Annotated in this window: 191 protein-coding genes, 3 pseudogenes and 2 riboswitches (2 of these 196 running past the window's edge); of the genes and pseudogenes, 105 read left to right on the top strand and 89 right to left on the bottom strand. The window is 60.2% G+C overall.

Features of this window, described 5'->3' with window-relative positions:
- The 4 genes from BVK86_RS01595 to BVK86_RS01610 form a co-directional block, all read right to left on the bottom strand.
- Positions 1–131 carry the beginning of an amino acid ABC transporter permease gene (locus tag BVK86_RS01595; protein WP_075944736.1) on the bottom strand. The gene continues 532 nt to the left of window position 1, outside the view, so only the first 131 of its 663 coding nucleotides appear in the window; it begins with the start codon at positions 129–131; its stop codon lies beyond the left edge, outside the window.
- A gap of 51 nt (positions 132–182) precedes the next feature.
- A complete protein-coding gene (locus BVK86_RS01600; RefSeq protein ID WP_075944737.1) occupies positions 183–1,031 on the bottom strand; it encodes a transporter substrate-binding domain-containing protein in 849 nt (282 codons plus the stop codon).
- Between the two features lie 364 nt (positions 1,032–1,395).
- On the bottom strand, positions 1,396–2,955 hold the full coding sequence (locus tag BVK86_RS01605; protein WP_075944738.1) for a TerC family protein: 1,560 nt from the start codon (positions 2,953–2,955) through the stop codon (positions 1,396–1,398).
- 291 nt (positions 2,956–3,246) lie between these two features.
- Positions 3,247–4,113, bottom strand: a complete 867-nt coding sequence (locus BVK86_RS01610; protein ID WP_075944739.1) for a LysR family transcriptional regulator — start codon at positions 4,111–4,113, stop codon at positions 3,247–3,249.
- 102 nt (positions 4,114–4,215) lie between these two features.
- Here BVK86_RS01610 and BVK86_RS01615 point away from each other — a divergent pair, with 102 nt between their 5' ends.
- Positions 4,216–5,769 carry an MFS transporter gene (locus BVK86_RS01615; protein ID WP_075944740.1) on the top strand — a complete coding sequence of 518 codons (1,554 nt, stop codon included), beginning with the start codon at positions 4,216–4,218 and terminating at the stop codon, positions 5,767–5,769.
- A gap of 10 nt (positions 5,770–5,779) precedes the next feature.
- On the opposite strand, the gene BVK86_RS01620 is transcribed toward BVK86_RS01615, so the two are convergent.
- The 4 genes from BVK86_RS01620 to cobW form a co-directional block, all read right to left on the bottom strand.
- Positions 5,780–6,436, bottom strand: coding sequence for a vWA domain-containing protein (locus BVK86_RS01620; protein WP_075944741.1), 657 nt, complete (start codon positions 6,434–6,436; stop codon positions 5,780–5,782).
- Between the two features lie 2 nt (positions 6,437–6,438).
- Complete coding sequence (locus BVK86_RS01625) at positions 6,439–7,446, bottom strand: magnesium chelatase ATPase subunit I (protein ID WP_075944742.1); 1,008 nt, start codon at positions 7,444–7,446, stop codon at positions 6,439–6,441.
- Positions 7,447–7,588: 142 nt separating this feature from the next.
- The gene (gene cobN, locus BVK86_RS01630) at positions 7,589–11,434 is read right to left on the bottom strand and encodes a cobaltochelatase subunit CobN (RefSeq protein ID WP_075944743.1); all 3,846 of its coding nucleotides are present in this window, start codon (positions 11,432–11,434) and stop codon (positions 7,589–7,591) included.
- Positions 11,435–11,437: 3 nt separating this feature from the next.
- Positions 11,438–12,505, bottom strand: coding sequence for a cobalamin biosynthesis protein CobW (gene cobW, locus BVK86_RS01635; protein WP_075944744.1), 1,068 nt, complete (start codon positions 12,503–12,505; stop codon positions 11,438–11,440).
- A 99-nt stretch (positions 12,506–12,604) separates the two neighbouring features.
- Positions 12,605–12,816: riboswitch (cobalamin riboswitch) on the bottom strand.
- A gap of 175 nt (positions 12,817–12,991) precedes the next feature.
- A riboswitch (cobalamin riboswitch) is annotated at positions 12,992–13,216 on the top strand.
- Positions 13,217–13,339: 123 nt separating this feature from the next.
- Between cobW and BVK86_RS01640 the strand changes: the two genes are divergently transcribed.
- The 4 genes from BVK86_RS01640 to cobM all read left to right on the top strand — a co-directional run bounded on the left by BVK86_RS01640 (position 13,340) and on the right by cobM (position 15,497).
- Positions 13,340–13,531, top strand: a complete 192-nt coding sequence (locus tag BVK86_RS01640; RefSeq protein WP_075944745.1) for a CbtB domain-containing protein — start codon at positions 13,340–13,342, stop codon at positions 13,529–13,531.
- An 11-nt stretch (positions 13,532–13,542) separates the two neighbouring features.
- Positions 13,543–14,256: a CbtA family protein gene (locus tag BVK86_RS01645; protein ID WP_075944746.1), complete on the top strand. Its 714-nt coding sequence runs from the start codon at positions 13,543–13,545 to the stop codon at positions 14,254–14,256.
- The gene (locus tag BVK86_RS01650) at positions 14,253–14,666 is read left to right on the top strand and encodes a cobalamin biosynthesis protein (RefSeq protein ID WP_075944747.1); all 414 of its coding nucleotides are present in this window, start codon (positions 14,253–14,255) and stop codon (positions 14,664–14,666) included. The genes BVK86_RS01645 and BVK86_RS01650 overlap by 4 nt, the downstream gene beginning before the upstream one ends.
- An 84-nt stretch (positions 14,667–14,750) precedes the next feature.
- Positions 14,751–15,497 carry a precorrin-4 C(11)-methyltransferase gene (cobM, locus tag BVK86_RS01655; RefSeq protein ID WP_075944748.1) on the top strand — a complete coding sequence of 249 codons (747 nt, stop codon included), beginning with the start codon at positions 14,751–14,753 and terminating at the stop codon, positions 15,495–15,497.
- A gap of 95 nt (positions 15,498–15,592) precedes the next feature.
- On the opposite strand, the gene nfuA is transcribed toward cobM, so the two are convergent.
- On the bottom strand, positions 15,593–16,177 hold the full coding sequence (gene nfuA, locus BVK86_RS01660) for a Fe-S biogenesis protein NfuA (protein ID WP_003225494.1): 585 nt from the start codon (positions 16,175–16,177) through the stop codon (positions 15,593–15,595).
- Between the two features lie 124 nt (positions 16,178–16,301).
- Positions 16,302–18,599, bottom strand: a complete 2,298-nt coding sequence (locus BVK86_RS01665) for a fatty acid cis/trans isomerase (protein ID WP_075944749.1) — start codon at positions 18,597–18,599, stop codon at positions 16,302–16,304.
- Positions 18,600–18,754: 155 nt separating this feature from the next.
- Here BVK86_RS01665 and metH point away from each other — a divergent pair, with 155 nt between their 5' ends.
- Positions 18,755–22,465, top strand: a complete 3,711-nt coding sequence (metH, locus tag BVK86_RS01670) for a methionine synthase (RefSeq protein WP_075944750.1) — start codon at positions 18,755–18,757, stop codon at positions 22,463–22,465.
- A 193-nt stretch (positions 22,466–22,658) separates the two neighbouring features.
- Here metH and BVK86_RS01675 read toward each other — a convergent pair whose 3' ends face one another.
- On the bottom strand, positions 22,659–29,276 hold the full coding sequence (locus BVK86_RS01675; RefSeq protein ID WP_075944751.1) for an NEL-type E3 ubiquitin ligase domain-containing protein: 6,618 nt from the start codon (positions 29,274–29,276) through the stop codon (positions 22,659–22,661).
- Positions 29,277–29,435: 159 nt separating this feature from the next.
- On the opposite strand from BVK86_RS01675, the gene BVK86_RS01680 reads away from it, so the two are divergent.
- A complete protein-coding gene (locus BVK86_RS01680) occupies positions 29,436–29,654 on the top strand; it encodes a DUF2970 domain-containing protein (RefSeq protein WP_075944752.1) in 219 nt (72 codons plus the stop codon).
- A gap of 6 nt (positions 29,655–29,660) precedes the next feature.
- On the opposite strand, the gene BVK86_RS01685 is transcribed toward BVK86_RS01680, so the two are convergent.
- Positions 29,661–30,746 (bottom strand): ABC transporter substrate-binding protein, encoded by a 1,086-nt coding sequence (locus BVK86_RS01685; protein WP_075944753.1) that lies wholly within the window; start codon positions 30,744–30,746, stop codon positions 29,661–29,663.
- 520 nt (positions 30,747–31,266) lie between these two features.
- Here BVK86_RS01685 and BVK86_RS01690 point away from each other — a divergent pair.
- Both BVK86_RS01690 and BVK86_RS01695 read left to right on the top strand, forming a co-directional pair.
- On the top strand, positions 31,267–32,925 hold the full coding sequence (locus BVK86_RS01690) for a nitrite/sulfite reductase (protein WP_075944754.1): 1,659 nt from the start codon (positions 31,267–31,269) through the stop codon (positions 32,923–32,925).
- Positions 32,909–33,403, top strand: a complete 495-nt coding sequence (locus BVK86_RS01695) for a DUF934 domain-containing protein (protein WP_075944755.1) — start codon at positions 32,909–32,911, stop codon at positions 33,401–33,403. Before BVK86_RS01690 ends, BVK86_RS01695 begins: the two co-directional genes overlap by 17 nt.
- A gap of 75 nt (positions 33,404–33,478) precedes the next feature.
- Here BVK86_RS01695 and BVK86_RS01700 read toward each other — a convergent pair whose 3' ends face one another.
- Together BVK86_RS01700 and sohB are read right to left on the bottom strand one after the other, a co-directional pair.
- Positions 33,479–33,787, bottom strand: coding sequence for a hypothetical protein (locus BVK86_RS01700; protein ID WP_075944756.1), 309 nt, complete (start codon positions 33,785–33,787; stop codon positions 33,479–33,481).
- Positions 33,788–33,984: 197 nt separating this feature from the next.
- Complete coding sequence (gene sohB / locus BVK86_RS01705) at positions 33,985–35,007, bottom strand: protease SohB (protein ID WP_075944757.1); 1,023 nt, start codon at positions 35,005–35,007, stop codon at positions 33,985–33,987.
- Between the two features lie 201 nt (positions 35,008–35,208).
- On the opposite strand from sohB, the gene BVK86_RS01710 reads away from it, so the two are divergent.
- From BVK86_RS01710 to BVK86_RS01730, 5 genes are all read left to right on the top strand, one after another.
- Complete coding sequence (locus tag BVK86_RS01710) at positions 35,209–35,919, top strand: histidine phosphatase family protein (protein ID WP_075944758.1); 711 nt, start codon at positions 35,209–35,211, stop codon at positions 35,917–35,919.
- 78 nt (positions 35,920–35,997) lie between these two features.
- Positions 35,998–36,312 (top strand): SCP2 sterol-binding domain-containing protein, encoded by a 315-nt coding sequence (locus BVK86_RS01715; RefSeq protein ID WP_007946492.1) that lies wholly within the window; start codon positions 35,998–36,000, stop codon positions 36,310–36,312.
- A 139-nt stretch (positions 36,313–36,451) separates the two neighbouring features.
- Positions 36,452–37,315 (top strand): LysR family transcriptional regulator, encoded by an 864-nt coding sequence (locus tag BVK86_RS01720; protein ID WP_075944759.1) that lies wholly within the window; start codon positions 36,452–36,454, stop codon positions 37,313–37,315.
- A 106-nt stretch (positions 37,316–37,421) separates the two neighbouring features.
- Entirely contained in the window at positions 37,422–38,567 is a 1,146-nt protein-coding gene (locus tag BVK86_RS01725) for a sterol desaturase/SRPBCC family protein (RefSeq protein WP_075944760.1), read from the top strand.
- Positions 38,564–39,652 carry an SMP-30/gluconolactonase/LRE family protein gene (locus BVK86_RS01730; RefSeq protein WP_075944761.1) on the top strand — a complete coding sequence of 363 codons (1,089 nt, stop codon included), beginning with the start codon at positions 38,564–38,566 and terminating at the stop codon, positions 39,650–39,652. Before BVK86_RS01725 ends, BVK86_RS01730 begins: the two co-directional genes overlap by 4 nt.
- Positions 39,653–39,806: 154 nt before the next feature.
- On the opposite strand, the gene BVK86_RS01735 is transcribed toward BVK86_RS01730, so the two are convergent.
- Positions 39,807–40,040: a DUF465 domain-containing protein gene (locus tag BVK86_RS01735; RefSeq protein WP_075944762.1), complete on the bottom strand. Its 234-nt coding sequence runs from the start codon at positions 40,038–40,040 to the stop codon at positions 39,807–39,809.
- A 217-nt stretch (positions 40,041–40,257) separates the two neighbouring features.
- Between BVK86_RS01735 and BVK86_RS01740 the strand changes: the two genes are divergently transcribed.
- Entirely contained in the window at positions 40,258–40,779 is a 522-nt protein-coding gene (locus BVK86_RS01740; protein WP_075944763.1) for a DUF4142 domain-containing protein, read from the top strand.
- Positions 40,780–40,831: 52 nt separating this feature from the next.
- On the opposite strand, the gene BVK86_RS01745 is transcribed toward BVK86_RS01740, so the two are convergent.
- From BVK86_RS01745 to BVK86_RS01760, 4 genes are all read right to left on the bottom strand, one after another.
- Positions 40,832–41,056 carry a hypothetical protein gene (locus BVK86_RS01745; RefSeq protein ID WP_075944764.1) on the bottom strand — a complete coding sequence of 75 codons (225 nt, stop codon included), beginning with the start codon at positions 41,054–41,056 and terminating at the stop codon, positions 40,832–40,834.
- Between the two features lie 117 nt (positions 41,057–41,173).
- The gene (locus tag BVK86_RS01750; RefSeq protein ID WP_075944765.1) at positions 41,174–43,804 is read right to left on the bottom strand and encodes an excinuclease ABC subunit UvrA; all 2,631 of its coding nucleotides are present in this window, start codon (positions 43,802–43,804) and stop codon (positions 41,174–41,176) included.
- A 31-nt stretch (positions 43,805–43,835) separates the two neighbouring features.
- Complete coding sequence (locus BVK86_RS01755) at positions 43,836–45,947, bottom strand: ATP-binding protein (RefSeq protein WP_075944766.1); 2,112 nt, start codon at positions 45,945–45,947, stop codon at positions 43,836–43,838.
- 211 nt (positions 45,948–46,158) lie between these two features.
- Positions 46,159–46,848 (bottom strand): GntR family transcriptional regulator, encoded by a 690-nt coding sequence (locus BVK86_RS01760; RefSeq protein WP_075944767.1) that lies wholly within the window; start codon positions 46,846–46,848, stop codon positions 46,159–46,161.
- 141 nt (positions 46,849–46,989) lie between these two features.
- Here BVK86_RS01760 and BVK86_RS01765 point away from each other — a divergent pair, with 141 nt between their 5' ends.
- The 7 genes from BVK86_RS01765 to BVK86_RS01795 all read left to right on the top strand — a co-directional run bounded on the left by BVK86_RS01765 (position 46,990) and on the right by BVK86_RS01795 (position 54,333).
- A complete protein-coding gene (locus BVK86_RS01765; RefSeq protein ID WP_075944768.1) occupies positions 46,990–48,075 on the top strand; it encodes an ABC transporter ATP-binding protein in 1,086 nt (361 codons plus the stop codon).
- Between the two features lies 1 nt (position 48,076).
- Positions 48,077–48,994: an ABC transporter permease gene (locus BVK86_RS01770; protein ID WP_075944769.1), complete on the top strand. Its 918-nt coding sequence runs from the start codon at positions 48,077–48,079 to the stop codon at positions 48,992–48,994.
- Positions 48,991–49,779, top strand: coding sequence for an ABC transporter permease (locus BVK86_RS01775; RefSeq protein ID WP_075944770.1), 789 nt, complete (start codon positions 48,991–48,993; stop codon positions 49,777–49,779). The genes BVK86_RS01770 and BVK86_RS01775 overlap by 4 nt, the downstream gene beginning before the upstream one ends.
- Positions 49,780–49,796: 17 nt before the next feature.
- Complete coding sequence (locus tag BVK86_RS01780; RefSeq protein WP_075944771.1) at positions 49,797–50,849, top strand: extracellular solute-binding protein; 1,053 nt, start codon at positions 49,797–49,799, stop codon at positions 50,847–50,849.
- A 128-nt stretch (positions 50,850–50,977) separates the two neighbouring features.
- Positions 50,978–52,174 carry an amidohydrolase family protein gene (locus tag BVK86_RS01785; RefSeq protein ID WP_075944772.1) on the top strand — a complete coding sequence of 399 codons (1,197 nt, stop codon included), beginning with the start codon at positions 50,978–50,980 and terminating at the stop codon, positions 52,172–52,174.
- Positions 52,171–53,658 carry an amidohydrolase family protein gene (locus BVK86_RS01790; protein WP_075944773.1) on the top strand — a complete coding sequence of 496 codons (1,488 nt, stop codon included), beginning with the start codon at positions 52,171–52,173 and terminating at the stop codon, positions 53,656–53,658. Before BVK86_RS01785 ends, BVK86_RS01790 begins: the two co-directional genes overlap by 4 nt.
- Before the next feature lie 12 nt (positions 53,659–53,670).
- Positions 53,671–54,333: a flavin reductase family protein gene (locus BVK86_RS01795; protein ID WP_075944774.1), complete on the top strand. Its 663-nt coding sequence runs from the start codon at positions 53,671–53,673 to the stop codon at positions 54,331–54,333.
- A 158-nt stretch (positions 54,334–54,491) separates the two neighbouring features.
- Here BVK86_RS01795 and BVK86_RS01800 read toward each other — a convergent pair whose 3' ends face one another.
- Genes BVK86_RS01800 through lexA form a run of 4 tightly spaced genes read right to left on the bottom strand, consistent with a single transcriptional unit; the run spans position 54,492 to position 60,223 of the window.
- On the bottom strand, positions 54,492–57,590 hold the full coding sequence (locus BVK86_RS01800; protein ID WP_162279057.1) for an error-prone DNA polymerase: 3,099 nt from the start codon (positions 57,588–57,590) through the stop codon (positions 54,492–54,494).
- Positions 57,566–58,981: a Y-family DNA polymerase gene (locus tag BVK86_RS01805; protein ID WP_075944776.1), complete on the bottom strand. Its 1,416-nt coding sequence runs from the start codon at positions 58,979–58,981 to the stop codon at positions 57,566–57,568. The genes BVK86_RS01800 and BVK86_RS01805 overlap by 25 nt, the downstream gene beginning before the upstream one ends.
- A 7-nt stretch (positions 58,982–58,988) precedes the next feature.
- Positions 58,989–59,606 carry a translesion DNA synthesis-associated protein ImuA gene (imuA, locus tag BVK86_RS01810; RefSeq protein WP_075944777.1) on the bottom strand — a complete coding sequence of 206 codons (618 nt, stop codon included), beginning with the start codon at positions 59,604–59,606 and terminating at the stop codon, positions 58,989–58,991.
- Positions 59,606–60,223, bottom strand: coding sequence for a transcriptional repressor LexA (gene lexA, locus BVK86_RS01815; RefSeq protein ID WP_075944778.1), 618 nt, complete (start codon positions 60,221–60,223; stop codon positions 59,606–59,608). Before lexA ends, imuA begins: the two co-directional genes overlap by 1 nt.
- Before the next feature lie 207 nt (positions 60,224–60,430).
- On the opposite strand from lexA, the gene BVK86_RS01820 reads away from it, so the two are divergent.
- Positions 60,431–61,498 (top strand): phosphotransferase family protein, encoded by a 1,068-nt coding sequence (locus tag BVK86_RS01820; RefSeq protein ID WP_075944779.1) that lies wholly within the window; start codon positions 60,431–60,433, stop codon positions 61,496–61,498.
- A 45-nt stretch (positions 61,499–61,543) separates the two neighbouring features.
- Entirely contained in the window at positions 61,544–62,311 is a 768-nt protein-coding gene (locus BVK86_RS01825; protein WP_075944780.1) for an SDR family oxidoreductase, read from the top strand.
- 428 nt (positions 62,312–62,739) lie between these two features.
- Here BVK86_RS01825 and BVK86_RS01830 read toward each other — a convergent pair whose 3' ends face one another.
- From BVK86_RS01830 to BVK86_RS01845, 4 genes are all read right to left on the bottom strand, one after another.
- Positions 62,740–62,991, bottom strand: coding sequence for a DUF1652 domain-containing protein (locus tag BVK86_RS01830; RefSeq protein ID WP_075944781.1), 252 nt, complete (start codon positions 62,989–62,991; stop codon positions 62,740–62,742).
- 178 nt (positions 62,992–63,169) lie between these two features.
- Entirely contained in the window at positions 63,170–64,669 is a 1,500-nt protein-coding gene (locus tag BVK86_RS01835; RefSeq protein ID WP_075944782.1) for a helix-turn-helix transcriptional regulator, read from the bottom strand.
- 188 nt (positions 64,670–64,857) lie between these two features.
- Entirely contained in the window at positions 64,858–66,141 is a 1,284-nt protein-coding gene (locus tag BVK86_RS01840) for a Zn-dependent hydrolase (RefSeq protein ID WP_075944783.1), read from the bottom strand.
- Positions 66,142–66,281: 140 nt separating this feature from the next.
- Positions 66,282–67,766 (bottom strand): NCS1 family nucleobase:cation symporter-1, encoded by a 1,485-nt coding sequence (locus tag BVK86_RS01845; protein ID WP_075944784.1) that lies wholly within the window; start codon positions 67,764–67,766, stop codon positions 66,282–66,284.
- 539 nt (positions 67,767–68,305) lie between these two features.
- On the opposite strand from BVK86_RS01845, the gene hydA reads away from it, so the two are divergent.
- From hydA to preA, 3 genes are all read left to right on the top strand, one after another.
- A complete protein-coding gene (gene hydA / locus BVK86_RS01850; RefSeq protein WP_075944785.1) occupies positions 68,306–69,745 on the top strand; it encodes a dihydropyrimidinase in 1,440 nt (479 codons plus the stop codon).
- 73 nt (positions 69,746–69,818) lie between these two features.
- Positions 69,819–71,186 carry an NAD(P)-dependent oxidoreductase gene (locus BVK86_RS01855; RefSeq protein ID WP_075944786.1) on the top strand — a complete coding sequence of 456 codons (1,368 nt, stop codon included), beginning with the start codon at positions 69,819–69,821 and terminating at the stop codon, positions 71,184–71,186.
- Positions 71,187–72,461, top strand: coding sequence for an NAD-dependent dihydropyrimidine dehydrogenase subunit PreA (gene preA, locus BVK86_RS01860; protein WP_075944787.1), 1,275 nt, complete (start codon positions 71,187–71,189; stop codon positions 72,459–72,461).
- A gap of 141 nt (positions 72,462–72,602) precedes the next feature.
- On the opposite strand, the gene BVK86_RS01865 is transcribed toward preA, so the two are convergent.
- Complete coding sequence (locus BVK86_RS01865) at positions 72,603–73,223, bottom strand: TetR/AcrR family transcriptional regulator (protein WP_075944788.1); 621 nt, start codon at positions 73,221–73,223, stop codon at positions 72,603–72,605.
- Between the two features lie 212 nt (positions 73,224–73,435).
- On the opposite strand from BVK86_RS01865, the gene BVK86_RS01870 reads away from it, so the two are divergent.
- From BVK86_RS01870 to BVK86_RS01900, 7 genes are all read left to right on the top strand, one after another.
- Positions 73,436–74,734, top strand: a complete 1,299-nt coding sequence (locus tag BVK86_RS01870) for an OprD family porin (protein WP_075944789.1) — start codon at positions 73,436–73,438, stop codon at positions 74,732–74,734.
- Positions 74,735–75,025: 291 nt separating this feature from the next.
- Entirely contained in the window at positions 75,026–75,850 is an 825-nt protein-coding gene (locus BVK86_RS01875; RefSeq protein WP_075944790.1) for an NAD-dependent epimerase/dehydratase family protein, read from the top strand.
- Positions 75,851–75,904: 54 nt separating this feature from the next.
- A complete protein-coding gene (locus BVK86_RS01880) occupies positions 75,905–76,813 on the top strand; it encodes an SMP-30/gluconolactonase/LRE family protein (protein ID WP_075944791.1) in 909 nt (302 codons plus the stop codon).
- A 59-nt stretch (positions 76,814–76,872) separates the two neighbouring features.
- Positions 76,873–77,844 (top strand): TRAP transporter substrate-binding protein, encoded by a 972-nt coding sequence (locus BVK86_RS01885; RefSeq protein ID WP_075944792.1) that lies wholly within the window; start codon positions 76,873–76,875, stop codon positions 77,842–77,844.
- A 79-nt stretch (positions 77,845–77,923) separates the two neighbouring features.
- On the top strand, positions 77,924–78,451 hold the full coding sequence (locus BVK86_RS01890) for a TRAP transporter small permease (RefSeq protein ID WP_075944793.1): 528 nt from the start codon (positions 77,924–77,926) through the stop codon (positions 78,449–78,451).
- Entirely contained in the window at positions 78,452–79,732 is a 1,281-nt protein-coding gene (locus BVK86_RS01895) for a TRAP transporter large permease (RefSeq protein WP_075944794.1), read from the top strand.
- A 74-nt stretch (positions 79,733–79,806) separates the two neighbouring features.
- Entirely contained in the window at positions 79,807–80,670 is an 864-nt protein-coding gene (locus tag BVK86_RS01900; protein WP_075944795.1) for an aldose 1-epimerase, read from the top strand.
- Here the strand turns inward: BVK86_RS01900 and BVK86_RS01905 are convergent.
- The gene (locus tag BVK86_RS01905; RefSeq protein ID WP_075944796.1) at positions 80,665–81,468 is read right to left on the bottom strand and encodes a sulfite exporter TauE/SafE family protein; all 804 of its coding nucleotides are present in this window, start codon (positions 81,466–81,468) and stop codon (positions 80,665–80,667) included. The two genes, BVK86_RS01900 and BVK86_RS01905, sit on opposite strands and share 6 nt — an antisense overlap.
- Before the next feature lie 161 nt (positions 81,469–81,629).
- On the opposite strand from BVK86_RS01905, the gene BVK86_RS01910 reads away from it, so the two are divergent.
- Positions 81,630–82,493, top strand: a complete 864-nt coding sequence (locus tag BVK86_RS01910; protein WP_075944797.1) for an MBL fold metallo-hydrolase — start codon at positions 81,630–81,632, stop codon at positions 82,491–82,493.
- A gap of 30 nt (positions 82,494–82,523) precedes the next feature.
- Here the strand turns inward: BVK86_RS01910 and bkdR are convergent, their stop codons facing one another.
- Complete coding sequence (bkdR, locus tag BVK86_RS01915; protein ID WP_025111414.1) at positions 82,524–83,012, bottom strand: Bkd operon transcriptional regulator BkdR; 489 nt, start codon at positions 83,010–83,012, stop codon at positions 82,524–82,526.
- 185 nt (positions 83,013–83,197) lie between these two features.
- Between bkdR and BVK86_RS01920 the strand changes: the two genes are divergently transcribed.
- From BVK86_RS01920 to BVK86_RS01940, 5 genes are all read left to right on the top strand, one after another.
- Entirely contained in the window at positions 83,198–84,433 is a 1,236-nt protein-coding gene (locus BVK86_RS01920) for a 3-methyl-2-oxobutanoate dehydrogenase (2-methylpropanoyl-transferring) subunit alpha (protein ID WP_075944798.1), read from the top strand.
- A gap of 1 nt (position 84,434) precedes the next feature.
- Positions 84,435–85,493: an alpha-ketoacid dehydrogenase subunit beta gene (locus BVK86_RS01925; RefSeq protein ID WP_075944799.1), complete on the top strand. Its 1,059-nt coding sequence runs from the start codon at positions 84,435–84,437 to the stop codon at positions 85,491–85,493.
- Positions 85,494–86,765, top strand: a complete 1,272-nt coding sequence (locus BVK86_RS01930) for a dihydrolipoamide acetyltransferase family protein (RefSeq protein WP_075944800.1) — start codon at positions 85,494–85,496, stop codon at positions 86,763–86,765. It abuts the gene before it with no gap.
- 3 nt (positions 86,766–86,768) lie between these two features.
- Positions 86,769–88,151, top strand: a complete 1,383-nt coding sequence (lpdA, locus tag BVK86_RS01935) for a dihydrolipoyl dehydrogenase (RefSeq protein ID WP_075944801.1) — start codon at positions 86,769–86,771, stop codon at positions 88,149–88,151.
- Positions 88,152–88,352: 201 nt separating this feature from the next.
- On the top strand, positions 88,353–89,372 hold the full coding sequence (locus BVK86_RS01940; RefSeq protein ID WP_075944802.1) for a branched-chain amino acid aminotransferase: 1,020 nt from the start codon (positions 88,353–88,355) through the stop codon (positions 89,370–89,372).
- A 79-nt stretch (positions 89,373–89,451) separates the two neighbouring features.
- Here BVK86_RS01940 and BVK86_RS01945 read toward each other — a convergent pair whose 3' ends face one another.
- Positions 89,452–89,928 (bottom strand): MEKHLA domain-containing protein, encoded by a 477-nt coding sequence (locus tag BVK86_RS01945; RefSeq protein ID WP_075944803.1) that lies wholly within the window; start codon positions 89,926–89,928, stop codon positions 89,452–89,454.
- Positions 89,929–90,237: 309 nt separating this feature from the next.
- Here BVK86_RS01945 and BVK86_RS01950 point away from each other — a divergent pair, with 309 nt between their 5' ends.
- The 3 genes from BVK86_RS01950 to BVK86_RS01960 all read left to right on the top strand — a co-directional run bounded on the left by BVK86_RS01950 (position 90,238) and on the right by BVK86_RS01960 (position 92,589).
- Complete coding sequence (locus tag BVK86_RS01950) at positions 90,238–90,981, top strand: SDR family NAD(P)-dependent oxidoreductase (RefSeq protein WP_075944804.1); 744 nt, start codon at positions 90,238–90,240, stop codon at positions 90,979–90,981.
- A 226-nt stretch (positions 90,982–91,207) separates the two neighbouring features.
- Positions 91,208–92,269, top strand: a complete 1,062-nt coding sequence (locus BVK86_RS01955; protein WP_075944805.1) for a M4 family metallopeptidase — start codon at positions 91,208–91,210, stop codon at positions 92,267–92,269.
- Entirely contained in the window at positions 92,266–92,589 is a 324-nt protein-coding gene (locus BVK86_RS01960) for a protealysin inhibitor emfourin (RefSeq protein WP_075944806.1), read from the top strand. The genes BVK86_RS01955 and BVK86_RS01960 overlap by 4 nt, the downstream gene beginning before the upstream one ends.
- 16 nt (positions 92,590–92,605) lie before the next feature.
- On the opposite strand, the gene BVK86_RS01965 is transcribed toward BVK86_RS01960, so the two are convergent.
- Positions 92,606–92,944: an FKBP-type peptidyl-prolyl cis-trans isomerase gene (locus BVK86_RS01965; protein WP_075944807.1), complete on the bottom strand. Its 339-nt coding sequence runs from the start codon at positions 92,942–92,944 to the stop codon at positions 92,606–92,608.
- Positions 92,945–93,220: 276 nt separating this feature from the next.
- On the opposite strand from BVK86_RS01965, the gene tcuC reads away from it, so the two are divergent.
- Positions 93,221–94,513, top strand: a complete 1,293-nt coding sequence (tcuC, locus tag BVK86_RS01970; RefSeq protein ID WP_075944808.1) for an MFS transporter — start codon at positions 93,221–93,223, stop codon at positions 94,511–94,513.
- 24 nt (positions 94,514–94,537) lie between these two features.
- A complete protein-coding gene (locus tag BVK86_RS01975) occupies positions 94,538–95,314 on the top strand; it encodes a substrate-binding domain-containing protein (protein WP_075944809.1) in 777 nt (258 codons plus the stop codon).
- Here the strand turns inward: BVK86_RS01975 and BVK86_RS01980 are convergent.
- The gene (locus BVK86_RS01980) at positions 95,304–96,218 is read right to left on the bottom strand and encodes a LysR family transcriptional regulator (RefSeq protein WP_075944810.1); all 915 of its coding nucleotides are present in this window, start codon (positions 96,216–96,218) and stop codon (positions 95,304–95,306) included. The two genes, BVK86_RS01975 and BVK86_RS01980, sit on opposite strands and share 11 nt — an antisense overlap.
- A 160-nt stretch (positions 96,219–96,378) precedes the next feature.
- Between BVK86_RS01980 and BVK86_RS01985 the strand changes: the two genes are divergently transcribed.
- Together BVK86_RS01985 and BVK86_RS01990 are read left to right on the top strand one after the other, a co-directional pair.
- Entirely contained in the window at positions 96,379–98,187 is a 1,809-nt protein-coding gene (locus tag BVK86_RS01985; protein ID WP_075944811.1) for a monovalent cation:proton antiporter-2 (CPA2) family protein, read from the top strand.
- 88 nt (positions 98,188–98,275) lie between these two features.
- Positions 98,276–99,376 carry a DNA alkylation repair protein gene (locus BVK86_RS01990; protein WP_075944812.1) on the top strand — a complete coding sequence of 367 codons (1,101 nt, stop codon included), beginning with the start codon at positions 98,276–98,278 and terminating at the stop codon, positions 99,374–99,376.
- A 33-nt stretch (positions 99,377–99,409) separates the two neighbouring features.
- On the opposite strand, the gene BVK86_RS01995 is transcribed toward BVK86_RS01990, so the two are convergent.
- Positions 99,410–100,306 carry a LysR family transcriptional regulator gene (locus BVK86_RS01995; protein ID WP_075944813.1) on the bottom strand — a complete coding sequence of 299 codons (897 nt, stop codon included), beginning with the start codon at positions 100,304–100,306 and terminating at the stop codon, positions 99,410–99,412.
- Between the two features lie 121 nt (positions 100,307–100,427).
- Between BVK86_RS01995 and BVK86_RS02000 the strand changes: the two genes are divergently transcribed.
- The 3 genes from BVK86_RS02000 to lldD all read left to right on the top strand — a co-directional run bounded on the left by BVK86_RS02000 (position 100,428) and on the right by lldD (position 105,110).
- Positions 100,428–102,077, top strand: a complete 1,650-nt coding sequence (locus BVK86_RS02000) for a GMC family oxidoreductase (RefSeq protein ID WP_075944814.1) — start codon at positions 100,428–100,430, stop codon at positions 102,075–102,077.
- Positions 102,078–102,230: 153 nt separating this feature from the next.
- Positions 102,231–103,853 (top strand): MFS transporter, encoded by a 1,623-nt coding sequence (locus tag BVK86_RS02005; RefSeq protein WP_075944815.1) that lies wholly within the window; start codon positions 102,231–102,233, stop codon positions 103,851–103,853.
- 105 nt (positions 103,854–103,958) lie between these two features.
- On the top strand, positions 103,959–105,110 hold the full coding sequence (gene lldD, locus BVK86_RS02010; protein WP_075944816.1) for an FMN-dependent L-lactate dehydrogenase LldD: 1,152 nt from the start codon (positions 103,959–103,961) through the stop codon (positions 105,108–105,110).
- A 50-nt stretch (positions 105,111–105,160) separates the two neighbouring features.
- On the opposite strand, the gene BVK86_RS02015 is transcribed toward lldD, so the two are convergent.
- The gene (locus tag BVK86_RS02015) at positions 105,161–105,529 is read right to left on the bottom strand and encodes a DUF427 domain-containing protein (protein WP_075944817.1); all 369 of its coding nucleotides are present in this window, start codon (positions 105,527–105,529) and stop codon (positions 105,161–105,163) included.
- A gap of 266 nt (positions 105,530–105,795) precedes the next feature.
- Here BVK86_RS02015 and BVK86_RS02020 point away from each other — a divergent pair, with 266 nt between their 5' ends.
- From BVK86_RS02020 to BVK86_RS02035, 3 genes are all read left to right on the top strand, one after another.
- Positions 105,796–107,745 carry a DNA topoisomerase III gene (locus tag BVK86_RS02020; RefSeq protein ID WP_075944818.1) on the top strand — a complete coding sequence of 650 codons (1,950 nt, stop codon included), beginning with the start codon at positions 105,796–105,798 and terminating at the stop codon, positions 107,743–107,745.
- 91 nt (positions 107,746–107,836) lie between these two features.
- A complete protein-coding gene (locus BVK86_RS02025) occupies positions 107,837–108,340 on the top strand; it encodes a GNAT family N-acetyltransferase (RefSeq protein WP_075944819.1) in 504 nt (167 codons plus the stop codon).
- Positions 108,341–108,851: 511 nt separating this feature from the next.
- On the top strand, positions 108,852–109,181 hold the full coding sequence (locus BVK86_RS02035) for a hypothetical protein (protein WP_075944821.1): 330 nt from the start codon (positions 108,852–108,854) through the stop codon (positions 109,179–109,181).
- 83 nt (positions 109,182–109,264) lie between these two features.
- Here the strand turns inward: BVK86_RS02035 and BVK86_RS02040 are convergent, their stop codons facing one another.
- Positions 109,265–110,767, bottom strand: a complete 1,503-nt coding sequence (locus tag BVK86_RS02040; protein ID WP_075944822.1) for an aldehyde dehydrogenase family protein — start codon at positions 110,765–110,767, stop codon at positions 109,265–109,267.
- A gap of 307 nt (positions 110,768–111,074) precedes the next feature.
- Here BVK86_RS02040 and BVK86_RS02045 point away from each other — a divergent pair, with 307 nt between their 5' ends.
- On the top strand, positions 111,075–111,590 hold the full coding sequence (locus BVK86_RS02045; RefSeq protein WP_075944823.1) for an HvfX family Cu-binding RiPP maturation protein: 516 nt from the start codon (positions 111,075–111,077) through the stop codon (positions 111,588–111,590).
- A 50-nt stretch (positions 111,591–111,640) separates the two neighbouring features.
- On the opposite strand, the gene BVK86_RS02050 is transcribed toward BVK86_RS02045, so the two are convergent.
- From BVK86_RS02050 to BVK86_RS02070, 5 genes are all read right to left on the bottom strand, one after another.
- The gene (locus tag BVK86_RS02050) at positions 111,641–113,179 is read right to left on the bottom strand and encodes an ArnT family glycosyltransferase (RefSeq protein ID WP_075944824.1); all 1,539 of its coding nucleotides are present in this window, start codon (positions 113,177–113,179) and stop codon (positions 111,641–111,643) included.
- A gap of 3 nt (positions 113,180–113,182) precedes the next feature.
- Positions 113,183–113,461: a lipid-A-disaccharide synthase N-terminal domain-containing protein gene (locus tag BVK86_RS02055; protein ID WP_075944825.1), complete on the bottom strand. Its 279-nt coding sequence runs from the start codon at positions 113,459–113,461 to the stop codon at positions 113,183–113,185.
- Complete coding sequence (locus tag BVK86_RS02060) at positions 113,458–114,198, bottom strand: glycosyltransferase family 2 protein (RefSeq protein ID WP_075944826.1); 741 nt, start codon at positions 114,196–114,198, stop codon at positions 113,458–113,460. Before BVK86_RS02060 ends, BVK86_RS02055 begins: the two co-directional genes overlap by 4 nt.
- A gap of 46 nt (positions 114,199–114,244) precedes the next feature.
- Entirely contained in the window at positions 114,245–115,222 is a 978-nt protein-coding gene (locus tag BVK86_RS02065; protein WP_075944950.1) for an NAD-dependent epimerase/dehydratase family protein, read from the bottom strand.
- 186 nt (positions 115,223–115,408) lie between these two features.
- Entirely contained in the window at positions 115,409–116,029 is a 621-nt protein-coding gene (locus BVK86_RS02070; RefSeq protein ID WP_075944827.1) for a cell wall hydrolase, read from the bottom strand.
- A 141-nt stretch (positions 116,030–116,170) separates the two neighbouring features.
- Here BVK86_RS02070 and BVK86_RS02075 point away from each other — a divergent pair, with 141 nt between their 5' ends.
- The 6 genes from BVK86_RS02075 (at position 116,171) to BVK86_RS02100 (ending at position 123,972) form a co-directional block, all read left to right on the top strand.
- A complete protein-coding gene (locus BVK86_RS02075; protein ID WP_075944828.1) occupies positions 116,171–117,022 on the top strand; it encodes a CAP domain-containing protein in 852 nt (283 codons plus the stop codon).
- 129 nt (positions 117,023–117,151) lie between these two features.
- Positions 117,152–118,150 carry a GTP 3',8-cyclase MoaA gene (gene moaA / locus BVK86_RS02080; protein ID WP_075944829.1) on the top strand — a complete coding sequence of 333 codons (999 nt, stop codon included), beginning with the start codon at positions 117,152–117,154 and terminating at the stop codon, positions 118,148–118,150.
- 134 nt (positions 118,151–118,284) lie between these two features.
- A complete protein-coding gene (chrA, locus tag BVK86_RS02085) occupies positions 118,285–119,631 on the top strand; it encodes a chromate efflux transporter (RefSeq protein ID WP_075944830.1) in 1,347 nt (448 codons plus the stop codon).
- A gap of 320 nt (positions 119,632–119,951) precedes the next feature.
- A complete protein-coding gene (locus BVK86_RS02090) occupies positions 119,952–121,316 on the top strand; it encodes a glutamine synthetase family protein (protein ID WP_075944831.1) in 1,365 nt (454 codons plus the stop codon).
- 136 nt (positions 121,317–121,452) lie between these two features.
- Complete coding sequence (locus tag BVK86_RS02095) at positions 121,453–122,739, top strand: NAD(P)/FAD-dependent oxidoreductase (protein ID WP_075944832.1); 1,287 nt, start codon at positions 121,453–121,455, stop codon at positions 122,737–122,739.
- Between the two features lie 348 nt (positions 122,740–123,087).
- Positions 123,088–123,972, top strand: coding sequence for a serine hydrolase domain-containing protein (locus BVK86_RS02100; RefSeq protein WP_075944833.1), 885 nt, complete (start codon positions 123,088–123,090; stop codon positions 123,970–123,972).
- A 5-nt stretch (positions 123,973–123,977) separates the two neighbouring features.
- Here BVK86_RS02100 and BVK86_RS02105 read toward each other — a convergent pair whose 3' ends face one another.
- The 6 genes from BVK86_RS02105 to BVK86_RS02130 all read right to left on the bottom strand — a co-directional run bounded on the left by BVK86_RS02105 (position 123,978) and on the right by BVK86_RS02130 (position 130,962).
- Complete coding sequence (locus tag BVK86_RS02105; RefSeq protein ID WP_075944834.1) at positions 123,978–124,646, bottom strand: ATPase; 669 nt, start codon at positions 124,644–124,646, stop codon at positions 123,978–123,980.
- A gap of 421 nt (positions 124,647–125,067) precedes the next feature.
- Entirely contained in the window at positions 125,068–125,538 is a 471-nt protein-coding gene (locus BVK86_RS02110; RefSeq protein WP_075944835.1) for an anti-virulence regulator CigR family protein, read from the bottom strand.
- Positions 125,539–125,706: 168 nt separating this feature from the next.
- The gene (locus BVK86_RS02115) at positions 125,707–126,255 is read right to left on the bottom strand and encodes a cupin domain-containing protein (protein ID WP_045057658.1); all 549 of its coding nucleotides are present in this window, start codon (positions 126,253–126,255) and stop codon (positions 125,707–125,709) included.
- Between the two features lie 317 nt (positions 126,256–126,572).
- Entirely contained in the window at positions 126,573–127,856 is a 1,284-nt protein-coding gene (locus tag BVK86_RS02120; RefSeq protein WP_075944836.1) for an NAD(P)/FAD-dependent oxidoreductase, read from the bottom strand.
- Between the two features lie 53 nt (positions 127,857–127,909).
- Complete coding sequence (locus BVK86_RS02125) at positions 127,910–129,400, bottom strand: aldehyde dehydrogenase (protein ID WP_075944837.1); 1,491 nt, start codon at positions 129,398–129,400, stop codon at positions 127,910–127,912.
- A gap of 185 nt (positions 129,401–129,585) precedes the next feature.
- Positions 129,586–130,962 carry a glutamine synthetase family protein gene (locus BVK86_RS02130; RefSeq protein WP_056853453.1) on the bottom strand — a complete coding sequence of 459 codons (1,377 nt, stop codon included), beginning with the start codon at positions 130,960–130,962 and terminating at the stop codon, positions 129,586–129,588.
- A gap of 283 nt (positions 130,963–131,245) precedes the next feature.
- Between BVK86_RS02130 and BVK86_RS02140 the strand changes: the two genes are divergently transcribed.
- From BVK86_RS02140 to BVK86_RS02165, 6 genes are all read left to right on the top strand, one after another.
- On the top strand, positions 131,246–132,007 hold the full coding sequence (locus BVK86_RS02140) for a gamma-glutamyl-gamma-aminobutyrate hydrolase family protein (RefSeq protein ID WP_075944838.1): 762 nt from the start codon (positions 131,246–131,248) through the stop codon (positions 132,005–132,007).
- Positions 132,008–132,381: 374 nt separating this feature from the next.
- The gene (gene potA, locus BVK86_RS02145; protein WP_075944839.1) at positions 132,382–133,524 is read left to right on the top strand and encodes a polyamine ABC transporter ATP-binding protein; all 1,143 of its coding nucleotides are present in this window, start codon (positions 132,382–132,384) and stop codon (positions 133,522–133,524) included.
- A gap of 29 nt (positions 133,525–133,553) precedes the next feature.
- Entirely contained in the window at positions 133,554–134,435 is an 882-nt protein-coding gene (locus tag BVK86_RS02150) for an ABC transporter permease subunit (protein WP_408003001.1), read from the top strand.
- Positions 134,432–135,316: an ABC transporter permease subunit gene (locus BVK86_RS02155; protein ID WP_075944841.1), complete on the top strand. Its 885-nt coding sequence runs from the start codon at positions 134,432–134,434 to the stop codon at positions 135,314–135,316. Before BVK86_RS02150 ends, BVK86_RS02155 begins: the two co-directional genes overlap by 4 nt.
- Positions 135,317–135,419: 103 nt before the next feature.
- The gene (locus BVK86_RS02160) at positions 135,420–136,517 is read left to right on the top strand and encodes a polyamine ABC transporter substrate-binding protein (protein ID WP_075944842.1); all 1,098 of its coding nucleotides are present in this window, start codon (positions 135,420–135,422) and stop codon (positions 136,515–136,517) included.
- 324 nt (positions 136,518–136,841) lie between these two features.
- Positions 136,842–137,036, top strand: coding sequence for a hypothetical protein (locus tag BVK86_RS02165; RefSeq protein WP_075944843.1), 195 nt, complete (start codon positions 136,842–136,844; stop codon positions 137,034–137,036).
- A 15-nt stretch (positions 137,037–137,051) separates the two neighbouring features.
- Here the strand turns inward: BVK86_RS02165 and BVK86_RS02170 are convergent, their stop codons facing one another.
- Both BVK86_RS02170 and BVK86_RS02175 read right to left on the bottom strand, forming a co-directional pair.
- Complete coding sequence (locus tag BVK86_RS02170; protein WP_075944844.1) at positions 137,052–137,405, bottom strand: DUF1428 domain-containing protein; 354 nt, start codon at positions 137,403–137,405, stop codon at positions 137,052–137,054.
- Between the two features lie 16 nt (positions 137,406–137,421).
- Entirely contained in the window at positions 137,422–138,486 is a 1,065-nt protein-coding gene (locus BVK86_RS02175; RefSeq protein ID WP_075944845.1) for a hypothetical protein, read from the bottom strand.
- A 318-nt stretch (positions 138,487–138,804) separates the two neighbouring features.
- Between BVK86_RS02175 and BVK86_RS02180 the strand changes: the two genes are divergently transcribed.
- Positions 138,805–139,074, top strand: coding sequence for a hypothetical protein (locus BVK86_RS02180; protein WP_075944846.1), 270 nt, complete (start codon positions 138,805–138,807; stop codon positions 139,072–139,074).
- Here BVK86_RS02180 and BVK86_RS02185 read toward each other — a convergent pair.
- Entirely contained in the window at positions 139,071–139,979 is a 909-nt protein-coding gene (locus tag BVK86_RS02185; protein ID WP_075944847.1) for a LysR family transcriptional regulator, read from the bottom strand. The genes BVK86_RS02180 and BVK86_RS02185 overlap by 4 nt on opposite strands.
- A gap of 133 nt (positions 139,980–140,112) precedes the next feature.
- Here BVK86_RS02185 and BVK86_RS02190 point away from each other — a divergent pair, with 133 nt between their 5' ends.
- Positions 140,113–141,525, top strand: a complete 1,413-nt coding sequence (locus tag BVK86_RS02190; protein ID WP_075944848.1) for an MFS transporter — start codon at positions 140,113–140,115, stop codon at positions 141,523–141,525.
- Positions 141,526–141,539: 14 nt separating this feature from the next.
- Here BVK86_RS02190 and BVK86_RS02195 read toward each other — a convergent pair whose 3' ends face one another.
- Positions 141,540–142,004 carry a cupin domain-containing protein gene (locus BVK86_RS02195; protein ID WP_075944849.1) on the bottom strand — a complete coding sequence of 155 codons (465 nt, stop codon included), beginning with the start codon at positions 142,002–142,004 and terminating at the stop codon, positions 141,540–141,542.
- 273 nt (positions 142,005–142,277) lie between these two features.
- Between BVK86_RS02195 and BVK86_RS02200 the strand changes: the two genes are divergently transcribed.
- Positions 142,278–142,496, top strand: coding sequence for a PLD nuclease N-terminal domain-containing protein (locus BVK86_RS02200; RefSeq protein ID WP_075944850.1), 219 nt, complete (start codon positions 142,278–142,280; stop codon positions 142,494–142,496).
- Positions 142,497–142,711: 215 nt separating this feature from the next.
- Positions 142,712–143,131, top strand: a complete 420-nt coding sequence (locus tag BVK86_RS02205) for an organic hydroperoxide resistance protein (protein WP_075944851.1) — start codon at positions 142,712–142,714, stop codon at positions 143,129–143,131.
- A 395-nt stretch (positions 143,132–143,526) separates the two neighbouring features.
- On the opposite strand, the gene BVK86_RS02210 is transcribed toward BVK86_RS02205, so the two are convergent.
- Positions 143,527–143,763: a hypothetical protein gene (locus BVK86_RS02210; RefSeq protein ID WP_075944852.1), complete on the bottom strand. Its 237-nt coding sequence runs from the start codon at positions 143,761–143,763 to the stop codon at positions 143,527–143,529.
- 178 nt (positions 143,764–143,941) lie between these two features.
- On the opposite strand from BVK86_RS02210, the gene BVK86_RS02215 reads away from it, so the two are divergent.
- The 6 genes from BVK86_RS02215 to yghX all read left to right on the top strand — a co-directional run bounded on the left by BVK86_RS02215 (position 143,942) and on the right by yghX (position 151,181).
- Positions 143,942–145,705, top strand: coding sequence for an L-lactate permease (locus BVK86_RS02215; protein WP_075944853.1), 1,764 nt, complete (start codon positions 143,942–143,944; stop codon positions 145,703–145,705).
- A 241-nt stretch (positions 145,706–145,946) separates the two neighbouring features.
- A complete protein-coding gene (gene glcD / locus BVK86_RS02220; RefSeq protein ID WP_075944854.1) occupies positions 145,947–147,446 on the top strand; it encodes a glycolate oxidase subunit GlcD in 1,500 nt (499 codons plus the stop codon).
- Positions 147,446–148,510 (top strand): glycolate oxidase subunit GlcE, encoded by a 1,065-nt coding sequence (glcE, locus tag BVK86_RS02225; RefSeq protein ID WP_075944855.1) that lies wholly within the window; start codon positions 147,446–147,448, stop codon positions 148,508–148,510. The genes glcD and glcE overlap by 1 nt, the downstream gene beginning before the upstream one ends.
- 3 nt (positions 148,511–148,513) lie before the next feature.
- Positions 148,514–149,734 carry a glycolate oxidase subunit GlcF gene (gene glcF / locus BVK86_RS02230; protein WP_075944856.1) on the top strand — a complete coding sequence of 407 codons (1,221 nt, stop codon included), beginning with the start codon at positions 148,514–148,516 and terminating at the stop codon, positions 149,732–149,734.
- Positions 149,735–149,751: 17 nt separating this feature from the next.
- Positions 149,752–150,153, top strand: a complete 402-nt coding sequence (locus BVK86_RS02235; protein WP_075944857.1) for a heme-binding protein — start codon at positions 149,752–149,754, stop codon at positions 150,151–150,153.
- 140 nt (positions 150,154–150,293) lie between these two features.
- Positions 150,294–151,181, top strand: coding sequence for a YghX family hydrolase (yghX, locus tag BVK86_RS02240; RefSeq protein ID WP_075944858.1), 888 nt, complete (start codon positions 150,294–150,296; stop codon positions 151,179–151,181).
- Positions 151,182–151,293: 112 nt separating this feature from the next.
- Here yghX and BVK86_RS02245 read toward each other — a convergent pair whose 3' ends face one another.
- The 3 genes from BVK86_RS02245 to BVK86_RS02255 form a co-directional block, all read right to left on the bottom strand.
- Positions 151,294–151,947 carry a peroxiredoxin gene (locus BVK86_RS02245; RefSeq protein ID WP_075944859.1) on the bottom strand — a complete coding sequence of 218 codons (654 nt, stop codon included), beginning with the start codon at positions 151,945–151,947 and terminating at the stop codon, positions 151,294–151,296.
- A gap of 144 nt (positions 151,948–152,091) precedes the next feature.
- Positions 152,092–153,036, bottom strand: a complete 945-nt coding sequence (locus tag BVK86_RS02250; protein WP_075944860.1) for an aldo/keto reductase — start codon at positions 153,034–153,036, stop codon at positions 152,092–152,094.
- 21 nt (positions 153,037–153,057) lie between these two features.
- The gene (locus BVK86_RS02255; protein ID WP_075944861.1) at positions 153,058–154,311 is read right to left on the bottom strand and encodes an NTP/NDP exchange transporter; all 1,254 of its coding nucleotides are present in this window, start codon (positions 154,309–154,311) and stop codon (positions 153,058–153,060) included.
- A gap of 52 nt (positions 154,312–154,363) precedes the next feature.
- Between BVK86_RS02255 and BVK86_RS02260 the strand changes: the two genes are divergently transcribed.
- Together BVK86_RS02260 and BVK86_RS02265 are read left to right on the top strand one after the other, a co-directional pair.
- A complete protein-coding gene (locus BVK86_RS02260) occupies positions 154,364–155,152 on the top strand; it encodes an alpha/beta hydrolase (RefSeq protein WP_075944862.1) in 789 nt (262 codons plus the stop codon).
- A gap of 166 nt (positions 155,153–155,318) precedes the next feature.
- Positions 155,319–156,179, top strand: a complete 861-nt coding sequence (locus BVK86_RS02265) for a CAP domain-containing protein (RefSeq protein WP_075944863.1) — start codon at positions 155,319–155,321, stop codon at positions 156,177–156,179.
- Positions 156,180–156,193: 14 nt separating this feature from the next.
- Here BVK86_RS02265 and BVK86_RS02270 read toward each other — a convergent pair whose 3' ends face one another.
- The 11 genes and pseudogenes from BVK86_RS02270 to BVK86_RS02325 all read right to left on the bottom strand — a co-directional run bounded on the left by BVK86_RS02270 (position 156,194) and on the right by BVK86_RS02325 (position 172,641).
- Entirely contained in the window at positions 156,194–157,204 is a 1,011-nt protein-coding gene (locus tag BVK86_RS02270; protein WP_173668860.1) for a GlxA family transcriptional regulator, read from the bottom strand.
- 193 nt (positions 157,205–157,397) lie between these two features.
- Positions 157,398–158,096, bottom strand: a complete 699-nt coding sequence (locus BVK86_RS02275) for a transposase (protein ID WP_075944864.1) — start codon at positions 158,094–158,096, stop codon at positions 157,398–157,400.
- Positions 158,032–158,388 (bottom strand): Imm40 family immunity protein, encoded by a 357-nt coding sequence (gene imm40 / locus BVK86_RS30400; RefSeq protein ID WP_075944865.1) that lies wholly within the window; start codon positions 158,386–158,388, stop codon positions 158,032–158,034. The genes BVK86_RS02275 and imm40 (BVK86_RS30400) overlap by 65 nt, the downstream gene beginning before the upstream one ends.
- A 145-nt stretch (positions 158,389–158,533) precedes the next feature.
- Positions 158,534–158,881 carry a hypothetical protein gene (locus BVK86_RS02285; protein ID WP_075944866.1) on the bottom strand — a complete coding sequence of 116 codons (348 nt, stop codon included), beginning with the start codon at positions 158,879–158,881 and terminating at the stop codon, positions 158,534–158,536.
- A gap of 138 nt (positions 158,882–159,019) precedes the next feature.
- Complete coding sequence (imm40, locus tag BVK86_RS02290; RefSeq protein ID WP_139315737.1) at positions 159,020–159,379, bottom strand: Imm40 family immunity protein; 360 nt, start codon at positions 159,377–159,379, stop codon at positions 159,020–159,022.
- 67 nt (positions 159,380–159,446) lie between these two features.
- On the bottom strand, positions 159,447–159,812 hold the full coding sequence (locus tag BVK86_RS02295) for a MafI2 family immunity protein (RefSeq protein WP_231977888.1): 366 nt from the start codon (positions 159,810–159,812) through the stop codon (positions 159,447–159,449).
- A complete protein-coding gene (locus BVK86_RS30405; protein ID WP_083659288.1) occupies positions 159,769–160,041 on the bottom strand; it encodes a polymorphic toxin type 50 domain-containing protein in 273 nt (90 codons plus the stop codon). Before BVK86_RS30405 ends, BVK86_RS02295 begins: the two co-directional genes overlap by 44 nt.
- Positions 160,042–160,320: 279 nt before the next feature.
- Positions 160,321–168,621 carry a two-partner secretion domain-containing protein gene (locus tag BVK86_RS02310; protein WP_075944870.1) on the bottom strand — a complete coding sequence of 2,767 codons (8,301 nt, stop codon included), beginning with the start codon at positions 168,619–168,621 and terminating at the stop codon, positions 160,321–160,323.
- Between the two features lie 24 nt (positions 168,622–168,645).
- Positions 168,646–170,351, bottom strand: a pseudogene (locus tag BVK86_RS02315) (ShlB/FhaC/HecB family hemolysin secretion/activation protein).
- 403 nt (positions 170,352–170,754) lie between these two features.
- Positions 170,755–171,384 carry a Vgb family protein gene (locus BVK86_RS02320; RefSeq protein WP_075944871.1) on the bottom strand — a complete coding sequence of 210 codons (630 nt, stop codon included), beginning with the start codon at positions 171,382–171,384 and terminating at the stop codon, positions 170,755–170,757.
- Between the two features lie 36 nt (positions 171,385–171,420).
- A complete protein-coding gene (locus BVK86_RS02325) occupies positions 171,421–172,641 on the bottom strand; it encodes a helix-turn-helix domain-containing protein (RefSeq protein ID WP_075944872.1) in 1,221 nt (406 codons plus the stop codon).
- Positions 172,642–172,799: 158 nt separating this feature from the next.
- Between BVK86_RS02325 and BVK86_RS02330 the strand changes: the two genes are divergently transcribed.
- The gene (locus BVK86_RS02330; RefSeq protein WP_075944873.1) at positions 172,800–173,078 is read left to right on the top strand and encodes a Rho-binding antiterminator; all 279 of its coding nucleotides are present in this window, start codon (positions 172,800–172,802) and stop codon (positions 173,076–173,078) included.
- A gap of 8 nt (positions 173,079–173,086) precedes the next feature.
- On the opposite strand, the gene BVK86_RS02335 is transcribed toward BVK86_RS02330, so the two are convergent.
- Complete coding sequence (locus BVK86_RS02335; protein ID WP_075944874.1) at positions 173,087–173,836, bottom strand: SDR family oxidoreductase; 750 nt, start codon at positions 173,834–173,836, stop codon at positions 173,087–173,089.
- Positions 173,837–173,935: 99 nt separating this feature from the next.
- On the opposite strand from BVK86_RS02335, the gene BVK86_RS02340 reads away from it, so the two are divergent.
- Positions 173,936–174,838: a LysR family transcriptional regulator gene (locus BVK86_RS02340; protein ID WP_075944875.1), complete on the top strand. Its 903-nt coding sequence runs from the start codon at positions 173,936–173,938 to the stop codon at positions 174,836–174,838.
- 166 nt (positions 174,839–175,004) lie between these two features.
- Positions 175,005–175,994, top strand: a complete 990-nt coding sequence (locus BVK86_RS02345; protein ID WP_075944876.1) for an EamA family transporter — start codon at positions 175,005–175,007, stop codon at positions 175,992–175,994.
- 94 nt (positions 175,995–176,088) lie between these two features.
- Here BVK86_RS02345 and BVK86_RS02350 read toward each other — a convergent pair whose 3' ends face one another.
- Positions 176,089–176,634, bottom strand: a complete 546-nt coding sequence (locus BVK86_RS02350; RefSeq protein ID WP_139315739.1) for a hypothetical protein — start codon at positions 176,632–176,634, stop codon at positions 176,089–176,091.
- A gap of 503 nt (positions 176,635–177,137) precedes the next feature.
- Here BVK86_RS02350 and BVK86_RS02355 point away from each other — a divergent pair.
- The 3 genes from BVK86_RS02355 (at position 177,138) to BVK86_RS02365 (ending at position 181,154) form a co-directional block, all read left to right on the top strand.
- Positions 177,138–177,644, top strand: a complete 507-nt coding sequence (locus BVK86_RS02355; RefSeq protein ID WP_075944952.1) for a sigma-70 family RNA polymerase sigma factor — start codon at positions 177,138–177,140, stop codon at positions 177,642–177,644.
- The gene (locus BVK86_RS02360; RefSeq protein WP_075944878.1) at positions 177,641–178,621 is read left to right on the top strand and encodes a FecR domain-containing protein; all 981 of its coding nucleotides are present in this window, start codon (positions 177,641–177,643) and stop codon (positions 178,619–178,621) included. Before BVK86_RS02355 ends, BVK86_RS02360 begins: the two co-directional genes overlap by 4 nt.
- Before the next feature lie 91 nt (positions 178,622–178,712).
- On the top strand, positions 178,713–181,154 hold the full coding sequence (locus BVK86_RS02365; protein WP_075944879.1) for a TonB-dependent siderophore receptor: 2,442 nt from the start codon (positions 178,713–178,715) through the stop codon (positions 181,152–181,154).
- Positions 181,155–181,251: 97 nt separating this feature from the next.
- On the opposite strand, the gene BVK86_RS02370 is transcribed toward BVK86_RS02365, so the two are convergent.
- On the bottom strand, positions 181,252–182,352 hold the full coding sequence (locus BVK86_RS02370; RefSeq protein ID WP_075944880.1) for a polyamine ABC transporter substrate-binding protein: 1,101 nt from the start codon (positions 182,350–182,352) through the stop codon (positions 181,252–181,254).
- Between the two features lie 352 nt (positions 182,353–182,704).
- Between BVK86_RS02370 and BVK86_RS02380 the strand changes: the two genes are divergently transcribed.
- The 5 genes from BVK86_RS02380 to BVK86_RS02400 all read left to right on the top strand — a co-directional run bounded on the left by BVK86_RS02380 (position 182,705) and on the right by BVK86_RS02400 (position 188,350).
- On the top strand, positions 182,705–184,417 hold the full coding sequence (locus tag BVK86_RS02380; protein WP_075944882.1) for an amidase: 1,713 nt from the start codon (positions 182,705–182,707) through the stop codon (positions 184,415–184,417).
- A 120-nt stretch (positions 184,418–184,537) separates the two neighbouring features.
- The gene (locus BVK86_RS02385; RefSeq protein ID WP_075944883.1) at positions 184,538–184,804 is read left to right on the top strand and encodes a hypothetical protein; all 267 of its coding nucleotides are present in this window, start codon (positions 184,538–184,540) and stop codon (positions 184,802–184,804) included.
- A 271-nt stretch (positions 184,805–185,075) separates the two neighbouring features.
- Positions 185,076–186,452: a pyridoxal-phosphate dependent enzyme gene (locus BVK86_RS02390; protein WP_075944884.1), complete on the top strand. Its 1,377-nt coding sequence runs from the start codon at positions 185,076–185,078 to the stop codon at positions 186,450–186,452.
- Positions 186,449–187,627: a trans-sulfuration enzyme family protein gene (locus BVK86_RS02395; protein ID WP_075944885.1), complete on the top strand. Its 1,179-nt coding sequence runs from the start codon at positions 186,449–186,451 to the stop codon at positions 187,625–187,627. The genes BVK86_RS02390 and BVK86_RS02395 overlap by 4 nt, the downstream gene beginning before the upstream one ends.
- 228 nt (positions 187,628–187,855) lie before the next feature.
- Positions 187,856–188,350 (top strand): PaaI family thioesterase, encoded by a 495-nt coding sequence (locus BVK86_RS02400; protein WP_075944886.1) that lies wholly within the window; start codon positions 187,856–187,858, stop codon positions 188,348–188,350.
- Positions 188,351–188,368: 18 nt separating this feature from the next.
- On the opposite strand, the gene BVK86_RS02405 is transcribed toward BVK86_RS02400, so the two are convergent.
- Positions 188,369–189,784, bottom strand: coding sequence for a DUF2252 domain-containing protein (locus BVK86_RS02405; protein ID WP_075944887.1), 1,416 nt, complete (start codon positions 189,782–189,784; stop codon positions 188,369–188,371).
- A 218-nt stretch (positions 189,785–190,002) separates the two neighbouring features.
- Here BVK86_RS02405 and BVK86_RS02410 point away from each other — a divergent pair, with 218 nt between their 5' ends.
- The 3 genes and pseudogenes from BVK86_RS02410 to BVK86_RS02420 all read left to right on the top strand — a co-directional run bounded on the left by BVK86_RS02410 (position 190,003) and on the right by BVK86_RS02420 (position 192,344).
- Positions 190,003–190,455, top strand: coding sequence for a hypothetical protein (locus BVK86_RS02410; protein ID WP_075944888.1), 453 nt, complete (start codon positions 190,003–190,005; stop codon positions 190,453–190,455).
- A 415-nt stretch (positions 190,456–190,870) separates the two neighbouring features.
- Positions 190,871–191,359: pseudogene (locus tag BVK86_RS02415) on the top strand (Hcp family type VI secretion system effector).
- Positions 191,360–191,366: 7 nt separating this feature from the next.
- Positions 191,367–192,344, top strand: a complete 978-nt coding sequence (locus BVK86_RS02420) for a hypothetical protein (protein WP_075944889.1) — start codon at positions 191,367–191,369, stop codon at positions 192,342–192,344.
- A 587-nt stretch (positions 192,345–192,931) separates the two neighbouring features.
- On the opposite strand, the gene mqo is transcribed toward BVK86_RS02420, so the two are convergent.
- Positions 192,932–194,578: a malate dehydrogenase (quinone) gene (gene mqo / locus BVK86_RS02430; RefSeq protein ID WP_075944891.1), complete on the bottom strand. Its 1,647-nt coding sequence runs from the start codon at positions 194,576–194,578 to the stop codon at positions 192,932–192,934.
- Between the two features lie 365 nt (positions 194,579–194,943).
- On the opposite strand from mqo, the gene ilvD reads away from it, so the two are divergent.
- Complete coding sequence (gene ilvD, locus BVK86_RS02435) at positions 194,944–196,626, top strand: dihydroxy-acid dehydratase (protein ID WP_075944892.1); 1,683 nt, start codon at positions 194,944–194,946, stop codon at positions 196,624–196,626.
- Between the two features lie 137 nt (positions 196,627–196,763).
- On the opposite strand, the pseudogene BVK86_RS02440 reads toward ilvD, so the two are convergent.
- Positions 196,764–196,928, bottom strand: a pseudogene (locus BVK86_RS02440) (methyl-accepting chemotaxis protein); the annotation flags it as partial.
- A gap of 172 nt (positions 196,929–197,100) precedes the next feature.
- Between BVK86_RS02440 and BVK86_RS02445 the strand changes: the two are divergent.
- Entirely contained in the window at positions 197,101–197,532 is a 432-nt protein-coding gene (locus tag BVK86_RS02445; RefSeq protein ID WP_075944894.1) for a nuclear transport factor 2 family protein, read from the top strand.
- A gap of 85 nt (positions 197,533–197,617) precedes the next feature.
- Here the strand turns inward: BVK86_RS02445 and nirD are convergent, their stop codons facing one another.
- The 3 genes from nirD to BVK86_RS02460 form a co-directional block, all read right to left on the bottom strand.
- A complete protein-coding gene (gene nirD, locus BVK86_RS02450; RefSeq protein WP_075944895.1) occupies positions 197,618–197,995 on the bottom strand; it encodes a nitrite reductase small subunit NirD in 378 nt (125 codons plus the stop codon).
- Positions 197,995–200,556 (bottom strand): nitrite reductase large subunit NirB, encoded by a 2,562-nt coding sequence (gene nirB, locus BVK86_RS02455; protein ID WP_075944896.1) that lies wholly within the window; start codon positions 200,554–200,556, stop codon positions 197,995–197,997. Before nirB ends, nirD begins: the two co-directional genes overlap by 1 nt.
- A gap of 543 nt (positions 200,557–201,099) precedes the next feature.
- Positions 201,100–201,300 (bottom strand): YbdD/YjiX family protein, encoded by a 201-nt coding sequence (locus BVK86_RS02460; RefSeq protein WP_075944897.1) that lies wholly within the window; start codon positions 201,298–201,300, stop codon positions 201,100–201,102.
- A 242-nt stretch (positions 201,301–201,542) separates the two neighbouring features.
- Here BVK86_RS02460 and BVK86_RS02465 point away from each other — a divergent pair, with 242 nt between their 5' ends.
- From BVK86_RS02465 to msrA, 3 genes are read left to right on the top strand one after another with little or no spacing between them, the layout of a single operon-like run.
- Complete coding sequence (locus BVK86_RS02465; RefSeq protein WP_075944898.1) at positions 201,543–202,148, top strand: SCO family protein; 606 nt, start codon at positions 201,543–201,545, stop codon at positions 202,146–202,148.
- A complete protein-coding gene (locus BVK86_RS02470) occupies positions 202,148–202,648 on the top strand; it encodes a copper chaperone PCu(A)C (RefSeq protein WP_075944899.1) in 501 nt (166 codons plus the stop codon). The genes BVK86_RS02465 and BVK86_RS02470 overlap by 1 nt, the downstream gene beginning before the upstream one ends.
- A 54-nt stretch (positions 202,649–202,702) precedes the next feature.
- Positions 202,703–203,209 (top strand): peptide-methionine (S)-S-oxide reductase MsrA, encoded by a 507-nt coding sequence (gene msrA / locus BVK86_RS02475; protein ID WP_075944900.1) that lies wholly within the window; start codon positions 202,703–202,705, stop codon positions 203,207–203,209.
- A 72-nt stretch (positions 203,210–203,281) separates the two neighbouring features.
- On the opposite strand, the gene BVK86_RS02480 is transcribed toward msrA, so the two are convergent.
- Positions 203,282–204,202 carry a LysR family transcriptional regulator gene (locus BVK86_RS02480; protein ID WP_075944901.1) on the bottom strand — a complete coding sequence of 307 codons (921 nt, stop codon included), beginning with the start codon at positions 204,200–204,202 and terminating at the stop codon, positions 203,282–203,284.
- A 121-nt stretch (positions 204,203–204,323) separates the two neighbouring features.
- Between BVK86_RS02480 and BVK86_RS02485 the strand changes: the two genes are divergently transcribed.
- Positions 204,324–204,713, top strand: a complete 390-nt coding sequence (locus BVK86_RS02485) for a RidA family protein (RefSeq protein ID WP_075944902.1) — start codon at positions 204,324–204,326, stop codon at positions 204,711–204,713.
- A 112-nt stretch (positions 204,714–204,825) separates the two neighbouring features.
- On the opposite strand, the gene BVK86_RS02490 is transcribed toward BVK86_RS02485, so the two are convergent.
- From BVK86_RS02490 to BVK86_RS02520, 7 genes are all read right to left on the bottom strand, one after another.
- Positions 204,826–206,823, bottom strand: coding sequence for a peptidase U32 family protein (locus BVK86_RS02490; protein WP_075944903.1), 1,998 nt, complete (start codon positions 206,821–206,823; stop codon positions 204,826–204,828).
- A gap of 163 nt (positions 206,824–206,986) precedes the next feature.
- The gene (locus BVK86_RS02495) at positions 206,987–207,367 is read right to left on the bottom strand and encodes a RidA family protein (RefSeq protein WP_010459079.1); all 381 of its coding nucleotides are present in this window, start codon (positions 207,365–207,367) and stop codon (positions 206,987–206,989) included.
- Positions 207,368–207,522: 155 nt separating this feature from the next.
- Positions 207,523–208,371, bottom strand: coding sequence for an ureidoglycolate lyase (locus tag BVK86_RS02500; RefSeq protein ID WP_075944904.1), 849 nt, complete (start codon positions 208,369–208,371; stop codon positions 207,523–207,525).
- Positions 208,372–208,409: 38 nt separating this feature from the next.
- On the bottom strand, positions 208,410–209,150 hold the full coding sequence (locus BVK86_RS02505; protein WP_075944905.1) for an SDR family oxidoreductase: 741 nt from the start codon (positions 209,148–209,150) through the stop codon (positions 208,410–208,412).
- Entirely contained in the window at positions 209,147–210,529 is a 1,383-nt protein-coding gene (locus BVK86_RS02510; protein WP_075944906.1) for an MFS transporter, read from the bottom strand. Before BVK86_RS02510 ends, BVK86_RS02505 begins: the two co-directional genes overlap by 4 nt.
- A 91-nt stretch (positions 210,530–210,620) precedes the next feature.
- Positions 210,621–212,201: an aldehyde dehydrogenase (NADP(+)) gene (locus BVK86_RS02515; protein ID WP_075944907.1), complete on the bottom strand. Its 1,581-nt coding sequence runs from the start codon at positions 212,199–212,201 to the stop codon at positions 210,621–210,623.
- 128 nt (positions 212,202–212,329) lie between these two features.
- Positions 212,330–213,280, bottom strand: a complete 951-nt coding sequence (locus BVK86_RS02520) for a LysR family transcriptional regulator (protein WP_075944908.1) — start codon at positions 213,278–213,280, stop codon at positions 212,330–212,332.
- A gap of 114 nt (positions 213,281–213,394) precedes the next feature.
- Here BVK86_RS02520 and BVK86_RS02525 point away from each other — a divergent pair, with 114 nt between their 5' ends.
- Positions 213,395–214,576, top strand: a complete 1,182-nt coding sequence (locus BVK86_RS02525) for a fumarylacetoacetate hydrolase family protein (protein ID WP_075944909.1) — start codon at positions 213,395–213,397, stop codon at positions 214,574–214,576.
- A gap of 48 nt (positions 214,577–214,624) precedes the next feature.
- On the top strand, positions 214,625–216,412 hold the full coding sequence (locus BVK86_RS02530) for an IlvD/Edd family dehydratase (protein ID WP_075944910.1): 1,788 nt from the start codon (positions 214,625–214,627) through the stop codon (positions 216,410–216,412).
- A gap of 45 nt (positions 216,413–216,457) precedes the next feature.
- On the opposite strand, the gene BVK86_RS02535 is transcribed toward BVK86_RS02530, so the two are convergent.
- From BVK86_RS02535 to BVK86_RS02555, 5 genes are all read right to left on the bottom strand, one after another.
- Entirely contained in the window at positions 216,458–217,456 is a 999-nt protein-coding gene (locus BVK86_RS02535; protein ID WP_075944911.1) for a bile acid:sodium symporter family protein, read from the bottom strand.
- 118 nt (positions 217,457–217,574) lie between these two features.
- Entirely contained in the window at positions 217,575–218,696 is a 1,122-nt protein-coding gene (locus tag BVK86_RS02540) for an agmatine deiminase family protein (protein WP_075944912.1), read from the bottom strand.
- A 54-nt stretch (positions 218,697–218,750) separates the two neighbouring features.
- Positions 218,751–219,854, bottom strand: a complete 1,104-nt coding sequence (locus BVK86_RS02545) for an extracellular solute-binding protein (protein ID WP_075944913.1) — start codon at positions 219,852–219,854, stop codon at positions 218,751–218,753.
- A 1-nt stretch (position 219,855) separates the two neighbouring features.
- Positions 219,856–220,764 carry an N-carbamoylputrescine amidase gene (gene aguB / locus BVK86_RS02550; RefSeq protein ID WP_075944914.1) on the bottom strand — a complete coding sequence of 303 codons (909 nt, stop codon included), beginning with the start codon at positions 220,762–220,764 and terminating at the stop codon, positions 219,856–219,858.
- Positions 220,765–220,768: 4 nt separating this feature from the next.
- On the bottom strand, positions 220,769–221,821 hold the full coding sequence (locus BVK86_RS02555; RefSeq protein ID WP_075944915.1) for an agmatine deiminase family protein: 1,053 nt from the start codon (positions 221,819–221,821) through the stop codon (positions 220,769–220,771).
- 147 nt (positions 221,822–221,968) lie between these two features.
- On the opposite strand from BVK86_RS02555, the gene BVK86_RS02560 reads away from it, so the two are divergent.
- On the top strand, positions 221,969–222,841 hold the full coding sequence (locus BVK86_RS02560) for a LysR substrate-binding domain-containing protein (protein ID WP_075944916.1): 873 nt from the start codon (positions 221,969–221,971) through the stop codon (positions 222,839–222,841).
- Positions 222,842–222,885: 44 nt separating this feature from the next.
- Here BVK86_RS02560 and BVK86_RS02565 read toward each other — a convergent pair whose 3' ends face one another.
- Positions 222,886–223,746, bottom strand: coding sequence for a hypothetical protein (locus tag BVK86_RS02565; protein WP_075944917.1), 861 nt, complete (start codon positions 223,744–223,746; stop codon positions 222,886–222,888).
- Between the two features lie 388 nt (positions 223,747–224,134).
- Here BVK86_RS02565 and BVK86_RS02570 point away from each other — a divergent pair, with 388 nt between their 5' ends.
- From BVK86_RS02570 to BVK86_RS02585, 4 genes are all read left to right on the top strand, one after another.
- Complete coding sequence (locus BVK86_RS02570) at positions 224,135–224,626, top strand: HIT family protein (protein ID WP_075944918.1); 492 nt, start codon at positions 224,135–224,137, stop codon at positions 224,624–224,626.
- A gap of 280 nt (positions 224,627–224,906) precedes the next feature.
- Positions 224,907–229,010 carry a bifunctional nitrate reductase/sulfite reductase flavoprotein subunit alpha gene (locus BVK86_RS02575; protein WP_075944919.1) on the top strand — a complete coding sequence of 1,368 codons (4,104 nt, stop codon included), beginning with the start codon at positions 224,907–224,909 and terminating at the stop codon, positions 229,008–229,010.
- 184 nt (positions 229,011–229,194) lie between these two features.
- Positions 229,195–230,046 (top strand): putative selenate ABC transporter substrate-binding protein, encoded by an 852-nt coding sequence (locus BVK86_RS02580; protein ID WP_075944920.1) that lies wholly within the window; start codon positions 229,195–229,197, stop codon positions 230,044–230,046.
- Positions 230,043–230,686: the 5' portion of a phosphonate ABC transporter ATP-binding protein gene (locus BVK86_RS02585; RefSeq protein ID WP_075944921.1), read on the top strand. It continues 154 nt past the right edge of the window; 644 of the gene's 798 nt are visible here — the first part of the coding sequence; the start codon lies at positions 230,043–230,045; its stop codon lies beyond the right edge, outside the window. The genes BVK86_RS02580 and BVK86_RS02585 overlap by 4 nt, the downstream gene beginning before the upstream one ends.

Here is a 230,686-nt window from a genome sequence, read left to right on the forward strand (position 1 = left end):
AACGCCATCAGCAGGCCGATCACGCAGCCGATGGCGATCGACACCAGCGCCAGCTCCAGGCCCAGACCGAGCCCCGCCAGCAAGGTGTCGAAATCGCGCCAAACGGCGGCAAAGTTCAACTGATAGTTCATGGTCGGCAGTACCTTGAGCGGGGCGCATGGCAGCGCCCCACTCTCACGGGATCATTTGAATTCGACAGGGAAACCGATGGCAGGAGACGGCAGATCTACGCCAAACCACTGCTTGAACGATGCCGCGTAAGTCGGGAACTCGACGCCGGTCATGGCTTCATGCAGGGCCGTGTTGACGAAGTTCAGCCAGTCCTGATCGCCGCGCTTGACCGCGCAGGCGTAGGTTTGCGGACTCCAGGCGTAGGCCGGGCTGCGATAGCGTCCGGCGTTCTGCACCATCAGGTATTTCACCGAAGACTGGTCGGTGGCCGCCGCATCGGCGCGTCCGGAGTTCACGGCCTGATACATCAGGTCAACGCTGTCGTACTGATCAACCTTGGCCTTGGGCAACGCCTGGTGCACCAACTCTTCGGCATAGACGTTCTGCAGCACCGCCACGGTCAGGCCATCGCCGGCGGCTTGCATGTCCTCGATTTCCTTGTACTTGCTGTTGGCCGGCAGCAACAGGCCAACACCTTCGCGGTAGTAAGGCAGGGTAAACGCCACTTGCTGTGCACGGCTCGCCGTCACGGTGATGAACTGGCAGCTCATGTCGACTTTGTCGGTCAGCAGGTTGGGAATCCGCGCATCGGACGACTGCACCACGAACTCGACCTTGCTCGGGTCATTGAACAACCCTTTGGCCACGATGCGCGCAATGTCGATATCAAAGCCCTGCAACTTGCCATCCGCTCCCTGGAAATGCCACGGCGCATTGGTACTGCCGGTGCCCACAATCAGCTTGCCACGGGCCAGAACACTGTCGAGCTTACTGTCCGCTGCCTGGGCCACACCCATGGCAGCAGCCGAAGCTGCGAAAAGAAAAACACACGCTTTGAAAAAGGAAGGTCGGCGATGCATGGCAAGCACTCCAGGATGATGTTTATTCCGCTATACCGGAATATGGTATGTAACAACGGAATAGACAGCAGAAAGTGTGCCACAGGATGTGGGCGGAATGTAGGGGGGATTGAAAGTGTTTTGAATCAGGGGGATGGAATGATGTGAGGAAAAGGCGTTACCAAAAGAGACGCTGGCGTAGCGCTACCGTTGGCTACGGATGGCGGGTAGCGGGTTCACAAATAGTGCTTAGGTGTTTCTGTGGGAGCGAGCCTGCTCGTGATGGACGTCAACGATAACGCAGGCAGTTTGAATGCCCGCGTTGTACGGCCGTTTTTCCCGAGCAGGCTCGCTCCTGCGGGTTCAGCGCCGGCCAGGGGTACAATCACCCGCCGACGCGATTGAGGAACACCCGCGTCACCCGCCGCTCTTCAACCTTCAGGACCGTCATCCGCCAGCCTTCCCACTCATGGCTGTCACCGATCATCGGCAGGCGATCGAGCAGGCTGACCACCAAACCGGCGAGGGTCTGATAGTCCTCGGTAGGCTCGGCGGCAAACCCGGTGCGCTGGCGAACCCGCGCCAGGTTCAATGCGCCGCTGACCACGAACCCGCCCTTCTCCTCGACCACGTCCGGGCCTTCGATTTCACTGGCGTCGGGCAATTCACCGGCAATCGACTCGAGGATGTCGGTCATGGTCAACACGCCGACGAAGTCACCGAATTCATTGACCACAAACGCAATGTGCGTCGACGCCTTGCGCATCTGCTCCAGGGCATTGAGGATCGAATAGCTCTCCAGCAGGTTGATGGTCTGGCGCGCCAGGTGCGCAAGATCCGGTTCGTTACCGGCCAGGAACTCCTTCAACAGTTCCTTCTTGTGCACGAAGCCCAGCGGTTCATCCACGGCACCGTCGCGGATCAGCGGCAAGCGCGAGTAAGACGAATGCATCAGCCGCGTGCGAATGGCCTCGGCGTTGTCGGCCAGGTCGATAAGATCGACATCGGCGCGCACCGTCATCAACGTGCGGATCGGTCGTTCAGCCAGTTGCAACACACCGCTGATCATCACCCGCTCACGACGGTCGAACAGCTCTTCGTTCGGCGCCTCGCCGTTGTCGAGCATGTCGGCGATTTCCTCACCGACTTCTTCCACCGCCAGTTTGCGCCCGCCCAGCAGGCGCATCACTGCGTGAGCGGTACGTTCGCGCATCGGTCGCAGGCCCTGCATCGAGCGCTTGCGCCGGGCCCGGGCGATCTGGTTGAAGACTTCAATCAGGATCGAGAAACCGATGGCCGCATACAGATAGCCCTTCGGAATATGGAAGCCCAGGCCTTCGGCCGTCAGCGCAAAACCGATCATCATCAGGAAGCCCAGGCAGAGCATGATCACCGTCGGGTGGGCGTTGACGAATCGGGTCAGCGGCTTGCTGGCAACGATCATCAGGCCAATGGAAATGATCACCGCGATCATCATCACCGACAGCTCATCGACCATGCCCACTGCCGTGATCACCGCGTCGAGGGAGAACACCGCGTCCAGCACTACGATTTGCGCAACGATGGGCCAGAACAGCGCATAGGCGGTATTGGACGAACGCTGGCCGACATGGCCTTCGAGCCGTTCGTGCAGTTCCATGGTGGCTTTGAACAGCAGGAACACACCACCGAACAGCATGATCAGGTCACGCCCGGAGAAACTCTTGTCGAACACCTCGAACAGCGGCTGCGTCAGGGTCACCAGCCACGAAATACTCGCCAGCAGGCCCAGGCGCATCAGCAACGCGAGGGACAAACCGATGATCCGCGCACGATCGCGTTGGTGCGGCGGCAATTTGTCCGCGAGGATCGCGATAAACACCAGGTTGTCGATGCCCAGTACCAGTTCCAGCACAATCAGTGTCAACAAGCCCAGCCACGCGGTGGGGTCAGCTAACCATTCCATAAAAACGTCTCGATCTCTTCAGTGAATTCAGAATGCCGAGCACGGCAAGGCGCGGCACAGAGGCCGTGAAGCTGCAATGTCGGGGGAAAACGGAAGCCAAAAGACCGGGTGTTTCGCGTGCATCAAGACCGCGCAATGGCACGTGGGGAAAGGATAACTGGGAGGCTCCGAGAGGGTGTTCATGCAAGTCCTGAATGGAAAAATGGACTTGAATCGTACAGGCGAAAGTGACGAATCCTACAGCCCGAAATCATTTCAAGATCTGTAGGAGCAAGCTTGCTCGCGATGCTTTCAGCTGTTTTTTACCTGCTCGATATAGCGGACCACGGCCGGCGACTTCTCGAACCGCCGATGAATCAACGCCAGCCAAGACACTGCCTGGCAATCCGGGATCTGCCGATACACCACATCCGGCAGACTGACATGCCCGACCACCGACGCCGGCACCACCGCCACGCCCTGCCCCAGCGAAACCAACGCGATCACCGCGACCAGTCCGCCCGGCTGCGCCCCCAGCTTCGGTACAAAACCACCCTGCGCGGCCACCTGCAAAGTACCGGCCATTTGCTCGGGGAGGATGAAGTTTTCGTTTTGCAAGTGCACCGACGTGATCATCGGCAGCCGGTTGAGCCACGAATCGACCGGTAACGCCAACACAAAGCCTTCTTCATTGAGCCGGACACTTTCGATACCGTCGGGCAACGCCAACGGACAGCGGACATAACCCAGATCGAAACGCCCCTCAAGGATCATGTTCGGCAGGTTGGCCATGGGGCTTTCCCGCACATTGAGGCTGACATCCGGGAATTCACCGGCAAAACCCCGCACCTGTTTTTGCAGCATGCCGGAGTACACCGCCGAAGCCACATAACCCAGCTCGATATGCCCGACTTCGCCGCGACCGGCACGCCGGGCATTGCGTTGCGCAGACTCGAATTGTCGAACCGTGGCTTCGGCTTCGATCATCAGCGTCGCACCGGCCTCAGTCAGGCTGACATCGCGCGACTGACGCAAAAACAGACGCGCCCCCAATTCCGCTTCCATGTCCTGAATCTGCCGGGTCAGGGTCGGCGGCGCGATACCCAATTGCTCGGCGGCACGGGTGAAATTGCGCTGCCGGGCGACGGCGAGGAAATAGCGGAAGTGGCGGATGTCCATGGTGCATTAGCTCAAAGGTAATGAAGTGATGGGGCGCGCCTAACAAAGACACCGACAGCCAGCGATAAGCTGCACGAACCGTCACAGTAGAGAACCCTGGCCATGTCCGTCAAACCCAAGGCAAGTCAGCGCCTGACCTTGCTTACCGCATCAGCGGTGTGCTCGCTGATCGTGCTCGACACCAATATCGTCGCCGTTACCTTGCCCAGCATTGCCCGTGATCTGGGGGCTAATTTCGCCGACATCGAATGGGTAGTGAGTGCTTACATGCTGGCGTTCGCCGCGTTGCTGTTGCCGGCCGGCAGTCTGGCGGACCGTTTTGGCCGGCAGAAAACCCTGATGTGGGGCCTGGGCATTTTCATCCTCGCATCGCTGGGCTGCGGTGCGGCACCGAACGCGCTGTTTCTTGATATCGCTCGCGCGATCAAAGGGGTTGGCGCGGCATTGCTGTTGACCTCGGCGCTGGCGTCCATCGGCCACACCTTTCACGATGAAGCCGAACGGGCCAAGGCCTGGGCATTCTGGGGTGGCTGCATGGGCGTCGCCATGACCGCCGCACCCACCCTGGGCGGGTTGATTACCGAATATGTCGGCTGGCGCTGGATTTTCTACCTCAACCTGCCAGTCGGCCTGTTTCTGATGTACATGGTCTGGCGCGCGGTGCCGGAATCACGCGATGCGCAAGCGGCACGCCTTGATCCATGGGGTAGCCTCGCCTTCAGCGCCAGTCTGCTGTGTTTGATCTGGGGCTTGATCGAAGCCAACCGGATTGGCTGGGCCAATCCGGTGACCTATGCGCGGCTGATCGGCGGTGCGCTGCTGTTGGGTTTGTTCGTGGTGATCGAACGGCTGCAACAGCGGCCGATGATCGACTTGCAACTGTTCCGTTACCCGCGCTTCATCGGTGCCCTGCTGGGCATGTTCGCTTACGCTGCGTGCGCCCAGGTGATGATGACGATGCTGCCGTTCTACTTACAGAACGGCCTGGGTTTTACCGCGATCTCGGCGGGACTCGGTATGTTGCCGTTCGCCATCACCCTGCTGATTTTCCCGCGCATCGGTGCTCGCCTGACGGGACGCATCACCCCGGCCAACCTGATGGCGATCGGCTTGACGCTGGTAGGCTGCGGCAACCTGCTCAGCGCCTGGGCAGTCAACAGTGGTGGCTATCTCCCGTTCGCCCTGGCGATTGCCGTTACCGGTGCTGGCGCAGGCCTGCTTAACGGCGACACGCAGAAAAACATCATGGCCTGCGTTCCCCGCGAGCGCACCGGCATGGCCTCGGGCATGAGCACCACCATGCGCTTCAGTGCGGTGATGCTGGGCGTCGGCATCTACGGTGCGTTGCTGTCGGGCCATAGCGAACAGTTGCTGCACGACAGCCTCTCGGCCCAAGGCGGTCAATGGCTGGAACATACCCAGGCGCTGGCATCGCGGGTGGTTGCCGGCGACATGCCGGCGGCGCTGGAGCTGTTGCCTCAGGACGCACGGCCGGTGGTCGAGCCGCTGGCTCGCCATGCCTTTGTCGGTGGCTTCAGTCTGTTGCTGTGGGTCGCGGGGCTGGCGGGATTGGTGGCTGCGCTGGTGGTGGGGACGTTGATGCGTCATCCGATTCCCGCGATCAACACCCATCGATCGACGACATCGGTCGCCTGATCTTTTCACGTCATTGCAATTCGTCGATATGCCGATACTCGGACTGCAACTGCGCCGCCAGCGTTTTGCTGCGTCCGAGTCGAATCGGCCCGCGTTCGATATCGATCAGCAGCCCCGGACAATCCAGTGGCACCAAAGCGGCCCCATCCTTGAGCCGGCCGTCGGTCACCACCAGCAAACGTTGTTGCTCCGCCGGGAAACGCTTTTGTCGCACACTCAGCCATCGCCCCGCTTCAGCCAGCGCCGCCAGCAACGGCGTGCCCCCTCCTGCACCAAGGCCATCAAGCCAATGACGCAAACCGCCGGACGCTTTCAAGCCTTGGACCTGCCACGTTGGCGCGGCACCACTGGCGGTCATCAGGGCCAGCCGGGCACGTTGGCGATAGGCGTCATCAAAGAGTTGCGCCAGCAAGCCTTTGGCATCGCTCAAGGCCTGATGGCGTCGCGTTGAAGCCGATGCGTCGACAATCACCAGCCACAGTTCATTTGCCGAGCGCGTGCGCAGGTAGAACAACAGATCCTGACGCACCCGTGGCCGCCCCTTGAGCAAGGTGCCGGGCCAATTGACCGAGCCGCTGCGGGCGGCGTGACGTTTACCCTGTTTGCCGTGATCGAGCCGTCCGGCGCGGGGTCTGGCATTCGCCCCCGCGTCAGTTCGGGGGCGAATGCCTAAGGCTTTTTTGGCCAGCTCGGCACTTCACGGCGGACACCGACGGGCAATGCCTGAGCGGGCATTTCACCCCACTGGCCCTGGCCTGCGCCCGGGTTGGCAGTTTGCGGCGAAGACGACTGCGGCGCAGGTGTCGATTGTGGTGCCGACGGGGGAAGTTCACGGCGACGATGGCGCAAGGCGAATTCGGCGACAGCGTCGATATCTTCGATGCTGATGGCGCAAGCGCCACGCCAGGCCGCATGGGCACGTGCCGCGCGCAACCAGACCAGATCGGCGCGCATGCCGTCGACGCCGGCGGCGAAGCAACGTTCGGTGATTTGCGCCAGCGCTGCATCGTCGAGGGGAATACTCGCTAAAGCGCTACGGGCCTTCTGGCAGCGTTCGCGCAAGTTCGCTTGCTGACTCTCCCACTCGGTGCAAAAGCCGTGGGGATCGCTGTCGAAATCCAGACGCCGACGGATAATCTGGCCACGCTCTGCCGGCGCGGTGTGGCCACCGAGGGCCACGTTCAAACCAAAGCGGTCAAGCAACTGCGGACGCAACTCGCCCTCTTCCGGGTTCATGGTGCCGATCAACACGAACTTCGCTGAATGCCGATGGGAAATGCCATCACGCTCGACCAGGTTGGTCCCGCTGGCGGCGACGTCCAGCAACAGATCGACGAGATGGTCAGGCAACAGATTGACTTCATCGACGTAGAGCACGCCGCCGTCAGCCTTGGCCAGCACGCCGGGGGAAAATTGCGCACGGCCATCGCTCAGTGCGGCGTCCAGATCGAGCGTTCCGACCAGGCGCTCTTCGGTGGCGCCCAAGGGCAAAGTGACGAACTGACCGCTGGCCAGCAAATCCGCCAGTCCACGGGCCAACGTCGATTTGGCCATGCCACGCGGGCCTTCGATCAGCACCCCGCCGATCTTCGGGTCGATGGCGGTCAGGTACAGCGCGAGTTTCAAATCATCGGCGCCGACCACGGCGGAGAGCGGGAAATGCGGGGTGTCGGTCATCTTCAATACTCAATCATGGTCGGGGTTAATACACATTTCCCTGTGGGAGCGAGCCTGCTCGCGAAAGCGGACTGTCAGTCAACGATGATGTTGATTGTGCTGGCCTCTTCGCGAGCAGGCTCGCTACCACAGGGGTGTTGTTCTAGCCATTTTCTTCTATATCCAATAGCAGGTTTTCCAGCGCCTCGCGGTACTCACCCGGCTCCTTCCACATCCCCCGTTGCTGCGCTTCCAGCAGCCGTTCAGTCATGTCGCGCAAGGCATGGGGATTATGCTCGCGAACAAATTCGCGAGTCGCCGGGTCGAGCAAGTAGGCATCAGCCAGCAAGGCGTACTGGTGATCGTCGATCAGCTGCGTGGTGGCGTCGAAGGCGAACAGGTTATCGACGGTCGCAGCCATTTCGAAGGCGCCTTTGTAGCCATGCCGCTTGACCCCGTCGAGCCACTTGGGATTGGCCGCCCGTGAGCGGATAACCCGGTTCAACTCTTCCTTCAGCGTGCGGATTTTCGGCAAGTCCGGTTGACTGTGATCGCCGTGATAACTGGCTGCCACCTCGCCGCTGAGACTTTCCACCGCCGCGAGCATACCGCCCTGGAACTGGTAGTAGTCATTGGAATCGAGCACGTCGTGTTCGCGGTTGTCCTGATTGTGCAGCACTGCCTGCACCTGGCTCAGGCGCTGGGCGAATTGCTCACGGGCCGCAGTGCCTTCATCGGAACCGCCATAAGCGTAACCACCCCAGTTCAGATAAACCTCGGCCAGATCCTCGCGGCGCTGCCACAGCCGGCCGTCGATAGCGCCCTGCACGCCGGCACCATACGCGCCGGGTTTGGCCCCGAAAATCCGCCACCCGGCCTGACGCCGGGCTGCTTCTGCATCCAGCCCGGATTGCAGCAGCGCCTCACGCTCGGCGCGTACCTTGGCCGCCAACGGGTTGAGATCGTCCGGTTCGTCGAGCGCGGCGACCGCTTGCACGGCCGCGTCGAACAGGCGGATCAGATTGGCGAAGGCATCGCGGAAAAAACCGGACACGCGCAAGGTCACGTCCACTCGCGGGCGGTCGAGCAAACTCAATGGCAGGATTTCAAAATCGTCGACGCGCTGACTGCCGGTGGCCCACACCGGGCGCACGCCCATCAGCGCCATGGCCTGAGCGATATCGTCGCCACCGGTGCGCATGGTCGCAGTGCCCCAAACCGACAGGCCGAGCTGACGCAGGTGATCGCCATGGTCTTGCAGGTGGCGTTCCAGAATCAGGTTGGCGGACTGGAAACCGATGCGCCAGGCGGTGGTAGTAGGCAGGTTGCGCACATCCACCGAATAGAAGTTGCGGCCGGTGGGCAGTACGTCCAGGCGTCCGCGACTGGGTGCGCCGCTCGGACCGGCCGGGACGAAACGACCGCTGAGGGCGTCGAGCAGGCCGCGCATTTCGGCGGGGCCGCAGGCGTCCAGTCGCGGCGCGACGACTTCGCGCAGGTTGTCGAGGATGGCGCTCACTGCAGACCAGCTCGCCTCCTGTGGGAGCGGGCCTGCTCGCGAAAGCGCTGTGTCAGTTGATATTGTTGCCGCTGACACGCCATCGCGAGCAGGCTCGCTCCCACTGGGGTCGTTCAACACGTGCGAGATCAGTTGCGTGGCGAACAGTTCGAGGCGTTCGCGGGTGTCGCCGGTGGTGCGCCAAGGGTCATCGCTGATCGACAATAAGGCCAGCGGCCGCGCCCCGGTCCACGGCTCGGCCAATGCACAATCCAGCGGATCAACATCCAGTGCGAACGACTTGGCCAGCGCCCGCAGCACACTCGAATGCGCACCACGCCCATCCCCCCGGGGAATGCGCAACAGCGCAAGCAAGGTATCGATGCGCAAGCGCCCGACCGGCGATTCGCCAAAGACATGCAAGCCGTCGCGGATCTGCGATTCCTTCAAGTCACACAGGTAAGTGTCCAGACGTGGCAACCAGATCGCCGCATCCGCGTCACTGTCGAGTTGTTCGTCCAGTTGCAGTTCGCGGTCGATGTGGGTGTCGCGCACCAGTTGCAGGATGTCGCGCTGCAACTCGCGGGCGCGGCGTGGATCGAGCAATTGCGCTTCGTAATATTCGTCGGCGAGCAATTCGAGATTGCGCAGCGGACCGTAGGTTTCGGCACGGGTCAGCGGCGGCATCAAGTGATCGATGATCACCGCCTGAGTCCGCCGTTTGGCTTGGGCGCCCTCGCCCGGATCGTTGACGATGAACGGATAAATGTTCGGCAGCGGTCCGAGCAATGCATCCGGCCAGCAGTTTTCCGACAGGCCGACGCCTTTGCCCGGCAGCCATTCGAGGTTGCCGTGCTTGCCGACGTGGATCAGCGCGTGGGCGCCATAGGTGTTGCGCAGCCAGAAATAGAACGCCAGGTACCCGTGGGGCGGCACCAGGTCCGGGTCGTGATACACCGCGCTTGGGTCCACTTGGTAACCGCGCGCCGGCTGAATGCCAACGAAGGTCAGGCCAAAACGCAGCCCGGCGATCATCATCCGGCCGCTGCGGCACATCGGATCGTTTTCCGGCGAGCCCCAACGTTCCATCACCGCAGTGCGATTGGCTTGGGGCAGTGCGTTGAACATCGTCAGGTATTCGTCCATGCCCAGGCTTTGCTGGCAAGGACGCTGGTCCATGGTGTCCAGATCATTGCTGACGCCGCCAAGCAGTTGCCGGATCAACGCGGTGCCACTGTCCGGCAGTTCGGCGGGGAGCGGATAACCCTCGTCATGCAGCGCCCGGAGAATGTTCAGCGCCGCCGCTGGCGTGTCCAGGCCCACGCCGTTGCCGATGCGACCATCGCGGGTCGGGTAATTGGCGAGGATCAGCGCCACGCGTTTTTGCGCATTGGGCAGGCGTGCCAGGTCGATCCAGCGCCGCGCCAGTTCGGCGACAAAGTCCATGCGCTCGGGTTGCGGCCGGTAGCAGACCACATCCGATTGACTGCGCTCACTACGCCACGCCAGATCCTTGAAGCTGATCGGCCGGCTGATGATCCGCCCGTCCAGCTCAGGCAAGGCAATGTGCATCGCCAGATCCCGCGGGCCGAGGCCTTGTTCGCTGGCGCGCCAGCCCGGCTCGTTGTCTTGGGCGCATATGACCTGAATCACCGGGATATTGCGGCGAAACGGTCGCAAATGCGGCGCTTCGGGGCTCGACTGGGCAAAGCCGGTGGTGTTGAGGATCACTCCGGCCTCTGCTTCATCCAGCCAATCCTCGACGGCCGCAAGACAGCCGGGCTCTTTCAAACTGGCCAGCGCAATCGGCAACGGATTCAACCCCGCCGCCTGCAAACGCTGGCAAAAAACATCGATGAAACCGGTATTCGCCGCTTGCAAGTGCGAGCGGTAGAACAGCACCGCCGCGACGGGGTGATCGACCTGCCAGTCGGCTTGCCAATCCTGAAGTGTCACGGGGCTTTTATGGGGATGGTAAATCGCCGTGCGCGGCAAGGCTTGCGGCTCGTCCCAGGCATATTCTCGCGCCAGCCAACGGTTGGCCAGGCAGCGGAAGAAATCCAGCGCATTGCCCATGCCGCCCTGGCGCAGAAACTGCCAGAGTCGGTCACGATCTTCGACACCGACAGTGCTCAGGTCGCTGAGCTCCGGGTCCGGGCGGTCATCCCCCGGCACCAGAATCAACTGCACCCCACGCTGGGACAACTCCACCAGTCGCTCGACGCCGTAACGCCAATAGGCAATGCCACCGTGCAGCGAGATCAGAATGACCTTGGCGTGGCGCAAGACTTCATCGACATACAGGTCAACCGAGGCATGGTTCTGCACCTGCATCGGGTTGGCCAGGCGCATGCTCGGGTAATCGCCTGGTAACTGTTGTGCCGCTTCGGCGAGCAGCGCCAGACTGGAATCGCCGCTGCACAGGATCACCAGCTCGGCGGGGGTTTGTCCAAGGTCGGCAATGTTGTCATCCGACACGAAACCGCCGGGCTGGGTCCTGAGCAGGTGCATGGTTTACACGCTTAGCGCGGCGCGCAATTGCGCTTCGAGCAAGGCGGCATCCAGTGCCTGGCCGATCAGCACCAGACGCGTGGTACGTGCTTCTTCAGCGCCCCACTGACGGTCGAAGTGCTTGTCGAAACGCGTGCCCACGCCCTGGATCAGCAGGCGCATCGGTTTGTTCGGGATCGCCGCGAAGCCCTTGACCCGCAGGATGCTGTGCTCGATCACCAATTGCGTCAGCGCGTCCATCAGAAGGCTTTCATCGGATGCCGGCAATTCAATGGAGATGGAGTCGAAAGCGTCGTGATCGTGGTCATCATGATCTTCATCGTCGTGGTGATGATCGTGATGGCTGTGGCGGCTGTCGATGTGTTCTTCGGAACCCGCGCCGAGACCGATCAGCACGTCCAGCGGCAGGCGACCGCTGCTGGCTTCGATGATCTTGACCGCTGGCGGCAATTCTTCGGCAACTTCCAGGCGTACGCGGGCAAGGTCTTCCGGGCTGATCAGGTCAGCCTTGTTGAGGATCACCAGGTCGGCGCTGGACAGTTGATCGGCGAACAGTTCGTGCAGTGGCGATTCGTGGTCCAGGTTCGGGTCGAGTTTGCGCTGGGCGTCGACCTGATCCGGGAATGCGGCGAAGGTGCCAGCCGCCACGGCCGGGCTGTCGACCACGGTGATGACCGCATCGACGGTGCAGGCACTGCGGATTTCCGGCCACTGGAAGGCTTGCACCAGCGGTTTTGGCAGTGCCAGGCCCGAGGTTTCGATCAGGATGTGATCGAGATCGCCGCGACGGGCGACCAGTTCGCGCATCACCGGGAAGAACTCTTCCTGAACGGTGCAGCACAGGCAGCCGTTGGCCAGTTCGTACACACGGCCGTTGGCTTCTTCTTCGGTGCAACCGATGGAACACTGCTTGAGGATTTCGCCGTCGATGCCGAGTTCGCCGAACTCGTTGACGATCACCGCGATACGGCGCCCCTGAGCGTTGTCGAGCATGTGCCGCAACAAGGTGGTTTTGCCTGAGCCGAGGAAGCCGGTAACGATGGTGACAGGGAGTTTGGCCAGTGTTTTCATCGGATGCCCTTTGGCAAGGTGGCGGGCATACGGGACGAGAACCGGCAACGCACATGCGCGCCGGAAGCGTTCGCCACCGGATCACCCCGCCCGGTTGTAGTGAGAATCTGTATCGAGGCAGGTCTCCTGGCTGACGGTGTGCCAGTCGCTTGACTGGCGTTTACTGCGCCTTCCCGCGGGCTCAAGGGTTGAGCGTGCAGTGGCGTGGCAGCGAACATCACCGTTCACAGTTGCGGGGGCAGCCGCGGCATTGACCGCGTTCCCTTCTTAGCTTCGACAAATGCCGAAGAACCTCGAAAGCTCAAGGCTACGCATGGTATTGGGGCGGGTCAATGTCTAGTGACGCCTGTAGGGGCCCCTTCGCGAGCGGGCTTGCTCCCACAGGTGATCGCATTTCCCTGTGGAAGCGAGCCTGCTCGCGAAGGGGCGCCTCGGTGCCAAGTTGAGAACCCTTGCCAATTGACGCCCCACCCTCGCCCATGCTCTCCTACGCATCTTGTTACGGGTGCCCTTCACAGGGTGAAACGGGAAACCGGTGAATCATGTGCTTTACTCAAGGCCATGTCAGTCCGGTGCTGCCCCCGCAACGGTAAGCGAGCGAAGTGTCAGATCCACTGTGCCCATCGGGCATGGGAAGGTGACGCTTGCAGGTCAAGGCGAAAGCCTGCGCCCCTCGTGAGCCCGGAGACCGGCCCGCAACACAAAGTGAAATCACAATCACTGAATGACAAACCCGCGGTGGGCGGGCGCTGTTCGAATCCTCTGCGCGCCCGTTCGTGTGCAGGATCTTGCATGCGCTTTTGATTCCCCGCTGACAGACCAGAGGGAAACGCCATGTCGACCATCAGCAGCACCGGCCACAGCAGCTCCGCCAGCGCCACCACCCTGACTCAACGCCTGACCGCCGCCGTTTTTGCGTCGATCCTCGGCGCGTGCCTGGTGTACTTCGCCGGTTTCTCGCACATCGAAGCGGTGCACAACGCCGCCCACGATACCCGTCACAGCGCCGCGTTCCCGTGCCATTGAGACCTGCTGACATGATCAAGCGTATTGCGCAAACCGCAGGTTTCACCGGGCTGCTCGCCGCCCTGCTGCTCACCCTGCTGCAAAGCTTCTGGGTTTCCCCGCTCATTTTGCAGGCCGAGACTTACGAGAAATCCGAACCGGCCGCTGTTGAAGTCCATGAACACGCCCACAGCGAAGGCGCCGTCGCCGCTCATACCCACGATGGCGAAGCCTGGGAGCCGGAAGATGGCTGGCAGCGCGTGTTGTCGACCACCGGTGGCAACCTCGTGGTGGCCGTCGGTTTCGCCCTGATGCTCGCCGGCCTCTACACCTTGCGTGCGCCGACCAAAACGTCTCAGGGTTTGCTCTGGGGCCTCGCCGGCTACGCCACATTCGTCCTGGCGCCGACCCTCGGCCTGCCGCCTGAATTGCCGGGCACCGCTGCCGCCGATCTGGCGCAACGGCAACTCTGGTGGATCGGCACCGCAGCCTCTACCGCTGTCGGAATCGCCCTGATCGTATTCAGCCGTCACTGGCTGATGAAAGTCCTTGGCGCGGCGATCATCGCCGTTCCCCATGTGATGGGTGCCCCGCAACCGGAAGTGCATTCGATGCTGGCTCCCGAAACACTGGAAACCCGGTTCAAAATCGCTTCGCAGTTGACCAACGTGGCGTTCTGGCTGGCCCTGGGCCTGATCAGTGCCTGGTTGTTCCGCCGCAAAAGCGATGGCCAATACCACGCATGACTGATGCCAGCACAGCGCCGATCCTGGTGGTCGGCCTGGGCTGCCAGCGCGGCTGCCCCGTCAATACGGTGCGGGCGCTGCTGGATCAGGCACTGCAAGCGCATCAAATCCAACTGCATGAAATCAAGGCCCTGGCCAGCATCGACCTGAAACGGGACGAACCGGCGCTGAGCGCGTTGGCCGCGCAACTGGCGCTGCCGCTCATGTATTTCAGCAGTGAACAACTGGCCGCTTATCAGTCCCGACTCAGTCACCATTCGCAGATCGCTTTCGAACGCACCGGCTGCTACGGCGTGGCAGAAAGCGCCGCCCTCGCGCTGGCCGAACAGCTGGCCAATGCACCGGCAAAACTGCTGATCTCGCGACAAAAATATGCCCAGGCCACTCTGGCATTGGCCTGCGCTGCGTAAAATCCCCGATAATCCGCGTATCCGATCATGAGCAATCTTCATCTGAAGCCTTGCCCAGCCCCCTTTTTCCCACAGGAATCGACGATGACCGTCTATTTTATTGGCGCAGGTCCCGGCGACCCGGAACTGATCACCGTCAAAGGCCAGCGGCTGATTCGCAGCTGTCCGGTGATTGTCTATGCCGGCTCATTGGTGCCTGCGGCGGTGCTTGAAGGCCATCAGGCCGAGACGCTGATTAACAGCGCCGAACTGCATCTGGAACAGATCATCGAGCTGATCAAGACTGCCCACGCCAACGGCCAGGATGTGGCGCGGGTGCACTCGGGTGATCCGAGCTTGTATGGCGCCATCGGTGAGCAGATCCGCCACCTGCGCGGACTCGGCATTCCTTTCGAAATCATCCCCGGCGTGACCGCCACCGCCGCCTGTGCTGCGCTGCTGGGGGCGGAATTGACGCTACCGGACGTGTCACAGAGCGTGATTCTGACCCGCTACGCCGACAAAACCACCATGCCAAAAGGCGAAGAATTCTCCAGCCTGGCGCAGCACGGCGCGACCATGGCGATTCATTTGGGGGTTAATCATCTGGCGAAGATTGTCGAGGAACTGCTGCCGTATTACGGCGCGGATTGCCCGATTGCGGTGGTTCATCGCGCGAGCTGGCCGGATCAGGACTGGGTGGTGGGAACGCTTGAGGACATTACCGGGAAGGTTGAAGCCAAAGGGTTTCGACGCACGGCGTTGATACTGGTGGGCCGGGTGTTGGGGAGCGATCAATTCAGCGAGTCGTCGCTGTATCGCGCGGGGCATGCACATTTGTATCGTCCATAGACCCACATCGCTGGCAAGCCAGCGATGTGGCCAGCACATCTTTGTCCATAAAAAACGGCGCTCACGGGGCGCCGTTTTTTTTTGCAGCGAACACCTTAGTAGTAGGCGTTTTCTTTCTGCGTGTGGTCGGTGACGTCACGGACGCCTTTGAGCTCCGGGATGCGCTCGAGCAAGGTACGCTCGATGCCTTCCTTCAAGGTCACGTCTGCCTGGCCGCAGCCCTGGCAACCGCCGCCGAACTGCAGAACGGCAATGCCATCCTCGACCACATCGATCAGGCTGACCTGACCGCCGTGGCTGGCCAGCCCCGGGTTGATCTCGGTTTGCAGGTAGTAATTGATGCGCTCGTTAACCGGGCTGTCAGCGTTGACCATCGGTACTTTGGCATTTGGCGCCTTGATGGTCAGTTGGCCGCCCATGCGGTCGGTGGCGTAGTCGACAACCGCGTCGTCCAGAAAAGCTTCGCTGAACGAATCGATGTACGCCGTGAAGCTTTTCAGCCCCAGTGCGGTGTCTTCAGGTTTTTCTTCGCCCGGTTTGCAGTAGGCAATGCAGGTTTCTGCATACTGGGTGCCGGGCTGGGTGATGAAGACGCGGATGCCGATGCCCGGGGTGTTCTGCTTGGAAAGCAGATCGGCCAGGTAATCGTGGGCGGCGTCGGTAATGGTAATAGCGGTCATGGAAACTCCTCGCAGGCTTGGGCGCAGTTTACGCCAATCATCGCCGCGGACAAAGTCCTAGTATTTTTGTCGGGAAAGATTGCGACGATCCCCCGGCAGGCGCTGCCGGAGGATCGCTGGCTTTTCACAGGTTTTCGTAGCGATTCATGTCCAGCACGCCCTCTTCCACCGGTTCGGTCTCGTGGATGTAGCGGCTTAAATCATGAAAGTACTGCCAGAACTGCGGATGGCTGCGACGGATCCCCCAGCGTTCGACGACTTTCTCGAAATGATCGGCGTCCTTGGCATTTTCCATCGCCGCTACAAACGCCGGAACCTCTCTGGCCGGGATGTTGAACATGAAATTCGGGTAGCTGCTCAGTACGCCCGGGAAAATCGTCAAGGTGTCCAACCCTGGCTGATAACGCAGTGATTCGCCGAGCAGGAAAGCCACGTTGCTATGGGCGCGGTTGCGCAGCAGGCTGTAGACCACACGGGTTCCGCTCGACGATTCGATACGCAACATCGTGGCTTCCGGCAGTTGATCGATGACCCTGAGCCCGGCTGCCGGTCGCGCCGTGAGTGCGCTCAAGGCTTGTTCGGCATTTTGCAGCTCAGGATCGATGTTCGGCCGCGAACAATAGGCGCCGTCACAGCGATTGATCGGGTCAGGTTTAGCGTTGAGGTCGCCGTAACGCGCCAGCAATTGCATGGCGAAATCACGCTTGGGGTCTTTTTCGTCGAGCTTCAGCGCGGTCGGCTTGTCGTTGTCGATGGACTCGTAGTCCAGCCACATCTTGAATTTGCCGCTGCTTTGGTACCAGTCGTCGAGATAATCATCGCGCGAATCCGCCGGCATCAGGCGCAGGAAGTTCTGCTCGGCGCCATTGCGGATCAAATCGAAATACAGGCGCGTCTGCGCTTGATGGGACACGTTACCGAACACGTCGAAATTCACCGCCAACTGGTAATAGGTGCGCTCCAGCAACGGGTAATCGAACAACCACATGGTTTGCGGCACTTCACCGATCAAGCCTTTGGTCACGGCGGCACTGTCGAAATGGCGGAAAATGCTCAGCAACGCATTGTCGTTGCCTGCCCACAGCGTCGACCAGCTCGGCGCCGGCACATCGGCGTAGCTGTCGCGGCGCAAGGCTTCGTACTCGTTACGCTTGTCGCGGTAGTCGTGCCACAGGCTCAAGACACTGCCGACATCGTCGTTCTGCCCCGGCATCGCCAGCAACGGCGTGGCCTGGCCACGATAGTTCGGGTCGGTGATGTAGAGGTCGTGCTCCGGCGCCTGGAACAGTGCCCAGAAGTTGTCACGGATCACATCCGTGGCGATCTGCCCCCGACATACCGGGCCGCGAATAAAGGTGCGCACGAAGTATTCGGCGTTATCGAGCATGAACTGATAACGCGCCTGGGCGGGGATCGCTTCAAAGGTCGCAAACGGGTTGGCCCGGCTTTGCGGCCCATAACCCGGCAGCGCAGTGGCCTGCCAGTTACCGCTGTAGAACAGGCTCTTGACCCGCGCCATCTTCGCCGCGCTCAACGGATAGGTAATGTGGGTCTTATGGACGATCACGCCCTGCACCGGCCATAAACGGTAGTAGAACTGGCTGCCCGGATCATCGTTCGGACGACGGGTCTTGACCATGTCAATCGGCTGCCCAGTCGGCGTGCGCGATCTCACCCACTGAAAGAAATGCCCCGGCTCGCCATCCTTGAAATAGATGTGCGCGAGAAACCAGTGCTCGTACAACCAGCGCCCTACCAGGCTTTGCCGGGCACCCGGCGAGTTGAGCAGGTTCTCCCACTGCACCACCTGCAACGACTCTTTCGCGCTCGGCACCAGGCCCTGCTCATCGATCGGCGCACCGGAGGCCAGCCAGCGTTGCAGCGTCTGGTACTGCTGATCGGTGAGGCCGGTGACGGCCAGGGGCATGCCCTGGTTCGGGTGCGTGCTGGCGTAGCCATCGAACTCCGCCGGCATGGCGCAGGTGTTTTCGCGGCTCAAACCCAGGACGATGTCTTCAGGCAATTTGGCATTGGGCGGCCACGGGGTTTTATGACCCAGTTCGAGCATGCGCGCCATTAATGACGCTTGGCCGCCCTGGGCGTCGAGCACCGAATAGAAGCCCTTTTGCTGCCACGCGCGCTTGCCGACGGCGTCATAAAACAGCCGGGTTGGCGCCGCGGCCTGGCTGCGTTCACCGTCGTAGACCAAGGATTTATTGGCACCGCGAGAGGCGCCCTCGCCGCTGCCGAGATTAAGCTGGCAGGGGGAGTCATAACAGGCGTGGCAGGCCACGCACTTCTCAGTGAAGATCGGTTGAACATCGCGGGTGTAGGATATTGCAGCGCCACTCACCGGATCTTGCGCCACGGCGCCCCAGCTTAAAAACAGCAATACACTGCTGATGACAACGCGATACGACATGTCCCTGGTCCCGATCCTTAAAAAACGCCGCGATTCTACCGGTCTGGCACCGCCTTCAACATGAACGATATTCATGCAAAACCCGGACATGCTCTAAAACCGCACAGGTTTGCTATTATCCCGGCCCTTCGTCATGGTCTTTCCGAGTAGTCCTAATGTCCGATCGCAGTGTTCGCCTTCAAGCTCTCAAGCACGCCCTCAAAGAGCGCATTCTGATTCTCGATGGCGGTATGGGCACAATGATCCAGAGCTACAAGCTCGAGGAGCAGGATTACCGTGGCAAACGCTTCGCCGACTGGCCGAGCGATGTCAAAGGCAACAACGACCTGCTGGTGCTGACCCGTCCTGACGTGATTGGCGGCATCGAGAAAGCCTATCTGGATGCCGGCGCCGACATTCTGGAAACCAACACCTTCAATGCCACCCGGATCTCCATGGCCGATTACGGCATGGAAGAACTGGCCTACGAATTGAACGTAGAAGGCGCTCGCCTGGCGCGCAAGGTCGCCGATGCGAAAACCCTCGAGAACCCGGACAAGCCGCGTTTTGTCGCCGGCGTACTCGGCCCGACCAGCCGCACCTGCTCGCTCTCGCCGGACGTCAACAACCCTGGCTACCGTAACGTCACCTTTGATGAGCTGGTGGCAAACTACACCGAAGCCACCAAAGGCCTGATCGAAGGCGGCGCGGACCTGATCCTGATCGAAACCATCTTCGACACCCTGAACGCCAAAGCGGCAATCTTCGCCGTGCAAGGCGTGTTTGAAGAGCTGGGCGTCGAATTGCCGATCATGATTTCCGGCACCATCACCGACGCCTCCGGCCGTACCCTGTCCGGCCAGACCACCGAAGCCTTCTGGAACTCCGTAGCCCACGCCAAACCGATTTCCGTCGGCCTGAACTGCGCCCTCGGTGCCAGCGAACTGCGTCCGTACCTGGAAGAGCTGTCGAACAAGGCCGGCACCCACGTTTCCGCGCACCCGAACGCCGGCCTGCCGAACGAATTCGGCGAGTACGACGAACTGCCGTCGCAAACCGCCAAGGTCATCGAAGAGTTCGCCCAAAGCGGCTTCCTCAACATCGTCGGTGGTTGCTGCGGCACCACGCCGGGCCACATCGAAGCCATCGCCAAAGCCGTGGCCGGTTATGCACCGCGTGAGATTCCGGAGATTCCGAAGGCCTGCCGCCTGTCGGGCCTGGAACCGTTCACCATTGATCGCAGCTCGCTGTTCGTGAACGTCGGCGAGCGTACCAACATCACCGGTTCCGCCAAGTTTGCCCGCCTGATCCGTGAAGACAACTACACCGAAGCCCTGGAAGTCGCCCTGCAGCAGGTCGAAGCCGGCGCCCAGGTGATCGACATCAACATGGACGAAGGGATGCTCGACTCGAAGAAGGCCATGGTGACCTTCCTCAATCTGATCGCCGGTGAACCGGACATCTCCCGCGTACCGATCATGATCGACTCCTCCAAGTGGGAAGTGATCGAAGCCGGCCTGAAATGCATCCAGGGCAAGGGCATCGTCAACTCGATCAGCATGAAAGAAGGCGTCGAGCAGTTCATTCATCACGCCAAACTCTGCAAGCGCTACGGCGCTGCAGTCGTGGTAATGGCCTTTGACGAAGCCGGCCAGGCCGACACCGAAGCGCGCAAGAAAGAAATCTGCAAACGCTCCTACGACATTCTGGTCAACGAAGTCGGCTTCCCGCCGGAAGACATCATCTTCGACCCGAACATCTTCGCCGTGGCCACCGGCATTGAAGAACACAACAACTACGCCGTGGACTTCATTAACGCCTGTGCCTACATCCGCGACGAGCTGCCGTACGCGCTGACCTCAGGTGGCGTGTCCAACGTGTCGTTCTCGTTCCGCGGCAACAACCCGGTGCGCGAGGCGATCCACTCGGTATTCCTGCTGTACGCGATCCGCGCCGGCCTGACCATGGGTATCGTCAACGCCGGTCAACTGGAGATCTACGACCAGATCCCGGTGGAACTGCGCGATGCCGTGGAAGACGTGATTCTCAACCGCACCCCGGAGGGCACCGATGCCCTCCTCGCCATCGCCGACAAGTACAAGGGCGACGGCAGCGTCAAGGAAGCGGAAACCGAAGAGTGGCGCAACTGGGACGTCAACAAGCGTCTGGAACACGCGCTGGTCAAAGGCATCACCACCCACATCGTTGAAGACACCGAAGAGTCCCGCCAGTCGTTCGCGCGCCCGATCGAAGTGATTGAAGGCCCGCTGATGTCCGGCATGAATATCGTCGGCGACCTGTTCGGCGCCGGCAAAATGTTCCTGCCGCAGGTGGTGAAATCCGCCCGTGTAATGAAGCAGGCCGTGGCCCACTTGATCCCGTTCATCGAACTGGAAAAAGGCGACAAACCGGAAGCCAAGGGCAAGATTCTCATGGCCACCGTAAAAGGCGACGTACACGACATCGGCAAGAACATCGTGGGCGTGGTGCTGGGTTGCAACGGCTATGACATCGTCGACCTTGGCGTGATGGTCCCGGCGGAGAAAATCCTTCAGGTGGCCAAGGAAGAAAAATGCGACATCATCGGCCTGTCCGGGTTGATCACACCGTCACTGGATGAAATGGTCCACGTGGCGCGCGAGATGCAGCGCCAGGACTTCCACCTGCCGTTGATGATCGGTGGCGCCACCACGTCCAAAGCCCACACTGCAGTGAAGATCGAACCCAAGTACAGCAACGATGCGGTGATCTACGTTACGGACGCCTCTCGTGCGGTCGGTGTGGCCACCCAGCTGCTGTCCAAGGAACTCAAGACCGGTTTCGTCGAGAAAACCCGCCTGGATTACATCGATGTCCGCGAGCGCACCGCCAACCGCAGTGCCCGCACCGAACGCTTGAGCTACGCGGCGGCGATCGCGAAGAAGCCGCAGTTCGACTGGAGCACCTACGCGCCGGTCAAACCGACATTCACCGGCACCAAGGTGCTCGATAACATCGATCTGAAGGTCCTGGCCGAATACATCGACTGGACGCCGTTCTTCATTTCCTGGGACCTGGCCGGCAAGTTCCCGCGCATTCTGCAGGACGAAGTGGTGGGTGAAGCGGCCACGTCGCTCTATGCCGACGCCCAGGAAATGCTCGCCAAACTGATCGACGAGAAGTTGATCAGCGCCCGTGCGGTGTTCGGTTTCTGGCCGGCCAATCAGGTGCGCGATGACGACATCGAACTCTACGACGATGACGGCAAGCCGTTGGCCAAGCTGCATCACCTGCGTCAGCAGATCATCAAGACCGACGGCAAGCCGAACTTCTCCCTGGCCGACTTCGTCGCGCCCAAGGACAGCGAACTCACCGACTACGTGGGTGGCTTCATCACCACTGCCGGCATCGGCGCCGAAGAAGTGGCCAAGGCTTATCAGGATGCAGGCGACGACTACAACTCGATCATGGTCAAGGCCCTCGCCGACCGTCTGGCCGAGGCCTGCGCCGAGTGGTTGCACCAGCAGGTGCGCAAAGACTACTGGGGTTATGCCAAGGATGAAGCGCTGGATAACGAAGCACTGATCAAGGAACAGTACAGCGGTATCCGCCCTGCTCCGGGTTACCCGGCCTGCCCGGATCACACCGAGAAAGCCCAACTGTTCGCCCTGCTCGATCCAGAAGCCGAGGAAATGCGCGCCGGCCGCAGCGGCGTGTTCCTCACCGAGCACTACGCGATGTTCCCGGCGGCTGCCGTCAGCGGCTGGTACTTCGCTCACCCGCAGGCGCAGTACTTCGCCGTGGGCAAAATCGACAAGGACCAGGTGCAGAGCTACACCTCGCGCAAAGGCCAGGAACTGAGCGTAACCGAACGCTGGCTGGCGCCGAACCTTGGTTATGACAACTGAGTGATCCACGGAAAAGCCCCCGTTGCCGGTAATGCTGTTCAGTGAAGGACGAACACTGTACTTGTGGCGAGGGAGCTTGCTCCCGCTGGGGAGCGAAGCGCCCCCAAAAAAGGGACTGCTACGCAGTCCAGCGGGAGCAAGCGCCCTCGCCACAGCCTACTGATTGCTCGCTCTATCTCTTAACTGAACAGCATTAACCGTTGCCGGGGGCTTTTGCCAGATTGATTGACTCGACCGAAGCCCCCGACAGCGTCGACACTTCCTGTCGCGACAACTCGATCATCTTCGCGTTGCGTGCGGCGGCCTGCTCGAAAAGCTGACTCAAGAACGCCGCTTCGTCCGCGCTATCGCCCCCCTCCTGAATGTCCACCTCATCAAGTGCCTTGAAGACCTCAGGGTGTTTTTCCTTGAGATAACTCACCCCGTAATCGCGCTGGATCAAATCTTCAAAAAAACCATCAGACTGCTCTGCGTTGGCGATCTCGATGCGCGCGTCCGCCAGTTGTCGAGCGCTCACTCCCGAGGCATAGGTCATGTGTTTGGGTTGCCCCGGCAACTCCAGGCCGTCGGCCCATCCTTGTGTCAGGCCGATTCGATAGCCCAAGCGCACCTCGGCCTCATCCTGACCGGTTTGCGCGGCGACTTTCCTCGCAAGATCATCGACCTTGTCCAGTCGAAACAGCTGCCGGGACAACGTCAGCAGCGCTTGACCCTTCGCATTCGGGCGCCCGAGCGGAACATCAAGCAAGGCATTGTGGGTGAAGACTCTGCTTTCCAGCCCGCTGAACGTCAGGATTCGACCGTCGACGCAGGTGCCGTGGGTGTTGGAACCCGCAAACAGGATTTCCCGCAGTTCGGTATTGCTGGCGGCGGCTTCCATGACCGTCCATACGCGCCGAGTCAAATCGGCGTTTGCCACCCTGAACTCCTGGGTATCCTGCAATCGTTCAAGCAAATGAAAGAACGCTGCATTGTCCGGCTCTGCCGCGAGTTGATCCCATACCTCGGTTTTGCGGGCTAACTGCTCGGGAGGAAGATTGGCCAACCAAGGCGTTTTCTGCTCGAGATCCGGCTGGGCCTCGGGCAAGTCCTCATCCGTTTCGAAGCTTTCACTGCTGTCGCCGCCAAAGCCGGTGGCGTCATCGATCAACTCATCAAGATCGGCACGCGAGATCCCCAGAACGGTCTCGTGCAACCCCGATTCACGGTAAGCCCTGAGGCGTTCGAGGCTCTCAAGCGATAGACGGTAGTTGTCGGTCAGATCCGTACCGGACAACAAGACCCCGTGGTTGCCACTCAGGATTTGCTCGGGAATCGACGTGATGTCGTTGCCGCTGAGATTGAGCGTGCCGAGGTGAGGGCTGTCGAACACCGCGTCCGGCCATTCGGTCAAGTTGTTATTGCGCAGATCCAGCGTCTCCAGCGCCTCAAAAGCACCGACATCGAACGCATCCAGTTCGTTGTAGCTCAAGTCCAGCCAGCGCAAACGCTCGAGTCCGCTCAATGTGGCATACAACTGCTCGGTATCGGCTATCTGGTTTGAGGACAACTCCAGACGCTCAAGCCTGACCATGTTCCGAACCGGCTCTGGAACGGCGTCCAGCCCATTACCATTGAGGTCCAATGTTTTCAGTCGGGTAAATGCCTTGAGGAACCCATCGGAACCCGCAGGGGTCAGTTTTACGCTCGTGAGCCTCAACGTGCCGACATGCTCGAACATGGCCGGCAGCTCAGGCAGGTCACCCAGTTGCAGCCCGTTGAGATCGAGCACCGCATCTGCCGCCGCGCCCGGCCCCGTAACGCTCAGCCCTGCACGCCAGCATTCGAGGATCCGTGAGGCAGCCTGCCGGCGAATGCTGGAGGATGTCATCCAGCCCGCACCGCGAGATCCGCGGGTGAACAGCCAACCATTCAATCGACGTGTGAGCGTTTCAAAGGCCTGCTCCCATTCGGTAATTTTCTTCTTCGCCGCCCCGCTCGCCTGCAACTGATCGATCATTTGCAAGGCTTCATCATCAGCGAGTGTCGGTTTCAGGCGTTGCAGGCGCTTTGTTAAAACCCCGTCCCCTTCTCCTGCGGGCACATCTGGCAGCGGCAGCAATTGACGTGCGATCGAACTGCCGCTTTCGAACAACGGGAAATCCTGGGGCACCTGTTCCAGGTCGAATCGCTCCAAAGCGCCAGCCGGGAGGCCTTTGGCAATTTCCAGACGTTGCCGGGCCGCATTGCGCAGTGCGACGGCTTGCAGGGACAAAGGCGCGCCCGTCAGATTGGTCTTGAGCAGCGTCTCGTCTGCCAGCGGCTCCGGCAGTGCGTAGACCTTGCTGTCTCGCAAATCCAGCCAGTAAAGCTCTGGCAGGTTTTGTGCCCCCTTCGGCCATTCCCGCAAATCTGTGCCACGCAGATTCAGGGCCTTGAGGCGAGTCATCGCACTGACGTCCAGAACCTGCAACGGGTTGTAACTCAGGTCCAGGCATCGGACTGAGTGCAATCCATCAATTGCTTGCTGAACCCCGGCGTCGACGACGATCCGGTTATTGGAAAGGTCCAGATCCGTCAGTTCCCCAAGATCACCGGGCGCAATGGGCACTTCGGTCAAGCCGCTGCCACTCACGTTGAGCTTTTCAATCCCTGGAAAACCCTTGACGAAACGGCGGATCTGTTCGACAGGGGCTTTACTTCCACTCAAATACAAGGTGCGTACTTCAGGTAAGACGACGTCCGGCAATGGGGGATACTCACTCAATTCAAGGCTCGGCAAGTCGAGTACCGAGGCATCGGCGGTCGAGCCGTAGCGTTTGAAAGCACCGTTGCGCCAGCAGGCTCTCAGGGTACTGGCGATCCATGTACGCCCCACGATCTCCTTGGCCACTGCGGGCATTTGCAGCGCGCGTTCGGACCAGCCATTAAGGTGTTGGTTGAGCCGATGATGCTGCTCACTCAATGCTTCGACGGCGTCGAACCTCGCCCCTGCGCCTTGCCATTGCTGAACAAATTGAGCGAACAATTCCTCGAACGGATCGTTGATGCCTTCAGCAAGCCGCCTCAGTTCGCCCTTGCTGTAACGCCTGACCATTTCTTCCAGATCAACCAGGTGTTGCGGTTGACGCCGGATGTACTCGTACGCGGGTTTGAAGTTTGTACGCAGGAAATTTGACCAATCCAGCGACAGCCCGGACCAGAGTTTTTCATGCCCTTCGAATACACCCTCGGGTAGCGTTTTGATGCCTGTCCCGCTGAGATTCAGACGCTCAAGCCGGGGCAGTTCCAGAACCCCGGCGGGCCACTCTTCCATAGCCGGCGCAATCACGTCGAGCTGGCGCAGATTGCGTAGCCGGCTGACATCCAGAGCGATCGGTGCGCCCCAGGTTGAATACACGCTGAGTTCCTCAAGTGCCGTCAATGCACCCAGTCTCGATGGCATGTCTGCCGCGAAGGGAGCGGCTGAGTACAGGCTCAGTCCTCTGAGGTCCGGCATCGCGCTCAACGCTTCAGGTACGTTGCTCAGACCGTTGCCAGTGGCATTGATCCGCAGTCGGTTGAGCATCGGAAAATTCGCCAACAGCGCATCGGCATTGGCGTCAGTGATGCCTTGACCCCGGACATCCAGATCACGCACATGGGAGAAATCCGCCGACAATGAAGGGATCGCTTCGTCACACACCAGATCAAGCATTCTGTAGCGCGAGCGCTCTGCGGCCAGTGGCGAATTACGCCAGCATTGTTTGAGACTCTGGGCGACCGAAGCCCTGCCTCCCAACATCGACTGTAAGACAACCCCCTGCATCGGCTCGCCGACCCATTGATCGAGCGTAGACTCGAGGTTTTGCCACTCGCGCAGGCGTGCTTGCAAAAGGTTATAGATTTGCCCATCGGTCTTGCCGGCGCGCAGTTGCGCCAGGATAAATCCGTTGGCCTGCTGGTCCGTCAGCGCTGGATAGACATCCTGAACCCGGGTCACCAGAGACGGGTTCAAACCTTGCCCGCGTCCACTGGCGTAATAACCCACCCGGCGCTCAGCGATGCGTGCAGGGGGTTTGAATGCCTTGCCTCTCCCGCCGCGCTGCTCCAGCATCTGTGACAGTCGCGCCCGATGCTCAAAGGCCGAGTCGATCACAGCCTGCTTCAGAGCAGCACTTTGACTCACGTGTGGAAGCCCCAAAGCTCGGCGGGATTCATCGGGTAGTGCATGCATGATCGAGGCGAAAAAGTTATCGCCAGTGGGTGGCACGCCGTTTAGCGTCTCGCCACGTTCGTCGAATGCCTGATAAGACGGGCCGTTTTTAACCACGTATTTACGGACGGTCGCGGCCTCACTACCGATGCCGTCAATCAATGCACCCTCGATGTGGCCGTCGCGAATCTCCAGCCGCACCTCACCGGACCAACCTGGCATTTTTTCCAGGGCATGCAGGGCAAGCCACGTGCTGTCAGCCGAACCCAGTTGTTCCATGCGCAGGCCAGTAAACGCCCGGGCCTGGCGCCCCTGCTGCGCATGCCAACGCGCCTCCTCCAGCATATTCAGGGGAATTCGACCCGTAGTTTTCAAGCGGTTGAGCTCTTCAGCATTGGCATCGAGCAGTACCCTGCGGGCGGCGGCATGACTCAGTCCCGGTGTGGCGCGTTGTATTTTTTCAGCCAAGGGCTCGCCCGACACGGGATCAGACTCAAACAGCTGCAGGGCCTGCACCAGTTCTGGTGGCGGTGCCAGATGATCCATGTGCATCTTGCGCAAGGCATTGTCGTCGACATCGCACGCCTCGGCGATGCCGAGCAGTTGCTCATCGGAAAATCCCTCGGTGATGGAGCCGATGCGCCGCAGCAGGGTCAGACGATCCCATGCCAGGGGACGCTCCAGCGTATGGCGCCAGGCGCCGTGACCGTTGTGTTCGAGTATGGGTTGCCAGGCGCCAGTGTCGGTTGGGTGCTGGATGCGCCATTTCTTCAGCGAAGGGTCAAAGGTTGTTTCGTAAGTCTTGCCGCCCAGCCGGATAAAGGTTCTGTTATTGACCCGATGCAGTCCTGACGCATCAGGGACTGAGTTGTGATCCAGCCGGGTGATGCTTTCGTAGGCGCTCAGGTCCGGTTTCCACAAGCGGGTCTCGCCGTCGGCGCGCTTGACGGGCTCCAGACGCTCGACCACCGGTTCGGGTTTGACCGCCCCCAGCCTGGCCAGCCCTTTGCCTGCACCCGCCATGACCGCGATCAGCGCCAGATTCTCAGCCACGTCGACCAGATGCGCCTTGGCCGCCGTGCGATCCCCCTCACTCCACTCGATCGCCCCTTCGAACGATTCGTACAGCAGCTGACCGGCCATGACCGTCAGCATGACCTCCCCCAGCACCGGCACGAACATCGACACCATGTTCAGGCCCAGCAAGCCGATTTCCAGCAGATGATTGAGCTTCTCAGCCCGCACTCGCGCATCGACGTCAGCCGTGGGCACCGCGTGGCTGCGGGCGTCGGCGATGACTTTTTTGCGGTTTTGCTCATAGAGATAAACCCACAGGTCGCTGTTGGCGGACCAGATGCCCGCCACACCGTCGCGAACGATCCCGAATGGATTGAGATAAGGATCGTCGACCGGCTCACGTTTACCCGCAGGCTCTGGCGGCAGCTCCTTGATGCGGGCGACGGACGAAAACGGGGGCACGTATCGAGCGACCTTCATCCAGAACGAATGCAAAGGGTCAGTCGCAGAGTCGGCAGCCTTGCGGGTGAACTGACTGAAGTAATAAGGCCGGTCGGCGTAGGCCACAAACTGGCTGAAGAAGCGCTGGTGGACAGTCGGCCCGCCGTCACCGGCGGGCAATGCATCGCGGGTGGTGAACTGGCGCTTGAACTCTTTGCGCATCTGTTCGGAGGTGTAGCGCTTGAGCGGGTGTTCCGGATCGTGGGGAATGTAGACGATGAAGTCGCTGGCATAGCGATACTGCTCACTGATACTGAACACCACGCAGCCGGTCATCCTGCGCTTCATCAGGCTCAGGTCACGAAACCAGACCGGTCTGTTGCCGACCCTGGGATGGATTTCGCCATCAATCACCGAAAGGATCATTGTGTAATCGTCGGGTTCGATGTCCTTTTTCAGCAGCGCCATTTCGGCGGCCGCTCTCATTGCCGCTTTCTGGCTGGCAACGAATTGCCCGGCCAGGGTCGTGTCCTTCTGCGCATCCGTTGTCTGAAAAAATGCCTGCACACGGGTTTGATACTGCGCGCCGATATCCAGTTGGCGGCAGAGCGAGAGGAATTGCGTGACCGACACGTTAAGGGTCGCGACCTCGAACGTACCGGGCGTCGACGTTTCGACCGCAAACCCCGACCCGCGATGAAAGGCGCCCGCCTTGCATTCGGACGCTTCGAAGTTATGCAGTGCCGCCTGCAACAACGAAAGTTTCAACACCTCGAACGAGTCGATCTCGATTTCAAAATCGCTGACTTCCAGCGCTCGCCTCAGACATATGAAGGTTTTGTTGACGTCGGCTTCGACCCCGAACTGATCCTTCAGCGCCTTGCGCAATATCGGCTCGGCAAAGCTTTCGGCGTCAGGCAGCGACGACAGCGTTTTGTCGAGCCGGGACTGGGACACAAAGCTGTCGTTGAAGCGCTCTTGCAGCGCCTGCTGTTGCGCGCTGGTTGCCCGCGAATACCACTGCGGCGCGAGCGAGCCACTGGCTTTTATGGCTGCCCGCCGCTGCGGCGTAGCGTCCACCAACCAATCAGGCGTCAGTTGCTCAACAAGTTCGCTATGAATGCTGCTTCGGCCCGCGATCAGAGGCTGATGGGGTAATGAGGGGGAATGGCTAGACATGGTGTCGCTCCAGAATAATGGAACGACAGGACATCATTTCGGCGCACCGTATCTACGGTAGATAGTTACCGCATCGGCCCAGACTGATTGCAAAATGCGTCGATCCGCACGCCGGCAGATTGTCTATGCTTTGAGGACTTACTGACAGACGAGGGATGTATGGACGATCCAGTCGACAACAAGCCGCCGACCTTCTGGCAGATGCTGCACAGCGTCATGGCGGCAGCGTTTGGCGTGCAGAGTGGCAAGAACCGGGCGCGGGACTTCACCCACGGCAAGCCGAGTCATTTCGTGATCCTGGGGATTCTGTTCACAACGGTGTTTGCCCTGACCCTGTTTGGCATCGTCAAACTGGTGCTGCTGCTGGCAGGAATCTGAAACGGCTCAGTGCATCAGGGTTTGCAGGCTGAACGGGTATCGGTAGGACATTGGCCGCCCCTTGGCCGATAGTTTGTGGAAGTCCACCCCGAAGTCCTGTGTGTTGCTCAACGCCAACAGTCGTTTGGCTTGCGCTCGGTCAATCCGTTGCAACAGCGGAATCTGTCGGTCCCGGCCGCCGTACCGGCTGATGTCGACGCCCTTTTCATAGTCATGCAACTCAACCATGGCCCAGCCACCCAGGCTGAAATGCCCGCCCAGCAACACGCTCAGGCGATTGTCGAGTAACGCTCGCAATGCCGCGGGCGAATTGTTGATGGTGCCGAACAACGCACCCTTGCCCGGAACCCCACCCGATTCGACATACGCCTGCATGACGCCAAACGCCATTTCGTCGTTGGCCGCCCATACCAGTGAAGTGTGCGGATAACGCTTGAGTAGCAGTTTGGCCTGCTCGTAGGCGCGCTGATGTGTCCAGCCGCCATACACCAATTGCCTCAATCGCACTTCCGGATGTTCGGCCAGCGCCCGGCGCATGCCTTGCTCGCGCAACTGCGCCGACGGCGTGACTTTCAAACCGGAGAAAGCCAGCAGCTCGATCACCTGGCCCGGGGCCACCGGAGGACGCAAGCGAATCAACTCCTTGAGCATCAGGTAGCCGCCCTCCTCATCGTTGGGCACCAGACTGCCGATCAGGTCGGGATACTTGTCGGATTGCGCGCCGAGCAGTTTTGCCTGATCCACAGTCAGGGCATTGTTGACCATAAACAGTTTCACGCCGCTGCCGTGCGCCAGGCGCAGCACTTCGGGGGCGACGGATTGCTCATTCACGAACACCAGGTAGTCGGGACGATTGGGTCCCTGAAGCGCTTCGCGCGCCTGTTTGACGATGTTTTCGGGCACCCGGTCGGCATACTGGATGCGCAGGTCCATGCCCAGATCCCTGGCGGCGGCCTGCATGAACTGCGAGTAACTGACCCAAAAAGCTTCCCGGGTGGTTCCCGGGTTCAGGAACAGTACCGACGCGGCTTGAGCGCAGGGTCCCGCGACCATGCCAAGCGCCAGTAATGCTGCCCTTAGAAACTTCAACATTGTATCGACCAAGCCCCCGGAAATTCGCTGCGCATTATAGCCAGCCAACGTCCGCAAAACGGCGTTTATTCCGGTTTTTGTCCGACAATCGTCGGACCGAGGCCCGGTCGGGTCGTTTACTGGTGACTCACCCAAAAGACAGCGGTGCCAACGACCAGAATGATCAGGAACAGAATCGCCCAGGCATCGACGGAGCTATCGCTTTTCCTTGCTTTGGTTGGGTTGCTCATTGCATCGCCTCTTGTCGGTTTTATCGGTGATTGCATAAGGACTCGACCACAGTTAAGACGATGATTGTCCGCACGACAAATGTGGATTAGCTAATAACTGATCTCGTTAGTCGTTTTGGTTCTTTTCATATACTCAAACATCACTTTTGCGCATAACTGCAAACTGGTATCTTGCCCCGGCTCCATCAGGAGTGCGCGGCCGTGCGCGCAGAATTGCAGAGGCTCTTGGACTGCGGCAAGCAAAAAACGCAGCTGTATCCGAGCGACCCAAGCCTGAGAACAGGACTTATATGTACGTATACGACGAATACGATCAGCGGATCATCGAGGACCGCGTCAAGCAGTTCCGTGATCAGACCCGACGCTATCTGGCAGGTGAGCTGAGCGAAGAAGAGTTCCGCCCCCTGCGCCTGCAAAATGGCCTTTATATCCAGCGCTTCGCTCCGATGTTGCGAGTGGCGGTGCCTTACGGCCAACTGACTTCGCGCCAAATGCGAATGATGGCCAAGATTGCCCGCGACTATGACAAGGGCTACGCACACATCAGTACCCGGCAGAACGTGCAGTTCAACTGGCCGGCCGTGGAAGACATCCCGGACATCCTCGCTGAACTGGCCACCGTGCAGATGCACGCGATCCAGACCAGCGGCAACTGCTTGCGCAACGTCACCACCGACCAGTTCGCCGGTGTCGCCGCCGACGAACTGATCGACCCGCGCCCATGGTGCGAGATCGTGCGCCAGTGGACCACGTTCCACCCGGAATTCGCCTACCTGCCGCGCAAGTTCAAGATCGCCGTGAATGGTTCGACCTCCGACCGTGCCGCCATCGAAGTCCACGATATCGGCCTTGAGCCGGTGCACAACGCCGCCGGCGAACTGGGCTTTCGTGTACTGGTGGGTGGTGGTCTGGGCCGTACCCCGGTGGTTGGCGCGTTCATCAACGAATTCCTGCCGTGGCAAGACCTGTTGAGTTACCTCGACGCCATCCTGCGTGTTTACAACCGCTATGGCCGTCGTGACAACAAGTACAAGGCGCGGATCAAGATTCTGGTGAAAGCGCTGACGCCTGAAGTCTTCGCCCAGAAAGTCGATGCGGAAATGGAACACCTGCGCGGTGGCCAGACCACACTGACCGAAGCTGAAGTACATCGCGTTGCCAAGCATTTCGTCGACCCGGACTACAAGGCCCTGGAAAACCAGAACGCCGCACTGGCCGAGCTCGACCAGCAACACCCGGGCTTCGCCCGCTGGCGCGTGCGCAACACCCTGGCCCACAAAAAGCCGGGGTATGTCGCCGTGACCCTGTCCCTGAAACCGACCGGCGTAGCACCGGGCGACATCACCGACAAGCAACTCGATGCCGTTGCCGACCTCGCCGACCGTTACAGTTTTGGTCAGCTGCGCACGTCCCACGAACAGAACATCATCCTGGCCGACGTCGAGCAGGAAAAACTGTTCACGCTGTGGGGCGAATTGCGCGAGCAAGGTTTCGCCACGCCGAACATCGGCCTGCTGACCGACATCATCTGCTGCCCGGGTGGCGACTTCTGCTCCCTGGCCAACGCCAAGTCGATCCCGATCGCCGAATCGATCCAGCGTCGTTTCGACGACCTGGACTACCTGTTCGACATCGGTGAACTGGACCTGAACATCTCCGGTTGCATGAACGCTTGCGGTCACCACCACGTCGGCCACATCGGCATTCTCGGGGTGGACAAGAAAGGCGAAGAGTTCTACCAGGTTTCCCTCGGCGGCAGCGCCAGCCGCGACGCCAGCCTGGGCAAGATCCTCGGCCCGTCCTTCGCCCAGGAAGCCATGCCGGACGTGATCGAGAAGCTGATCGACGTGTACATCGAACAACGTACCGAAGACGAGCGTTTCATCGACACCTATCAGCGTATTGGCATCGACCTCTTCAAGGAACGCGTCTATGCAGCGAATCATTAAGAACAACGCCGTCGTCGACGAAACCTGGCACCTGCTGCCCAAGGATTTCAACATCGACGAGATCAGCAACTGCGACGACTACATTGTCCCGCTGCAACTGTGGCGCGAACACAGCCGTATGCTTCTGGCCCGCGACGGCGGCTTGGGCATCTGGCTGGATGCCGATGAAGAAGCCGAAGAAATCGGTGAAGACGTGGCAAATTTCCAGGTCATCGCCTTGAATTTCCCGGCCTTCACCGATGGCCGCAACTACTCCAACGCCCGTCTGCTGCGTGACCGTTACGGTTTCAAGGGCGAACTGCGGGCGATTGGCGATGTGCTGCGCGATCAGCTGTTCTACATGCGCCGCTGCGGTTTCGATGCGTTCGCTGTACGCGCCGACAAGGACCCGTATGAAGCGCTGGAAGGTCTCAAGGACTTCTCGGTGACCTATCAGGCCGCCACCGACGAACCGCTGCCGCTGTTCCGTCGCCGTTAATAAAACAAAGCCTTGATGATGTTGGTCATCAAGGCTTTTTTACATCTGCAATACACTTTCGCTTATAAGAACGAATTAAAACTCGACTTGCTGGAGTCCTCTTTTTTGAATGGCATATGCCAGTGCAGCGACATCATCAAACAACGTACCGTTCAAACTTCCCCAGTTTTCGCCTTCGATAAAAACCTTGAACTCCGGCTTCCACGCACTGGGCTGATGGCGCCTGATAAAGGTGATCAATATCTCATCATTCGCGGATCGATGGACAACCTTGTGATCCCTGTCGGGCCGTGAATCGACAAGAAACATGAGCTTTTGCGGTAGTAACTTTACGAAAAGAGCGAAGTCATCCGAATTAACATTGTAGTGAGCGATCACTTCCATTGTGCAACTTCCTTGCTGCTGATTAGGGAAAGCCGATTCTAATCAAACCTTCTGAAAAATAAACATCTTTAATAAGCACAAAATATTTATCAAACTTCGTAGTCGTGTGTTTTTTTATTTAAGCCATTCAATTTTTATCTCATAAAAAAACCGCAGCGTCTGCTGCGGTTTCGTTTAGTACAGTTGCGTCTCAAGCGTCACCAGAAACGATTTTGTGTCAGGCGCCCCCACCAGCTCGTCAGCACGCGATCGACTGAACTGCTGGCCGCCATGCCGATGCGTTCTTGCAGGCTTTTACGCTCGGCGTAGTGCAGGTGATACAACTCCGACTGCTTGGCGCGCTCGGCGAGGTATTCGTCGCTGGTTTTTAGTTCGTCCACCAGTTGCTTGTCCAGCGCCGCGATACCCAGCCAGATTTCGCCGGTAGCCACTTCATCGATGGCCAATTGCGGGCGATAGCGGGCCACGAAGTTCTTGAACAATTGATGGGTGATGTCCAGGTCTTCCTGGAACTTCTCCCGGCCCTTCTCGGTGTTTTCGCCAAACACGGTCAGGGTGCGCTTGTATTCGCCGGCGGTCAGCACTTCGAAGTCGATATCGTGTTTCTTCAGCAGTCGGTTGACGTTGGGCAGCTGCGCAACCACGCCGATCGAACCGAGGATCGCGAACGGTGCGCTGATGATCTTCTCGCCGATGCACGCCATCATGTAACCGCCGCTGGCCGCCACTTTGTCGATGCACACGGTCAACGGCACGCCGGCTTCGCGGATACGCGCCAGTTGCGAGGACGCCAGGCCGTAGCTGTGGACCATACCGCCGCCGCTTTCCAGGCGCAGCACCACTTCGTCTTTCGGGGTGGCGAGCGTCAACAGTGCAGTGATTTCGTGACGCAGGCTTTCAGTGGCGGACGCCTTGATGTCCCCGTCGAAATCCAGCACGAAAACCCGTGGTTTGGCCTCGGGCTTTTTCTTCTGTTTTTTCTCGGTCTTGACCTGGGACTTGCGCAGGGCCTTGAGCTGATCCTTGTCGAGCAAGGTTTGCTCCAGGCGTTCACGCAATCCTTTGTAGAAATCATTGAGCTTGCTGACCTGCAACTGGCCGGCCGTTTTACGGCGACCCTTACTGCGCATTGCCGCAAAACTGGCCAGGACCACCAGAATGGCGATCACCAGGGTCACAGTCTTGGCCAGAAAAACGGCGTACTCGGAAAAAAACTCCACAGGGACTCCTCAAACGATGCGCGACATCTACGCGCGCGGGATGCCTTCAGCATACCCATGCGCCGGCCTTGCGACCAGCCGTGAAACCTCTGGCAACATGCCTGTAACGGGCATTTCAAACAAGCGTATGTTTTTTCATTGACAGCTCACCGCCATCCTCATAACCTCGCCAAACCTTCAACGTACCGGGATGACGCGGACGTGGGCAGTATCTATTTGATTCGACATGGCCAGGCCTCCTTTGGTGCAGACGACTACGATGTCCTGTCGCCGACCGGTATTCGTCAGGCGGAAATCCTCGGTCAGCACCTGGCCGAACTCGGCATCAACTTCGATCGCTGCCTGGCCGGCGACCTGCGTCGCCAGCAGCACACGGCTAACAGCGCACTGGAACAATTTGCGGCCGTAGGGTTGCCGGTTCCCATCCTCGAGACCGATTCCGCCTTCAATGAATTCGATGCCGATGCGGTGATTCGCTCGCTGCTGCCCGCCCTGCTGCCGGACGAACCTGAAGCCCTGGACATCCTGCGCAATGCCGCGCAAAACCGTGGCGAGTTCCAGCGCATCTTCGCGTTGATCATCGAGCGCTGGCTGGCCGGCACCTATGACACACCAGGCCTGGAAAGCTGGCTGGGGTTTGTCGAACGTGTGCAGGCAGGTCTGCACCGGATCCTCGAACAGGCCGACAATACGCAGAAAATCGCCGTGTTCACTTCCGGCGGCACCATCACTGCCCTGCTCCACCTCATTACGCAAATGCCTGCCAGACAGGCTTTTGAGTTGAACTGGCAAATCGTCAACACCTCGCTCAACCAGATCAAGTTTCGCGGTCGCGAGGTGGCTCTGGCTTCCTTCAACAGTCACGCCCACCTGCAACTGCTGAAGGCCCCGGAACTCATCACTTTCCGCTGAGTCCGGACTATTGTGACCCTGGCTGTAATCACCCAGCTCTTATCACCCTGCTTTAAATACCAGAAAAAGGATCAAACCATGACCTCCGTAGCAGATGCAGTACAAGCAATGAAAGCCAAGTTCAACCCAGCCGCTGCCGCCGGTCTGGACCTGGTCTTCGGTTTCCGCATCGACGACACCAAGAACTTCTCGCTGATCGTCAAGGACAGCACCTGCGAGCTGCAGGAAGGCGAGAACCCGGACGCCCAGGTGACCCTGGTGATGGACGGCGAAACCCTGCAAGGCATCGTCGACGGTTCGACTGACGGCATGCAAGCGTTCATGGGCGGCAAGCTGCGCGCTGAAGGCGACATGATGCTGGCAATGAAACTGTCCGAGCTGTTCCCAAGCTAAGCACGTAGCTCCCGGCTTTCGGGAGTCGTATGGCTTGATACGAATCCCGCCCTTGTGGCGGGATTCGTCGTTTCAAGCGCCTGTAGCCTGCAAGGGATAGCGCTCTTACAATGCCACCACTCTCCGCTCTGGCCGCCCCATGGACATCGATCTCGCCCGCACCTTCCTGGAAATCGTCCGCCACGGCAGTCTTGCCGCCGCCGCCGAGAAACTCCACGTCACTCAAACCGCCATCACCGCCCGGGTACAGAAACTCGAAAGCCAGTTGGGCAGCACTCTGTTCGTGCGCAACCGTGCCGGCGCGCGCCTGACGCCCAATGGCGAAGCCTTCGTGGTGTACGCCAATCAACTGGTGGAAACCTGGGCGGCCGCGCGCCGGGACTTGCCGTTGCCCGAGGGTTATCACGATGTACTGCACATCGGTGGTGAAGTCAGTCTGTGCAATCCGCTGATGCTGAGTTGGGCCGGCGAGTTGCGCGAGAAGATCCCCAGTCATGCCCTGCGCATGGAGATTCGCGACGGCGAAAACCTGCTGCGCCAACTGGAGCTGGGGGTGCTGGATGCGGCGCTGGTCTATCAACCCGAGTATTGGCCGCGTCTGCAAGTGGAGCAGATTCTCGAAGAAAAACTCATCCTCGTCCGCCATCCGACACAGCCTGATCCTTACGTGTATATCGACTGGGGTCCGGACTTCCGGCGCCAGCACGATGCCGCGCTCCCGGAAAAAGCCAAGGCTGCGCTGAGTTTCAATCTGGGCCCGCTGGCCTTGCAGTACATTCTGGAAAACGGCGGCAGTGGTTATTTCCGTACCCGCGTCGTGCACAGCTACCTGGAAAACGGCGTGCTGGAGCAAGTGCCCAAGACCCCGGAATTCAGCTACCCGACCTATCTGGTTTATTCCCGCGACCGCGACTCGGAAACCCTGCAACAGGCGTTCGATTTACTGCGCGAAGTGATCAAGTCCGATGATGATTGGTCACAACGCTGGAATCCACTGACGTAGGTGCGCTTTGCACCGGATCATGGCCATTGTGTCCTCAATGTTGGGCCGGACAACACATCGAAATCGTCTAATCTGCTGGAGATAACAATAACGACAGGTGATTGCAGTGAGGCAGACCACCGAAGCATTCCGCAGCCGATACCGCGCCGACATCCATCCACGCTACAACCCCTGGTTACATGGCATCTTCGTGCTGCTTTTCGGCATGTTTGCGATCGCTGCGTTCTTGAGCACCGTGCACCAGGTGCAACCGCTGCAATGGCTGGCGGTGCCGCTGACGCTGCTGTTGTTCAGTTTCGGCGTGTACATCGTGCACCGGCATCTGGGCCATCACAAAAAGGCTTTCGCACGGATGTTCTATGCCCGCCATGCCGGCGACCATCACAGCTTTTTCGCCCCCGGGCACATGACTTACGACTACGCACGCGACTGGCGGGTGATCCTGTTTCCCGCGTGGCTGATCGTGTTGCACACACTGGTCATCACCCTTCCCCTCTGGTGGCTGCTCGCGCAGTTTGACGCCAACATCGCCGGCCTGGTCGCCGGTTGCATGGTCCTCGGCTACCTGACTTATGAAGTGTTCCACGCCTGCGAGCACCTGCCGCCGCACAATCCGCTGACGCGCCTGCCGTGGATTCGTCAGATGCGTCGCCTGCATGAACTGCATCATCGCCGCGAGATGATGCAGGAGCGCAATTTCAACATCGTATTTCCGTTGATGGATTACCTGTTCGGCACCCTCTACTGGGAACCGGAACAAGCCACCCCGAACCTGACGAGAACGCCCATGACCCGCATGCAGCACCAGATCCAGATCGCTGGCAGCCCCATCGACGTCCTCGCCTACGCCAGCACCGTAAGCCGCTGGCCGGAGTGGCATCCATCCTCCCTGAAGATCAACGGACAGAAAGGTGCGTTGCATGCGGGCGCCCGGTTCGAAGAGGACATCCGCGCCGGTGGTCGCGACGGGCACTTGAGCTGGCAAGTCGACGAGTATCTGCCAGGGCGGCGCTGGAGTGCCCGGGCCGAGGGTGATAACGGGCTGTCGCTGGTGGTGACTTACGAATGCGAGGCCGAGGGCGACCGCACCCGGTTCGTCCGCACACTGGAGTATCAATTCAGTGGCCTGATGATGCGCATTGCCAATCGCCTGTTGCTCCGGCGGCGGATCGACCGCGAGTCAGCGGCGTCGATGCTGGCATTGCGTGAGATGGCGCAAAAATATCTGGCACAGTCAGGCGTCGGCGCGTGAGCCGATCGATCAGGGTTCACCATGGGGTGTTGCTGCTGATCGTTGCCATCGGCGGGTTCCTGCTGCTGATGCCGACCAAGGTGCAACCGGTCGCCTGGACGCCGGCGCCGACGCCGTCCCTCACCGAAGGCCTCTATGCCGATAATCAGCGACTCAAAGCCGTGGAGCGCGTGGGCGCTGCTGACATCGACGGGCCGGAAGCGCTACTGCTGGAGAATGACGCGCTGATCACCGGCCTGCATGACGGCCGCGTGATTCGCACCAGCCTTGATGGCAAGGTCACCCAAAAGCTGGCCGATACCGGTGGCCGACCGTTGGGACTGGCCCGCCACCCGAATGGCTTGCTGGTTATCGCCGATGCGGTCAAAGGCCTGCTTTCGCTGGACGCTCAGGGCCGTTTGGCGGCGATGACCACGGAGGCTGACGGCTTGCCCTTTGGTTTCACTGACGATGTGGTTATCGATAAGCCCGGACACTTCGCTTATTTCAGCGATGCTTCCAGCCGCTTCGGTTATGGCAAGGATGGCGAGGCCATCATCGAGCACGGTGGCGATGGTCGGTTGCTGCGTTATGACTTCCAGACCGGCAAGACTTCGCTTTTGCTGGACAAACTGGAGTTTGCCAACGGTGTGGCACTTGGGCCGGACGATGCGTTCGTTCTGGTCAATGAAACCGGCGCCTATCGCATCACTCGCTATTGGTTGACCGGGCCGAAAGCCGGCACTCACGACATCTTCATCGATAACCTGCCGGGTTTGCCGGACAACCTGTCGTTCAACGGCCGTGACCGTTTCTGGGTGGCCCTGTATGCCCCGCGCAACGCGCTGCTCGACGCCACCGCGCCGCATCCCTTCATTCGGATGATGATCGCGCGAGCCATGACCGTACTGCCCAAACCGGTGGAGAAACGTGGTTTTGCACTGGGTCTGGATCTGCAGGGGAAAGTCATCGCCAATCTGCAGGACGGCAGCAACGGCAACTATTCGCCGATCACCACTGTGCGTGAGTATGGCGAGTGGTTGTATTTTGGTTCGTTGAAAGCAAAGAACATGGTGCGATTGCCATTGGCCAACGCATTGCAATAATCGCCGCAAAACAAAGTGGGAGCTGGCCTGCCAGCTCCCACAGGGGGCACGGTGTTCAGTTCAGAGACGATACCTTCGTGAACGTTCGAGGTGCCGTTGTCACTCGCCGTTCCAATAGTTCAGTCACCGATCGTCGGTGACGCAAGGCCCTGAATCACGACGGGGACTGGAGTTGTCTGACGATCTTGTCCTTGACCTCCAGGCGCTTGGCCTTGAGCTTTAACACCGCATCATCGCTGGATTTGGCCTGCTCCGCCTTCACCACCTCGGCGTCTGCCAGGGAATACTTGTTGATCAGTGAATCCAGTAACGGATCCTTGGTGCGTTTCTGCTGGATTTCTTCCTTTGTGCAACTCAAGTCCTGAAAAAGGTCGTGGGGCACCGGCATGGAACACCTCCGTTAGTTAATCGGTAGCAAACGCGACTGATTGCGCTCGCCAACTATCAGAATGGTCTCGGTTGCACGGTTCTGTCGACCATCTGTCAGACCAGCGGTGTCCATTCGTCGTCCTGTCGCAAATGCCGATAAAACCTTTGCCCGCACCCCGGCCTCCACAGCTTAACGATCACACCAGATCGCCCATGAAACCGAGTGGAGAAAACCAATGGACGGATTTAACCTGCGCAACCTCGCCCTGGCCGTAGCCCTGAGCACCAGCATGGGCGCGGCATTCGCTGCCACCTCAAATAACTTCGTGGACCACGCCGCTGCCGGTGGTATCGCTGAAATCGAAACCAGTCGACTGGCCCTCGAAAAAAGCCAGTCGGCAGACGTAAAGGCGTTCGCCAATATGATGATTACCGATCATGGCAAGGCCAACGACGAACTGACGACCATCGCCAAGAAAAACGATATCGAAGTGCCCGACACCACAACGCTGGTCAAGCAAGCAAAGGAAAAGATTCTCGACATGCGCGATGAATCCTTCGATGCGGCCTACGCCAACAACCAGGTCAAGGCCCACGAAGAAACCATCGAGCTGTTCAAGAAAGAAGCCAACACTGTGACCGATGACAAAACCAAAGGGGCGGTCGAGCTAAAAGCCTTTGCACAGAAAATGCTACCGGGGCTGGAAAAACACCTGGACATGGCGAAAAAACTGCAGGCGGCACATCCAAGCAAATAATCGCAGCGCGAAAAAAGCCGCATTCAAGATGCGGCTTTTTCGTTTTCCGGCTCTAGCCGCCATCGGTATCGATATCGGCATCAGTGTCATCACTGGGCTTTGGACGATCGGGATTGGGCTTGAAGCCCGGGCTGAATTCATTGTCGTTGTCGGTATGGCGATTCTTCTGATCGACCACGTCATCGCCGCTTTGCGGTTGCGCCGTGGTTTCTTCCGGTTCGCCAAGGTTGTCGCTTGCGGTTTGATCCTGATGCGGTGTGCCGATTTGTTCTTTCATCAATCACTACCTCACTCGTCACTGCAGGGGCGCGGCTGAAACAGTCAGGCCATTTGAAGGTTGGAATGGCGCGACTTCGCTAACGTTCCATCGGATCGACCACTTGCGACAACTTGATCAGGCGAGTGTGCGGGCTAAAAACGGCGCCGTCCGGCTCTTTCTACTCTTCGCCACTTTCTGCGGCGTACCGGCCACCACTATCTTGCCGCCCTGATCCCCGGCCCCGGGACCAATGTCGATCACCCAGTCGCTCTGTGCCACCACGCGCATCTCATGCTCGACGACGATCACCGTATGCCCCGCTGACACCAGGTTATTCAACTGTTCCAGCAAGCGATCAACGTCCCGCGGATGCAAGCCGGTGGTGGGTTCATCGAGCACATACAGCGTCGCCCCACGTTGATTGCGTTGCAGCTCGGTGGCCAATTTGATGCGCTGGGCTTCGCCACCCGACAGCTCGGTGGCCGGTTGGCCCAGGCGCAGATAACCGAGACCGATGTCGCGCAGCACCTCCAGTGAGCGGCGGATCGAAGCTTGCTCGGCGAACACCTCAACGGCCTGGTCCACGGTCAACTGCAGCACTTGGGCAATCGTGCGGCCCTGCCAGATGATCGCCAGCGTCTGCGGGTTATAGCGGGCGCCGTGGCACGTCGGGCAAGGCGCGTAGACGCTGGGCATGAACAGCAACTCAACGCTGACGAAACCCTCGCCTTCGCACGTCGGGCAACGGCCCTTGGCGACGTTGAAAGAAAACTGCCCGGCGTCATACCCCGCTTCCTGAGCTTCGGGTGTGGCGGCGTAGAGCTTTCGCACGTTGTCGAACAGGCCGGTGTAGGTCGCGAGGTTGGAACGCGGAGTGCGGCCAATGGGTTTCTGATCGACTTGCACCAGACGCTTGATCGACGCCAGCCCCGCGGTGACCTGCCCGCCACTGACTTGCGGCGCGTCGTCTTCCAGGCTCAGCTCTTGCGCATCATTGTCGGTGGTCGGGCGTCCCAGGTGCGCACCGACCAGCTCCAGCAGCGCCTGGCTGACCAGGCTGGATTTGCCCGAACCCGAGACACCGGTCACCGAGGTGAAACACCCCAACGGAAACTCGACACTGAGGTCGTTCAGGTTATTGCGCGTGATGCCTTCCAGACGCAGCCAGTCGCTCGGCTTGCGGGGTGCGCGAAGCGTGCGGGTTTGCCCGGCGAACAGATACGCGCGAGTTTGCGAGTCGGCGACGTCAGCCAAGCCGGCGGGCGCGCCGCTGTACAGCACGCGTCCGCCATGCTCTCCCGCTGCCGGGCCGACGTCGATCAGCCAGTCGGCGCGGCGCATGGTTTCCAGATCATGCTCGACCACAAACAAGGTATTGCCCGCCGCTTTCAGACGTTGCAGGGCTTCAAACAGCGCCTCGCCATCCGCGGGATGCAGGCCGGCGGACGGCTCATCCAGCACATAGATCACGCCGAACAGCTGCGATCCCAATTGCGTCGCCAGGCGCAAACGCTGCAACTCACCCGAGGACAGCGACGGCGTGCTGCGCTCCAGCGCCAGATAACCGAGCCCCAGATCTGTCAGGGTGCTGACCCGCTCCAGCAAGTCCTGGGCGATGCGCTGAGCAGCCAGGCGTTTCTCCACGGACAGGTTCGGCGTGTGGCGCACGTCCGGGGCATTGGCGTGGCCGCTCGCCCCGTGGGCCACCCGTTGTTCGCGGGCCTCGCGGGTCTGGTCGTGTGTCAGCACTTCGCCCGCCTCCTCGCCTTCTTCAAGGTAGTGCCGGGCCGCTACGGGTTTGAGTACTTCGGCCACTTGCAGCAACGGCATCCGCGACAGTTCGCCGATGTCGTAGCCGGCAAACGTCACCGACAACGCTTCGCGCTTGAGGCGTTTGCCGTCGCACAAGGGACAAGGGCTGCCGAGCATGAATTGCGAAACGCGCTTCTTCATCAGCGCACTTTGCGAGTGGGTGAACGTGTGCAGGATGTAGCGTCGCGCCCCGGTGAACGCGCCCTGGTAGCTCGGCTCCATTTTGCGCTTGAGGGCGACCCGGGTTTCTTCCGGCGTCAGCCCGGCATACACCGGCACCGTGGGCGTTTCTTCCGTGAAGAGAATCCAGTCGCGCTGTTTTTTCGGCAGTTGGCGCCAGGGAATGTCGACGTCATAACCCATGGTCACCAGGATGTCCCGCAGGTTCTGGCCCTGCCAGGCCAGCGGCCATGAAGCCACGGCACGCTGGCGGATGGTCAGGCTCGGGTCCGGGACCATCAGCGCTTCGGTGACCTCATAGACCCGACCAAGGCCGTGACATTCGGGGCAGGCGCCTTGTGGTGTGTTCGGCGAGAAGTCCTCGGCATACAGCATGGGTTGCCCCACCGGGTAGCTGCCGGCACGGGAATACAACATGCGAATCAGGCTCGACAGCGTCGTTACGCTGCCCACCGATGAACGCGTACTCGGCGTGCCCCGCTGCTGTTGCAAGGCGACTGCCGGCGGCAAGCCTTCGATCGAGTCCACATCCGGCACGCCCACCTGATCGATCAATCGCCGTGCATAAGGCGCCACCGACTCGAAGTAGCGCCGTTGCGCTTCGGCGTACAACGTTGAAAACGCCAGTGACGACTTCCCCGAACCGGACACACCGGTGAACACCACCAGGGCGTCGCGGGGGATATCGACATCGACGTTCTTGAGGTTGTGTTCCCGGGCGCCACGCACCCTGACCATGCCGGAGGTTGGGTGGGAAGTGCGAGTGGCAGTCATCGGGGGAGCCTTGATTGGTAATGGTCGTTGTTTAGCCACTAAGGACGGTGCGAACCATGCGGGTCAGCGCGTCGGGACCGTAGGGTTTGCTCAGTAGGTAGGTATCGGGGCTAAGCTGGTGATTGCGCGAGATAATGTCACGGGTATGCCCCGAGGTGAACAGCACCGCCACCGGAGGATTTTGCACCTTGGCCCATGCGGCCAGGTCCGTACTCTTGATCAGGCCAGGCATGACGACATCGGTGAAAATCAGGTCCACCGTTGCCCCCTCCAGCAACATTTGCATGGCCGCATCAGCGTTCGCAGCCGTCAGCACCTGGTAGCCTTCTTCACGCAGCAGGTCCTCCGACGAAGTACGCACCGCTTCGTTGTCCTCCACCACCAGCACCCGTTCATGCCCGCCGCGCTGCTGCACGTCCGGCGTGGTGGTTTCACTGTCCATCGAACGCAGACTGCGCGGGAAATACAGCGCTACCCGAGTGCCCTGGCCAACGACACTGGACATTTCGATATGACCGCCACTCTGTTTGACGAAGCCGAACACCATGCTCAACCCCAGGCCCGTACCCTGGCCGTCGGGTTTGGTGGTGAAAAACGGTTCAAATGCCTGTTCAAGCACCTGCGGCGCCATACCGCCTCCGGTATCGGCTACGCAGACCCGCACGTAATCACCGCCGACAATGCCTTTGCCTGCACAGAACTCGCGGTCGAGGCTGATGTTGTCGGCGCTCAGCTCGATGGTCCCCTCGCCCTTCATCGCGTCGCGGGCGTTGATGGCGAGGTTGAGGATGGCGTTTTCCAATTGATTGCGGTCGACGTACACCCTCCAGGATTCGGCGGGGGCGGTCATATGGACCTGGATGGTTTCCCCGAGCGCGCGCTGCAACAGCTCACCAACGCCGTCGAAAATCTGCTGTGGCGTGCAAATCGCCGGTGACAGCGGCTGACGGCGAGCGAACGCCAGCAATTGCGAAGACAGTTTGGCACCGCGCTCGACAGCGGCAATTGACGCGCTGACCCGGCGTTGCACGTTGGCGTTGTCCGGTTCGTGTCGGGCCAGCAAATGCAGGTTGCCGGCGATCACCTGCAACAGGTTATTAAAGTCATGGGCCACGCCGCCGGTGAGGCCGCCAATGGCTTCGAGTTTCTGCGACTGGCGCAATTGCTCCTCCGCCGCCATCCGCGCCTCGACTTCGTTGGCCACGCGTTGTTCCAGATTGCGGGTGAACTTGAGCAAGGATGCTTCAGCGATTTTGCGTTCATGGATGTCGATCAGCACACCGGGGAAACGCAACGGCTCACCCTGTTCATCAAACTCGCAACAGCCACTGGCCAGCACCCACAAATAATTGCCGTCGGGGCTCAATATCCGGTATTCAGCGTTGAAAGGTGAGCCGGTTTGCACGGATTGATTGACTTGTTCCCGAACCCAGGCGATGTCATCGGGATGAATGCGCGTTTCTGCAACCTGCTGCGGCAGGTCCAGCAGGTTCTGTCCGGCGGGATAGGAAAAGGTCCGGGCAAAGCGTTCATCGCCACTCAATACGTTGGACTTGATGTCCCAGACGAATGAGCCGAGCAAGGCCCCGGCATTGAGCGCCAGGCGCACGCGCTCGTTATCGGCGCGATAGGCGTTTTCCGCGGCTTGGCGCAGACGCTCGGAGATCATGAACTCGGTGGTATCGACGACCATCGCCATGACACCGGCGGGGCGACCGTCATCGTTGGAGACCGGGCTGTAATAGAGATCCAGCCAGACGTCTTCCGGTACGCCGTCGCGCAGCAATACCAGCTCCTTGTTGCGATACGACAACGTGCTGCCCGCCAGGCAGGTATCGACCACGTGCCGATTGAATTCGGCAACTTCCGGCCAACCCAACTCCACCGGGGCACCCAACAGGTAAGGATGACGCCCGCCGGCGAACGCCGAGTAGGCATCGTTATAGATCATGTAGCCGGGCCGGCCCCAGAGCATCACCATCGGCAACGGAGATGCGAGCATCAACAGCACCGTGCTACTCAGGCTCCTGGACCAATTGTCGATCGGCCCCAACTCCGTCCTGCTCCAGTCGAACGCACGAATGCGCTCGGCCATTTCGCCGCTCCAGCCGGAACACCCATGGCTATCTTCAAGAAACTGCATAGGCTGACTCGCCCCGGTTATTGCACCCGTTTGATTCGAGCATCGTGCACGCCAATCGTTTCATAGAGGTATAGCTGAATCCTGCTGACCGCTCTGGACCCCCTGTGGGAGCGAGCCTGCTCGCGAAGCGGTAGGTCAGACGACATCAATGCTGCCTGTGCCGGCGCGATCGCGAGCAGGCCTGCTCCTACAGTTTGATTTTCAGTGTGCTTTACACCTCAATCAGATGTTTAAGCGGGTTGTAGCTGCTTTTCAACGTCGCCGCCACATCGAGGATGGCCTTCTCGATGCCGTTCAAGTGCATGCAAGTGAGCTCGATCGCCGCGCTCTGATTGCCAGCTTCGATGTATTCGATCAGCCGCAAGTGTTCGTCGTCGCGACAGGCTTGGTGACTGTCGTCATCCAGCGCCGCCGCGTACAGGGACGCGCGCGAGATCAATTTCTGGAACCAGTCGAGCAACACCGGGTTGTTCAGGCTGCGCGCCAGTTTGATGTGAAACTCGCCGAGCAGATGGATCAGCCGTTCGTGATCGCCGCTTTGATGCGCCTCATCCTCCAGCAACAAGTGATCGCGCAGGTCCCGGGTCACCGCCGTATCACGCCGCCGACACAGCTCACTGACGATGCCGATCTCGATCAAGCGTCGGGTTTCGAACAGCGAACGAATCTCTTCGTCACTGGGCAATGACACCGAGGCACCTTTGTTCGGCTCGATGGTGACCAGTCCATCGGCTTCCAGTTGCTTGAGCGCGGCCCGGACAGACGTACGGCTGACATTGAACAGTTCGGCCAAAGAGGCCTCCCCAAGCTTCATGCCCGGACGCAACGAACGCTTGCTGATCGCCTCGTAAACCCCTTGGTAGACGCGGTCGACCGTGGTTTCCAGTTTCTTTTCCGACATTCATCAACTCCTTGCGCCCTGTGCATTGCGACCCTGGCGAATAAACAGCCGTTGAAAAAGGGGCTTGCACGAGCAGGTTAATCCGGGTATTTCTAAATTGCATCCAGATTTTGCATACAATAATTAGAGGAATGCACCATTATGGGTCATCCAGTTGCAATTGAAGTGCGAAACGTCTCAAAGCGTTATTCCGACGATCCCGGACTGGCTCCAGCGCTGGATAACGTTTCTGTCGACATTGCCGACAACGAATTCTTCACCCTGCTCGGCCCTTCCGGCTGTGGCAAAACCACCTTACTGCGCACCATCGCCGGTTTCGAGCATGTCAGCGACGGCGAGATCCGTCTGGCCGGTGAACCGGTCAATGATCTGCCGCCGTTCAAGCGCCGGGTCAATACGGTATTCCAGAGCTACGCGCTGTTTCCTCACATGAGTGTTGCGCAGAATATCGCCTTCGGCCTCGAGATGCAGGGCCTTGATCGCAAACTGATTCCGCAGCGCGTCGATGAGATGCTGGCACTGGTGCAAATGCAACACCTGGCCAAGCGCAAACCGGCGGAACTGTCGGGCGGCCAGCAGCAGCGGGTTGCTCTGGCCCGGGCCCTGGCGCCAAAGCCCAAAGTATTGTTGCTGGATGAACCGCTGTCGGCGCTGGACCTCAAGCTGCGCAAGGAAATGCAGGTCGAACTCAAGCGCGTGCAGAAAGAAGCCGGGATCACCTTCATTTTCGTCACCCACGATCAGGAAGAAGCCCTGACCCTGTCCGATCGCATTGCGGTGATGTCGGCCGGGAAGATCCTGCAAATCGGCACGCCCAATGAAATTTACGAGCGCCCGCAGCATCAGTTCGTCGCGCAGTTCATCGGCGACATCAACTTCCTTCCCGGTCACCTCAAGCGTGGCCAGCAAAACCAAAACCTCTTCGTGCCCAACGGCATGCCGGTGGAAATCCCCTGCCCGGCCCACGGCTTCGATGGCGGCAAGGTGCAACTGGCGTTTCGCCCGGAGCGCTCGCAACTGGTCGACCCCACGCAACCGCATCACCTGCGCGGCGTGATCGAAGCCGTGTTGTATGTCGGCACGGCGACGCTCTATCAGTGCCGCTTGAACAACGACATCAAGGTCATGCTGCGCGAGAACAACGAAGGCCTGAACCATGGCCGGGTGGTCGGCGATCGCGTCGCGGTCAACCTGCCGCCCCACGCCTGCCTGTTGATGGAGGCCTGAGATGAGCGTCAGCAGCACTTCCCCTGCCCTTAACCGTGCGCTGTTGCTCAGCCCGGTGGTCCTGACCCTGCTGGCCCTGATCGCCGTTCCGCTGGGCATCATGGGCTACATCAGCCTGTTGCCGCGCAACGTCTACGGTGGCGTCGACTGGCAGGCCGACTGGCAATTGCAAAGCTACGTGCAGCTGTTTTTCCAGGAAGGTTTCGATGGCGAACTGGAGCTGAACTGGGTCTATGCCCAGGCGCTGATCCGGTCGGTGTTCCAGGCCGGTGGCACCACGATCCTGTGCTTCCTGTTCGGCTTTCCGGTGGCGTTGTGGATGTCGAGCTTGACCCCGCGCCGACGCAACCTGATGGTATTGCTGATCACCATCCCGTTCTGGACCAACCTGCTGATTCGCAACTACGCCTGGTTGATCATCCTGCGCGAACACGGCTGGGTCGCCCAAAGCCTCAACGCGCTGTTTCCCCAGGCCGGTGGCATCACCCTGCTCTACAACGACTTCGCGGTCAGCGTCGGGCTGGTCTACAGCTTCCTGCCGTTCATGATTTTGCCGATCTACTCAACCCTGGAAAAACTCGACTGGCGCCTGGTGGAAGCCGCGTATGACCTCGGCGCCAATCGCTGGCATGCGTTACGGCGGATCATCCTGCCGCTGTCGATGCCGGGGGTGATTGCCGGGTCGCTGCTGGTATTTGTGCCGAGTCTCGGTGCGTTCATCACCCCGGCGATCCTCGGCGGCGGCAAGACGCTGATGATCGGCAACCTGATCCAGCAGCAGTTCGGCACCGCGCGCAACTGGCCGCTGGGCAGTTCGCTGTCGTTCCTGTTGCTGGGCATTCTGCTGCTGTCGCTGGTGCTGTACGCCCTGTATAGCCGCAGCGCCGCCAAAACCCTTCGTCGGGGAGCCACCACATGATTGCCCTGCACTTGAAAAAACTGCCGCTGACCCGCGAAGTCAGCCTGCTGATCCTGGCCTATCTGTACCTGCCGATTGTCGTGTTGATCGCCTACAGCTTCAACGCCAACCGTTCGGCGACAGTGTGGACCGAGTTTTCGTTCGCCTGGTACGGACGGATCCTGGCCAACCCGTCGATCCAGACGGCGGCACTGAACTCGATCATCGTCGCCAGCATTGCCACGGTTTGCGCCACCGCCATTGCGCTGCTCGCGGCACTAGCGACTTACCGGCCGTTCTATGGGCAGAGAATGGTCGAAGGCGGGATCAACCTGCCGCTGATCCTGCCGGAGATCGTCACTGCTGTGGCCACGCTGCTGCTGTTCATGGCGCTGGGGATCAAGCTCGGGTTGCTGACGGTGATCGTCGCGCACATCGGCTTTTGCATTCCCTTCGCCTACCTGCCGATCCGCGCGCGGCTCAATGACCTGGACAAGAGCCTGCTGGAAGCGGCCAACGACCTCTACGCCAACCCGTGGCAGGTGTTTCGCCGGGTGACGCTGCCGCTGTTGTGGCCGGCAGTGCTGTCCGGGTCGGTGCTGGCGTTCGTGGTCAGCCTCGACGATTTCATCATGACCTTCTTCGTCGCCGGTCCCGGCTCAACGACCTTGCCGGTGTACATCTTCTCGGCGATCAAGTCAGGCGTAACGCCGGAGATCAATGCGATCTCCACCCTGATGCTGGTGATTTCCATCGTGCTGGTGGTGCTGGCCTTCTGGCTGGGACAGCGCGGCAAAAACCAATGAACCTGGAGCGTTCTCTAATGAAAAACAAAAGCATGCGTGACGGCATCGCCGGTCTGGCCCTCAGTTGTTTGACTGTTTTTACCGCACAAGCTGCAGAGCCCAAGCAATTGTTCTTCTACAACTGGACCGACTACTACCCGGTCGAGCTGCTGGCCAAGTTCGAAAAAGAGACCGGCATCAAAGTCACCATGGACGGCTACGACAGCAACGAAACCCTGCTGGCCAAGTTGCAGGCCGGCGGCGCGGCGTATGACGTGATCGTGCCGTCGCAGTCGATCATGCGCACCCTGATCAACCAGGACCTGCTGCTGGAAATCAACGCCTCGGCCCTGCCCAACTTCCAGTACGTCAAACCGGCGTTCCGCGACCCGAGCTTCGACCCGGGCCGCAAGTTCTCCGCGCCGTACCTGTGGGGCACCACCGGGTTCTCTTATGACAGCGCGCGGGTGCCTGGCGGCAAACTTGACGATTCGTGGAAAGAATTCTTCGAACCACGCAAGGAACTGCAAGGCCAACTTGCCGCCCTCGACACGTCCAGCAGCGTGATCAACGCCGCCAGCCATTACCTGAATGTCGACGAATGCAGCGAAAACCCGCAGGACGCCAAGCGCATTCTGGAGCTGCTGCAAAAACAGAAACCGTTCCTGAAGATGTACAGCTCGGACAACACCGTCGACCGCATGGCCAGCGGTGAAGTGATCATGATGCAGAACTGGAACGGCTCTACTGCCCGGGCCACCTTGCAGAAGAGCACCATCAAGTACGTGTATCCGAAGGAAGGCCTGGCGATGTTCCAGGACAACTTCGCCGTACCGAAAAGCGCGCCGCATCCCGGCAACGCGAAAATCTTCATCGACTGGATGATGAAACCGGAAAACGCCGCCGCCGTGTCCAACGCCATCGCCTACGACAACGGTATCCAGAGCGACAAGCTGATCGACGCCAAATGGCGGGTCATGGATGCGATCAACATGCCCGACGAATTCGCCTCGCGCCTGCGTCCGGAAAAGGAATGCAGTAACAAGGCGCGGGAGCTGCAGGACCGGATTTGGGCAAAGCTCAAGGGCTGATCCGAGACCGAGTCGCGGCCATCGCTGGCAAGCCAGCTCCCACAGTGATTTGTGAACACGTCCAAATCCTGTGGGAGCTGGCTTGCCAGCGATGAGGCCCTCCCCAACCACACAAATTTGAGGTTTGTATGACCCAACCCCGCTGGCTGCGCAACGTGCGCCCCTACGGTTTAACCGCCGAAGACCTGCTGATCGAAAACGGCCGGTTCACCCAACGCCGTCCGGCTTCGACCAACGAACTGCTGGCCACCGACATCGACGGCCAAAACCACTTGCTGACCCCAGCCCTGGTGGAAAGCCATGTGCACCTGGACAAAACCCTGTGGGGGCAACCCTGGCGCCCAAACAGCGCCGGGCCAACCCTCAAGGATTACATCGCCAATGAGCGCAGAATCCTGCGTGAGGTCACCTCGCCGATTGCGCAACGGGCCGGCGCGCTGCTGGAAAACTGCATCGCCCGGGGTTCGCTGACCATGCGCTGCCACGTCGACATCGACCCGGAGTTCGGCCTGCGTCACGTCGAGGCCATGCAGCAACTGCGCGAAAAATACCGGGATCTGATTGACCTGCAACTGGTGGTGTTCCCGCAGACGGGTTTGATCAGCCGCCCCGGCACCGCCCAATTGATGCGCGAAGCCATGGCCCTTGGCGTGGAAAACGTCGGCGGACTCGACCCTTGTGGCATCGACAACGACCCTGTCGCACAGCTGGATTTCGTGTTCAAACTGGCCAGCGAATTCGACCGTGGCGTCGACATTCACCTGCACGACAAGGGTGAACTGGGCCTGTGGCAGATTGCACTGATTGCCGACTACACCGAGCGTTTCAGCCGCCAGAATCGAGTGATGATCAGCCACGCCTACTGCCTCGGCATGCTGCCGTGGAGCCAGGTCAAACCGGTGGCCGAACGCCTCGCCGCCTTGGGCATTTCGCTGATGAGTTCGGCGCCCGCCGATTGCGCGGTGCCGCCGTTCCTCGCTCTGCGCGAAACCGGGGTGAATGTATGCCTGGGTTCGGACGGCATCCGTGATGCCTGGTCGCCCATGGGCAACGGCGACATGCTGGAACGCGCGATGTTGCTGGCGTTTCGTTTCGATTTGAACAAGGACGAAGAACTGGCGGCGGCGTTTGAGGCCGCGACGGTGAATGGCGCCCAGGCCCTGGGGTACGAAGCGAATCGCCTGGAAATCGGCCAGCCAGCGGACTTCCTGCTGATGCCGGTACAGACACTGGGTGAAGCGGTGGTTTCGCGGCCGCTACGGCAGGTGTATCGCGCGGGCCAGTTAATCGCAGCGGGTGGCCGCTTGCTGGACAGCCGCCTGTGAAGCGCATCGGGCTTCGGGCCAGTTGCGTGGTCGGCTTTGACGGTGCCCAGCATGTGCTATGGCGCGACGGCGAAGTGATCTTCAACGGTTCACGCATCGAGTTTGTCGGGCGCGGTTATGCCGGGCCGGTGGATCAATGGATCGACTACGGCAACGCGCTGATCGGCCCCGGCTTCATTGATCTGGACGCCCTCGGCGATCTTGATTCCACGGTATTGACCCTCGACAACGGCGATGAGCGCGACATGGGCCGCCTGTGGTCCGCGGAGCATCTGGCCCGCGGTCCACGGGAGAGTTATGGCCCCGAGGAGGAAGTTTTCAAATATCGCTACGCCTTCACCCAGTTGATCCGCAACGGCATTACCACCGCCATGCCGATCACCTCGATGTATTACCGCGAATGGGCGGAAACCTACGACGAGTTTGCTGCGGTGGCCGGTGTGGCGGCCGAGTTGGGCCTGCGCACTTACCTCGGACCTTGCTACATGAGCGGCATGAGTTACTGGCAGGCCGACGGTACCCTGGCGCATCACTGGGATGAGCCACGGGGCATGGCCGGACTCGACGCTGCCGAGCGTTTTTTCCGTGATTTCGACGGCGCCAACGGCGGCCTGATTCGCGGCGCGCTGCTGCCCGACCGCATCCAGACCTGCACACCCGCGCTGCTGCAACGCACCGCCGCGTTGAGCCGCGAACTGAACGCGCCGATGCGTTTGCATTGCTGTCAAGGCCTCGACGAAGTGGCCATGGTCGAGCAACTGCGCGGCACGTCACCGCTGGGCTGGTTGCAGCGGCTTGGACTTTTGAATCCGCGTAGCCTGCTGCCCCACGGCCTCTACACCCGTGGCGATGAAGATCTTCAACGGGTGGTGGATGGCGGCGCGAGCCTGGTGCATTGCCCGGTGGTCTTTGCCCGGGACGGCGAGGCGTTGAACTCTTTCGGTCGCTACCGGGCCAAGGGCATCAACTTCGCCCTCGGCACCGACACCTGGCCGGCGGACTTGCTGGACAACATGCGCCAAGGCCTGAACATCGCCCGGTTGATGGAGGGCGGCAATCAACTGACCAGCGCGCTGGACCTGTACAACGCCGCCACCCTCGGGGGGGCCAAGGCTCTGGGCCGTGACGATATCGGTCGCTTGGCGCCGGGAGCACAAGCCGACATCACCGTGTTCAGCCTGCGCGGCCTGCACTTGGGGCCGTTGTTCGATCCTTTGAAAAATCTGCTGCTGGCCGGTCGCGGTGACGACTGCATCGCCAGTTACATCAATGGCCGCTGCGTGATGCAGGACGGCCAGGTTCAGGGTGTCGACTACCCCGCCTTGCAACGCCAGGCCCAACGGCAATTCGAAACCCTGATGCGCAGCCACAGCGACCGGGCCTTCGGCCAACCGGACTGGAAGACCCTGTTCCAACCGGCCATCCCGTTCGCCGACGACTTCAGCGCACAGGCGCCACTCTGCGCCATTGATCCTCTCCTTTAGAGATTTTTGCCCATGCAAAGCTTCGACTTCAGCCAACTGAGCCCACGGGACAAGTACAAAATTCTGATCGGCAGTGTGGTGCCCCGCCCCATCGCGCTGGTCACCACCGTCGATCGCGAAGGCCGGGTCAACGCCGCGCCGTTCAGCTTTTTCAATGCGCTTTCCGCCGATCCGCCAATCCTCGCGCTGGGCGTTGAAAACTATGGCGACCAAAGCCCCAAGGACACCACCCGCAACATCCAGCTCAACCAGGAATTCACGGTGAACATCGTCAGCGATGCATTGGTGGAAGCCATGAACGTCTGCGCCGTACCTTTTGCGCCTGGCTTTGACGAACTGACCGCAGCTGGCCTCACCGCCATTGCGGGCACGACCGTCAAATGCCCGCGCATCGGCGAAGCCCCGGTAGCGCTGGAGTGTCGACGGATGATGGCGCTGTCCATCGGCCAGTCGCGGGAGATCATTTTCGGCGAAGTGCTGATGGCCCATGTGCGTGATGAACTCATCGACCCGAAAACCCTGTACATCGATCAGCTCGGGCTCGATGCGATCGGGCGGATGGGCGGGCATGGCTATGCGCGCACCAGGGATTACTTCGACCTGCCCACCCGTTCTTTACAGGCATGGACCGATGCACCAGGCGGTGGCGAGCGATTCTGGCCTGTTACCAAATAAACAGCTTTCACACCTCACCGGTGGGAGCGAGCCTGCTCGCGAAAGCGGTTGATCAGACACCACAAATATTGATTGCCAGACCGCCATCGCGAGCAGGCTCGCTCCCACAGGTTTTCCATTTCAAATGACAAGCATTGAAGACATCGCTTCGCCACAGGTCAGTGGAAGTCGCGGCTGCGCACGCTGATGCCGTCAAGGAGTGGGCTCAGATCACTCAAGCGTCCGGCAATCAGGTGGCGCACTTCGCCCTCCTTTTCCCAGCGACCATCGACCTTGAGCAACTGCGAACCCACCAGCACCTTTCGCTGCCGGTCAGCCAGATCGCGCCAGACCACCACGTTGACGTTGCCGAACTCGTCTTCCAGAGTGACAAAGGTCACGCCGCTGGCGGTGCCTGGCCGTTGTCGGCCGGTCACCAGCCCGGCGACGCTGACCGGGCGCCCATGCTCCACATCCAGCAGCTCCTTCGAACTGCGGCAGCGCCGGGTTTTCAGCTCTGCGCGCAGCAGCGCCAGCGGATGCGGACCGAGGGTGGTGCCGAGGCTGTTGTAATCGGCCTGCAGGTCTTCGCCGACGGTGGGTGTGGGCAGCACGATTGCGCCCTCCTCCTGACTTGGCAGACCGGCAAACAAGCCGAGCTGTTTCTGTACCCCCGCGACCTCCCAGCGCGCCCGATGACGATCACCCGCCAGCCCGCGCAACGCACCCGCATCGGCCAGTTGCTCCTGGGCGCGGGCATCGAGTCGCGCACGCTCGCCCAGGTCGGCGATGTCGGTAAACGCGCCTGCGCTACGGGCCGCTTCAATACGCCGGGCATCGCCCTCACGAAAGCCCTTGATCATCCTCAGGCCCATGCGAATCGCCGGTTGCGCGCCAGTGACCGGCTCCAGGCTGCAATCCCAGTCGCTGGCACGCACGTCCACCGGACGAATCTGCAAGTGATGGCGACGCGCGTCCTGCAGAATCTGGTCCGGGCTGTAGAACCCCATGGGCCAACTGTTGATCAGCGCACAGGCGAACGCCGCCGGTTCGTGGCATTTCAGCCAGCAACTGGCGTAGGTCAACAAGGCAAAACTCGCGGCGTGGGACTCGGGAAACCCGTAACTGCCAAAGCCTTTGATCTGCTCGAAAATCTGCGTGGCGAACTCGGCGCTATAGCCGTTTTTCTTCATCCCGGCCGCCAGCCGCTCCTTGTGCGGTTCAAGCCCGCCATGACGTTTCCAGGCGGCCATGGAGCGGCGTAACTGATCGGCCTCACCGGGGCTGTAGTCGGCGGCGACAATCGCGATCTGCATCACTTGTTCCTGAAACAACGGCACGCCAAGGGTGCGTTTGAGCACCACTTCCAGTTCCGGCGACGGATAAACTTCGGGTTCTTCCTTGTTTCGTCGTCGCAGGTACGGGTGCACCATGCCGCCCTGGATCGGCCCGGGGCGCACAATCGCCACCTCGATCACCAGATCGTAGAACGTCTTGGGCCGCAGCCTCGGCAGCATCGACATCTGCGCCCGGGACTCGATCTGGAACACGCCGACGGTATCGGCACGGCCGATCATTTCGTAGGTGGCCGCATCTTCGGACGGGATCGTCGCCAGGCTCAGGTCGAGGCTTCGGTGGTGGCGCAACAGGTCGAAGCAACGACGAATCGCGCTGAGCATGCCCAGCGCGAGAATGTCGACCTTGAGCAGGCCCACCGCGTCGAGGTCGTCCTTGTCCCACTGGATGATGGTGCGCTCGGCCATGGCCGCATTTTCCACCGGGACCAGGCTGTCCAGCGGCTGCTCGGAAATCACGAAACCACCGGGGTGCTGGGACAGGTGCCGGGGGAAACCGATCAGTTGCCCCGTCAGGCTCAACACTCGTCGAAGTACAGGGCTTTCGGGATCGAAACCGCCCTCGATCAACCGTTCTACCGGTGGAGTTTCGTCGCTCCAGTGACCGCAGCAGTCGGCCAGGGCATTAATCTGGTCCGGCGGCAAACCCAGCGCCTTGGCCACGTCGCGCACTGCGCCCGCAGCATGGTAGGTGCTGACCACCGCCGTCAGCGCCGCGCGGGCACGGCCATAACGCTGGAACACGTACTGCAAGACTTCCTCACGCCGCTCGTGCTCGAAATCAACGTCGATGTCCGGCGGTTCGTTGCGTTCTTTGGATAGAAAACGCTCAAACAGCAACGTGGTGCGATCCGGATCGATTTCGGTGATGCCCAAGGCAAAACACACCGCCGAGTTAGCGGCAGAACCGCGTCCCTGACAAAGAATCTGCTGGTCACGGGCGAAACGCACGATGTCGTGGACCGTCAGGAAATAGCTTTCGTAACCCAGTTCGGCGATCAGCTCCAGTTCTTTGTCGATCTGTTTGAGCACCTCGACCTTCGGGCCTTTTGGCCAACGCCAGGCGATGCCCTTCTCTGTCAGATCGCGCAACCACGATGAGGCCGAATGCCCATTGGGCACCAGCTCCCGGGGATATTGATAGCGCAACTGGCCGAGGTCGAACGTGCAGCGTCGGGCAATGGCCAGTGTTTCGTCGAGCAAGGCTGGCGGATACAGACCGGAGAGCACGTCGAGGCTGCGCAGATGCCGTTCACCGTTGGGGTGCAGACGCAACCCGGCGTCGGCCACCGGCAAGTGATTGCGGATCGCGGTCATGGTGTCCTGCAAGGCCCGGCGTCCGCGCGCGTGCATGTGCACATCGCCGCTGGCCACCGGCGTAATCCGCAGCTCCCGGGCCAGGGCCAGCAGGTCGTTGAGGCGGCGGGTATCGTCCTGGCACCGGTGCAATTGCACCGCCAGCCACAGGCGTTCGGGGAAGGCCTGCTGCAACCAGCGACCCTGTTCGACGTCATTGACCGCGTCGGGCACCCACAACGCCAACAGCCCCGGCAAGGGTTCGCTGAAATCCTCACGCAATACCCGGTACTGGCCTTTCTGCGTACGACGTCGGGCGCGGGTGATCAATCGACACAGCGTCTGATACCCCTCGAGGTTCTCCACCAGCAGCACCAGTTTCGGGCCGTTTTCGATGCGGATTTCGCTGCCGATGATCAGCGGCAGTTCCACGGATTTAGCCGCTTGCCAGGCACGGACGATCCCGGCCAACGTGCACTCGTCGGTGATCGCCAGGGCTTGGTAACCCTGCTTTTTCGCCCGTTGAAACAGTTCGAGGGCGCTGGAAGCACCGCGCTGGAAACTGAAGTTCGACAGACAGTGCAGTTCGGCATACCCGGCACTCATGCGAACCAGCCTTGCAGCCACAGCGGACCGTCCTCGCCGACCACCCGATAAGCCCAGCCCTGCTGGCCGGCGCGGGTTTCGATCAGGTAGTAATCACGGCGCACGTCATCACCGTCCCACCAGCCGGACTCGATACGTTCCGGCCCCATGAGAATGCGGGTCGACCCCTCATGCACCGTCAGCGGTTCGGTCAGCAGCCAGCCCGGGCGCTGCACGGTCGGGAATGCTGCGCAGGGCTGGCTGTCGGCACTGGCCTGCCACGCGCACTCGGGGCGGTGATCGGCCTGAAAGCGCAAGCCATGCACCGCCTCATCCCCAAGCCGTGCACGCAAGCGTTCGCGCAGTTGTTCCCAGGGCAAGGATTGCTGCGGGCGATCATCGAACAGTTCCTGAAACTGTGGCACGAAGGCCGGCAAGTCTTCGGCGCGCAGGCGAAAACCGCGCACCGGCGCCTCAACCTGAACCTGCTCCAGTCGCCCCCGGGCCAATTCGAAGAGCATCGCCGGATCGCGTTCAGCGCTGAGCAGACCGACCTTGATGACCGTGTCCGGCAAGCCGGCGTGTTCCAGGTGCAGGTCAAAACGCTGCACGCCGCTGTCGCGACCACAGAGAAACGCCGACAGGTCGCCGGTCAAGCGGCGCAATGGAAACAGCAAGGCCTGATGGGACTGCACATCGAAATTGAGTTCGATGCGCACATCGAAGCGATCCGGCGGCAGGTAGAACGCCAGCGCCAACCGCCGCCGCCCAAGCAAGGTGTCCAGATGCCTGAGCACCTGGGCTTCGAAACGCCGGGCCAGGCTGTGCCGCGGCAAGGCCTGCACCTGACTCAGGGTGCGCAACCCCATGCGCGATAAAGCCGTGGCGACGCTGGCCTCCAGGCCAATGCGGTCGACGGGCATTTGCCCGAGGTGATACTGCAAGGCTTGATCATTGGGCACCACCAGGCCGTCATAGGCATTGGCCAACATTCGCGCCGCCGCCGGGTTGGGCGCAGCGACAATGCGGTGACGAAAGCCCAGCTCGCCAAGCTCCCGGCGCAGGCGTGCCTCGAATTGCGGCCAGTCGCCAAACAGGCCCAGGCTCGACTCGATTTCAAACACCAGCGCCCGCGGGTAATGCACGCTGACCTGGGAACTGAACCGATAAGCCCAGGCCGCCAGAAACTGCTGCCAGTGTTCAATGTCGGCGACGTCGTACTCCGCCGTGGCGAATCCTTTGCTAAGGGCCTGGGCGGCGCTCATGGACTGACCGGGGCGCAGGCCCAGTTCGCGTGCCGGACCGTTGACCGCTTGCAGCATCCGTCGCTGGGCCGGGCCTGTCAGCAGCGCCAGCGGCTCATCGGGGTCGGCGCGCTGACGCAATACCGCGTCCAGCGCCAATTGCGGGAAAAGGATACAAACCCAGCGCATGGCAACCTCAATGCCCTACGGCGAAAGCAATCGGCGCCGAACGGGCCAGCCCGCCCCGACACTTGAGCACGCGCAATTGCGCCGGTTTGGCATCGATGGCGATTCGCAGCGCCGCAGGCGAAGGGTTGACTGCTTCACTGAGCGAGCGATAGGCGAAGGCCAGGGTCGAGCCGGTTTCCGCCGCCACCTGCAAACGGCGCAAGGCGCGGTCATCAGCCTTGTGCGGCCAGCACAGCACCGCGCCGCAACTGCCCGAACGCAAACATTGTTCCGCGGCCCACAGCGCATCGCGCTCGCTGGCCTGGATGATCGACAACTGGCGCAGATCGACCCCGGCACTCTGCCAGGCCTGGGGGTACGGCACGTACGGCGGCGCCACCAGCACAATGCGCTCGCCTGCCGCCGACAATCGCGCCAGCGCCGGCCACACCAGTTGCAACTCGCCGACGCCCTGCCCGGTCAGCAGAATCTCCGTCAGCGCCGCCTCGGGCCAGCCGCCCGTGGGCAGCGCCGCGTCGAGCGCCGCATGCCCGGTGGGTTGCGGGCTGACGGCCGGCGGCGCAGGCCGGCCCTTCCAGACCTGGCCACCATTGAACAGCGTATCCAACGCAACGACGGCGCCCATCAGCCTTGCCTCACCAGGCCGCAGAACACCCCTTCGATAGCCAGGTCGCGGTCGGCTTCGACGATGATCGGCTGATAGGCCGGGTTGCGCGGCAACAGCCGAACCGTGTCGCCGACCCGCTCGAAGCGCTTGATGGTGACTTCGCCGTCGAGGCGCGCCACGACGATCTGGCCGTTGAGCGCTTCGGGATTGCGGTGCACGCCCACCAGATCGCCGTCGAGAATGCCGTCCTCGATCATCGAATCCCCGCGCACCCGCAACATGTAGTCCGGCACCCGGGAAAAGATCGACGGATCGAGCAGCAAGCGGCTATGAATGTCGGCATCGGCCCCGATCGGCGCACCCGCCGCCACTCGGCCGAGTACCGGGATGTCCAGCAACTCGGGACGCGGCGGTTGCCCGAGCAGGCGAATGCCCCGGGCCTGATTCGGGTTGACCTCGATAAACCCGGCTTCGGTGAGCGCCAGCACATGCTTGCGCGCCACACTGCGGGAGGCGAAGCCGAACGCCTCGCTGATTTCGGCGAGGCTCGGGGATTGACCGTGCTCCGCGATGCGCTCGCGGATAAAGGTCAGGATGGCGGTACGGCGGGGAGTCAGATGGGTCATGGAGTACATTTGTACTCTTTCGGCATTTTCCTGGCAAGGACTTCTAGAGCTGTCGAGTGAAACGAGACTGATCCGATGTCGCTGCATACCTATCAGGATCACTGATTATCCGGCAACACGCTAACCTATAAGACCGGGTCACGCTTGTGGCTCCCCAGGCGCACCATTAGATTAGCCAATGATGTCTGGCCTCCAAAATAAGCAGAAGGGATAAGCATGGCGCTTACTGACCAGTCCACCCGTATCCGTACCGGCGAAGAACTCGATGCCAGCCTGATCGATCCATACCTCAAGGCCCACATTCCGGGCTTGAGCGGCTTGCCGCAGATCAGCCAGTTCCCGGGCGGTGCGTCGAACCTTACCTATTTGCTGGAATACCCCGGGCAGGAGTTTGTCCTGCGTCGGCCGCCGTTCGGCCATAAGGCCAAATCCGCTCATGACATGGGCCGCGAATTTCGCATTCTCAATCAATTGCGCGACGGTTTTCCGTACTGCCCGAAAGCCTATGTGCACTGCACCGACGAATCGGTGATCGGCGCCGAGTTCTATGTGATGGAACGGGTCAACGGCATCATCCTGCGCTCGGAACTGCCGCCGGAACTGGGGCTCGATTCAGCGAAAACCGAAGCCCTGTGCAAGAGTTTCATCGACAAGTTCGTCGAGCTGCACCAGGTCGACTACAACGCCTATGGCCTGGGCGACCTCGGCAAACCTGAAGGCTATGTGGCGCGGCAGATCAAAGGCTGGAGCGACCGTTACGAAAAAGCCCTGACCCCCGATGCGCCGCTTTGGGAAGTGGTCAAAGCCTGGCTCCACGACAAGATGCCCGCCGATCACCCGACCTCCAGCATCGTTCACAACGATTACCGCTTCGACAACGTCATCCTCGACCCGAACAATCCGATGCAGATCATCGGCGTGCTCGACTGGGAACTGACCACCCTCGGCGACCCGCTGATGGACCTTGGCAACACCCTCGCCTACTGGATCGAAGCCGGCGACCCGGCGCCGGTGCAGTTGATGCGCCGTCAACCGAGCCACGCCCCGGGCATGCTGACTCGCCGCGAGTTCGTCGACTATTACGCCCAGCGTTCCGGCATCCAGATCGACAATTTCGATTTCTACTACACCTACGGCCTGTTCCGCCTGGCCGGCATCGTGCAGCAGATCTACTACCGCTTCTACCATGGCCAGACCCAGGACAAACGCTTCGCGCAGTTCATTCACATGAACAAACTGCTGGAGCAGATGAGCTTGCAGGTCATCCAGACATCCAGCCTCTGACCCCGCCTTTGGCCCCATAACAAGACTTCATTAAAAGGGAATCCCATGTCCAAGACTCAGTTGTTCGACCTCGACGGCAAGATCGCATTCGTCTCCGGCGCCAGCCGTGGCATCGGTGAGGCCATTGCCAAACTGCTGGCCCAGCAAGGCGCCCATGTGATCGTCTCGAGCCGCAAGCTCGACGGTTGCCAGCACGTGGCCGACGCGATCATCGCTGCCGGCGGCAAAGCCACCGCCATCGCCTGCCATATTGGCGAAATGGAACAGATCAGCCAGGTCTTCGCCGGGATCAAGGAACAGTTCGGTCGCCTGGACATTCTGGTCAACAACGCCGCCACCAACCCGCAGTTCTGCAACGTGCTGGACACTGACCTCGGCGCGTTCCAGAAAACCGTCGACGTGAACATTCGCGGCTACTTCTTCATGTCGGTGGAAGCCGGCAAGCTGATGCGTGAAAACGGTGGCGGCAGCATCATCAACGTCGCTTCGATCAATGGCGTTTCGCCGGGGATCTTCCAGGGCATCTATTCGGTGACCAAGGCGGCGGTCATCAACATGACCAAGGTCTTCGCCAAGGAGTGCGCGCAGTTCGGCATCCGCTGCAACGCGCTGCTGCCGGGTCTGACCGACACCAAATTCGCTTCGGCACTGGTCAAGAATGAGGCGATCCTGAACACCGCACTGCAGCAAATCCCGCTAAAGCGCGTAGCCGACCCGAGCGAAATGGCCGGCGCCGTGCTGTACCTGGCCAGCGACGCCTCCAGCTACACCACGGGCGTTTCGCTGAACGTGGACGGCGGCTTCCTGTCCTGATGGTCTAGACCACACAACCCCTGTGGGAGCGAGCTCGCTCCCACAGGTTCCATGTGTTTTCCCTACTGGGTAATACAGCGAGTGGTCGTGGTGACTCGTGTCACCTCGCCATTTTCGCCACGCACATCGCCCATGACATCGGTTTTATCCAGGGTCTGGCAGGTACGTTCAGGTGGCGGCGGTGGGGTGACCGGTGGAGGTGGCGGCGGACTGGCGCAACCACCGAGGATCGCTACGCAGAATGCCAGCGACAGAGGTGTACAAACGCGTTTCCCAAGATTTTTCATAGGTTGACCCGCGATAAGTGATCGACACTTTTTTGTGACAACAAAACCTGCGCGCAAAATCCACAGACCTGTCACAAAAAAACCAGTGGCGTATCACTTATAGCCCAATCAATGACCAGAACCATGAAAACCTGGCAGTTCTTACATCACTGGATCGGGACGATGCAGGGTATTGCTTTGCAATTCGTAGCGTAATTCTTCAATCAGGGTCGCCACTGCTTCAGCCGATTGCAGTCTTGTCATGTTCAAGCCACTGACCACCAGGTCCACACGTCCCGAAACCGGGTGATAGAGTTTGACCGTCAATGAGTGGTCGCCTGAGATGCTGCACTCACAGGCCAGCGGTGAAAAACTGTGCTCGATCAGGGTCCGCAGTTGGGCCAGCGTAATCATTGCGGTTGACCCTGGCGGTGTAAATCGTGGTGTTGCAGGTTCATCAGGCCGTTCCTTTAGCGGTTTCGAAGGAGACAGGCTGGCGATCCGCGAACACCTGCCCTCCTCCAATAGCCTAAAAGCCGCGGCAATCGGTCAACACATTAAATTGCACCCCGTTAGTTAGTGCATTTGCACCTTAACGTTGGCCTTTATTTCGCCACGCTCCGGCGAACAATCCTCGCTCGCGCGCCCAGACGATCGCTTCACTGCGGCTGTGCACATCCAGCTTGGAGTACACCGTTGCCACGTGATTTCGTACGGTATTGGGCGCCAGTTTCAAGCGCGCGGCGATTTCCTTGTCGGCCAGGCCCTCGCAGATCAGACCCAGTACATCACGCTCACGCGCCGTCAGATCGGTGAATGAAACGCTGGGCAATCGCGGTGAATTGACGCTTTTTACATTGGCCAGCTTTTCAATCAGCGTGCGGCTGAACCACGAGGCGTCTTTCATCACTTCTTCGATGGCCGACACCAGCTCCAGCTCGGTGCGCTTGCGCTCGGTGATGTCCATCAACACCAGCAGATAGCACGGTTTTTCCTGAATGTTCACGGTGTCGGCCGACACCGCGCAATCAATCAGTTCAGAGTCTTTCTTGCGCACACGAACATCGATGCGATCCAGGCTTCCGATTTTCTCCAGTGCCGAGAACAGCCGCGTTCGGGCGTTCTTGTCATCGAAGAAATCAATTTGCGCAATGCTCTCGCCCAAGACCTGTTCACTGGGGTAACCGAGGGTGTCGAGAAATGCCTCGTTGACATCGAGCACGACCTGATCACCCGCGCCGCACAGCAGAATAGGCACCGGGGATAGGCGAAAGGCTTTGGCGAAACGCTCCTCGCTCTGGCGCAAGGCAACTTCAGCCTTGTGCCGTGGCTCCATGTCGACGAAAGAAAACAACATGCAAGGCTGGTCGTGTAGCTCAAGGGGTTGACCGGCGACGATCACCTGTTTGCCTGAGCCGTCAGCCATGCGCAACTCGGCCTGCATTTGCGGGATGGTGGCCCCTTCGCGCAGGCGCTGTTTGGCCAACTCCTTGTTTTCGGCCTGCTCCAGCACGTCCAGCTCGTAGGTGGACGTGCCGATCACCTGATCGCGGGTGAAACCGGTCATTTCAAGGAAGCCCGGATTGACCTTGATGTAACGCAAATCACTGAGACGACAGATCACTGCCGGCGCGGGGTTGGCGGAGAAGGTTTTTTCGAAACGGTGCTCGGCGCTGGCCCAATCGGTGACGTCGTCCATGATCAGCACCAGCGATTCCGGCTCGCCACGGCTGTCGGCCAACACCAGGCTGCGCACGCGATGCACCCAGTTGCGTTGTTCCTGGTCCTGCGCACAGGTCAGTTCAACCAGCACGTCGCTGAAGGTCTCCCCCCGGGCAACGCGGTTGATGGGGTAGCTGTCGACCGGCACCACATGGTTGTTGCGGTAGCGCAGGGCAAAACGCTTGGTGTAGGCCCTGGCATTGGCGCCGAGGTCGCTGACGTGTTCCACGCCGTGCATGGCCAGTGCCGCATCGTTGGCCCAGAGGATGCTCTGATCGGGGTCGAGCACGATGACCCCGTCGGACAGCCCGGCGATAATTTGTTGCAACTGGCGACGATTGGTTTCGGTGCTCAGGATGTCCTGACTCATTGTGGCTCCACACGTGTTGTGACCCTGTGAAGACTACGACCGCCCGGTGTTTGGATAGTGCAGATAACCCTGTGGGAGTGCAAACCTGATGATGCAGCGATGACTCGAAAAGCAAAACATCGCAGCCTTAGGCAGCGCCTACGAAAATCACCAGTAGGGACTGCTGAAGGCCGCTTTTTATTGCGGGTTCAAGCCGCCAACTCACCTTTTGCCAATGCCGCCGACGCCGCCAGCATCGCCCGCAACAGTACCGCGCACCCGGCAGCCAGATCATCCGGTGCGGCGTTTTCGATTTCGTTGTGGCTGATGCCGCCTTCGCACGGCACGAAGATCATGCCGGCCGGGCCGAGTTCGGCGAGGAAGATCGCGTCGTGACCTGCGCCACTGACGATGTCCATGTGCGAAAGGCCCAGGCCCTGGGCAGCGCCGCGCACGGCTTCAACGCAACCCTTGTCGAAGTAGAGTGGCGGGAAGTCCGCCGTGGGTGTGAGTTCGAAGGTCAGGCCGTGTTCTTCGCAGGTGGTTTCGATGACTTCACGGACTTCGGCGATCATCGAATCCAGCCGTGCCGGCTCCAGATGGCGGAAGTCCAGGGTCATGCGCACTTCACCGGGAATGACATTGCGCGAGCCGGGATAGGCCTGCAGGCAACCGACGGTGCCACAGGCGTGGGGTTGATGGCCGAGGGCGGCGCGATTGACCGCGCCGACGATCACCGCGGCGCCGACCAGGGCGTCCTTGCGCAGGTGCATCGGCGTCGGGCCGGCATGGGCTTCGACGCCGCGCAGTTTCAGGTCGAACCATTTTTGCCCGAGGGCACCCATCACGACACCGATGGTTTTACGTTCGTCTTCGAGAATCGGGCCTTGCTCGATGTGGGCTTCGAAGTAGGCACCGACATTGTGCCCGCTGACCTTGCGTTCGCCCGCATAGCCAATGGCGTTGAGCGCCTCGCCCACCGTCACGCCCTCGGCGTCGACCTTGGCCAGGGTTTCTTCAAGCGTGAATTTTTCCGCGAACACACCGGAGCCCATCATGCATGGAGCGAAACGCGAGCCCTCTTCGTTGGTCCAGACCACCACTTCCAGCGGAGCCTCGGTTTCTATCTTCATGTCGTTCAGCGTGCGCAGCACTTCGACGCCGGCCAGTACGCCGAAACAACCGTCGAACTTGCCGCCGGTGGGCTGGGTGTCGATGTGGCTACCGGTCATCACCGGCGGCAGGTTCGGGTTACGTCCAGGGCGGCGGGCGAAGATGTTGCCGACGGCGTCGACGCTGACGGTGCAGCCCGCCTCCTCACACCAGTTGACGAAAATGTCCCGGGCCTGGCGGTCGAGATCGGTCAGGGCCAGGCGACAGACGCCGCCCTTGACGGTGGCACCGAGCCTGGCCAGTTCCATGAGCGATTGCCACAAACGATCGCGATTGATGTGCTGATGGGTGGATTGCAGAACGTCTACGGCCGCGTTCATGGTGATCTCCTCAGGCTGTTCTTATGGATTTCTTCAGGTGTTTCGTTGGTGTTTGTGCCTCCGCCTTCGCGAGCGGGCTCGCTCCCACATTGCAATGCATTTCCCTGTGGGAGCGAGCCTGCTTGCGAAGAGGCCAGTCTTCACACCGCAGATTTCGCAACAGACGGGCTAGGCCGCATCACACTCAACCCGTAATAAATCAACCCGCCCAGCGCCGAGCCGGTAAACCAGCCATAGCTGTAGAACCAGCTGAACGCATCGCTGCCCAGCGACAACAACGTCAACACCACTGGCACACCAAAAGCGATGAAACCGCTCCAGTTCCACGCGGGATACACGTCATCGCGATACAGGCCGGCGAGGTCCAGTTGCTGTTTCTTGACCAGGAAATAGTCCACCACCATGATCCCGGCGATCGGCCCGAGCAGGCTGGAATAGCCGAGCAACCAGTTGGAGTAAACGGTTTCCAGGCTGATGTCCGAGACGATCAGGCCGAGCTTTTTCAACAGTTCATGGGCCATCAAGGCCAGACCGACCAGCCCGGTGAGCAGCACGGCGTTGGTGCGGTTGATCACCTTGGGCGCGATGTTCTGGAAGTCGTTGGTCGGCGAGACGATGTTGGCCGCGGTGTTGGTCGACAGGGTGGCGATGATGATCAACGCCATTGCCAGCGCGACCCACATCGGGCTCTGGATGTGTCCGATCAGGGTCACCGGATCGGACACCGTTACCCCCACCAGTTTCACCGACGCCGCGGTCATCACCACCCCAAGGGAGGCAAACAGGAACATGGTCAGCGGCAGGCCGATGATCTGCCCGACAATCTGGTCCTTCTGGCTTTTTGCATAGCGGCTGAAGTCCGGGATATTCAACGACAGCGTGGCCCAGAAGCCGACCATCGCTGTCAGCCCGGCGGCGAAGTAACTCGCCACGCCGGCGCCTTCGGGGCGCTTGGCCGGGATGGCCAGCAGTTCGCTCATCGACACGTTTGGCATCGCCCACACCAGCAGCCCCACGCCCACGGCCACCAGTAACGGTGCAGAAAGCGTCTCCAGCCATTTGATCGACTCGGCACCGCGAATCACCACCCACAGGTTCAGCGCCCAGAACACCATGAAGCCAATCACCTCACCGGTGCCACCCAGGGATTTCCAGCCTTCGAACACCGAACCGAGGAACAGGTGAATCGCCAGGCCACCGAACATCGTCTGGATACCGAACCAGCCACACGCCACCAGCGCACGGATCAGGCACGGGATGTTGGACCCGAGGATGCCGAAGGACGAACGCAGCAATACTGGAAACGGGATGCCGTACTTGGTGCCGGGAAAGGCATTGAGCGTCAGCGGAATCAGCACAATGATGTTGGCGAACAGAATCGCCAGCAGCGCTTCACCGACGCTGAGGCCGAAGTACGCGGTCAATACGCCGCCGAGGGTGTAGGTCGGCACGCAAATCGCCATGCCGACCCACAGCGCGGTGATGTGCCATTTGTTCCAGGTTCGTTCACGCACCTTGGTCGGTGCGATGTCGTGGTTGTAACGGGGACTGTCGAGGACATCGCTGCCGGCTTCAAGCTCAAACAAGCCGTCGCGCTCGGTCACTTGCGATCTGATCTGTTGCATGGCCGCTCCACTGTTCTTTTGATTATTGTTGCTCATCAGGGACTGGCGGAATCAATAAACGTGCCGAGTGCCCCGCTTGCGCATCGGGCAGTTCCATAACACTTTGCAACTAACTGGTTTTTATCGATTTTATTTACTGCCTGGACTCTTTGCCGCGCCCTTCGGGCTGTGTCTCAGGCAAGTTGTCCAAACAGTCAGGACTCAATCTGGTGCGCGGATATTTTTTTCAAAGTCGCGCATCAATCATAGACCCTTCTCAAACAGCTGATTTCACATAAGAAATCTTGACCATATTTGGATCCTGTCAAGTGCGTCAAAATGGTGAGAGGTCTCACCATTTTGGTGATTTAAGTTTTAATCCTTTATTTTTCAATGCTTTAAAACATCAATAAGCTTATAAAAAATATTCTTGCTGATTCCATAAACTGCAGCTAGCGTTTAATCCTGACAGTGCTGACAGGAATATCCCTGTTGGCACTCGCTGTATATAAAACACCTAGAACCGGTACCAGCCGGTCATTGCCTGCGAGGAACTCGGCATGTCTCTGTTGATCCGTGGCGCTACCGTTATTACCCATGATGAAAGTTATCGCGCCGATGTGTATTGCGCAGACGGCGTGATCAAGGCCATCGGCGATAACCTGGCTATTCCCGCCGGCGCAGAAGTACTCGACGGCAGCGGTCAGTACCTGATGCCCGGCGGCATTGATCCGCACACGCACATGCAACTGCCCTTCATGGGCACGGTGGCCAGCGAAGACTTCTTCAGCGGCACGGCGGCGGGACTGGCCGGCGGCACGACTTCGATCATCGACTTTGTGATTCCCAACCCGCAGCAGTCTTTGATGGAGGCGTTTCATCAATGGCGTGGCTGGGCCGAGAAGTCGGCGTCCGACTACGGATTCCATGTGGCGATCACCTGGTGGAGCGAACAGGTCCGCGAAGAAATGGCCGAACTGGTGGCCCACCACGGGGTCAACAGCTTCAAGCATTTCATGGCTTACAAGAACGCGATCATGGCCGCCGATGACACCCTGGTGGCCAGTTTCGAGCGCTGCCTGGAACTGGGTGCCGTACCCACCGTGCATGCCGAAAACGGCGAGTTGGTCTATCACCTGCAACGCAAACTGATGGCCCAGGGCATGACCGGGCCGGAGGCACATCCGTTGTCGCGCCCCTCCCAGGTGGAAGGTGAAGCCGCGAGCCGGGCGATCCGCATTGCCGAAACCCTCGGCACGCCGCTGTATCTGGTGCACGTGTCGACCAAGGAAGCCCTCGACGAAATCACCTATGCCCGGGCCAAGGGCCAGCCGGTCTACGGTGAAGTGCTGGCCGGGCACTTGCTGCTGGACGACAGCGTCTATCAGCACCCGGACTGGCAGACCGCTGCCGGCTACGTGATGAGCCCGCCGTTCCGCCCGCGCGGTCATCAGGAGGCTCTTTGGCATGGCCTGCAATCGGGTAGCCTGCACACCACCGCCACCGACCACTGCTGCTTTTGCGCCGAGCAAAAAGCCGCCGGCAAGGATGACTTCAGCAAAATCCCCAACGGCACGGCCGGTATCGAAGACCGTATGGCGGTGCTATGGGATGAAGGCGTGAACACCGGGCGTTTTTCGATGCAGCAATTCGTCGCCCTCACCTCCACCAACACGGCGAAGATCTTCAACCTCTACCCGCGCAAAGGCGCGATCCGCGTCGGCGCCGATGCCGACCTGGTGCTGTGGGATCCGCAAGGCACCCGGACCATTTCCGCCAAGACCCATCACCAGCAGGTCGATTTCAACATCTTCGAAGGCAAGACCGTGCGCGGCGTGCCGAGCCACACCATCAGCCAGGGCCGTGTGGTCTGGGCCGATGGCGACCTGCGGGCCGAACGGGGCGCCGGGCGCTATATCGAACGGCCGGCGTACCCGGCGGTGTTTGATTTGCTGAGCAAGCGAGCGGAGTTGAACCAGCCGGTTGCCGTGAAACGCTGACCCGATTCTCTGTGGCGAAGCAAAAAAACATGCCCATCAGAGGCAGCACCTCAATCACCGTGAGGCCAAAACCGTGATCAAGACCCTGGACCACCTCCCGCATCCCGCTGAGAACGCGGCCACCCTCGCCGGCCATTTCACCGACCTGGCGCCGCCACTCAATGATCGCCAGGCGCACCTCGAGGCCTCGCGCTGCCTGTATTGCTACGACGCGCCGTGCGTGAACGCCTGCCCGAGCGAGATCGATATTCCATCGTTCATCCGCAATATCCATCAGGACAACGTGCAGGGTGCAGCGCAAAAAATCCTGTCGGCCAACATCCTCGGCGGCAGCTGCGCACGGGTCTGCCCGACGGAGATCCTTTGCCAACAAGCCTGCGTGCGCAACAACGCCCACGAATGCGCGCCGGTGTTGATCGGCCTGCTGCAACGCTATGCCGTGGACAACGCACACTTCAGCGAGCACCCGTTCCCCCGCGCCGCCGCTACCGGCAAGCGCATCGCCGTGGTCGGGGCCGGTCCGGCCGGGCTGTCCTGCGCCCACCGCAGTGCCATGCATGGACACGACGTGGTGATTTTCGAAGCGCGAGAGAAGGCAGGCGGGCTCAACGAATACGGGATCGCCAAATACAAACTGGTCGACGATTACGCACAGCAGGAACTCGACTTCCTGCTGCAGATCGGCGGAATCGAAATCCGCCATGGGCACCGACTCGGGGAGAACCTGACACTCAGCGAATTGCATCAGCAATTCGACGCGGTGTTTCTTGGCCTCGGTCTGGCGGCGAGCAAGCAACTGGGACTGGCCGACGAAGAGGCGCCAGGGCTTGTGGCTGCCACCGATTACATCCGCGAATTGCGCCAGGCCGATGACCTGACGCAACTGCCGCTGGCTGACCGTTGCATCGTCCTTGGCGCGGGCAACACCGCCATCGACATGGCCGTGCAAATGGCCCGTCTCGGTGCTCACGACGTCAATCTGGTGTACCGCCGGGGCGTCGAGGACATGGGCGCGACTCATCACGAACAGGACATCGCCAAAGCCAATCAGGTACGGCTGTTGACCTGGGCGCAACCGGACACCGTTCTGCTTGACGACAACGGTCGGGTGCGCGGCATGCGTTTCGCCCGCACGCATCTGGTTGAAGGTCGTCTGCAAACCACCGGTGAAACCTTCGAGCTGGCTGCCGACGCGATCTTCAAAGCCATCGGCCAGGCCTTCGACGGCAGCGCCCTCGCCGACCCGCTGGCCCGTGAACTCAAGCGTCAAGGTGAACGGATTGCCGTGGATGCAAACCTGCGCACCAGCATTCCCGGCGTGTATGCCGGCGGCGACTGCACCAGCCTTGATCAAGACCTGACCGTGCAAGCCGTACAGCATGGCAAGCGGGCCGCCGAGGCCATGCACACTCAATTGATGCTCAACGTGGAGGCTGCATAAATGGCCGATCTGTCGATTGTCTTCGCTGGCATCAAGTCACCCAATCCGTTCTGGCTGGCCTCCGCGCCACCGACCGACAAGGCCTACAACGTGGTGCGCGCCTTCGAGGCGGGCTGGGGCGGCGTGGTCTGGAAAACCCTGGGTGAAGACCCGGCGGCGGTGAACGTGTCGTCACGCTATTCGGCGCACTTCGGCGCTAACAGAGAGGTGCTTGGATTTAATAACATCGAACTGATCACCGACCGCTCGCTGGAGATCAACCTGCGGGAAATCACCCAAGTGAAAAAGGACTGGCCGGACCGCGCGCTGATCGTGTCGTTGATGGTGCCCTGCGTCGAAGAATCGTGGAAGCACATCCTGCCGCTGGTGGAAGCCACGGGCGCCGACGGTATCGAATTGAACTTCGGTTGCCCCCACGGCATGCCGGAACGCGGCATGGGCGCGGCGGTCGGCCAGGTGCCGGAATACGTCGAACAGGTCACCCGCTGGTGCAAGACCTATTGCTCGCTGCCAGTGATCGTCAAGCTCACACCGAACATCACCGACATTCGCGTCGCTGCCCGCGCGGCACACCGTGGCGGTGCCGATGCGGTGTCGTTGATCAACACCATCAACTCGATCACCAGCGTCAACCTGGAGCGCATGGTCGCCAACCCCATGGTCGGCAGCCAGAGCACCCACGGCGGCTATTGCGGCTCGGCGGTCAAGCCGATTGCCTTGAACATGGTCGCTGAAATCGCCCGCGACCCACAGACCCACGGCCTGCCGATCAGCGGGATTGGCGGCATCGGCAACTGGCGCGATGCGGCGGAGTTCATGGCGTTGGGCTGCGGTTCCGTGCAGGTGTGCACAGCGGCGATGCTCCATGGTTTCCGGATCGTCGAGGAGATGAAGGACGGCCTGTCGCGGTGGATGGACAGTCAGGGCTACAGCCGTATTTCAGAGTTTTCCGGACGCGCGGTGGGCAACACCACCGACTGGAAGTACCTGGACATCAATTACCAGGTCATCGCGAAAATCGACCAGGAGGCCTGTATCGGTTGCGGTCGTTGCCATATCGCTTGTGAGGACACCTCGCACCAGGCCGTGGCCAGTCTGAAAAATGCCGATGGCACCCACCGCTATGAAGTGATCGATGAGGCGTGCGTGGGCTGCAACCTGTGCCAGATCACCTGCCCGGTCCAAGATTGCATCGAGATGGTGCCCGTGGACAGCGGCAAGCCGTTTCTGGACTGGAACCATGATCCGAGGAATCCGTATCACGTCAGTCCTTGAGGTTTGCGGCGTCTGAACCGACGCCTTCGCGAGCAGGCTCGCTCCCACAAGGATTTTTGGCGGACTCAGGATGGATGTACGCCACCAATCCACTGTGGGAGCGAGCCTGCTCGCGAAGGGGCCATAAGCTGCGCCAGAATTTTATGGCTCCAACCCGATCCCCCGCAAAATCACACTGGTCACGGTCTGTATCGCCCGCTCGAACTGCATGTCCGACAGCGGCTGATGGTCATTGAGAATGTTCACCTGGTGATCGAAGTCGGCGTAGTGCTGGGTCGAGGCCCAGATCATGTAGAGCAGGCTTGAAGGCTCCACCGGGAGGATGCGCTTATCATCCACCCACTGGCGGATTTTCGCTTCTTTCATCTTGGCCCAGTCATACAGGCTCACATCCAGCGCTTCGCCCAAGGTCGGCGCGCCGTGAATAATTTCGTTGGCCCAGACTTTCGAACCGTAGGGCCGGCTGCGAGAGTGGTTCATCTTCGCGCGGATGTAACTGCTGAGCACCACGCGCGGGTCGTCGAACATCTCGAAGCACAGCGCATCCTGCTTCCAGACTTCCAGCAGGTCGAACAACACCGCGCTGTACAGCTCGGTCTTGGTACTGAAGTAGTAATGCAGGTTGGAGCGCGGCAGTTGTACTTCGGCAGCGATATCGGCCATGGCGGTGCTGCCGAAACCTTTTTCGGCGAAGACCTTTTCGGCCCCCAGCAGGATTTTTTCGACGTTACTGCGACGAATCTCGATCTTGTGATTGCCCATGAGGGCTCCCTGACAACAGCGTTAAACAAGACTAGCACCCGCTCTAGCTCGGGGCGACAGGGTAAAACCAAACATTTGCTCCCCTCGTCGCCTTGGCGAGTCATCGTATAACTTCCGATTGACAACACTGAAAGGCCCCGTAAATAATCGCCGCCAATGTTGTACGACGACGTATGACAAAAAATAAAAACAAAAAACCAGGGAGCGTCACAGTGAGCAAACACGCCTGCAATTCGTCCATCCGCAGTTCACGCCCAACCTTCGCCCGTCGCCACACCCTCAGCCTGATCGGTTGCAGCGGCCTGGCCCTCGCCCTGCCCATGACCAGCCAGGCCGAAGGCTTTACCGATGACGCCAAAGCCACGCTGAACCTGCGCAACGCCTACTTCAACCGCAACTACACCAACCCTGCCTACCCCCAGGGCAAGGCTGAAGAGTGGACGCAGAGCTTCATCCTCGATGCGAAATCCGGTTTTACCCAGGGCCCGGTCGGTTTCGGTATAGACGTGCTGGGCCTGTATTCGCAAAAACTCGACGGCGGTAAAGGCACCGGTGGTACGCAACTGCTGCCGATCCACGGCGACGGCCGCCCTGCTGACAACTTCGGGCGCCTGGGTGTCGCGCTCAAAGGCAAGATTTCGAAAACCGAATTGAAAGTCGGCGAGTGGATGCCGGTGCTGCCGATCCTGCGCTCCGACGACGGCCGTTCGCTGCCGCAAACCTTCCAGGGTGGCCAGGTGACCTCCACCGAGATCAGCGGCCTGACCCTTTACGGTGGCCAGTTCCGCCAGAACAGTCCGCGCAACGATGCGAGCATGGAAGACATGTTCATGAACGGCAAGTCGGCGGCCTTCAGCTCGGACCGCTTCAACTTCGGCGGCGGTGAATATGCGTTCAACGAGAAGCGCACCCAGGTCGGTGTGTGGTACGCCGAACTCAGCGACATCTACCAACAGCAGTATTTCAACCTGAGCCACAGCCAGCCCATCGGCGACTGGACCCTTGGCGCCAACCTCGGCTATTTCATCGGCAAGGAAGACGGCAGCGCCCTGGTCGGCGATCTCGACAACAAAACAGCGTTTGCCCTGCTCTCGGCCAAGTATGGCGGCAACACGTTCTACGTCGGCTTGCAGAAACTCAGCGGCGACGATGCGTGGATGCGCGTCAACGGCACCAGCGGCGGCACCCTGGCCAACGACAGCTACAACTCCAGCTACGACAACGCCAAGGAAAAATCCTGGCAGGTGCGCCACGACTACAACTTCGTCGCCCTCGGCGTTCCGGGCCTGACCCTGATGAACCGCTACATCAGCGGTGACAACGTGCACACCGGCACCATCACCGACGGCAAGGAATGGGGCCGCGAATCGGAACTGGCTTACACGGTGCAAAGCGGGCCGCTGAAGAACCTCAACGTCAAATGGCGCAACGCGAGCATCCGCAAAAACTTCAGCACCAACGAGTTTGATGAGAACCGGTTGTTCATCAGCTATCCGATTTCGTTGCTGTAAGGAAGATTTGTTGCAGGCACAGAAGCACTGTGGCGAGGGAGCTTGCTCCCGCGGGGTCGCGTAGCGGCCCCCTGCATACTTCCAATGGAATCGATGTGTCTGCATTGACGACTGCTCTGCAGCCGAACGGGAGCAAGCGCCCTCCACAGGATCAACGGATGCCGGATGACACTCCGTCTATTTCCACCAAAGTCGCGTTGACAAGACACGGAAAGCCTAACGATACTCCGATATAGTCGTACGACAACCTACAACGAACCAATAACAACAATCGCTTGTCCAGGGATTCCCATGACGACCACTGCAACCGCCCAAACGCCCTTCAATCGCCTGCTGCTGACCGGCGCCGCCGGTGGCCTGGGCAAAGTCTTGCGCGAAAGCCTGCGCCCGTATGCCAACGTCATTCGCCTGTCGGACATCGCCGACATCGCCCCGGCCATCGATGACCGTGAAGAAGTCGTGCTGTGTGATCTCGCCGACAAGCAGGCCGTGCATCAACTGGTCGAAGGCGTGGACGCCATCCTGCACTTCGGCGGTGTTTCTACTGAGCACTCGTTCGAACAGATTCTCGGCGCCAACATCTGCGGCGTGTTCCACATCTACGAAGCGGCTCGCCGTCATGGCGTCAAGCGCGTGATCTTCGCCAGCTCCAACCACGTCATCGGCTTCTACAAGCAAGACGAAGTCATTGATGCCCACTCCCCTCGTCGCCCCGACAGCTACTACGGCTTGTCCAAGTCCTACGGCGAAGACATGGCCACGTTCTACTTCGATCGCTACGGCATCGAGACCGTCAGCGTGCGCATCGGCTCGTCGTTCCCGGAGCCGCAAAACCGCCGGATGATGAGCACCTGGTTGAGTTTCGGTGACCTGACTCAATTGCTCGAACGCGCGCTGTACACCCCGAATGTCGGCCACACCGTGGTCTACGGCATGTCCGACAACAAGGACATTTGGTGGGACAACCGTTACGCCGCGAACCTGGGTTACGTACCGCAGGACACCTCCGAAGTGTTCCGCGAAAAAGTCGAAGCCCAGCCGATGCCGGCCGCTGATGATCCGGCGCGGGTGTATCAGGGCGGTGCTTTTTGCGCAGCCGGCCCGTTCGGTGACTGAAACCAGAACGCGTACCACTTGATCCCACAACAAAAAACAAGGGAATGAGTTGCCATGCAAGCCGAATTGATTGTCGATGCCCGTAACGCGGTCGGTGAAAGCCCGGTGTGGGTCCCCGAGGAAAATGCCCTGTACTGGGTTGATATTCCTGCCGGGGGCCTGCAACGCTGGAGCGCCGACAGCGGGCATGTCCACGCCTGGAAGACCCCGCAAATGCTCGCGTGCATCGCCCGGCACAGCCAGGGCGGCTGGGTGGCCGGCATGGAAAGCGGGTTCTTCCATTTGGACACCCACAACGACGGCAGCCTTGATGTTGAAGTGCTCGCCGAGGTCGAACACCGCCGCCAGGACATGCGCCTCAACGATGGTCGCTGTGACCGTCAGGGGCGTTTCTGGGCCGGCAGCATGGTACTCAACATGGGCGCCAATGCCGCCGAAGGCGCGCTCTATCGCTACAGTGCCGGGCAACGCGGGCCGGTCGAAGCACAGCTGAACGGTTTCATCGTGCCCAATGGCCTGGGTTTCAGCCCGGACGGCAAGACCATGTACCTGTCGGACTCGCACCCCAATGTGCAACTGATCTGGGCCTTCGACTACGACACCGTCAACGGCACGCCATCCAACCGTCGCGTATTCGTCGACATGAACCACTTCCCCGGCCGTCCTGACGGCGCGGCGGTGGATGCCGACGGCTGCTACTGGATTTGTGCCAACGACGCCGGGTTGATCCATCGCTTTACCCCGGACGGCCGGCTCGATCGCTCACTCGTCGTGCCGGTGAAAAAACCGACCATGTGCGCCTTCGGCGGCAGTCGACTGGACACGTTGTTCGTGACGTCGATCCGCCCGGGTGACGACCATGACGAACAGTCCCTCGCCGGCGGCGTATTCGCCCTCGACGCCGGCGTCAAAGGCTTGCCCGAACCCCAGCTCAACCCTTCACCCACCGGATTCAAAAGCTGATCGTTTCTGCTGCATCGCTGTGCCTTGAATAAAAAAAACAACAAAACTGGAGACCCCCCATGAACTTCAAACGTACCTTGCTCGCCGCTGCACTCCCGCTCGCCTTCTCCCTCAGCAGCGCCGCCCATGCACTGGAGATCAAATTCGCCGACATCCATCCCGCCGGTTACCCGACCGTCGTGGCTGAAGAGCAACTGGGTAAAACCCTGGTGGCCGACAGCGACGGTAAACTGACCTTCAAGATGTTCGCCGGCGGTGTGCTCGGCTCGGAAAAAGAAGTGATCGAACAGGCCCAGGTCGGTGCCATCCAGATGGCCCGGGTCAGCCTTGGCATCGTCGGCCCGGTCGTACCGGACGTGAACGTGTTCAACATGCCGTTCGTGTTCCGCGACCAGGCACACATGCGCAAGGTCATCGACGGTGAAGTCGGCGACGAAATCCTCGACAAAATCACCAATTCCGAATTCAACCTGGTCGCCCTGGCCTGGATGGATGGCGGCACGCGCAACATCTACACCAAGAAACCGGTACGTACCCTGGAAGACCTCAAGGGCATGAAAATCCGTGTGCAAGGTAACCCGATGTTCATCGATACCATTAACGCCATGGGCGGTAACGGCATCGCGATGGACACCGGCGAAATCTTCAGTGCCTTGCAGACCGGCGTGATCGACGGCGCGGAAAACAACCCGCCGACCCTGCTGGAACACAACCACTACCAGAACGCCAAGTACTACAGTCTGACCGGCCACCTGATCCTGCCTGAGCCGATCGTGATGTCGAAGATCACCTGGGAAAAACTCACGCCCGATCAGCAAACCCTGGTGAAAAAAGCCGCCAAGGCCGCCCAGGCGCAGGAACGTACCCTGTGGGACGCAAAATCGGCCAGCAGCGAGGAGAAACTCAAGGCAGCTGGCGTCGAGTTCATCACCGTCGACAAAAAACCTTTCTATGAGGCAACCGCCTCGATCCGCGAGAAATACGGCGCGCCTTACGCCGACCTGATCAAGCGTATCGAAGCCGTTCAGTAATCCCTCTCTGCATACAAGAAAGGCCCGGCGCCACTGATGTGGGTATCGATCAGTGCGCGCCCGGTTACGGTGGAACCCGATGAAGAATCTGCTGTTACGTTTCAATGACAAGCTCTACATGACCTGTATCTGGGTCGCCGGGCTCTCCGTATTGGCCATTGCGCTGATCATTCCCTGGGGCGTGTTTGCCCGTTATGTGCTCGGCACCGGCTCCAGTTGGCCCGAGCCCACCGCCATCCTGTTGATGATGGTCTTCACCTTCATCGGTGCGGCCGCCAGCTATCGCTCCGGCTCGCACATGGCCGTGGCGATGCTCACCGATCGCATGTCGCCAAATGTGCGCAGGGTCATGAGTGTGTTTGCACAATTGCTGATGGCGACCATCAGCCTGTTCATGGCGATCTGGGGCACCAAACTGTGCCTGTCGACGTGGAACCAGTTCATGAGTGCCCTGCCGACCCTGCGCGTCGGCATCACCTACATGCCGATTCCGGTGGGTGGCGTGCTGACGCTGATTTTCGTTCTGGAAAAACTCATGTTCGGTGACCAGAGCAACCGCCGGGTCGTACGTTTCGACGTCGTTGAAGAAAACGAAGGGGCTGCCTGAATGGACGCTTTTATTCTGTTGGGCAGCTTTATCGCGTTGATCCTGATCGGCATGCCGGTCGCCTACGCGCTGGGGCTTTCTGCGCTGATCGGCGCGTTCTGGATCGACATTCCGTTCCAGGCGCTGATGATTCAAGTGGCCGGGGGCGTGAACAAGTTCTCCCTGCTGGCGATTCCGTTTTTCGTGCTGGCCGGTGCGATCATGGCCGAGGGCGGCATGTCCCGCAGGCTGGTGGCGTTTGCCGGTGTGCTGGTGGGTTTCGTGCGCGGCGGCTTGTCACTGGTCAACATCATGGCCTCGACCTTCTTCGGTGCGATCTCCGGTTCTTCGGTGGCGGATACCGCTTCGGTCGGTTCGGTGCTGATACCTGAAATGGAGCGTCGCGGTTATCCGCGTGAATTCGCCACGGCGGTGACCGTCAGCGGTTCGGTACAAGCCCTGCTCACCCCGCCAAGTCACAACTCGGTGCTCTACTCACTGGCCGCAGGCGGCACAGTGTCGATTGCCTCGCTGTTCATGGCCGGCGTGGTGCCGGGCTTGCTGATGAGCGCGTGCCTGATGGTCCTGTGCCTGATCTTCGCCAAGAAGCGTGACTACCCCAAAGGTGAAGTCATTCCGATGCGCGAAGCGCTGAAGATCTGCGGCGAAGCGCTGTGGGGCCTGATGGCGATGGTCATCATTCTCGGCGGCATTTTGTCGGGTATTTTCACTGCCACCGAGTCTGCGGCGATTGCGGTGTTGTGGTCGTTCTTCGTGACCATGTTCATCTACCGCGACTACAAATGGAGCGAACTGCCGAAACTGATGCACCGCACGGTGCGCACGATTTCGATTGTGATGATCCTCATCGGCTTCGCTGCAAGCTTCGGCTACATCATGACGCTGATGCAGATTCCGGCGAAGATCACCACGATGTTCCTGACCCTGTCGGACAACCGTTACGTGATCCTGATGTGCATCAACGTCATGCTACTGTTGCTCGGCACCGTGATGGACATGGCACCGCTGATCCTCATCCTGACGCCGATCCTGATGCCGGTGATTCTGGGGATTGGTGTGGACCCGGTGCAATTCGGCATGATCATGCTGGTGAACCTGGGGATTGGTTTGATAACGCCGCCGGTGGGCGCGGTACTCTTCGTGGGGTCGGCCGTGGGTAAAGTCAGTATCGAAAAGACCGTCAAGGCGCTCCTGCCGTTCTATGCCGTGCTGTTCCTGGTGTTGCTGGGCGTGACTTACGTTCCAGCCTTGTCGCTGTGGTTGCCGCATTTGGTGTTGTAACGAAGTTCAGCAAAACGCCCTGTGGCGAGGGAGCAAGCTCCCTCGCCACAAAAGCCCCACAATGAGCCAATCAGATGACACTGCTCGAACTTGAAGACGCCTTCACCCGCCTCACCCTCGCCCCCGAACTCGGCGGCAGCATCGTCAACTGGGTGGTGCGCAGCACCGGCAAACCCTTGTTGCGTCACACCGACACCCACGCCCTCAACACCGGTTTGCCGGGCAAGCTCGGTTGCTTCCCTTTGGTGCCGTGGTCCAACCGGATTGCCCAAGGCGGTTTCGACTGCCCCGATGGCTGGCTGGCCCTGTCGCCCAACAGCGTCACCGATCCGCTGCCGATTCATGGCAGCGCCTGGCAGCAACCCTGGCAAGTGGTGTCGACGACCCCGGATGAAGTGATCCTGCAACTCGACAGCGCCTGCCCCTTTGCCTATTGCGCCCGTCAACGGTTCCATCTGAGCGAAGGCAAGCTGAGCATCGAACTGAGCGTTACGCACCTGGCCGAACAGCCGGCCTGGCATGGCCTGGGGCTGCATCCGTATCTACCGCGTACCGCCAACACCCAATTGCAGGCGCCCGCCCGTCAGGTGTGGTTTTGCGATTCGGCAAAACTGCCGACTCACCTCGACGAAGTCCCCGCGCACTGGGATTTCCAGCAACTCAAGGGATTGCCCGAAACACTGGTCGACAATGGCTTCTGCGAATGGGATGGCCACTGCCTGATCCAGCAACCGGACCTCGGTTATGAACTGCAGTGCCAGGCCAGCGGCAGTGATTACTACCTGCTCTACTGCCCGGTTGACCTGGGGTTCTTCTGCATTGAGCCGGTCAGCCACCCGGTCAACGCGCACCACCTGCCCGGTCGGCCGGGGTTGCGTTTGCTCGAACAGGGGCAAAGCGCTGAACTGGGTTTCAGCCTGCAATATCGCGCGTTATAAGGCGCGCGCGAGCATGTAGAGGGCAACCACCAGACAGATGCTGGCAAACCCGACTTGCAACGCCCGCGCTGGCACCTGCGCACACAGCTTGCGGCCAATGATCATGCCGACAATGCTCGACACGATAAACGCAATGCCCAAACCGTCGATGCTCACCCCGGCATGGAACGCGCCGATCACGCCGATGGCCGAGATCAGACTGATCACCATCAGCGACGTCGCGACGATCCCGCGCATCTGCACGTCGGTCAGTTGTTTGAAGGCCGGGACGATCAGAAAACCGCCACCGACACCCAGCAATCCCGACACCACGCCGGTCACTGCACCGAGGGCCGCCAGGGTCGCGGTGCATTTGGCGGTCCAGGAAAAGCGCCCGGTCTGTTGATCGAGCATGCAGTTCTTCTGACCCCAGTTGGCATGGCCATGGTCGCTCGGCCCCTCGTCCTGGCGTTCACGACGCAGCATCCGCGCGGCCACCATGACCATCAGCAGGCTGAACAGGATCATCAGGATTTTTTCCGGCAACTGATGGGCAAAGTAGATGCCCACCGGCGAAAACACCGCGCCGAGTGCCGCAATCAAGAGTGCCGCGCGATAGCGCACCAGACCATGCCGCAAACCGTCGATGGCCCCCACCAATGCCGCGCTGCCCACCGCAAACAATGCGACGGGCGCCGCGGTAGTCATGCTCCAGCCAAGGCCAAGCACCAGCGCCGGCACGGCAAGAATGCCGCCGCCGGCTCCGGTCAACCCCAACACCAACCCCATGACCACACCAAAAAAACTCGCCAGCCACATAAAACGCCCGTAATCCATGACAAAGGCCGGGAACGCCCGGTATCGATAGAGTGACAGGATAGAGCCCGCCCGGGTTTTCGTTAACAGAAATGACGCAGGGACTGGTCAGCGCAGGGAGAATGAAACTAACCTCATGGCTTGTTCACCAAGAAACAACTCCCATGCCAGCCCTGATTGAAGCCTTTTTCGACGACGCCTCATCCACCTACAGCTACGTGATCTACGAAGCCGATGGCGGGCCATGCGCGATCGTCGACCCGGTGCTCGACTACGACCCCGCCGCCGGGCGAACCACCACCGTGCAGGCTGACCGCATCATCGCCTTCGTGCGTGAACATCGCTTGCAAGTGCAGTGGTTGCTGGAAACCCACGCCCACGCCGATCACCTGTCCGCCGCGCCCTATCTGCGCCGGGAACTGGGCGGTCAGATCGCCATCGGTCAATCGATCTGCAAGGTGCAAACCGTATTCAAGACCCTCTTCAATCTTGAGCCGGGATTCTGCATCGACGGTTCGCAGTTCGATCACCTGTTCGCCCCGGACGAGTCATTTTCCATTGGCAACCTCAAGGCCAAGGCCCTGCATGTGCCCGGCCATACCCCGGCGGACATGGCGTACCTGATCGGCAACGATGTGATTCTGGTAGGCGACACGCTGTTCATGCCCGACGTCGGCACCGCGCGCTGCGACTTTCCTGGAGGCGATGCTCACCAGATGTTCACCTCGATCCACAAACTGCTGGCCTTCCCCGCCAGCGTGCACCTCTACGTCTGCCACGATTACCCGCCCGAGGGCCGCGCTCCCCAATGTATGACCACCGTCGGTGAACAACGCAGAAGTAACATCCATGTGCGTGACGGCATCGACGAGGCAGCTTTCGTTGCCATGCGTACTCAGCGCGATGAGGGGTTGGGCATGCCGACGCTGTTGCTGCCGGCGATCCAGGTGAATGTGCGGGCCGGGAATCTGCCCCCGGCGGAGGACAATGGCGTGACCTACCTGAAGATTCCGATCAATCAGTTTTAAGATCGACAGTAAGCGGCTCCCTCAAGGCACTCAGGCTCCCAAGGTCAATCCATTCGCCGGCAACGGCAACGCGGTTTTGTAGCGCACCTGCTTGAGCGCAAAACTCGACCGAATGTTCGCCACCCCCGGCACCTTGGTCAGAAAGTCCATCATGAAGCGCTCCAGCGACTGAATGGTCGGCACCAGCACCCGGATCAAGTAATCCGGGTCGCCGGCCATCAGGTAGCACTCCATCACTTCGGGGCGGTCGGAAATCGCCTCTTCGAAATGCTGCAAAGCCTCCTCTACCTGCTTCTCCAGGCTGACGTGGATGAACACGTTCACATGCAGCCCCAGCAGATCGGCATCCAGTAGCGTGACCTGCTCGCGAATCAGGCCCAGTTCTTCCATCGCCTTGACCCGGTTGAAACACGGCGTCGGCGACAGGTTGACCGAGCGTGCGAGGTCGGCATTGGTGATGCGGGCGTTCTCCTGAAGGCTGTTGAGAATGCCGATATCGGTACGGTCCAGTTTGCGCATGAGACAAAACCACCTGTTTTTTATGTTTATGCAGATTTTTTATCTGCAAATGATCTTGAGCGCAACGAAACAGAGAGAAATATTCTTCTTGGCCGGGCCTATGATGTTTGTAGGACAAGATTTCTTCTACCGAACGAAATCTGTCAGCTCACTACAAGAAATTCACAAGATCGAGCGTAGAAGCCATGACCCAAGCGTACGAACCGCTGCGCCTGCACGTCCCTGAACCCTCGGGCCGTCCCGGCTGTAAAACCGACTTCTCCTACCTGCACCTGACCGATGCCGGCACGGTGCGCAAACCCCCAATCGACGTTGAACCCGCCGACACCGCCGACCTGGCCAAGGGCCTGATTCGCGTGCTCGATGACCAAGGCAACGCTCTGGGCCCTTGGGCCGCAGACGTACCGACGGAGATTCTGCGCAAGGGCATGCGCGCCATGCTCAAGACGCGCATCTACGACAACCGCATGGTGGTCGCCCAGCGTCAGAAGAAAATGTCGTTTTACATGCAGAGCCTCGGCGAAGAAGCGATCGGCAGTGCCCAGGCACTGGCGTTGAACATCGACGACATGTGCTTCCCGACCTACCGCCAGCAAAGCATCCTGATGGCCCGTGAAGTGCCGCTGGTGGACCTGATCTGCCAACTGCTGTCCAACGAGCGCGATCCGCTCAAGGGACGGCAGTTGCCGATCATGTACTCGGTCAAAGAGTCCGGTTTCTTCACCATCTCCGGCAACCTCGCCACCCAATTCGTGCAAGCCGTGGGCTGGGGCATGGCCTCGGCGATCAAGGGCGATACCAAAATCGCTTCGGCGTGGATCGGCGACGGCGCTACCGCTGAATCGGACTTCCACACCGCCTTGACCTTTGCCCACGTGTACCGCGCGCCGGTGATTCTCAACGTGGTGAACAACCAGTGGGCGATCTCCACTTTCCAGGCGATTGCTGGTGGTGAAGCCACCACCTTTGCCGGTCGTGGCGTCGGTTGCGGCATCGCTTCGCTGCGGGTAGATGGCAACGACTTCTACGCGGTCTACGCCGCCTCCGCCTGGGCCGCCGAACGTGCCCGGCGCAACCTCGGCCCGACCATGATCGAGTGGGTCACCTACCGTGCCGGCCCGCACTCGACCTCCGATGATCCATCCAAATACCGCCCGGCCGATGACTGGAGCCACTTCCCGCTCGGTGATCCGATTGCGCGTCTCAAGCAGCACCTGATCAAGATCGGCCAGTGGTCCGAAGAGGAACACACCGCCGTCAGCGCCGAACTGGAAGCCGAAGTGATCGCCGCGCAAAAAGAAGCCGAACAGTACGGCACCCTTGCCGGTGGCCAGATTCCAAGCGCCGCGACCATGTTCGAAGACGTCTACAAAGAGATGCCGGAGCACCTGAAGCGCCAGCGTCAAGAGTTGGGGATCTGACATGAACGATCACAACAACAATATCGAGCTGGAAACCGCCATGACCACGACCACCATGACCATGATCCAGGCCCTGCGCTCGGCCATGGATGTGATGCTTGAACGTGATGACAACGTCGTGGTGTTCGGCCAGGACGTGGGTTACTTCGGCGGCGTGTTCCGCTGCACCGAAGGCCTGCAGAACAAGTACGGCACTTCACGGGTGTTCGACGCGCCGATTTCCGAGAGCGGCATCGTCGGCGTCGCCGTGGGCATGGGCGCCTATGGCCTGCGCCCGGTGGCCGAGATCCAGTTCGCCGACTACGTGTACCCGGCCTCCGACCAGATCATTTCCGAAGCCGCCCGCCTGCGTTATCGCTCGGCCGGCGAGTTCACCGCCCCCATGACCCTGCGCATGCCTTGCGGCGGCGGCATTTACGGCGGTCAGACCCACAGCCAGAGCATCGAGGCGATGTTCACTCAGGTGTGCGGTTTGCGCACGGTCATGCCGTCCAACCCGTACGACGCCAAGGGTTTGCTGATCGCCTCCATCGAGAACGATGACCCGGTGATCTTCCTCGAGCCCAAACGCCTGTACAACGGCCCGTTCGACGGCCACCACGACCGCCCGGTAACCCCGTGGTCGAAACACCCGGCCGCGCAAGTGCCGGACGGTTACTACACCGTGCCGCTGGATGTCGCCGCCATCACCCGTCCGGGCAAGGACGTGACCATCCTGACCTACGGCACCACCGTGTACGTCTCGCAAGTGGCTGCTGAAGAAACGGGCATCGACGCCGAAGTCATCGACCTGCGCAGCCTGTGGCCGCTGGACCTGGACACCATCGTCAAGTCGGTGAAGAAAACCGGCCGCTGCGTGGTGGTCCATGAAGCGACCCGCACTTGCGGTTTCGGTGCCGAACTGGTGTCGCTGGTGCAAGAGCATTGCTTCCACCACCTGGAAGCGCCAATCGAACGCGTCACCGGATGGGACACCCCCTACCCGCACGCGCAAGAGTGGGCGTATTTCCCTGGGCCGTCCCGAGTGGGCGCGGCGTTGAAACGGGTCATGGAGGTCTGAATGGGCACGCACGTTATTAAGATGCCGGACATTGGTGAAGGCATTGCAGAAGTTGAATTGTCGGTTTGGCACGTCAAGGTCGGCGACATGGTCGTCGAGGATCAGGTGCTGGCCGATGTCATGACCGATAAGGCGATGGTGGATATTCCATCGCCGGTGCATGGCAAGGTCATCGCCCTCGGCGGTCAGCCGGGCGAAGTCATGGCGGTGGGCAGTGTGCTGATCAGCATCGAAGTCGAAGGTGCGGGCAACGTGAAGGCGTCAGCGCAATCGACTCCGGTTAAAGAAGCGCCGGTTGCCGCGCCGAAAGTCGAAGCCGTGGTGGAAAGCAAACCGGTCGCTGCCGCTGCGCCAAAAGCCGCCGTGTGCCAGGGCCCGATGGTGGCCCGTGAAGCGAATGAGCGTCCATTGGCGTCCCCAGCCGTGCGCAAGCATGCGCTGGACCTGGGCATCCAGTTACGTCTGGTACGCGGTACCGGCCCGGCCGGCCGCGTGCTGCATGAAGACCTCGACGCCTACCTGGCACAGGGTCAGTCGAATGCCTCAACGGTCAGCAGCGCATATACCCAGCGTACCGATGAAGAACAAATCCCGGTGATCGGCATGCGCCGCAAGATCGCCCAACGCATGCAGGACGCCACCCAGCGTGCCGCGCACTTCAGCTATGTCGAAGAAATCGACGTCACCGCCGTGGAAGAGCTGCGTACGCATCTCAACGAAAAACACGGTGCCACTCGCGGCAAGCTGACCTTGTTGCCGTTCCTGGTCCGCGCCCTGGTCGTCGCCCTGCGCGACTTCCCGCAGATCAACGCCCGTTACGACGACGAAGCCCAGGTCATCACCCGTCTCGGCGCGGTGCATGTGGGCATCGCCACCCAGGCCGACATCGGTTTGATGGTGCCGGTGGTACGTCACGCCGAAGCCCGCAGCCTGTGGGACAGCGCTCAGGAAATCTCCCGTTTGGCCGCTGCTGCTCGTAACGGCAAGGCCAGCCGCGATGAACTGTCCGGCTCGAGCATCACCCTGACCAGCCTCGGCGCCCTCGGCGGCATCGTCAGCACCCCGGTGCTGAACCTGCCCGAAGTGGCCATCGTCGGCGTCAACAAGATCGTCGAACGGCCGATGGTGATCAAAGGCCAGATCGTGATCCGCAAGATGATGAACCTCTCCAGCTCCTTCGACCACCGCGTGGTCGACGGCATGGACGCGGCGCTCTTCATCCAGGCCATCCGTGGCCTGCTCGAACAACCCGCCACCTTGTTTGTGGAGTAACGAATGCAAACGTTGAACACCAAGCTGCTGATCATCGGCGGCGGCCCCGGCGGTTATGTGACGGCAATTCGAGCCGGCCAACTGGGCATCCCGACCATTCTGGTGGAAGGCCAATCCCTGGGCGGCACCTGCCTGAACATCGGCTGCATTCCCTCCAAGGCACTGATTCACGTCGCTGAGCAGTTTCACCAGACGCAGCACCACAGCCAGCATTCGGCGCTGGGCATCAGCGTTTCGGCGCCGACCCTGGACATCAGCAAGAGCGTCGAGTGGAAGGACGGCATCGTCGATCGCCTGACCACTGGCGTCGCGGCGCTGCTGAAAAAGAACAAGGTCCAGGTTGTTCAAGGCTGGGCCAAGGTAGTCGACGGCAAGACTGTCGATGTCGGCGACACGCGCATTCAATGCGAACACCTGGTGCTGGCCACCGGTTCGAAAAGCGTGAACTTGCCGATGCTGCCGATTGGCGGGCCGATCATTTCTTCCACCGAAGCCCTGGCGCCGACATCGGTGCCCAAGCGTTTGATTGTGGTGGGCGGCGGTTACATCGGTCTGGAGCTGGGCATTGCCTATCGCAAGCTCGGTGCGGACGTTAGCGTGGTGGAGGCTCAGGATCGGATCCTGCCGGCCTACGACGCCGAACTGACCCAACCAGTGCACGATGAACTGAAAAAACTCGGCGTGAAGCTTTACTTGAAACACAGCGTGCAAGGCTTTGATTCTACGAATAATACCTTGCAAGTCCTGGCGCCAAGCGGCGACACGCTGAACCTGGAAACCCATCAGGTCCTGGTGGCCGTGGGCCGTAAACCCAACACTCAGGGATGGAACCTCGAAGCGCTGAATCTGGACATGAATGGCTCGTCGATCAAGATCGACAACCGCTGCCAGACCAGCATGCGCAACGTCTACGCCATCGGCGATTTGAGTGGCGAACCGATGCTCGCGCACCGGGCCATGGCCCAGGGTGAGATGGTTGCCGAGCTGATCAGCGGCAAGTCCCGCGAGTTCAACCCCACCGCCATCGCCGCCGTGTGCTTCACCGACCCGGAACTGGTGGTGGTCGGCAAGACCCCGGACGAGGCCGAGGCTGATGGCCTTGACTGCATCGTTTCCAGCTTCCCGTTCGCCGCCAATGGTCGAGCGATGACGCTGGAGTCGAAAAGCGGTTTCGTGCGCGTGGTCGCCCGTCGGGACAATCATGTGATTGTCGGCTGGCAGGCAGTGGGCGTCGGCGTGTCGGAGTTGTCCACGGCGTTCGCCCAAAGCCTGGAAATGGGCGCGCGACTGGAAGACATCGGCGGCACCATCCATGCGCACCCGACGCTGGGTGAGGCAGTGCAGGAAGCGGCGTTGCGTGCGCTGGGGCACGCACTGCACCTGTAGAACGCGACCTGTAGGAGCCGGCTTGCCGGCGATGGCGGTGAATCTGATACACCGTGCCGTCTTGATCGCCGGCAAGCCGGCTCCTACAAGGATCGAAATCCGGGCTGCGAAACCGGCCCGGAATGAAGTATTGTTGTCCCCATCCAAAAAACGTCAGAAGCCTTGAACCGTTTCGACGGTTGTTCAGTGATAGAGGGTGTCATGGGTAACGAAAGCATCAATTGGGACAAGCTGGGTTTTGACTACATCAAGACCGACAAGCGCTATCTGTCGTATTTTCGCAATGGCGAGTGGGACAAAGGCACCCTGACCGAAGATAACGTGCTGCACATCAGCGAAGGCTCGACCGCTCTTCATTATGGCCAGCAATGCTTCGAAGGCATGAAGGCCTATCGTTGCAAGGACGGCTCGATCAACCTGTTCCGCCCGGACCAGAACGCCCTGCGCATGCAACGCAGCTGTGCGCGTCTGCTGATGCCACTGGTAGACACCGTGCAGTTCATCGAAGCCTGTAAAGCAGTGGTTCGCGCCAACGAGCGTTTCATCCCGCCTTACGGCACCGGCGGCGCGCTGTACCTGCGTCCGTTCGTGATCGGCGTGGGGGACAACATCGGCGTGCGTACTGCACCCGAGTTCATCTTCTCGATCTTCTGCATTCCGGTCGGCGCCTACTTCAAGGGCGGTCTGACCCCGCACAACTTCCAGATTTCCAGCTATGACCGCGCGGCGCCGCAAGGCACCGGCGCTGCCAAGGTCGGTGGCAACTATGCCGCCAGCCTGATGCCAGGCTCCAAAGCCAAGAAAGCCAACTTCGCCGACGCCATCTACCTCGATCCGATGACCCACACCAAGATCGAGGAAGTCGGATCGGCCAACTTCTTCGGGATCACCCACGATAACAAGTTCGTGACCCCGAACTCGCCGTCGGTACTGCCGGGCATCACCCGCCTGTCGCTGATCGAGCTGGCCAAGACCCGTCTGGGCCTGGAAGTGGTTGAAGGCGACGTGCTGATCGACAAACTGTCGGACTTCAAAGAGGCCGGCGCTTGCGGCACCGCTGCAGTGATCACGCCAATCGGCGGCATCAGTTACAACGACCACCTGCACGTGTTCCACAGCGAAACCGAAGTCGGCCCGGTCACCCAGAAGCTCTACAAAGAGCTGACCGGCGTGCAAACCGGCGACATCGAAGCGCCAGCGGGCTGGATCGTCAAGGTTTGATCTGACTCCCCCTGCGAAATAAGGAACGCCGCTCTCGGTACTCGAAAGCGGCGTTTTTTTGCCTGATCGACGGACGAATCTAGTCGAGTTGCCCCACGCGCTCCGGGTCTGGCCAGAACAACGCCGCCTGGCCACAGCGAGCGCCCTGCTCGTCCAGCAACGTCCAGACACTGCCTTGATGAATCATGAACGCTTGCCCCATGCGGTCCACCCGATAGCCGCTGTAGCCGTGGGCGATGCCCTTGGCCGTCACTTGCTCCAGAAGGGCCTGGCGCATTTCCCGGTCCAGCGGTGATGCACTGAACCGCGAAGGCATGCCGACGAACTGCTCACGCGGGTATTTGAAGCTGGCGAGGGCTTGCTCGTTGGCGTAATAAAACAGCGGATCGGCCTCAGTGCCATGAGCCAACAAGGCATACGGCGCGTGGCTATGCAGCCAGACCAGCCGCTGGTCTTCGCTCAGCGAGTCCGGCGCAGGCAATCGTGCGCCGGTCCAGTGTCGGTAAGCAGCATCCAGCTGTTGGACCATCTCCCGGAATTCATTGAATGACGCCATGGTTTTCCTGTCAGGAATTGCTTGATTGAAAGGTGAGCGGCTCCGACGCTACTGAAAATCCGTGCCAAAAAACAGACCCAGTTTCATTTCTTTTAATCAGCTCATAGATTTGAAATACGTTCCAAGTCACTGTAAATCCGAGATTTTCAACCCAGTCAAAAAGACCAAAAGACGTCTTAATGACAACATTCAGATAGAGTCATATTAACTACAACCTAGCTGAAACGCCTGTGCTGCAAGTCTCTTCAGATTGGCCCGCTTTTTGGTACATGACCTGTGAAAGCTCACTGACCAAAAAGGAACTCGTTAATGAACACTACGTTTCAGGATCGTCTCGCCGTCGTTACCGGTGCCAGTTCGGGCATTGGCCTGGCCGTCACCGAACGACTGTTGGCACAAGGTGCCCGAGTGTTGGCGATGTCACGCCAGATCGGTGGCCTTGGGGAGCTGGCAGATCGCTTCGCGACGCAACTGTCTTGGGTCGCAGGTGACGTGACCCAACCCGCCGATCTGGCGCGGCTGGCCAAACAGGCAGCGACCATGGGCCCCGTGAGTTATCTGGTGCCGAACGCGGGGATTGCGGAACTGGCCGATGGCCTTGATCTGACGGCGTTTGACCGGCAATGGGCGGTCAACGGAGCCGGTGCGCTGAACACCCTGGCGTGCCTGCGCGAACACTTGGCGGCTTCGACTTCGGTGGTGTTCATCGGCACGTTCCTGGCGCAAGTGACCTTCCCTGGCCTCGCCGCCTACATCGCCTCCAAAGCCGCGCTGATTCACCATGCCCGCACCCTGGCCGTCGAGTTGGCGCCCCATGGCATTCGCATCAACACGGTGTCCCCAGGCCCGACCGCAACGCCGATCTGGTCAACACTGGGCTTGAAGAGCGAAGAGCTGAACGAAGTCGCCACCGCGGTTAACCAGCGGCTGTCAGGTGGTCAATTCCTGGAGGCTGGCGCCGTTGCCGACGTCATTCTGTTCCAGCTCGGCAACGGTGCGCGCAACGTCATCGGCCAGGACTGGGTCGTCGATAGCGGTTATACGATCCGTTAATATTTCTATAGATATCAATAAGTAGAGATACATATTTGATGCTTGTTCGAGATTTTTCGAACGCTCATCTGATATCCATGCCTTCAACCCGAACAGCGCGCTGATCTCCTTGCGACCCAAGGCGGTCAGCGCCAGCCCTTCACACTCGCCAGCAACCGGCACGGAACCGAACGCGCGCAGGCCGGATCACATCGGTATCGACATCTATCAAGCCATGGATGCACTGATGACCGACTCACCAGCACTGCGCAGTTTCATCCCGCCTTACATTCTCAACCGCATCATTGCCCACGGTTCAGAGCCGCAGCGCACGGCGGCGATGACCACCCTGCATCACGTCCAGGGCCTGCTGCCCAATCCCGGCGTACCTTCGCGGCCACCGCAGCGGGCGATTCTGCCGCCGCCCGGAAAACCCGGAGTGGCCCAGCGCAGCGTGCACGATGCGCAGAACAAGATGCTCCTGCCAGGAATGCCGGTGCGCCTGGAAGGTCAGCCGGCCACGGGCGATGCGGCAGTCAATGAAGCCTACGATGCGTTGGGCGCCAGCTATGATTTCTTCTGGAAAGTGCTGGGCCGCGATTCGATCGATAACAAAGGCTTGCCGCTGGTCGGCAGTGTGCATTACGGCCAGGGGTACGAAAACGCTTTCTGGAATGGCGCGCAAATGGTCTTCGGCGACGGCGATGGGGAGATATTCCAGCGCTTCACCCGCTCGCTGGATGTGGTCGCCCATGAATTGGCCCATGGTGTGACCGAAAGTGCGGCAGGGTTGATCTATGCCAACCAGTCTGGGGCATTGAACGAGTCGCTGTCGGATGTGTTCGGCATCCTCACCAAGCAATTCGTCCTCGGCCACACCGTCGAACAGGCAGACTGGCTGATCGGGGCGGACTTGCTCACTGCCAGGATCAACGGCAGGGGCCTGCGCTCGATGTCCCATCCCGGCACGGCCTATGACGACCCGCTGCTGGGCAAGGATCCGCAACCGGATCACATGCGCAAATTCGTCATCACCCAAGAGGACAATGGCGGCGTGCACATCAATTCCGGCATTCCCAATCGCGCGTTTTATCTGACGGCACGTGCACTTGGCGGGTTCGCCTGGAAGAAGGCCGGAGTAATCTGGTACGACGCCCTGTGTGACAAACGCCTGAGTCCGGACGCCAGTTTCAATGCGTTCGCCCGGTTGACCATCGAACATGCCGGCAAGCGCTTCGGCGCGCGGGAAGTCGACGCCGTGCGCCAGGGCTGGGCTCAAACGGGTGTTGAGATCACGGAGAACGTATGAAAACTCTACCTGCATTGGGCGACGACGCCCGGGTTCGCCTGTCCCGCCAAGGCGGCTTTGCGCCGATTCACGCCTTGAGCCGACCGCGCGAGATTGAGTTTGCACAATGCGATATCAACCAGCGCACCCGCATCTACTCGGTGCTGGAGGGTTGCCTGCCCCTGGACAGTGTGGTTTCCGGACGTAGCGACCAGCGCTTCTATCAGATTGAAGTGAGCTATCGGGCGGGCGAGCAAGAAAACCAGATGGTGCTCAAGGTACCGGAGGACCGGGCGCCGGGAGAGCTGGTGCATTTGTGGGATACGGGGGAGCTGGTGTAGATCTCCCCCGCTGCTGTCAATCATCCCGCGTCAGCACTTCCAGTAACTCGATCTCGAAAATCAGGTTCGAGTTGGGCGTGATCTTGCCCATCGTGCGCTCGCCATAGGCTAGGTGCGCCGGTACCAGCAACTTACGCTTGCCACCGACCTGCATGCCCACCAAGCCCTGGTCCCAACCCTTGATAACCCGCCCTGTGCCAATCACGCACTGGAACGCTTTGCCCCGACTGTAGGAAGAATCGAACTCAGTACCATCCTCCAGCCAGCCACGGTATTGAGTGGTGATCAATGCGCCTTTGACCGCGGCTTTACCCTCACCCACCCGCAGATCGATTACTTGAAGCTCGTCATTCATTAAATTCACTCGTCTGCTCATTTGCCCAACGGCCTGATGGGCGCCGTTTTCCCAGATTTGCCCGCGGATGGCAACCATAGCCGCCTCTGACCTCGGCGACATAGCGGCTCCGACCTTGGTGTAGCAGGCTCACTCCCACATTGATCCGCTTCACGCATCAATGCATTCCAACAATGCAATTAACATATCGATCGCCTTGCTCCACCATTCGCCTCAATAAGAACCGTGCGCCGCGTCCAGGTAGCGCACGTCATAAAAGCGGTGGAGTATTTATCGATGACAGCTTCAATCCCGCGAGGGCGCTCGCGCGCCAGCGCCATTTTCCGGGTCACCTCGGGTAACTTTCTCGAACAGTTCGACTTCTTCCTTTTCGGCTTCTACGCCACACAGATCGCGGCCGTGTTTTTCCCGGCCAGCAGCGAGTTCGCCTCGTTGATGATGACCTTTGCGGTGTTTGGCGCAGGGTTCCTGATGCGACCGCTGGGCGCGGTGGTGCTGGGTGCTTACATCGATGATGTCGGACGGCGCAAAGGGCTGATCGTCACCCTGTCGATCATGGCCAGCGGCACAATCCTGATTGTGCTGGTCCCCGGGTACGAAACCATCGGCCTGTTCGCCCCGGCGCTGGTGCTGATTGGCCGGTTGCTGCAAGGGTTCTCCGCCGGTGCAGAAATGGGTGGCGTCTCGGTGTATCTCTCGGAGATCGCCACACCGGGCAATAAAGGCTTTTTCACCAGTTGGCAATCGGCCAGCCAGCAAGTGGCGATCATCGTTGCTGCGGCGTTGGGCTATGGCCTGAACCAATGGCTGGCGCCGTCGGAAATTGCCGACTGGGGCTGGCGGATTCCGTTTTTCGTCGGCTGCATGATCGTGCCGTTCATTTTCTTCCTGCGCCGTAACCTGGAAGAAACCGAAGAGTTCGCCGCCCGCAAACACCGCCCAAGCATGGGCGATGTGTTTCGCACGCTCGCGCAAAACTGGGTGATTGTGTTTGCCGGGATGATGATGGTGGCCCTGACCACCACGGCGTTTTACCTGATCACGGTGTACGCGCCGACGTTCGGCAAAACCGTGTTGCACCTGAGCACGTCCGATGCATTGCTGGTGACTTTACTGGTGGGCGTCTCCAACTTCTTCTGGCTGCCGATTGGCGGTGCGTTGTCCGACCGCATCGGCCGGCGTCCGTTGTTGATCGCCATGGCCTTGTTGGCGCTGGCCACTACCTATCCGGCGCTGTCGTACCTGGTACAGGCACCAAGCTTCATCAACATGCTGTTGGTGTTGCTGTGGCTGTCGTTCATTTACGGTTTGTACAACGGCGCAATGATCCCGGCGCTGACGGAGATCATGCCGGTCGAAGTGCGGGTCGCAGGTTTCTCTCTGGCTTACAGTCTGGCCACCGCCGTGTTTGGCGGCTTTACCCCGGCGATGTCGACCTTCCTGATCCAGTACACCGGCGACAAAGCGGCACCCGGGTACTGGATGAGTTTCGCCGCGCTCTGTGCGCTCTGCGCGACGCTGTATCTCTATCGCCGCGCCAGCGGACGCCTGCAACCCGCCCTTTCGTAACCCTGCCTTGTTAGAGAAAACTTCATGAAAAAGCTATTCAACGTTGCAGCCCTGAGCTTGCTGGTCAGCCTGGCCCTGAGCACGGCGGCACAGGCCGAAGAGATACGCGTGATGACCTCCGGGGGCTTCACCGCGGCCTACAAGCTTCTCGGCCCGAAGTTCGCCGCCGCCACCGGCAACACCCTCGACACCGCCCTCGGTCCGTCGATGGGCAAGGCCCCCGAAGCGATCCCCAATCGCCTGGCCCGCGGTGAACAAGCCGACGTGGTGATCATGGTCGGCTACGCGCTGGACGATCTGATCAAGCAAGGCAAGATCGACCCGTCCTCCCGGGTTGAACTGGCGGATTCGCGGATCGGCCTTGTGGTGCGCGAAGGTGCACCCAAGCCCGACATCAGCACCGTCGACAACCTGAAAAAAACCTTGCTGGAGGCCAAGTCCGTGGCCTATTCCGACAGTGCCAGCGGCGTGTACATCGAGCAGCAATTGTTCAAGCGTCTGGGCATCGAAGCCCCCCTCAAGGCCAAGTCGACCATGGTGCCGAAAATCCCCGTGGGTTCGGTGGTTGCCACCGGGGACTATCAGTTGGGCTTCCAGCAGGTCAGCGAACTGCTGCCGGTGCCAGGGGTAAGTTTTGTCGCGAAGATTCCGGAATCGGTGCAGTCGGTTACCCGCTTCGCCGCGGGTATTCCGGTCGGCGCGCAACATCCGGCGCAAGCCAAGGCGTTGCTGGAGTACATGGCATCAGCCCAGGCACAAGCGGATGTGAAAGCCACCGGCCTGGACTCCGTCAGCCGCTGACTGTCGGCGGCTGAGCTTTCATTTCCACCACCAAACGCTCCAGTTCCAGTGCTGCCGGGGTCAGGGTGCGACCCCGGCGCTTGATCAAACCGACGCTGCGCATCACTTGCGGATCGGTCAGCGGCACCCGCGTCAGAATCGGGTGATCTTCGCCCGGCATCGCCATCAAGGGCACCGCAGCGACTCCCAACCCCGCTTCCACCAGACCAATCATCGTCGTCACATGCCGTGTTTCGCAGATGCTCGGCCGCTGTGGGACCACGCCGGTCAACGCCTGATCCAGCAAAAAACGGTTGCCCGAGGTCTTGTCCAGCGAGATGTAGTCCTGCTGATAAAACTCGTCCCAGGTCACGCTGGTGCGGCCCGCCAAGGGATGATCGCGCCGACAGGCCACGACGTAGCCCTCCTGCACCAGCGGCTCGAAATCCACTTCGGCCTCCAGTGTCCCCATGAAGCTCAGGCCGAAATCCGCTTCACCATTGACCACCGCACTCAACACCTCATGGGCACTGGAGTCGAGCACCTTGACCTTGATCCGCGGAAATTGCCGGTGATAGTGCGCGACGACGCGGGGCATGAAGTAGTACGCCGCCGACGGCACGCAAGCGACGGTGACATGGCCCAGCCGGGTCGAAGCGACTTCGCTGATGCCCAGCAAGGCCACATCGAGATCGTCCAGCAGGCGCTCGACGCTGGGCATGAAGCCACGCCCGGCCTGGGTCAGGCTGACCTTGCGGGTGGTGCGCTCGAACAACCTGACCCCGAGGGCGTCTTCGAGCTTTTCAATACGTCGGCTGAGGGCCGGTTGGGAGATGCGTACGGTATCGGCGGCCTTGCGAAAGCTGCCCTGCTCCACCACGGCGCGAAAGGCTTGCAGATCGTTAAGGTCGAAATTGATGGCCATGGTGGATCTCGGCGCCTGGATCAGATTGATCCGCTTATTCTATGAATGTAACCAATTAATGCAAAATGTAACACCTAAATTCAAACGCTATGCTGACGCCACCGGGTCGAGCCTTTATCCTTGTCGCCCCCCGCCGTACCGAGTTAATGGAGTTTTAGCCATGCCCCATGAAGGCAGTCTTTTGCAAGCCGCAGTCGTATTTCTGCTCGCGGCCGTGCTCACCGTCCCCCTCGCCAAGCGCCTGCAACTGGGCGCGGTGCTGGGTTACCTGTTTGCCGGGGTGATCATCGGCCCGTCCGTGCTGGGGTTTGTGACCAACCCGGAAAGCGTCGCCCACATTTCGGAACTGGGTGTGGTGCTGCTGCTGTTCATCATTGGCCTGGAGTTGTCGCCTCGACGGTTGTGGGTGATGCGCAAGTCAGTGTTCGGCGTCGGCCTGGCACAGGTGCTGCTGACCGGCATCCTGTTGGGCGTGCTGGCGCTGTTTGTGTTCGGGCAACCGTTGAACAGCGCCATCGTGCTGGGCCTGGGGTTGGCACTGTCCTCCACCGCGTTCGGCTTGCAGAGCCTGGCCGAACGCAAGGAGCTGACCAGCCCCCATGGACGCCTGGCCTTTGCGATTCTGCTGTTCCAGGACATCGCCGCGATCCCGTTGATTGCCATGGTACCGTTGCTGGCCGGCAGCGATCAAAACGCCACGGCCGTCGACGATGTGAATCAGGGCCTGCGGGTGCTGGTCAGCATCGCCATCGTGGTCATTGGCGGCCGCTACCTGCTGCGCCCGGTGTTCCGCGTGGTCGCCAAAAGCGGCTTGCCGGAAGTGTCCACCGCAACTGCATTGCTGGTGGTGATGGGTACCGCCTGGCTGATGGATCTGGCGGGCATTTCCATGGCCCTCGGCGCGTTTCTTGCGGGCCTGCTGCTGGCAGACTCCGAATACCGCCACGAACTGGAATCGCAGATCGAACCGTTCAAAGGCCTGTTGCTGGGGTTGTTCTTCATGAGTGTCGGCATGGGCGCAAACCTCGGCCTGCTATTGCGCGAGCCCATCGTGGTGCTGGGGCTGACGCTGCTGCTGATCGCCGTCAAGTTGCCGCTGCTGTATCTCGTGGGGCAACTGGCCGGCGGCTTGAACAAGGTCAGTGCGATACGCCTCGGCATCGTGCTCGCCGCAGGCGGTGAGTTTGCCTTCGTGGTGTTCAAGATCGGTCGTGACAATGGTCTGTTCGACCTGCGGCTGTACGACTTGCTGGTGCTGGCGATCACCCTGTCCATGGCACTCACCCCCTTGTTGCTGCTGGTCTGTGCGCGCCTGGCCCGGCCCAAGGTGCAACCGGTGGAAGTGCCAGAGAAATTCCGTGAAATCGACGCCGATAAACCCCGGGTGGTGATCGCCGGCATGGGCCGTATGGGCCAGATTGTGGCGCGTATCCTGCGGGCGCAGAACATCAAGTTCGTCGCCCTCGACACCTCGGTGGAAACCATTGAACTGTCGCGCAGCTTCGGCGGCGTGCCGGTGTTCTACGGCGACCCGATGCGCCCGGAAATCCTCAGTGCGGCCAAGGTCGGTGAAGCCGAGTTCTTTGTCATCGCCACCGACGACCCGGACGCCAACATCAAGACCGCCGAACTGGTGCACAAGCTTTATCCGCACATCAAAATCATCGCCCGGGCGCGTAACCGTCAACACGTGCATCGGCTGGTGGATGTGGGGGCTCACGCGGTACGTGAAACCTTCTACTCAAGCCTCGAAATGAGCCGGCAGACGTTGATCGGCCTGGGCTTGACCCAGGCTCAGGCTGATGCGCGGATCAAGCGATTCAAAGATCACGACGAACAGGTCCTCGAAGCCCAGCATGCGATTTACGACGATGCGGTGAAGGTCAAGCAGACGGCGCAGGAAGCGCGGGCGGAACTGGCGCGGTTGTTTGAGTCGGATCAGCTGGAGGAGCAAGCCAGTAAACATTGAGGTGGCTGTACTGGCGTCATCGCGGGCAAGCCCGCGATGAACGATGACGCGGTCTACTGGATAAATAACGACGAACAAGGGACTTACAATGGCTGCCGAGCAATCCTCCCCCGCGCTCAAAGAAATCTTCAACGCAGAACGCCTCCAGCACATCGCCACCGAGATGACGGCGGTCTATCCGGCGTTCGACGCGAAGGGCTTCCTGAAACTGGCCAGAATCGGCCTGGCGGAGCTGTCGGTGATGCAACGCATGGCCCGCGTCAGCGAATGCCTGCATGCGGTGCTGCCACTGGGTTATGACGCATCGCTGGAGGTACTGCGCGCCCTCGCGCCGCGCCTCAACAGTGGTTTTGTCTGCATGTGCCTGCCGCAGTACGTGGCGACCTACGGCGCCGATCGCTTCGACGTATCGATGGACGCGCTCAAGTACTTCACCACGTTCGGCTCCTCGGAATTCGCCATCCGCCATTTCCTGCGCAGGGATCTCGAACGCTCGCTGGAGCTGATGCACGACTGGTCACTGGACGATAACGAGCATGTCCGGCGCCTGGCCAGTGAAGGTTGCCGTCCGCGCTTGCCGTGGTCGTTTCGCCTGGAGCAGGTCCAGGCCGACCCGCGTCTGGCGGCGAAGATTCTCGATAACCTCAAGGCGGACACCAGCCTTTATGTGCGCAAGTCCGTGGCCAACCACCTCAACGACATCACCAAGGATCATCCCGACTGGGTACTGGACGTGATCGAAGGCTGGTCGCTGGACAACAAACACACCGCGTGGATCGCCAAACATGCGCTGCGCAGCCTGATCAAACAGGGCAACCAGCGGGCGTTGGCTATCATCGGCGCCGGTGGCAAGCCAGAAGTCGAGATCGTCGATGTGCGAGTCAACCCGCCAGTGATTGGCCTGGGGGAGAAAATCACCCTGTCCTTTGCCGTCAAATCCACGGTCGCAGACAGCCAGCGACTGGTGATCGACTACGCCATCGATTACGTGAAAGCCAACGGCAGCACCTCGGCCAAGGTGTTCAAGCTCAAGGCCCTGACGTTGCCCGGTAATGGCACGGAACACCTGAGCCGTGGTCAGCACATCAAAGAGCTGACTACTCGCCGGCATTATGTCGGTCGCCACGCCGTGCACATCATGGTTAACGGCGAACGGCTGGCCAGCACAGCCTTCGACATCCTCCCCTGAAACACCTAACGTAGGCGCAGCCTTCGGCAGCGCCTAGAGCGGTGGTTGTCCGAGCAGCAATGCTTGCTCGCGCTCGCACAACTCGACCACATAATCCCACATCACCCGCAGCCGCACTGACTTGTGCAGCTCCCGCCGGGTGCTCATCCAGTAACTGCGCAAAATGCTTTCATCGGGAAACAGCGGCACCAATCCGGGGTCGTCGCTGGCCATGTAGCACGGCAAGACAGCAATCCCCAGGCCCGCTCGCGCGGCCTGTTGCTGGGCGATCACGCTGGTGCTGTGAAAGACCACCTGTGGATTGCGGCAGAAGCTGTTGAGGAACATCAATTCCTGGCTGAACAGCAAATCGTCGACGTAGCCAATCCAGGCGTGGCGCCCCAGGTCCTCGCGGCTGCCCAGCGGTGGCGAACGGTCGAGGTAGTCCTGACTGGCATAGAGAGCCAGCCGATAGTCCGTGAGTTTGCGGGTGACCAGCATGTCAGCCGAAGGGCGTTCGAGGTGGATACTGATTTCCGCCTCACGGTTGAGGATGCTGACAAAACGCGGCACCGCCACCAGTTCCACTTCCAGCCCCGGATAGCGTTCGAACAAGCCGTTCATGCGGCTGGAAAGGAACATGATGCCCAACCCTTCGGTAACCCCGACGCGGATCTTGCCCAGCGGCGCCGTGGACTGAGTGATTTCCTCCTGGGCCAGCAGCGCGACATTTTCCATCGCTTCCGCATGTTTGAGCAGCGCTTCGCCGGACGGCGTCAATTCATAACCCTGGGCATGCTGCACGAACAGCGCGGTGCCGAGGCTCTTTTCGATGGCCTCGATGTGCCGCGCCACGGTGGCGTGGGTGGTGTTCAAACGACGGGCCGCCGTGAGCAAACGCCCGCTGCGCTGCAACTCGAGAAAAAACCGCAGGTCATTCCAGTCGAACATCGTCCATCCTTAGGTCGTCGTTGTTTAAAAACGCACAGCAGCTGCGCAAAAACTAACATTCTTTTGACGAAAGCTAACAACTAGGATGACCGACAACAAGAACAACAAGACGAGGTCAGGGATGCAGTCTTCCCTTGATGAATACGATTACGTCGTGGTCGGGGCCGGGCCTGCCGGTTGTCTGCTGGCCAATCGATTGTCGGCCAATCCGCAACAGCGAGTGCTGCTGCTCGAAGCCGGTGGCCGCGACAACTATGCATGGATTCATATTCCTGTCGGCTACCTGTTCTGCATTGGCAACCCGCGCACCGACTGGTGCTTCAAGACCGAAGCACAAGCGGGCCTGCAAGGCCGCAGCCTGAGTTACCCGCGCGGCAAGGTGCTGGGTGGCTGCTCGTCCATCAACGGCATGATCTACATGCGCGGCCAGGCCGGGGACTACGATGGCTGGGCGGCCGACGGCAACCCCGGCTGGCGCTGGCAGGACGTGTTACCCCTGTTCAAGAAAAGTGAAAACCACTTTGCCGGCGATTCCGAATTTCACGGTGCCAGCGGCGACTGGCGGGTCGAACGCCAGCGGCTGTCATGGCCGATCCTCGATGCGTTCCGCAGCGCCGCCGAGCAAAGCGGCATCGCCAGCATCGATGACTTCAACCAGGGCGACAACGAAGGTTGCGGTTACTTCCAGGTCAATCAGAAGGCGGGCATTCGCTGGAACGCGGCGAAGGCTTTTCTCAAACCCGTGCGCCATCGTCCCAATCTGACCGTGTTGACCGGCGTTGAAGTCGACCGCGTCCTGCTGGAAAACGGCCGCGCGTCAGCAGTCGGCGCCCGCTGGCAAAATCAGGCGAAGACGTTCAAGGCGCGCAAGGAAATTGTCCTGTGCGCCGGCTCCGTGGGTTCGCCGAGCATTCTGCAACGTTCTGGCATCGGCCCTCGCCCGCTGCTGCAACGCCTGGGCATCGGCGTCGCTCACGAACTGTCTGGTGTGGGCGACAACCTGCAGGATCACCTGCAACTGCGGCTGATCTACCAACTGGAAAACGCCCGCACTCTTAATCAAATCGCCGGCAGCCTGTGGGGCAAAATGGGCATGGGCCTGCGCTACCTGTACGACCGCAGCGGCCCGCTGTCGATGGCGCCAAGTCAACTCGGCGCATTCGCCCGCTCTGGGCCGGAACAGACCTCGGCCAATCTTGAATACCACGTGCAGCCGTTGTCGCTCGAGCGTTTTGGCGAACCGCTGCATGCATTCCCGGCGTTCACCGCGTCGGTCTGCGATTTGCGCCCGCAAAGCCGTGGCCGGGTGGAAATTCGCTCTGCGAACCCGCAGGAAGCACCGCTGATTCAACCGAATTACCTGAGCCATCCGGAGGACTTGCGGGTCGCCGCCGATGCGATTCGCCTGACCCGGCGCATCGTTGCCGCCCCGGCCCTGAAGCCGTTCAAACCGGTGGAATACCTGCCCGGCGAGAGCCTGCAGAGTGAAGAACAACTGCACGAAGCCGCCGCTCGAATCGGTACCACGATTTTCCACCCGGTGGGCACTTGCCGAATGGGCAATGACGCCGATGCGGTGGTCGACGCCGAACTGCGCGTACACGGCATCCCCGGCCTGCGCATCGCCGACGCTTCGATCATGCCGCGCATCACCTCGGGCAACACCTGTTCGCCGACGCTGATGATTGCCGAAAAGGCGGCACAACTCATTCTGAGTTCGGTTGCAAACACAATCCCTGTGGGAGCGAGCCGGCTCGCGATGACGGAATGACATTCAACATCAATGTTGCCTGTTCTAACGCTTTCGCGAGCAGGCTCGCTCCCACAGAGTTGGCCTTAGATACACAGACATCGAGCACCACCCCTGCAAGGAATACGCAACATCAGTGGAACAACAAAAACAATCACTGTGAGGGATACCGATATGTCAGAACATGCTCAGCCCCTGGAAGCCGTGCGCAGCGCGGGCACCAGCCAGGAAACCCAGAAAGTCATCTTCGCCTCGTCACTTGGCACGGTGTTCGAGTGGTATGACTTTTTCCTGTATGGCGCCCTCGCGGCGGTGATCAGCAAGCAGTTTTTTGCCGGGGTCAACGACACCACGGCATTCATTTTTGCCCTGATGGCCTTTGCCGCCGGTTTCATCGTCAGGCCGTTCGGGGCCCTGGTGTTCGGTCGATTGGGGGACATGATCGGCCGCAAATACACCTTCCTCGCCACCATCGTCCTCATGGGCCTGGCCACCTTCTGCGTCGGTCTGTTGCCGACCTACGCCAGCATCGGCATCGCCGCTCCGATCATCCTCGTGGTGCTGCGCATGCTTCAGGGCCTGGCCCTGGGCGGTGAATACGGCGGCGCCGCGACCTATGTAGCGGAACACGCCCCCATCGGCAAACGCGGCTTCCACACCAGCTGGATTCAATCCACCGCCACCCTCGGCCTGTTGCTGTCGCTGCTGGTGGTACTCGGTTGCCGCTACTTCACTGGCGATCAGTTTGAAGTCTGGGGCTGGCGTATCCCGTTCCTCTTTTCGATCGTTCTGCTGGGCATCTCGACCTGGATTCGCCTGAGCCTGCACGAGTCGCCCGCCTTCGTGAAAATGAAAGAGGAAGGCAAGCTCTGCAAGTCGCCGATCCGCGATTCCTTCGGCAAATGGGAAAACCTCAAAGTCGTGCTGATCGCCCTGTTCAGCATCAATGCCGGGCAAGCCGTGACCTTCTACGCGGCGCAGTTCTACGTGCTGTTCTTCCTCACCCAGTTCCTGAAGATGGACCCGGCCGTGGCCAACGGTTTGCTGATCGTCAGCGTGACCATTGGCGCACCGTTCTTCATCTTCTTCGGCTGGCTGTCGGACAAGGTCGGGCGTAAACCGATACTGATGCTCGGCCTGTTGCTGGCCACCGTGCTGTACTTCCCGATCTTCAAGACCCTGGCCCACTACGCCAACCCGGCCATCGACCTGGCCAGCCGCCAGGCACCGATCACCGTACTGGCCGACCCGGCCACCTGCACCTTCCAGTTCGACCCGGTGGGCAAAGCGAAATTTGATAGCCCGTGCGACAAGGTCAAGACCTTCCTGGTCAAGCAAGGCCTGCCCTACCAGAGCGCTGAGGGCCCGGCCGGCAGCGGCGTGCAGGTCAGTGTCGGCGACGTGAAGATCGACGGGTTCGACGAGGCCGCATTGCGTGGCGCGGTGACCCTCGCCGGTTACCCGCAACAGGCTGATATGCAGCAGATCAACAAACCGATGATCGTCGCCCTGATCGTGGCGCTGATCATTATTTCCGCCATGTGCTACGGCCCACTGGCAGCGCTGATGGTCGAACTGTTCCCGACCCGCATCCGCTACACCTCGATGTCGCTGCCCTACCACATCGGCAACGGCTGGTTCGGCGGGTTCCTGCCGACCGTGTCGTTTGCATTGGTGGTCTACACCGGGGATATTTTCTACGGGCTGTGGTATCCGGTGCTGATCACCGGGGTGAGCCTGGTGGTGGGAATGATCTGCCTGCGTGAGACGCGCAACGTCGATCTGAACAAGAACTGACACCTACCCAGGAAAGGAGCCGGCTTGCTGGCTCCTTCAGCTTTACCATCGTTTATTAGGCTAACCTGACGCCAAGAATCGTCACTATCAGATCAAGGCAAGCGCATGATCATTTCTTCTGCATCCGACTATCGCGAGGCAGCACGTCGCAAACTCCCACGCTTTTTGTTCGATTACATCGATGGTGGTGCTTACGCGGAACATACGCTGAGGGCTAACAGCGCCGACCTGACCGGGATCAGCCTGCGCCAGCGCATCCTGAAAAACGTCGAAACCCTGAGCCTCGAAACCACCCTCTTCAATCAGCCCCTTTCAATGCCGATCATCCTCGCACCCGTGGGGCTGACGGGCATGTTTGCCCGCCGCGGTGAAGTGCAGGCCGTGAAGGCCGCGCAGAACAAGGGCATTCCCCTGTGCCTGTCCACCGTCTCGGTGTGTTCGATCGAAGAAGTCGTGGCGCACAGCGAGCAATCCATCTGGTTTCAGCTGTATGTGCTCAAAGACCGCGGCTTCATGCGCAACGCCCTGGAGCGGGCGAAGGCTGCCGGGGTGAAGAACCTGGTGTTCACCGTCGACATGCCCACCCCCGGCGCCCGCTACCGCGACGCGCACTCGGGCATGTCCGGCCCGTTTGCGTCATCGCGGCGCATGCTGCAGGCGATGACCCGTCCCGACTGGGCCTTCAACGTCGGGCTCATGGGCCGCCCCCATGATCTGGGGAACATCTCCAAGTACCTCGGCAAAGCCGTGACACTTGAGGACTACATGGGCTGGCTGGCCAACAACTTTGACCCGTCGATCAGCTGGAGCGATCTGGAATGGATTCGTGATTTCTGGAAAGGCCCGATGATCATCAAAGGCATCCTCGATCCCCAGGATGCGAAAGACGCAGTGAGTTTCGGCGCCGATGGCATCGTCGTGTCGAACCACGGCGGCCGGCAGCTGGACGGCGTGCTCTCGACCACCAAGGCATTGCCGCCGATCAAGCAAGCCATCGGCGATGACCTGACGGTGCTGGTCGACTCGGGTATCCGCTCGGGGCTGGACGTTGTGCGCATGCTTGCGCTGGGTGCCCAAGGCGTGTTGCTGGGGCGTTCGATGGCTTATGCGTTGGCGGCCGATGGTCAACGCGGGGTGGAAAACATGCTGGATATTTTCGCCAGGGAAATGCGCGTGGCGATGACGTTGACCGGGGTAACATCGATTGCCCAGATCGACGAAAGCACGCTGGTGCAGGCTTTCAAAAGTGCCGACTGACGATGATCGTTCCAGCGGTCTGCGCAACCACTCGTCAGCCGGAACGGCCATCACTCGTCGAGTTCAACGACCTCGAATTTAACCTGGTCAGGATAAAACGCCATGTAGTTCTGAATCGGTGCCACCGACACCTTGGGATGTTCATAACTCCAAACCGCATTCGCACCTTCATGCCCTGGAATTTGCAAACTGAAATAGCTGGCATCGCCCTTGTACGGGCAATAACTGGTGTGATCGGTGCGGGCGTAATACTTCTCGTCGATGTCCTCGCGGGGCACGTAGTACACCGGCGGATAATTGGCCTCAAGCAACACCAGCGCGCGGGAGGACGCCGCGACCTGGATCCCGTGAAACTTCACCAGCAGGCAACCGGGCTGCTCGGCGATGGTGATGACAGGGCTGGGACCTGAGCTTTTCATGGAAATCTTCCTCATGACGGTGATGGAATGGTGGGAGCCCCACCCGCTTGTGGCGAGGAGCGTGCTCCCGTTGGGCTGTGAAGCGGCCCCCGATAATCGAATGCGTGATCAGTCAGGTATAAACCATCTTTAGCCATCACGACTGCTTCACAGCCGAATGGGTGTCAGAAACACCAAGCTGTACATCCATACAGATAATGATTGCTCCGGCGCGCATCACCGGCCATTCTGTGCACCTCCCCGGACACTGATCGACGATGGTGGTTATGCGGCTGTACCTCTGTGAAAAACCTTCCCAGGCCAAAGACATCGCGGCCGTGCTCGGCGCCAGACGCCGTGGCGACGGCTGCTGGCTGGGCACGGACGTCACGGTGACCTGGTGCATCGGCCATCTGCTGGAAACCGCACCGCCGGATGCCTATGACGCGCGCTACAAGCGCTGGGTGCTGGCCGACCTGCCGATCATTCCGGACAAATGGAAGATGACCGTCAAACCGCGCACAGCGAGCCAGTACAAGGCGGTCAAACGCCTGCTCGGCGAAGCCTCGGAACTGGTCATCGCCACCGACGCCGACCGTGAGGGCGAGATGATCGCCCGGGAACTGGTGGAACATTGTCGGTATCGCGGGCCGATCCGCCGCTTGTGGCTGTCGGCGCTGGACGACGCCTCGATCCGCAAGGCCCTCGCGGCGCTCAAGCCTGGCGCCGAAACCTTCAGCCTCTACCATTCCGCGCTGGGACGCAGTCGGGCCGACTGGTTGATCGGGATGAACATGAGCCGGTTGTTCACCCTGCTCGGCCGCCAGTCCGGGTATCAGGGCGTGTTGCCGGTGGGCCGGGTGCAAACCCCGACCCTGCGCCTGGTGGTGGATCGCGACCGCAGCATTGCCGACTTCGTCCCGGTCGCCTACTGGGCCATCGACGTGCAATTGCTGCATGACGGCACGGCCTTTACCGCGCAATGGCGAGCGGCATCCGGGGTTTGCGACGATCAGGATCGCTGCTTGAATCAGGCCCTGGCCCAGCAGGCAGCCGCCGCCATGATGGGCGCAAAAAGTGCCAGGGTGATCAAGCTGCGCACCGAGCGCATGCGTGAAGTCGCGCCACTGCCGTTCGATTTGGGCACGTTGCAGGAAGTCTGCTCGAAGAAGCTCGGGCTCGGCGCCCAGGAAACCCTCGACATCGCCCAGGCACTCTACGAAACCCACAAGGTGATCACCTACCCGCGCAGTGACTGCGGCTACTTGCCCGTCAGCCAGCACAGCGAGGCTCCGGCCATTCTCGCCGCGCTCAGACAAGCCGACCCGGCACTGGATGCCTTGCGCGATCATCTGGAGCCCCATCGGCGCTCACGGGCCTGGAACGATGCCAAGGTCAGCGCGCACCACGGCATCATCCCCACCGCGGCGGCGAAAAACCTCGAACGCCTGACCGGCAAGCACCGCGCGGTCTATACGCTGATCCGGGCACGGTATCTCGCGCAGTTTCTACCCAACCACGAATACGACCGCACCCAGGCCGATTTCGACTGTGCCGGTGAAGCCTTGCGCGCGGTTGGCAAGCAGATCGTCGAACCCGGCTGGAAACGCGCCCTGCCCGAAGCCCTCGCCCCGGCCAAGGGTCGAGAAGCCCCGGCGCCGCAAACCTTGCCCAACCTGCGCGAAGGCATCGATTGTGCAGTGGACAACGTGCAACTCAAGGACCTCTGGACCCAACCACCCAAACCGTTCACCGAGGGCGACCTGATCAAGGCGATGAAAAACGTCGCCAAACTGGTGGAAGATCCGCTGCTCAAGCAAAAACTCAAGGACACCACCGGCATCGGCACCGAAGCGACCCGCGCGTCGATCATCCAGGGCTTGCTCGACCGTGGTTATCTGATCAAGAACGGCAAGGCGCTTTCTGCCACGCCAGCCGCTTTCAGTTTGATCGATGCGGTCCCGCGCGCCATTGCCGATCCGGGCACCACGGCCATCTGGGAGCAGGCGCTGGACATGGTGCAGAGCGGTGAAATGAGCCTCGAAGAGTTCGTCACCAAACAGGCGGCGTGGATGAGCAAGCAGGTCAGCCGATGTGCCGGCCTGAGCCTGACCATCAGTGGCCAGGCGAGCCCTGCCGGCCGCGCTGCCACGCCATGGAAAAACAAACGCAAACCCACCAAGCGCAAAGCGGCGGCTGGCAGCAAGCGCCCGGCAAAACCGACGAGCAAGGCTTGAACCGTTTGCTATCGATACCTAACACCTTTAGGCGCCACGCGGAAAATACGCCGGACTATCCTTGACCGAAGGACATCAGGAGCCTCTCGTCATGCCCTCGATAGAACTTCACGCCGCCCATCGCGATGAGCTGGAAACCATTGAAAACCTGATGCAGTTCTACACCTACGACTTCAGCGAATGGTTACCGCTGCCCTTGGGCGAATCCGGTTTTTTCCAACTCCGGCCCCTGCCGGCCTATTGGCACAGACCCGCGACCCGTCCGTTCTTGATCCGGGTTGACGGTGAACTGGCTGGTTTCGTAACCGTAGATGGTGACACTCACCTGCCCGGCGCCCAATTCAACATCGGCTACTTGTTTGTCAGCCGTCGCTTTCGTGGCCAGGGTGTCGAGAAGTTTGTCGTTTCTACCCTATTGAGCCGATTTCCCGGTCAATGGCAAATTTTCCACATCGAGGCGAACCCGCCTGCGCGGCTGTTCTGGGCCGCCGTGATGCCCGATATCAGCGCAGGCCGATTCTCTCGGCACTCCCTCATGGCAGAAGGTTACCCCTGCACCTTTTACCGCTTCGAGGCACCCTCGCCGTCAGCCTGACCGGCGTTATTTTTAATTCCCCACAGCTTTGTCCGACAATATGTAGTGCCTAAAAATAATCACTACAAAACCGTTGACGAGCACGATTTGCCCTTGCATGATGCAGACGTCTCCCCGATCGGGAGTACACGCAACACGCTTGAGCAAGCTCGTCTGACCGCCGAGCTGTTTTTTCCGGATACACGCTGCCCACAAGGCAGATTGAAGAAGCTGACCTGGCCTGAACGTCCAGTACAAGGACGAGAAGCGCTGGCGATCCATCCTCATGAAGCTTGTGGCCGACCCTGAAAACGTCGGCAGGGGCCAAAGGTAATCGCTGCTTCTCTTCGTTGTGACGCTATTGCGTAGCAGTTATTCAACACGACTACATGCAACAGACGCGGGACCTCGTCGCTTATGACGGACGACTGCTGACGTCCTGGTTTCGGTGCCAGGGATCAACTAACCGATGGGCTACTTGTATTAGCGAATCAACTTTGAAAGATCACCAAATGGTCAAGGGGGCTTTATCATGAATCTGAACAATCAACCGACTATCGAAGAACTGGCTCGTATGTTCGCTGCGCAAAAAGACAGCCACGACAGCCATATCCTGTGGATCAGCAAAACGGGTCAGGTTCACATTGACTGCCTGTCGCCACATGCCCATGAAGCAGAGTTTGACCAGAACAACCAGAACCTGCTCGCCCGACTGAAGATGTACCGTCGCGGCCAGGGCTATGTCGGCAAGAAAGCCGCGGCCGACAAAGACTTCATCGGTAATGTTCTGCAAACGCTGAAACAGGCCTGGGACTCGATGCAGAACAAGAACGAAGTTCGGGTGATTGATCGGTTCTACTAATTGAAATGAGTCATTGCTGACTTATAAATAAAAAGGGCCTGCTCTTAATTAAAGCAGGCCCTTTTTTTGTCCAGCAGGATCACTCAGCGTTTGACGCCCAGATCGACCTGAATCATGCGGCTGCGAATGGTGAACACGCCATCGCCAGAAAGAATCGCACTGCGCGCAAACAGGCGCCCGCTCTCCCAGTTCGACAAACCCAGTTCCGGTTTGTTGAGCGCGTACTGACCATCGACCCAACGGGTGATGCCGTTGCCAACAAAAGGCGCGTTGACGGCGTTATAAAAACGCTCCTGCGTCGACGCGTCTTCGCTGATCAGCGACACCGTGAACTGGGGGCTGTAGCGATTGAACAAGGCGATGGCGCTGTGCAGATCGTCGACGATTTTCAGGCTGACTTCCGGGGTTTCTTCCCATTCCCACTCGCGGCCCAGTTGATCTTCGGGCAGCGGTTCGGCCAGTGCTTCGGTCTGGTAGCCTTCGGCGCGATACACCTCGACGGTTGCATCCAGCCAATCCGCCGGCAGGAAGGCTTCGCTGCCTTCTACGATGTGCAACTTGCAGCCCTGGCCCCGTGCCTTGCCGGCCTGTTGCAAGGCATCGAGAAACACTGGTACCAGCTCGGCGGCGCGATCGCGCTGGATCAGGCACACATTCAGGGTGTTGCAGACTTTGCGGTCGAGGGAGTTGCGCACCACGCTGGCAAAGCGGCTGGTATCGGCGTCGGTATCAGCGACGAGCCACGCGCCACCGGTGCCGTGCAGGCTGACAGCGGTGCCGGCCTGTTGCGCGATGCTGCCCAATTGGCTGACCGCACGCCCCGAACCCCGGGCCACGGCCAGCGACAGACGTCGGTCGGCGAACATCGCCCAACCGGCCGCGTGATTGACGCTTTCCACCAACGACACCGCGCCGCTCGGCAACCCGGCATCGCAGAGCGCCGGATTCAGCGCGTGGGTAACGATGGCCTGGGCGGTGCCCAACGCATCACTGCCGATGCGCAGCACTGCGGTGTTCCCGGTGCGCAACACGCCAGCGGCATCGGCGAAGACATTCGGCCGGCCTTCGAAAACAAACGCGACGATGCCCAGCGGCGAGACCACTTGCTCGACTTTCCAGCCATCGTGCTCGACGCAACTGATTACCTGGCCGCGCGTGGCCGAGGCATCACGCCAGGCGCGCAGGCCGGCAATCATGTCGCGGCGCATGCGCTCATCGGCCAGCAACCGCGTGGTCGAACGGCCTCGGGCCTTGGCTCGCTCAATGTCGGCCAGGTTGGCCGCTTCGATCAAGGCCCAGCATTGCGCAGTTTCAAGGCGCTGGGCGAACAGATCGAAGAAGTGGCTGATCGCCTCATCCGACACCGCCGACATCGCGGCAAACGCGACTTCAGCACGCTCGATGGCCACGGCGGCGGCCTGCTGGTCCGCCACCGGGATCAGCAACAATTCGCCGCTGACCTGCTCCACCAGCAGGTGGTCCCCGGGCTGGAAGCGTTCCGCCAATTCGGGGCTGACCACAGTGACACGGTTACCAGCGAAAGGGATCGGCGTGCCAGCAACTAGACGTTCGAGCGCAAGAGACATGAAGCGGATTCACCATGTAATGGGCGGGCAGAAAATGTATAGCAAAAGTCCCCGAGCGTCATCCGCTCCCAAGGCATACGCCTCCAGAACACCGGTGATCCCTGTGGGAGCAAGCTCGCTCCAACAGGAATTTGCGGCGTTTTCAGATGGCTACGTATCACAGTGTGTACAGCCCCGCCCCTGACACAACAGGCCTTCAATTCCCGACGTGCAAGACACATCGCAGATACACCCGCCTGCTGAAATTCACTGGTCGCTAACGGGCGTACGTCGCCCACCCTCACTGAATTGAAAGAGACTACCGTCCATGAACACTTCGATTTCGTCGGCCGTCAAAGGCCTGCACCTGAACCTGGATCGCGCCGGCAACTGGATCGCGCCTTTGACGCTGCGAGTGTTCCTGGCCTGGGAGTTTTTCGAGTCGGGCCTGGAGAAATTCAATGGCGAAAACTGGTTCGCCGACATTCAGGACCGCTTTCTGTTTCCATTCAACCACCTGCCGGCCACGCTGAACTGGGAACTGTCGATGTGGGTGGAATTGATCTGCGCCCTCGCCTTACTGGTTGGTTTGGCGACCCGGTTTTCGGCCATCAGTCTGATCGTGGTCACCATCGTCGCAACCGCCGCCGTGCACTGGCCGGCCGACTGGTCGAGCCTGAGCGAACTGGCACAGGGTTACTCGATCACCAACAAAGGCTACGGCAACTTCAAACTGCCACTGATCTACCTCGCCGCACTGGTGCCGCTGCTGCTCTCGGGGCCGGGCAAACTCAGTCTCGATGCGTTGCTGGCCCGGTTCTTCTGGCGTCGCAGTCATAGCTGATACCCACTGGCCAAACAAAAGGGGACTTCCATGAAGTCCCCTTTTTAACCTCAGCGATGGGTCACCTGCCCGGGCACCGTTGCGCGCCACGAAAACCGATACACCGTCGATGTCGAAACCGACCCGCACTGCCCATTATCCGCAGCCACCCCAACAATCGACCACTGCGCCCGGGAGTTCTCCCCCAACTCCCGCGCAACCTCGGGCTTGAAGCAACGGCTCAGCACGTTGTCCGGCACCAATGCATAGTCATCGGGATGCTCACGCAACCATTGCGCCGCCCGCTCCACCGTGGAATCAAGCATGCCGAAATGCACGATCGGCTGGCGGGCGAACAGCCAGTGCCCTTCGCTCCAGTTGACCAGCACCAGGTCCGCGCCATGGGTCATGGTGCTGGCCTGCGCCATGATCGTCTGATTGGGATTGATGCCGTCCTTGACCGGTTCGACGAACCCCCGGGCAAACCACAGCACGAACCAGGTCGCGACCAGCGCCGGGAACATTTTTCGAAAGCGAGGGCGCGGACGGAACCAGCGTTGCAGCAACCACGGCACCAACGGCGCGGCCACCAGCACCAGACCCGGGAGTGCCGGGTAGATGTACAACTTGCGCTTGCCACTGCTGATGCAGAAAAACAGCACGACCAAAGCCAGCCAGCCCAGCAGCACCAACACCCGACCGTCACGTTTTTGCAATTGACGTCGCCAGGCAGGCACCAGCCAAGGCAACACCAGCACAAGCGGCAGCCAATACTGCGGAATGACGTTGGTGAAGAAGTACCAGAACGGTTCGCGGTGATGCCACGCGGCGGCATAGCGCCCTGCCGTCTGGCGCAGGAGGATTTCTCGCGCATAGGCGATTTCATCAGCGCTGCCATTGAACGCGATGGACAAGGCCAGGGGCAGCAGCCAGATGGCAATGGCCGCCAGCATGATCACCCATCCGAGCAGCCACTTGCGCGCTTCGCCCGGCATTGCCACCACGCCTGGCCAGCCTTTGCGAACCGCATAGGCATACGGGATCAACATCAACGCCGGGAGAAACCCGACGCCTTTGGTGATCACGCCGATCCCCATCGCCGCGCATCCCACATAGAACCAGCGCCAGGCCGGCCCGAGCAGTAAATGTCGCGCCAGCCCGTAAAGACCAAGAGTCGTGAACAGAATCAGCAAGCTGTCGATCTGCCCGGTGCGCAGGATGCTGTAGGTCTGGTAAGTCGCCAGGTACAGCAGCGCGGCGATGCGTCCGATGCGCTGGGTCCACAAGCGACGGCCAAGGTCGTAAACCATTGCCGTCACCGTTACCGCCGAAAACAGCCCCGGAATATAAAGCGCGATATTGGGTTTGCCGGTCAGCCAGACGAAGAACGCCACCGTCCACATGAAAATCGGCGGTTTGTCGCCGTAGATTTCCCCGGCCCGGTGCGGGATCAGCCACGAGCCGTTGTCCAGCATCTCCAGCGCCACGCCAAGGAAGCGTTCCTCATCGACGTTCTGCGCCTGACGCAACCCCAGGCCCGCGCCGATCAATATCAGGGCGAAGAGCATCAGGCCCAGGCACTCGATCCGGGGCGACAGCGTTCTGTGCATGACTTATTCCTTGAGGTCTTTGCTTTTCTTGATCAATTGCAGATTGCGCAGATAAACGATCGAGCCGAACGCCTGACCGGCGATGAACACCGGGTCCTGGCGATAGATCGCATAGGCGAACAGCAACGTGCTGCCGACAATGCTCAGGTACCAGAAACTGGTCGGGATCACGCTGCGTTTCTTGTATTCGCTGTACAGCCACTGCAAGACAAAACGACCGGTAAACGCAATCTGGCCGGCGAAGCCGACCATCAACCACAGGGCTTCACGGGTCAGCATCATCCTTCGATCTCCTGCGCATGGGTGTTCAGGCGGGTCCGGCGAATCAGCCACCACACCCCGACAAGATCGAGAATGCCCACCAGGGCACGGTCGAGGTTGCCGTACTTGGACACCCCGGTCGTCCGTGGCCGATGGTTGACCGGGTGGACGATCATTCGACCGTTGTGCCGCTGGATCAGGGCCGGAATATAGCGATGCATGTGGTCGAAATACGGCAGGCGCAGAAACGCCGTGCGCTCAACCAGCTTCAAACCGCAACCGGTGTCCGGCGTGGCGTCCTTGAGCAAACGGCTGCGCAAGCCGTTGGCGAAGCGCGACGCCCAGCGTTTGCTCGCGGTGTCGCGACGATTGACCCGGTGCCCGGCCACCAACTGCACGTCGCCCCTGCCCGGCTCGCCGCGCACCAGCGCCAGCATGCCGGGGATGTCCGCCGGGTCGTTCTGCCCGTCGCCATCGAGGGTCGCCAGCCACTGGCCGCGCGCTTCGCGGGCCGCGTGGTAAAGCGAAGTGCTCTGCCCCAACGAACGCTCATGGTGCAGGATGCGCAAGGCGTTCAAGCCGTTGTGCTTGATCTGCCGCAGTTCGTGCAGGGTGGCATCGGTACTGCCATCGTCGACGACGATGATTTCGTAGGCCTCGCCGGCCAGCGCCACGCGGATTTCCTCAAGCAATGGCTTGAGGTTGTTCGCTTCGTTTTTTGCTGGAATCAGTACGGATACAAAAATGTCCTGGCTCATGGAGTCTCCTCGCCTCTTGGTTTAACCGTTATCAGTGGCGAACGATTCATCTCTGATAAAACTGCCGATACCACTTCACAAATTGCGCGACGCCCGTTGCCACCGACACCTGCGGCTGGAAGTCGATCCACGCGGTCAGCGCCGAGACATCGGCCCAGGTCTTGACCACGTCACCGGCCTGCATCGGCAGGTAATGGCGCTCGGCCGGACGATCCAGCGCCGATTCCAGGCACTCGATAAAATCCAGCAGCGCCACTGGCTGGCCGCGCCCGATGTTGAACAATTGATTGATGCCCCGGCCCGGCTCGGCGGGCAGCGGCGGACGCGTGCGCAAACGACAGAGGCTTTCGACGATGTCGTCGATATAGGTGAAGTCGCGCGCCATTTCGCCGTGGTTGTAGACATCGATGGGCTGGCCCTTGAGCATCGCGTCGGTGAACTTGAACAGGGCCATGTCGGGCCGGCCCCAGGGGCCGTAAACCGTGAAGAAGCGCAGGCCGCTGGCCTTCAGGCCGTATAAATGGCAGTAGCTGTGCGCCAGTAATTCATTGGCGCGTTTGCTCGCGGCATACAGCGAAACGGGATGATCGACAGGGTCCTGGACGCTGAACGGCATCTTGCTGTTGCTGCCGTAGACCGAGCTGCTCGACGCGTAGATCAGGTGCGCGGGACGATGGTGTCGACAGGCTTCCAGCACATTGAGGAAACCCACCAGGTTCGATTGCGCGTAGACATCGGGGTTGTCCAGTGAGTAGCGCACGCCGGCCTGAGCCGCCAGATGCACCACTTCGCTGAAGCCGTGATCGCGAAACAGCGTCATCAACGCAGGCTTGTCGACGATGTCCAGTTTGAGGAAGCGAAACCCCGGTAACGATGCGAGTTCGTTGAGCCGGGCTTGCTTGAGCGTCACGTCGTAGTAGTCGTTGAGGTTGTCGATCCCGACCACCTCATGCCCCTCCAGGCACAAACGCCTGGCTGTGTGAAAGCCAATGAATCCGGCGGCGCCGGTGACGAGAACCGTCACGAGGCACTGACCCGTGCGCACGCACCGATCGGTGCGGTGTTACTGCTCGATAACCACGCCTGTTCCATGTTCCGTTCCACTCATGACGTTTCTAACGCGTTGTTTTGTCATGAAGCTTGTAGAACAGAAATGTTTCAGTTTCGGTGGTCTAGATGAATGGCGAACAGTGTTCCCGCTTAAAAGCGACTACTTCGCATCCCCGCCTTGGGGCTTGTAAAACTTGAACAAACCGATGTTCGCCGTGTTGGTGTACTCCTTGGCCCAAGTCGGTTTTACCGTTCGGTCGTGGAAGTAAAGTGCGCCTTTGGTGCGATCCGGCAGTTGCTTGTTCAGCGCCTTGCGCGCGATCTCCTTGGCCAGCGCGTAAGGCACTTCCTCCTGAACCGAGTCGGCGCGCCCGTCGCACCACCAGGAAAACTGGCAGCTCTTGGTTTCCGAGCCTTGCTTGACCACACCGCAAACCGTATCGGGAAAACCCTCATGACCGAGGCGGTTCATGACCACGTTGGCCACCGCTTCCATGTCGGCAGCGTCCTTGCCTTTGGCCTCCCAGTAGATTGACCGGGCGAGACAGGTAATGGCGTCGTCCAGCGGCGCCTTGCCCGCCGGGTCCACGGCCTGCACTTCGGGTTGGGTGATGGCTTCAGACTTGGGGACCGGTGCCGGACTGCTGTTGTCGGCAGCCTTCTGCTCCAGTACCTCGGCCTTGTCTTCGGCGACTTTTTGGGTTTGCTGTTGATCGGCGGCGAATGCCGGACCGGCAAGCACTATCAGGGCGACGCAGGTTGCTATCCAGTTATGGCGCATGGCTGGGCACTACTCTGTTGGCAGTTCGTTTGAGTGTAGTAGTGAAATGATTGCACTTGTGCCACAACTTTGGGGAAAATCCGTTGCCTGTGACAGGGTAACTTCGCGCATCATGGGCGCAGTCAGCTCAAGGAGATTTCCATGCGTTTCCTACCATCCGCCCTGCGCTTTGCCGGTTTGTCAGTGGGCCTGCTGTTGGCCACCAGCGCCGTGGCGAGCGAAGAGTCGCAATTGATCGAATCGATCAACGTCTATCGCAGCCAGTTGCAACGTTGCGCCGGTCAGGTCTCATCGGAACTGCCACCGCTGGCGGCCGACCCACGTTTGGCGCTGTCGGCCACCAGCATCGGCAATTTGCAGCAGGCCATGGTGACGGCGGGCTACCCGATGAAGAACGTACAAGCGATCAGCCTCTCCGGGCCGCGTGATGCGCCATCGGCGATGAAAGCCATTCAGGAAAGTTTTTGCCAGATCGTGCTCGACCCGCAATTTGTCGATGTCGGCGTCAGCCGTCAGGACCGTGAGTGGCGCATTGTCGTGGCGCGTCCATTGTTGAGTGCACGCCTGGGAGACTGGCAGGCTGAAGGCCAGAAGTTACTTGCCGAACTCAATGCCGCACGCACCCAGCCGCGCCAGTGCGGCACGCAAGCGTTCAACGCGACCACGCCTCTGGCCTGGAACGCTACGCTCGGCGCCGCCGCCGAAGCCCACGCCCGCTCGATGGCCAACAACAATTTCTTCGACCACAAGGATCGCGACGGCCGTACCCCGGGCGACCGCGCAGAGCTGGCTGGCTACAACTTCCAGCAAATCGGCGAAAACATCGCCGCCGGACAAGACAGCGTGCGCAAAGTCGTCGACGGCTGGCTGGCCAGCCCTGGCCACTGCGCCAACCTGATGAACCCGCAGTTCAACGAATTGGGCGCGGCGTATGCCAATGATCCGAAGAGTGATGCGGGGATCTACTGGACGGCGATGTTTGGCGCGCAGTAGATCCCATCATAGACCCGCTCGATCAAGCAGTTACTGATACTGATTGGACGTCCCTGCCAGATGCTTTTAGTCTGCGCACAAAGCCGTTAATCGCGGAGTACGCCACTCGAGACGCCACGCGGAGATGTCATGTCAGAACGAATCTTGATCGATGGCTTCTCCCGCCGCGTGGACTATCTGCGGATGTCGGTCACTGACCGGTGCGATTTCCGTTGCGTGTATTGCATGGCCGAGGACATGCAGTTTCTGCCACGCCAACGGGTGCTGACCCTGGAAGAGATTTATCAAGTAGCCGAAAGCTTCGTCGCGCTGGGCACCCGCAAGATTCGCCTGACCGGTGGCGAACCGCTGATTCGCAAGGGCGTGGTGCAACTGTGCGAAAAGATCGCCGCCCTGCCCGGCCTGCGTGAATTGTGCATGACCACCAACGGCTCGCAGTTGGCCAAACTGGCCCGGCCGCTGTTCGAAGCCGGGGTCAAACGCCTCAACATCAGCCTTGACTGCCTGGACCCGCAACGCTTTCGCGAACTGACCCGCACCGGTGATCTGGCCCAAGTGATCAAGGGCATCGACGCCGCCAACCATGCAGGTTTTCGCAACACCAAACTCAATTGTGTGGTGATGAAGGGCCGCAACGATCACGAGATCAACGATCTGGTGAGTTTTGCCATCGAGCGCAATCTCGACATTTCCTTCATTGAAGAAATGCCGCTGGGCGTCATCAATGAACACAGCCGCGCCGAATCGTTTTTCTCAAGCAGCCAGGTCCGCGATCGGATCGCCGAACGCTACACGTTGATTGAATCCGCCGAGTCGACTCAAGGCCCGTCGCGCTACTGGCGGCTGGCCGAGGCGCCGCAGATTCGCCTGGGGTTCATTTCGCCCCACAGCCACAACTTCTGCGGCACTTGCAACCGGGTGCGGCTGACGGTCGAGGGTCGCTTGCTGCTGTGCCTGGGCAATGAACATTCTGCGGATTTGAAGGCCGTGTTGCGTAGCCATCCAGGACAGCCCGAACGCCTGGAGAAAGCCATCATCGAAGCGATGAAACTCAAGCCCTATCGACACAGTTTCGAGGTGAACGACGAGGTCCAGGTCGTTCGTTTCATGAACATGACCGGCGGCTGAAACCGATGATCGTCAGAGCCAAACCATCGGTCTGCTTATCCAGCAAGCGGTTCAGATGAAACATCGACTTTCCAAATCGCTCAAGCATCGCTAGTGTCATCGCCTCCACGCGCATCGACACAAGGAGCAAAGGCTTGAGCGTCTCACCCGAACCGGAACAGCCCCAGCCTCAAGCCATCAGCCTGCGCGAAGCCTTGCGCTTCTGGATCAAGCTCGGCTTCATCAGTTTCGGCGGGCCGGCGGGACAGATTTCGATCATGCATCAGGAACTGGTCGAGCGCCGGCGCTGGATTTCCGAGCGCCGCTTTTTGCACGCGCTCAACTACTGCATGTTGCTGCCCGGGCCCGAGGCCCAGCAACTGGCGACCTACATCGGCTGGCTGATGCACCGCACCTGGGGTGGCGTGATCGCGGGCGTGCTGTTTGTGCTGCCTTCGCTGTTCATCCTGATCGGCTTGTCCTGGGTGTACATCGCCTTCGGTGAAGTACCGGTGGTGGCTGGCCTGTTTTACGGGATCAAACCGGCGGTAACCGCGATCGTACTGCAAGCCGCCCACAGGATCGGCTCCAGGGCGTTGAAGAACGGCTGGCTGTGGGGCATCGCCGCCACTTCCTTCGTGGCGATCTTTGCGTTGAACGTGCCGTTTCCGCTGATCGTGCTCGGTGCCGCGGTGATCGGCTACTTCGGTGGGCGCCTGGCACCGGAAAAATTCCGCGCCGGTGGCCACCGCGCTACGCAAAAAACCTTCGGCCCGGCACTCATCGACGATGACACGCCGCCCCCTGAACACGCCCGTTTCAGCGGCCGGAAGGTGATGCGCCTGGCCGTGATCGGTGTGTTCCTGTGGACCTTGCCCATGGCCATACTGACCGCGTTGTTTGGCTGGGACGGCACGCTCACGCAAATGAGCTGGTTCTTCACCAAGGCGGCGCTGCTGACGTTTGGTGGCGCTTATGCGGTGTTGCCGTATGTCTATCAGGGCGCCGTCAGTCATTACGGATGGCTGACGCCGACGCAGATGATCGACGGCCTGGCCCTCGGTGAAACCACGCCTGGGCCACTGATCATGGTGGTGGCGTTCGTCGGGTTTATCGGGGGCTACGTGCTGCACGTCTTCGGCCCGGACCAGGCCTTTGTCGCCGGTGCCGTCGCGGCAACGCTGGTGACCTGGTTCACCTTCCTGCCGTCGTTCCTGTTCATCCTCGTCGGCGGGCCGCTGGTGGAATCGACGCACAATGAACTGAAGTTCACCGCACCGTTGACAGCGATCACCGCTGCCGTGGTGGGGGTGATTCTCAACCTGGCATGCTTTTTCGGTTACCACGTGCTTTGGCCCAAAGGCTTCGACAATCCCCTGGACTGGCCTTCGTTGCTGATCGCCGTTGCAGCGGCCATTGCCTTGTTCCGCTTCAAGCGGGGCGTGATCGAGGTGTTGCTCGGCTGCGGATTGATCGGTCTTGGCGTGCACCTGCTGCGGTGAATGAAACATTTACAGGCGTCACATTCCCCCCTAGTATCCAGACACGCCCGGCTGGCAGGTCCACCTGCCGCCGACGAACTCCAATGCCGGAAACATCCGTTATGAACCGCATTGTCAACCTGCCCATGGCCTTGAGCCGTTCCAAACTCCGTCACTCCGCACGTCCGCCGGATAGCACCCTGCTCGCCTGATCGCGCCCCAAACGCGTAGAGCCCCCTCCTTCGCTAATCCTTTGCCTGCATGCTCCGGATCTTTGTATCCGTCGTCATGCCGAGGCCCGTATCCGCGCGTCCGCAGGACGCCAACGTGAGTGACGAACCATGAAATTCGCAGCCCTTGAAGACGCCCAGACTTTTCTGGCGAACAACCCTGACATCGACATGATCGAGCTGTTCATTCTCGATGCCAACGGCGTGCCGCGAGGCAAACTGTTGCACCGCGAAGAACTGCTGGCGGTGTATGAAAGCGGTCGTCCGCTGCCCAGCACCATCCTCGGCCTGACCTTGCAAGGCGACGACGTCGAGAACTCCGGGCTGGTCTGGGATGTGGGCGACATCGATTGCCGTGCCTACCCCCTCGAAGGCAGTCTGGTGCGATTGCCGTGGCGGCAGATTCCGACAGCTGCGGTGCAAGTCAGCATGCACCCGCAACAAGGCATGCCAGCGAGCATCGCCGACCCGCGCCACCTGCTGATCAACGTGATCGAGCGTTTGAAGGCCGAGGGTTACTACCCGGTCATGGCGTGCGAGCTGGAGTTCTACTTGCTCGATGCCAAGCGCGATCATCTCGGTCGCCCACAACCGGCGCTGGATGCTGACGGCGGTCGACCGCGACACACGCAGGTATACGGCCTGCGCGAGCTGGAACAGATCGAACCGTTCCTCGCCGACCTCTATTCGGCGTGCAAACTCCACGGCATTCCAGCGCGCACGGCGATTTCCGAATACGCGCCGGGCCAGGTGGAAATCACCCTGGAACACGGCGATGCCTTGCAGGCGATGGACCAGGCAGTACGCTACAAACGTCTGGTCAAAGCCATTGCCCACAAGCACGGCATGCAGGCCACTTTCATGGCCAAACCCTTCGATCATCTGGCGGGCACCGGCATGCACATTCACGTCAGCCTCGCCGATGCCGAGGGCCGCAACCTGTTTGCCTCCGAAGACCCGGCAGGCACACCACTGCTGCGCACGGCCATTGGCGGCATGCTCGCCTCCTTGCTCGATTCGCTGTTGCTGTTCTGTCCTAACGCCAACTCCTACCGGCGTTTCCAGGCCAACAGCTACGCGCCGCTGGCACCGACTTGGGGGGTCGACAACCGCACCGTGAGCCTGCGCGTACCGGGCGGCCCGGCCAACAGCCGGCACATTGAACACCGCATCTGCGGCGCCGACGCCAACCCGTACCTGGCGGCAGCGGCGATCCTCGCCGGCATTCATCGCGGCATCAGCGAAAACCTTGATCCGGGTGAACCGGTGGAAGGCAACGGCTACGCACAGGCCACGCAATTGCTGCCCACCGACTGGCTGACGTCGCTGACGGCACTGGAAAACTCGTCGTGGGCGCGGGACGCGTTGGGGCAGGAATTTCTTGGGGTGTATCTGGCGGTCAAACGGGCCGAGTACCGGCAGTTCATGGCGCAAGTGGGTGAGCAGGATTGGCGTTGGTATTTGACTGAGGCGTAACCCGTCGGTACCCCAATCCCTGTGGGAGCGAACTGCTCGCGAAGAGGCCGTGTCAGCCAACATCATTGCTCAATGACACACCGCTATCGCGAGCAGGCTCGCTCACACAGGTAAATCTCTTTACCTGGACAACACCATGACTCAACAACGCTGCAATTCCTACTACACCGCCACCCTCAACCAGGACACCGATTACCCGCCCCTGCAGGGCCAGCACCGGGTCGACGTGGTGATCATCGGCGGCGGTTTTACCGGTGTCGCCACCGCTGTCGAGCTCGCGGAAAAAGGCCTGAAAGTCGCCATCGTCGAAAGCCATAAAATCGGCTGGGGCGCCACCGGGCGCAACGGTGGCCAGGTCACCGGGAGCCTGTCGGGCGATGAAGCGATGCGCAAACAAATGCGCCGCACCCTCGGCGAGGACGTCGACGACTTCATCTGGCACCTGCGCTGGCGCGGTCACCAGATCATCAAGCAACGCGTCGCGAAATACGGCATCGCCTGCGACCTCAAGCACGGCCATCTGCACGCCGCTTACAAGCCCGCCCACATGGAGGGCCTGCGCAAGGATTACGACGAAGCCGTAAGGCGTGGCATGGGCGATGAAGTCAGCCTGCTCGACCGCAGCCAGGTACGTGACCTGCTGCAAAGCGACCTCTACCACGGTGCAATCAAGAACACCCGCAACATGCATTTGCACCCGCTCAACCTGTGCATCGGCGAAGCCCGGGCGGCGCAAAGCCTCGGCGCGCTGATCTTCGAGAACAGCGAAGTGCTGGAAATCATCCATGGCGCTACGCCGGGGGTGCGCACCGCCCACGGTCGCATCGATGCCAATCAGGTGCTGCTGGCCGGTGACGTCTATCACAGGCTGGAGCCGGGCAAGCTCAAGGGCAAGATTTTCCCGGCCATGGGTGGCATCGTCACCACCGCACCGCTGGGGGATCTGGCCAAACAGATCAACCCCGAAGACCTTGCCGTGTACGACTGCCGTTTCGTGCTCGACTACTACCGCCTGACGGCCGACGGGCGCTTGCTGTTCGGCGGTGGCGCCAATTACAGCGGCAAGGATTCACGGGACATCGCCGCAGAATTGCGCCCGTGCATCGAGCAGACTTTCCCGGCACTCAAAGGCGTGGCCATCGACTACCAGTGGAGTTGCGCGATGGGCATTGTGATCAATCGCATTCCGCAACTGGGCAAGCTCTCGGACAACGTCTGGTATTGCCAGGGCTACTCCGGCCACGGCATCGCCACCAGCCACATCATGGGTGAAATCATGGGCCGCGCGATCACCGGGCAGCTGGAACACTTCGACACCTTCGCCGCCTGCGAGCACATTCGCGTGCCGATGGGCGACTGGCTGGGCAACCCGATGCTGGCGGCGGGCATGTGGTACTACCAGATGCTCGAGCGATTGCGCTGAGTCGTCTGTCTTGGTACCGGGGCACTTTCAACAGGGATGTTGTCAGCGCCACCGCCCCTGTGACAGCCGCGATGGGAATACCCAACGGCGACGACGCGCAAGCTGTCCAAACCACCCGTTCAATACAAACCCTCTGGTCAGGTATCAATTGTTTCGATCTTTCAAATCATGAAGCCGAATTTTTTATTGGGTGATGGGCTGTTCAAAATGGCGCCTACCTCCCTCATTCCGGATGAACACTTCATGAATCTGAATTTTGCATTTGCCTGCATGATCGTGGTTTCGTTTACCATCGCGCTGGTACACACCTGACCCCTAACGGGCCTGCCCTCCATCCAGAGTCGATTCATGCTTTTTTCCCTTGTATCGAATGGCACCTTGCTCACGCCTCTACGGCCAAAGACGAAGGTGCCCTGGTGGAGCTTTACCAAAACCGTGCTGTCGGCGGCAGCCCTGTCACTGGTGCGAGACGGGCGGATCGGTCTCGATGATCCCCTTCCGGAGGGGCCGTTCACACTGCGACAGCTGCTGCGGCACGAAGCCGGGCTGGCGGATTATTCCGAACTCGCGGACTACCACGCCGCCGTGGCCCGTCATGACACCCCTTGGCCCGCCGATGAAATGCTGCAGCGCCTGGATGCCAGTCGATTGCGATACGCACCGGGTGAAGGCTGGCGCTACTCGAACGTCGGCTATCTGTGGGTTGCACGCATCATTGAGCGCATCACCGACCTTTCCCTTGAACAGGCGTTAACGCAGCGAGTGTTCGTGCCCCTCGACCTGTCAAATGCGCATCTGGCAAAGACCCGGGATGATTTGAACGGGGTGAGCATGGGAACCGCCGCCACTTACGACCCTGGCTGGGTCTATCACGGCTTGCTGGTCGGCCCGCTCGATCAGGCAGCGCTGTGTCTGGATCGAGTACTGAGTGGCGACTTCCTACCTGCGCCGCTGTTGCAGGACATGCAGACAGCGCGCGTGCTCGGCGGACCGATTGCCGGACGCCCATGGACCGCCCCTGGCTACGCGCTCGGCCTGATGCACGGCACCGTGGCGAGCGGCTTGACCCTGAGCGGACACACCGGCGTCGGCCCCGGCAGCAACGTCGCGGTTTATCGCGGCGTTCATGCCGGTAGATCCGCGAGTTGCGCAGTGTTTCATGAGGGCAGCGACGAAGGGTTGGTTGAAGCCGAAGCGGTCAACCATCTGGCGGCAAGCCTGGGAGTTCTTTAGCCGCATCAATTGCTGGCAACATGCCTCGCAGTATCGGCATTCACCAGCGCCTTCAACGACGCATCGAATTGCTTCAGCGCATTGACTTGCAACTCGGTCTGCTGACCAATCTGCGCGGCAATCTGCGGCGCGGCCTTGCCATGCACCCACACCGACGGCATTTGCTGGGTGCGCGAGCCTTCGGCCTGGCCGATGTACTGCAGGTTCGCATCGTAGAACCTGGCCATGAACCGCGCTTCAACCTGGCTGTTGCGCTTGGAGACCAGGCGGCTGTAAGTGTCGAGCATCACCACCACATCGGGGTGGGCCTGCACCGCCGCATCAAGGTTGTCGTAGACCGTCACCGAAGCGAACTCCTTCTGCAACGAGCCCATCAACCAATTAATCGCCCGCTGCGGATCGGAGCTGTCAACGAACGCCTGGCTGATGCGTGAATCCAGCTGCGGATTCTTCGCACCATTCATCGCCACGGCGTGGTAGCGCTCCAGATATTCCTGGGTATTGAGGGTGTTTTCGCTATAAAGCACCGCCACGGTTTGCGCCTTCTTCAAGCTGGCAGCGCTATCGGCTATGGGCAGGAAGTGGCAGGACGGATCGGCCGCAACGGCCGGAGCGGCAACAGCAACGCTGCCGCTGAACACGGCAACAAAAGCCAGCAAGGTCGAGATTCTCATCGCGCTGATTCCTTCAAAGGCGAGATTGGTATGACCCTATCCTCCTCTGATGACAGAAAAACAGAACTTGCATTCTTTAATGATGGATATCGACCAAATGAATGGTAGCTATGAGCGCAGCCCCCAATCGCCCGCCGATACTGTTCAATCCGCGCCCAGACCCTCCCAGCTCGGCTGGGCGATGCGCCACAGGTCGCTGAATCCGAGCCGCGTCAGATTTTTTGATCTGTAAAAGCTGTAGGAAATCTCCCTTTGTGGCGAGGTAGCAAGCTCCCTCGCCACAATCACCCGGTTCGGTCCTACAGGTGGGTGGCGCGATGTGTTTGCCGTGATCGAGCAGCGCGGCTTTGAAGTGCCTAAAGGGCAATAACGAAACCCCAGACGAAAAAAACCCGCATCACTGCGGGTTTTCTGGCAACCGTTAATCGAACGCACCATTGAGCACTTCATAAATAAGCCCGGTCGCCAGCGCCACAAGGATCAAATCCGTACCGACTTGCTGCCACTCATACCCGTCGTAGTGCGGTAACTTGCCGACCAGCCGGCCATCGAGTTTCTTGGCGATGCCCGGCGGAAGCGGCTTGCCGTGGGCGAGGTTTTTCTGGATGCCGGGAGGTAATGCCGGCCCGGGACTCCAGTAATTACGGTGGCTGTCAACAATCCCGATGACGCTGGTACGACTAATGCTCGGGCCATGACTCCAGTCGCCGCCCCCTGAATTCTTGCCCTTGTTGCCATGCCCACCCTGGTTGCCATGATCCTGGGCGTATTGCGGGTTGCCCTTGCCGTTCCCCTGACCTTTTCCATTACCGGGATCCGCCAGTGCAGTCACCGAACCGCAAACCAACACCAGACTTGTAAAAGCTGCAATCATAGATCGAGACCTGATCATGAGTCGTTCCTTCGTGACGGGAGCAGTCCCTGAAATTTAGACGATGTTCAGAGCGTTGGTTCAATCCGCCACCGTATGCCGCCTCATCTCTGTCTTGGAACTTTCTTCGAACGGGTGTCGGTATGATGGCGTGGAGCCGTAAGTTAATCCGAATCAACCTACTTTGAATCAGAAATTCGCCGGCGTATTCGCGCTGATGATTTCCGCCTCATCCTGCCCGATATTGCGAAACCGGTGCGGCAGCGTGGTGGGGAAGTAATAACCATCCCCGGCGTTCAACACGCTGATCTGGCCGTCGACGGTCAGCTCAACCGTGCCCCGCGTGACCAACCCACACTCCTCGCCTTCGGAGTGCACGATCGGCTCTTCGCCGGAACTGGCGCCCGGTGCGTATTGCTCGCGCAGCAAACGCATTTGCCGGCTCGGTACGGAGGCGCCGATCAGCAGCAGACGCAGGCCATGGCGACCCAGATCGGGTTGTTCGCTGGCGCGGAAAACGTATTGGTGTTCGCGGGGTGGCTGGTCGAAGGTGAAGAAGTCGGCCAGGGACATCGGGATGCCTTCGAGCAGCTTTTTCAGGGAGCTGACAGAAGGACTGACGCGATTCTGTTCGATCAGGGAAATGGTGGCATTGGTGACGCCGCTACGCCGGGCCAGCTCGCGCTGGGACAGTTTGTAGCTTTCGCGTACTAATTTGAGTCGTGAGCCCGTATCCATGACAGCCTTATGTAAGAACGACTTAAGGGTAATGGGGGTGAAAAACAGGCGCAGATCCTGCCATTCCCCCTGTCCCTGAACCGTGAAAGGCGGCTATTAAATCACGTTTGTTGGTGTTGCTCAGCAGGTTCGATAAACGGTGGTCGAAAATGGCCTGTGCCTTGATGCAGTACAAACTGTGGGAGCGAGTCTGCTCGCGATTGCGGTGTGTCAGGCGACTGACATGTTGGATGAACTGCCGCCATCGCGAGCAGGCTCGCTCCCACAGGTTAAAAAGCCAGCGACAACTTTTGGGGTGGTCGCCGGCGAGGTAAAGCTTAGATGCCGAAACGGTCGCGCAGCGAGTAATACACGGCGCCCATGGCGGTGAGCGGCGCCGAAAAGGTGCGCCCGCCGATCATCGGCATGTGCGGCAGCGAGGCAAACGCGTCGAAGCGCTCGGCGTCGCCGCGGATCATTTCCGAAATCAGTTTGCCGGCCAGGTGCGAACAGGTGACGCCGTGGCCGCTGTAGCCCTGCATGTAATAGGCGTTTTTCTCGATACGGCCGAATTGCGGCATGCGCGACATGGTCAGCAGGAAATTGCCGGTCCAGCGGAAGTCAATCTTCACGTCCTTCAACTGCGGGAAGGTCTTGAGGATTTTCGGGCGGATCAGTTGTTCGATGTCGTCCGGCTCACGGGCGCCGTAGACCACACCGCCGCCATACAGCAAGCGGTTGTCGGCCGTCAGGCGATAGTAGTCGAGCAGGTAGTTGCAGTCTTCGACGCAGTAGTTGTTTTTGATCAGGCTACGCGCTTGCTGCTCCGACAACGGCTCGGTGACGACGATCTGCGAACCACACGGCATGCTCTTGCTGGTCACGCGGTTGTCGAGGCCTTGCGGCAGGTAGGCGTTGCCGGCGATCAGCAGGTACTTGGCTTTTACCAGGCCTTTGGCGGTGCGCACGGTGATCGGTTCGCCGTAGGTGATTTCCACCGCCGCCGACTGTTCGTAGATCTTGCCGCCCAGGCCGATGATTGCCGAAGCCTCGCCAAGCGCCAGGTTCAGCGGATGAATGTGACCGCCCTGCATGTCCAGCAGGCCGCCAACATAGGCATCGGAGCCGACTTCGCGTTTGATGTCTGCTTCGCCGAGCAGGGTCAGGTTCTTGTTACCGTAGCGTTCCCAGCTTTTCTTCTGCTCGGCCAGGCCTTTGAGCTGCTTCTTGTTCATCGCCGCGAAAATGCCGCCGGGACGGTAATCGCACTGGATGTCGTAGTGTTGTATGCGCTGACGGATGATGTCGGCGCCTTCGAAAATCATGCTACCGAGGACTTCGGCGGTCTTGTCGCCGTAACGTTCCTCGATCACGTCGACGTCGCGGCTGTAAGAGTTGACCAGTTGCCCACCGTTGCGACCGCTGGCGCCGAAGCCGACTTTGGCCGCTTCGAGCACGGTGACGCTGTAGCCCGCTTCAGCAAGGAACAGTGCCGAGGACAGGCCGGTGTAACCGGCGCCAATCACGCAGACGTCACAGTCCACCGCCCCTTCCAGCACCGGAAAATCGCCGGTGAAGTGGCGGGTGGCGGCGTAGTAGCTGTTTACATGTGTTGTTTTCATACGATTCTCCGATGATCGCCGGCAACGTGCAGGCGACCGCCGCTTAAAAGGTCTTAGAGCTTGATCCAGGTCGCTTTGAGCTCGGTGTACTTGTCGAACGCGTGCAGCGATTTGTCCCGGCCGTTACCCGACTGCTTGAACCCGCCGAACGGCGCGGTCATGTCGCCGCCGTCGTACTGGTTGACCCAGACGCTGCCGGCGCGTAGGCCACGGGCGAAGGTGTGGGCCTTGCTCAGGTTGGCGGTCCAGACACCGGCGGCCAGGCCGTAGATGCTGTCGTTGGCGATCGCCAGGGCTTCTTGCGCCGTGTCGAAGGTGATCACCGACAGTACCGGGCCGAAGATTTCTTCCTGGGCGATGGTCATGGCGTTGGTCACACCGTCGAAAATCGCCGGTTCCACGTAGAGGCCACCGGTGTCTTCGAGGGTGCGGCTACCACCGGCGATCAATTGAGCGCCCTGCTCTTTACCAATGTTGATGTAGCGCAGGATGTTGTCCAGTTGACGCTGATCGACCACCGCGCCCACGGTGGTGGCGGGATCGAGCGAGTGCCCCGGCTTCCACGCTTGCAGCGCCTCAACCAGCAGCGCGATGAACTGATCGCGGATCGAACGCTCCACCAGCAAGCGCGAGCCGGCGGTGCAGACTTCGCCTTGGTTGAACGCAATGGCGCCGGCCGCTGCCTGTGCTGCGGCACGCAAATCCGGGGCGTCGGCGAACACCACGTTGGCGCTCTTGCCACCGGCTTCGGCCCAGACGCGTTTCATGTTGCTTTGCCCGGCGTAGATCATCAGTTGCTTGGCGATCGCCGTGGAGCCGGTAAAGGCCAACACGTCGACGTCCATGTGCAACGCCAGCGCCTTGCCGACGGTATGCCCGAAGCCCGGCAGCACGTTGAACACGCCTTTGGGGATGCCCGCGTCCAGCGCCAGTTGCGCGATGCGAATCGCGGTCAGTGGTGACTTTTCCGAAGGCTTGAGGATGAACGAGTTGCCCATTGCCAGGGCCGGGGCGAATTTCCAGCTGGCCATGATCAACGGGAAGTTCCACGGCACGATGGCCGCGACAACGCCCGCGGCTTCACGCGTCACCAGGCCCAGTTGATCGTGTGGCGTGGCAGCGACTTCGTCGTAGATCTTGTCGATGGCTTCGGCAGTCCAGCGGATCGCGTTGGCGGCTGCCGGAATGTCGATGCTCATGGAGTCGCTGATCGGTTTGCCCATGTCGAGGGTTTCGAGCAGCGCCAGTTCTTCCTGATTGGCCAGGATCAGGTCGGCGAAACGAATCAGGATGCGCTTGCGCTCGGCCGGGGCCAGGTTGGCCCAGACGCCGGATTCGAAAGCACGGCGTGCGACTTCGACGGCAAGGTTGGCGTCGGTTTCGTCGGTGCTGGCGACGTTCGCCAGGAAGCGGCCGTCTACCGGGCTGATGCATTCGAACGTCGCACCGCTGGCGGCTGCGCAATATTGGCCGTCGATGAAGGCACGGCTTTCGAGGGTGAGGGACTGGAAGCGTTGCTCCCAGTCGCTGCGAGTGTTTGTCATGGTTGTGACTCGACGCAGGAGTTAGGTGGTTGCTGGACTGATGCCAGTCAACTCAGGATTTGTAATGCGGTCCCCTGTGGGAGCGAGCCTGCTCGCGATGGCGGCGGATCAGTCAATACTGATGTCGCCTGGCGCTCTGCCTTCGCGAGCAGGCTCGCTCCCACAGTTGATCGGTGTGATCCGTCTTAAACGGTGTGCAGGTACCAGTTGTACTCAAGGTCCGAGATGGAGTTTTCGAACTCGGCCAGCTCACTTTCCTTGCACGCCACGAACACGTCGATGTACATCGGGTCGATGTATTTGGCCATGACCTCGCTGTCGTCCAGCTCGCGCAGGGCATCGCGCAGGTTGTTCGGCAGGCTCTGTTCGTTTTGCTCGTAGCTGTTGCCTTCCACCGGGGCGCCCGGCTCGATCTGATTGGTCAGACCGTGGTGCACGCCCGCCAGGACCGAGGCCATCAGCAAGTACGGGTTGGCGTCGGCACCGGCCACGCGGTGTTCGATGCGCACGGCGTCCGGAGAACCGGTCGGCACGCGGACCGCCACGGTGCGGTTGTCGATCCCCCAGCTCGGCGAGTTCGGTACGTAGAACTGCGCGCCGAAACGGCGGTACGAGTTGACGTTCGGGCAGAGGAACGCCATCTGCGCCGGCAGGGTCTCGAGCACACCGCCGATCGCGTGTCGCAGCGCGGCGTTCTGCTCGGGATCCTCGCTGGCAAAGATGTTGTTGCCTTCTTTATCCAGAATCGAGATGTGCACGTGCAAACCGTTGCCCGCCTGGCCCGGATACGGCTTGGCCATGAAGGTGGTGTCCATTTCGTGGTCGTAGGCGATGTTCTTCACCAGACGCTTGAGCAGGACGGCGTAGTCGCACGCCTTGATAGGGTCGGCCACGTGGTGCAGGTTGACTTCGAATTGCGCCGGGGCGCTTTCCTTGACAATGGCGTCAGCCGGGATGCCCTGCTCCTTCGCACCTTCGAGGATGTCTTGCAGGCAATCGACGTATTCGTCGAGGTCGTCGATCAGGTACACCTGGGTGGAGATCGGACGCTTGCCGGACACCGGCGAACGTGGTGATTGCGGACGACCGTTCACGTTGTCCTGGTCAATCAGGTAGAACTCCAGTTCAAACGCGGCGCAGATGGTCAGGCCCAGATCGTCGAACTTGCGCACGACATTGGCCAGCACTTCACGCGGGTCGGCGAAGAACGGTTCGCCTTCGATTTCGTGCATGGTCATCAGCAGTTGCGCAGTCGGGCGCTTCTGCCAAGGCTCGATGCTCAGGGTGCCGGGGATCGGGTAGCAGATCCGGTCGGCATCGCCGATGTCCAGACCCAGGCCGGTGCTTTCCACCGTGGAGCCATTGATGTCCAGAGCAAACAGGGAGGCCGGCAGGTTGATGCCTTTCTCGTAAACCTTATGAAGACTGGTGCGTTCGATGCGCTTGCCGCGCACCACACCGTTCATATCCGCAATCAGAAGGTCGACGTACAAAACCTCAGGATATTTCTTAAGGAATGCGTTTGCTTCGTTGAGTTGAACGGTACGCAGAGGGACCGACATGATGCACCTATTTTTTACTGTTAATTATTATGTTCACCGCCCTTTCACGCAGCCAGTCAATCCGAAAGGCAAAGTGAAGTCAATAGCGAACACTTAGCCTTTCAGCGTTTATTTTCGGGCCTCTCAGAGGCAAGAGAGTGCCAGATCATCGCCGGAACACGCGCAAATCCTCAGCTGCAGACGTGTGGCGTTTAGAATTTTTTACATGGGAGTTGTTAATTAAAATCAACAAGGCTAAGCTCCGGAAAAGCTCGTTCAAGTGTCAAACTTCGAGGTGATAAAAATGGCATTCAAGCCATTGATCGGCGTTACTGCGTGCGTCAAACAGATTGGCCTGCATCCCTACCACGTCAGCGGCGACAAGTACTTGCGCGCTGTCAGCGTTGCGGCGCTGGGGCTGCCCGTCGTTATTCCTTCCCTGGCTGAACTGACCGAAATCGAGGACCTGCTGCCGCAGCTCGACGGTTTGTTGCTGACCGGCTCGCCGTCGAATGTGGAACCCTTTCACTATCAAGGCCCCGCCAGTGCCCCCGGCACGGATCATGATCCGGCGCGGGACGCCACCACCCTCCCCCTGATCCGCGCCGCGATTGCAGCCGGCGTCCCGGTGCTCGGCATCTGCCGCGGTTTCCAGGAGATGAATGTGGCGTTCGGTGGCAGCCTGCATCAGAAGGTTCATGAGCTTGCTGGGATGCTCGATCATCGCGAAGCCAACCATCCGGACCTGGCCGTGCAGTACGCTCCCGCCCATGCGGTGAACGTGCAGCCCGGTGGCGTGTTCGAAGCGCTCGATCTACCGTCGGTGTTCCAGGTCAATTCGATTCACAGCCAGGGCATCAACCGACTGGCCCCCGGCCTGCGCGCCGAAGCCGTCGCGCCGGATGGCTTGGTCGAAGCGGTCTCAGTGGAGAACAGCCTGGCGTTTGCCCTCGGTGTGCAATGGCACCCGGAATGGCAGGTGCTGGACAACCCGCCCTACCTGAAGATTTTCCAGGCGTTTGGCGACGCGTGCCGGCAGCGGGCGGCGCGGCGCAACAAGCGCTGACATCACCCAGGATTTCATCACTGTTTACTGCCACCACGAGGTCGGCGGTTGCGCGTGCGTGCATCCGTCATCCGTGAAAACAACAAACCGTAATAACAACAAGTACGACCCAGGCAGCCAGGACGGCGGCGCCGAACAAGCCGGATCGGTGCGGGTAATGCCAGTCAGGTAAACGCATTTCCCCTGTGGGAGCGAGCCTGCTCGCGAAAGCGGTGTATCAGCAAACAACGATGTCGACTGACACGCCGTCTTCGCGAGCAGGCTCGCTCCCACAGGCTCTGCGCCATAGCTGACAGGTATCCCGCACAGCTCTGCAATCAACTATTAAGTCAGGCCGCGTTGGCCCGACGACTGAAACCTGTTGGGAGTTTCACATGGCAAACGCCTCCAGCATCTACAGGAAGGCTCTTGAAGGTCACCAGGCACCGAAAAAGGTGTTGGTGAAAGTCGACCGCGTCACCAAGAAGTTCGACGAAACCGTGGCTGTGGACGATGTGTCCCTGGACATCCATCAGGGCGAAATTTTTGCCCTGCTCGGTGGTTCCGGTTCCGGTAAATCGACGCTGCTGCGCATGCTCGCCGGCTTCGAACGCCCGACTGAAGGCCGGATCCTGCTCGACGGTGTCGACATCACCGACATGCCGCCGTACGAACGGCCGATCAACATGATGTTCCAGTCCTATGCGCTGTTCCCGCACATGACGGTGGCGCAGAACATCGCCTTCGGCCTCAAACAGGACCGTTTGCCCGCGGCTGAAATCGATGCCCGCGTGGAAGAAATGCTGCGCCTGGTGCACATGACCCAATACGCCAAACGCAAACCGCACCAGTTGTCCGGCGGTCAGCGCCAGCGCGTGGCACTGGCCCGCTCCCTGGCCAAACGTCCGAAGCTGTTGTTGCTCGACGAACCGATGGGCGCGCTGGATAAAAAGCTGCGCTCGCAGATGCAACTGGAGCTGGTGGAAATCATCGAGCGCGTTGGCGTGACGTGCGTGATGGTGACCCACGACCAGGAAGAGGCGATGACCATGGCCCAGCGCATCGCGATCATGCACCTGGGCTGGATCGCCCAGATCGGCAGCCCTGTCGACATTTACGAAGCACCGGTCAGCCGCATGGTCTGCGAATTCATCGGCAACGTGAACGCCTTCGACGGCACCGTGGTGGAAGACCTGGAAGGCCACGCAATCATTCACAGCCCGGATCTGGAGCAGAAAATCTACGTCGGTCATGGCGTCAGCACCTCGGTGCAGGACAAGTCGATCACCTACGCCATCCGCCCGGAAAAATTGCTGGTCAGCACCACCAAGCCCGACGCCCGCTACAACTGGTCCAGCGGCAAGGTGCATGACATCGCCTACCTCGGCGGTCATTCGGTGTTCTACGTCGAGCTGCCTGGAGGCAAAGTCGTGCAGTCGTTCATGGCCAACGCCGAACGCCGTGGCGCACGTCCGACCTGGGACGATCAGGTCTACGTGTGGTGGGAAGACGACAGTGGCGTGGTACTGCGCGCATGAGAACCTTCAATCAGCAATTCCTGCGCCTGGTGCCCAGTGGGCGAAAACTGGTCATCGGCATCCCGTTCGTATGGCTGTGCCTGTTCTTCATGTTGCCGTTCTTCCTGGTGATGAAGATCAGTTTTTCGGAAGCCGCGCTGGCGATTCCGCCCTACTCGGAGATCTACACCTACGCCGAGCAGAAATTCGAGTTGATGCTCAACATCGGCAACTACACCTTGCTCGGCGAAGACGAGCTGTACCTTTCGGCTTACCTCGGTTCGTTGAAGGTCGCGCTGTTCAGCACCCTGGCGTGCCTGGTGATCGGTTTCCCGATGGCTTACGCGATCACCAAGGCGAGCAAGGAAGCGCAAAACGTCCTGCTGCTGTTGATCATGATGCCGACCTGGACCGCGATCCTGATCCGCGTCTATGCGTGGATGGGCATCCTCAGCAACAACGGCTTGCTCAATGGTTTCCTGATGTGGACCGGCCTGACGTCGCACCCGATCGAGATCCTCAACACCAACACCGCCGTGTATATCGGCGTGGTGTATGCGTATCTGCCGTTCATGATCCTGCCGCTGTACGCCAACCTGGTGAAGCACGACCAGAGCCTGCTGGAAGCGGCGTCGGACCTGGGTTCAAGCACCTTCAACAGCTTCTGGAAAATCACCGTGCCGCTGGCCAGGAACGGCATCATTGCCGGTTGCATGCTGGTGTTCATTCCGGTGGTCGGTGAGTTCGTGATTCCGGAATTGCTGGGTGGCCCGGAGACCCTGATGATCGGTCGCGTGCTGTGGCAGGAGTTCTTCAATAACCGCGACTGGCCGGTGGCGTCCGCCCTGGCGGTGGTGATGCTGTTGATCCTGATTGTGCCGATTCTGCTGTTCAACCGCAGCCAGGCCAAAGAGATGGAGGCACGGGGATGAAACGCTTCGGATTTTCAAAGTTCATGCTGATTTTCGGCCTGTCGTTCATCTACCTGCCGATGCTGATTCTGGTGATCTACTCGTTCAACGCCTCGAAGCTGGTGACAGTGTGGGGTGGCTGGTCATTCAAGTGGTACGCCGGCCTGCTCGACAACTCGCAACTGATGGGCTCGGTGGTGCGCTCGCTGGAGATCGCCTGCTACACGGCAATTGCGGCGGTGGCGCTGGGTACATTGGCGGCGTTCGTCCTGACCCGCGTCACCCGTTTCAAGGGCCGCACGCTGTTCGGTGGCCTGGTGACCGCGCCGCTGGTCATGCCTGAGGTGATCACCGGTCTATCGCTGTTGCTGCTGTTCGTGGCCATGGCGCAGTTGATCGGCTGGCCGATGGAACGCGGCATCGTCACCATCTGGATCGCCCACACCACGTTTTGTGCCGCTTACGTGGCGGTGGTCGTCTCCGCCCGCCTTCGCGAGCTGGACCTGTCCATCGAAGAAGCGGCCATGGACCTCGGTGCCAAGCCGTTCAAGGTGTTTTTCCTGATCACCATCCCGATGATCGCGCCGTCACTGGCGGCCGGCGGCATGATGTCGTTCGCCCTGTCGCTGGATGATCTGGTACTGGCGAGCTTCGTCTCCGGCCCGGGTTCCACGACCCTGCCGATGGAAGTGTTCTCGGCAGTGCGCCTGGGCGTGAAACCTGAGATCAACGCCGTGGCCAGTCTGATTCTGTTGGCCGTATCGATCGTGACCTTTATGGTCTGGTACTTCAGCCGCCGTGCCGAAGCCAGCCGCAAACGCGCGATCCAGGAAGCGATGGACCAGACCGCCAGCGAATCGTGGCAACAACCCAAAAAGCAAATGCTGGAGGCCACCGCCTAAGGTGCTGTGGTTTGCTCTTTGTGGCGAGGGAGCTTGCTCCCTCGCCACAGGTTCGCTGTGATTTTGCATTGTGTTTTGAATAAAAAGAAATGGAGTTGTACCGATGAAAATGTTTGGCAGGACTCTGCTGACACTGTCCTTATTGGGCGCGATCGCCTCGGGCGCCCAGGCCAATGACAAGGTTCTGCGCGTCTACAATTGGTCGGATTACATTGCCCCGGACACGGTCAAAAAGTTCGAAGACGAGACCGGCATCCGCGTGACCTACGATGTCTTCGACAGCAACGAAACCCTTGAGGCGCGCCTGTTGGCGGGCAAGTCCGGCTACGACATCGTCGTGCCGTCCAACAGTTTCCTGGCCAAGCAAATCAAGGCCGGCGTCTATCAGGAACTGGACAAGTCGAAACTGCCGAACTGGAAAAACCTCAATCAGGTGCTGCTGAAAAACGCCTCCGCCAGCGACCCGAATAACGCTCACGCGTTCCCGTACATGTGGGGCTCGATCGGCATCGGCTTCAACCCGGCCAAGGTCAAGGAAGTGCTCGGGGCCAACGCGCCGACCCACTCCTGGGACCTCCTGTTCAAACCGGAAAACGCAGAAAAACTCAAAGCCTGCGGCATCAGTTTCCTCGATTCGCCAACCGAAATGATCCCGGCGGCGCTGCACTACCTGGGCTACCCGGTGAACGATCAGGACAAGGCGCACATTGCCGAAGCTCAAGCGCTGTTCATGAAGATTCGTCCGTCGGTGTCGTACTTCCATTCGTCGAAGTACATCTCCGACCTGGCCAACGGCAATATCTGCGTGGCCGTCGGTTATTCAGGCGACGTGCTGCAAGCCAAGGCCCGCGCCGAGGAAGCCGGCGACAACGTGAAGATCGACTACAGCATCCCGAAAGAAGGTGCCGGCAGTTTCTATGACATGGTCGCCATCCCGCGTGATGCGGCGAACGTCGAAGAGGCCTATCAGTTCATGAACTTCCTGATGCGCCCGGACATCATCGCCGAGATCACCAACAACATCGGCTACAGCAACGCCAACGCGGCGGCGACGCCATGGGTGGATGAAGCCATTCGCAACGAACCGGGCTCGTACCCGTCCGAAGCGGTGATGGCAACGTTGTATGCCATTCCTGACCAGCCGATTGCCGTGCAGCGGATCATGACCCGTGGCTGGACCAAGGTGAAGCTCGGAAAATAATCGCTCAAGCGCAAGGTGCTATCGCCAGCAAGCCGGCTCCTACAATGATCCCTGACCGAACACATCTCCTGTAGGAGCCGGCTTGCCGGCGATGAGGCCATATCATTCAACACACAAATCAGATCAACCCTTTCTATCCATGCAGCGCCTTACCACCGCTGCATCACTCACCTGGCTCCTCGGTTAAGGTGAAGTTTGGCGCCCTCGGGCGCCTTTTTTTGTCGGGCATCACTCAGTGCCCAAGGGCCCTCGTTACAGGTCCTTTTCTGGCATCGCTGCGCAGGCACGTTATAGTTCAAGCAAGCGAATCAGCCGGAGGTTGTCATGCGCCAGATCCTCAGCAAAGAACCCTGGTGGGCCGCGCCACCCCAACCCGGGCAGGACGAGTTCGAGCTGGAATGGGGCTGGCTGGTGCATTACAGCGAAGGCGAACCGCGTTTCGAGTTCATCCGCGAGCGGCCGACGGACGATGAAATCCGCGGGCGCAAGAGTTGCAGGATCACCCCGGCGCCAGAGTGACCCTGCAATGTCGGTTCAAGCCTTCACGATCATTTCAAAACCGCCAAAAATCATCCGTTGACCATCGAACGGCATTGGACTGACGTCAGGTTGCACCCTTGGATCAGTCATCAGCTTCGCCATTCCGGCGTCGCGGGTTGGCTTGTCCGGCCAGACAATCCAGGAAAACACCACGGTTTCATCCTCCTTGAGTTTCACCGCCATGGGCAGTGAGGTGACCTTGCCGTCGGGGACATCGTCACCCCAGCACTCGGCCAGGCTGAGCGCGCCGTTCTCGATGAATATGGCAGCGGCCATCTCGGCGTGTTTCCTGAATTTTTCGCGGTTGGCGGTGGGTACGGCAGCGACAAAACCATCGACATAAGACATGAGTGTTCTCCTTGTTTCATGGGTTGATCTGCTTGTTAGTCGATTCGCTGGGGCTCCAATCGACATGTCCTTCGCTGCCCCCGACCGGCGGTTGCACACTCTGCGCCAGGCTTCCCTCGATCTGCCCCGCCATGTACAGCGTCCCGGCCATCACGCCGGTGGTCGGGTTCTGCACCAGCTTGGTCCAGGCTTTGTCGAAGGTGTTGCCCAGGCTGCCGCGAATCAACGCCTCGCTGTCCGGGCGGTCGCTGGCCTGGATCAACGCGCGTATCCCGGCGACCCCGACGGTGATCAAGCCACCGGCGAGTTTTCCCGCCGCCGCCGCCACGGCACTCGCCGCCCCGCGCGGCGCCATTTCGGCTTCCATTCGTTGACTGGCGCGCCTGGCAACCGGCGCCATGGCGGTGTCGGTCGAGTCAACGCCCTTGTCGCCCCCGGCCTTGTGCACTTTGTCGACCAGCGCGGCGAAGGCCGGCAGCGCGTTCAGCGGCTCGGCGCGCACCACCTGATACAACGAGGCATCCCGGGCCGCGGGTGGGCCAAGGGCAATGGCCGGGACTTTCTGGATTCGGCCATTGAGTTGGGCCATCGGCACGCCGTGACGTATGGAGATTTTCTGCAATTCTTCCTTGAGGATGTCGACGTAGAACGCCGCCGCGAGGCTGAGTATCGCGTCCGGATCAATCTCCACCGCCACCGGGGCCAGGACCTTTTCCTGGTATTGCTCGAGCAAGTAAGCGGCCAGGCGTTTTTCCGAAGTGTCCTGCTCGCCCTTGGCGCTGACGGTGTACCAGCTCACCTTCATCGACAACCACTCCTGGGTCCAATAGCTGCTGAACCAGGGAATGAAGTTCTCTTCGGTCAACTGATAGACCCGCGTGCGCCAGTAATCCATGGCACCGCGGGCGTAGATTTTGGTCTGTTCGGTGGCGGACTGCGAGGCGCTGACGATCTCCTGGTCGACTTGCTGCCAGGTGCTCGGCGAAACCATGACCTGCGACACTTGCACCGGTGCACGTGGCGTCGCGACGCATCCCGCCAATACCAGCAGCACAAGGACGATCAACGAACGCCGGTTCAAGATCGCGATTCCCTAAAGTCTGCGCCAAACCCAATGCCCGACGCTCAACGGCCCCTGGCTTGAGTATAGGTGGCGGCCCTTGCCCGCGATGGGGCCAGTCGTGACATCACTAAACCCGACCATCACTCCCATCGATATTCACCATCGCCACGAATGCCTTCCGCCGCGCAACCGTCAGCGTAGGATCACTTTCAACCCAACACGAAACCCTGTAGCGGAGGGTCGAATCATGCTGATCCATCTCCTGACCTGTCTGGCCCTGACGGCCTTCACGATGAGCGTGTTTGCCTGGTTCGTTCTCTCCGAGGAGCGCACGTCATGATTAACCAAGTCACCCTGGCCGTGAGCTTCCCGGTGTTCGGCAACAACTATTACTCGCAGCAATACGAGTCTCGTAAGGTGATGGCCCTGGTGTTCGACGATAAATTCGAAGCCCTGCTGATTCCCGCTGCGGGCAACCACTTCAACAACGAAGTGGTCGGGCTCAACGATCAGTTCCGCTTTCTCAATGACGTGCTGGCCGAGCATTTGCTCGAAACCGAAATGGCCCGGCATGCCCCAGGCTCGGCTCGCTCCTTTACGTTCTAGAGCGCCCCGTTTGCTGCTTGCCCGCACACCTCTCGCAAGCAGCCGCGCAACCAGCGATGAACCGGATCGGCATCCAGCCGCGGGTGCCAAAGCATCGCCACGGTAAATTCCTCCACGGACAACGGCAGTTCGAAGCTGTGCATGCCAGTGCGCAGGTTAGCGGTATGACGTTCGGGCACGCTGGCAATCAGGTCACTGCCGCGGGCCAATGCCAACGCCATGGAGAAACCGCCGACGATCGTCGCGATCCGCCGCTTCAACCCAAGCGGTTCCAGGGCCTCATCAATTTGTCCTGTTTGCAATCCCCGGCGTGACACGCTGATGTGGCTTCCCGCCGCATAGCGCGCAAGCGTGATCGCGTCATCGCCCAGCGGATGTCCGAGCCGCACTGCACCAATGAAACGATCGCGAAACAAGCCTTGGGTGCGCAGCTCCGGGCTGGCGGCCTTCCCGACTACACCGGTTTCCAGATCGACCGTACCGTCGCGCAGTGACGTACTGTCCTTGTCGGGTTTATGCACGAAACGCAGGCACACGCCTGGTGCCTGTGCGGCGACGAGGGCGATCAGCGCAGCGCCGAAGTTTTCGACGAAGCCTTCGCTGGTGCGCAAAGTGAAGGTGCGTTCCAGGTGCATGAGGTCGGGTTGCTCGGCCGGGCGCAGCACCGCTTCTACCTCCTGCACCAGCTGACTGACCCGCTCGCGCAGTTCCAGTGCTCGCGGCGTCGGCACCAGGCCGCGCCCGGCCCGGACCAGCAGCGGATCGCCCGTGGTTTCGCGCAGACGTGCCAGCGCCCGGCTCATCGCCGACGGACTGAGGCGCAAGCGCTTGGCGGCCCGCGCCACGCTGCCCTCGTTCAGCAATACATCCAGGGTGATCAACAAGTTGAAATCGGGAGCGGACATGGATCGCACCGTTCTTGGGTTGAGTGGCGCCATACGCACGTATTAAGTGCAATCAGTGCGTCTTCCGCCATGTTAGGCCCGGGCGTAGATTTGCGGTAGCTCCAATCGGGAGTGGCCACAAAAGAGATAGAGCATGCCATCCACTACAGCCATCACACCTACGCTTTCAGTCAGATGGGCACTGGTCAGCCTGTCACTGTCGATGCTGCTGTCATCGCTCGGCACCAGCATCGCCAACGTGGGGTTGCCGACGTTGGCCACGGTGTTCGACGCGTCGTTTCAGCAGGTGCAGTGGATCGTCCTCGCCTACCTGCTGGCCATTACCACCCTGATCGTCAGCGTCGGTCGCCTCGGTGATCTCATCGGACGGCGTCGTTTGCTCTTGTCCGGGATCGGTTTGTTCACGCTAGCCTCAGCCCTGTGCGGTCTGGCGCCGACCCTTGATCTGCTGATCGGCGCCCGAGCTCTGCAAGGGCTCGGCGCAGCGATCATGATGGCGCTGACCCTGGCGTTCGTCGGCGAGACCGTGAGTAAAGAAAAAACCGGCAGCGCCATGGGCCTGCTCGGGACCCTGTCGGCCATCGGTACGGCGATGGGGCCGTCCCTCGGGGGTGGGCTGATTGCCGCGTTCGGCTGGCAGGCGATTTTTCTGATCACCGTGCCCTTGGGCCTGATGACCCTGCTGCTCGCCCACCGCTACCTGCCCGTTGACCGGCCGACAGCAAAACGCGCCGTGTTCGATCCGCTGGGCACGTTGGTTCTGGCCCTGACGCTCGGCGCCTACGCACTGGCCATGACCCTCGGACGCGGCCATTTCGGTGCACTGAACATCGCCCTGCTGTTGGCGGCTTGCGTCGGCGTCGGTGTGTTTATATGGGTTGAAGAGCGCGTGGCTGCGCCGCTGATTCGCCTGGCAATGTTCCGCGATCCTCAGCTCAGTGGCAGCCTGGTCATGAGTTTGCTGGTGACTACGGTATTGATGACGACACTGGTGGTCGGGCCGTTCTATTTGTCCCAGGCGCTTGGGTTGAACGCCATCGGGGTCGGGCTAGTGATGTCGGTCGGGCCATTGGTTGCGGCGTTGACCGGCGTACCCGCCGGACGCATTGCCGACCGACTCGGTGCCCGGCGCATGACCTTCGCCGGACTGATCGCCATCGCGCTTGGCTGTTTCCTGTTGTCGGTGCTGCCGAGCAGTTACGGCATTGGCGGTTATATCGCACCGATGGTGGCGATCACGTTGGGCTATGCCGTGTTCCAGACCGCCAACAACACGGCCGTCATGGCCGATGTCCAGGCGGAGCACCGCGGCGTGGTGTCGGGCCTGCTCAACCTGTCGCGCAATCTGGGGTTAATCACCGGAGCCTCGGTGATGGGTGCGGTGTTCGCCACGGCTACGGCAACGGTCGACCTGAGTAGCGCACAACCTGCCGTGATTGCCAGCGGCATGCGCCTGACGTTTACCGTGGCTCTGGGGCTGATGGGCATTGCCTGTCTGGTGGCCGTGGGTGGCCGGGCGCTCACCACGGGGCGTGATCAGCGCTAAGCCTTTCGGAGCGCTTACTGTTCGATTTTCAACAGCGGCGTGTCTTTCTTGACGATGTAGGTCGCCAGTTCCGAAGCCTTGTCCTTGCCGACGTTCTTCGCGACATGGGCGGTGCCGGCCGGGATGTAGAGGGATTCACCCGCCTTGAGCGTGACGTTCGGCTGGCCTTCGAGTTGGTACTCGAATGTCCCTGAAACGACGTAAGCGACTTCGGCACCGGGATGCGAGTGTTTCGGCGATGTGACACCCGGATCGAAATCCACGAGCACCTGAATCACTTCGCGCCCTTCCACGTCGAGGTCGTGACGCACCAGATCGGTACGCTTGATGCCGCTCTGCCAGCTTTTGGCTGGCGCCTGGCCGGCGTCGGCGGGCTTGGCGTCCTGAGCCTGGGACAGACCCGCGAAAGCGGTGAGTGCCGCGGCGACGATGGCGACGCCGAGCAGGCTGGCGGCGTTGGTTTTGTTATTTCGGGACATCGCAATTCTCCAATGAGCGCGGGGTAAAAAATGCGCGGGATGCCTTTGTAAGGCAGCCCCATTACGCGGTCCCCATGTATCGCGCGCGTGTCACGCAGGGCTGTTTTTGTATGCGCACGTAGCTGCCGGCCAAACAGATACGTTGGGATACAGGCCTGCGAGCGACGCCTGAAAATAATTTCATATGGACGCAATTAGCCCTGGCGCTGCGCAAATTTAATGAACCCTGCCGCCGCACGCTCACCTAACTGAATGACCATCAGGAGGTGACACATGCATTTTGAACCAACGTGGATCGTACTCGCGGTAGCGCTGCTACTCGTTGAATTGTGGGCGATCAATCGGCTGCGCAAAAGCGAGGGCAAGGCGAGCACCCGTGGGGTGTGGATGGTAGTGATCGTGTTCGTACCGCTGCTGGGGCTGATCGCCTGGGCCTTGGCCGGGCCGAAGCAAATCGCACACAACCCGCGGTCGGCACAGGCCCGACAATAGCGCGAGGTGCACTGAAGCATGACCGGGGATCATGCGTTAGCAGGCTGGCAAAAGACGTTGAAAGAGTGAGTGAACCGCTGTTGATTTGTATCGCTCTGTATTGGGTGCCTGGGAGACTACACAGCGATACACAACGGCGGGTCCACGACACATACGGTGTACATGAAGGTGAAAAAGTGCGCGGGTCGCAGTCCAACCTTTGCAGGAATCACTTCATGATCAATCAAATCGATACCGTGCTGTACACCGGCAAAACCGTTACCACCGGCGGCCGTCAGGGCGAATCGCGCAGTGACGACGGGCGCCTGGACATCAAGCTCTCCCCGCCAGGTTCTGCCGGCAGCGGCACCAATCCTGAGCAACTGCTGGGCGCCGGCTGGTCGGCGTGTTTCATCGGCGCGCTGGGCAAGGCGGCACTGGCACTGAAAGTCAGCTTGCCGGCTGACGTCAGCGTCGCGACCGAAATCGATCTGGGCAAGACCGATAACGCCTTCTTCCTCCAGGCACGCCTGAATGTCAGCTTGCCGGGTGTGGAGCCGACGCTGGCCCGCTCCCTCGTGGACGCCGCCCACCAGACCTGCCCGTACTCCAAGGCAACCCGCGGCAACATAGACGTGACGATCAATCTGGTTTGATGGCATAGAGCGGACAAACAAATGCCCCGGCAAGCGGGGCATTTGATCCTGGCGAGCTGCTTTGGCACAGCTGCACAAGCAGGCTTCGAGAGCCAAGTAGGTGGCCAGTGCTGGTCTCTGGCTTACGAGGTTTATCAGGATTCCCACAGCACAGCTATTTATGCACTGTCCTGCTTCACACGGCCTAAGGGCTGGATCTCAGCGCGGAGATCTTTCTAACCGTGTACCCTTCGGAGCGCGCCCCACGCGTCCTCGCTATCCGCTTGCGCATCAGTCTGCGTTTTCACCTACACCTTCAGAGTAGCAAAACGCTCACAGTGTGGGCCGCTGTTTTTAGACCGATTTCCTTTTTCAGGCCGTGCCGCAGGACACAAAAATGCTATGCCTGCCGAATCTCAAAGCGACCGCTGGCTGTTGCCGATGCCCTTGGCGATATCGATGCCCCAATCCATTGCCGCTTCCATGTCGAGCATGTGCGGTTTGGGATCGTGGTTTTCGTCGATAGCGCTGCCGTCCGGACGGTAAACCCCAATGAACATGCCCAACGAACCGTCCTTCAATATCTCGGCCTTGACCTTGATGCTGCATCCGTTCGATAGCGTTTCCTTGTGTTCCAGATGGCGCTCAGTCATCGCGATTTTCCTCCAGCGTCAGGATTTTCGACCATACAGGCAATGCTAGCTCAGCCCCTGATTTGCGCTGCTTCACGGTTCTGAGCACTTAGCCTGACAGCGGCGAAATGCCTCCTATACTAGAGGCCACCGCCCCTTCGGGGTCTGCACATCGAACAATAAAAAGCAGAGGTGGAACATGGTTTGGCAGCAAATCTACGATCCGTTCAATAGCCCGGTACTGTCCACCCTCATGGCCGCCGTGCCGGTGGTGGTGATGCTGGCAGCTCTCGCGTTCTTCCATGTCAAGGCACACCTGGCGGCACTGCTCGCCCTGGCCTCGGCGCTGGTGATCGCCATTTTCGCCTTCGGCATGCCCGCCAACATGGCCGGGTCCGCAGCACTGTATGGCGCCGCCAACGGGCTGTTGCCAATTGGCTGGATCGTGCTCAACATCATTTTTCTGCACCGTCTGACCACCGAGAACGGTTCGTTCAAAGTGCTGCAGGATTCCCTGGCGCGAATCACCGACGACCGACGTCTGCAATTGCTGTTGATTGCGTTCTGCTTCGGCGCGTTCTTCGAGGGCGCAGCCGGCTTCGGTACACCAGTGGCGGTGACCGGGGCGATCCTCATTGGTCTGGGCTTTTCGCCATTGGCGGCTTCGGGCCTGGCGCTGATCGCCAACACCGCACCGGTGGCCTTTGGCGCACTGGGCACGCCGATCATCACCCTGGCCAAAGTCACCGGGCTGGATGAAATGGAGCTGTCGATGATGGTCGGGCGGCAACTGCCGTTCTTCTCGGTGATCGTGCCGTTCTGGTTGATCTGGGCCTTTGCCGGGTGGCGCAAGATGCTGGAAATCTGGCCGGCGATCCTGGTCGCCGGGGTCAGTTTTGCCATCCCGCAGTTCCTCGTGTCCAACTATCACGGGCCGATGCTGGTGGACGTGATTGCCGCGCTGATTTCCATGGCCTGCCTGACCGGTTTCCTGAAAGTCTGGAAACCGGCCACGGTGCACACCTCCGCCGCCCTGACCGGCCGGGTCGACAACTCGAAAATCGATGCGGAATATGAATCCAAAACCGAACCGAGCGCGGCTTTTTCCAGCGACACGAAAAAAGCCGTGATGCGGGCGTGGATGCCGTGGCTCATCCTCACCGTGTTCGTGTTCGCCTGGGGTACCCAGAGCTTCAAAAACCTGTTCGACACCCGCCCGGCGATTGATCCGGTGACCCACTCGGCCAAGCTCGACCCTCAAGGCAAGCCCATGCGCGAAGCCAACCCGGTGTTCGCTCCGGTCCTGACCTTCACCACCATCCACCAGCAAATCGAGAAAGTGCCACCGGTGGTGCCGACGCCTAAAGTCGAAGAGGCGGTCTACAAATTCACTTGGTTCACTTCCACCGGCAGCGGCATCTTGCTCGCCGCGATTGTCGGTGGCTTGCTGATGGGGTATTCCATCCCCCAACTGATCAGCCAGTACCTGCGAACGCTGTGGGTGGTGCGCTACTCGTTGATCACCATCACCGCGATGCTCGCCTTGGGCTTCCTCACGCGCTACTCCGGGCTGGATGCCACCATGGGCCTGGCCTTTGCGGCGACGGGGATTTTCTATCCGATGTTCGGCACCTTGCTCGGCTGGCTCGGCGTTGCGCTGACCGGTTCGGACACCGCGTCCAACGTGCTGTTCGGCGGTTTGCAACGGGTCACCGCCGAGCAGTTGGGCTTGAGCCCGGTGTTGATGGCGGCGGCCAACAGTTCCGGCGGGGTGATGGGCAAGATGGTCGATGCGCAGTCAATCGTGGTCGCCTCCACGGCTACGCGCTGGTACGGCCATGAAGGGGAAATCCTGCGTTACGTGTTCTTCCACTCGATCATCCTGGCGATCCTGGTCGGCGGGCTGGTGACGTTGCAAGCGTATGTGGCGCCGTTCAGCCACATGGTGGTGGGGGGACATTGAACCGACAGGTCTTGTGTTTCGTGCGCTGAAGTTTCATCCCGGCCCGGGAGGTTCGCCTCCCGGGCTTTTTTCTCACAAGGCATTCAACGGCAGGCTCGCTCCTGCAGGGGGACCGGTTTTTTGAATGAATTGTCCGTCTGGCAGACAAAGATCCATGGACAGCTGAACCCGACGGGCCAATGATTAAAACACTGGACCGCAAACAGACCTCACATAACTACAAAACGAGGGTCGAGCGCCGATGAACATTCTTTACGACGAACGCGTTGACGGCGCCCTGCCCGACGTCGACAAACATGCGCTGCTGCAGGCCCTGCGCATGCAGATGCCTGAGCTGGAAATCCTGCACCAGCAGGAAGAACTCAAGCCCTACGAGTGCGACGGGCTTTCCGCCTATCGCACTACGCCGATGCTGGTGGTGCTGCCGCGTGAAATTGCTCAGGTTCAGGGGGTGTTGCGCCTGTGCCACGAGCACCGGGTGGCGGTGGTTGCCCGGGGGGCCGGGACCGGTTTGTCCGGAGGAGCATTGCCGCTGGAAAAAGGCGTGTTGCTGGTCATGGCGCGCTTCAATCAGATCCTGCACATCGACCCCGCCGCCCGCACTGCACGGGTCCAGCCGGGGGTGCGCAACCTGGCGATTTCCCAGGCGGCCGCGCCTTTCGGCCTGTACTACGCGCCCGACCCTTCCTCGCAGATCGCCTGTTCCATCGGCGGTAACGTCGCGGAAAATGCCGGTGGCGTGCATTGCCTCAAGTACGGGCTGACCGTGCATAACCTGCTCAAGGTCGACATCCTGACGGTCGAAGGCGAACACCTGACGCTGGGCTCCGACGCCCTCGACTCTCCCGGGCTCGACCTGCTGGCCCTGTTCACCGGTTCCGAAGGCATGCTCGGAGTGATCATCGAAGTCACGGTCAAGCTGCTGCCCAAACCGCAGTCGGCCAAGGTGCTGCTGGCGGCGTTCGACTCCGTGGAAAAAGCCGGGCGCGCCGTCGGCGACATCATTGCTGCCGGGATCATTCCCGGGGGACTGGAGATGATGGATAACCTGGCCATCCGCGCCGCGGAAGACTTCATCCACGCCGGTTATCCGGTGGAGGCCGAAGCGATTTTGCTGTGCGAACTCGACGGCGTTGAAGCCGACGTGCATGACGACTGCGACCGCGTGCGCCAGGTGCTGGAACAGGCCGGCGCCACCGAGGTCCGCCTGGCCAAGGACGAGGCCGAACGGGTGCGATTCTGGGCTGGGCGCAAGAATGCGTTCCCGGCGGTAGGCCGCTTGTCTGCGGATTATTACTGCATGGACGGCACCATCCCGCGTCGGGAACTGCCCGGTGTCCTCAAGGCCATCGCCGACCTGTCGGCCGAATACGGTTTGCGCGTGGCCAACGTGTTCCATGCCGGCGACGGCAACATGCACCCGCTGATTCTGTTCGATGCCAACCAGCCCGGCGAGCTGGATCGTGCCGAAGCCTTGGGTGGCAAGATCCTGGAGCTGTGCGTGAAGGTCGGCGGCAGCATCACCGGCGAACACGGTGTCGGGCGCGAGAAGATCAATCAGATGTGCGCACAGTTCAACAGCGATGAGTTGACCCTGTTTCACGCGATCAAAGCCGCGTTCGACCCCAGCGGCTTGCTCAATCCCGGCAAAAACATCCCGACCCTGCACCGCTGCGCCGAATTCGGTGCGATGCACGTGCATGCGGGGCAACTGCCCTTCCCTGACCTGGAGCGATTCTGATGCACGGATCAGCCGAAATGGACGACAGCACGTCGCTGCTGGAGCAGGTCAATCAGGCGTTGGAAAGTGCCACGCCGCTGCGCATCCAGGGCGCCAACAGCAAGGCGTTTCTGGGGCGGGTGACCGCGGGGGAAATACTCGACACCCGCTCACACCGCGGCATCGTCACTTATGACCCGACTGAACTGGTGATCACCGTGCGCTGCGGTACGCCGTTGGCCGAGCTCAAGCAAGTGCTGGACGCCGCACAACAGATGTTGCCCTGTGAACCGCCGGCCTTTGCGGATGATGCCACCGTGGGCGGCATGATTGCCTGCGGGTTGTCGGGGCCGCGTCGGCCGTGGTCCGGCTCGGTGCGCGATTTTGTCCTCGGCACCCGGGTGATCACCGGTCTCGGCAAGCATTTGCGATTTGGTGGCGAGGTGATGAAAAACGTCGCCGGTTACGACCTGTCGCGGCTGATGGCCGGCAGTTACGGCACCCTGGGGCTGATCACGGAAGTCTCGCTCAAGGTCCTGCCCAAACCCCGGCAGGCCTTGAGCATCAGCCTGGAAATGAACGCCGAACGCGCGCTGTTGCGCCTGGCGGAATGGGGCCAGCAACCGTTGCCGATCAGTGCAGCCTGTCACGACGGCTTGCACTTGCACCTGCGCCTTGAGGGCGGTGAAGGCTCGGTGGCCGCCGCTCATGACCGTTTGGGCGGTGAGCGGCTGGACGCCGCGTATTGGGCCGACCTTAATGAACAGCGCTTGAGCTTCTTCGATGAGGACCAGCCGTTGTGGCGGCTGTCGTTGCCCGGCAATACACCGCGCCTGTCCTTACCCGGCCGCCAGTTGATCGACTGGGCCGGCGCCCAGCGCTGGCTCAAGTCCGACGCCGAGGCGAGCTTCATTCGCCAGGTCGTCGAAGAAGTCGGCGGACACGTGACCTGCTACAGCCATGGCCTCAGCGACAGCCCGTTCCAACCGTTGCCCGAGGCGCTGATGCGCTATCACCGCAACCTCAAGCAGCAACTCGACCCCCAGGGCATTTTCAATCCCGGACGCCTGTACGCGGAGCTTTGAACCATGCAGACCACCTTGAGTGAAAACGCCCGCCGACTGCCGCGCGCCGAAGAAGCCGACAGCATTCTGCGCAGCTGTGTGCACTGCGGTTTCTGCAACGCCACGTGCCCGACCTATCAATTGCTCGGCGACGAACTGGACGGCCCGCGCGGGCGCATCTATCTGATCAAACAGGTGCTCGAAGGCAACGAAGTCACGCAGAAAACCCAGCAACACCTCGACCGTTGCCTGTCGTGTCGCAACTGCGAAACCACCTGCCCGTCCGGTGTCGATTATCACAACTTGCTGGACATCGGCCGGGCGGTGGTCGACGCGGCAGTACCGCGCCCGCTAGGCCAGCGCCTGTTGCGCGAGGGGCTGCGCGCACTGGTGCCGCATCGGAATCTGTTCAAAGGCCTGGTCAACAGCGGCCAGATGTTCCGGGCGCTGCTGCCCGGCGCGCTGCAAAGCAAACTGCCGCGCAGTACACCGGAGAATAAAAAACGTCCCATCCCCCACCATGCCCGCCACGTATTGATGCTCGAAGGCTGCGTGCAACCGGGGCTGTCACCCAACACCAACGTCGCTGCCGCGCGTGTGCTCGACCGGTTGGGCATCAGTGTCACGCCGGTCAGCGACGCCGGTTGTTGCGGGGCCGTGGATTATCACCTCGACGCCCAGGCGGCCGGACTGGATCGCGCCCGGCACAACATCGACGCGTGGTGGCCGGCGATTGAAGCCGGCGCCGAGGCCATCGTGCAGACCGCCAGTGGTTGCGGGGCCTTTATCAAGGACTACGGGCATCTGCTCGAACGCGACCCCGCCTACGCCGACAAAGCCAGGACGGTCAGTGCGCTGGCCAGGGATCTGGTGGAAGTGCTGCACGACGAGCCGCTGGAACAGCTCGGCATCCATAGCGCCCGCCGCGTGGCGTTCCATTGCCCGTGCACCTTGCAGCACGCGCAGAAACTCGGTGGTGCGGTGGAGGCACTGTTGCTGCGCCTGGGTTTCAACCTGACCACCGTTCCCGATGCTCATCTATGCTGTGGCTCGGCGGGCACTTATTCGCTGACCCAGCCGGCGCTGTCCCGGCAACTGCGCGACAACAAATTGAATGCCCTGGAGAGCGGCTACCCCGAAGTCATCGCCACGGCCAACATCGGCTGCCAGTCGCACCTCGACGGCGCAGGCCGGACCCCGGTGCGGCACTGGATCGAACTGGTCGAAGCCGCCCTCTCCCAATAACGCCCCGGAGATTGCCCATGAACAGCAAAGCCATCCTGAGCCAGGCCGAAGTCAGCCAGATCCTCACTGCTGCGCGCAGCGAAGCCCAGGCCAACCAGTGGCCGGTGACCATCGTAGTGGTCGATGACGGCGGTCATCCCCTGGCGCTCGAACGCCTCGACGGCGCGTCGCCCATCAGCGCCTACATCGCCACCGAAAAGGCCCGCACCTCGGCACTGGGCCGGCGTGAATCGAAGGGCTATGAAGAAATGGTCAACGGCGGACGCACGGCATTTCTCTCTGCGCCGCTACTCACTTCGCTGGAAGGCGGGGTGCCGATCATCGTCGACGGCCAGGTGATCGGCGCGGTCGGGGTGTCGGGGGTCAAGGCCGAGCAGGATGCGCAGGTGGCGAAAGCCGGGGCGCTGTGTCTAAAGTGAAACCCCATCCACTGTGGGAGCGAGCCTGCTCGCGATGACAACGGCAAGTTCGATAAACCATTGCCTGACACATCGCTATCGCGAGCAGGCTCGCTCCCACAGGGTGCCGTCTCCAACCCGTTGAAAGAGGAATCGCACCGATGACCCGCCTCACTGCGAAAGACTTTGCTCCGGAGTTGCTGGAGCTCTACGACTACTACGCCCACGGGCTGATCAACCGCCGCGAGTTTCTCGACCGCGCCGCGTTGTTCACCCTCGGTGGTTTGACCGCCAGCGCGCTGCTTGCGTCCCTGAGCCCGAACTACGCGCTCGCCGAGCAGGTCGAGTTCACCGACCCGGACATCATCGCCGAGTACATCACCTACCCCTCCCCCAAGGGCCACGGGCAGGTGCGCGGCTATCTGGTGCGCCCGGCCAAAGCCACCGGCAAAGTCGCCGGCGTGGTGGTCGTGCATGAAAACCGTGGGCTCAACCCCTACATCGAGGACGTCGCCCGCCGTGTGGCCAAGGCCGGTTTCATCGCCCTTGCCCCGGATGGCCTGACGTCGGTGGGTGGCTATCCGGGCAATGACGACAAGGGCCGCGCGCTTCAGGAAAAGGTCGACCCGGAAAAACTCATGAATGACTTTTTCGCGGCCGTGGAATGGATGATGAAACACGACGCCGGCACCGGCAAAGTCGGCATCACCGGGTTCTGCTATGGCGGTGGTGTCACCAATGCGGCGGCGGTGGCCTACCCGGAACTGGGCGCGGCCGTGTCGTTTTATGGCCGCCAGCCCGAGGCCAAGGATGTGCCGCGCATCAAAGCGCCAGTGATGCTGCATTTCGGTGAACTGGATACGCGGATCAACGAAGGCTGGCCGGCTTACGAGCAGGCGTTGAAGGCTGGCGGCAAGACCTACGAAGCGTTCATCTATCCTGGCGCCAACCATGGCTTCCACAACGACTCCACCCCGCGCTATGACGAAGCGGCGGCGAAGCTGGCGTGGGATCGTACGATTGAATGGTTTCGCAAGTATTTGGTTTGAGCGTTCGGCAGCGCCGGCCTCTTCGCGAGCAGGCTCGCTCCCACATTTGATTAGCGACAAAGATCCAATGGGGGAGCGAGCCTGCTCAGGATGACGGTATCACGGCCGCTGATTACTTGGGCTGCGCAACGGTGCGCAGATACGGCTTCAATGTCTTGAACCCGTCCGGATACTTCTTCTTCGCGTCCTCATCGGACACCGACGTCGGAATGATCACGTCGTCACCCGGACGCCAGTTCACCGGTGTGGCAACGGTGTGCTTGGCGTTCAGTTGCAAGGAGTCGAGCAGTCGCAGCACTTCATCGAAGTTGCGCCCGGCGCTCATCGGGTAGATCAGCATGGCCTTGACCTTCTTGTCCGGGCCGACCAGGAACACCGAACGCACTGTGGCATTGTCCACGGCGGTGCGCGAACCACCACTGGCATTCGGGTGAATCATGTCGTAAAGCTTGGCCACCACCAGGTTTTCGTCGCCGATCAGCGGATAGTTGACAGCATTACCCTGGGTCTCCTCGATGTCGCCAACCCACTTTTCGTGGTCGCTGACCGGGTCGATGCTCAGCCCGAGAATTTTGGTATTGCGCTTGTCGAACTCTGGCTTGAGTTTGGCCAGATAACCCAATTCAGTGGTGCAGACCGGCGTGAAATCCTTCGGATGAGAAAACAGGATCGCCCAGCCGTCACCGATCCACTGGTGAAAGTTGAGCTTGCCTTCGGTGGTGTCGGCGGTGAAATCCGGTGCTTCGTCGCCAATACGGATTGCCATGTTCGATCTCCTTGCAGTAATGGACAGGGGCGCCCGGACGGAGCCGCGGGCAGTCAGGAACCGATCGTCGCGAAACAGTATAGGAGAGCATTCATGACACGCCCGCGAGCGGCGAAATCAGACTGAAAGCCCCGGATCCATTGCCTATTCCACCAATGCGATCAACTGATGGCGTTGCGCATCGGTGAGCATCGGCCCGAAACCGGCACCGGCGTTTTCCGTCATGTAGCGCGGGTTGCCGGTGCCGGGAATCACGCAGGTCACCGCCGAATGCGACAGCAGGAACTTGAGCGCCAGCTGCGGCCAGCTCTTGACCCCGACCTGTGCGGCCCAACCGGGCAGCGGTTTGTCCTTCAATCGACCGAGCAAACCACCGCCGCCGAACGGTCGGTTGCAGATCACCGCCACGCCACGCTCGCGACACAGCGGCAGGATGCGTTTTTCGACACCTCGATCATCCAGCGCATAGTTGATTTGCAGAAAATCCAGTTGCTCAGCCTTGAGCACCGCCTCCACTTCTTCATAGGCCGATGGCGTGTAATGGGTGATGCCGATGTAACGAATTCTCCCCTCTTCCTTCCACTTGCGCAGTGTCGGCAAATGGGTTTGCCAGTCCAGCAGGTTGTGGATCTGCATCAGGTCGATGCGATCGGTCTGCAACAGCTTGAACGACTGTTCCATCTGCGCGATGCCTTCTTCGCGGCCCCGGGTCCACACTTTGGTCGCCAGAAACGCCGGCGAGCGCGGCTCGTGGATCGACAGCAGTTCACCGGTCGTCTCTTCGGCCCGGCCGTACATCGGTGAGCTGTCGATCACCGTCCCACCCTTCTCGAACAATGCACCCAGCACCGCGGGCAATTGCTTGTAGGCCGGGTCGTGCGGGGCCACATCAAAACCGCGATAGGTGCCCAGGCCGACGATGGGCAATGACTCCTGGCTGGAAGGAATGACGCGGGTCTGCATGGTCTTGCCTCCTGTTCCCGTCGACGGCGGGGTTTGTGCGCCGGTCGGACCGAACGTGAAGACCGCCGAAACACCGGCAGCCAGCGTGAGTATTTTTCTACGTGTGTACCCCACAGGATGGCTCATAAATCGTCCCTCGCCCGCCAATCAGGTTTCGACTTGTTGCGCCTGGCGCCGCGCCAGCCACACACATAACCCGCCCCACAGCCCGGCGAACGGCACGATCATCAACGCCACCAGGCCGAACCCTGCGCCCATCGTCGTCAAACCGGCGGACAACCAGCCACTGGCGGCATCGCCCCCGCGATAGACCAGGGTCTCGATGACGTTCTTGGCCTTGTACTTCTCTTCGCGGCTGACCACCGTCCACAACACCTCCCGCGCCGGCCGCACAATGGCGAACTCCACCGCGCGACGCAGTCCCTGGGCCAGCGCCACGGTGGTTGGCACCGGTGCCAGGGCCATGGCACCGAAGGCAACGATGGTCGCCAACGGCATCGCCACCAGCGCGCCGCCAATCCCCACAAAACGGATCAATGGCGCCGTCAGCAGCAGTTGCAATGTCAGGGTCAGTGCCGACACGATCAAATCGACCACGGCGAAGAATTGCGTCCTGCTGCCCGTATCAGCGTAGCTGCCAGCGACGATCCGTCCCTGCTCGAAATACAACAGGGTCGCGGCGCTGGTGTGTAAAAGCATGAACAGCACCAGCCCCAACAGGTACGGAGAGCGCAGGATCAGGGTGATGCCGGCGAGTACGCTGCCGCCCATGCGCCGTTCGTCGAGTAGTGGCTTGCCCGACTGCGACTGCGTGCGCGCCAGCAGCGCCCGATAGCAGCGTACGGCGATTTCCAGCAAAAGCGCCGCCGCGACGGTCAATGCCATCGGGCCCAATCGGGTGGCCATGGTCGCCGCGAGCAACGGCCCGATAAACGTGCCGAGGGTGCCACCGGCCGCGATGCAGCCGAACAACCGTCGTCCCTGTTCACTGGAGAAACGGTCGACCAGCACACTCCAGAAAATCGAGACGATGAACAGGTTGTAGATGCTGATCCAGACAAAAAACACCCGCCCGACCATCACCGGCGCCACATGGTTGGCGATCAACAGACCGAAAACCAGCATCGAAGCGGCAATGAGGCGATAGATCAACGGCACGAAGCGCGTGGCCGGCAACCGTGACGCCAGCGCACCGAACACCGGCACCATCAGCAGCATGACCACGAACGTGGCGGTGAACAGCCATTGCAGTTTATCGGCGCCGCCTTCAAGCCCCAGGGCATCGCGCAGCGGTCGCACCAGGTAATAGCTGGCGAGCACGCAAAAGTGAAAAGCAAAGCCCAAGGCCAGGGCCGCTCTTTCCGATGGCAACACATTGAGCCACTTGAGACCGATGGGCATCGGTGCCCTCCTTCACCGCCAGCTACACTCTGACAGCACCCCGGAGCCGTCAATGCCGCCCACTAACGTTAGCCGAATGTCCCGAACCCTGGTGTTACTCGTCGTCATCCTCGCAGCGGTTTACCTGGCGCTTTGCGTTGCGCTGTTCGTGTTTCAGCGCGCGCTGATCTATTACCCGCAACCCCGCTCCGCCGGTTCCGCCGAAACACTGCTCACGCTCCCCGTCGATGACGCGCAGGTGCTGGTTTCAGTCAGACCGCGCGACGGCCCCAAGGCGCTGATTTATTTTGGCGGCAATGCCGAGGACGTTTCGCGCAGCCTGCCGGAGTTCGCCGAGGCCTTTGCTGATCATGCGCTGTACTTCATGCATTACCGAGGCTATGGCGGTAGCAGCGGCTCACCCTCCGAGGAAGCCATTGCCCGCGATGCCATGAGCCTGTTCGACAAGGTCTACGCCGATCATCCGCAGGTTGTCGTGGTCGGCCGCAGCCTGGGATCGGGGGTCGCCGTGCGCCTGGCCAGCGCACGCCCGGCCACCCGGCTGTTGCTGGTCACGCCATACAACAGCCTCGAAGAACTGGCCGCCCGGCAGTTTCGCTGGTTCCCGGTGCAGTGGTTGTTGCAGGACAAGTTCGAATCCTGGCGCTATGCCGAACACATAACCGTGCCGACACGACTGATCGCCGCCGAACATGACGAAGTGATCCCGGGTTCCAGCACCCAGCGGCTCTACAGCCATTTCGCCGAGGGCGTGGCGTCGCTGCAGGTGATCAAGGGCGCCGGGCACAATTCGATCAGCGACAGCCCTGAGTATTTCGAGGCGCTGGGGGATGGGTTGTAGAGCGGCTCCTGCAATAGAACGCCATCCCCAAGCACGTTCGTCGGACACAAACCGTCATCAACCAACAAGCCCACCCGCCCCGTGAACCTTGTTTCGCGGCGCCAGTCTTAGACCGGCATTTGTACTTCCTCCTTAACGTTGTCACCTCATCCGAGCTGTCCGCACCATGCGCCAAACCGCCCTTGCCTTGCGCTTCACTTCACTGTGCCTGTTGACCTCGCTACCCTTTTTCATCAGCCCCGCCCACGCCGGCGCGGAGCGACAACTGGTGGAAGCCATCAACGATTACCGCGCCCATCCGCAAGATTGCGGGCGGCGTCCTGCCAAGCGTTTGGCGCCACTGGCCTTGAAATCAAACCTGGCATTGCCGGTGGGTCACGGTGGCAGTTTGCGCGATCGTTTGAAGGCGTCCGGTTATCAGGCGGTGGCCGTACGATCCATCCGGGTCATCGGTGCCCAGGATGCCGAAGAGGCTTTCGACCTGTTGCAGGATGACCATTGCACCGCCCTGCTCGACAGCCAGTACGCCGACATTGGCGTCAGTCGCAGACGTGGTGAGTGGCAAGTGGTGTTGGCGCGTCCGGTACTGGACAGCCAAATGGGCGACCCGCGTTCAGTCAGCAAAGCCTTGCTGGCGCAGGTGAATGCCGCACGGGCCAAACCGCGAATGTGCGGCCGTCAACGTTTTGCCGCCACGCGGCCACTGGCGTGGAATGCCAGCCTCGGTGCCGCCGCGCAAGGACACAGCAAAGCGATGGCCTACGGCAACTACTTCGCCCACCGCGATCCCGATGGCGACACCCCCGCCGACCGGGCGCGCGCCGCTGGTTACCGTGGTCGGCAGATCGGCGAGAACATCGCCGCCGGCCAAGGCTCTCCAAACAAGGCAATGGCCGGATGGCTGGCCAGCCCCGGGCATTGCGCCAACCTGATGAACCCGATCTTCACTCAAGTCGGTGCCGGTTATGCCACCGAGGCGCGCAGCGATGAAGGGGTTTACTGGACAATGCTGTTTGGGGCGAACTGATCTGCCCTGAGCCGTTACTTGACCAGCCGGGTTTCCTTGGACGGCCGATAACCAAAATAGGCGCTGTAGCATTTGCTGAAGTGGCTGGGTGAGACAAAACCACAGGCCACCGAAACCTCAACAATGGTCAACGTGGTGTGTTGCAGCAGTCGACGCGCCTCGGTGATCCGCAAGTCCATGTAGTAACGCTGTGGCGTTGTGCCCAGCTGCTCTTTGAACAGGCGCTCGATCTGCCGTCGGGATCGGCCGGCATACAGACACAGCGCCTCCATCTCCAGCGGCTCTTCGAGGTTGGCATCCATCAGGTTGACGACCTCCCGCAGCGGGCCGCTGACCGAGACATTCAGGCTGGGTTTGATCCGTCGATAGCGCGACGCTTCAAACGCCAGAATGTCTTCGATACCGTCAGTCAGCGCCTTGTCATGCAAACCTTTGATCCACTCCAGTGCCATGTAAAACGCACCGTTGGGACTGGACGCCGTCAGCCGGTCGCGGTCCACCACATAGGCTTCGCTGGTGACCTGGGTAAGCTTGGCGATTTCCGCCAGCGCAGGACGATGCTCGGGATGAATCGCACAGCGATAGCCGTCCAGCAAACCGGCTCGCCCGAGAAACCAGGCACCGTTCCATATCCCCGCCAGCTTCACGCCTGCTTCGGCGGCCCCGTGCAAAAGACTGACAAACACCTCGTCAGCCTGGAGGGCCGTACGGTACCCGCCACAGATGACCAACAGGTCCAGGTCTTGAATTTCCGCATGACCCAGGCAGGCGTCCGGCCGGATCACCAACCCCAGATCGCTGATCACTTCGCCTTCCGACAAACCGAAGGTCTTGGTGGTAAACAGCCCCGGCCGCAGCAGGTTTGCGGTGATAATCGTATCGAGGGCCTGGGTAAACGCCGGCAACGAGAAATGCTCCAGCAGCAAAAAACCTGCCCGGGCGCAGATGGGTTGGCCTTCATGCTCATTGAGATAGCGAAGATTCTTGCCCTTCATCGCACCGCTGAACTGACGTCGTTCTACCAATGCTCGCCTCGCTTCGCCCTGCTGACGAACCTGTGATTTAGCGCCTTGATATCCGTAACCCCTGATCACAAAAATAAACCGCGCACCCGCGCACGGCTCGGTGCGCATTGTTTACGCCAGTTGAAACCGGCGAGCAAGAGCTGCAGGGCAAGTTGGCTTTTAGCCTTGACTCGTAAGTGAAAAGGGGACAGATTTATTTTACCCCGCTCCTTGGTCTGCCTCGACCACGTTGTTCTATCCGTAAACCCACTATCTGCTCAACCTCGTCCACGAAACGACGCGTCCCTGTCAGCTGACCACGCTGCAGAGCATTCCGAATCAATCCGATCTCATCATCGGGAATGGCCTGGCGCATGAATAATTCGTAGCGATAGCGCCGCTCCATTAGTGTGTTACCCAAAGCAGCAAAGCATGGGTCAATGTCCAGCCAATGGTCATCAGGCTCACTACTGATTCGAACGCTAAAACTGGACCACGGATAATCTCCGGCATCGACCACCATTTGTGCGCGGACAGGATTCAATTCAATGTAACGACAACAAGCGAGCAAGTAGGAATCTGACTGCACCACACTGGATTTGTACCGACTCTCCCACAAAGTGCCTGAACGCCCTTCCAGGCGATTACGATAACGCGTCGCACGCGCTGCAAGGGCTTTCATTAACTGCCCAAGCCCAATAACAGAGTCACCTGGAGCGAGCAGCAAATGAACATGATTGGTCATCAAGCAATAGGCGTAAACCTTTACACCGAATGCCTCTTTGAGTTCACGTAAATCCGCCAAATAGCGCTGATAATCCTCGGCGACCGCAAACACCACCTGACGATTATGACCACGTTGCACAACGTGGTGCGGATAGTTTGGTAATACAATACGGCCCATCCTGGGCATAATCGACTCCTTGTTCCATCGAATTTTTCAGCGTTGTAAAAAGATAAATAAATCTGTCCCCTTTTCCATTTGGAGCTTGGTCGCAGTACCAACTGTCGTACGTCTGTTCAGCTATCTCGCCAACTAATTGATACACATCCCCTCCAAGAATCGAAATTCCGAGAGCTTCAAGTTCATAAATAGCACGTAAAGCGTCATCGCGACGCAGAGCCCAGTTCCGCACCCCCAAATGCTCTAGGGATATCCCGCGACTTAGAATAGGATCAATTTGTTCCGACCATATAACACTCATAAGTCACTCCGCCCGGCTCGGCTTGAATAGTAGATGATTGATTGACCCATCCGACTCCTTTATTGAAAAAAGGGGACAGATTTATTTTCCAACTATAGTCCCATTCCGAGCATTAATAAAAATAAATCCGTCCCCTTTTCCAGTCTTACACGTCACGTAACGTCCACCACTGACAGCTAACTTCGGGTTCTAACGTCACTCTAGCCTCTGAAGTTGTTTCGCATATATCGAAGACAACACGAACACCCGCACCTGAATTATCCCGCACTAGCTCAATAGCTTTAACATTTTCCGAGGAAATAATTGCTATCTCTTGCATAGCAAGTCTCAGCACAACCTGAAACGACCCAATTACAGCACTAAAAGAAATTTCAACTTCAAGCCCACTATTTTTTGATGTTTTTATATAGCGACATAGAGCCAAGCTAGGATCCACCTCAGCAGGCTCAATACCAAACTCCTCCAAAAAATCATTTGTGCTTGGAAATTTCATCGTAGCCTCCTCAATGAAGCGGTATAACTGTACTTAGGTTACGCGAAAAAAGGGGACAGATTTATTTTCCAACTATAGGTCCATTCCGAGCATTAATAAAAATAAATCCGTCCCTTTTTCCACCATCTTTTTGCACGATTAAATTTTAGGCACTAGAGCAAAAATCTCCCTTTGCATTAAGTAGCTGCATATATAATTCGCTGCCTTATCTAAACTTCGCTTTAAAAAAACAGAATCCAACTCATCTGGAGCTTGGTCGCAGTACCAACTGTCGTACGTCTGCTCAGCTATCTCGCCAATTAATTGATATACATCCCCTCCAAGAATCGGAATTCCGAGAGCCTCAAGATCATAAATAGCACCTAAAGCGTCATCGCGACGCAGAGCCCAGTTCCGCACCCCCAAATGCTCTAGAGATATCCCGCGACTTAGAATAGGATCAATTTGTTCCGACCATATAACACTCATACGAAAAAAGGGGACAGATTTAGTTTCCAACTACAGGCCCATTCCGAGCGTTAATAAAAATAAATCCATCCCCTTTTCCCTTTCTTTTCTTCCCATTTTATTCGTGTTCTCGCCTAGAATATATAAATCCACTAATCGGCTCTAAATCTCGCTTAGCACCCGCCGCATGCACGCACTGGATATCAATTTTGTTGATCGCCTGCTCTTTCCCTCCAAGCGCATCTAAATTTGTAGCTACAACCTTCAAGCTCTCAAAATCAGAGTCTGATGGCTGGCGATCAAGATAGTATCGAATTAACACAAAACCACTATCATGATATCCGACGGCTATGGCCCTAATATTAGGGTATATCTCGCCAAGTAGCGCAATGCGGAAGCACGCCACGAGCCAATCCGGCAATTTTGTCGCGAATAGCATTTCAGTTTCTCGCATCTGAAACAATATGGGCACCATTTTTCCCATAGTGGATTAGACCTTTGATTACAGACTGCCCTGTTCGCCCGTCAATACCTATCGGTCTTCCAAAATCCACCACTGGGTTACCACGAGCCCCGGCACCAACAATCGGATATTTACCACGCTGGACTCCACCTAAAAGTTCAACCGGGTCAACGCCATTATTAAAATAACTACGTCCTTCCTCAAAGTTATTGTGGCCTCTGATATGTTTCCCCTGCTGTCCTGCATGGATATTTGTCGGAAGATCGTTGGAAACAGGTAATTTTCCTGTTGCTTTTGCACCAAAGCAATCAGACTTTACTTACGCACGTTACATCTACGGTAGCTAGAGCAAAGTCGTTTTGACCTGGAATGAAAAACTCAATCTCATAGGCCGATGGCTGGTCAGGATTGCCATGTACAAGAACTATTGTACCTATGGTCCCTTTAGGTACAAAAATCTCATCCCCGGTAATTATGCTTGCCTCTACCTCCTCCCGGAGGCGAATGACATCATTTTCACGAAATATATTCATTTTTTCGCCGGAATCCCTGTTATAAGTTTAACGGTACCCGAGGCATCTTTCAAAAAGATGAAAGGTACGTCAATGGTTCTCCCATTAGTTCCAAGAATAGAAATCCGCTGCTCAAAAGTCCGACCGTATTGAGTTGTTTTCGTTACTACTGCCTTCGTTTCATCAAATTTAATCTGCGACGCCAACCCCTCCCAATTACTCTTGTCAAAGCCGAGAGCCTGCTGGAACCAAGTAGCTTTGGTCTGGTTCTGGGGATGTTCTGCATCTAGCAGGTACCCCTGCAATTTACTCTGAAGGTTAGCAGTATCAAAGCCAGCGTCAATGGCACCTCCCGAGCCTTTTGCACCAACCGCCTTCCCAGCCCCAAAAAGTATAGCCGTCCACTTGGCAAAAACACCTACGGTTTCGGGATCGACGTTTATACCAGCCTGTCCTGCAGCATTGCTACCGGCTTGCGTAAGCCCTAAGGCCAGTCCCATTTCCAGCAATCGCACCTTGGCAACCGCGTTCATCATTTGCGCGGTAGCAAGGACACTTTTCATCCCGGCAGGTACATCGTCAGAGGCTCGTGCTTTGGAAAGGAGGTCGTGCGTGTCGTTGTAATCCTCCACAAACTTTTGGAGCTCTGGAGATCTACATCCTTGAGGGTTGTCCAGACAAAACAGCGCAAAACGTTTTTCGTTTGCGTCATTCAAATCGGCAAATTTATTTCGAACCTGATCCCAGCTGTTGCTTGCGACACAGGTTTTCGCCTCTTCGATTAAGCTCTCAACCTCCTTATGATTCAGGTAATTATTGACCGTTGCCTGCTGCGCCACCCACCCTGCAACCTGCTGGTCTTTTTCACTGCCGCCAGCCGCTGCAGCAACTGTCATGCCCAAGAGCTGGGAGGTCATGGCCAGTACTTGCTCGTGTGCCACACCTGGAAAAATCTTATCCCCGACCATATCGATCAGAGCCTTGTTAGCTCCGGCGGCCATCGCAGAAATAACGAAATCACCACCAGCCGCCTCTCCGATCAAGCCACCCACGATGGCATGAACGGCAACTTTGGTGGGTAGACCACTTCCTAACAGGCTGGTACCCACTTGCTGATAGATGGCGCCAGCCATCATGTCGGCGACCAGTCCTATCGCGGCCTGGCTAAGGTTGTCTTTGAATTTTCCGCCATTCGCTACTGTTTGAAGCGCGGAGTTGACTGCCAGGCGTACACCTATATTTTGGCCAGCAATGCCCCCACTTACACCAGCGATCACATAGCCTTTCAGACTCTCGCTGGAAGTTACATCTTTAACGACCGCTCCAAGATCACCCTTATTGTTGATCGCACTGATTGCAGCCCCGCTGGCCGCCGAAGTGGCCACAGCCGTCAGCGCTACATTTCCCCAGCCTGCCGCGACGGCTGTACCTGCGGCTGAAGTTCCCGCAGCGGCCATGGCAGTACCGGAAGCCGCCGCTGCGTTGGCCGCTGTTCCTATTGCAGCACTCGCAGCGCCAGCCGTCAGCGCCGTGACGATAATCATGATTGCCAGCATCGCCCCTTGGCCCAGCCCGGAGTGGCTGTACTTGAAGCTCTCGTGTACCTCCTGAACTTTTCGCCAATCCACATCCCCACGCTGCTCAGCTTCTTTGAGCCATGCGAGTTGCGGATCTGCCTGCACCATCGCATCAATAGTCTGACCCACCGTTTTCTGGTCGATCTGTTTGATGTCGATGTTTAAGCCGTCAACTGCCTTGATTGCCAGGTTTCCCTGCGCGACCAGCTGACTCTGCCTCAAGGTCTCATCGGTATTACCCTTACCTTTGGCACTGGTCCACGCCAGGCTGTTGCTGCTCTTCTCGTGACTCTCCTGATGCAGATCCTTCACGCCCTCAAAGGTGATCGCACCACCACTCTGCAAGGTCAGGTCATTACCGCTGTTGAGTTTCGCCACCTGATAGCGTTGATCTCCCCCACTGACCAAGGTCAAATCGCCGCCTGTAGTGATTTCGCTGCCGACGTGGGTCACCTTGGTGATTTCATCCCGGCGGGTTTCCTTTTGGCCGAAGCTGCCTTTTTTCTTTTTGTCGTAGAGGGAGTAATCACTGTCTTGCGCAGCCAGCAACTCGAGGTTGTTACCTGCCACCAGATAGGCTTCGTTGCCTGCGGTAATACGACTGGAGATCACAGTCAGGTCATTGCCCGCACTTAGCACCACATCGCCGCCGGCATTGAAAGTGCTGGCGATCTGTTTGACGTGGTCTTCCTGGGCGGTGACTTTTTTGGACTTGTAATAGGAGTGAGTTTCGTCGGCACCCGAGGCAATTGTCACACTGCCCTCCGCCACCAGATCAATGTTGCGCTTGGCGTTGACATCACTGGCGATTGCGGTGAAATCCCTGCCAGCGCTCATGGCGATATCGCGCCCCGCCTCCAGACTTGAGCCAAACTGAGTAACCGAGCTTTTTTGCTTGCCACCGGTGTCAGCGCTTTGCTGCTCGGCTGAAACGATGCTGATGTCTCGTCCGGCCTCAATTTGGGTATCGCGGCCACTTTGTATGACGCTCCCTGAACTCAGCACGTCCCTGCCAGCAACGATGCTCAGATCGTTGGTTGCTTCGATGCGTGCTGCGTTGTCCAGGTAATCGCGGTGCTGGGTATAGCCTTTGTTGCTGAACTCAGCGCTGGTGATGGTGCGCTCATTGATGACATCACCTGACACGGCTTCCACTGTGACGTCACGTCCGGCAATGACTCCTCCGGATTTGTTGATGATGTTGTTGCCGGCCAACAGGTCGAGACGGTTTCCAGCCTCAATCAGGCCACTGCTCGTCAGGTCTTGCGCGGCATATGCCGCCAGATTGTTGGTGGCCCTTAAGGTGCCTGAGTTACTCAAATCCTGGCCGGCGATCAGTGTGACGTCGCCACCCTGTATCAATGCACCGTTCGGCGCCAACCGGTTGTTTGCCTGGGCCAGATAAAGCACCGGCACCAGCACCTTCTCGCCATTCACTTCGTGCGCCTCGAGCCACACGATATCGTGCGTCAACGCGGCCACTTGCTGCGATGTCAGGGTCACGCCAACGGAGAGGCTAAGTTGATCTTTGCTGGCGATGGCGTTGTTCATCAGGTATTTGAACATCGCTTCGTCGGAAGTCTGACCGTCAAGGAAACGTTGGCCGGTGCGTGCAACCACAGCCTGTTGGATTAATCGTTGTTCGTAAAAGCCGTCACCAAGGCGTTTGGCGCTGATATCGGGGTTGTAGCCCAAATTGCTCAACAGGTAATCCGAGCTCATGAACTGCTTGAGATCGGTGAGTACCGGATTGGTCTCAATCAGGTATTTGTGAGGTTTTGAGCGAAAGCTGTTGTCCAGCAGGCCCTGAACCCGTGGCACGCCCAACGAGTTGGTGACGTCAAGGTTTGTCATGGAAGCGGAAGGCGCAGGCGCTGATTGCCCGAGCCCGCTTTGATCGCTAAGACGAAATAGACCGTTCTGTCCCGTTGGTATATTGAAACCAGGTAGCGCCAGCGGGTTAACTTGTTGCTGCGCTAAATCGGCGGGCAGTTGACCGTTCAAGGTAACAACGGTGGGACTGCCGGTACCTGATGCTGCAATGTCAGCAGCACGCTGCTGACTGGACATTCCCGAACTAAATGGACGTTCAACACCATTGCCGATCTTGTTTTTGGCGTTTATCGAGACGTCACCACCTGATTGTATAACTGCTGGAATATCGCTCGTGGTGCCTGATGAAGTTACCACCTGATTGAAGGGCGTAGCGTTTTTCAGGAAGTCAGGCAGTTCAGTTCGAACACCTGAAGAATATTGCGAATCAGCAAAGTCGATTTTCGGATGAAGCGCTGCGGTGCCCCCTCCGAGTAACAAAACAACGGGGCCTATTATCTGAAAGAACTCTTTTTCAAACGGTTTTGCCCCTTGTACCCCAATGCGAGGGTAAATAATCGACTCAACGCCGGCCGCATTCCAGAAACGCATATTTTTGTCGTAGGTTGCGTCGTTGAAAATGTTGTATCTGACAATCTGAGAAAATGGATCTAACCGATTCCTGTATTTCGGATCCTCATAATTGAAATATTGGAGACTGGAATAATCACCTAGTGCCGTGCCTGAATTCTCAAAGTCATTAACTGTGATGCTCAGGTTGCCTGTCGCTGCAACGGTCGAATTAGAATTGAGGAATGATGTGCCAACAAGGTCCATATTACTGCCTGAGGTCATCAGGGCAGCCGGAGAGCTGGAGTCACCGGATACATTAACGCGGTACTTTTGCTCGAACACTAAATGCCATTCCGGCTGGCGATCAACCCAAGACCTCGGAAGCTCATCACAGCTATAGCAACGCACACCTATGGCTGACGAATACATCTCAGCCTGTGTGCTGAACTGATCACGCTTATTTACTATCAAGTCCGACTTGATGGAGAACCGCCCCACACTTTCCATCGTGCCGGAAAGGTTCTCCACCAAGGCGGCACGATTACCTGCGTCATCGCGGGCAATATCGATGGCGCCCAAGCTGTAGACGTCGGACTTTCTATTGGTAAAGCTCTCCACTCGCAGGGCCATATCGCCGCCGCTGAAGAGAAATCCGCCCTGATCATTCAACAACCTGGACGCACTCAGCTTCCACCCGGTGCCACCGGCGAGGGTGCCGAAATTATTAACGGTGTTTGCCTTCAACGTCAGTCCGTTTGCGGCAGTGAGGCGACCATAATTATTCAACGTCGCCAATGCACCACGAGCGCCCACGGTTGTATTGCCACCACTGGAAACATTGCCCGCGCTACCGAGATTGATGGCAGCCGAATCGAACTGCATGTCTCCCAGACTGGACATGCGTCCATTGCCGCCATAGGTTCCAGACAACAGCACATCAAGGGTGCCGTCACTGGCGATCACCCCATCGTTGGTCCAGCTTCCCCCCCGCCCTTCGAAGTGGTTGGAGGCCAACAACTGTCCGCTCGCGGTTTGCACGAAGTTGTTGACGTTGACTTTCAAGCGTGCGGCCTGGATGACACTGGTATTGGTCCAGCTATTGGCTTCGAGCGTCAGATCGCCACGGGTGACCAACGTGCCACCGGCGCCCATTACATTGCCCATGTCGATATCGAAATTGCCGATACCCACATGGGTCACGTTACCGCCCGAATTGAGAAAGCTTGAGGTAGCCAGCGTCAATTGGGTATTGGCGGTCTCCAATAGGCCATTGCGATTGTCGAACAACCTGCCGATCTGAAAAACAGTTTTGCCATTTTTCCCCAAGGCGCGCAGTGTGCCGCCCTGGTTGTTGACGCTGGAGGCATTCAATTTCAGAGTGCTGGCGCTTTCGATGAGGCCATCGTGGTTGCTCAGTTCATCTGCCAGATCGATATCGATGGACCGCCCGCTGATCTCGCCAGCATTGTTTTTCAGGGCACCGCCAACAACCTTGACCTGGCCTTCGGCATAGATACCGCCACCGCTGTTATCGAGTTGCGAGCCACCCGTGTCGAGCAGAATGTCACCGGCATTGGCGGCGATGCGTCCACCCTCTGTGTAGATGCCTCCCAGCGCTTGCAGGTCCAGGCGATTGCCTTCGATCTTTCCGCCCAGGCCATTTCGTAGCACACCCGTCAGACGGCTTTGCGTCAGGCCTTTGAGGCTGGATAACGAACCACCGCGATTGTCCAGAACCGCAGCGCTGATGTTCAGATCGCCAGTCCTGGCGATGATCTCGCCGTGCTGATTATCAACAGTGCCGCCCTGTACCTTCAGCGTCAGGGCGTCATGACTTTGTATTGCACCCTTGGTGTTGTTGATGCCGAGCGCACTCACGCTTACACCAGCGTCGCGGCTATGGATCAGTCCACCCTCACTGTTATTGAGGTCGCCCGTGACGATGAGATCGAGTTGCTGATTGGAGGCAACAGTACCTTGCAGACGGTTGTTCAACTGACCAGTGCGCAGGCTCATAAGCTGTTGGCTGATGAGCTGACCACCCAGGTTGTCGATCTGGCCAGAGCGCTTGATGACCAGCGGGCCTGCGCTGGAAAGTACTCCCTTGGTGTTGGTCAGAATACCGAGTAGATCGAGGGTTACGCTGCCGGCACCCGCCAGCCTGCCATCGGTGTTATCCAGATTCGTAGCGGTAACGTTCAGGGCACCCTGCGCGTTAATAGTTCCGGAAGCGTTGTTGATGCTCGATGCACTCAGTTCGAGAGTACCGCTGCTGTCAATCAAACCTTGCGCACTGTTGTCGATGCTGGCCGCGTTAAGCGAAACCCCGCCTTTCCCCCCGAGTCCGCCCTTGGCGTTGTTGATCAGCGCGCCGCTGAGGTCGACGCTCAACTGACCGAGCAAACTCGACAGCGTGCCTCCTTGACTGTTGTCGAGAGTGCCGCCGGTAATGGTGACTGCGTTCCAGCCGGAAATCAGGCCACCCTGGTTCTGGAGATTCGCCGCATCAAGCGTCAGGTGATCGTGGCTGATCAGATTGCCGCCCCGGTTATCGAGGGTGTTGCCTTTCAGGCTGAAGCTGTTGAGGCTGGAAATTTCACCTTTCTGATTATTGAGGTCGCGCAGGTTTGCGATGCTCAACATGCCTTTGGCATTGATCTGGCCAGCCTGGTTATCAAGTCCTCTTCCGTTGAGTTCGAGGCTTAAAGAGCCGTTGCTCAGCAACTTGCCGCCCTGATTGCCGAACGTATCCTTGGTATCGAGCTTCAGCTCATTGACACCGGAAAGGGTGCCACTCTGGTTGTTGATCGCACCGCTGGCGGTGATGTCCAGCAGACGCCCTGCGGTCATCAGGCCCGCGACGTTGTCCAGTGAGGCCACGTTCAACACCACATCGGCCAGGCTGCTCAGTTGGCCCTCGCTGTTGTTCAAACCGCCGACGTTGCCAGCCAGATTGCCATTGCTGTTGATCACACCCTTGGCGTTGAGCAACTGGTCGGCCTTGAGGTTCAGCGCGCTGTTGCTCAGCACCCGGCCATTGTTCCGGTTGTCCAGAACACCGGCATTGATATTGGCCGATTGCCCGCTGAGGGTGCCGCCCTGGTTGTTCAGCGTCTGTGTGGTCGCGACCGTCAGGTTGCGACTGGCAACCACACTCTTGCCGGCATTGCCAAGATTTTGCGCGCTCAGGCTGATATCGCCATTGGCGTTGCGGCTGTTATCGGCATTGACCCCGGCTTCGATGATGCCGTTGTTGGTCAACTGGCCGCCGGCACTCAGGGTGATGCTGTCGCGGGCGGCGAGGGTTTGCTGGTTGGTCAGGTTGCCTTGGGTCTGGACGTTGATGGCAGTGCCGGCGTAAACCGGTCCGCGCGCATCAAGACTGCCCGCCTTGACCTTGACCGCGCCGCTGGCCGAAGTCTCGACCATGCTCAATTGACCATTGGCGTCGAGCTGAATGTCGCCGCCGCTGGCGATCAATTTGCCGTCGAGCTTCACCCCGACCCCGGCTTCGGTGCCCACCAGTTTGATCGCCCCGGCGTACATCCCGCCCAGCGCCGACGAGTCGATGGCCAGTTGCGGTTTGGCGCTGCCGTCATCGGCGCGGGCCGTGGCGTTGAGGCTGTCGGCGTTGACGTCGTTACGTCCGGCAACGATGGTCAGGTTGCTGGCCTGAATTTCGGCGTTGATTTTGGCGCTGCGAGTGATGATTTCGAAGCGGTCGACGTTATTGGCGTTCAGCCCGGCGCCGTCAATGGAAACGCTGCCCTGATCCACCTGAAAACGGTCCAGGCGACCATTGCCGTCGAGTACCAGTTTGCCGGTGGTCAACGTCACGCGCGGAGTATTGATGAAACCGCAGCCGTTGCAGCTGATGCCATACGGGTTAGCCACGATCACGCGGGCTGACTGCCCCGCGACTTCGGTGTAACCGCGCAACTGACTGGGGCTGCCACCCACCACTTCGTTGAGGATGGTTTGCGCTGAACCGCTGTTTTTAAGGTTCGGGTTACCAATGATGATCCCGCCCAACTGGGTGGCCGAGGTCTGAGTCGCACCGTTGTTGAGGATTACCCCATGGGCGCCGACGTTGTAATCGTGGAACTGGTTGTGCGATAGGCCGCTGCCATTCGGCGTCGCGATGTTGACGATCGGCACGCCATTGCCGGCCTGCCCGAGACTGGTGCCGGGATTGGCCACCACAATTCCGTCGGCCTGCGCCCAGACGGGCTGCCAGAACATGACGTTGGCCAACACAAACGCCAGGCCACGCTTGGGCATGCCGCAGAAACGATCACGGGTATTCACCCTGGCAGAAGGCTGGCGGGCGAGAAAGGCAAAGTGGCGTACGTCCATGTGGAAGGTCTCGAAGAAGCGTTGTCAGATAAAGAAATCCACGCGGAAGTAGATCGGTGCTTCGCGCTCGGGCAGCGCGTCCGGTCGTTCCAGGGAATGGGCAAAGGTCACGCTTGCAGCGACATACCGACCGCGGGCGAACAGCTCCAGCGAGTTGCTCGACAGGCGTCCATGCTGATCACCGTTGTAGCGATCGTCGCGAATCACGCCCTGGTCGTAGCCAAGGCTGGCACCGTATTCGGCAAACGCCGGGCGCAACCATTCAGCGCTGACAGGTCGACTCCAGCGCAGGTCATTGCGCCAGTAACCGCCGCTGTCTCCGGACAAAGATTGATCCTTGTAGCCACGGATCGACGACTGCCCGCCGAGGCTGGTGCGTTGCGGGCTGAACAGCACGTCTTCGCTGCGCTGGCCGGTCATCAGGCTGCTGAAGCTGAGCGACTCGCCCCACAGTTTGAATGGCTGCAGATAACTCGCCGTGGCGGTGTATTTGCGATAGCGCGCGTTCGGTTCGCCCGGCCCCGGATGACCATTACCTTGCGCATCGAACGCGCCGATACCCTCTTGCAGGCCGAGGTCCAGGTTGACGAAGGCGCTGCCCACCCGCCGACCATGGTTGATGCCGTACTGCAATTCGCTGATGCGGTTGCTGCTCAGCTTGAGTTTGCTGTCTTCGATGAAGTTGTTGGTGCGCAGATAGGAGAGCCCGGCATTGAGTGAGGTCTTGCTCACGGAGTCGCGATGGATCACCCGTTCGGCGCGCAACTGATGGTTTTCGCTGTCGCCGGTCTGTTTGAAGTTGTAACCGTTGCCAGCGATCTGCGAGCGGTACTCACTTTGGTTGAAGCTGTAACTGAAATTCCACCAACCCCACGGCAGGTTGTAATAGAGCATTGCGTTGTTCGACGTGTGCTGGTGATCGCTCATCGCGTCGTGACCGCCGCGCAGCATCAACTGATCGCCCAGACCCAGCGGGCTGTCCCAATCGAAGGTCGTGCCCCACTGCTGTTCGCCGGTGCTGCGCTGCCCATCGTTGCTGCGGGAAAGCCCCGCCCGCCAGGGTTTCTGCGCGGTGTTGGTGACCAGCACCTCACTGCCGCCGATGTTCTTGCCGGGAGCCAGTTCCATCGTGGCCTGGTTCGAGGGCAGACGATTGAGCTGATCGACCATCTGCTCGATTTCGCGCAGGTTGACCAAGTCACCCGCTTTACCGGGAAAGGCCATCGCCAGTTCGCGTTCGGACAAATGACTGTCCGCGGCGCTCTTTAAACTTTCGAGCCGGCCCTCGACCACCAACACTTTCAAATGTCCGGCCGACAAGTCCTGCTGCGGCAGGTAGGCTCGACTGGTGAACAGGCCTTTTTCGATGTAGTGATCGGTAATGACTTTCAGCAGTTCATTGAGCTGCGTGACACCCAGGCATTGGCCGATGTAAGGCATGAGCAGGCGATTTTGCTCGCTGTAGGAGAGACTGTCGGCACCGTTGAGCTCGATGTCCTTGATGGGGAAACAACGGCTGTCGGAAGGCGCCGCCGGTTGCGTCGGCTGGATTTGTTTGCCGGGCAACTCCTTGAGTTCTTCAAGACGCCGGCGCTGTTCTTCAAGCAAGCGATCCTGACGCTCGCGGATCAGATCGGTATCCCCGGGAGTAGGCGCAGCGTAAGCAGGTTCATTGGCGAAAGGCATAGCAAAGCCAGGCACAACCTCGCCACAAGGGCGGGTGAGGACATGTTCGATCCCTCGAAAACAAAAGTGATATCAAATTAGTGGCGCGCTAGTAGTGAGCCGCAATTTTGGCGTCAATAAATGACTCCGTTCAAAAACGTTAACCCATGACCTGCAAGGCTGAAATCGGAGGCGTCCGAGGCATCAGCGAGAAAGGTCTTGATCAGATGCAGGAAGAAACCGGGGGCTGTAGGAAGCGTCTTAAGACGCGGAGATTGGCAAGACTCAGAACGTAGCATCGGCATCGGTTAGCCAAGCCGGCCTTTTCGCAGTGGATGTCGATCGCCTTCGGTACGCTGGATTCGCCGTTCTCACCGAAAAAGCAGAAGCAGGGTGGTGTCGGTTCAAAGGCGAGAGGGTATGAGTCAGCGGATCGACATCCATAAACGATTTAAAGAAGTGACTCGATCAGGGGCGACGAACCGCCCTCACCCGTCCGCTACTCCCACCACCGCAGAAAAACCGCTCGCCGCCATCGGACTCAAGACCGGAGACGCCAACGCCCTCTGGCATTTTCAGGCTTTCGAGCACCTCGCCGGTTTTTGCGTCGATGCGCCGCAGATCGCTCTCGTCGCCTTCCCAGGTGCCATGCCAGAGCGCGCCCTCGACGAAGGTTACGCCGGTGACGAAGCGGTTTGACTCGAGGGTGCGCAGGATCTTGCCGGTCTCGGGGTCGATCTGGTGAATTTTGCGCTCGCGGTATTGCCCGACCCACAGCGAGCCTTCCGCCCAGGTCATCCCGGAGTCGTTACCGCCGCCGGGGGCTGGAAGGGTGGAGAGTACGCGACCGGTTTGCGGGTCGATTTTCTGGATACGGTCCTCGGCGATCTGGAACAAGTGCTTGCCATCGAATGCGGTGCCCGCGTGAGCGGCGACATCCAGCGTTCGCACGGTTGCGCCGCTCGAAGGGTCCAGGGCGAGGAGTTTTCCGGTGGTGGCAAACCAGACCTGTTCACCATCCCAGGTCACGCCATGCACATCGTCGACGCCTTCAAAAGGCCCATATTCACGAAGGATTTCAGCAGCTGACTGTTTCATCTCGGTGTTCCTCGCAAAGGGGTGGTGGCGTTCATCCTAGCCACGGGGCAACGGAACCGGGAGTAACAAGGTCGTCGCGAAACCGGGCACCGGTGGCGTCATCCAGCGCCGCGCCCTGCCATGCCCGAATGATTGCACCTTGCCCTGCGCCGCCAGTGTTTCGAGCACCCGTTGCACGCTGCGCTGGCTGTTGCCCAGAGCCAGGGCAAGCGCCGAACTCGACCAGGCTTCACCGTCGGCGAGCAACGCAAAGACCGCGGCATGTTTTTCTTCGACCGGAGGCGTGAGCAGTTCCACGTCGGGTGAAACCTGCGTGATCAGTGCAAACCCGCGCCGGGTTGCGATTACGCTGGCCAAGGGTTTCAGCGCTGCGCGCAATCGGCCGATTTCCACCCGTAGCCGGGCGCGATGGGATTCGTCGCTGAGCTTCAGGCGAAAGGCCCGGGCGATGAGCATTTCCCTCGAAACATCGTTCGGCCAGGCTTCCGCCAGGGTCCGCACGAGGCGGAACAGGACCGGGCGCTTCGACAGGGCAACCGACATGCCTGCACCGCGCACGACGTACCGGCAGGCATCCACCACCAGCGATGTCGAGGCCAGCAATGCTTCCACTTCATCGAGTAGCAGGGGCCGCGTCTGGCCATTGCTCATCACGTGCGCGGCGGGACTGTTGAGCAGCTGCACCGCGCTTTGGACTTCCGCTATCAAGGCGGGAATAGCGGATTGCTGCGCCGCCAGTCCGGCACGGATCAAGGCCGCGCGGGCAGCGTGTGAATGCAGGTGACGCATGGCGATGCCCGCGACCACGAGCTCATGGGTGGCGCGCAACGACGGTGGCAATGTCGACGGATCGAGTTTCGCAAGGCGTTGCTGTGCGTCATCCAGTTGGCCGATCAGCAGAAGACGGCGGATGTGCAGATATCGCGCATGGGCCGCGTTGACACCATCGCCGTGGGCGTCCAGCGTGACCCGCGCCGCATCCAGGGCTTTCACCGGCCAGCCGAGGTCCCGTGAGGCCAATGCGATCTCCGCTTCCGCGACGATGCAGCGCGCGCGGGCCAGCGTTTCCTTCGGCCCGAACGCTCGTGCCGCCCGACGCACCAAGACCTTGGCCCGTACCAGATCGCCCAGTTGCGCCATGGCGATCCCGCGCAGCGCCAGGGCCTGTGCATCGTCACGCAACGCTACCCGGTCCAGCGCGCCAAGTGGATTCCCCGCTGCCAGCGCCTGGGCGGCGGCGGTGATCAGCGAGTCCATTGCCGCGCTGCCATGGGGAGCACTCCTTCGACTTGATACCCGTGTTTAGTCTAATTCACGACTATTGACCAGCAACGCGCTGTCGACTCATGGATGCAAAACACGTTCGGAAGGAAGATATTGCCTAATCGAACACCACCCAAGCCAGGACTAATGCGATGAACACATACCAGCCCATGAATTGCGACTTGTATGACTATCTGGAGGTCGCCTGTATGCGCGGTTATCGACTGGATGTCGAACTGAAGGACGGCACGCGCCTGGAGGCGAAGGCGCTGGACACGCGCACCTCCGCCGAAAAAGAAGAGTTCTTGCGCGTTGAAACGGCAAACGGCCAACAGGAAATCCGTCTGGATCAACTGCTGGCCGTCACGCCGCTGGACGCCAATGCGCAGTTCGGCCGGGTGGTGTTTACCGATGCCGTTTGCACGTTCTGAGGCGGGTTTCAGACCAGCGACATGCCGCCGTCGACGTGCAATTCGATGCCGTTGACGAACGAGCTGTCGCTGGACGCCAGGTAGAGCGCCGCTTGCGCGAGTTCGTCGGCCTCACCGAGTCGACCGGCGGGAATCATGCCTGCCATCATTTGTTCAAAACCGGGGCGGTCCTCCTCGCAAACACCCAGTTTGCCAATAATCGCCGTATCGACCGGGCCCGGGCTGAGCACATTGACGCGTATGCGCCGCGCACGCAGCTCCAGCGCCCAGTTGCGCGCGAAGGCAGCGATGGCTGCTTTGGAACCGGCATACACCGCATGCCCATCGAGCACTTTGGTCGCCGCCAGGGAACTGGTCAGAATGATGCTGCCACCGTCGCGCAACAACGGCACGATCGCCTGCACACCGAAGAACACGCCACGGGTGTTGATATTGAATTGCGCGTCGAACTCCGCGGGCGTGACCTGCTGTGATGGCGTCAGGGTGATGACCCCGGCGTTGGCCATGTAGATATCCAGCGCATCGAAGCGCGCCCGGACTTGCTCGGCCACCTCGGCATGGTGCTCGAGGCTGGCGACATCGCCCTTGATGCCAATCGCGCCGTGGCCGATGTGGCGAACGGCTTCGTCCAGCACCTCTTGGCGACGTGCCGTGATAATCACCTGCGCCCCCTCTTTGGCGAACAGGCACGCCGAGGCCAGGCCAATGCCGCTGTTGCCGCCGGTGATCACCGCGACCTTTCCTTGAAGACGTTGCATTTACTGACTCCGCTTGTTGAAGGAGCGCAGTATTATGTCGCTCGCCCCGCGCCAACCAGTCCAGAAAAAGGCACATCTGTTGTGCTTGGGAGTCACAAGATGTCCAGCCTGTTGAACCAGTCGGCCAGCCTGATTGCCTTCGTCCGCGCGGTGGAAGCCGGTTCGTTCAGCGCCGCCGCGCGCAACGCCGGGACCACGCCGTCGGCCATTTCCAAGAGCATCGCCCGACTGGAAACCGAACTGAACGCCAAGCTGTTCCGCCGCTCCACGCGGATGCTCAGCCTGACGCCCGAGGGGCAGGCATTTTTCGAGCGTGTGGCGCCGCTGTTGCAAGCCATCGATGATTCGGCCGACGCGCTGCGCCACACCGGCGGCGCGCGTGGTCACTTGCGGGTCAGCATGCCCAGCGATCTCGGGCGGTTGCTGATGCCGAGGATCCATTCGGTTTTTCTCAGCGACCACCCGGACGTTGAATTGGACCTGACCTTGCTCGATCACCATGTGGACGTGATTCGCGAAGGCTACGATGTGATTTTCCGTGCGGGCAGCCTCACTGACAGCGACCTGAAAAGCCGCACCCTCGCTCAACTCGACATGGCGCTGGTCGCGTCCCCGGCGTTCCTCAGCGAATGGGGAAACCCGGGCACCGTCGAAGAACTGCGTGCGCTGCCTTTTGTGCGCTACCAACTGAACGGGCGTACCCTGCCCATCGTCTTTGCCGACGGGGAAACCCTGGTGCCTCGTGGCCGTATCGGACTGGACTCGGGGTTTGGTCTGCGCGCCGCCGCTCTCGGCGAGATGGGCGTCGCCTACTTGATGAAATGCACGGTGCAACAAGAGCTGGATTCCGGGGCGTTGGTGCGGGTGCTGGCCGACCGTCCCCTGCCATCGCTGGCGATACATTCGTTGCATGCCTTCGGCGCGCTGACACCGATCCGGATCAAGCTGTTTGCCGATTTCGTACAGCAAGAGTTGCACCGGTTAGCAGGACACGCCCTCTAGTCATACGATCTCTTGATTAACCTCCAGATGCCCCACCCCCTCTAAAAGCGCCTAAACCTTGTTCCACATCGTCAAATGCGCTACAACTCACGCCAAGTTGTACGACAACATAATAAAAACTCGCACGCCATTTCCTTTGATGGCGCACTTGATTCGAGAACCTGCCATGACCCACCCAACCGCCCGGCCAGAAGCGCCGCTTCCTTTTCCCCGTCACCTCGCCGTATTGATTTTGTTGTGTATGGGCTGCGCCTTCGCCGGAAACCACGTCGCGGCGCGGGTGGCCTTTGATGACGGCGCCGGCGTGTTGCTGGCGATTCTGATGCGCTCGGGCGGGACGTTGCTGGTATTGGCCGCGCTGGTACTGTGGCAACGCCAGACCCTGCGCCTGCCGAAGGGTGCCTGGCGCTGGCAGTTGCTGCTGGGCTTGCTGATCGCCACCCAGAGCCTGTGCCTGTATTCGGCGGTCGCGCGAGTGCCGGTGGCGCTGGCGCTGTTGGTGGCCAACGTGTTCCCGATCCTGCTGGCGCTGCTCACCTGGGCGTTGGGTGGTGCCAGACCCACCGCGCGCACCGCCTCGCTGATGGGCCTGATTCTGCTGGGGCTGGTGTTTGTGCTGGACGTACCCGGCCGACTCGCCGACAGCGCCAGCGTCGGCTCGCAATGGTGGCTGGGCGTGACCCTGGCCTTTTGCGCCGCCAGCGTGTTTGCCTGTGCGTTGTGGATCACCGATCACAAATTGTCCGAGGTTCGCGGTTCGGTGCGCAGCCTGCTGACGATTTTCATCGTGTTCAGCAGTATCAATCTGGCCGGCGTGAGTGGCGTGCTGCCCGGCGGCTTGAACCTTCCGGCCACCAGCACCGGCTGGCTGGCACTGGCAACGCTGGTCGTGCTGTATGGCACCGGTTTTATCGTGCTGTTCATTTCCGTGCCGCGCCTGGACATGCCGCGCAATGCCCCGGTGATGAACATCGAACCACTGGCCACACTGTTGATGGGCTGGGTGGTGCTGGACCAGATGCTCAGCGCCGGTCAGGTGCTGGGGGGCGTGATCGTGGTCACCGGTATCGTGCTGTTGACGTACCGCAAGAGCTCCGCCGCCTCTCAGGTGAAGCGTCCAGCCGGCACCCGGTGTCGAGAATCTTCCAGTCGTTGAAAACAGTTACCCAAGCGTAAAAAAACAAGCCCCGAACCTTAACGATTCGGGGCTTGTTTATGCACAGCGTTGCGAACCTTATTTGGCGAAAGGTTCAGGCATCAACCTTCTCTACGGTCAAGGCATTGACGGAGGGTGCACTGGCAGACAACCAGTTCTTCCGGTCAGCCAGTGGCCAACGATCGTTGTAGAACCAGGTCAGGACGGCACCGTCCGAATCACGCACCAAGCGGTTGCCTTCTATTTTCCAAGCGACGGCGTAGTTCCAGTACGACATGTAGAGCAGGTTCCAGAGGCTCTCGTAAGAGACCCAGTCGCCCTGCTCATCCTGTAAATAGATCTTGCCATCGCTATGGGTGTAAGGCTTGAGAACCGCCGCCCTCGACCCGGGCACACAGTAGTTCTCATAAGCCATCGCGTCGCCGTTGTTACGGCACAACCACTGGCCGCCGATGTCCTTGCCCGGCAAACTGATCTTGATTTTGAAGGGGTTGCCCCAAGCGCTGGCATTTTTCAGGTCAGGTTGGTCCTGGCGGGCAACAGCGCCCACAGGTGCAACCAGTGGTGACAAATTTTTGGGATCGAGTGATTCGTTCACAGTTGTTTCTCCGATAGTGCCGGGCACGCCGGCGGGGGTCATGAGTCAGTACCCGCTTGATGGACTACGGAGCACAACTGCTTGCTCGACCACGTGGCGCGAGATCCAGACGTCTTCCAGTTGCAGCAATTTCAAGCACGACAAAAAGTCGCCCGGATTCTCTACAGGCAAAGGCTGCCTGTGCAAAAACGAAGCTAGGTCGTTGGAGGGAGGCGTTGAGTGTTACTGGGCAGGTTTCGACATAGGCAGTCCTTTGGCAGATCACACGTCCAGAGTGCAATGCCCGCAGGCGGGACGCGCGTCCCGTCACAAGCGTGAGGAGACTAGTAGACGATCCAGGCATCCGCCAGTGCGGTCGGGTCGAAAATGGCGGGTAAGTCACAGTTTGCCCGCTGAATGTCGGCCCACCGAAACTAACGCCCTGATAAACAAGGATCACATGAAAAATATTTGCCGCAGCAACAAGCGTAACCAGAGATTGCGGTGTCAGTCATCCCACAGGTAGTATTGAGAACGACTCTCACTAACATCTGGAAATGAATCCGGTGCAACCTCCTTCGCCCAGCAAGCTGAGTTACTTTTTCAGCGATCACCACCGTTGGCTGCTGCAGCATATTCAGCGACGGCTGCGCAATCATGCGGACGCCGAGGACACCGCCGCCGATACGTTTTGCCAGATACTGGCGGCGCGTGTAGACCCCGACAGCATCGAACAGCCACGCGCCTATCTGTCGACCATCGCTCGCCGCCTGATCTTCGATCGACACCGTCGGCGCAAGCTCGAACTGGCCTACCTTGAACGCCTGTCCGGCCTGCCCGAATTGTTGGCGCCCTCCCCGGAAGAACAGTTGCAGTTGATCGAAGCGCTGGTGGCCATCGACAAGGCGCTGGATGGCTTGCCCATGGTGGTGAAGGCAACGTTCCTCTACAGCCAGCTGGACGGCATGAGTTACGTGGCCATCGCTCGCAAGCTGGATTTGTCAGAGCGCACGGTCAGCCGCTACATGAAACAGGCCTTGCGCCAGTGTTACCTGAGCGAGCAGATGTCATGAGCAAGCCGCGCCTGGACCCCGTCAGCGAGCAAGCCATCGACTGGATGGTGCGCCTGCGCGCCGATACACCGAGCGCCGCGTTGCAGGAGCGTTTCAACGCATGGCTGAACATGGACCCCGCACACGCGCAGGCCTGGGCCAGGTTGCATGAGCGACTCGGCGGCTCGTTCAACACGGTGCGTGCACTGGATCGACGTGTGCCCGGCCAGACCGAACACGCCCGCCAACTGCTGCTGCAACCTCAAGGTTCGCGACGTGATGCGCTGCGGGTGATCGCAGGTTTGGGTCTGCTCGGAGGCGGTTTGTGGCTTGGCGCGCGCAGCCCGCTGGGCGACTCGCTGCTGGCGGATCTGCACACCGGTCGGGGTCAGCGCGAGGCCTTCAATCTGGCTGATGGCAGCCGTCTGAGTTTGAATGCCGACAGTGCGGTGGATCTACATTTTGACGATCAGCAACGGCTGGTGATTCTGCGTCGCGGCGAATTGGTCATCCAGGTGGCGGCCGATCCGATCCGCCCGTTGCGCGTGCGCACCGCCCAAGGCGAAGTGCGCGCACTGGGCACCCGTTTCCTGGTGGCTCAGGAGCAAGAGGCCACTCGCGTGGTGGTGCTGGAGCATTCGGTCCGGACCCGTTTGTTCGATGGCAGCGAACGCGATTTGCAGGAGGGTCAAGCCGCCCTGCTCTACGTCGGGCGCATTGAGCCTTTGGCCAGCGATCAGCGTCATCGTGCCGACTGGCTCAGCGGACGGCTCAACGTACTCGATGACCCACTGGAAAAAGTCGTCGACGCCCTGCGCCCTTACAACCGTGGTTTTGTCCGCGTAGCCCCCGAGGTTCGCGACTTGCGCGTTCAGGGTGTGTTCCCGCTCAACGACCCCGAACGAACCTTGACTGCCCTGGCGGAAACCCTGCCGATTCGCGTGGATCGCTACAGTCCCTGGTTGACGTTGATCCGCGCAAAACCAGACAGACAATAATTATTTTTGGAAATGACTCTTATTTGTGTCCGGTTTTCATTTCTCATCCCACCTATCTCCTGACACCTTTCACATGCTTCAGGAGAATGCTGTGCTCAACCCGTGGTCCCACTCTCTTTCGCTAACCGTTGCCCTGGCAACCCTGGCGAGCCCTGCGATGGCGCAGGCACAAACACTGACCTTCAATCTGCCCGCCGGCCCGCTTGCGAGTACGTTGAACGCCATCGCCAGCCAAAGCGGGCACATCATTTCTCTGGAGCCTTCGCTGGTTCAGGGCAAACAGGCACCGGCGGTCGTCGGCCAGTTCTCGCCTGAAGACGCGATGCGACAGGCGCTGTCGGGCAGTGGCCTGCAATTGCGCGTGACCGGGCAAGGCAATTTCAGCGTCGAGCCGGCCATGGGCAGCAACGCCACCCTGCAACTGGGCGTGACCAACATCGTCGAGAACAGCGCCGAGGCCACCACCGAAGGTTCGGGCTCCTACGCGGCAAAAGCGGTGACCATCGGCAAGGGTACCCACACCCTCAAGGAGATTCCGCAATCGGTCACGGTGATGACCCGCAAACAGATGGATGACCAGAACCTGGTCGATCTCAAGGATGCGGCCAACCAGACCACCGGACTGGTGGGCGTACAGGGCGTCGGCAAAGGCCTGATCCTGACCTCGCGCGGTTTCCAGATCGATGACTGGCAGTACGACGGCGTGCCGATCCCGCGCAACACCTACGCGCTCGGTAACTGGGCCACACAGGACCTGATTTTCTTCGATCGCATGGAGGTCCTGCGCGGCGCTTCCGGATTGCTGCAAGGCACCGGCAGCCCTGGCGGCGCCATCAATCTGGTGCGCAAGCGCGGCCAGAATGCACCGACCGTGAGCGTCACCGGCAAGGCCGGCTCCTGGGATCACTACGGCCTGCAACTGGATGCCGGCGGTCCGCTGAACCAGACCGGCACCGTGCGCGGACGCATCGTGGCCGACGAAGACCAAAGTGATTCCTTCATCGATTACGAATGGAGCAAGACCCACTCGTTGTACGGGGCGCTGGACATCGATCTGCGTGAGGACACTACCCTGGGCCTGGCGGTCAGCCAATCCAAGGGCGAGTCGCGCCCGATGATCCGCGGCCTGCCGCGCTATGCCGGCGGCTCGCCGGTCGATATATCACGCTCAACCTACACCGGCGCGCGCTGGAACCATTCGGACATCGATGTCACCACGGTCTATGCCGATCTCGAACACCGCTTCAACGACGACTGGGCGTTCAAGGTCGGTGCCGTGCGCATGACCGAAGACAACCAGGCGAAAAACCAGCGCGTGCAAAGTGCCGGCGATGGCCTCGAAGCCGATGGCAGCGGCGTGCAATACGCCGACTTCGTGACCGATTTCGATTCGACCAAGCTGGGTCTGGACATGAACCTCATCGGCCACTTCGACGCCTTGTCCATGCAGCACGAAGTCATGATCGGCGGTAACTACTCCAAGTACACGTCTGACGACACGTTCGCCCGCACCTTCAATAACAGCACGGACACGATTTTCGGGATCGACCACGATCATCCGGAAATCAGCTACGACAGTTTGCTCAATACCGCTGGTGGTCGTGGTACGCCGAGCAAGTACGACATCCGCCAAAAAGGCCTTTACGGCAGTTGGCGAGTCAAGCCGATCGAGCCGTTGACCCTGGTGCTCGGCTCGCGGGTCAGTTGGTACGACTACAGCTACAAGTCATGGACCCAGGCTGCGTTCAGCGACGTCGTGACCGAAAACCCGGAAAGCACCGCCAACGAAACCGGAGAAGTCACGCCCTACGCCGGTATCGTCTACGACTTGACCCGTGAGTGGGCGGTGTATGCCAGCTACACAGACGTATTCGAACCACAGACCGTGCGAGATGCCGGCGGCTCGATGCTCAAGCCGGTGATCGGCAGCAACTACGAAGTCGGCCTCAAGGGCGAGCTGATGGATGGCCGCGTCAACACGTCCCTGGCCGTGTTCCGTTATGACCAGGAAAATCGCGCGCTCAACGATCTGGCATCGGGCTTCGCCTGCGATGGCTGGTACTGCTCGGTAGCCGCGGGGAAAGTGCGTAGTCAGGGGATCGAAGCGGAAATCAGCGGCGAAGTACTCACCGGCTTGCAACTGTTTGCCGGCTACACCTACAACACCACCAAGTACCTCGACGACCCGGAAAACGAAGGCAAGGTCTTCAGCACCTGGACGCCCAAGCACATGTTGCGGGCCTGGGGCGACTACCAGTTCAGCGGCGACTGGCGTCGTGTCAGCACCGGCCTGGGCTTCACCACCCAAAGCCATACGCTGGGTTACGAGCACACTTTCGACGTACCGGGTTATACCGTGTGGAATGCGCGGGTCGGTTACCAACTGACGCAGGAAATTGGCCTGGCAGTGAATGCCAACAACCTGTTCGACAAGCACTACTACACGGCGGGATACAACCAGCTCGACGGCAACAACAACTTCGGTGACCCGCGCAATGTGATGTTCAGCGTGAAATACACCCCGGAGTTCTGACAAGGAACCTGTAGGAGCCGGCTTGCTGGCGATTGGCCTCGGCACAGATGCCGCCGATCCACCGCCATCGCCAGCAAGCCGGCTCCTGCGGGGCGGGTTATTTGTCCGACTTGATCGCCGTCCACACACGCGTGCGTACCCGCTCGAGCTTTTGCGGCAACGGTTGTACGACGTACAGGGTTTTCAGCGCTTCGCTGGTCGGGGTCAGGTTCGGGTTGCCGGTGATTTCCTTGTTGATCAGCGGCAGCGAATCCTTGTTGGCATTCGGGTAACCAAGGAAGTCGCTGATCGGCGCGATGACTTTCGGCTCCAGCAGCGTGTTGAGGAATTCGTGGGCTTCTTCGACGTTCTTCGCGCTTTTTGGAATGGCGAAGGTGTCAAACCAGATCGGCGCGCCCTCCTTCGGCAAACGCCAGTCGACGACCACACCGTTACCGGCCTCTTTGGCGCGATTGCCGAACTGGTAGAAGCTGCCGGAGTAACCGATGGCCACGCAGATATCACCGTTGGCGATGTCGGTCATGTACTTTGCGGAGTTGAAGTAAGTGACGTACGGCCGAACCTTCATCATCAAGGCCTTGGCTTTTTCGTAGTCGGCCGGATTCTGGCTGTTCGGGTCCAGTCCCAGGTAATGCAGGGCCAGCGGCAGGATCTCCGAAGGCGAGTCGAGCATGGCTACGCCGCAGGCCTTGAGCTTCTCCATGTTTTCGGGTTTGAACACCAGGTCCCAGCTGTCCACCGGCGCATTATTGCCCAGCGCAGCCTTGACCTTCGCCGGGTTGAAGCCGATCAACACGGTGCCGTACATGTAAGGCACGCCGTATTGATTGCCGGGGTCGTTCTTGTCCAGCAGCTTGAGCAGTGCCGGGTCCTGGTGCTTCCAGTTGGGCAACTTGGACTTGTCGAGTTTCTGGAAAACGCCGGCCTTGATCTGGGTTTCGATGAACTGGTTAGACGGCACCACCAGATCGTATCCGGAGTTGCCGGTCAGCAGCTTGGCTTCCAGGGACTCGTTGGTGTCGAAGGTGTCCCAAGTCACTTTAATGCCGGTTTGTGCGGCAAAGTCCTTGGGCACGGACGGCAGGATGTAGTCCGCCCAGTTGTACACCCGCAGTTCGCGCTGTTCGGCTTGCACCGCACTGGCGAGCAGCGTCAGCCCACACACGGTGGCGCCCAGTATGCGTTTCATAGTGTCCATGGATCAGTTCCCCAATGTCAGCTCGTCTGGTTTTTATAGTCGGTAACGGCAGTGGCCCTGAAGGTGGCCCGGAGCAAAGGAAGCTAAAGATTCTGGTTATGGATGCCGTCGGCACGGAGGACCGGCGACGCGTTTTTGATTCTTGCTGACAGCTTGGTCGGTTCACAGCGTGCGATCGGCCAAAAGGGGATCGAAATGGCCATTATCCGTGTCCGGATGGACAGCCATGGCGGCGCCGTGCCCCGGCTTAGTGCAAAATACGCGGCCAAACTTGAAATCCGCATCCCGTCGCGCAAGGCTGTGCCACGAGATCCGTCATGAAATCCATTTAGAGAGAGCCGGTGGTAACCGCATGATTGAAGTCACCGAAGTTTCCATTGCCCAACTGCGGGATGCGCTCGAGTCCGGCCAGACCACGTCGGTCGAGCTGGTCAAGGCTTACCTCGCCCGGATCGATGCCTACGATGGCGCCGACACCGACACCGCGCTCAATGCTGTGGTGGTGCGCAATCGCGACGCACTCCAGGAAGCGCAGGCATCCGATGCCCGCCGGGCCAAGGGCGAGACCCTGGGTCCGCTCGATGGTATTCCCTACACGGCCAAGGACAGTTACCTGGTCAAGGGCCTGACCGCCGCTTCGGGCAGCCCCGCCTTCAAGGATTTGCTCGCCTATCGCGATGCGTTCACGGTCGAGCGTCTGCGCGCCGCCGGGGCAATCTGCCTGGGCAAGACCAATATGCCGCCCATGGCCAACGGCGGTATGCAACGCGGAGTCTACGGCCGTGCCGAGAGCCCGTACAACGCCGATTACCTCACCGCCCCGTTCGCCTCCGGTTCGTCGAACGGTGCGGGAACGGCAACGGCGGCCAGCTTTGCGGCGTTCGGTCTGGCGGAAGAAACCTGGTCAAGCGGTCGTGGCCCGGCCTCGAATAATGGCTTGTGCGCCTACACGCCTTCGCGTGGCGTGATCTCGGTGCGCGGCAACTGGCCGTTGACGCCGACCATGGACGTGGTCGTGCCGTTTGCCAGGACCATGGCCGATTTGCTCGAAGTGCTTGATGTGGTCGTGGCGCCCGACCCGGACACCCGAGGTGACCTGTGGCGCATGCAACCCTGGGTGCCGATTCCGAGTGTCGCCTCGGTTCGTCCTGCTTCCTATCATGAGCTCGCCGCGAAACCTGATGCCCTTGCCGGCAAACGCCTTGGCGTGCCACGCATGTACATCAATGCCGACGCCGAAGCGGGCACCAGTGAAGCCCCGGGGATCGGTGGCCCGACCGGGCAACGGATCAACACCCGCGAGTCCGTGATCGGGCTGTGGCAACAGGCGCGCAAGGCCCTCGAAGCCGCTGGCGCCGAAGTGATCGAAGTGGATTTCCCGCTGGTGTCCAATTGCGAAGGTGATCGCCCCGGTGCGCCGACGGTGTTCAATCGCGGGATCGTCTCCAAGGAGTTCCTGCACCACGAATTGTGGGACCTGACGGCGTGGGCGTTCGATGATTTCCTGCAAGCCAACGGCGATCCGAAGTTGAACCGACTGGTCGATGTCGATGGCCCGAAAATTTTCCCCCACGACCCGGGCACCCTGCCCAACCGCGAGGGCGATCTGGCCGCCGGCATGGACGAGTACGTGAAGATGGCCGAGCGCGGCATCACGCCGTGGGACCAGATCAGCACCGTGCCCGATGGACTGCGCGGGCTTGAGCAAACGCGCAAGCTCGACCTGGAAGACTGGATGGACCGGCTCGCTCTGGACGCCGTGCTGTTCCCGACGGTCGCCGACGTTGGTCCGGCGGATGCCGACGTCAATCCCGTCTCTGCGGACATCGCCTGGAGCAACGGGGTTTGGGTGGCCAACGGCAACCTGGCCATCCGGCATCTGGGCGTGCCGACAGTCACGGTGCCCATGGGCATCATGCCGGACATCGGCATGCCGGTCGGGCTGACCTTCGCCGGCCGCGCCTATGACGACTCGGCGCTGCTGCGCTTTGCTTCGGCGTTTGAAGCCACCGGTTCGAAACGGCAAATTCCGCCTCGCACCCCGCCACTGTCGGCAGGTCAATAAACGGTTTCGTTAGCCATCGACATCCGTGGGCTGAGACTCCACGGATTGGCCCGTCCCTTGCTTTGGCACATTCGTACAATGACCAATCGGTGGGGGGTGTTCATGGCAGGACAAGCAACGATGGCAGTGTTCATCACTGCCCTGGTCGCCGCAGCGATCATCCTGGCCACGGTATCCGCAGCCGCGGTGGCCGTCTGGATGACGGGTGCGACATTCGCGGCGATTGGACTGGTCGAGAAAGTTGCACCGGATATTCAACTGCTGTCCGCGTTGTCACTGACGCCGCAGCCGGCAATGCTCATGGCGGCGATGCAGGCCACGGGCCTGGTGACGATTACGGAACTGATGCAGAAGGTGAATCTGGTGATGATTACCGCCAGCCTTTGAATCATTTTTTCTGCTCGTCTCTTGCGTTAAAGCGCCCCTTCCAATCGACTCAAGCCCCCCAAACAGGTCACCGGATTCAGGGCATTTCCCCAATCTCGGGGCCTTGAAACTTTCGCCGTCGCCAGCCCGACAACTCGACTGACTGACCACGAACGGTTGCGGATGGGCCGATCCCGGCCTATGGTCCAGACACAACTCTAACGACGTCCGGCGCCACGACTCGCCGACCTTTTTGTTCATCCTGTGCGCATTTGCGCTGCGAGGTGACCACATGCCTAATGACTCCCGCCCTGCCGTACTCGAACTGATCGGCAACACGCCGCTGGTGCGTGTCAGCCGATTCGATACCGGCCCGTGCACCCTGTTTCTCAAGCTCGAATCACAGAACCCCGGCGGTTCCATCAAGGACCGCATCGGTCTGGCGATGATCGACGCCGCCGAGCGCGACGGTCGTCTGCGCCCCGGTGGCACCATCGTCGAAGCGACCGCTGGCAATACCGGCCTGGGGCTGGCGCTGGTCGGCCGCGCCAAAGGTTACCGGGTGGTGCTGGTGGTGCCAGACAAGATGTCCACCGAGAAAGTCCTGCACCTCAAGGCCATGGGCGCCGAAGTGCACATCACCCGTTCCGACGTCGGCAAGGGTCATCCCGAGTACTACCAGGATGTTGCCGGACGGTTGGCGAAGGACATTCCCGAGGCTTTTTTCGCCGATCAATTCAACAACCCGGCCAACCCGCTGGCCCACGAATGCAGCACCGCCCCGGAAATCTGGGCGCAGACCCAGCACGATGTCGATGCCATCGTCGTGGGGGTCGGTTCGGCCGGCACGCTCACCGGGCTGACCCGGTTCTTCAAACGCGTGCAGCCTGAGCTGGAGATGGTGCTGGCCGACCCGGTGGGTTCAGTGATGGCCGAATACAGCCGCAGCGGCACCCTCGGCACTCCTGGTTCCTGGGCGGTGGAAGGGATTGGCGAGGACTTCATTCCCTCGATTGCCGACCTCTCCAGCGTGCGCCACGCCTACTCCATCAGCGATGAAGAGAGCTTCGATCACGCGCGCCAGTTATTGCGCGCCGAAGGCATCCTCGGTGGTTCTTCGACCGGCACCCTGCTGGCGGCAGCGTTGCGTTATTGCCGCGAGCAAACCGAGCCGAAACGCGTGGTCAGCTTCGTCTGCGACACCGGTACCCGCTATCTGTCGAAGGTCTACAACGACCAATGGATGAGTGATCAAGGCTTGCTGCAAAGCAAACGCTACGGCGACCTGCGCGACCTGATTGCACGGCGCTTCGAGGACGGCCGGGTGATCAGCGTCGGCCCCGACGATACCTTGCTGACCGCGTTCCAGCGCATGCGCCTGGCGGATGTCTCGCAACTGCCGGTGCTGATCGATGGTCAACGACTGGTCGGGGTAATTGACGAGTCCGACATTTTGCTGCGGGTGCATCAGGACGCTTCGCACTTTCGCATGACCGTCGCCGGTGCCATGACCGACAAATTGCAAACCCTGGCGCCTGCCGCCAGCCTCGCCCAATTGCAGGCAGAACTCGACCGCGGGCTGGTGGCGATCATCGCCGACGCCTCAGGCTTCCACGGCCTGATCACCCGGTTCGACTTGCTCAATCATCTTCGGAGATCCCTTGCATGAGTCAGCACGATAAAACCGGCGCCGCCCACGGCTTTGCCACCCGGGTGATTCACGCCGGTCAAGAACCGGACCCGTCCACCGGGGCGTTGATGCCGCCGATCTATGCCAATTCCACCTATTTGCAGCAGAGCCCAGGCGTACACAAAGGCCTCGATTACGGGCGCTCGCACAACCCGACTCGCTGGGCACTGGAGCGTTGCGTGGCGGATCTCGAAGGTGGCTCCAGGGCGTTTGCCTTCGCCTCCGGCCTGGCGACCATTTCCACGGTGCTGGAACTGCTCGATGCGGGCTCGCACGTTGTTTCGGGCAATGACTTGTATGGCGGGACTTTCCGCCTGTTCGACAAGGTGCGCCAACGCAGCGCCGGGCATCGATTCAGCTTTGTCGACCTGACCGACGTGTCCGCCTTCGAAGCAGCGTTGCAGGACGACACCCGCATGGTCATGGTCGAGACGCCGAGCAATCCACTGCTACGCCTCTCGGATCTCGCCGCTATCGCCCGAATCTGCCGCGCCCGCGGCATTATCTGTGTGGCCGACAACACGTTTGCCAGCCCGTGGATTCAACGCCCGCTGGAGTTGGGTTTCGACATTGTGCTGCACTCGACCACCAAATACCTGAACGGTCACTCGGATGTGATCGGCGGCATCGCCGTGGTCGGACAGGACGCTGAACTGGCTGAACGCCTGGGCTTCCTGCAAAACGCCGTGGGCGCCATCGCCGGGCCGTTCGACGCCTTCCTCACCTTGCGCGGGGTCAAGACCCTGGCGCTGCGCATGGAGCGCCACTGCAGCAATGCGCTGGAGTTGGCGCAATGGCTGGAGCGCCAACCGCAAGTGGCGCGCGTCTATTACCCGGGCCTGGCTTCACACCCACAGCACGCACTGGCGCGTCAGCAAATGCGCGGTTTCGGCGGAATGATTTCGGTCGACCTCAACACAGACCTGGCCGGGTCGAGACGCTTCCTCGAAAACGTACAGATCTTCGCCCTCGCCGAAAGCCTGGGCGGCGTCGAAAGCCTGATCGAACACCCGGCGATCATGACCCACGCCACCATCCCCGTGGAAACCCGCGCGCAACTGGGCATCGGCGATGCGCTGGTGCGGTTGTCGGTGGGGGTTGAGGACATCGAAGACCTGCGCGCGGACCTCGCACAGGCACTGGCACGAATTTAGCGCGAACCGAGCGAGATGCCGGCATCTGCAACATCGATGGCGCCTGACACGCCGCCATCGCGAGCAGGCTCGCTCCCACTTTGTGATCTTCAGGGAACACAAATTTCGCGTTCCCCCCCAAACCACTGTGGGAGCGAGCCTGCTCGCGATGAGGCTGGTACATTCACCATCGATGGCGCCTGATGCGCCGCAATAAACTTCGATGGAATTTTTTAGGATACTCAAGACATGCCCAACCCAGATACCTCCCTGCAAGACACCGCGGCACCCGACGGCGTTTGTTATGGCTGCGGTGGCAGCAACCCTCACGGGTTGCACATCAAGAGTTACTGGCATGAAGACGGCGAGCATGTCGTCGCCGAATATGTGCCCGAGGCCAAATACTGCGGCTGGCCGGATCTGGTCTACGGCGGGCTTATCGCGATGCTGGTGGACTGCCATTCCAACTGGACAGCGATGGCCTATCACTACCGCCAGGAAAACCGCGAAGTCGCGAGCCTGCCGCGCATCAACTGCGTCACCGGCAACCTGGGCATCAAATTCATCAAGCCGACGCCCATGGGGATTGCGCTGACGCTGCGGGCAAAAGTCGAAGGCGACGTCGGACGCAAAACCCGCGTCATCTGCGAAGTGTTCGCCGGGGATGTGCTGACGGCGGTCGGCGACTCGGTTTTCGTCCGGGTCGACACCGGCCAATTGGCTGACGCCGCGCACGGTCGCTGAATCCAGCGCCGGTCTTTATCACTCTTCTTCTATGAGCGCTGTGATGCGCCCGGATCGCTCTGCGGCAAGCAGCGCGGCATAGTCCTTGGCGTTCTGGTTGGCATAGGCCATGGCAAATTGGCCAATGGCCTGATCGAAGGAGTCCGATTTTCCCAGATAGCCGCTGATGAGCGCCGCGTCCCCGGATTTGGCATGGGCACGGGCCAGGGTCTGCCCGCACCATTCGGCGTACCGCTTCAAGCGCGCCGCCGTTATGCCTTCGATGGGCGCCGACATTTTCATGTCGCGCAATTGCCGGACAAAAAAGTCCCGACCATTCTGGCCCCGTGTCCAGCCCAGGAAAATGTCACTTGAGGACTGCATCAACCGCTGCCCGGTGACCACCCGCTCGCCTTGATTGTCGTAATCGCTCTTGCCCGCATACGGTGCCAGCACCGAGGGGCAGGCTTCCTTGAATTGCAGGAGCAGCGGATGGTTTTCGGCCGAGAAAAACAGTCCGACAAAACAATACGTACCGACGCTGCCGATCCCCACCGCTTTGACCGCAATGTCTTCAAGACGATAACGATCAAACAGCACACGACGTTCGTGGGGCAACGACAGTCGATAATCCTGCAGAGCCTCCCGCGCCCGTTCCAGGAAGTTTTTTTCATCGATATGAAACAGAATCGGCGGCTGATCGATCAACCGTCGGCGCCCTGCCACTTCGCTGCTGATCTTGGGATACAGATAATCGCCAACTCGCACCTTGGCCTTGGCCACCACCTGCTCGCGAAACTTCTTGATCTCGGCCGTGGGCGCCATGTCGATGATCGCCTGGGCATCGAGACGGTCATACCAGACTTCCAGCGGGCTCAGTTTCGACAGCTTGCGCAGGCGCTCACGGTAAGCACGCACGCACTCCATTGCAGCCGATATCGAAGCCTTTTTGCCGAGCCGGTTATCCCCTGCCGCCACGACAAAACTGATCGCCAGGCGCTTCACATCCCACTCCCAGGGGCCTGGGAGCGTTTCGTCAAAATCATTGATGTCAAAAATCAGGTTGCGCTCGGGCGTCGCGAACAGGCCGAAGTTCAACAGGTGGCAATCGCCACAAGCCTGCACGTTGATGCCTGTGATCGGCGTGGTCGCCAGGTCATGGGCCATCAACCCTGCAGAGCCGCGCAGAAACGTGAACGGGCTGCGCATCATGCGCCCGTAGCGTACCGGCACCAGATTGGCCAGCCGATAGCGGTTGGATTTTTCCAGCAACTCAATCGGGTCGCGGTGTTTGCGCGGGGGTTTCCATTCGGCGTGCAGCGCGTGCGGCAGGCTCTGACTCAATCGTTCGCCGGCACTCAAACGCTCCTTGCGCGAGCGGAAGACCGGCTCATCCATCGAGACGACAGAATTGCCGGCTGGCGTCTTGGCAGACTTGCTTTTGCGGGGAGGCATGTCCACTCCTTTGCTCATCGAAATGGATCGAGCCGTCGATGAAGTAAAGCGTAGCATCCGTGTTTGCGGGGCGAGGCGCCGACTGAAAAAATATCTGCAGCGCCTGTCGACTCATCACGCGGATGTTCTCGCTACGTGCTCATCTGCCAGCCGGCGAGTGATTAATGAGCTATACCCGCTAATCTCCCATAGCCGTTACACAACTCAGGAGTTTAGCTATGAAACTCAGACATTCGCTGGCGGCTGTGATAGTCACCACCAGCCTCTTCGGCTGCACCTCATCCTCAAACCATGGCGTCTTCGTCAACCTTGATGCCACACGGCAGAATGCCGGTCAGATCGGCAGCGTCACGTTGTCCGACTGGGGCAAGCAGACCGGCTTGAGTTTCTATATCAGTGGGGCGCCAACCGGCGCCGTTCTGCCCTTGCGTCTCTACAGCTTCATCAACAAAGGCAGCTGTCAGCAACCCGGCCCCGTCGCTTACGCCATGAACGATAAGGTGAACACCGAGCGGCAACCCGTACGCGGCTGGACCTTCTCACGAAGTGCACCGGTGGCATTGCCTGAACTGCTGTCCAGCGAGCACCACATTGTGGTGCGAACGGCAGCGACCGATGGCAGCGTCGATATTTTTTGCGGGGATATCAAGCCGTCGGCCACAGCGAAATAAGACCGATGATGGCGTGAGCTCGCCATCTCAAACCGGCGAGATCGTCGCGAGCACGCCAATCAGAATCGTCACCAGCAAAAAACCACCGAGGAAAATCGCCATTTTGCCCATAGGGCCTCCTGCATATTGAGGTTGCGGTGCACCGCGGCCAAACCGCGGAACTGGTCACTATTGTGGGGGGCAAACTGAGTGCATTACAGGGGCAGAAAACCTAAAAAAATACGGATCAGATGCGTATCACTGTAGGAGCGGGGCTGCTCGTGAGGAAGGGTCCTACATCCGACGGCCAAAACAGAATCAGACGTATCTGATTCTGTTATTTCGAAACGTCTTAATGCGCCATTGCTGGCGTCGACTGCCGTACATTCGTACCTGCAAACATGGATCAATAATCTCATTGCCAAGGAGCGATCGTATGGCATTTGACGCTTACATCAAAATCGAAGGTATTCCGGGCGAAGCCCTGGACGAGCAGTATCGTAACTGGATCGAAGTCAACAGCTAAAACTTTGGCACTCAACAAAGTACTTGCGCCACCGCCAGTTCTGCGGGTGGTGCAACTGCCGGGCGCACGACGTTGAGCACATTCACTTTTACCAAAGTACTCGACAAGTCCAGCTGCAAGTTGATGGAAGCCAGTTGCGCTGGTGAACACTTGAAAGAGGTCACTCTGGTTCTTAGCCGTGCAGGCGGCGACAAGCTCAAGTATTTCGAGATCGTCCTCGAAGAAGTGATCATCGCCGACTACATGCAAAACGCTGCTTCCGGCATTCCCGTTGAAATCGTGCAACTGGATTATGGTCGCATCAAGACGGTCTATACCCAGCAAAAACGCAGCGACGGTGCCGGTGGCGGCAACATCGCGGGCGGCTGGGATCGCATCAACAACAAGCGCTATTCGTGAGGCTGACATGGCACAGCCTCTGGCGTTCATCAATGCGCAATCCCAAACCTACGCGTCGCTCAAGGCTCAACTGGGCCTGAACGGTATCGCCAACAGCAAGTTCGATGCACTCAATAGCCATATCAGCAATTCGGTGGTGCTGGCGGGCGAGCTGGTGATCATCGGTGATGTGTCTACGCCACTGAGCACCAGCGAAGAGGCCTACTTGATGGCCAGGGCGCGGGACATCCATATCGGCCTGCTGACGAATCAGGTCGATGCGGACGACTTCTTTCTCGATAACTTCGAACTACTCCAGGGCATGCTTGCTCACGGCGCTATCGGCGCAGGCGCCGTCAGTGACGGCTGGAGCAAGCACTTGGCCGCAATCAAGACCACTCTGGAGGAAATCGAACAAGCCCATAAGGACTATGTGCGTAGCGGGTCAATAGCGGCCCGGGACAGGTTTTACAGTGAGCGCGCCCTGTTGTTCAGCAAGCTGGAAAATCAAATTGGCAGTGTAGCGTCCTATGGTTCCGGGCTTCGTTATCAAGGGTCGATAAAACGGATGCTGGGTATTTCGACCAAGCGTTACATGAGTACGGGTGAGATTGCCGGGTATGCGCAGAAGGTCAGTGGCGTGGCAAAGGCGGCGAAGCTGATCAAGCGAGGGGTTTATATCGGCGTCGCTCTTGACGTTGCTTCCGCTGGGCTGGATATCCGGCAAGCATGTGCGTTGGGGCGGGAGGATGAGTGTACAAGGGCAAAGTATGTTAACGGCGGATCGCTCGCGGGCGGCTTAGGCGGGAGTGCAGTGGGAGGATCATTCGGTAGCATGGTTGGATCGGCTGGTTGCTACTTCGCATTGGGGATTGTCACAGGGGGCCCTGGGGCTTTGACCTGCGTGGTTATTGGAGGTGCAGTGGGAGGATGGGTCGCTGGTAAACAAGGTCAAATAGGCGGCGAAATGATCGGGGAATTTCTTTATAACATGGTCAAAAAATGAATAAGATAGAGCCCGGACTTATTGCATTAGTTATATTCACCCCAATGTTTATCTCACTATTCAGCGTGTTTTACCTGGCTTACTTTTACACGGAGAAAATAGAGTCATTATTGTCCCGCAGCGAATTCGTAAAACACCATAAGCGAACCTTTATTGGCCTAGGCCTCATGGGAAAAGTGATCCGCAGTGGCTTTATAGCAAGCGTACTGTTAGTACCCCGACTGATGGCAAGGAGGGGCGGCGTCGACACAGATCAAGTAAAAAATTTTCCGCGCACGCTGAAGAGGCTCCTTTTGGGTTCGTGGATTGCTCTTACCTGCTCGTTTTTCGCTTTGATATTTTTTTTACCTGCCAAGTGAATACTGGAAGGGATTGTTTTGTGTCGTAGTAGGTGGCGCACTTGATATTACCCTGATGATATTGGGCGCTTACCTCAGATACATTGAGTGAATTAAATCCTCTTTTCTGGTGTGATCGTCACACGATGGAGAGTCCATAAAAAACCCGCGAACCATTACTGGTCCAGCGGGTTTTTCATATCAAAGCCAAGTAATTGAACACCTCACCGTCACCGGCGCGGCATCCTTTTACAAAGCCATATCAGTCGCAGCATTTTCCTTCGGTGCTTTCGGCGCTTCAGCTGGCGCAGTCACCGGTGCAGTTGCCTGACCAATCGCCGGTGGCGGGGTCAGTTCCAGCACCTTGGCGGTGTAGGCCCATTCCTGCGCAACCTTTTCAGGATTGCCGTTCAGCTGGGTGCCATAGCTCGGCACGATCTGGTGCAGTTTTTCCTGCCAGGCCGGGGTGGCGACCTTGTCCTTGAAGACTTTCTGCAGCACGGTCAGCATGATCGGCGCAGCGGTCGAAGCACCTGGGGACGCGCCCAGCAGGCCGGCGATGGAGCCGTCTTGCGAAGCGACGATTTCAGTGCCCAGCTTCAGCACGCCACCGGCGGCTTCATCACGCTTGATGATCTGCACGCGCTGGCCCGCTTGCCACAGACGCCAGTCTTCAGCCTTGGCGTTGGGGAAATATTCTTTCAGGGCGTTGAGGCGGTCTTCGTCAGACAGCATCAGTTGACCGGCGAGGTACTCGACCAGCGGGTATTCCTTGATGCCAACCTTGGTCATCGGCCACACGTTGTGCGTGGTGGTGGTGGTCAGCAGGTCCAGGTACGAACCTTCTTTCAGGAACTTGGTGCTGAAGGTCGCGAATGGGCCAAACAGGATCACGCGTTTGCCGTCCAGCACGCGGGTGTCCAGGTGTGGCACCGACATCGGCGGTGCACCCACCGAAGCTTTACCGTAGGCCTTGGCCAGGTGTTGCTCGGCGATGGTCGGATTTTCGGTCACAAGGAACGAACCGCCAACCGGGAAGCCTGCGTATTCCTTGGCTTCAGGAATGCCGGACTTCTGCAGCAGGTGCAAGGCACCGCCACCGGCGCCGATGAACACGAACTTGGCGTCGGTTTCGGACTTGGTGCCGTCTTTCAGGTTTTTGTAGCTGACGCGCCAGGTGCCGTCATCATTCCTGGTGATGTCCTGCACTTCGCTGGACAGCTTCAAGTCGAATTTCGGCGTGGTTTGCAGGTGCGCAACGAACTGGCGGGTGATTTCGCCAAAGTTCACGTCGGTACCGATCGGTGACCAGGTGGCCGCGATTTTCTGGTTCGGGTCACGCCCTTCCATCATCAGCGGGACCCACTTCTTGATCAAGGCCGGGTCTTCGGAATACTGCATGCCGGCGAACAGCGGGCTCGCTTGCAGGGCTTCGTAGCGCTTTTTCAGGAACTTGATGTTGTCATCGCCCCACACGAAGCTCATGTGCGGTGTGGAGTTGATGAACGAGCGCGGGTTTTTCAGCACGCCTTGCTGAACCTGCCAGGCCCAGAACTGACGGGAGATCTGGAAAGCTTCGTTGATTTCAACAGCTTTCGGGATCGAGACGTTGCCTTTGTCGTCTTCCGGGGTGTAGTTCAGCTCGGCCAGGGCGGAGTGACCGGTACCGGCGTTGTTCCAGCCGTTGGAGCTTTCCAGGGCGACGCCGTCAAGACGCTCGATCATTTCCATCGAGGTGCCGGGTTCCAGCTCATTGAGCCACACGCCGAGGGTCGCGCTCATGATGCCGCCGCCAATTAGCAGCACATCGACTTTCTTGGCTTCTTCAGCTTGCGCCGACGTCATCCCCAACGACAAAGCCAACCCCAGCAGGGCTGTGTTTACTTTTTTAAACATCTGTAGCACCTATGATAAAACGCCATCCGCCCTTCCATCCTCGCGCACACGGCCCATGTTTCACGGCAGATCATGGGTGCGGCACAGCAGGATTACAGGGTGGGCACACAAGGCCGACATAACTGCATCGACCCCAGTTATATGTCCCTACTGAACTGACTTCTTATCTTTTTTGGCTTCAGCTGCTTGAGCGACAGTGATTCTGTTCGCCTGTCTCGCGGACAGGCAAACTGAATAGGTCAAACCAAGTTGCGCCAAGAATATCACGACATGGCTAACCCGCGCGTCTGTTCCCGACTCGTTAGTCCGGATAGACGCGGTGGGAGCTCTATACTGATCCTGTTTGCCTCAATGGGTGCATTGTCATGAGCGATACAGACTATCTGCGCAAATATTCCTCCCAAGTAATCGACGGCATCGAAGCCGCGCCTGCGCGAGCCATGCTACGCGCCGTGGGTTTCACCGATGACGACTTCAAGAAGCCGCAGATCGGTATTGCCTCGACTTGGGCGATGGTGACGCCGTGCAACATGCACATCGACAAGCTCGCGCTGGAAGTGGAAAAAGGCGCGAACGCTGCCGGTGCCAAAGGCGTGATTTTCAACACCATCACCATCTCTGACGGCATCGCCAACGGTACGGAAGGCATGAAGTATTCGCTGGTGTCCCGCGAGGTCATTGCCGATTCCATCGAGGTCGTGGTCGGTTGCGAGGGCTTCGACGGATTGGTGACCGTGGGCGGATGCGACAAGAACATGCCGGGCTGCCTGATCGGCATGGCGCGGCTCAATCGGCCGTCGATCTTCGTCTATGGCGGCACCATCCGCCCGGGCGCCGGCCACACCGACATCATTTCCGTGTTTGAGGCCGTCGGCCAGCATGCCCGCGGCGACATCAGCGAAATCCAGGTCAAGCAGATCGAAGACGTGGCGATCCCCGGCCCCGGTTCCTGCGGCGGCATGTACACCGCCAATACCATGGCCTCGGCCATCGAAGCGCTGGGCATGAGCCTGCCGGGTTCCAGCTCCCAGGACGCTGTCGGCGGTGACAAAGCCTCAGACAGTTATCGCGCTGGCCAGCAGGTCATGGAACTGCTCAAGCTCGATTTGAAACCCCGGGACATCATGACCCGAAAGGCCTTCGAGAACGCCATCCGCGTGGTGATCGCCCTCGCCGGCTCAACCAATGCCGTGCTGCATTTACTGGCCATGGCCAATGCGGTGGATGTCGTGTTGACCCTTGATGACTTTATCGAGCTGGGCAAGATTTCCCCGGTGGTGGCCGACCTGCGCCCCAGCGGCAAATACATGATGAGCGAGCTGGTGGCCATCGGCGGCATCCAGCCCTTGATGAAACGCATGCTGGCGGCCGGTATGTTGCACGGCGACGTCATGACCGTCACCGGCAAGACCCTCGCCGAAAACCTGGAAAACGTACCCGACTACCCCGAAGGCCAGGACGTGATCCTGCCCTTCGACCGGCCGATCAAAAAGGACTCGCACCTGGTGGTGCTGCACGGCAACCTCTCACCCACCGGCGCGGTCGCCAAGATCACCGGCAAGGAAGGCTTGCGCTTTGAAGGCACGGCCCGGGTCTATCACGGTGAGGAAGGCGCGCTGGCCGGCATTCTCAACGGTGAAGTGCAGCCCGGCGAAGTGATCGTGATCCGCTATGAAGGCCCCAAGGGCGGGCCGGGCATGCGCGAGATGCTTTCACCGACGTCGGCGGTGATGGGCAAGGGATTGGGCAAGGATGTGGCGCTGATCACTGATGGGCGTTTTTCCGGTGGCTCCCACGGATTCGTGGTCGGGCACATTACGCCTGAGGCCTTTGAGGGCGGGCCGATTGCGTTGATCGAGAATGGCGACAGGATCACCATCGACGCCGAAACCCGGCAGATCACGGTCGACGTGTCCGATGCCGAACTGGCCTCGCGCAAATCGCGCTGGGTGCGGCCGGAAGCGAAGTACAAGCGCGGGGTGTTGGCCAAGTATGCGAAGACCGTGTCCAGTGCTTCGGAGGGGGCAGTAACCGATAAGTATCTTTGACCGGTCGTTCTATGGTGTCCGGTCTGACGCTATCGCGAGCAGGCTCGCTCCCACAGTGGTCCGGCGTACACCAGACATGTGGGAGCGAGCCTGCTCGCGAAGGGGCCTTTATAGGCAATGCAACATGAAGGGATCTATCAAAGGCGGAAACGATCCACCGTCTGCGACAACTGCCCCGCCAGGCTCGACAACTCATCTGTCGTCGTCGCCGTCTGCCCGATCACCTTGCTATTGCCTTCGGACATCCCGGCAATCATCTCCACCTGATGGGCGATTTCGTTGCTGGCCAGGCTTTGTTCGCCGGCACCCGCAGCACTGCATGCCAAAATGAGGGTTCAAAAAGAAGTCTTGGCCGTTCGACAGAAAAACCTTTAGCGAACGTCGCTTTTTTCATCAGCCTCATGCTAGGTTGTACGACGACTGACGAACATCTGATCCATCGTCAATCCCCCCTACAACAATAAGGAAACGCCCATGAAAAAAGCCAAAGTGTTGATCGGTTTTATATGCCTGTTCAGTGGCTACGTCGCCGCCTCAACTTCCTCCCCTGACAAAGATGTGGCGCAAGCCGTCGATCATCTGACCGACGCCATGCTGCACAAGAACATCATGCAGCTTCAGACATTGACCGCCGAGAACCTGACCTATGGGCATTCCAGCGGCAAGATCCAGAACAAGAAGGAATTCATCGCCGACATCGAAACCGGCAAAAGCGCGTTCAAGACCCTTGAGATGCAGAACCAGACCATCACCATTTCCGGCGATGTCGCGCTGGTCCGCCATCACTTCTCGGCTCAGGCCTTGAAGGGTACGGAAGTGGTTCCCACCGAGATCGAAAACTTTCAGATCTGGCAGAAACAAGGTGGGAAATGGTTACTCGTAGGACGACAAGCCTTCAAATTCTGACGCTGGTTTAAGTGAGAAATGAACGACTTCTAACTGCACCGAACCTGTGGCGAGGGAGCTTGCTCCCTAGCCACAAGGTCAGATTTCAGGCCACGCCGACCTCTACCCTGCCCTCATTCAACCGCACTGGCCAAACCCGCAAGCGCTGTTGCGGATACTCCAGGCAACTGCCGTCTTCCAGGCGGAAATGCTGTTTGTAGATCGGCGACGCGACGACCAGTTCCCCCTTGATGCTGCCGACCAGCCCGCGCCCGATGACATTGGCTCCGGATTGCGGGTCATGGTTGTCGATGGCGTAGAGGTTTTTGCCCTCCGCGCCCGGCAGGTAAAACAGCGCCACTTGCGCGCCGTCGAGCCACACCACCACACCGGAATCGCTCACCAGATCCTGCTGGCTGCACACCGATTGCCAAACGTCGATATTTTCCAAAGGTACAGCGCGCTGCGTATTGGACAGGCTCATCAGACAGTCTCCTCGGTGACAGGGATAAGGTTGAGTTCGGCGGCCATGATCGGGCGCCGCTGACCGCGTTCCTGGACAAAGTGGATGTCCGGGTCCGGGCGTTTGTCGTTGACGAAGGTGCGGAAGCGCTTGAGTTTTTCCGGGTCTTTGAGGGCGTTGGCCCATTCGCATTCGTAGCGGTTGACCACCAGTTGCATCTGCGACTCGAGTTCGGCACCCAGGCCGAGGCTGTCGTGGATGATCACGTCCTTTAGGTAGTCCAGACCGCCCTCCAGGCTTTCGCGCCACACCGAGGTACGCTGCAGTTTGTCGGCGGTGCGGATGTAGAACATCAGGAAGCGGTCGATGTAGCGGATCAGGGTCGCATCGTCCAGATCGGTGGCGAACAACTCGGCGTGGCGCGGGCGCATGCCGCCGTTGCCGGCGATGTAGAGGTTCCAGCCTTTTTCGGTGGCGATCACGCCCACGTCTTTGCTCTGCGCTTCGGCGCATTCACGGGTGCAACCGGACACCGCGAACTTGAGCTTGTGCGGCGAACGCAGGCCCTTGTAGCGGTCTTCGATGGTCAGGGCCATTTGCACGCTGTCCTGCACGCCGTAACGGCACCAGGTGCTGCCGACGCAGGACTTCACCGTTCGGGTCGATTTGCCGTAGGCATGCCCGGTTTCGAAACCGGCTTCGATCAGTTCGGCCCAGATGTCTGGCAGTTCATGCAACTGCGCGCCGAACAGGTCGATGCGCTGGCCGCCAGTGATTTTGGTGTAGAGGTCGTATTTCTTCGCTACGACGCCGATGGCGATCAGTTTGTCGGCAGTGATTTCGCCACCGGGAATGCGCGGCACCACGGAGTACGTGCCGTTTTTCTGCATGTTGGCCATGAAGGTGTCGTTGGTGTCCTGCAATGGCACCAGTGACGGGTCCATGATCGGCTGGTTCCAGCACGACGCCAGGATCGAACCCACCGCCGGTTTGCACACGTCGCAACCGGTGTGACCCTTGCCATGTTTGGCCAGCAGTTCTTCAAAGGTGATCACCCCTTCTACCCGCACCAGCGCATACAGTTCCTGACGGGTGTAGGCGAAGTGTTCGCACAGGCTCTTGTCGACACTGACACCACGGGCGATCAGTTCGTGCTCGAACACTTGCTTGAGCAACCCGGCGCAACCACCACAACCGGTACAGGCCTTGGTCTGCGACTTGAGCAGGCCGAGGTCGGTGCAGCCGCCGTCGATGGCCGCGCAGATGGCGCCCTTGGTCACGTTGTGACACGAGCAGATCGTCGCCGCCTCCGGCAAGACGCCCGGGCCGAGGGTTGGCGCGCCTTCGGACGACGGCAGGATCAGGGCGGCCGGTTCCGACGGCAAGGCAATCGCGTTCTGCATGTATTGCAGCAGCGTGTCGTAATAACTGTTGTCGCCGATCAGCACGGCGCCAAGCACGTGCGTGCCGCTGGCATCGACCACCAGGCGCCGGTAGCTGGCGGTGGTTTCGTCGATGAACTGATAGCTGCGCGCGCCCGGCGTGTTGGCATGGGCATCGCCGATGGAGCCGACGTCGACACCCAACAGTTTGAGCTTGGTCGACATGTCGGCGCCCCGAAACGGCTCGGCGGCGTCATCGCACAAACGGGCGGCGACACTGCGGGCCATCTGGTAGCCCGGCGCAACCAGGCCGAACAAACTGCCATTCCACGAAGCGCACTCGCCGATGGCGTAGATGTTCGGGTCGCAGCTCAGGCACGTATCATCGATCACCACGCCACCGCGCGGGCCGATCTCCAGTGCGCATTGGCGCGCCAGCGCGTCTTGCGCACGGATCCCGGCAGAGAACACGATCAAATCGGTTTCGAGGAATTCGTCGTTGGCGAAATTCATCCGGTAGCGATACTGCTCCCCGGCGCTGATCGATTGCGTGGCGCGGGACAGGTGCACACCGACGCCCAACCGTTCAATCTGAGCCTTGAGCGACAGGCCGCCCAGTTCATCGAGTTGAACCGGCATCAGGCGCGGCGCGAATTCCACCACGTGTGCTTCAAGGCCCAGGCTTTTCAGGGCATTGGCCGCTTCCAGGCCGAGCAAGCCGCCGCCGACCACCACACCGCGCCTGGCGTTCGCCGCTGCAGCACGGATGGCGTCGAGGTCTTCGAGGGTGCGGTACACCAGACGCGAATCCCCTTCGGCGCCTTCGATCGGCGGCACAAACGGATAGGAACCAGTGGCCAGGACCAGTTTGTCGTAGGCCACGCAGCCTTGCGCGGTGATCACCTGGCGACGGGCGCGATCGATCTCCAGCACCGGCACACCCAGGTGCAGCGTGACGCCCGGCGTCTGGTACAACGCCGCGTCACTCAGGGCCAGCGATTCGGCATCGCGACCGGAAAAATACTCGGACAGATGCACGCGGTCGTAGGCTCGCATCGGTTCTTCGCTGAAAACGTGTACGCGATAGCGCTCAAGGGCCCCACGCTCGATCAACTGCTCGACACAATGATGTCCGACCATGCCATTGCCGATCACGATCAGCGTTTGATGCTTGTTCAACGCGGCTACATTGGAATTCATAAACGACCCTGCCCAAAGCCCATCACGGTTCAAAAAGCAAAAAAAAACGCCTGAAACCTTGCGGTTCCAGGCGTCTTTGCCTGTTCTTTTGCGGTGTTGAAACCAGACGGCCATGCCTGATCCACCGATAGTGCCCACGACCTGCACGGTTGATCGATCGTCGTTGACCGAGTGGGCGGCTGATCTTTTCCAGATAGCGCTGAGGGGGTTAATGCAGTGTTTGTGCCAGTCGAACGCAGGCACTGTAAACATCCGCGCCAAGCCTTGCAGGTAAGGCTTTTGGCGAAGCACGTGGGGTCGTCAGCGGTTGATGTCGCAGGCGGCAATGGTTTCGAAAACCGCTTCCCACTGGTGCACGTTGCCGGACATCGCGCTTTAAAAGTGCGCAAAAAACCGTGGGGAGCCAGCCTGCTGGCGATGGCGGATATTACGGCGGACCGGGTACTGGATCAGGTGGATACACTTGGGTGGACACAGTCCAGCGTGGCGAGGGAGCTTGCTCCCTCGCCACAGGTTTTTGGGTGTCAGTTGTGCATATTCAGTTCAGCAACACCGCGTATTACATTTGCCACGGCCAAAACGCGCTTCCTGGCGCTCCCGGAAGAACGCCTCATAACTCATCACCGGCTCGCCCGGTTGCTTGATCGCCATTTGCGCAACGTAGTTGTCGTAATCGGGCATGCCCACCATCGAACGTCCGCTCTGACTTAAGAAACGCGCGGCTTGCTGCAGTTTACGGAACATGGCAATGCTCTCTTCAAGGTATTGGACGACCCTATCAAAACCCATGTTTGTATCTGCAATGTGTCGAGGCGCAGGGGCTTTGTAATTTCCTGTAATCCGAAGACCGCGACCTTTTGGCGCATGACCGGCTGGCCATCGATTGAGCGCCAATGGGCAACAGTTTGTTAACATCCCTGCGCTTTTTTTCGTCTGATCCGTCAGGCACTGTGTCCCATCTGTCGCTACACAGGATGTTTTTTTCCATGAGTACGTTGTATTCCCGTCGCACGGTCCTGCAAGGCATGAGCCTGCTCAGCCTTGGCCTGCTCGCCGGCTGCGATGACAGCAGCAAGCTGTCGTTCAAATACGGCAAGGACCTGAGCGACAAGATCATGGGCCGTTCCTTCAAGCTCAAGGACACCGAGGGCGAAACCCGGATGCTCGGCAGCTATCAGGGCTTGATGCCGATGATTTTCTTCGGTTTCACCCAGTGCCCGGCCGTCTGCCCGACCACGCTGGCCCGCGCCGCCCAGGCGAAAAAACTGATGGGCCGCGATGGCGAGCGCCTGCAGGTGATCTTCATCACCCTGGACCCCGAGCGCGATACACCCGAATTGCTCGACAAATACGTCAAGGCCTTCGACCCCAGTTTCGAGGCGCTGTACGGCACCCTGGAAGAAACCGCCGCCACCGCCAAAGAGTTCGGCGTATTCTTCGAGAAGGTTCCAAGTGGCGACACCTACACCCTGTCCCACACGGCTACCAGTTTCGTGTTCGACTCCCGGGGCAACTTGCGCCTGGGCCTGTCCGCGTCCCTTACCGCTCAAGAGTGCGCAGAAGACCTGCTCACCGTCATGGAGGTTTGCTGATGATTTCGTTCTGCGCGCCGCGCATCAAACAACTGGCTCTGGGCCTCTCGCTGCTCGGCATGGCCTGGCAGGTGTCGGCGCAAACCCAGGTCAACGACGCCTGGGTCCGCGCAACCGTGGCCGGCCAGCCTTCGAGCGGCGCCTTCATGACCCTCACGGCAGACACCGACAGCAAGCTGCTGAGCGTTGAGTCGCCGGTGGCGAAACTGGTGCAGATCCACCAGTCGAGCATGAAAGACGATGTGATGAGCATGCAGCAGGTCGAGTCCGTTGCCCTGCCCGCCGGCAAAGCCGTGAGCCTCGACCCCCAGGGTTATCACGTCATGCTCATGAACCTGACAGCGCAGATCAAGGCAGGCGACACCGTGCCCCTGACCCTGACCGTGGAAAACACCAAGGGCGAGAAGGAAACCATCAGCGTCCAGGCATCGGCCCGTGCGCTCGACACGATGGACCACGGCAGCATGGATCACAGCAAGATGGACCACAGCAAGATGTAATGAGGGTCTGACGGCCTCCCCCACGAGGCCGTTCTTTGAAAGGAGGTGCTTACCATGACGACGAACACCGAAACCGCCATCCTTGCCGGCGGCTGCTTCTGGGGTATGCAGGATCTGCTAAGGCGTTACCCGGGGGTGATCTCCACGCGGGTTGGCTACTCGGGTGGCGATGTGCCCAATGCGACTTACCGCCACCACGGCACCCATGCCGAAGCGATCGAGATCGTTTTCGACCCGGTGCTGATCAGCTATCGACAGATCCTCGAGTTTTTCTTCCAGATCCACGACCCGAGCACCATAAACCGTCAGGGCAACGATCTGGGCACCAGCTATCGCTCCGCCATTTATTACCTCAGCGAAGCGCAGCAGCGCGTCGCGCTGGACACCGTGGCCGACGTGGATGCCTCTGGGCTCTGGCCGGGCAAAGTGGTCACCGAAATCGAACCCGCCGGACCGTTCTGGGAAGCGGAACCTGAACATCAGGATTATCTGGAACGACTGCCCGAGGGCTATACCTGCCACTTCATCCGGCCGAACTGGACGCTGCCCAAGCGCGGGTAATACCGCATCGGCTGTCTTCGATTGACTGTGGGAAATCTAAGTTGCAGGGCAACCCTGCAACTTCAATTCCGGCTACTTTGCGCTTTGAACCGGCGCGTGCTGCGCCATCAGCTCAGTCACCCAATCGATGAATACCCGCACCTTGCGGCTGATATGCCGATTCGGCGGGAACGCCACGTAAAGCGGCATCGGCTCAAGGCGCCAGCCCTCGAACAGCGGCACCAGTTCGCCACGCGCCAGCCACGGTTTGGACAGGTAGTCGGGTAACCAGAGAACGCCCATGCCGGCCAGGCCCGCTGCGACGTAGGCGTTGCCATCGTCGACCGCCAACACGTAACGCCCCTTGATCTCCAGACTTTCGGTGTGATTGCGCATCGCATAAGGCACGGCCCTGCCGGTACGCGCCCACAGGAATCCGACGATACGATGCTCGGAATCTTCCAGATCCCTGGGATGCAAAGGGGTGCCGACCCGCTCCAGATAGCTGGGCGCCGCGAACACCCCCAGTTGCAGGTCGCCCACCCGCCGCGCCATCAGCGACTGATCGGTCAACTCGCCACCGCGCACCACGCAATCGACGTTTTCATCGATCAAATCGACGATGCGATCACTGACGCCCATGTCGATCTGGATATCCGGGTAGCGGGCATGAAAGGCCGGCAATGCCGGGACCAAAATCATGCTGGCCAACGGACTGGGCACGTCGACCCGCAGCCGCCCCCTGGGCACCGTTGAAGCGCTCGACAGGCTGGTTTCGGCATCGTCCAGATCGGCCAGCAGCCGTACCACGCGCTCGTAGTAAACGGCACCATCGGCGGTGACGTTGACCTTGCGTGTCGTACGGTTGAGCAACTTGACCCGCAGGCGCGCCTCCAACTGTTGCACGAGTTGCGTGACAGTCGTTTTGCTCATGTGCAGTGTCTCGGCGGCCTTGGTGAAGCTGCCGGCCTCCACCACCCGGGCAAACGCCTGCATTGCATCGAAACGGTCCATACCTGCCCCGAATAGCTGTCGGATTGTTTGGGATATACAAACAGTGATAGTTGCAGTTGCTCGTTTATCGGGCAAGTGCCTGCCCGTAGAGTCCCTCCATCGTTAATCGAAGGAGGTTGTCATGAGTCAGCGTGATGTTGTTTTCCCAGCCGGACGCCAGGCGCTATACGAGCGCAATCGCTACTCGCCGGCGATCCGCTCCAATGGTTTTTTGTTTGTGTCGGGGCAAGTGGGCAGTGCCGAGGATGGCTCGCCCGTGGCAGATCTGGAGGAACAGGTCCGGCAAGCGTTCAACAACCTGAACGGGATTCTGAACGCGGCCGGTTGCAGCTTCGACGATGTAGTGGACGTCACCGTCTTCATGGTCGATCCCCAATCGACGTTCGAGAGGATCTGGAAGGTGGTGCCGGAGTTCTGGGGCCGGGCACCGCATCCGACGTTGACCGCCGTCGGCGTCACCTGGCTCTACGGCTTTGAGTTCGAGATCAAGGTCATCGCCAAGCTTGCCTAAACCTCTGCAAGCCAAGCCGCTGATAGCCGGTGCAGGCGCAAGCTTGCTCGCGATAGCGTCGGTTCAGTCAACGCCATCGCCAGCAGGCTCCCCCCACAAGCCCCTTCAGCGCTTAGTGAGGCGCGCGCGGGATGGTTTTGAGCAGGTCTTCGGGGCTGATGTGGCCGACCACCGGCTGAACGCTGCCCGGTTGTGGCAGGCCAAGGATGTGGCCTTTCATCTTGCCGATGATGTGCATTTCACACGGCTTGCAGTCGAATTTCAGCGTCAGCACTTCATCACCGTGAATCAGTTGCATCGGCGCGACCTTGGTGCGCACGCCAGTCACACCCTTCGCCTGTTTCGGGCAGAGATTGAAGGAGAAACGCAGGCAGTGCTTGGTGATCATCACCGGCACCTCACCGGCCTCTTCGTGTGCCTCGTACGCCGCGTCGATCAGCTTGACCCCGTGACGGTGATAGAAATCGCGGGCCTTCTGGTTGTAGACGTTGGCCAGGAACGACAGGTGTGACTCCGGGTACACCGGTGGCGGTGAAGTTTCGGCCTTGCGTGCACCACGGGGATGGGCGGCAACCCGTGCCTCGGTCAAGGCTTCAATCACCTCACGGCGCAAGGCCTTGAGCTGCGAGTTCGGGATGAAGAAGGCCTGCGGCGCATCGAGCTTGATGTCGATGGCGTGGTACTGCGTAGTCCCCAACTGACCGAGCAGATCCTGCAATTGCTCCAGTGCCTGTTCCGGCTTGTTGGCGGCGCCGAACGGGCCATTCAACGTGACGCTGGCGCTGACGCCCTCTTCACTGGTCGCCGTCAATTCAAGCTGCTCTTCGCGCAGGCGAGCGACCCAACGCAGGGCCACACGACGCTCGGCAGAGGTCTTTTGCAACGCCTGCTGCCAGTTGTGATCGAGGTTGCGATTGAGCGGATGGTTGGGGCGCAGCTTGTACATCCCTTCCGGCATTTCGTTGGGCTCGACGCGATAGCGATAACGCTTCTCGCCGTCCTCCTCGAACTCGCCTTTGGGTTCGGCGATGTTCGCACGAAAACCCACGACTTCACGCTTGACCAGCACGTTGAGACCATCACCGTTGGACAACGGCTCGTGCGTCACGACCTGCATGTCGCGCTTGGCGACTTTTTCGACGATGCCCACGGGCAAACCGGTGAAGGTCGGCGAGTCAAACGCGCCAATGTCGATCTTGCGGTCAGTGACGAAGTAATCGGTGCTGCCACGGTGGAAGGTTTTTTCCGGGTCGGGCAGGAAAAAGTGCGCGGTGCGGCCGCTGGAGGCGCGGGCCAGATCCGGACGCTCTTCGAGCACGGCGTCGAGGCGCTGGCGGTAATAGGCGGTGATGTTCTTCACATAGCCCATGTCCTTGTAGCGGCCCTCGATCTTGAACGAACGTACGCCCGCTTCGACCAGGGCGCGGATGTTGGCGCTCTGGTTGTTGTCCTTCATCGACAGCAGGTGCTTTTCGTAAGCGATCACGCCACCCTTTTCATCTTTGAGGGTGTACGGCAAACGACAGGCCTGGGAGCAGTCGCCACGGTTGGCACTGCGGCCGGTCTGCGCATGGGAGATGTTGCACTGCCCGGAGAACGCCACGCACAGGGCGCCGTGGATGAAAAACTCGATCGCCGCGTCGGTCTCGTCGGCAATGGCGCGGATTTCCTGCAGGTTCAGTTCGCGGGCCAGAACCAGTTGCGAGAAGCCGGCCTGGTCGAGGAATTTTGCCCGCGCCAGGGTGCGGATATCGGTCTGGGTGCTGGCATGCAGCTCGATCGGCGGGATGTCCAGTTCCATCACGCCCAGGTCCTGGACGATCAGCGCATCGACACCGGCATCGTACAGTTGGTGGATCAGCTTGCGGGCCGGCTCCAGCTCGTTGTCGTGCAGGATCGTGTTGATGGTGGTGAACACCCGGGCGTGGTAACGACGGGCAAATTCCACCAGTTCGGCGATCTCGCTCACTTCGTTGCAGGCGTTGTGGCGGGCGCCGAAGCTCGGGCCACCGATGTAGATCGCATCGGCGCCATGCAGGATGGCCTCGCGGGCGATGGCTACGTCGCGGGCGGGGCTGAGCAATTCCAGATGATGTTTGGGCAGGGACATAATATTTTTTAGTCAGGCTGTCACGGTCGAGGCGCGCATTGTACCGGTGAAACGCCTGACCGGCACCCGTAGGCTGCCGGGTGGCGTTCGCTTGGGCCTGACTGGCCCCAATCCCTTTGGGAGCGGGCTTGCCCGCTCCCACAGGTTTTGTGTGTTGCTGCGGTCAGGCCTTGGCCGCCATCGCGGTGACTTCCACGCGCATGCCTTCCACCGCCAGTGCAGCCACGCCAACAGCGGCGCGAACCGGCCATGGCTTGGCGAAGAAGCGCTTGTACACCTCGTTGAAAGCCGCGCGGTCGGCCATGTCGGTGAGGTAGATGGTCAGGTGCAACACGCGATCCATGGAGCTGCCGGCACGCTCCAGCGCCACTTTGAGCGCTTGCAGGGTGCATTCGCTTTGCAGGGTGATATCGCCCAGCTCCAGGCTACCGTCGGCGCGGGTGGGAATCTGCGTGGAGACCAGCATGCCGCCGAAACCGGCCACGTCGGAGGAAATGGAGTCTGCGTCGGGATCGGGCGTGAACGTGATGTCTTGGTTGGCCATGGGAGTCTCTTGCTGATTAGGTAAGGGGCGCCGCCGCGGTACATCGCAGCGACGCCTTTGCGCAGGGAGTTTACCGCATGTTTTTTGTTCGCCTATCCACCCGGTTGGCTATTCGCGCTGTTGCCGCCGCTGTTGCCGGGGCAATGGTGCCTTCATCAGTCCGCTTGCACAGTGGTTTGAAGCTGCTCACCCAGCCCGGTGATTCCCAAACGCATGGTTTGCCCCGGGCGCAGGAAGACCGGATCGGGCTTGATCCCAAGCCCGACGCCGGGTGGCGTGCCGGTGGAAATCACATCGCCCGGTTGCAGGCTCATGCAGCGGCTCAGGTAGGCAATCAACTGCGGCACAGTGAAGATCAGGGTCCGCGTATTGCCCTGCTGGTAGCGATGGCCGTCGACATCGAGCCACAGATCCAGTGCATGCGGGTCGGCCACTTCATCGCGGGTCACCAGCCATGGGCCGAGGGGACCGAAAGTGTCGAAGCCCTTGCCCTTGTCCCACGTGCCGCCGCGCTCCAGTTGCCATTCGCGCTCTGACACATCATTGATGACGCAGTAGCCGGCAACATGCTCCATGGCATTGGCTTCGTCGATGTAACGCCCGCCCTTGCCGATGACCACGCCGAGTTCCACCTCCCAATCGGTCTTGCGCGAGCCGCGCGGGATCTCGATGTTGTCGTTCGGGCCGCAAATGGCGCTGGTCCATTTGTTGAAGATGATTGGCTCTTTCGGCACCTCCATGCCCGACTCGGCTGCGTGGTCGGCGTAGTTCAAACCGATGCAGATGAATTTGCCCACCTGCCCGACACACGCACCGATGCGCGGATGGCCCGGTACGATCGGCAGGCTGGCGGGGTCAATGGCGGCAAGCGCCGCCAGACCGGCCGGGCTCAAGACCTGCCCGGCGATATCCGTAACGTGACCCGAAAGGTCTCGCAGCTGATTGTCGGCATCCAGCAAGCCAGGTTTTTCCGAGCCTTTTTCGCCATAACGCAACAGTTTCATGGGGTTCTCCTGCTCAAACCAAAAAAACACATCCGGGTTCAGATACTCATGCCGCCATCGATGACGTGCACACCGCCCGTGGTATACGCCGAAGCATCGCTGCCCAGGTACAAGGCCAACCGGGCGATTTCCTGTGCGGTACCGATTCGGCCCATGGGCTGGCGATCGAGGAATTGCTGGTAGACCTGCGCTTCATCAACCCCCTGCTGTGCGGCTTGAGCGGCGATGCGCTCGCGCAGGGACGGTGACTCCACGGTGCCGGGGCAGATCGCGTTGCAGCGAATGCCTTGGCCGATGAAATCGGCCGCGACCGCTTTTGTCAGACCGATCACCGCCGCCTTGCTGGCAGCATAGGCGAACCGGTTGGGCACGCCCTTGACGCTGGAAACCACCGACGACATGTTGATGATCGAGCCGCCGCCCCGCACCAGCATGCCCGGCAGAAACGCGCGGATCATGCGGTACATGGCGGTGGCATTGATGTCCATCGAACGCGCCCAGGCCGCTTCGTCACACTCGAGAATATTGCCGCTGTGCACGTAGCCGGCGCAGTTGAACAACACGTCCAGCGCACCGATGCGTTCACAGGCGTCGCTGATGGCGCTGGTCGACGTCACGTCCAGGGTCATTGCGTTGATGCCTTCGATGCCCGCCAGTGCGTGAATGTCGATATCACTGGCGTACACCTCGGCGCCCGCCTCGGCAAAGGCCATGGCACTGGCCAGGCCGATGCCCTGGCCGGCCGCCGTGACCAGTACCCGTTTGTTCTGCAGGTTCACGCAGTTTCCAGTTTGGCGCTGGTGGCGGCGGTTTTCGGGGTTCTGCCGAGCATCGCGGCGGGGATCATCAGGATCAGGCCACCGCTGATGAACAGGCAGGCCGCCAGTACGTAAGTGCCGTTATTGATATTGCCGGTGAGGTTTTCCGCCACGGCGGTGATCATCGAGCCGGTGAAGCCCGACAGGTTGCCGATGGCGTTGATCATGCCGATCCCGGCAGCCGCCGCGACCCCCGAAAGCACGGTACCCGGCAGGGTCCAGAAAATCGGCATCAGGCTGAGAATCCCCGAGGCGGAGACGCTGAGGAACAGCACCGACAGCACCAGGTTGTCAGCGAAATACGCACTGAGGATCAGCCCCACGCCACCGATGAAAGCCGGAATCGCTGCATGCATCCGGCGCTCGCCGGTGCGGTTGGAATGACGGGCATTGAGCAGCATCGCCACCACGGCCACCGCGTAAGGAATGGCCGTCAGGAAACCGATGTGCAGGCTGTTGGTGATGCCGGTGCTCTTGATGATCGACGGCATCCAGAACGCCAGGCCGTAAAAACCGGTGTTGAAGGTCAGCAGGATCAGCACCAGCAGCCACACGCGGGGGTTGAAAAACACCTCGCTCAGGCGTGAAGCCTTACCCTGATTGTCGGTTTGCAGATTGGCCTTGAGCATGGCTTTTTCAGCCGCCGACAACCACTTGGCCTTGTCGATGTTATCGGCCAGGCAGACGATTACCACGAAGGCCATGATGATCGAAGGGATGCCCTCGATGATCAACATCCACTGCCAGCCGGACATGCCGTGCACGCCTTGCATGCTGTTCATCAGCCAGCCGGACAAGATGCCGCCCAGGGTCAGGCTGATCGGCATGGCCATCAGGAACCCGGACATCACCCGGCTTTGACGGTGGGTCGGAAACCAGTAGTTGAGGTAAAGGATCACGCCAGGGAAGAAGCCGGCCTCGCAGATACCCAGCAAGAAGCGCAGCACGTAGAACATCGTGCTCGATTCAATGTGAAAGAAGCCCGCCAACGGCACGGTGTAGGCCACGGCCATGGAGATCACTGCCCAGCTCAACATGATCCGGGCAATCCAGAATCGCGCGCCGAAGCGATGCAGCAACAGGTTGCTCGGCACTTCGAACAGGAAGTAGCCCCAGAAAAACATGCTGGCGCCAAGAGCATAGATGGTGTTGCTGAATTGCAGTTCGTTGAGCATGTCGAGCTTGGCAAAGCCGATGTTGACGCGGTCCAGGTACGCCGCCATGTAGCACAGCAGCAAGACGGGCAGGATGCGCCAGATGACTTTGCGGTAGGTGCGGTCTTCAAAATCGAGTTGGCTGGCTTGCGCCTGCGCGGGCAAATGCTCGGATATCGTTTGCATGGAGGTAACCCCTGGGCATGTGGACATGCCTGATTGTTTTTATCGAATGGGTCACGCCGAGCGAGCGGTTCGCCCGGCGGTAAAGCGATGACTAGAGCGCCTGGGCGGTTTTTTCTCCGTTGACCAGGCGCGTCAGCCCCAGTGGATTGCTGTTCTTCAGGGCCTCGGGGAGCAAGGCGTCGGGGAAATTCTGATAACACACCGGACGCAGGAAGCGCTCGATGGCCAGGGTGCCCACCGAGGTGCCACGGGCATCGGACGTCGCCGGCCAAGGGCCGCCGTGGACCATCGCGTCACAGACTTCAACCCCGGTCGGGTAGCCGTTGATCAGTACGCGACCGACCTTCTGCTCCAGCGTCGCCACCAGATCGTGGGCTTGCTCCAGTTCTGCCGCTTCACCGAGCAAGGTCGCGGTCAGTTGCCCGCGCAAACCCTGCAGTGCCGCCAGCAGTTCAGCGCGGTCAGCCACCTCGACCACCACCGTGGCCGGGCCGAAGATTTCTTCCTGTAGCAGCTCATTGCCGTTCAACAACAGGCTGACATCCGCCTGGAACAATTGCGCCCGCGCCTGATTACCCTGCTGCGCCTGCCCTGCCAGATGGGTGATCTGTGGATGCGCCAGCAACGTTTCACAACCCTGTACGTAGCTGCGCAGGCCGCCGGCATTGAGCATGGTCTGCGCCGGTTGATCGGCGATCAAGGCGCCGAGCACCTGCACAAAATCCGTGAACGCCGGCGAGCGTATGCCAATGACCAACCCGGGGTTGGTGCAGAACTGCCCCGCCCCCATCACCACCGAGGCAGCCAGTTCAGCGGCAATACGTGGGCCGCGAACCTGCAAGGCCTCAGGTAACACCAATACCGGATTGATGCTGCTCATTTCGGCGAACACCGGGATCGGTTGCGGGCGCGCTGCCGCCATGTCGCACAGCGCCCTGCCCCCCTTAAGCGAACCGGTGAAGCCGACCGCTTGAATCAGCGGATGCTTGACCAATGCTTCACCGACGCCAGCACCGAAGATCATATTGAACACACCCGCGGGCATGGCGGTTTTTTCAGCGGCACGAATAATCGCCTCGGCCACCCGTTCCGCTGTCGCCATATGGCCACTGTGCGCCTTGAACACCACCGGGCAACCGGCCGCCAGCGCAGCAGCGGTGTCACCGCCAGCCGTGGAGAACGCCAGGGGAAAGTTGCTGGCGCCGAATACGGCCACCGGGCCGACACCCATTTGGCACTGGCGCAGATCGCCACGGGGCAATGGCTTGCGCTCAGGCATTGGCAAATCGATACGCGCGCCGTGGAAATCACCGCGACGCAGGGCCTGGGCGAACAGACGCATCTGGCCGCTGGTGCGGGCTCGTTCACCCTGGATGCGTGCCGCAGGCAAAGCGGTTTCCTGGCAGACCAGGCTGATGAAGTCTTCGCCCAGTGCATCCAGCTCGGCCGCGATGGTCTCAAGGAACTGTGCACGACGCTCGGACGGCAAATGCCGATAGATCGGGTAGGCCTGATGGGCCGCCGTGGCGGCAGCCTCCACTTCTTCGATTGTGGCTTGCTTGAACGCGGTGGGCAGTGATTCACCGGTAGTGGCATCAACGCTGTACAGCGTCACCGTCCCGGCAGCACGGCGGCCACCGGCGATGAAATTGTGTCCGGACAGTTCGGGCATGACAGTCTCCTGACCCTGATTGATAGCTGGTCGATACTCTACTGTCGCGAACCGATTCTTTCCCAATGGCATTTTTGGATTAACCGATAACGGATCGTTATCGAAATGCACCCACGGTTTTGCGTCGTTCAATTGGCCGAATCACGGGCCAACCGCGCATTCTCCTTGAGAATTTCGGCAAATTCCAGGGCGGCGCCTACCAGTTTCTCGCCCTTGCGGGTGAGGATCCCGTAATCCTGCGGGACCAGGTGCAGCGGCGTGTCGAGGGTCTTGAGCTGGCCGCTGTCGAGCAGCGGGTTGACCATCGCTTTGGGCAACATGCCGATCATTGGGCCGCGCTGCAAAACCTGCAGGAAGGTTTGCATCGAAATCGTGTCGACGGTGTTGCGCGGCATCCCGACCCCGGCTTCGGCAAAGGCCAGTTCCATGCGTGCGCGAATCGGCGTGCCGACCGGGTAGAGAATCCACGGCAGGTCCACCAACTGCTGCAACGACGTCGGGCCGGCGTCGGCCAATGGATGGCGATTGTTGACCACGATGCAGAACGGTTCGGGCGCCAGCGGCTGAAAGTCATAACGTTGCTGCTGGCTCTGATCGGTGAAGCGCGCAACCGCCAGGTCGAGCTTCTTCTGTTCGAGCATTTCCATCAGGTGATTACTGGTTTGCTCCACCACTTCGATCGACAGCAATGGCGCGCGCTGCTTGATTTGCAAAATGGCTTCGGGCAAGGCGACCGCCGTCGCCGCAAAAATCCCGCCGACCTTGAGATGACCATGCCCGCCTTCGCGCAGGCTGCTGATTTGCTCGACGAACGAGCGCGCATCGTTCAAGGCAATCTGCGCATAGCGCAGCACATGTTCGCCCAACGCCGTGGGCGGCATGCTCCGTGGCTGGCGTTCGAACAACGCAAAGCCCAACAGGCTTTCGATTTCCTTGAGCATCTTGCTGATGGCCGGCTGGCTCAGGTTCATCTGCTGGGCTGCCAGGTGCATGTTGCGCGTGCGGCCCAACGTGTCGATCAGCAGCAAATGCCTGAATTTGAGCCAGCCGCAAACGCTGGAAAAGGACAGTTCTGACATGTGCGTTCCTCGACGAAGTAATAACCTGGCGTTATCGAATACTGAATATATCTCATTGGAGTTTATCGACTGCCCGCCCTAGCGTGAAGGCTTTACGAACCAGGAAGATCCGCCATGTCACTAATGCTTACCCCCGAAAACACCCTGCCGGCTGACGGTGTGGCCGGCACTTTGATCGGTCGCGCCTGGGTTCCGGGCACGATCGCCGGGCCCTCGCCGATCGTCCTGCGCGCGGATGGCGTTTTTGACCTGTCGGAACGTTTCGCGACACTCAGTGACTTGCTGGAATCGGACGCGCCATTGTCAGCGGTGCGCCAGACACCGGGGACTTTCATCACCAGCATCGAAGCGTTACTGGCCAACACCGGCCCTGACGCCGATCCGTCAAAACCCTATTTATTGCCACCGCTGGACTTGCAGGTGATCAAGGCCGCCGGCGTGACCTTTGCCGCCAGCATGATCGAGCGCGTGATCGAAGAGCAGGCCGGCGGCGATGCCGCAAAAGCCGAAGCCGTGCGGACTACCGTACACGCGGTGATTGGCGACAACCTGCGCTCGATCGTTCCGGGCTCCGAGCAGGCCATGCGCTTGAAAGCCCTGTTGATTGAACAAGGCATGTGGTCGCAATACCTGGAAGTCGGCATCGGGCCAGACGCGGAAATTTTTACCAAAGCCCCGGTGCTGGCCGCCGTCGGCAGCGGCAACCGAATCGGCATTCACCCAGGTTCCCAGTGGAACAACCCGGAACCGGAAGTGGTGCTGGCGGTGAACAGCCGGGGCCAGATCCATGGCGCAACGCTGGGCAACGACGTCAACCTGCGGGATTTCGAAGGCCGCAGCGCCCTGCTGCTGAGCAAGGCCAAAGACAACAATGCGTCCTGCTCGATCGGACCGTTCATTCGTTTGTTCGACGAACACTTCAGCCTCGATGACGTGCGTGCCTGCGTGGTCGACCTTCAGGTGCAGGGCGAGGACGGTTACCGCATGCAGGGTTCCAGCTCGATGAGCCAGATCAGCCGCGACCCGCAGGATCTGGCCGGCCAGACGTTGAATGCCAATCACCAATACCCCGATGGTTTCCTGCTGTTTCTCGGTACCCTGTTCGCCCCCACCGAAGATCGCGATCATGTCGGCAGCGGATTCACCCACAAGCTGGGTGACCGGGTCAGCATCAGCAGTCCGTTGCTGGGCAGCCTGCACAACCAGGTCACCCACAGTTGCGAGGCCGCACCGTGGACCTTTGGCGTCAGCGCCCTGCTACGCAACCTCGCCGCCCGAGGACTGCTCGCCCGCTGAAACCGCAACAGATTGTCGAACCATCCAATGACAAGAGAGACCTGAATCATGAGTGACACCCCCAAGCGCCGCCTGCGCAGTGAGCAGTGGTTCAACGACCCTGCCCACGCGGACATGACTGCCCTGTACGTCGAACGCTACATGAACTACGGGATGACCCGCGAAGAACTGCAATCGGGCCGCCCGATCATCGGCATTGCCCAGACGGGCAGCGACCTGACCCCGTGCAACCGTCATCACCTGGAGCTGGCGCAACGGGTCAAGGCCGGCATCCGCGATGCCGGCGGCATTCCCATGGAATTCCCGGTGCACCCGATTGCCGAACAGTCGCGGCGCCCGACCGCAGCGCTCGACCGCAACCTGGCTTACCTGGGGCTGGTGGAGATCCTCCACGGCTACCCGCTCGACGGCGTGGTGCTCACCACCGGTTGTGACAAAACCACCCCGGCCTGCCTGATGGCCGCCGCCACCACCGACCTGCCCTCCATCGTCCTGTCCGGCGGGCCGATGCTCGACGGCCACCACAAGGGTGAGTTGATCGGTTCCGGGACAGTGCTCTGGCACGCGCGCAACCTGATGGCTGCCGGGGAGATCGACTATGAAGGGTTCATGGAAATGACCACGGCGGCATCGCCGTCAGTCGGGCACTGCAACACCATGGGCACCGCCTTGTCGATGAACGCTCTGGCCGAAGCCCTGGGCATGTCGCTGCCCGGTTGCGCGAGCATTCCGGCGCCGTACCGTGAACGAGGGCAAATGGCCTATGCCACCGGCAAGCGCATCTGCGAACTGGTGATGCAGGACGTGCGCCCGTCGCAGATCATGACCCGCGAAGCGTTCGAGAACGCCATTGCCGTGGCTTCGGCGCTGGGCGCCTCGAGCAACTGCCCGCCACACCTGATTGCCATCGCCCGGCACATGGGCGTCGAACTGAGCCTCGACGACTGGCAACGCATAGGCGAAGACGTGCCGCTGCTGGTCAACTGCATGCCGGCGGGCAAGTACCTGGGCGAAGGCTTTCACCGTGCGGGCGGTGTGCCGGCGGTGATGCATGAACTGCAAAAGGCCGGACGCCTGCACGAAAACTGCGCGACGGTCAGCGGCAAGACCATCGGCGAGATCGTCAGCAGCACCCTGACCAGCAACGCCGACGTGATCTACCCGTTCGAAACCCCACTCAAGCACCGCGCCGGCTTCATCGTGCTCAGTGGCAACTTCTTCGATAGCGCGATCATGAAAATGTCGGTGGTGGGCGAGGCGTTTCGCAAGACGTATCTCTCCGAACCGGGCGCGGAAAACAGCTTCGAAGCGCGTGCCATCGTGTTCGAAGGGCCGGAGGATTATCACGCACGGATCGACGACCCGGCGCTGGATATCGACGAGCGCTGCATCCTGGTGATTCGTGGCGCCGGCACTGTGGGCTATCCCGGCAGTGCCGAAGTGGTGAACATGGCCCCGCCAGCGGCGCTGATCAAGCAAGGCATCGACTCTCTACCCTGCCTGGGCGATGGTCGCCAGAGCGGCACCTCGGCCAGCCCGTCGATTCTCAACATGTCCCCGGAAGCCGCGGTGGGCGGTGGCCTGGCGCTGCTCAAAACCAACGACCGCCTGCGTGTGGATCTGAATGCCAGGTCGGTCAACCTGCTGGTCGATGAAGACGAAATGGCCCGCCGCCGCGCCGAATGGACGCCAAACATCCCGGCCTCGCAAACTCCGTGGCAGGAACTCTACCGGCAACTGGTCGGCCAGCTCTCCACCGGCGGCTGCCTGGAACCGGCCACCCTGCACTTGCGAGTGATCGCCCGCAGCGGTGGCGAGCCTCGGCATTCGCACTGACCGGCCCGTGAGCGTCCAGCTAACCCATGGCTTGGCTGGACGCCATCAAGGATCGACTTGCCCCATCAACTCGGGCACCGATTCCGGGCGATTGGCGTAGCGCTGCGCAAGTACCGCGCAGACCATCAACTGAATCTGATGGAACAGCATCAACGGCAGGATCAGCACGCCGATGGTACTGCCGGCGAACAGCACCTGAGCCATCGGCACGCCGGTGGCCAGGCTTTTCTTCGAGCCACAGAACAGGATGGTGATACGGTCCTCCTGGCTGAAGCCGAAGGCTTTGCCGAGTACCGTGGAGGCCACCAGCACCAGCCCCAACAGCACGCAGCAGGCCACCACCAACCCGGCCAGGTCGCGCAACGGAATCTGATGCCAGATGCCTTCGATCACGGCCTCGCTGAACGCACCGTAGACCACCAGCAGAATCGAACCCTGATCGACGAACTTCAGCCAGCCCTTGTTGCGCGCCACCCAGGCGCCGATCCAGCGGCGGGCGATTTGCCCGGCAATGAACGGCAGCAACAGTTGCATGCTGATTTTCAGGATGGCATCGAGTGTCGAACCGCCGTCGCCATGCACGTCCAGCAACAACGTCACCAGCAATGGCGTGAGAAAGATCCCGAACAGGCTCGACGCCGCCGCGCTGCAAATCGCCGCCGGAATGTTCCCTCGTGCCAACGAGGTAAAGGCAATCGCCGATTGCACCGTGGCGGGCAATGCGCAGAGGTAGAGCATGCCCATGTAGAGGTTGTCGCCAATCAACGGCGACAGGACCGGCTTGAGCGCCAGGCCGAGCAATGGGAACAGGACGAAGGTCAGACCGAACACCAGCAAATGCAAACGCCAGTGGCCGGCGCCGGCGATGATCGATTCGCGCGAGAGCTTGGCCCCGTGCAGGAAAAACAGCAGGGCAATGGCGATGTTGGTCAACCAGCCGAAACCGACGGCGACCTGGCCGCTGGCTGGCAGCAGACTGGCGAGAATGACTACACCGATCAGGGTCAGGGTGAAGTTATCGGGTAAGAAGCGCGGGCGAGTCATCGGGATCATCCGGGTTGGCCAGGAACGTGATCTCGACTGTACCCCCGCGGCGAATTACCGACTAACGCTAACAAGCCAGAACCCGTCGCCTAAAGGACAAATCAGCGCCTCAAGCCATTCAAACCCACGGCTGATGGCTGGTCACGCAGTGAATGCCACCGCCACCGGCAGCGATCGCATCGATATTCAGCTGCACCACTTCCCGGTCAGGATAAAGCTGCGACAGCAGGTCGAAGGCTTTGCGGTCGGCGGCCTTGTCACCGAACTCGGGAGCGATGATGGCGCCGTTGATCACGAAGTAATTGATATAGCCCGCGGCGAAATCCGGGTTGTGACGGCTGAATTTATTCTGCCGCGGCTTGAGCGGTGGCGACACCGTATGCACCTGCAACGGCCGGCCATCAGCGTCCGTAGCCTTTTTCAGGATGTCCAGGTGGGCGCGGGTGACCTTGTAATCGTAGGACTGCGGATCATTGTCGAGGTTGGCAATCACCACGCCCGGCTTGACGAAGCGGGCGTAAAAATCTACGTGGGCGTCGGTGATGTCCTTGCCCTTGATGCCAGGCAACCAGATGATTTTGCGCAAACCCAGGCGCTCTTTCAGTGCTTGCTCGACGTCGGCCTTGCTCCAGTCGGGGTTGCGATTGTGATTGATCCAGCTGCTTTCGGTCATGATCCCGGTGCCGTGGCCATCCACCTCGATGCCACCGCCCTCGCCCACCAGTTCGCTGCGCAAGTAACGTGCTTCTTGGGTGTCGGCCACCAGCGCGGCCACTTGTGCGTCCTTGTTGTGGCGCTGCTTGTTGCCCCAGCCGTTGAAGTTGAAATCCACCGCGCCCAGCCCGCCCTTGCCATCGACAACAAAATTGGCGCCGATGTCGCGCATCCAGATGTCGTCGAGCTCGGTGATCACATAGGTGATGTTTTTCGTGCCGCAGTGTTCTTCGGCCAGATCCCGCTCATTTTCGCGACAGAACACCGTGACCGGTTGAAAATCGGCGATGGTGCGCGCGATCACGCCGAGGGCCGCTTGCACGTCGCCCGTGAAGTCTTCCCAGATGGCGTCCTGGGCGCCAAATGCGATAAACGCCTGTTGCTGCCGATCGCCTTCATCCGGCATATACCAACGGCCCTCGCCTGCTGCCAGCACTTGCACGGGGCTCAGCCCCAAGCCGATGAATGCGGCGGTCATACCGGCGGCAACCGATACGTGCTTGATGAATTCGCGACGCGTTGTCATGTGTCTGTTTCCTGAAGGGTGGGCAAAGGCCGGCGTGGGTGTGCCGGCCGGCAATCATTGGCTTGTGGCCGTCTTGAACTTGGTCCAGGTGCGCATGCGGGCGCGCATGTCAGCCTGGGGAATGTCCTTGCCCGGGATCAATCGAGCAAAGGTGGCTTCGTCGATGTAGATGTCCGGGTTATCGCGCATCGCGGCATCGACATCGGCCCGCGCCTTGGCGTTGGAAGTCGGATAACCGGTGAAATTACTGATGGCGGCCATGTTCTGCGCACGCATGACAAAGTTGATGAACGCGTAGGCGTATTCCGGGTGCCTGGCATCGACCGGGATTGCCATGGTGTCCATCCACACCGTGGTGCCTTCACGGGGGATGCGGTACTGGAACGTGGTTTTCTTGCCAGCGGAATCCGCCGTGCGTTGCGCCTGCGTCATGTCACCGCTGTAGCCGAGGGACAGGCACAGGTTGCCATTGACCAGATCCGTCACCGGTTGCGACTGGAATTTGCGAATGTACGGTCGCAACTTCATCAGCAGTTCGCTCGCTGCCTTCAGGTCTTCAGGCTTGGCGCTGCGCGGCTCACGACCGAGGTAGTTGAGCACCACCGCCAGCACTTCGTCCGGCGAGTCGATCATCGAGATGCCGCAATCGGCGAACTTCGCCGCCAGTTCCGGTTTGAACAGCATGTCGAGGCTGTTGACCGGAGCATCCGGCACGCGTCGCCTGACCTGCTCGGCGTTATAGGTCAGGCCGATGGTGCCCCAGGTGTACGGGACGGTGGCCTGGCTGGAATGTTCGTATTGCTTGCGTAATTTTTGCAGGCCGGGATCGATATCGGCCAGCTCGGTGAGTTTCGAACGGTCCAGCGGCATCAGACTGCCGGCACGCACCAGCCGCTCGGCCACGGTGTCGCCGGGGAAGATCAAATCGTAGCCGCTGCCGCCCGCGAGCATCTTGGCTTCCAGGGTTTCGCTGCCATCCATCACGTCGTAGATCACCTTGATCCCGGTTTCGGCAGTGAACCGGCTCAGGGTGTCGTCAGCAAAATAGTCGGCCCAGTTGTACAGCCGCAGGGTTTTCTCCTCGGCGTGCAGCGATGGCAGAACGCAGCACAATGAAAAACCCAAAGCGGTGAGCAAGCGTTTGTGAGAAACCTGCATATCAAACTCCTTCGGTGTTCCAGCGAGCGTTGAGATGGCGACCGTCCTGACTCAACAGCGCCCCGTACATTTCCGGACGGCGGTCGCGGTAGATGCCCCAGCTCAGGCGCTCTTCGTGCATGAGCGCCAGGTCGAGGCTGTGCACCAGCACGCCGGTGCTGTCGCGGTCGGCTTCGGCGAGCAATTTGCCCTTGTGATTGCAGATAAAGGACGAGCCGTAAAAGCTCATCTGCAAGGCAGGCTCGGTGGTCGCGGCTTCCCGGCCAACGCGGTTGGACGCCACCACCGGCAGGATGTTGGCCGCCGCGTGGCCGCGCATGGTCATTTGCCAGTGGTCGCGGGAATCGAGGCTCGCGCAGCCCGGTTCAGAGCCGATTGCCGTCGGATACAGCAGGACTTGCGCGCCCATCAGCGCCAGGCAACGCGCCGTCTCGGGGAACCACTGGTCCCAGCAGATCGCGGCACCGATACGCCCGAACGCGGTGTCCCAGACGCGGAAACCAGTGTCGCCGGGGCTGAAATATTCCTTCTCCTGATAGCCGATGGCATTGGGGATATGGGTTTTGCGGTACACGCCAAGCAACTGCCCGTCGGCATCGGCCACGCTCAAGGAATTGAAGAACGCATTGCCGGCCTTCTCGAACCAGCTCAGCGGCAGCACCACGCCCAATTCCTTAGCCAGCGCAGCGAAACGCTTGAGGACCAGGCTGTCGCGAAACTCCTCGGCCAGGGCCAGGTGGTTATGGTTTTGCTCGATGCAGAAATAAGGCGTGGCAAACAGCTCTTGCAGCAGGATGACCTGGGCACCTTTGGCCGCGGCCTCGCGAACCAGTTGTTCGGCTTGATCGAGGTTGTTTTTAAGGTCCCAACTGCAGGGCATCTGGGTGGTGGCGATGGTCAGGAGCGTCATTGCATCAGCCCTCCACCGGCCAGGCAGGCTGTTGCTGGGTGATGCAGTGCACACCGCCACCGCCATGGGCCAGATGATTGATTCGCACCGGCACGATCTCGCGTCCGGGGAAAGCCTGGGCGAGCGTTTCGGCGGCGACGCGGTCGGCATCAATGCCGTAGGCCGGCATGATGATTGCGCCGTTGGCGATGTAGAAATTGGTGTACGAGGCGCAGAACACTTCGGTCTCGGTGTCCACGGCGTCACTGGCTTCATACAGTTCAATCAGTTCGAATTTGCGTCCTTGCGCATCTGTCGCCAGTTCCAGGGCACGGCGGTTTTCACGGGCGACTTCGGCGTACACCGATTGAGTGTCGTGAGTCGCGTCGAGCAGCAGCACGCCGGGACGGGCAAATGCGCATACGCCATCGACATGGCCATCGGTCATGTCGCCGGTGACATGGTCCGGATCGCCCGGTAGCCAGATGGTTTTCTTCACGCCGAGCCGCCGCGCAAAGATTTCCTCCATCTCGGCCTTGCTCATTCCGGGATTGCGATTACGGTTGAGCAACACCGATTCGGTGGTGATCAGCGTGCCTTCGCCGTCGACATGAATCGCCCCGCCTTCGTTGCTCAGCGGTGAGCCAAAGCACGGCAGGCCGAGGTGATTGAGTGCGCGACGGGCCAGCCCCTCGTCCAGCTCATGGGCCGACTTGCCGCCCCACGCATTGAAACGCCAGCTCACCCCCGCCAGACCTTGCTGCGGATGGCAGACAAAGGTCGGGCCGGAGTCGCGGCACCAACTGTCGTTCACCGCCAACTCGATCAGTTCGATGTTCGACCCGCACAACGCCCTGGCGCTGATCACGGCAGACGGGTCAACGACCATTTTCACCGGTTCGAAACGGGCAATGGCGTTGGCCACGCGGGCGAAGTCTTCCTGCACCAACGGTAGCGTGACGCCCCAGCCAGATTCCCACAACGCCTGGTTGTGCGGCCAGACCATCCAGGTCGCCGTGTGCCGGGCCCACTCCGCGGGCATCATCCATTCGCTGTTTTTAGAGTTGTTGTGCTGCATGATGCTCTCCAGGTTAATCAGCCATATAGTTAAGCCATTGTGTTCAATGACAGCTGCTTCGGCGGTCTTGGCATGCATGCTACGGCTGTAAAAACAGGCAAACAAACGATGGATTTTGTAGAAAACTGATTAGAGGAACTTATCGATATGCTTAAACACTGGCCGCCACTGAGTACGCTTAGAGGCTTCGAAGCTGCTGCCCGGCTGGGGAGTTTTCACAAGGCTGCCGAAGAGTTGCACCTCACGCAGTCGGCCATCAGCCAACAGATCCGCAGCCTTGAGGCGTACCTTGAGCAACCGCTGTTTTTTCGCAGTGGGCGCAGTGTCAGCCTGACCGATGCCGGTCACGACCTGCTCAGCACCACCCAGGCGCTGTTGCAGCAACTGGCGGTGGGCATTCGACGGCTGGGGCAGTATCAAAAGCCCAATCAATTGGTGCTCAACACCACCCCGGCCTTTGCCCGGCACTGGTTGCTGCCACGCCTGGCGGATTTTCGTCGCCACCATCCGGACGTCGACCTGTGGATTTTCAGCACCGATGAAGTGCCGGACATGACAACCCAGACCATCGACATCGCCGTGCGCGATGACATCAGTTCCCAGGCCGAATGCAGTTTCAAGGTGCTGCACGCCGACCGCCTCTACCCGGCCTGCCACCCGAGCCTGCTGGCACAGCCACAGGAACAGCGCACGACGCTGCACGGCGAACGGGAGATGGATTGGAGCCACTGGGCGGTCGAGGCCGGGATCGATGTCGGCCAGCAGGATCAGGGTTTGAACTTCTCCGACCCCGGCCTGTTGCTGGACGCTGCCAGCGCAGGCCTGGGCATCGCCCTGGTCAGCCAGTTACTGAGTCGGCAGGCGCGCGCCAATGGCTTGTTGCAACCGTTGGTGGAGCAAACCATTCGCGGGCCGAACTGGGCGATGCTGACCCATCGCGACAGCGAGACCAATGCGCGCAGTTTCACCGAATGGCTGCTGAGCAACCTGGAAAACGACAGCGCGACGATGCCGGGCTGAGGGGCGGGAAACCGGCGCGCCTGATCGGACGCGCCGGAATTGGTTCACTTGGTCGACTGGACGATAGCCTTGAGCTTGTCCAGCGCGTCGCTGGCGTTTTGTTCGTCCGACTCTTTCTTGTCGAACCAACTGGTGCCGTTCTGCAGAATCTCGGCGAGGATCGGGAAATACAGCTGTTTTTTCTTCGCCAGTTCCACCGGATCGGCCGCCGTCGCCTGATCCAGCGCGGTTTGCAGTGTGTTGCGCTGGGACAGCCATTGCGGTGTGGCCTTTTCCTCGGGACTCATGTTGTCCATAAAGTTCAGCGCAGCCTTGGCCCGACCGACCGGGTCGTTGGCGAACGGATCTCTCCAGTTCTTCTTCTGGTCTTCCGGTCCGACGTAGTAGCCGGTGGCGAGTTGAGCCTGCTGACGCATCACCTCCTGCGCGGCCGCTTGCTCGTCCTTGGAGAAGTGCCCGCCTTCGTTGGTGGCGACGGCATACAGCGAACGCCGGTCAAGGTCGCCCATCAACGCATTGCGATCGGCCATGCTGTTGTCATAGGGCTTGCCGCTGTCCTTCATCAGCGCGTACTTCTCATCCATGCGCTTGCGGGCGTCGAGGGCGACGTCAGCGAAGGTTTTGTCCTTGGAACTGGAAATCGCACCGGGCTTGGCCACACCGAGAATCAGCGCATCGGCGTTCATCCCCGCGCGCACCGGAAAGTACGGCGCGTTGCTGGCAATCGAATCGCTGTAGTCGGTGGCCGTGCTGGAGAAGCTCACCGCGTCATCATTTTGTGTTTGATCCGTGGCCGTGTTGCTGTCCGCCACTTTGCCCCGGGCCTCTGACGTCCTGCTGTTGGCGGCAGAGGTGTAGGCAGCGATCAAGGCGCTGGATGACGACGAGGACGAAGTGACGTTCATGGTTCTTCCCTGGATGTGTAGCTCAAATGAGGGCACAGCGGACGGTGTCATTCTATATCGGCACGTTGCGCCGATCTTTATACCTTGGCGTTAAATAATCACACCCTTGTCTGGTGGTCAGCCCCCGGTTTTGTCCATAAATTGCTGCCGCCCGAAACCTGCGCCGCCACCGGCAACACCCACGACCCGTTGCTTGCAAAAAAACGTGTCGCACTTTGTGCTGCCGGATCTAAAATCGGAAGTAGCGGATGCGAGTTCATGTGACGCAGAGTCTTGCTGAAGTGGAAGGTACACGACAACGGCCAAGGGATTGCATTGCCACCTGTTGCTGCTGCTCAATGCGCTCCACGACCTTGCCTTTACCTGCTTCTACAACGGACATTCATCCATGGACATCGCTCCACATTTCATCATCCATGAAACGGCACATTGGATACTCAACCATCACATGTCGTCGAAGCTCCCTGGCTATCTGGTGCTGGGGACGCGCCACAACGCCAGCTCGCTAGGTGACCTTCCCGAAGCGGCGCTCACCGAACTCGGTGGCCTGCTCGGCAAAGTGCAGAGAGTCCTGCAAACGCAATTACAGCCCAAGTGGCTCTACATCAGCCGTTTCGGCCATGATCCGGCGTTCCCCATTCATTTCCATTGCATCCCGGTCTACCCGTGGGTCGAAGAGTTGTTCTGGCAGGATGACCGCTACCGACTGCTGAAGAACTTCGGCGCCGCTGCCAGCGCTCACACATTGACCGATGGCGCGGAGCTGACGCTGTTCGTCTGGCGCGAATTTGGCGAGAGCCCGGAACCACCGAGCATCCAGGGCCCCGGCGTCGAACAGATCATCGAGCGTTTGCGCCTGTCATTCCGCAGTGAAGGCTGACCGCAAGGTTCGCCTTGGGCTGGTGCACCGTTGCGTGCATCGCCATATAAAAGTGCATGCAGCCAGCGTGCTGAACCGCCCCTTCTTCCCTTGAACCCCTGATCCGGCGCGGCCCCAGACATTCTGGCGCGCTGTTTGCTAAGTACCTGCATCGCAGTCAACGCTGATTGCATTTATACGACAAAGGCGCCGTGTAGCCCCCGTTTCATGACGGAGGGCCGCATGGCGCCTTTTGCGTTTGCGCACCGCTCAGGTGCCGGCAGAGATTCGAGGGGCGAGGATGGCAAACAAAACCGTGCGCAGTGTGTGTCCCTATTGTGGCGTGGGCTGCGGCATCGTCATGCAGGTCGAAGACAACCGGGTGGTCAAGGTGACGGGTGATAAGACCCACCCCGCCAACTTCGGCCGGTTGTGCACCAAGGGCACGACATGCGGCAAGGCCATCGCCGAATCCGGCCGCATGGAAAATGCCTACCTGCGCCAGGAACGCAACCGCGACCCGGTGCGCATGGCGATGGATTCGGCCATCAACGAAACGGCGGCTCGCCTGCGCAACATCCTCGACCATCACGGCCCCGATGCACTGTCGTTCTACGTGTCGGGGCAGATGTCGCTCGAGGCCCAGTACCTGATCAACAAACTGGCCAAAGGCTTTGTCCGCACGACCAACATCGAGTCCAATTCGCGCTTGTGCATGGCCAGCGCCAGCAGCGGCTACAAGCTGTCTCTCGGTGCCGACGGGCCTCCGGGCTCCTATGAGGACTTCGATCGTTCCAACCTGTTTTTCGTGATCGGCGCCAACATGGCCGATTGTCATCCGATCCTGTTCCTGCGGATGATGGATCGGGTCAAGGCCGGGGCGAAACTGATCGTGGTCGACCCCCGGCGCAGCGCCACGGCGGACAAGGCTGATCTGTTTTTGCCGATCAAACCGGGCACCGACCTGGCGTTGCTCAATGGCCTGCTGCACCTGCTAGTGAAAAACGGCCACACCGACCCGGCCTTCATCGCCGCCTTCACCGAAGGCTGGGAAGCCATGCCCGGCTTCCTCGAGGATTATCCACCGGCCACCGTCGCCGAAATCACCGGCCTGCCCGAAGCGGACATCCGCCAGGCCGCACAGTGGATCGGCGAAGCCGCCGAGTGGATGAGTTGCTGGACCATGGGCCTCAACCAAAGCACCCACGGCACCTGGAACACCAACGCCCTGTGCAACCTGCACCTGGCCACCGGCGCGATTTGCCGTCCGGGCAGCGGGCCGTTTTCCCTGACCGGCCAACCGAATGCCATGGGCGGCCGCGAGATGGGCTACATGGGACCAGGCCTGCCCGGCCAGCGTTCGCTGCTGGTCGAGGCGGATCGCGCTTTCGTCGAGGATTTGTGGAGCATCCCCCACGACAGCCTGCCGCGCACCGCCGGTGCCGGCACCGTGGCGATGTTCGACCACATGCGTACCGGCCAGATCAAGGCTTGCTGGATCATCTGCACCAACCCGGTGGCGTCCGCGCCCAACCGCCAGACCGTGATCGAAGGTTTGCAGGCCGCCGAACTGGTGATCACCCAGGACGCCTTTCTCGACACCGAGACCAATCGCTACGCCGACATCCTTCTGCCGGGCGCGCTGTGGGCTGAGGCCGAGGGGGTGATGATCAATTCTGAGCGCAACCTCACGCTGATGCAGAAGGCCGTGGACGCGCCCGGTGAAACCCTGCCCGACTGGCAGATCATCGCCAGAGTCGCGTGCGAAATGGGCTTCGCCGAGGCCTTCAGCTACGCCGACGCCAACCAGGTGTTCGAAGAGATCAAACGCGCCTGGAACCCGCAAACCGGTTACGACATTCGCGGCGCCAGTCATGCCCGCCTGCGTGAGCAGCCGCTGCAATGGCCTTGCGCGTCCGCCAGCGCCGACGTGCGCAACCCGGTGCGCTACCGCAATGACGGCGAGAGCCAGGCACTCAAGGTCGAGGCCGACGGTAGCTGCCCCGCCATCGTATTCCCGAGCGCGAACGGCAAAGGCACGTTCTTCCCCCGCCCGCACATGTCGCCGGCGGAAATGCCCGATGAACGCTTTCCCTTCGTGCTCAACACCGGTCGCTTGCAGCATCAGTGGCACACCCTGACCAAGACCGGCAAGGTCGAAACCCTGAACAAACTCAACCCCGGGCCGTTCATCGAGGTTCATCCCGACGACGCCAGCCGCCTGGGCATCAAGGACAAAGACCCGGTCGAAGTGTGTTCGCTGCGGGGGCGTGCGGTATTGCCGGCGGTCGTGACCGAGCGTGTGCGCCAGGGCAACTGTTTTGCGCCTTTTCACTGGAACGATGTGTTTGGCGAGAACCTGGCCATCAACGCCGTGACCAGCGACGCCGTGGACCCGATCTCGCAGCAGCCAGAATTCAAGTTCTGTGCCGTCGCCCTGCAACGGGTCGAACTGATCAACCATCAGTTTCTCGAAACGCCCGCGCCTGCCGCCGCCCCACGCCCCGCTTGCACACACTCGGAGGAACTCGCCATGTCGAGCATCGAGACCTTTGCCGATCTCGCGGGCATTCGCAGCCTGCCCTCCCCGCCACTCAACGATAAGGAACGCACATACCTCGCCGGGTTTATCACGGGCCTGCAATCCACTGCGGGTCGCCAGGCCGTTGGCGTGCCGGTGATGCCACCCAACGCGCCCCTGGCAGCTGAAACCCGATTGTGGCTGGACGGTGTGCTGGGCGGGTTGTTCAGCCGCGTCGAACTGGCCGACAGCCCCGTGTCTTCGAACGCGATGGCGACAGACTGCACGCCCGCGCTGACCCTGCTCTGGGCTTCTCAAACCGGCAATGCCGAAGCGCTGGCCGAGCGTTTTGCCGCGCGCTTGCGCGACGACGGGATTGCCGTGGAGCTGAGCCCGATGGCTGACTTTGCAGCCAGCAAACTGGCGCGCACCCAAAACCTGGCGCTGATCAGCAGCACCTTTGGCGACGGCGATCCCCCTGACAATGGCGAAGGTTTCTGGCACACCCTGAGCACGGCCGAGATGCGCCTGGAATCCCTGCGTTTTGCAGTGCTGGCCTTGGGTGACCCGAACTACGACCAGTTCTGCCAGCACGGCAAGCAACTCGATCAGCGCCTGCATGAACTGGGCGCCACACGCCTGCTTGAACGGGTCGATTGCGACACCGAGTTCGAAGTGCAAGCCGACAACTGGCTCACTCAATTGCACCGAGCCCTTAAGCCTGCGCCGTCGGTGGTAGACGCGCCGACCGGCAATACTGCGCCCGCCCCGGCCGAAGCCCCCGGCAAAACCCGACCGCATGCCTCTCGCCTGCTGACCAACCTTCACCTCAACCGCCAAAGCAGCAACAAGGACACCCGGATGTTTGCCCTGGACCTGGCGGACTCGGGCATCCGTTACGAGGCCGGGGACGCGCTGGGGGTTTATCCGCGCAACTGCCCTGAACTGGTCGACGAATTGCTCTCACTGACGCGGATGAATGCCGACACCTGCGTCCACCTCGACAAGCTCGGTGAAGTGCCCTTGCGCCAGGCGCTGACCGAGCATCTGGAAATCGCCCGCCCCAGCCCCGACACCCTGGCATTCATCGCCGAACGCAGCGCCAACCCGGCACTGAAACAACTGCTGGGCAGCGAGCGCAAGGCGCAGCTGAAGGAATGGCTGTGGGGCCGGCAACTGGCGGACGTGCTGCAAGCGTTTCCGCTTGAGTGCTCGGCCAGCGAATTGCTGGGCACCCTCAAACGCCTGCAACCGCGCCTGTATTCCATCGCGTCCAGTCCCAAGGTGCACCCACAGGAAGTGCATCTCACCGTCGCCGCCGTCCGCTATGGCAAACGCAAAGGCGTGTCTTCGACCTTTCTCGCCGACCGGGCCCAGAACGCTCATGTGCCGGTTTTCGTGCAGCCGTCGAAGCACTTCCGCGCCCCGGCCGATGGTGATGTGCCGATGATCATGATCGGCCCGGGCACCGGCGTGGCGCCTTTTCGCGGGTTCTTGCAGGAGCGTCGGGCCCGGGGTGATCAGGGCCGTAACTGGCTGTTCTTTGGCGAGCAACATGCCGCGAGCGACTTCTACTACCGCGATGAATTGCAGGACATGCAACACGATGGCCTGCTGACCCGGTTGAGCCTGGCGTTTTCTCGCGATCAGGCACAGAAAATCTACGTGCAGGATCGCATCCGCGAACAAGGCGCCGAACTGTGGCGCTGGCTGCAGGAAGGCGCGCAGCTGTACATCTGCGGTGATGCCAGCCACATGGCCAAAGACGTCGACCAGGCCTTGCGGCAGGTCGCGCAATGCCATGGCGGACTTGACGCGCAATCCGCTGCCGATTACTGGCGGCAGATGAGCGAGCAAAAACGCTACTTGCGGGATGTTTACTGACCGTTTGATGACCGGCGTCCGGCGACCTCTTCAGGTCGACGGGGCGCCTGATCAAACACCTCGCCTGCCATGCAGGAGTTCATGCTGACCCTCCGTTTCGGCTACCCTCTCACTGCGCCATGCCTCTCATCGTCCATGCGAGTCGCATCGCCTTATTTTGTAGTGAATGAAACGGAGAACTTTCATGCTCAAGCGTACCCTCGCATTGGCCGTCGGCTTGACCCTGTCCATCAGCACTTTGCTGGCGCAAGCCGCCGACACCCTGAAAGTCAGCGCGATTCCCGACGAAGCCCCCACCGAACTGCTGCGCAAATTCAAACCCCTGGGCGCCTATCTGGAACAACAGTTGGGCATGAAAGTCGAGTTCGTGCCCGTGAGCGACTACCCGGCGGTGGTCGAGGCGCTGGCCACTGACCGAATCGACCTGGCCTGGCTCGGCGGTTTCACCTTCGTGCAGGCTCGACTGAAAACCGGTAATGCCATCCCTCTGGTCCAGCGTGAACAGGATGCCCAGTTCACCAGTAAATTCATCACCGCCGACCCGGCCGTCAAATCCCTTGCCGATCTCAAGGGCAAGACCTTCGCCTTCGGTTCGGTGTCTTCCACGTCCGGCAGCCTGATGCCGCGTTATTTCATGCTCAAGGATGGCATCAAGCCGGAAAACTATTTCAGCCGCGTCGGCTATTCCGGCGCCCATGACGCCACGGTTGCCTGGGTCCAGGCCGGTAAAGTCGATGCCGGCGTGCTCAACGCCAGCGTCTGGGAAAAACTGGTGGCCGCCGGCAAGGTCGACACCAACAAGGTCAAAGTATTTGCCACCACCCCGGCCTACTTCGATTACAACTGGACCGTGCGAGGCACGCTCGACCCGGCGCTGGCCGCAAAAATCAAGGCGGCGTTCCTGGCCCTCGATCCGGCCAAACCGGCGGACAAGGAAATCCTCGATCTGCAGGCTGCCAGCCGCTTCATCGAAACCAACCCTGACAACTACAAGGGCATCGAGGAAGCCGCGCGCGCTGCCGACCTGCTCAAATGACCTTGCAGCTGAACCGGGTCAACCTGACCCATGCCAATGGGGTCCACGCGCTGCATGGCGTGGACCTGCACATCGGTGCGAACGAACAGGTCGCCATCATCGGTCCTTCCGGCGCGGGTAAATCCAGCCTGCTCAATCTGCTGGGCACTGCCCTGCAACCGAGCAGTGGCGAGGTACAAGTCCTCGGGGAACGGGCGTGGCAGCTGTCTGCCCGCCAGCGCCAGCGGTTGCGTGCGCGCATCGGCCTGGTGCACCAGTCGCCGCCGCTGCCACCGCGTCAGCGGGTGGTCACGGCGGTGCTGGCCGGCAAGATTGGCCAGTGGGGGTTGGGCAAAAGCCTGATGAACCTGCTGCATCCGCTGGATATTGCCGGCGCACGCGCGGCGCTGGCCCGGCTGGACTTGAGCGACAAGCTGTTCACCCAGTGCCAGCAACTGTCCGGAGGCCAGCTACAGCGCGTGGGCATTGCCCGCGTGCTGTATCAGGCGCCCGAGGTATTGTTGGCCGATGAACCGGTGTCAGCGATGGACCCGGTACTGGCCGAACACACCCTTTCAGTGCTGTGCCGTCATGCCCGCGAACACAACGTCACGCTGGTCGCCAGCCTGCATGCGGTAGAACTGGCGCTGTCGCATTTTTC

Origin of the sequence: Pseudomonas reinekei (assembly GCF_001945365.1) — a bacterium.
Classification (GTDB): Bacteria; Pseudomonadota; Gammaproteobacteria; order Pseudomonadales; family Pseudomonadaceae; genus Aquipseudomonas; species Aquipseudomonas reinekei.

Coding starts and splice junctions, on each gene's coding strand:
- BVK86_RS01785 (WP_075944772.1), top strand. CDS start 50,978: ATGACCCAACCCCGCTGGCTGCGCAACGTGCGCCCCTACGGTTTAACC.
- yghX (WP_075944858.1), top strand. CDS start 150,294: ATGACCCGCCTCACTGCGAAAGACTTTGCTCCGGAGTTGCTGGAGCTC.
- BVK86_RS01695 (WP_075944755.1), top strand. CDS start 32,909: ATGCAGCGAATCATTAAGAACAACGCCGTCGTCGACGAAACCTGGCAC.
- BVK86_RS01650 (WP_075944747.1), top strand. CDS start 14,253: ATGACTGATGCCAGCACAGCGCCGATCCTGGTGGTCGGCCTGGGCTGC.
- BVK86_RS01955 (WP_075944805.1), top strand. CDS start 91,208: ATGACCGACTCACCAGCACTGCGCAGTTTCATCCCGCCTTACATTCTC.
- BVK86_RS02460 (WP_075944897.1), bottom strand. CDS start 201,300: ATGTTCCGTAAACTGCAGCAAGCCGCGCGTTTCTTAAGTCAGAGCGGA.
- BVK86_RS01755 (WP_075944766.1), bottom strand. CDS start 45,947: ATGCAGTTTCTTGAAGATAGCCATGGGTGTTCCGGCTGGAGCGGCGAA.
- BVK86_RS01885 (WP_075944792.1), top strand. CDS start 76,873: ATGAACTTCAAACGTACCTTGCTCGCCGCTGCACTCCCGCTCGCCTTC.
- BVK86_RS02345 (WP_075944876.1), top strand. CDS start 175,005: ATGACCCACCCAACCGCCCGGCCAGAAGCGCCGCTTCCTTTTCCCCGT.
- BVK86_RS02540 (WP_075944912.1), bottom strand. CDS start 218,696: ATGACAACGCGTCGCGAATTCATCAAGCACGTATCGGTTGCCGCCGGT.
- BVK86_RS01760 (WP_075944767.1), bottom strand. CDS start 46,848: ATGTCGGAAAAGAAACTGGAAACCACGGTCGACCGCGTCTACCAAGGG.
- BVK86_RS02165 (WP_075944843.1), top strand. CDS start 136,842: ATGCGCCAGATCCTCAGCAAAGAACCCTGGTGGGCCGCGCCACCCCAA.
- BVK86_RS02465 (WP_075944898.1), top strand. CDS start 201,543: ATGAGTACGTTGTATTCCCGTCGCACGGTCCTGCAAGGCATGAGCCTG.
- BVK86_RS01720 (WP_075944759.1), top strand. CDS start 36,452: ATGGACATCGATCTCGCCCGCACCTTCCTGGAAATCGTCCGCCACGGC.
- BVK86_RS02405 (WP_075944887.1), bottom strand. CDS start 189,784: ATGCCTCCCCGCAAAAGCAAGTCTGCCAAGACGCCAGCCGGCAATTCT.
- hydA (WP_075944785.1), top strand. CDS start 68,306: ATGTCTCTGTTGATCCGTGGCGCTACCGTTATTACCCATGATGAAAGT.
- BVK86_RS02525 (WP_075944909.1), top strand. CDS start 213,395: ATGTCACTAATGCTTACCCCCGAAAACACCCTGCCGGCTGACGGTGTG.
- tcuC (WP_075944808.1), top strand. CDS start 93,221: ATGACAGCTTCAATCCCGCGAGGGCGCTCGCGCGCCAGCGCCATTTTC.
- BVK86_RS02190 (WP_075944848.1), top strand. CDS start 140,113: ATGCCATCCACTACAGCCATCACACCTACGCTTTCAGTCAGATGGGCA.
- BVK86_RS01605 (WP_075944738.1), bottom strand. CDS start 2,955: ATGGAATGGTTAGCTGACCCCACCGCGTGGCTGGGCTTGTTGACACTG.
- BVK86_RS02130 (WP_056853453.1), bottom strand. CDS start 130,962: ATGTCGGTCCCTCTGCGTACCGTTCAACTCAACGAAGCAAACGCATTC.
- glcE (WP_075944855.1), top strand. CDS start 147,446: ATGCACGGATCAGCCGAAATGGACGACAGCACGTCGCTGCTGGAGCAG.
- bkdR (WP_025111414.1), bottom strand. CDS start 83,012: ATGCGCAAACTGGACCGTACCGATATCGGCATTCTCAACAGCCTTCAG.
- mqo (WP_075944891.1), bottom strand. CDS start 194,578: ATGTTTAAAAAAGTAAACACAGCCCTGCTGGGGTTGGCTTTGTCGTTG.
- BVK86_RS02050 (WP_075944824.1), bottom strand. CDS start 113,179: ATGCACAGAACGCTGTCGCCCCGGATCGAGTGCCTGGGCCTGATGCTC.
- BVK86_RS01890 (WP_075944793.1), top strand. CDS start 77,924: ATGAAGAATCTGCTGTTACGTTTCAATGACAAGCTCTACATGACCTGT.
- BVK86_RS02000 (WP_075944814.1), top strand. CDS start 100,428: ATGCAGTCTTCCCTTGATGAATACGATTACGTCGTGGTCGGGGCCGGG.
- BVK86_RS02090 (WP_075944831.1), top strand. CDS start 119,952: ATGAAATTCGCAGCCCTTGAAGACGCCCAGACTTTTCTGGCGAACAAC.
- glcF (WP_075944856.1), top strand. CDS start 148,514: ATGCAGACCACCTTGAGTGAAAACGCCCGCCGACTGCCGCGCGCCGAA.
- BVK86_RS01975 (WP_075944809.1), top strand. CDS start 94,538: ATGAAAAAGCTATTCAACGTTGCAGCCCTGAGCTTGCTGGTCAGCCTG.
- BVK86_RS02210 (WP_075944852.1), bottom strand. CDS start 143,763: ATGACTGAGCGCCATCTGGAACACAAGGAAACGCTATCGAACGGATGC.
- BVK86_RS01930 (WP_075944800.1), top strand. CDS start 85,494: ATGGGCACGCACGTTATTAAGATGCCGGACATTGGTGAAGGCATTGCA.
- BVK86_RS02565 (WP_075944917.1), bottom strand. CDS start 223,746: ATGAACGTCACTTCGTCCTCGTCGTCATCCAGCGCCTTGATCGCTGCC.
- BVK86_RS01990 (WP_075944812.1), top strand. CDS start 98,276: ATGGCTGCCGAGCAATCCTCCCCCGCGCTCAAAGAAATCTTCAACGCA.
- BVK86_RS02120 (WP_075944836.1), bottom strand. CDS start 127,856: ATGAAAACAACACATGTAAACAGCTACTACGCCGCCACCCGCCACTTC.
- BVK86_RS01905 (WP_075944796.1), bottom strand. CDS start 81,468: ATGTGGCTGGCGAGTTTTTTTGGTGTGGTCATGGGGTTGGTGTTGGGG.
- BVK86_RS02535 (WP_075944911.1), bottom strand. CDS start 217,456: ATGACTCGCCCGCGCTTCTTACCCGATAACTTCACCCTGACCCTGATC.
- BVK86_RS02320 (WP_075944871.1), bottom strand. CDS start 171,384: ATGAAACAGTCAGCTGCTGAAATCCTTCGTGAATATGGGCCTTTTGAA.
- BVK86_RS02445 (WP_075944894.1), top strand. CDS start 197,101: ATGAAAAAAGCCAAAGTGTTGATCGGTTTTATATGCCTGTTCAGTGGC.
- BVK86_RS01600 (WP_075944737.1), bottom strand. CDS start 1,031: ATGCATCGCCGACCTTCCTTTTTCAAAGCGTGTGTTTTTCTTTTCGCA.
- BVK86_RS02025 (WP_075944819.1), top strand. CDS start 107,837: ATGCCCTCGATAGAACTTCACGCCGCCCATCGCGATGAGCTGGAAACC.
- BVK86_RS01805 (WP_075944776.1), bottom strand. CDS start 58,981: ATGCGCTGGGTTTGTATCCTTTTCCCGCAATTGGCGCTGGACGCGGTA.
- BVK86_RS02350 (WP_139315739.1), bottom strand. CDS start 176,634: ATGACCCCCGCCGGCGTGCCCGGCACTATCGGAGAAACAACTGTGAAC.
- BVK86_RS02020 (WP_075944818.1), top strand. CDS start 105,796: ATGCGGCTGTACCTCTGTGAAAAACCTTCCCAGGCCAAAGACATCGCG.
- BVK86_RS02265 (WP_075944863.1), top strand. CDS start 155,319: ATGCGCCAAACCGCCCTTGCCTTGCGCTTCACTTCACTGTGCCTGTTG.
- BVK86_RS01960 (WP_075944806.1), top strand. CDS start 92,266: ATGAAAACTCTACCTGCATTGGGCGACGACGCCCGGGTTCGCCTGTCC.
- BVK86_RS02285 (WP_075944866.1), bottom strand. CDS start 158,881: ATGAAATTTCCAAGCACAAATGATTTTTTGGAGGAGTTTGGTATTGAG.
- BVK86_RS01920 (WP_075944798.1), top strand. CDS start 83,198: ATGACCCAAGCGTACGAACCGCTGCGCCTGCACGTCCCTGAACCCTCG.
- cobW (WP_075944744.1), bottom strand. CDS start 12,505: ATGAAAACACTGGCCAAACTCCCTGTCACCATCGTTACCGGCTTCCTC.
- BVK86_RS02400 (WP_075944886.1), top strand. CDS start 187,856: ATGCCCAACCCAGATACCTCCCTGCAAGACACCGCGGCACCCGACGGC.
- BVK86_RS02105 (WP_075944834.1), bottom strand. CDS start 124,646: ATGAGAATCTCGACCTTGCTGGCTTTTGTTGCCGTGTTCAGCGGCAGC.
- BVK86_RS01825 (WP_075944780.1), top strand. CDS start 61,544: ATGTCCAAGACTCAGTTGTTCGACCTCGACGGCAAGATCGCATTCGTC.
- potA (WP_075944839.1), top strand. CDS start 132,382: ATGGCAAACGCCTCCAGCATCTACAGGAAGGCTCTTGAAGGTCACCAG.
- cobN (WP_075944743.1), bottom strand. CDS start 11,434: ATGCACCTGCTCAGGACCCAGCCCGGCGGTTTCGTGTCGGATGACAAC.
- BVK86_RS02490 (WP_075944903.1), bottom strand. CDS start 206,823: ATGTCCCTGCCCAAACATCATCTGGAATTGCTCAGCCCCGCCCGCGAC.
- BVK86_RS02555 (WP_075944915.1), bottom strand. CDS start 221,821: ATGCAGCACAACAACTCTAAAAACAGCGAATGGATGATGCCCGCGGAG.
- BVK86_RS01995 (WP_075944813.1), bottom strand. CDS start 100,306: ATGTTCGACTGGAATGACCTGCGGTTTTTTCTCGAGTTGCAGCGCAGC.
- BVK86_RS01645 (WP_075944746.1), top strand. CDS start 13,543: ATGATCAAGCGTATTGCGCAAACCGCAGGTTTCACCGGGCTGCTCGCC.
- BVK86_RS02495 (WP_010459079.1), bottom strand. CDS start 207,367: ATGGCCAACCAAGACATCACGTTCACGCCCGATCCCGACGCAGACTCC.
- BVK86_RS02420 (WP_075944889.1), top strand. CDS start 191,367: ATGGCACAGCCTCTGGCGTTCATCAATGCGCAATCCCAAACCTACGCG.
- BVK86_RS02275 (WP_075944864.1), bottom strand. CDS start 158,096: ATGCCCAGGATGGGCCGTATTGTATTACCAAACTATCCGCACCACGTT.
- BVK86_RS02485 (WP_075944902.1), top strand. CDS start 204,324: ATGAGTCAGCGTGATGTTGTTTTCCCAGCCGGACGCCAGGCGCTATAC.
- BVK86_RS01745 (WP_075944764.1), bottom strand. CDS start 41,056: ATGAAAGAACAAATCGGCACACCGCATCAGGATCAAACCGCAAGCGAC.
- BVK86_RS02045 (WP_075944823.1), top strand. CDS start 111,075: ATGAACACTTCGATTTCGTCGGCCGTCAAAGGCCTGCACCTGAACCTG.
- BVK86_RS02200 (WP_075944850.1), top strand. CDS start 142,278: ATGCATTTTGAACCAACGTGGATCGTACTCGCGGTAGCGCTGCTACTC.
- BVK86_RS02295 (WP_231977888.1), bottom strand. CDS start 159,812: ATGGGAAAAATGGTGCCCATATTGTTTCAGATGCGAGAAACTGAAATG.
- ilvD (WP_075944892.1), top strand. CDS start 194,944: ATGAGCGATACAGACTATCTGCGCAAATATTCCTCCCAAGTAATCGAC.
- BVK86_RS01735 (WP_075944762.1), bottom strand. CDS start 40,040: ATGCCGGTGCCCCACGACCTTTTTCAGGACTTGAGTTGCACAAAGGAA.
- BVK86_RS01750 (WP_075944765.1), bottom strand. CDS start 43,804: ATGACTGCCACTCGCACTTCCCACCCAACCTCCGGCATGGTCAGGGTG.
- BVK86_RS01780 (WP_075944771.1), top strand. CDS start 49,797: ATGAAAAACAAAAGCATGCGTGACGGCATCGCCGGTCTGGCCCTCAGT.
- BVK86_RS02310 (WP_075944870.1), bottom strand. CDS start 168,621: ATGGACGTACGCCACTTTGCCTTTCTCGCCCGCCAGCCTTCTGCCAGG.
- BVK86_RS01775 (WP_075944770.1), top strand. CDS start 48,991: ATGATTGCCCTGCACTTGAAAAAACTGCCGCTGACCCGCGAAGTCAGC.
- BVK86_RS01985 (WP_075944811.1), top strand. CDS start 96,379: ATGCCCCATGAAGGCAGTCTTTTGCAAGCCGCAGTCGTATTTCTGCTC.
- BVK86_RS01910 (WP_075944797.1), top strand. CDS start 81,630: ATGCCAGCCCTGATTGAAGCCTTTTTCGACGACGCCTCATCCACCTAC.
- BVK86_RS02575 (WP_075944919.1), top strand. CDS start 224,907: ATGGCAAACAAAACCGTGCGCAGTGTGTGTCCCTATTGTGGCGTGGGC.
- nfuA (WP_003225494.1), bottom strand. CDS start 16,177: ATGACCGCTATTACCATTACCGACGCCGCCCACGATTACCTGGCCGAT.
- BVK86_RS02095 (WP_075944832.1), top strand. CDS start 121,453: ATGACTCAACAACGCTGCAATTCCTACTACACCGCCACCCTCAACCAG.
- BVK86_RS01715 (WP_007946492.1), top strand. CDS start 35,998: ATGACCTCCGTAGCAGATGCAGTACAAGCAATGAAAGCCAAGTTCAAC.
- BVK86_RS01610 (WP_075944739.1), bottom strand. CDS start 4,113: ATGGACATCCGCCACTTCCGCTATTTCCTCGCCGTCGCCCGGCAGCGC.
- BVK86_RS02060 (WP_075944826.1), bottom strand. CDS start 114,198: ATGAGCCAGGACATTTTTGTATCCGTACTGATTCCAGCAAAAAACGAA.
- BVK86_RS02570 (WP_075944918.1), top strand. CDS start 224,135: ATGGACATCGCTCCACATTTCATCATCCATGAAACGGCACATTGGATA.
- imuA (WP_075944777.1), bottom strand. CDS start 59,606: ATGGGCGCCGTCGTTGCGTTGGATACGCTGTTCAATGGTGGCCAGGTC.
- BVK86_RS02160 (WP_075944842.1), top strand. CDS start 135,420: ATGAAAATGTTTGGCAGGACTCTGCTGACACTGTCCTTATTGGGCGCG.
- BVK86_RS01830 (WP_075944781.1), bottom strand. CDS start 62,991: ATGATTACGCTGGCCCAACTGCGGACCCTGATCGAGCACAGTTTTTCA.
- BVK86_RS01875 (WP_075944790.1), top strand. CDS start 75,026: ATGACGACCACTGCAACCGCCCAAACGCCCTTCAATCGCCTGCTGCTG.
- BVK86_RS01640 (WP_075944745.1), top strand. CDS start 13,340: ATGTCGACCATCAGCAGCACCGGCCACAGCAGCTCCGCCAGCGCCACC.
- BVK86_RS02410 (WP_075944888.1), top strand. CDS start 190,003: ATGAAACTCAGACATTCGCTGGCGGCTGTGATAGTCACCACCAGCCTC.
- BVK86_RS01895 (WP_075944794.1), top strand. CDS start 78,452: ATGGACGCTTTTATTCTGTTGGGCAGCTTTATCGCGTTGATCCTGATC.
- BVK86_RS02330 (WP_075944873.1), top strand. CDS start 172,800: ATGAACACATACCAGCCCATGAATTGCGACTTGTATGACTATCTGGAG.
- BVK86_RS02035 (WP_075944821.1), top strand. CDS start 108,852: ATGAATCTGAACAATCAACCGACTATCGAAGAACTGGCTCGTATGTTC.
- BVK86_RS02205 (WP_075944851.1), top strand. CDS start 142,712: ATGATCAATCAAATCGATACCGTGCTGTACACCGGCAAAACCGTTACC.
- nirD (WP_075944895.1), bottom strand. CDS start 197,995: ATGAGCCTGTCCAATACGCAGCGCGCTGTACCTTTGGAAAATATCGAC.
- BVK86_RS01925 (WP_075944799.1), top strand. CDS start 84,435: ATGAACGATCACAACAACAATATCGAGCTGGAAACCGCCATGACCACG.
- BVK86_RS02260 (WP_075944862.1), top strand. CDS start 154,364: ATGCCGCCCACTAACGTTAGCCGAATGTCCCGAACCCTGGTGTTACTC.
- BVK86_RS02070 (WP_075944827.1), bottom strand. CDS start 116,029: ATGCGCCATAACTGGATAGCAACCTGCGTCGCCCTGATAGTGCTTGCC.
- preA (WP_075944787.1), top strand. CDS start 71,187: ATGGCCGATCTGTCGATTGTCTTCGCTGGCATCAAGTCACCCAATCCG.
- BVK86_RS01880 (WP_075944791.1), top strand. CDS start 75,905: ATGCAAGCCGAATTGATTGTCGATGCCCGTAACGCGGTCGGTGAAAGC.
- BVK86_RS02100 (WP_075944833.1), top strand. CDS start 123,088: ATGCTTTTTTCCCTTGTATCGAATGGCACCTTGCTCACGCCTCTACGG.
- BVK86_RS01950 (WP_075944804.1), top strand. CDS start 90,238: ATGAACACTACGTTTCAGGATCGTCTCGCCGTCGTTACCGGTGCCAGT.
- BVK86_RS02560 (WP_075944916.1), top strand. CDS start 221,969: ATGCTTAAACACTGGCCGCCACTGAGTACGCTTAGAGGCTTCGAAGCT.
- BVK86_RS01680 (WP_075944752.1), top strand. CDS start 29,436: ATGGACGATCCAGTCGACAACAAGCCGCCGACCTTCTGGCAGATGCTG.
- BVK86_RS02185 (WP_075944847.1), bottom strand. CDS start 139,979: ATGTCCGCTCCCGATTTCAACTTGTTGATCACCCTGGATGTATTGCTG.
- BVK86_RS02580 (WP_075944920.1), top strand. CDS start 229,195: ATGCTCAAGCGTACCCTCGCATTGGCCGTCGGCTTGACCCTGTCCATC.
- BVK86_RS01965 (WP_075944807.1), bottom strand. CDS start 92,944: ATGAATGACGAGCTTCAAGTAATCGATCTGCGGGTGGGTGAGGGTAAA.
- BVK86_RS01840 (WP_075944783.1), bottom strand. CDS start 66,141: ATGAACGCGGCCGTAGACGTTCTGCAATCCACCCATCAGCACATCAAT.
- BVK86_RS02380 (WP_075944882.1), top strand. CDS start 182,705: ATGATTGAAGTCACCGAAGTTTCCATTGCCCAACTGCGGGATGCGCTC.
- BVK86_RS02500 (WP_075944904.1), bottom strand. CDS start 208,371: ATGAAACTGTTGCGTTATGGCGAAAAAGGCTCGGAAAAACCTGGCTTG.
- BVK86_RS02170 (WP_075944844.1), bottom strand. CDS start 137,405: ATGTCTTATGTCGATGGTTTTGTCGCTGCCGTACCCACCGCCAACCGC.
- glcD (WP_075944854.1), top strand. CDS start 145,947: ATGAACATTCTTTACGACGAACGCGTTGACGGCGCCCTGCCCGACGTC.
- BVK86_RS02385 (WP_075944883.1), top strand. CDS start 184,538: ATGGCAGTGTTCATCACTGCCCTGGTCGCCGCAGCGATCATCCTGGCC.
- BVK86_RS02515 (WP_075944907.1), bottom strand. CDS start 212,201: ATGCCCGAACTGTCCGGACACAATTTCATCGCCGGTGGCCGCCGTGCT.
- BVK86_RS01795 (WP_075944774.1), top strand. CDS start 53,671: ATGCAAAGCTTCGACTTCAGCCAACTGAGCCCACGGGACAAGTACAAA.
- BVK86_RS01690 (WP_075944754.1), top strand. CDS start 31,267: ATGTACGTATACGACGAATACGATCAGCGGATCATCGAGGACCGCGTC.
- BVK86_RS01865 (WP_075944788.1), bottom strand. CDS start 73,223: ATGGGCAATCACAAGATCGAGATTCGTCGCAGTAACGTCGAAAAAATC.
- BVK86_RS01675 (WP_075944751.1), bottom strand. CDS start 29,276: ATGTCTAGCCATTCCCCCTCATTACCCCATCAGCCTCTGATCGCGGGC.
- lexA (WP_075944778.1), bottom strand. CDS start 60,223: ATGTACTCCATGACCCATCTGACTCCCCGCCGTACCGCCATCCTGACC.
- BVK86_RS01945 (WP_075944803.1), bottom strand. CDS start 89,928: ATGGCGTCATTCAATGAATTCCGGGAGATGGTCCAACAGCTGGATGCT.
- BVK86_RS02235 (WP_075944857.1), top strand. CDS start 149,752: ATGAACAGCAAAGCCATCCTGAGCCAGGCCGAAGTCAGCCAGATCCTC.
- BVK86_RS02520 (WP_075944908.1), bottom strand. CDS start 213,280: ATGTCAGAACTGTCCTTTTCCAGCGTTTGCGGCTGGCTCAAATTCAGG.
- BVK86_RS02115 (WP_045057658.1), bottom strand. CDS start 126,255: ATGGATACGGGCTCACGACTCAAATTAGTACGCGAAAGCTACAAACTG.
- BVK86_RS02340 (WP_075944875.1), top strand. CDS start 173,936: ATGTCCAGCCTGTTGAACCAGTCGGCCAGCCTGATTGCCTTCGTCCGC.
- BVK86_RS02545 (WP_075944913.1), bottom strand. CDS start 219,854: ATGCAGGTTTCTCACAAACGCTTGCTCACCGCTTTGGGTTTTTCATTG.
- BVK86_RS01900 (WP_075944795.1), top strand. CDS start 79,807: ATGACACTGCTCGAACTTGAAGACGCCTTCACCCGCCTCACCCTCGCC.
- lpdA (WP_075944801.1), top strand. CDS start 86,769: ATGCAAACGTTGAACACCAAGCTGCTGATCATCGGCGGCGGCCCCGGC.
- BVK86_RS01765 (WP_075944768.1), top strand. CDS start 46,990: ATGGGTCATCCAGTTGCAATTGAAGTGCGAAACGTCTCAAAGCGTTAT.
- BVK86_RS02245 (WP_075944859.1), bottom strand. CDS start 151,947: ATGGCAATCCGTATTGGCGACGAAGCACCGGATTTCACCGCCGACACC.
- BVK86_RS02015 (WP_075944817.1), bottom strand. CDS start 105,529: ATGAAAAGCTCAGGTCCCAGCCCTGTCATCACCATCGCCGAGCAGCCC.
- BVK86_RS02180 (WP_075944846.1), top strand. CDS start 138,805: ATGATTAACCAAGTCACCCTGGCCGTGAGCTTCCCGGTGTTCGGCAAC.
- BVK86_RS02335 (WP_075944874.1), bottom strand. CDS start 173,836: ATGCAACGTCTTCAAGGAAAGGTCGCGGTGATCACCGGCGGCAACAGC.
- BVK86_RS02040 (WP_075944822.1), bottom strand. CDS start 110,767: ATGTCTCTTGCGCTCGAACGTCTAGTTGCTGGCACGCCGATCCCTTTC.
- BVK86_RS02480 (WP_075944901.1), bottom strand. CDS start 204,202: ATGGACCGTTTCGATGCAATGCAGGCGTTTGCCCGGGTGGTGGAGGCC.
- BVK86_RS01980 (WP_075944810.1), bottom strand. CDS start 96,218: ATGGCCATCAATTTCGACCTTAACGATCTGCAAGCCTTTCGCGCCGTG.
- BVK86_RS02360 (WP_075944878.1), top strand. CDS start 177,641: ATGAGCAAGCCGCGCCTGGACCCCGTCAGCGAGCAAGCCATCGACTGG.
- BVK86_RS02370 (WP_075944880.1), bottom strand. CDS start 182,352: ATGGACACTATGAAACGCATACTGGGCGCCACCGTGTGTGGGCTGACG.
- BVK86_RS02255 (WP_075944861.1), bottom strand. CDS start 154,311: ATGCCCATCGGTCTCAAGTGGCTCAATGTGTTGCCATCGGAAAGAGCG.
- BVK86_RS02125 (WP_075944837.1), bottom strand. CDS start 129,400: ATGACAAACACTCGCAGCGACTGGGAGCAACGCTTCCAGTCCCTCACC.
- BVK86_RS01845 (WP_075944784.1), bottom strand. CDS start 67,766: ATGCAACAGATCAGATCGCAAGTGACCGAGCGCGACGGCTTGTTTGAG.
- BVK86_RS02110 (WP_075944835.1), bottom strand. CDS start 125,538: ATGATCAGGTCTCGATCTATGATTGCAGCTTTTACAAGTCTGGTGTTG.
- BVK86_RS01740 (WP_075944763.1), top strand. CDS start 40,258: ATGGACGGATTTAACCTGCGCAACCTCGCCCTGGCCGTAGCCCTGAGC.
- BVK86_RS02155 (WP_075944841.1), top strand. CDS start 134,432: ATGAAACGCTTCGGATTTTCAAAGTTCATGCTGATTTTCGGCCTGTCG.
- BVK86_RS02325 (WP_075944872.1), bottom strand. CDS start 172,641: ATGGACTCGCTGATCACCGCCGCCGCCCAGGCGCTGGCAGCGGGGAAT.
- msrA (WP_075944900.1), top strand. CDS start 202,703: ATGACGACGAACACCGAAACCGCCATCCTTGCCGGCGGCTGCTTCTGG.
- lldD (WP_075944816.1), top strand. CDS start 103,959: ATGATCATTTCTTCTGCATCCGACTATCGCGAGGCAGCACGTCGCAAA.
- cobM (WP_075944748.1), top strand. CDS start 14,751: ATGACCGTCTATTTTATTGGCGCAGGTCCCGGCGACCCGGAACTGATC.
- BVK86_RS01625 (WP_075944742.1), bottom strand. CDS start 7,446: ATGACCGACACCCCGCATTTCCCGCTCTCCGCCGTGGTCGGCGCCGAT.
- BVK86_RS02510 (WP_075944906.1), bottom strand. CDS start 210,529: ATGCAAACGATATCCGAGCATTTGCCCGCGCAGGCGCAAGCCAGCCAA.
- BVK86_RS01665 (WP_075944749.1), bottom strand. CDS start 18,599: ATGTCGTATCGCGTTGTCATCAGCAGTGTATTGCTGTTTTTAAGCTGG.
- imm40 (WP_075944865.1), bottom strand. CDS start 158,388: ATGAGTGTTATATGGTCGGAACAAATTGATCCTATTCTAAGTCGCGGG.
- BVK86_RS01685 (WP_075944753.1), bottom strand. CDS start 30,746: ATGTTGAAGTTTCTAAGGGCAGCATTACTGGCGCTTGGCATGGTCGCG.
- BVK86_RS02395 (WP_075944885.1), top strand. CDS start 186,449: ATGAGTCAGCACGATAAAACCGGCGCCGCCCACGGCTTTGCCACCCGG.
- BVK86_RS02530 (WP_075944910.1), top strand. CDS start 214,625: ATGAGTGACACCCCCAAGCGCCGCCTGCGCAGTGAGCAGTGGTTCAAC.
- BVK86_RS02195 (WP_075944849.1), bottom strand. CDS start 142,004: ATGTCCCGAAATAACAAAACCAACGCCGCCAGCCTGCTCGGCGTCGCC.
- aguB (WP_075944914.1), bottom strand. CDS start 220,764: ATGACGCTCCTGACCATCGCCACCACCCAGATGCCCTGCAGTTGGGAC.
- moaA (WP_075944829.1), top strand. CDS start 117,152: ATGTCAGAACGAATCTTGATCGATGGCTTCTCCCGCCGCGTGGACTAT.
- nirB (WP_075944896.1), bottom strand. CDS start 200,556: ATGAATTCCAATGTAGCCGCGTTGAACAAGCATCAAACGCTGATCGTG.
- BVK86_RS02140 (WP_075944838.1), top strand. CDS start 131,246: ATGGCATTCAAGCCATTGATCGGCGTTACTGCGTGCGTCAAACAGATT.
- BVK86_RS02005 (WP_075944815.1), top strand. CDS start 102,231: ATGTCAGAACATGCTCAGCCCCTGGAAGCCGTGCGCAGCGCGGGCACC.
- metH (WP_075944750.1), top strand. CDS start 18,755: ATGTCCGATCGCAGTGTTCGCCTTCAAGCTCTCAAGCACGCCCTCAAA.
- BVK86_RS01940 (WP_075944802.1), top strand. CDS start 88,353: ATGGGTAACGAAAGCATCAATTGGGACAAGCTGGGTTTTGACTACATC.
- BVK86_RS02075 (WP_075944828.1), top strand. CDS start 116,171: ATGCGTTTCCTACCATCCGCCCTGCGCTTTGCCGGTTTGTCAGTGGGC.
- BVK86_RS01700 (WP_075944756.1), bottom strand. CDS start 33,787: ATGGAAGTGATCGCTCACTACAATGTTAATTCGGATGACTTCGCTCTT.
- BVK86_RS01615 (WP_075944740.1), top strand. CDS start 4,216: ATGTCCGTCAAACCCAAGGCAAGTCAGCGCCTGACCTTGCTTACCGCA.
- BVK86_RS02055 (WP_075944825.1), bottom strand. CDS start 113,461: ATGATGCTGACCCGTGAAGCCCTGTGGTTGATGGTCGGCTTCGCCGGC.
- BVK86_RS02250 (WP_075944860.1), bottom strand. CDS start 153,036: ATGAGCCATCCTGTGGGGTACACACGTAGAAAAATACTCACGCTGGCT.
- BVK86_RS01770 (WP_075944769.1), top strand. CDS start 48,077: ATGAGCGTCAGCAGCACTTCCCCTGCCCTTAACCGTGCGCTGTTGCTC.
- BVK86_RS02470 (WP_075944899.1), top strand. CDS start 202,148: ATGATTTCGTTCTGCGCGCCGCGCATCAAACAACTGGCTCTGGGCCTC.
- BVK86_RS02390 (WP_075944884.1), top strand. CDS start 185,076: ATGCCTAATGACTCCCGCCCTGCCGTACTCGAACTGATCGGCAACACG.
- BVK86_RS01835 (WP_075944782.1), bottom strand. CDS start 64,669: ATGAGTCAGGACATCCTGAGCACCGAAACCAATCGTCGCCAGTTGCAA.
- BVK86_RS01820 (WP_075944779.1), top strand. CDS start 60,431: ATGGCGCTTACTGACCAGTCCACCCGTATCCGTACCGGCGAAGAACTC.
- BVK86_RS02215 (WP_075944853.1), top strand. CDS start 143,942: ATGGTTTGGCAGCAAATCTACGATCCGTTCAATAGCCCGGTACTGTCC.